This is a genomic window from Streptomyces sp. NPDC111516, assembly GCF_055635345.1.
This window is the reverse complement of record NZ_JBVKBV010000008.1, coordinates 56,978-287,663: the sequence shown is the minus strand read 5'-3', so window position 1 is coordinate 287,663 and position 230,686 is coordinate 56,978. Positions and strand designations below refer to the sequence as shown.

Genomic DNA, 230,686 nt, shown 5'->3' with positions numbered 1-230,686 from the left:
CGTTCCTCGTCGGCCTGGGCGGCGCCCCGTTCCGCGTAGCGGTTGAGGAGCCCCTTGACGGCGACGTACTCCTCCAGGTGGGTGTCCTCGGCGAGGTAGACCCAGCCCTGGCCACCGTGGGCGATGGGGCCGCGGATCCGGTACTGGTCCTGGAGCAGCGGCCCGTCCTGGTCGAGTTCGGGCCGGTAGGCGTACGGGGCGCCGCACTTGGGGCAGTGGCCCGTGTCCGGCGGTGGGGCGGCGGTGTTCGGGGCGATGAAGTAGGTGGGGCAGGACTTGGCCGAGCAGCGCATCAGGATGCGTGCCTGCGAGGTGGCGGCGTCCAGCCGTTGGTCGGGGCTGCTCGGTTCGAGCGGGGGCAGCTCCAGCAGACCGGCCGGCCCGTACTTCTCGGGGGCGGTGGGCAGCGGCGGGAGGCCGGGGTCCGTCCTGGAACGGCCGCAGGTGTCGCAGTAGCCGGTGGGCTGTACGGTGCCGCCGCAGGGGGCTCCGGTGAACCGGCGGTGCGGGCAGCCGGGGCCGCTCGTTCGGATCACCGGTGCTCCGTCCGTCCCCGGTCGGTGCGCGGCCCCAAAACGTCCGCCCGGCCGGCTCACGCGTGCCGGTCCAGGTCCGCCTCCAGCTCGCGCAACAGGGCGCGCAGGGCGATGAGTTGTTCCTGCGGGTCGGTGAGAGCGCGCAGTCGTTCCAGCTGCCGGTGGCGGCGGGCGGTGTCGACCCGGGGCGGCGGGCCCAGCGAGGCCGACTCCACTATGCCGTGCAGCCTGGCCCTGTTCCGCTCGACGGCCTCGATGCGGCCGATGAGTGCCGTGGCCCGCTCGTCGAGGGCCGGCAGGAGCAGCTGCCGGCCCACCTCGGTCACGCCTTCGCCCGCACCGTCCCTGACGACGACCAGCAGCCGGAAGCCGAGATCGCGCACGCGGGCGAGTAACGGCACCAGTCGGCGCGGCTCCCGGTCCTCGTCGAGTCCGATCACGGCGAGCGTGGGCCCGGTGGCCCCGGGCAGCCCGCCCGCCGCCGGGTCCGGCGGGGTGCCGCCGTCCAGCAGCCAGTCGCGGTAGGCCCGGAGCTGGTGGCGCGGCGGGTGCAGCCGCGCCACCAGCTCGTCGACGAACTCCTCGGGCGTGGTGCGGCCGCCCCGGTAGACGAGGTGGGCGCGGTAGAGCTGGTGGCGCAGAGTGCGGTCGCGGCCGCCGCCGTGCGGTACGACGCTGAGGCGCACCGTGGGCTGTTCACCTCCGGCGAACCAGTCCCGCAGCCGCCGCGCCAGCCCGTGGTCCCAGCCGTTGGGACCGGCCAACTCGGCTACCAGCGGTACGAGTTCGGCGACCCGGTCGATGGGGATCATGTACGAGAACGCCAGGTCGTTGTCGGCGGGCACCGCCAGGTCCAGGTCGCCGCGCCAGCTGACCACCATGCCGACGACCTGCTCCGGCCGCCCTTCCCCGTCGCCGCGCAGCTGTACCGCGGCGCCGCTGAACCCCGGCCGCACCACCTGCTCGTTCTTCCCGGCGTCGAGCTGGATCCACGCACCGTGCGCGCCGCTGATCCGGCCGGTCAGCCACATGCCGTCGGCGAAGCTCCGTGCGTATCCGCCGATCCACACCTCGCGGTTCCGCTCCAGGCTCCGGGCGAGCGTGGCGGGGGTGGCCTGCGGACGCGGGCTGTCCAGGGCGAGCACGGCGATGTCCTCGCGGGTCGCGCCGAGGCCGGGCAGCCACCCGTCCTCGGCGACCCGTGCCCCGACCGGGGCGATGCCGGGGTTCTCGGCGAACTCCACCCACATCCGGGCGTCCGGCTCCCCGGCGACGTGCGCGCAGGTCAGCGCGCGGTCCTGGGTGAGCAGCACACCGGCCCCGCACACCGGCCCGTCCGGCTCGCCGCGACGCAGCCGGAGTCGCCAGTCCGCCCTCAACTCCCCCATAGCGCCGAAGAGTACGCGCGCATCAGGCATCGAGCCCAGTCCCCGGACACACTCCGGTCACCCGGTGTCTACCGGACGTCACACCGCAGGGTGCCTCCCTCCGTCCCCGGGCGGACCCTCAGCACCAGCCGCCGGCCGGTGGTGCGCACCTCGATCCCCGGGTCCGCCGTGACGACCTCGCGCACCGGCCGCTCCCACACCACGTCCACCGGCGCACCGCTGCGGTCCGGCCCGCTGATGCACAACGTCGTCCTGCCCCGCCCCTCCCGTACGAGCACGCTCGCCGCGGCCGTGACGGAGAGCGGACCGGCCGCGCCCGGCTGCCAGAAGTTGGCGGCGGTCACCCCCTGCGAGCGGATCGCGACCGCCTGCGCGGCAGCCGTGTTGGCGAGCACGGTCAGCCACTGCCGGTCGGCGGCGCGGGCGGTGACGGTACGGCGGGAGGCGCCGGGCATCAGCAGGTAGACGTAGTCGGCGTCGACCGGGTCGGTGCCGTGGTCGAGCCAGAGCGTCTGGTAGCGGCGGGTGCGGCGCTCGGTGGAGCTGGTGGTGTTGATGTCGGACCAGGCGCCGGCGCGGTCCTCGCGCAGGGTGCGCAGGCCGACGCCGCCGGGGAGGACCCAGCCGCCGTGGCCCTCCAGGTGGGCCCAGCGGGGGCTGGTGCCCGCCTCCACGGTGAACGGTTCCGTGCCGCCCTCGCCGAGCATGCGGTTGTCGAGGATCGTCTCGACGGGCACCTGGTCGGTCCCGGTGATGCCGGCGCCGAGGCAGATGACCGTGTCGGCGACGCAGAACCACGACTTGCGGGCCTCCAGGGTCGAGCCGAGGCCCTTGAGGTGCTGGCCCACCGCGCCGAATTCGCCGTCCGTGGCGCCGCCGACCCACTTCACCGCGGGCTTGGGCGCACCCCATTCGCCACCCGCCCTGTCGGCGAGCCGCTTGGTGGACACGGTCGTTCCGGGCAGCCGGTAGGGGTCGACGGTCGGCCAGAACCAGTCGGTGTACTGGTCGTTCTCCTTCTCGCCGGGCCACCAGTAGAGCATTCCGGCGCCGGTGTGCCAGCCGCGCGGATTCTCACCGTTGCCGCACTCGTAGTGCGCGATCCGGTCCGAGGCCATGGAGATGCCCGCGGCCCAGCCCGGGCGCCGGTGGACCGCGCGGGCCATGCCTGCGAAGAGGTGGTGGCCCACCCGCTCGGGCGCGGCCGGCACCGCGGCGGCCTGGACGGCGTGCAGCCGCGCCAGGTCCGCGACGCCGAACTGGCGGGCGGTGAGGATCGGGCTCGTCCGGTCGCGGGCGATCCAGCCCTTGATCATGCCGTGCCACCGGTCGCGCTCGGCCGTGGACGCACCCGCGGCGAGGAGGGCGATCCCGGCGATGATGCCCTGCCCGTGGAAGTGGTCGCCGCGCATCACCTTCAGATCGTCGTTCTTCAGGTAACCGCGGCTGATGGCACGGCCGTTGACGCTGTCCATGACCAGACCGTTGTAGATCAGCGGCGCATAGGCGTGCTCGACGCTGTCCAGGATGACCTGCCGACCCGGGTCGGTGACGGCCCAGGTGGATCCGGCGAGCAGTGCGAAGAGGCGACCGAGGCCGTCGAGCATGACCTGGCCGTAGGTGCCGGAGTAGGCGACGGTGGTGTGCTGGATGAACGACCCGTCCGCGTACAGGCCGTCTCCCTCGGTGACGTACGGGAAGACGGGGGACAGCGCGTCCCTGGCCAGGGCGATCTTCGCGGGCGCCCGGCCGAGGACGCCGCGCAGGGTGACGGAGCGGCACAGGTCGACGCGGTTGGCGCCGGTGGAGTGGCCGCTGTAGTCGCGGAGTTCGGAGTCGGGGACGAAATGGTCGACGGCGGCGCAGGCGGCCTCGACCCGGGCCGTGCCCAGGTGCTCGTACAAAACGGACGTGATGTCCATGAGGAGGCGCGGGCTGCCGATCTGCCACTCCCACCAGTTGCCGTACGGCGTGACGGAGGCGTGGTACGCGGTCGCGGCGAGGTGGTCGTAGCCGCGGATGATGTCGGCGAGGAGCGTGGCGTCGCCGGTCGATCCGGTGCCCGCCTGGGCGTACGCCTGGGTCATCGTCCACAGGCGGCTGTAGCTCTGGCTGATGCCGGACGGCGGGTCGTACGCGAAGCCGGGCCACAGCGAGTCGGCGGCCGGATTCATCGTCGACCGGAACTCCCGTGCGAGCGTGCCGGTTTCGGCGAGGCGGGAGGCGAAGGGTTCGGCGGCCGCGTCGTAGCCGGTGCCGAGAGCGATGTCGGCCCAGCGCAGGCGGAGGGCGTCGAATTCGTCGGCCCCCGCGTCGGCCGCGGTGGCCGTCGCGGCCGTCGCGGCTCCGGGGAGGGAGATCGCCAGGGCGGTGGCGGTCGAGAGGGCGAGCAGGGTACGGCGTGACAATACGGGCGGGTTCGGCATGTGCGGCTCCAGTTCGTCGGAGGAGGAAGGCCATCGCATGCAGGTGCGGGAGGGGTGCCCACCATGCGGCACCCCTCCCGCATCCTGCGCTCTCAACTACCGCAGTGGAAGCGCGCGTCACCCCAGTCCGCGTGGTCGTTGCCGTTCCCGTCGCCACCGTCGCCCACGACCAGGTCGACGTACTTGGCGCCGGTGATGTCCGCCGTGAGCGACCAGGCGTCGTCGGCCGCCTTCAGGACCGGTGACTTCACCTTCTCGGTGCCGTCGGCCAGGACGCTGAACTGCACGCTGCCGCGCGAGGTCTGCACGTCGTCCACGCCCACCTGGGCGGTGAAGGAGGTGCACTTGCCGCCGAGGTAGTAGCGGATCCTCGCCGGGGCGTGGCTGCCGAGGCCCTTGGTGTAGACGGTGCCGCCGATCTTCAGCGGGGTGCCGTCACCACTGCCCTGCTCACCGTTGGAGAGGTCCCGCTCGACGGGCCCCCAGCCGTTCTCCGCGGCCGTCCAGTCGAGGTCGCTCGCCCAGCTGTCCGTGGTGGGCGGCGGCGGCAGGGTCCGTACGGAGGCCTGCGCACCGAGCGCGCGCTGCGTGGATCCGACCGTGTACGTCGCCCGGGAACTCAGGCTGTACGTCCGGTACTTGGCGTCGACCGGCGGGGTGACCTGCCAGCTGCCGGTGACCTTCGCGCCCGCCGCGACCGAGTCGAAGGCGACGGCGCCGACGGGCTCCGCCTGCCAGCTCTCGGGGACGGTCAGGCTCAGCGCGACACCGGTGGCCGCGGTGGCCTCGTAGTTGGTGAAGCTCGCCTTGACGGTGTTGGCGACGCCGGGCTCCAGGGTCTCGGCGGCCGGGTCGACGGTGAGCGTGCCACAGGCGGCGATGTCACCGGCCGGGGCCGGGCCGAGGTCGGTCACGGTGAACGCGTCGAGGACGAAGTCGGCGCCGTCGGGTGCGTCGCCGCGCTTGCGCAGCCCGGTCCAGGTGTCGCCGCAGCCCGCGGTGACGGTCTCGGTGAAGTGGCCGGTGGTGCGCTGCTGTCCTAGGGGGGTGGTCCGGGTCTCGACCGAGTCGGGCTTGCCCTCGGCGGTGATCCGGTCGTAGCCGTCGACCCACTCGTAGGCGCCGGAGTGACTGGACTGGTAGTCGTACTCGACCTGGTAGCGGTGACCGTCGGTCATCGGCACGGTCCAGGGTGCGGTGCGGTAGACGAGTCCGGTGTTCTCCTCGTGGGCCTTGAGGGACTCCTTGCCGCCGATGACATCGTCGATGAGCTTTCCGTTCCAGCCGGCCTGGGTGTACGGGGCATGCAGCTGGGAGATGACGGTCCGGGGGTCGGTGGAGCCGCCCGCGTCGCCCTTGAGGAAGGGGCCCCAGCCCTGGTCGACGTCCTCGAAGTCCTCGTGGACGACGGTGTTCTCGCGGGTGGCCGGGGCGTTCGCGACGATGCGTACGTCATCGGCCCGTACCGTCGCCGCGCTGCCCTTGGCCGCTTCGATGCGGAGCGTGGCGCGGCCGTTCGCGGGGGCGGTGAAGTTCACCTTGGCGCGCTGGAAGTACGTACCGTGCCAGTCGGACGCGGCGACGTAGTCCTCGGCGGTGGAGCGGTCCACGGCGACGGACTTCCCGCCGATCGAGAGCGTCGTGTGCCGGGTCTTTCCGGGCTGGACCTCGATGAGGGCGGACGCGGTGTAGCGCGTGCCGGGCTCGAGGCCGGTGATGCTCTGGGCGAGCGCCGCCGTGCCGGTACCGGAGAGCCTGGCGCTGTTGCGGCCCATGTCGTCGGTGTCGCGGGTGACGGTTCCGGTCTTCGACCAGGCGGTCAGCCCGTTGCCGTTGAAGCCGGGGTCGTCGACCCGGGTGCCCTCGCCCCACTTGGCGTCGGCGGCCTTGGGTGCCTGGTCCGGGTAGAGGACGTAGGGCTGACCGGCCTCGGCGGTCAGCGTGATCTTCCCGCCCACCGGGCGCACGGTGCCGGTCTTGACCCGGCCGTTGTCGGTGAGCTTGTAGACGGTGTACGTGCCGTTGGACGGCACCGCCCAGCTGCTCGTACCGCCGGACTTGCTGTAGTGGTACAGCTTCTTGCCGCCGTCCCACGGCAGCAGGTAGTCGGTGCCGTTGAGGACCTTGCGGCCGTGGTCGTAGAAGGTCCGCCTGCCGTCCTCGACGGTGCCACGCACATCGCCGGTGAAGGCGATGTCGTTGCCGTTCCAGCGGGTGATCTTCTGCTGCTGGAGGTACTTGGCGGGCAGGTCGCGCTGCCAGATGTTGTCGTAGAAGGCATTCCAGTCGGTCTCGTTGGTCCAGCCCTCGAACTCCTCGATGGCGGTCTGGCCAAGGACCGGATCGTTGTTCCAGACGTCCTTCTCGTCGTTGCGTATGAACCGGATGATCTTCGAGTTGAGGCCCTTGTTGGTGGCGCCGCCGTAGTCGAGGTCATTGGCCCAGTGCGACCAGAGCGAGCCGCGCTCGAACTTGTCGGCCCATTCGGTGGCGACGTTCCAGCCCTGCTTCTGCACGGACTGCAGGGTCTTGTCGGCGATCCAGCCGTGCGTGTAGTAGACGTCGATGTAGAGCAGGCTGAGGTTCTGGTCGGTCTCGTCGCGCAACTGCTGGAAGCGCTTGGCCAGGTCACCGCTGTTGATGTCGCGGCGCTGGTCGATGTAATAGCTCTGGCCGAGCCAGTTCCAGCCGGGCCTGGTCTTGTCGACGAGCTTCTCGTCGAAGGCCTTGGCATCCGGGTACGCCTCGGTGGCGTTGACGTGGACGCCGAAGGTGGCGCCCCACTTCTTGCCGTCCTTGAGGAGCTCGTTGAGGTCCTTCAGCCCGCCGGCGCGCGTGTTGTAGTTGCCGCCGTAGTCGGGGTGGGCGGAGTCGTGGCCCTCGGAGGCGTACCCCTTGAGCAGGGCGAGCTGCCCGAGGCCGTCCGTGGACAGCGAGATCCGCTTGACGTCGTCCAGCGTGCGCAGGAAGGGGTGGGTGGCCTGGCTGGCGAAGTTGAACGGGATGTGGGTGATGACCCGGTCCGGGGTGTCCTTGCTGCCGGGGGCCGTGATGCCGATGGAACGGAACGCGACGGCGCCGTCCTGCCAGTCGACCTTCTGGTCGCCGTTGGCGTCGGGGGTGACGACGACCTTCGCCCAGGGGAGGTTGTCCCCGCTCTCCGGCTTCGGTGCGCCGTCGCCGCGGTAGGTCCACTGCCCGGACCAGACGCCGACCCGGACGCTGCCGTCGTCGGCCTTGCGTGCCTGGTGCCAGAACCGGGCGTCGTCGCCGCCGGTGGCGCCGGAGGGCTTGTCGTACGAGGAGTTGGACTCGACGGCCGCGGCCAGGGAGCCGGTGTTGACAATGGCGTACGAGGCGCCGACCGGCGCCTTGTCGGCGGCGGTGTCCGGGGTGACCGCGGCGAAGACGTCGGCGGTCTTCGTCGAGTCGTTGTCCAGCCGCGTGAAGGCGGTGGCGGCGCCGGTGTCCGTGGAGCCGACGGAGACCAGGTCGTGGCCGGGGATGTCGATGGTGCCGACGCGGAACGCCTCGGTGTCGCGGACGGCCGTCACCTTGAAGGTGGTGGCGCGTCCGGAGACGGAGAGCGAGGCGTCGATCTCGATGCCGGGCAGATCGGTGAAGGTGAGCGTGTAGCGGGCGGCCGAGGCGCTGACCTCGGGGGCGCCCTTGAGCTTCACGGGGTGCGTGGTGCCGTTGAGGGTGACCTCGGTGACCGGCCGCGTGCTGCCGAGCAGCCGGTCGCCACTGGCCTTGTCGGTGTACGCCAGAACGCGCGGGAAGTCGTCGGCAACGGCGACCGAGAGCTGCGCGGACTGGATGACGGCGGCGTCCGCGGGCACGGCCGACTCGACTGCGGCGGGAGAGGGGGCGGCGGCGGTGGCGGGGAGCGCGGTCCCCACCAGCGCCAGGACGGCGGCTGAGGCGGCGGCGACAGCGCCCGCCGAAGTGAATCTTCGCGACATGTGCCCTGAGTAGTCCCCGTGCCGGGACAGCGTCAACGACGTACGGCCCCGAGGGGCGTTCCAGTCCAACAACCGCGTTGCGTAAGTCCAAGTGGACGGTTCACGTCCATCGGCTCACGCCGCCTCACGCACCGCGCCCCGACCTGGCGTTCAGGATCCGCTCGGCGTTCACTCCGCCGCGTACAGCCGCCGCAGATTACGGAATCACACTTCCCAGAAGTACGTTTCCGTTAACGACTCCTCGGGACACGGGGCCGGCCCACGCACCGGGGCGGTGACTGCGTCCAGGTCCACCCACCCCGCCGACGCGTGACTCAGCCGTTTCGGCCGGCTCCGTCCGGCCACACCACGTCCACGGGGATTCCAGCTTCTCGGGCTTCGAGGACCGTGTCGGCGGTGCCGCCTCCCTTGCCGCTGGGCGGTTCGCCGTTCCATACGGCGACGAGGCGGTCGGCCCGTGCCAGAAGTACGGCGTTGGCGGCCTCGTACGCCTGCCGATCGGCGGTCTCGTGGGGCAGGACGAGGACTTCGTCGGCGGCCTCGACAAGACGGTCGAAGAGTGAGACGTGGTCGGGCGTGACCTTGTTCTTCCGGTAGTCCTGGGAAGGGATGACGATGATCAGGCGTCCGCTGAAGGCGAGGACGGCTTCGGCGAACAGGGAGTCGGAGCCCCTGGCGATGCACGAGACACCGACGAGCGCTCCGTCGTCGGCGTACTGCTTGAGCAGGACGTCCAGAGCGGCGCGGACCAGAGGCGTGCTGTCCTCGGTCAGGTCCATGTGCCCGGTAACCGCGATGGTCGTCACGGCCCCTCCCTTCAGCTCGCCAGTCGATCGGGGATCCTATCGCGGGCCTCGCACAGCGGTCGGGACGCGCTGTGCCCGACAGGGTACGGGTACGACTCGACGAGCTGTGTGCGCCCCGCTCCCTTGAGACGGCTGCAGGCCCGGCGGTCGTCAGCTGTTGCCGGGGGAGGGAAGGTCTTTGATCTTCTCCCACTCGTGCTGCAGTTTGTCCCCGGAGTCCATCATCTGGGTCAGGGCCTCCAAAAGTGGAAGCCCGCGGCCGATGAGCATGTACACGGCTACCGCGGTGAGTGCGAAGAACCCCACGCGCCGACACCAGAAGAGCCACCGATCCTTGTTGAAGTCCTCCAAGTCGGGGAGGAGTCGGAAGACCAGGGACCACTCCAGAGAGAGGAAGCGCAGTGCGGGCGGCAGCTGCAACGAGACGACCCGTGGTCGCCAGTCTGCCGAGAAGCGGACAGCGGCCACGAGCCGTTGGCGCGCATGGCGCGGGATGGCGAGCACGGGAAGGGGATGCGGCATGATTCCCGTCGCCCGCTCGCGGAAGGTCTCGTAGAGACCCTGGTCCCTGGGCACCAGAATGACGAGTTGCTCCGGCCGTAACAGCCGTACCGCTTGTTGGAGTTCCCAGTACAGCGACTCGCCCTCGCCGCAGCGCATCACGGTGAGGCTGCAGCAGGACAGCAGCGTCGTCACCGCGGGACGCCAGTCCTTGTCCGCGACTCTGGCCTTTGCCGCTCCCAGCACCTCGATCTCCCTGTCCAGGCCGACGAACGGCCCAATGCCTGCCATGGCCGTGGCGACCGCTTCCTCCTCGGTGACCAGAGAACCGAGCCTGGTGGGCCTTCTGGCCTGCTTGTCGTCCCGGAACGACCGTAGATAGAGGACCGGCGGACGGGGGTCTTCCGCCATGACGGTGCGTGCGTCCTTCGCCTGCTGCAGCCACTGCGCGCGCACCGTCGCACGGATCCGTGGCCAAACGGCCGACGTGATCAGCAGAGCGAGGGCGAGGGATCCCAGGGAGACACCCGCGATATGCGGCCACTCGGCCAACTGATAGGCGCCTGCCAGGATGATCAGCGCGAAGAAGAGGAAGCCACCGAGGGCCCAGGAGCCGAACCCGGCAGCTCTCCTTCGCCGTGGCGAGACATCCTCCAGCACGCTGAGCACGTCATGTTTCCGATGGGAGACGTACGACGTCAGGGCGAGGGACAGCCGCGGGGCTTCCCCGGCCCGTCCCGCGGTGGCGGTCTCACCGAATCCGTGGCGCCGGTAGAGGTCCCGGCGCCCGGACTCGGCGGTGCCCCGGCTCGTAAGGTACGTCGCCCCTGACACGTAGGCCCAACGGAGGACAGCTCGCAGGAGCGCGTCCTCCACGGCGCGGACGCGGCTGATGCCGACGGACCGGTCGACCTGGAGGTTGCCGATCTCCCGTATGTGCGGTGCGTCCGACGGAGTCCCGGCCCGGACCGAGCCCGCGGCCCGCTCTCCGTCCAACTCGGCGTGGGCGGCGAAATCGGTGGAGCTGTCGGCAACGCACTCGGTCCGTATCGTCACAGACGCCCTGGCAGCGGCCGCTTCGACCGCGGCGCGTCCCTCCACCAACGAGGCCGCGAACAGCACGTTGGCGCGCTCCCGCAGGCCGTTGAGGACCAGGGTGTCCGGATCGAGGAGCGGGTCCGCATGCGGAGCTCCGGCGCCAGGGAGATGGAGGCGGAGGGTGGGAGCCGATTTGGTGGAGTGGGCATAGGTGACGCCATCGAGGGCCGCGAGTGGGATGACGCGTGCAGAACCGTCGGCGCTCTGGTGCGCGCCCCCGGTGAGCCTGATGGCTCGGCCGTCGAACTCTGCTGTACCCCTGATGGTCCGGAGCACCCTTGGAGGGGACGGCACAGGCATCAGCGGACCGGAGCCACTGTGCGGGGTGGCGGCGTGAATCGCTTGGATCAGCAGGCCGTGCAAGCGTCCGGCCTGCGGGAGCTCCCTCCGGTGGAAGCGGATCAGACAGGGGTCGGCCGGCTCGGGTAGCTGGTCGCCCAGCACATCGGCCACGGGGTCCGCGCCGGGGCGCAGAATGAGCCGTAGGGTGCCCCATGCGGTGCCCTTCTCCGGAGGACGAAGGACGGCGTCGGAGAGCGCCAGGACGGGGATCGGGCGGCCATTGAGAGCGTGCAGCAGCGACCCCCGGCCCCACCCATAGCTGATGATGCAGTGCCGCCCGTCGAAGTCGAGGTATCCGCTGTGTCCCTCCAGTCGCACCGACGGCTCCGGGGCTCTTGCATTCTCCGGGCCGCCCCGCGAGTGCAACGGGTCCATCGTCGCCCCCTCCACCCTTCTCGCTTACATTCCCACCGGCCTTGCGGCGATGGCACAGAAACCCACAAGGTAGGAAATACCGAAGATGACCGGCACCCACTGCTCGACGTGCGTCAAAGGCAGGTACCTGCGCCAGTCCCGGCCCTCACCAAGCGCCCCCCACTCAGCCCGGGAGTACGCGAAGGCCGGCAATCGCTCCTCGAAGGCTCCGATCACCGCGTACTTGGCGGCGTTGAGCTGCCGATACGAGCGCACCATGACGAACCACGCAGCACATTGGGCGAGCAGGATCACCAGTCCGGCCAGAAGCACCCAGACCGACATGTCGGCCAGGGTGCCGCCCGAGACCGCCGCCACGATCGCCACTACCGCACTGTTGAGCGACAGAAAGAAAGTGTTGGTCAGGTTGCGCCGGGAACTGACCCGGTCAGCCATCTCCACGCAGAGTTTGTACTGGTCGAGTACCGCCTGCCGGTACCGATCATCGGCCTCCGAGTAATCTGACGGACCGACCGCTGTGTTCCACAACGCATCCCCGATATCGCTCATGTCACCAGCATGCCGAACGGTGCGGGACACCGGGGCCGATTCACTTACTTGAGGAGTGGCTTGGTGGGTGAGGGCACGGTGGTGCCGGGGTCCACCCCGGGCCGGGCAGCCCTCCGTAGCGGTCCCGGATCTCGCCGGAGGCGGAGGCGGGCGATTTGGACGCGTGGGGGATCTGTCACGGACGGCGGAGAGCCGTGGTGTGATGGCGTCGTGAGCCGCGCCGCAGAAGAGACCAACCGCCACATGCTCCGGGCACGGGATGCGATGGACCGCGCCTACGCCCAGCCGCTCGACGTCCCGGCCCTGGCGCGGATCGCCCATGTGTCCCAGGCGCACTTCACCCGCACCTTCCGGGCCACGTTCGGCGAGACCCCGCACCGCTACCTGCAGCGCCGCCGTGTCGAGCGTGCGATGTTCCTGCTGCGGGAGACCGAGCGCAGCGTGACGGACATCTGCTTCGAAGTCGGCTTCGGCAGCCCGGGCACCTTCAGCCGCACCTTCCGCGACATCGTCGGCCGGTCGCCGAGGACGTACCGCAAGGAAGCCGCGACCGCGGACGTACCGACGTGCTTCACGATGGCATGGACGCGTCCGAGCGCCTGACCGCCCCGCACCACCGGCACCGTCCCTCGACTGAGCAGTTTTGGATAAGTTTTCGGCCGGCCCGCCCCGTAGCGTGATGCACATGTTCAACACCATCACGCATTCGCAGATTTACGTCCTCGACCAGGACGAGGCCCTCGACTTCTACGTCGGCAAGCTCGGCCTGGAGGTCGCCGCCGATGTCGACATGGGCGTCATGCGCTGGCTGACCGTCAGCGTCCCCGGCCAGCCGGAACGCGAGATCCTGCTGGAGAAGCCGGGCGCTCCGGCGATGTCCGAGGAGACGGCGCAGCAGGTCCGCGAACTGGTGACCAAGGGCGCGATGGGCGGCTGGCTCATCCTCACCACGGACGACTGCCGCAAGACGTACGAGACGCTGCTTGCCCGGGGCGTCGAGTTCACCGAGGAACCCACCGACCGCCCGTACGGAATCGACTGCGGACTGCGCGACCCCTTCGGCAACCGCATCCGCTTCACCCAGCTGAGGGCCTGAAGACCGTCCGGCCCGGTCGGCCGGCACGACAATTGCCTCGGGTCTGCTGGTTCCTGAAGCGCGACGAACGAGGTGCAGGCGTGCGCCGCACGGTGCGACAATCAGGGGTGCACGGGAGCTGAACTCCCGTGCACCCCTGCGGTGTTGACGTGGTGCGTCGTCCTACTGGCGGGCGCTGATGACGTCCGCCGGGCGTCCGCCGAGTGCGACGCGGCCGGGGACCAGCGTCGCCACCGCGGTAAGCACCGCGGCGAAGCCGAGGACCCCGAGGAACATCGGCAGGTCGACGGACGGCTGGGCGGCGCCCGTCATCCCGACGCTGAAGGCGGTGAGCACCGCGAGCGAGATGGCCGTGCCGAGCACCGCGGCGACCAGGACGATCAGGGCGCACTCGATCCTGAGCATCGACATCACCTGGCGGCGGGTCGTGCCGACGAGCCGCAGCAGGGCGAACTCGCGGGTGCGGTCCGAGACCGACATGGCCAGGGTGTTGACCACGGCGATCGCGGTGAACGCGATGATCAGGCCCATCGCGAGGTAGTTGACCTCGGCGTTGGACTGCTGCACGTCGGCCTGGAGGTCGTCGACCTGGGTGCGGTCGAGGACGCCGGTGCCCGGGAAGCGCTTGAGGGCGCCGGTCAGCTGCTCGCGGCCCGCCTTGCCGTCACCGGCCGTCTTGACGAGGACGGAGGACGCGAGCGGGTTGTCGACGTGCCGGGCGACCAGGTCGTGCGACATGGTCAGGTCGCCGAACCCCAGTCCCCGTTCGTAGACGGCGGCGACCTTCAGCTCGGCCACGGTGGCGTCGCCGAGCGTCACCTTGAGCGTGTCGCCGGGCTTCTTGCCGAGGTGGTCGGCACTGACGTCGCTCATCGCGATGCTCTTGTCCCCGAAGCCCTTGAGGCTGCCCCGGGAGACGTCCGGGTCCCAGTTCGTGGTGAGTCCCTGCGCGGAGATGCCTTGCGCCGGGTACTTGTCGAGGCCGACGCGGACCTGGGTCCGGACGATCTCGGTGACCTGGGTGACTCCCGGTACGGCGCGCAGCGCGTCCGTCGCCTCGGCGGGGACGCCGGGGCCGTTCGAAGCGACCACCCAGTCCGCCTTGTTGCCCGCCCTGGCCTGGGCCGAGGCGGCGTCGCCCATGGTGGTCTGTACGAACAGGACGGTGCAGGCCATGCCGATGAGCAGGACCAGTGGTGTGACGGCAGCGGCCATCCGCTTGGCGTTGGCCCGGGCGTTGGCGGTCGCGAGGTGACCGCCGACGCGCGAGAACTTCAGCGGGATCCCGAGGATCGCGACGGCGACCCGGGCGATGACCGGGCCGAGCAGCGAGACCGCGACCGCGAGGACCACGACGGACAGGAACGTGACGGGCTGCGAGGCCGGTTCGGTGCGCAGGAAGCCCAGCAGGACGACCACACCGATGCCGAGGACCAGGACGAACATCCCCACGCCGAGCCGTCCCCACGCGAAGTGGCGCTGTTCCATGGACGCCTCGGACAGGGCCTCGGCCGGGCGGATGCGGGCGGTGCGGCGTGCGGAGATGCGGGCCGCGACCCAAGCCCCGAGCAGGGCCGCGCCGACGGCGGCGGTGAACGGCACGAAGCTGAAGGTGAGTTCGAGGGTGTCGGGGATGGCCTTGAAGTCGATGAACTTGCCGTGCAGCCAGTACGCGATGGGCAGACCCGCGACCGAGCCGAGTCCGCCCGCGAGGCCGCCGATGATCAGGGCCTCGCGGCCGATCAGCTGACGGACCTGCTTGGGGGTCGCGGCGATGGCGCGCAGCAGGGCGAGCTCGCGGTAGCGCTGCTGGATGGAGAGCGCGAACGTGCCGACGACGACGAGGATCGCGACGAGCAGCGACGTACCGCCCATGGCGCCGCCCATGGAGACGAGCTTGACCCGGGCCTTGCCCGCGTCGAGGAACTCGATGGGGCCGCGCTCGCCACCGGTGGCGACGGCGTACTTGCGGCCGTCGCCGGCGAGGGCCTTCTTGGCCTGGTCCGCGAGTTCGCTCGCCGAGACGCCGGGCTTGGGCAGCAGGCCGATCGTCGCAACCTGGCCGGCCCGTCCGGAGAGGTTGCGGGCGGTCTCGTCGGAGAAGAACAGCGAGGTCTGCTGGTGCAGGTCGCCGCCCTTGGCCGCCGCGATGCCGCTGACCTTGTACGTCGTCGGGGCGCCGGTCGACTGGACGACGAGGCTGCTGCCGGTCTTGAGGCCGGTGCGGGCCGCGAGTTCCCGGTCGAGGACCACCTCGTCGGCGCCCGCGGGTGCCTTGCCGTCGGTCAGCTCGAACGGGGTCAGTGCGGCGGAGGACCAGGCGTGGCCGTAGGACGGCTTGCCGTCGATGCCCGGCACGATCCGGCCCTGGGGGCCGACCGCGTACGCCGGGAAGTTCGTCTCGGGCACCGCCTTGCGTACACCGGGCAGGCCGGCGAGGGTCTCGGTGGTCCCCGCGGGCAGCCAGACCCGCTCGGCCAGCGGCTTCGCCTTGTGCTTCTCCTTGACCTTGCCTTTCTTCATCTTGGTGGTGGTCTGGTGGACGTTCTGGTCGGCGCCGACGATCACCGGGGCGGCGGCGTAGCGCTCGGTGGCGATGGTGCCGCGCAGACCGGTCTCCAGGAGGATGCCGCAGGCGGTGACCAGGGCGGCGGCGCAGAAGAGGGCCAGGAAGGCGCCGATGAAGCCGCCCTTCCTGGCCTTGAGCGTCTGCAGTGCGTAGCGCAGCATCAGGCCCACGCTCCCAGGCGTGTCATGCGCTCGGCGACGAGGTCGGCGGTCGGGGCGTCCACCTGTCCGGCGATCTTGCCGTCGGCCAGGAAGAGGACGGTGTCGGCGTACGAGGCTGCCACCGGGTCGTGGGTGACCATGACGACGGTCTGGCCGGTCTCGTTCACGCAGGCGCGCAGCAGGGAGAGGATCTCCTTGGCGGTCACGGTGTCGAGGGCGCCGGTCGGCTCGTCGCCGAAGATGACGTCGGGCCGGGTGATGAGGGCGCGGGCGATGGCGACGCGCTGCTGCTGGCCGCCGGAGAGTTCGGCGGGCCGGTGGGCGGCCCGGCCGCTCAGGCCGACGCGGCCGAGGATCTCGTCGAGCCAGCTCTCGTCGAGGCTCTCGCCCGCGAGCCGCAGTGGCAGCTCGACGTTCTGGCGGACCGACAGGGAAGGGATGAGGTTGAACGCCTGGAAGACGAAGCCGATGCGCCGCCGGCGCAGCTTCGTCAGCTGGGTCTCGTTCATGTCGTTGAGCTGGGTGTCCCCGATGTAGGACTGGCCCGTGGTCGGCTTGTCGAGGCCGGCCGCACAGTGCAGGAACGTCGACTTGCCGGAGCCCGACGGGCCCATCACCGCGGTGAAGGAGCCGCGCTCGATCCCCACGGAGACCCCGTCCAGCGCGCGGACGCCGCGGCCGTTCCTGCCGTACACCTTGGTCACATCGGCCAGACGAAGGGCGTGCCCCCGGTTGACCGCGTTGCCGCCGTCGTCGAGGGAAGGGCGGCTCGTCTCGGTCACCATGTTGCGACGTGTCCTCTCCATAGTGCGATTCCGGGTCTCAGGGGGATGATTTTCGAGCGTATACGGCATCGAGCCGAGCGGGGTCCGTAGTTCTGTATTCGATCTACTTCCGTGCCGGTAGGGGCAGTTGACCCGGTGCTTGCCGGTGGGCCGCGGCCTGTCCCAGAAGTACGTTTCCATCAATGGGCCCATCCGGCCGGGCACACGGGGCCGGCCCGCGCACCGCGAATTCGCACCACACCACCTTGCCGGGGTTCCGCTCCCCCGCCCCCCACTTGTCGGCGAGCGCCGCCACCAGCAGCAACCCACGCCCGCCCTCCGCGTCGGGCGTCGCGCCCGCATCGGCGAGACGCACCTCCCCGTCGCCGCTGTCGTGGACCTCGACACGCAGGACAGCGTCGGCCGGCTCCAGGTAGAGGTGGACACGGAAACCGCGACCGGGCGGGACGCCGTGCAGCAGGGCGTTGGTGACGAGTTCGCTCACGCAGAGCAGTACGTCGTCGGCGCGGGACTCGCACGACCAGTCGACGAGGGCCTCGCGGACGAACTGCCGTACGAGTGGGACGGATCGACGCTCCCTGCGGTGGAGCGTCTCGCGGAAGTAGGGGAGTTGAGTTGGTTTGTTCACCCGACCAAGGTCACACAAAGTCACTATCGTTGATCAGTGCGTAGGGTCGTACAACGCACTTGTACGGCTCCCGACGGGTCATCCGGGTTTCGCGACGGGGAGAGGCAGTTCATGCAATCGGCAAAGAGGAACAAGCGGATCACGTCCTGGCACCTGATCGGCGCCCAGTTGGCGACCTTCCGCAGGGCGGCCCGGATGACACAGACGGCGCTGGCTGATCAGTGCTGCGTTGGCGAGGACACCATCGCGTCGATCGAGCAGGGCCGCAGGCCGCTCCAGGCGGACTTCGCGGCCCAACTGGACGAACTGTTCGATACGAGGGGGGTGTTACAGGTCGCGGTATCGAAGGTGCCGCAGAAAGAGCGGTTCCCGGCGTTCGCGCAGGACTTCGTGGAGTATGAGCAGGAGGCGGTGACGCTGCTCTCGTACCAGAGCCAGGTGGTGCCAGGGCTGCTCCAGACCGAGGAGTACATCCGATTCGTCTTTTCCTGCCTGTATCCACCTCTCGAAGAGGACGAGCAGGAGGAGTGGGTCGCGGGCCGACTCGACCGACAGAGGCTCCTCGAACGCAAGCCCCGCCCCATGCTCCACTTCCTGCTGGAGGAGAGCATTCTGCGTAGCCAGATCGGGGACCCCGCCATGCTGCGGGACCAGATCCAGCATCTTCGCCGGTGCATGGAACTCCCCTTTCTGGGCCTCCAGATCATGCCGATGAAACTCCCGAAGCATGCCGGGCTCGCGGGTCCGATGGTGCTGCTGGAGACTCCCGATCACGACCAACTCGCCTATGTGGAGGGTCAGCTGACCAGCTACCTGCACGAAGACCCAGACGACGTCAGCGTCCTCCAGCAGAAATATGGGATGCTGCGTTCGCAGGCGCTTTCCGTCGAGAAGAGCGCCCGCCTACTGGACGAACTGCTTGGAGAGTCATGACCCGCGCAGCACACCCGGACCCCAGCTCCGCCACACTCGCCTGGTTCAAGTCCAGCTACAGCAGCGACCAGGGCGGCGACTGCATCGAAATCGCCTACGACTGGCACAAGTCCAGCTACAGCACCGACCAGGGCGGCAACTGCGTGGAGGTCGCCACCCACCCCGCCGCCGTCCACATCCGCGACTCCAAGGTCACCGACGGCCCCGTCCTCACCGTTCCCCCCGCCGCTTGGACCGCGTTCCTGGACGCCACGGCCTGAGACCGAACACCCAGCAACGTCGCCCGCAACGCCCGCACCGGCACGCCCCGCCCCCGCCGCTTCGAACCCCTCACCACCGAAGAAGCGCGCGTTTTCCTGGCCGCCGCCAGCAGTCACCGGTTACAGCCACGGTTCGAGTTCGCCCTGCACACCGGACTCCGGAAGGGCGAACTCCTCGGCCTGCGCCCGGAGACCTCGACCTCGACCGGGGCACCTCCGCCATCCGCCGCACACTGCAGCGCTGCGGTGATCGAATGGGCTCATGAGAACCATCTGACCCTCTGCCGCTCCCGAGGCTTGACAGCACGCATATCGCTTTTCGATAATATCGATAAGCGATATGGTGCTGCGGATGGCAGGGGGAACCATGGGTACGAAGTCCTGGTGGAGCCGGACCGACAATCGGCTGCTGGAAGCAGCTCTGGGCCTGGCCGCTCTGCTGGTCGGCGTCTTCGGGGCGCTGCTCCCGGTCCTCGGGGTGGTCGGCCTCATCGACCCGGTAGGCACCCGCGAGGTCGAGGTCGAGACCACGACCCGGGTACCGGGCACCGTGACCGACGCGGTGGCGGGCCACGGCATGACTCTCACCGGCACTCACCAGGCCGACCTCGTCCTCACCCATCCCGACCTGGGCCAGCGTCTGTTGCTCGCGCTGCCGGAGTTCATCGGCAGCCTGCTCCTGCTCCTCATCCTGGCCCTCCTCTTTCAGATGGCCAGGACCCTGCGCGGCGGCGACGTCTTCGTACCGAAGAACGCCCGTCGCCTGAGCGTCATAGGACTCACGGTGCTGGTGCAGGCCGTCCTCTCCCCGGTGCTGCCGGCGCTCACCACGGAGGCACTGGTGAGCGGCACCACCATGGCCGATCAGATCCCCTTCTCAGTAACCTTCACCGGCGAGTACGTCCTGCTCGCCTTCCTCATCCTGGCCCTGGGTGAGGTCTTCCGGCGCGGTACGAAGCTACGCGCCGACACCGAGGGGCTGGTCTGATGCCGCCGGAGGAAGAACATCGGGTTCAGGTCCACCTGGACCGTCTGCTGGCCGAGCGCGGCATGACCCTGTCCGAACTAGCAGCCAGGGTCGGGGTGACGGTGGTCAACCTCTCCGTTCTGAAGAACGACCGGGCGAAGGCGATCCGCTTCTCCACCCTCACCGCGCTCTGCCGCGAACTGAACTGCCAGCCCGGCGACCTGCTCAGCGTTCGCACGGACTGACACCCCCGGCCACTGGCGTTGTCAGCGTTCCGTGAGAGAGTGCCGCGTACCGTCAACCGCCAGTACATGGTTGTGCTGCCTCAGGGGCCGGCATGGCGCGCCAGAACCGAGTGGAACCGCACCCTCACGATTTCTGCAGCACCGCGCCGGGGTGGCAGGCGTCCTGCGGTGTTGCCTCGACCGAAGAACGCCCATAACTACGCACCTGGATAAGGGATGACTCATGGAGATGACCTCTGGCCGACGTCTGGCACAGGTCGGCGTGATGGCTGTGTGTGCTGCTGCTCTTGCGGCGTGCGGGACTTCGTCGCGTTCTTACAACGTGTCGGGGGCTCCGGGGGGTGACAGCGCCACGTGCTCCAGCCTGGTGGGCAAGGCACCGCAGAAGCTGGGGGGTTATGAGCGCAACGACTCCGGCCCGAAGGGGACGGCCGTGTGGGGGGACGGTGATGTTGTTCTCCGGTGCGGGAACATCTCGGATGTTCCGGAGTCGGCTTCGTGCACGTCGGTGAAGGGGGTCGACTGGGTCGTGAACGAGAAGAAGACCCACGGCGGAGTGAAGACGGTTCTGTCGTATGGGCGTAGTCCTGCGGCCGAGGTCACGGTGTCGGAGCGGATCAAGGACAAGGACGCCGTCATCGGCGAGCTGTCCGGAATCGTGTCGGGGCCGGCGAAGCGGAAAGCGTGCACGAAACGGAGCTGAGCTTCTGTGGCCCCGGCTCCCCTTCCGCTTGTGCGTGAGGACGAATTCTGCTGCATCGTCAGAGGGTCGGCACGGCGTACTGGCCGTGTCGGCGCCGGGCGGCGCGACCCGCGAGCCCGGCCGAGGTCCTCTGCGCCCAACGGGCACGACGGAAAGCCTGCGCCGCGCCCCGCTATCGGGGCGCGGCGGCACCCGCCTCGCCCGGGTGGATGACACGGGCGAGGAAGGCACGGGTCCGGGGATGCTGCGGGGCCCCCAGTACCTCGTCGGGGCGGCCCTGCTCCACGACCACGCCGCCATCCATGAAGACCACCCGGTCGGCGACCTCCCGTGCGAAGCCCATCTCGTGGGTGACGACCATCATGGTCATGCCTTCATCAGCGAGACCACGCATCACACTCAGCACATCGCCGACGAGTTCCGGATCGAGTGCGCTGGTCGGCTCGTCGAACAACATCAGCTCCGGTCCCATCGACAGCGCCCGGGCGATCGCCACCCGCTGCTGCTGTCCGCCGGAGAGCTGCGCGGGGTAACTGTCCGCCTTGTCGGCGAGTCCGACCCGGGCGAGGTTCTCCCGTGCCACGCGTACGGCGTCGTCCTTCCCGCGTCGGAGCACCCGTCGCTGTGCGATCGTCAGGTTCTCCAGCACACTCAGGTGCGCAAAGAGGTTGAACTGCTGGAAGACCATGCCGATGCGGCGTCGTACCCGGTCGATGTCCGCATCCGGGTCGGTGATGTCCGTGCCGCCGACGACCACCCGCCCCTGGGTGGGCTGTTCGAGGAGGTTCGCGCAGCGCAGCAGTGTGGACTTCCCGGAGCCCGAGGGGCCGATGACGCAGACCACCTCGCCGGATTCGATAGTGAAGTCGACGCCCCGCAACACCTCCAGATCACCGAACGACTTGTGCAGTCCTTGGATCTCGATCGCTGCCGTCATGTGTGTGCCTTCGCCTCTTCCGGTTGTGGTGTCGCTCAAGGCCTGCGTGGCTTTCACCCGTCATCTGGCTTTCGCGTGGCGTGCCTCCAGGCGACGCACCACATATCCCAGGGGGATGGTGATGAGCAGATAGCACAGACCGGCGGTGAAGATCGGAGTGGTGTTGGCGGTTTCGCTGGCCAGATCACGCCCGAACTTGGTGAGTTCGCGGGTCTCCAGCGTGACGCCCAGGAACAACACGAGAGAGGAATCCTTGAACAGCAGCACCAGTTCATTGGTGAGGGGCGGCACGATGATCCGGAAGGCCTGCGGAATGACGATCGAGCGCATGGCCAGGCCGCGTGACATGCCCAGTGTCCGCGCCGCCTCCATCTGGCCGCGCGGCACGGCCTGGATGCCGGCCCTGATGGTCTCGGCCATGTACGCTGCCGCGACCAGGCCGAGAGCGACGGCCACCTGACCGTAGGCGCCGCCGGGGATCATCACGCCGGGGAAGGCGAGCGGAACGCCGACCCCGATGAAGATGAAGATCAGCAGGGCGGGCAGACCGCGGAAGAACTCGATGTAGACGCAAGCCAGCCAGCGGTACGGCGCCACCGAGGACAACCGCATCAAGGCGATCACCAGACCGAGGACGAGACCGACCCCGAATCCGGACAGGGTGTACGCCACGGTGTTGGTCAGCGCCACGGTGATCAGGTCCGGGAACATCCGCCGGGCCACGGAGAGTTCGAGGAACTGGTGCTGCAGCTGATGCCAGTCGGTGAGGGTGGCGACGAGGAGTACGGCGACGGCCAGGAGCGCGTACTGGATCCCGCGGGCGATGCGGCGCCGGCGGCGTGGGGACAGCGCGGGCCGCGGCGCGGTCTTCTTCTCCGGCCGGGTCGGTGTGGTGGAGGTCTGGGCGGCGCTCACCGGGCCATCGCCTCCTCGGGCATCGGGCCGATCCACTGCTCGTAGAGTTTCTTGTACGTCCCGTCCTGTTTGGCCTTCTCGATCGCCTTGTCGATCGCCGCGAGCAGCTTGGGATTGCCGCCCTTCTTCACCGCGAAGCCGTACCGTTCGCCGGTCTGCACGGTGCCGACCAGCTTGAGCCGGGCTGCGGTCGCGGGGTCCTTGAGCCAGTTCTGAACCACCGGATAGTCCAGGATGACCACATCGACCTGCCCGGTGCGCAGCCCGTTGAGGACGGCGTCGGAGCTCTCGAACGACTGGGGGTCAAGACCATGCGCGTGCGCCTGGTCCTCGCCTGTCGTGGCCGACTGGGAACCCAGCTTCACCTTCCCGGCCTTGATCTCGTCCAGTGAACCGGCGGTCACCCCCTTCCGCGCGAGCAGCGCCTGAGTGGCGTTGAAATAGGGGGTCGAGAAGTCGATGTTCCGCTTGCGCTCGTCGGTGATGGTCATGCCGGCGGCGGCCACATCGCAGATGCCCGCGTTGAGGTCGGCGCCCGTCTTGATGGTCTCGAAGGACTTGTCGACGATGGTCTGCTCGACGCCGAGGTCCTTGGCGACCAGGTCGATCATGTCGGCGTCGAAGCCGACGACCTTGCCGTTCCGCTCCGACTGGAAGGGCGGGTAGGGCAGGTGGGTGCAGGTGGTCAGTCGACCGGCCTTGACCAGTTTCACCCCGCCCGCTGTGGTCGCTCCCCCGCTGCCGCCGCTGCAGGCCGCGGTCACCATGGCCAGGCAGGCGACGAGTGCGAGGGGGGTGGAGCGGCGGGCGAGTCTTCCGTACGAGTTCACAGGGCTTCCCCTTGTGCGTGGAGGGACGGTGACGCTGCTGGTAAGGAGCCGCAGCCAGGCGTGGGCAGGCGTGGACGTATCGAGAGCGCACGGATCGGAGTGGTGGCCCGATGCCGTGATCTCGAGCGAGCGGTGGGTCGGCCCACCGTGGCCCAGGCCGGAAGGAAAGTCCACCGTTGATCTTCTTTACCCCTCCCCAAACTCTCCTTACTGTTGGCGGATGTTTGACTCACGGCACGTCCAGACGTTCGCCGAGGTCGTGCGCACCGGCTCCTACGCGGCAGCGGCCCGGAGTCGGGGCTACACGCAGCCGGCCATCAGCCAGCAGATGAAGGCCCTTGAACGAGCCGTCGGAACGCCGCTGTTCGTCCGGGTGGGCCGCGGGCTGCAGCTGACGGACGCCGGCGAGGTGCTGGCCCGCCACGCCTCGGGCATCCTGGGTCAGATCGAGGCCGCGCACGAGCAGATGAACGCGATCACCCGCCTGAAGGCCGGGCGGATACGCATCTGCGCGTTCCCCAGCGCCAACGCGGCCCTGCTGCCCGCTGCGGTCGCCCGCATCACCGCACACCACCCGGGGATCCGCATCGAGCTGCAGGAACAGGAGCCACCGCTGTCCCTCAACGCGCTCGGCCGCGGCGACTGCGACATCACCCTGGCGTTCTCCTACGGGGGCACGGCCGAGCAGCAGATCGAACAGGACCTGATCGAAGTGCCGTTGCTCGACGATCCGTTGGTGGTGTTGCTGCCGGCCGGGCATCCGCTCGCACGGCGCCGCACCGTGGAGCTGCAGCAGTTCACGCACGAGCGTTGGATCGCGGGATGTCTGCGCTGTCGCGGTCACTTCGTGGCGGCCTGCGCCGAGGCGGGTTTCGAGCCCGACATCGCGTACACCACCGACGACAACCTCGCGGTGCAGAGCCTGGTGGCCGCGGGAACGGGCATCGCGCTCATGCCCGGCATGGTGCTGTCGTTCATGCGCCACCCCAAAGTCGCAGGACGTCCGGTCGTCCCCGCGGACCACCGCAGAGTGTCCGCCTACACCCTTGCCGGCCATCAGGAAGTACCGGCCGTCAGGGTCATGCTGGACGCGCTGCGGCACGCCGCGGCCGAGCTTCGCCCCGGCTGCCGGATCACGCATCCATAAGCAGATTCTTGATGGATCGCAAAACTTCCCCAGTAGACCGCATAGATGCGGGCAGTCACGCTGCTGGGCATGGATCAGCCTCACGCCTTCGAAACCCTCGCCATCCACGCCGGTCAGGCCCCCGACCGGACCACGGGAGCAGTGGTCCCGCCCATCCACCAGACCTCGACCTACCAGCAGGACGCGGTCGGGCAGCTGCGCGGCGGCTACGACTACAGCCGCGCGGGCAACCCCACTCGCACCGCTCTCGAGGAGTGCCTCGCCGCCCTGGAGTCCGGCGCATGCGCGACGTCCTACGCCAGCGGACTCGCGGCCGAGGACACCGCGGTCCGTGCCGTCTGCGCCCCCGGCGACCATGTGGTCATCCCGGACGACGCCTACGGCGGCAGCCTGCGGCTGTTCCGCAAGGTGCTCGCGGGCTGGGGACTGTCGTACACCCCCGTCCCGCTCCGTGATCTCGACGCGGTACGGGCCGCCGTACGCCCCGAGACCCGGCTCATCTGGTGTGAGACCCCCACCAATCCGCTGCTCGGCGTCAACGACATCGCCGCGCTGGCCGGCATCGCCCATGAGGCGGGCGCGCTGCTCGCGGTCGACAACACCTTCGCCTCGCCGTACCTGCAGCAGCCGCTGACGCTCGGTGCGGACCTCGTGATGCACTCCACCACGAAGTACATCGGCGGCCACTCCGATGTGATCGGCGGGGCGGTGGTGGTACGGGACGAGGAACTCGGGGAGAAGATCCGCTTCCACCAGTTCGCGGTCGGGGCGATCCCCGGTCCCTTCGACGCCTGGCTGACGCTGCGTGGCATCAAGACCCTGGGTGTACGCATGGACCGGCACTGCGACAACGCCGAACGGGTGGCGGCGATGCTCGCCCAGCACCCGCGAGTGACGCAGGTCCTCTACCCCGGGCTGCCCGGCCACCCGGGCCATGAGGTCGCGGTCAAGCAGATGCGCCGCTTCGGCGGCATGGTCTCCTTCCGTCTCGCCGGAGGTGAGCGTGGCGCGCTCGACGTGTGCGAGCGGACCCGGCTGTTCACACTGGCGGAGTCCCTCGGCGGTGTGGAGTCGCTCATCGAGCACCCGGCCCGTATGACGCACGCCTCCGCGGCCGGGACCCCGCTGGAGGTTCCGGCCGACCTGGTGCGGATCTCGGTGGGCATCGAGAACGCCGACGATCTCGTCGCCGACCTGGCCGAGGCGCTGTCCTGAGCCGCGGAGCACCGGTCCGGCAGCCGCCCGCACCGCCCATCGTGTCCGGGCCACGCCCCCAACAGCCCCGAAAGAGAGGGAGAACATGGCATTCCGCATCGCCACCGCACCTTCGACGCGACTGGACGAGCTCGTCGAGGCGGTACGCGACATCGTGCGGCTGGAACGCACCCCGGCCGAGACCGCACACCTGGTCGCGGCTCGGCTCGAGCCGTTCCTGGCCCTGCCCGACCTGGTGCCCCCGCAGTTCCGTGCCGGCGACCCCGACCGCTATCGCCAGCATGTGGTGCACGCCGAGGACGACGGAAGTTTCTCTCTGGTCGCACTCGTCTGGGAACCCGGGCAACGCACCCCGATCCATGACCATGTGGCGTGGTGCGTCGCCGGGGTCCACGAAGGCGCCGAGACCGAGGAGCGCTACGAAATGCGCGACCTCGACGGGCCCATCCGGCTGGTGCCCGCCGGGCGGACGGTCAACCCGGCCGGCACCGCCGTCGGTTTCGCACCGCCGGGTGACATCCACTCGGTGTGCAACGCCGGTGATTCCACGGTGATCGCCATCCACGTCTACGGCGCCGACATCTCCCGACTCGGTACCAGCGTGCGCAGGCTGTACCGGTACCCGGTAGAGGATGCCCAGGCGCGCGGCGAGTCCTTCGGATGAACCGCATCCGGTAATGCCGCCGACGAGCCGCGTTCGGCCGCGCACGCGCTCGCACGAGTGCCCCCGGCCCTTGCGTACCTCGTAGCCCGTCGCATCCGCTGGGTTGGGGGATGGCAACGGCCACGGGAACTCGAGGACGGACGGGGGCACTTGTGCGAGCGGGTTCGGGGCGCGGTCAGCAGCCGCCGCAGTTGTAGTACGTCACGTCCCAGTGGTTGCCCTCGTCCGCGTAGATGTTGCCGGAACCCGACTTGTACTGGGGTGCGCCGTCACCGCGCAGCCCGATGTAGGCGAAGACGCCGTGGACGTAGTTGGTGAGGCAGGTGGACTTGCCGAAGTCGAGCTTGTAGCCGTTCCAGTGCGAGTACGTACCACTGGCGTGCCCGGTCTCGGTGCCGCCGGTGATGTTCAGCGCGCAGCCCGTGGCGCTCTTGAGGGTCTGGGCGCCCTGCGCGGTGGCCAGGTTGAGCTGGTCGAACGAAGTGCAGGTGGCGACGTTGCGGTTGGAGCAGTTGCCGGAGGACGACCAGGTGATTCCGGAGGAGCTGAACCGGGCGGTGGCCTGGGCGTGGGTGAGTTTGGTGACGGCGTGGGCCTGGGTGGCGCCGCTGCCGAGGACACCGATGCCGGGCGCGAAGAGGGCACCGAGGACGAGGGCGAGGGCGGTCAGGACGGGGCGCAGTGTCATACGGGACACCATGGGGGGACTCCTCCTGCTCATGACAAATAAGGGCACGGAAATACTGCCCGAGTTCTACGCGCGTCGCCAGAGGGGTGACGCGCGAACGCCCCCTCCTTCGCAACAATCCACAAGCCTGATGTTGAACTTTGAACTAGATGCCGCTAGAGTCAATCTCGTTGAAGGTTGAACAACCGATTCGACCGTCACCCGATCACGTCCCCCGAGGAGGAGCCATGGCTCTGTTCAACCGCAAGAACAACGACGCCCCGTCCGCCACCACCCCCGCCGTGGATCCGGCCCTGGCCGCCCTCACCGGTGATTACACGATCGACCCGGCGCACAGCAGCATCGGCTTCACTGTGCGCCACGCCATGGTCACCAACGTGCGCGGTTCCTTCGGCGAGCACGAGGGCAGCCTGAAGCTCGACGGCCACAATCCCGCGAACTCCGCCGCCTCCATCGACGTCAAGATCGCCAGCGTCGACACCGGCATCGCCGACCGCGACGGCCACCTGGTCAGTGGCGACTTCTTCGACGCCGAGAAGTTCCCCCTCATGACGTTCCGCTCCACGCAGGCCGAGCAGCTCGGCGGCGACAAGTACCGCGTCACGGGCGACCTCACCATCAAGGACGTCACACGCCCCCTCGCCATCGACCTGGAGTTCAACGGCTCCGCCACCGACGTCTACGGCAACGAGCGCGTCGGCTTCGAGGGAAGCGCGGACATCCTGCGCTCCGACTGGGGCCTGACCTGGAACGCCGCGCTGGAGACCGGCGGCGTCATGGTGAGCGACAAGGTCAAGCTCAACTTCGACATCTCCGCCATCAAGGCCGCCGCACCGCAGGCCTGACGCCCCGCCGCCTCACGCCTCGGCCCGAGCCCGCCCGCCTTCCCCCTCCCCCGCCAGGGGCGGAAGGCGGGCGCTCGGCGTCGTGGGCGTCGAGCCCACGTCCGACCACATCGGTTCGCGCGCACACGTGGGTCAGGCCGTCAGGCCTGCGTCCGCTTCTCGGTGCATGCCCATGCACAGCGCCCAGACGGCGAGGATGTTGACGGCGATCAGCACCAAGGCCCACAAGGGGTAGTACGGCAGCCAGAGGAAGTTGGCGATCGCGCCCAGGCCGGCAACCGAGACACCGAAGAAGCGCGCCCACAGGGCTCCGCTGAGCACGGCGAGGCCGGCGAGGACGAGAGCGATGCCCAGAATGAGGTGGACCCAACCCCAGCCCGCCAGGCTGAACTCGAACACGTAGTGGCGCGTCACGACGAACAGATGGTTCTTCGCGATGGCCGCGATCCCCTCGCAGATCGCCATCGCTCCACCGATGATCATCAGGACTGCCGCCAGGACGGTGGTACCGGATGTGGGCGCGTGCGTGGGGCTCGGTTTCCTGTTGCTCGCTCTGGTTCCGGTGCTGTCACTGGCCATTTCGATCTCCTCGGATGGCAGAGCCGTCGGTCCGCCCGGAAATGCCGGGACCGGCCTGACCCGCGGATTCAGCGTGTCACGGCGGCTCGCCGTCGGCATTTCGGGCGACAACGCTCACGGCCTTCCGCAACGCGCTTCAGAGGAGCTCAAGCGCCCTCATCCGTCTCCGGTTCGCCGACCGTCTGCTCCGACCAGATCACCTTGCCCGTCTCGGTGTAGCGGGTGCCCCAGCGCTCGGCGAACTGGGCGACGAGGAACAGACCCCGGCCGCCCTCGTCCGTCGTCGCCGCGTAGCGCAGATGCGGTGACGTGTTGCTGGTGTCGGACACCTCGCAGATCAGGTTGCGGTCGTACAGCAGGCGGACCTCGATCGGTCCGGTGCCGTAGCGCACCGCGTTGGTGACCAGCTCGCTCAGGATCAGTTCGGTGGTGAACGCCTCCTCGTCCAGGCCGCGTTCGGTGAGCCACTGGGCGACGTTCTTGCGGACTCCGGCGACGGCCGCCGGATCGGTGGCGACGGCCCACTGCGCGACCTGGTCGGGGTCGAGCGTGCGGGTACGGGCCACGAGGAGGGCCACATCGTCGCTCGGCTGGCCGGGCAGCATCGCGGCGAGCACGTCGTCGCAGGTCTCCTCCGGTGTCCGGTCGCGGCCTGCGAGGGAGCCGCGCAGCAGCTCCAGTCCGGTGTCGATGTCCTGGTCGCGCCGCTCGACGAGGCCGTCCGTGTAGAGGACCAGGCGGCTCCCCTCGGGTACGTGGAAGTCGGCCGCCTCGAACGGCATGCCGCCGATGCCGAGGGGCTGACCGACCGGAACCTCGGAGAACTCCACGGTGCCGTCGGGGAGGACCAGGACCGGCCCGGGATGGCCGGCCCGGGCCACCGAGCAGTTCCCGGAGACCGCGTCGTAGATCGCGTACAGGCAGGTGGCTCCGGCGATCTCGACGCCGCCGTCGGCCGCTTCGTCCTGATCCATCCGGCTGACCAGTTCGTCGAGATGTCCGAGGAGTTCGTCGGGCGTGAGGTCCAGGGCGGAGAAGTTGTGGATGCTGGTACGCAGCCGCCCCATGGTGGCGGCGGCGTGCAGTCCCTGGCCGACCACGTCACCGACGACCAGCGCCACGCGGGCGCCCGACAGCGGGATCACGTCGTACCAGTCGCCACCCACCTCGGCGCGCGCCGGCAGATAGCGGTAGGCCACATCGAGGGCGTTCTGTTCGGGCAGGCCGCGGGGCAGCAGGCTGCGCTGCAGTGTCACGGCCATTTCGTGCTCGCGTGTGTACCGGCGGGCGTTGTCCAGGCTGACGGCCGCCCGTGCCACCAGTTCTTCGGCGAAGGACTCGTCGTCGGCGTTGAACGGGGCGCTGTCGCCCGCGCGCCAGAAGTTGACCAGGCCCAGAATGAATCCGCGTGCGTGCAGCGGTACGGAGATCACCGAGTGGAATCCGTAGTCCAGGATGCCCGCGGCACGCTCGCTGGACCAGTGCCGCCAGCCCAGCGCGGTGATCACCTCGATGCCCAGCCCGGCCTCCGCGACGTTCACGCGCTTGGCCCTGGTCCTGTCGGGAACGAAGCCGACCACTCGTCCGACCGGGAACAGGGGCTGGTCCGGGTCTGCGGCGGCGATCGCGGCACGGCGCATGTCCAGTGGGATTCCGGTCTCGGTGGCCGGTTTCTCCCCGGGGACCGGGGGAGGCGCGAGGTCGACGGTCGTGACGTCCGCGAATCCGGAGGTCGCCACATCCGCGAGCTCCTGGGCCGTCCGGGTCACGTCGAGGGTCGTACCGATCCGGGCACCGGCCTCGTAGAGGAGCAGCAGGCGTTCGTGCACGAGTTCCGCCCGGCCCGAGATCGCGCTGAGTTCGGTGGTGTCCCGGAGGGTCGCCACGGTGCTCTGTGGCGCGCCGAGCGTGTCCGTCGGGCGGAGGCTGACGGACAGCAACCGGTTGCCGCTGCGCAGCACCTCGTCGGTGACGGTCCGGCCGGAGGCGAGCAGCTCCGTGGTGGCCGGGGGCAGCCCGAGGTCCGTGACGGCGCGGCCCTCCGCATTCGGGGGGAGGTCGAGAAGCCTGCGGGCCTCGTCGTTGACGAGCATCAGCCGCTGGTCGGCCCCGACGATGAGGACGCCCTCGCGGACCGCGTGCAGCACCGCGTCGTGGTGCTCGTACATCCGGGTCATCTCTGTAGGCCCGAGGCCGTGTGTCTGACGGCGCAGCCGTCTGCTCACGAGCGCCGCGCCGCCCGTGGTGATCGCCGCGGCGACCACCGCCGCGGCGACACTGAGCGGGATGGACCGGTCGGCCACCATGTTCACCGACTTGTCGGTGAGCCCGACGGACACCACGCCGACGACCTTCCCGTCGGGCCGGTCCACAGGCACCACCGAGTTGATCGAGGGCCCCAGGCTGCCGCTGAACGTCCGGGTGAAGGCCCGCCCGGTGAGCGCCTCCTTGTACGGGCCTACGACGTGCTTGCCGATCAGGGCGGGGTCGGGGTGGGTGTAGCGGATGCCGTGAACGTTCAGCACGACGACCGTGTCGACATTGGCCTCCTTGCGGGTCTCCTCCGCGCGTGGCTGCAGGATCGCCGTGGGGTCCTTGCTGCCCAGCGCCGCCACGATCCCCGGCGAGTCGGCGAATGCCTGGGCCACGCTCAGTGTGCGCAGCCTGGCCTCCTCCAGGCTGTCGCGGCGGCTCTGCTCCACCAGCGCGACCGCGGCGGCGGCGACGAGCAGCAGCACGAGCCCGAGCACGAGGCAGAAGACCTGGCCCGCCAGGGTGCGCACGTTGAACAGCGCACGCAGTTCGCTCCCCGGGGAGCAGTGGATCATGTCCCGCTCGGGCGGCGCAGGGGAAGCTTGGCCCGAGCGCCCCCCATCGTGCCGATGTGGTCGCCGGACGGTGCGCCGCAGCCTCGCCCGGAATCGGCCGATACCAGACATATCTTTATGTCTAGCATGAATCGCACCTGCCCGAGAGTTTGCTGATCAACGGCTCAGAACCCGCCTCCGTCGAATCCGCCACCGCCCCCGACGTCGCCGCCGTCTCCGAAGCCGCCGTCGAAGCCGGACGAGTCGAAGTCGGAACCGGAGAAGTCGCCGCCGCTCCAGTCACCGCCGGAGCCGAAGTCTCCCCCGCCGTACTCGTCCGCGTACGCCGGGGAGGAGAGCATCGAGCCGAGCACCGTGCCGACCAGCAGGCCGGGCAGCAGACCGCCGCCGAAGTAGCCGCCCGCCCAGGGCCCGTACGCCGGGCCCGCCTCCCAGTACGGGCGGCGGTGGCCGTCGTCCGTGTCGACGGTGCGGCTCAGCGGTTCCTCGCCCTCGCGCAGCCGGATCTCGTCCGCCGCGCAGACCGGGACCTCGCGGGCCGTGCCGCCGGACGGGGACCACCGGGCGTCGGCCACCGAGGGGCCGTGGCGCGGGTCGAAGAAGCACGGCGGGCGGCGGACGGGCGGTTCGGCGCCCCTGCGGCGGGCCGCCAGGACCGCGAGGGAGAACCGGCCGTCCTCCAGGGCCTGGGTGACTCCGCGTACGTCGGACGGGTGCCGGGCCCGGGACATGCGGGTTTTCGCGCTTTCGTAGGAATCGAGTGCCCGCTCGTAGTCGGCGCGCATGGCGTCGTCGGCGCCCGACTCGGCGGGGTGGAAGTCCAGACGGTCCAGGGTCTCGCCGTACGCGGTGATGTCCTCGTCCACGACGAGGCGGAGCTTGTCGAGCGCGGCCCGCTCCTCGTTCTCCTTGCGCTTCTGGTTGCGCCGGAAGATCGTGTACGCCGTACCGGCGCCCAGCACCAGGATCGCGGCGACCGTGATCAGTCCGACGGCGGACGACGGTCCGCTGCCCGCCGAGGAGCCACCCCAGGAGGCGGGGGCGCTGCCCCGGGCCTGTTCGACGGCCCGGTCCACGAAGGCGTTCAGCTGGGTCGCGGCGTCGGTGTCCGTGCCGGGTGTCCTGACCGCGGCGGTCAGATTCCGGACCGCTCGGGTGGACATCACCCGCGGGTCGGCGCCCGCGTTGAATCCGTTGCCGAGACGGACCGCGTAGACGCCGGTTATGCCGGTGTCCGTGCGCAGGGTGGTGAGCAGGTTCTGCTCGGGGAACGCCGAGGTCCGCGGGAGTACCGCCACGAACACGGGCTTGTCGGCGTCCTTGATCTTCTTCGTCAGGGCGGCCGCCTGGCCCGGGGAGAGCTGGGCGGCGGCGGCCGGGTCGACGTACACCGGGCTCCTGCGCAGCGCCTGCGCGACATCGTTGATGGTCGATGCACCGACCGCGGCGGGTGCAGCGGGTGCCACGGCGAGCACGACCGCCGACAAAATCAGCAGCAGGCCGGCCAACACGGCCCGGAACAGCCTGTTCCGCATATATCGAAGCTAACCCAGGTGGGTGACGCCTGCGCGGTCGTCCACCTGAGCCGGGCCCGCTCCCGCCGTCGGCCGCCGGACAGACTCGACTTCAAGCCTGTCCGGCGATCCAGGACGAAGCCCGACTGCGACCGCGTTACGGCCTCACCCACGATTGGCAGCGGCGTCCCAGCGCCAATCGTGGGTCAGGCCGTTACTCCGTGGGCTCGACCCCGGCGCGCAGCAGCCCGTACGTGTAGGCGTCCTCCAGTGCCTGCCAGGACGCCGCGATGACGTTCTCCGCGACGCCCACGGTCGCCCAGTCGCCGCTGCCGTCGCCCGTGGTGATGAGGACTCGGGTGGTGGACTCGGTGCCGGTGCGGCCTTCGAGGATGCGGACCTTGTAGTCGACCAGTTCCAGCTTGGCGAGCTGCGGATAGATCCGCTCCAGCGCGACGCGCAGCGCCCGGTCGAGTGCGTTGACCGGGCCGTTCCCCTCGGCGGTGGCGACGATGCGCTCGCCGTTGGCCCAGAGCTTCACGGTCGCCTCGTTGGCGTGCGTACCGTCGGGGCGGTCCTCGACGATGGCGCGCCAGGACTCGGTACGGAAGTAGCTGCGCGCCCGGCCCTCGGCCTCGGCGCGCAGCAGCAGTTCGAAGGAGGCGTCGGCGGCCTCGTACGTGTAGCCCTTGAGTTCGCGCTCCTTGACGCGTTCGACGACGCGGCCGACGAGTTCGCGGTCGTCGCCGAGGTCGATGCCGAGTTCCTTGCCCTTGAGCTCGATGGAGGCGCGGCCCGCCATGTCGGAGACCAGCATCCGCATGGTGTTGCCGACCAGCGCGGGGTCGATGTGCTGGTACAGGTCCGGGTCGACCTTGATCGCGGAGGCGTGCAGTCCGGCCTTGTGGGCGAAGGCGGAAACCCCCACATAGGGCTGGTGGGTGGAGGGCGTCAGATTGACGACCTCGGCGATCGCGTGGGAGACGCGGGTCATGTCGGCGAGCGCGCCCTCCGGGAGGACGGTCTTGCCGTACTTGAGTTCCAGGGCGGCGACGACGGGGAAGAGGTTGGCGTTGCCGACCCGTTCGCCGTAGCCGTTGGCGGTGCACTGGACGTGGGTGGCGCCCGCGTCCACAGCGGCGAGGGTATTGGCCACGGCGCAACCGGTGTCGTCCTGGGCGTGGATGCCGAGCCGGGCACCGGTGTCGGCAAGCACGGTGGAGACGACGGCGGTGACCTGCGCGGGGAGCATGCCGCCGTTGGTGTCGCAGAGGATGACGACATCGGCGCCGGCCTCGGCGGCGGCGCGGACGACAGCCTTGGCGTACTCGGGATTGGCGCGGTAGCCGTCGAAGAAGTGCTCACAGTCGACGAAGACCCGGCGGCCCTGCTCGCGCAGGAAGGAGACGGTGTCGCGGACCATCTCCAGGTTCTCTTCGAGGGTGGTGCGCAGGGCGAGTTCCACATGGCGGTCGTGGGACTTGGCGACCAGCGTGATCACCGGGGCGCCGGACTCCAGCAGCGCCTTGACCTGGGGGTCCTCGGCGGCCTTGCCACCGGCCCGGCGAGTCGCGCCGAAGGCGACCAACTGGGCGTTCTCGAACTCGATCTCCTGCTGGGCGCGCGCGAAGAACTCGGTGTCGCGAGGGTTGGCGCCGGGCCAGCCGCCCTCGATGAAGCCCACGCCGAAGTTGTCCAGGTGCCGGGCAATGGTCAGCTTGTCCGCGACCGTCAGGTTGATGCCTTCACGCTGGGCCCCGTCGCGCAGCGTGGTGTCGAAGACGTGGAAACTGTCGTCGGTGGCCTTGGCCTTGGTGGTCATGCTGGTCTGACTCCTGTCGGATGAGTGGATCCGGACGATCTGGCTCCACTTGCCCCCATCATCCCGCGCGCCTCGCCCCGGCCGAGGTGAGGGCCGGAAAACGAAAAAACCTCTCGCGGGTGCGAGAGGTCTGCGCGCGGGTCTGGGGCACGGTGGCCGCGCCGCACGTAGGTGGTACGGGACGGTCACTGCGGACCGGCGCGCCTGTTGCCAATAATCATGACGAACGAGGACACGGAGGCAGTCTTGCACAGGGCCGCCTCCGTGCCGTGCCCCGTCTCAGGATGCGGGCGTGACGGTGGTCGCTCCGGACGACTCCGCGCGCTCCTGTCCGGGCTTGCCGGCGCCGACCCGGCCCAGGTCGATGTCGCGGGTCTCGCGCATGGTCAGGTAGACGATCAGGGAGATCGCGGCGCACCCCGCGACGTACCAGTAGAAGCCGGACTCGATGCCGGACTTCTTGAACCAGAGGGCCACGTATTCGGCGGTGCCGCCGAAGAGCGCGTTGGCGATGGCGTACGGGAGGGCGACGCCCAGGGCGCGGATGCCGGTCGGGAAGAGTTCGGCCTTCACACAGGCGTTGATCGAGGTGTACCCGGTGACGACGACCAGGGCGAGGAGCGCCAGGCCGAAGGCGGGCCAGAAGGTGCCGGCGTGCTTGAGCATCGTCATGATCGGCACGGTCAAAAAGGTCGAGCCGACGGCGAAGGTGATCAGCAGCGGGCGGCGGCCGATCCGGTCGGAGAGCATTCCGGCCAGTGGCTGGATGCACATGAAGACGAACAGGGCGCAGAAGCTGACGAGCGAGGCGGTGGTCTTCTCCATGCCGGCGCTCTTGGAGAGGAACTTGGTGAGGTAGGTCGTGTACGTGTAGTACGCGACGGTCCCGCCCATGGTCAGCGCCATCACGAGGAACGCCTCGCGCTTGTGCTGCCACAGCGCCTTCAAAGTGCCGCGGTCCGCCTGCTCGGCGGCGCCGGACTCCGCGTACACCTCGGTCTCCAGCATCGAGCGGCGCAGATAGAACACGACCGCGGCGCCGAGCGCGCCGACGATGAACGGGATGCGCCAGCCCCAACTGTGCAGGGCGGCGTCGGACATGTTGCGCTGCAGGACGATCTGGAGGCCGAGGCCGACGAGTTGTCCGGCGGTCATGGACACGTACTGGAAGCTGGAGGCGAAGCCGCGCCGGTTGGGCGCGGACGCCTCGGTCAGATACGTGGCGCTGGCCGCGTACTCGCCGCCGACGGAGAGGCCCTGGAGGAGCCGGGCCACCAGCAGGACGGCGACGCCGCCGTAGCCCGCCATGTCGTACGTCGGTGCCACGGCGATGAGGATCGCGGAGGCCGACATGAGGGTGACGGTGAGGGTGAGTGCGGCCTTGCGGCCTCTGCGGTCACCGATCCGGCCGAGCAGCCAGCCGCCGACGGGCCTCATGAAGAAGCCGACGGCGAAGATCCCCATGGTGTTCATGAGGTTGGCGGTCTCATTGCCCTCGGGGAAGAACGAGTCCGCGAAGTAGACCGCGAAGGTCGCGTACACGAACCAGTCGAACCATTCGACCATGTTGCCTGCGGAGCCGACCCAGATTTTCTTCCACTGCTCTCGTCCCATGGTTCGTCACCGTGCCCGAACAGCCGGGAGCACAACAAGAGCGCAACGGGCAACGATCACGCGTACTTACGTACGTTTAGTTCACCGAGGGGGATGCGGCTCCGTGACGGTGAGCGAGTCGTCGATGAACTCCGACACCCGGGCGAGGACTTGCTCGCGGTCCATGCCGGGGATACCGACGGCGACATGGACGCTGAACCCGTCGAGCAGGGCCCGCAGCCGGGTCGCGAACCGTTCGGCGTCGACGGTACGGAACTCGCCGCGCGAGGCGCCCTCCGCCAGCAGCGCCACGAGGTCCCGATGCCAGGCGCCCTCGATCGCGGCCTGCCGGGCGCGTGCGTCGTCGTCCGCGTTCCGCGAGCGGTTCCAGACCTCCAGCCAGAGGGTCCAGTGCGGATCGCGGTGGCCGTCGGGGAGATACAGATCGATGTACGCGTCGAGCCGTTCGCGGACTGTGGCCCGCCCGGACAGCAGGGTGCGCCGCTCCGCACCGAGCCTCTCCTCGCTCCACTCCAGGGTCTGGAGCAGCAGCTCGTCCTTGGTGCGGAAGTAGTAGAGGAGGTGTCCGCTGCTCATGCCGACCTCGCGGCCGAGCCCGGCCATGGTGAGGCCGTCGAGGCCCCGTTCGGCGATGGTGGCCATGGCGGCGGCCAGCAACTCCTCGCGGGGCGGGGCGGTGTTGCGTCGGCGTGGAGCGGGGGGCACGGTTCAGACCTTCGGCTGCTGCTGGGTGATGCAGTGGATGCCTCCACCGCCGGCAAAGATCGTACGGGCGTCGACGAGGGTCACCGTACGGTCGGGGAACAACTCGCCGAAGATCGCCGCCGCTTCCTTGTCGCGCGGGTCGTCGAAGGCGCAGAGGATCACGCCGCCGTTGCAGAGGTAGTGGTTGATGTAGGAGTAGTCGACCCACTCGCCGTCGGCCTTCAGCACGGTGGGCGCGGGGACCTCCACGACGTTCAGGGAGCGGCCCCTGGCGTCGGTGGCGGCGCGCAGGACGCGGACCGTCTCGCGGGTGATCTCGTGGTCGGGGTGCGCCGGGTCCGGCTGGACGTGGGCGACGACGGTGCCCGGGCGGGCGAAGGCGGCGACGATGTCGACGTGCCCGAGGGTGCCGTACGTGCCGTAGTCGCCGGCCAGTCCGCGAGGCAGCCAGATGGCCTTCTCGGTGCCGAGCCGTGCATGGATCTCGGCCTCGACCTGCTCGCGGGTCCAGCCGGGGTTGCGTTCCTGGCCCAGCTGGACGGTCTCGGTGAGCAGGACGGTGCCTTCGCCGTCGACGTGGATGGCGCCGCCCTCGTTGACGAGCGCGGAGCTGTGCGCGGGGACGGCGGCGAGCTCGGCGACGGAGCGGGCGATGTGCTGGTCGTGCTCCCAGCGGGCCCAGTCCTGGGCACCCCAGCCGTTGAACATCCAGTCGACGGCGGCCAGTTGGCGTCCGTCGGTGACGAAGGTGGGGCCGATGTCGCGCATCCAGGCGTCGTCGAGCGGGCGGACGGCCAGCTCGATGTCCGGGCCGAGGAGGGCGCGTGCGCCGTCCTCCTGGCCGGGTCCGACGACCATCGTGACGGGTTCGAAGCGGCGGACGGCGCGGGCGACGGTGGACCAGGCGCTGCGGGCCTCGTCCAGTTCGGCATCGGTGTCGAAGGTGGGGTTGGGGCCGGGCCAGGCCATCCAGGTGCGTTCGTGCGGGGCCCACTCGGGCGGCATGCGGAAGGTCACGGCGGGGTCCTTACAGGAAGTAGAGGCGGTTGAGGGAGACGGAGTCGGCGGGCTCGGAGCGCAACGGGTCGCCGTCCAGGGTGACCAGGCCGCTGCGGGCGTCCACGGCGACTTCTCCGGTACGGGAGTTGTGGACGAGGTCGCCGGGGCCGATGCCACGGGTGCCGCGCACCCCGACGCGGCGTCGGCGCGTGGGCATCAGGTCCGCGCCGAGCTGGGTCGCCGCCTGCGAGACGAAGGCCACGGAGAGATCGGCCGCGGTGGCTCCGTACGCCCCGAACTGCGGCCCGAGGACCAGGGGTTCACAGGTGTCGGTGGCGGCGTTCGGGTCGCCCGTGACCCCGTACGCCGGGAAGCCCGACTTCAGTACGAGCTGCGGTTTGGCGCCGAAGAACTCGGGCCGCCACAGCACGATGTCGGCGAGCTTGCCGGTCTCGATGGAGCCGATCTCGTGCGCGAGGCCGTGCGCGATGGCGGGGTTGATGGTGAGCTTGGCCATGTAGCGCAGCACCCGGGCGTTGTCGTCCGCGGGTCCGTCGCCGTCCATCGGGCCGAGTTCGGCCTTCATCTTCCCGGCCATCGCGAAGGTACGGCGCACCGTCTCCCCGGCGCGTCCCATGCCCTGCGCGTCGGACGACGTGATTCCGATGGCACCCAGGTCGTGCAGGACGTCCTCGGCGCCCATCGTTCCGGCGCGGATGCGGTCGCGGGCCATGGCGGCGTCGCCCGGCAGGTCCGTCTTGAGGTCGTGTACCGAGACGATCATCCCGTAGTGCTCGGCGACGGCGTCCCGGCCGAAGGGCAGCGTCGGGTTGGTGGACGAGCCGATGACGTTCTCGACGCCCGCCATCTTCAGGACGTTGGGGACGTGTCCGCCGCCGCAGCCCTCGATGTGGAAGGCATGGATCGTGCGGCCTTCGAGGACGCGCAGGGTGTCCTCGACCGACAGGCACTCGTTCAGCCCGTCGCTGTGCAGGGCGACCTGGACGTCGTGCTCCTCGGCTACGCGCAGGGCGGTGTCCAGGGCGCGGGTGTGGGCGCCCATGTCCTCGTGGACCTTGAAGCCGCAGGCCCCGCCCTCCGCGAGCGCCTCGACCAGCGGGGCCTGGCGGGAGGACGAACCGCGGCCCAGGAAGCCGATGTTGACCGGCCAGGCGTCGAAGGCATTGAAGGCGTGGCGCAGCGCCCAGGGCGAGTTGACGCCGACGCCCCAGACCGGGCCGAATTCCTGGCCGATGATCGTGGTGACGCCGGAGGCGAGCGAGGCCTCCATGATCCGCGGCGAGAGCAGATGGACGTGGGTGTCGACGGCGCCCGCCGTCGCGATCATGCCCTCGCCGGAGACGATGGTGGTGCCCGTGCCGACGACGACGTCGACGCCGTCGAGGGTGTCCGGGTTGCCGGCCCGCCCGATCGCCGCGATGCGGCCCTCGCGGATACCGATCGACACCTTGCGGATGCCCTGCACGGCGTCGATGACCAGCACGTTGCTGATGACGACATCGCAGGTGTCCCGGACGGCCGCGGCCTTGAGGTGCAGCCCGTCGCGGGCGGTCTTGCCGAATCCGGCGAGGAACTCCTCGCCGTACCGCTGCGCGTCGGACTCGACGCGGACGGTCAGCCCGGAGTCGCCGAGCCTGACCCGGTCCCCGGCGCGCGGGCCGTGGACGGAGGCGTACTCGTGACGATCGATGCTCATCGTTCGGCTCCCAGATATCCGCAGGCCGCCGCGCGCCGCAGGGCCTCTTCGCGTGCGCCGGGCGCGTCGAGCGGCCCGTCGACCAGACCGGCGAACCCGATGGCGATCCGGTCACCGCCGATCGGCACCAGCCCCACGTCCACGGACTCCCCCGGCCCGAAGCGGACGGAGGACCCGGCGGGGACGCACAGCCGCATCCCGTACGCGGCCGCCCGGTCGAAGTCGAGCCGCGGGTTGGCCTCGAAGAAGTGGAAGTGCGAGGTGACGGAGACCGGCACGGTCGCGGTGTTACGGACGGTCAGCCGCGCCGCCGGCTCCGGTTCGGGCGTGGCCGGGCCGGGAATGACCGCCCCGGGCGCGTCGTCGCCCAGCCTGCCGCCCAGCGGCCGGGAGACGACGGCGAGCCGCGAACCGTCGTCGAAGACGGCCTCCACATGGACCTCGGTGACGACGTCGGCGACCCCGGGCAGCACATCGTCGGGGCCGAGCACGGACCGGGCGGCCTCGATGGCCTCGGCGAGCCTGCGCCCGTCGCGGGCGGCCTCGCAGACCGTGTCCGCGATCAGCGCGGTCGCCTCGGGGACATTGAGCCTCAGCCCCCGGGCGCGGCGGGCCCGGGCCAGTTCGGCCGCGCCGAAGAGCAGCAGCCGGTCACGTTCCGTCGGGGTCAGTCGCACGCCCACACACCTCCTGTTTAGAGCAGCACTCTAACCATGGATCGGCGGGAAGCGGAAGCTCGACCGTGTCACTTTTGAGCAGCGCTCCAACGAGGCGACCGGCCCGGGCACACGACGAAGGCCGCGCCCGGCGGGAACCGGGCGCGGCCTTCGCGCGTACGACGGACGGGGCCCAGGTCCTGTCCTGTCGATCTTCGTGGATCAGCCCGGGGCGTCTGGTGCGGTGCATCGCAAGGCGGAGGATCGTCCTCGTACTGGACGCACTCGGGCGACTGACGACAACGCGGCGAGGTGCCGTGCCAGGCGTTCCGGGCCCGCGAAGATCGGCAGGACAGGTCCTAGCCGAGCGGGTGCATCCAGCCGTGGGTGTCCTCGGCGATGCCGCGCTGGATGTCCAGCAGGCGCTCGCGCAGCTTCAGCGTGACCTCGCCGGGCGCGCCGTCGCTCTGGGCCCACTCGCCGCCCGCGGACTTCACGGTGCCGACGGGGGTGATGACGGCGGCGGTGCCGCAGGCGAAGACCTCGGTGAGGCTGCCGTTCTCGGTGTCGGCGCGCCACTGGTCGATGGAGACGCGGCCCTCCTCGGACTCGTAGCCGAGGTCGCGGGCGACCTTGAGCAGCGAGTCACGGGTGACACCGGCGAGCAGGGAGCCGGTCAGGGCCGGGGTGACGATCTTGTTCCCGTACACGAAGTACAGGTTCATCCCGCCGAGCTCCTCGACCCACTTGTGCTCGACCGCGTCGAGGTACGCGACCTGGTCGCAGCCCTGCTCGGCGGCCTCGGCCTGGGCGAGGAGGGACGCGGCATAGTTGCCGCCGGTCTTGGCGTCGCCCATGCCGCCGGGGACGGCGCGGACGCGGTTCTCGGAGAGCCAGATGGAGACCGGCTTGACGCCGCCGGGGAAGTAGGCACCGGCGGGCGAGGCGATGACGATGAAGAGGTACTCGTTGGCGGGCTTCACACCCAGGCCGACCTCGGTCGCGATCATGAACGGACGCAGGTAGAGCGACTCCTCGCCGCCGTGCGCCGGAACCCACGCCTTGTCCTGCTGGACCAGCACGTCGCACGCCTCGATGAACGTCTCGACGGGCAGTTCCGGCATGGCCAGCCGGTGCGCCGAGGCCTGGAAACGCTTGGCGTTCGCCTCGGGGCGGAACGTGGCGACGCTGCCGTCGGGCCGGCGGTAAGCCTTGAGGCCCTCGAAGATCTCCTGCGCGTAGTGCAGAACCGTGGTCGCGGGGTCGAGGGCGAGCGGGCCGTAGGGGACGAGCTGGCCGTCGTGCCAGCCGCGGCCCTCGGTCCACCGGATCGTCACCATGTGATCGGTGAAGTAGCGGCCGAATCCGGGCTTGACCAGGATCGCCTCGCGCTCCGCGTCGGACAGCGGGGTCGAGGAGGGCTTGAGCTCGATCGTGGGCGTCGTCATGTGTGCGTGTCCTTCACCGGTTGTGTGGGTCGGACCGCGCTCACGTCGCTCCTGTCAGACAGGTGCTAGGACGTCCGAGCTTCACCGCGAGCAGCGGCCCCGTTCGATTATCTCTCCCGGGTGGCCGTGCACGAAATGACGCGAATGCGGTCCAGCGGTCGATAGTGGCACCCGGGACCGCGCAGGAGAAGCCGCCGGGTGCGGTTGCGACCCGGCGGCTTCGAAAATTGGAGTCGTCGGGTCAGCTCGCTACGCGTACCGCGAGCGCGTCGCCGATCTGATCCGTCGTACGAGTCGTCCGTCCTCCCCCAGAGCCTGAAGGGCCTGGGAGGTGCCCCCCTCGCTCCGCGAGGTCGGCGGAGACGGCGTCCTCGATGCGCGCGGCCTCGGCCTCGTAGCCGAGGTGGCGCAGCAGGAGGGCGACGGAGAGGATCGTGGCGGTCGGATCGGCCTTGCCCTGTCCCGCGATGTCGGGGGCGGAGCCGTGGACCGGCTCGAACATCGACGGGAAGGCGCCGGTCGGGTTGATGTTGCCGGACGCGGCCAGGCCGATGCCGCCGGTCACGGCAGCGGCGAGGTCGGTGAGGATGTCACCGAAGAGGTTGTCGGTGACGATGACGTCGAAGCGCTCCGGCTGGGTGACGAAGAAGATCGTCGCGGCGTCGACGTGCAGATAGTCGGTGGCGACCTCGGGGTACTCGGTCGCGACCTTGTCGAAGGTGTTCTTCCACAGGTGACCCGCGTACACGAGGACGTTGTTCTTGTGAACCAGCGTCAGCTTCTTGCGGGGGCGGGCGTTGGCCCGCTCGAAGGCGTCACGGACGACGCGCTCGACACCGTACGCGGTGTTGACGCTGACCTCGGTGGCGACCTCGGCCGGCGTACCGGTGCGCAGTGAACCGCCGTTGCCGGTGTACGGGCCCTCGGTTCCCTCGCGGACGACGACGAAGTCGATGTCCGGCCGGCCGGCCAGCGGCGTCGTGGTGTTCGGGAACAGCTTCGACGGCCGCAAGTTGATGAAGTGGTCGAAGGCGAACCGCAGCTTCAGCAGGAGCCCGCGCTCCAGGACGCCGGACGGCACGGAGGGGTCACCGATCGCGCCGAGCAGGATGGCGTCATGACCCTTGAGGGCTGTGAGCTCCGCGTCCGGGAGGGTTTCGCCGGTACGGTGCCAGCGCCGGGCGCCGAGGTCGTACTCCTTGGTCTCCAGCTTCACATCCTGCGGGAGAACAGCGTCGAGGACCTTGAGGCCCTGGGCCACGACCTCCTGGCCGATACCGTCACCGGGGATCACTGCGAGATTGATGCTGCGAGACATGCCCGCACCATACTTCGCGTCCCACCTCATGACACGTCACGTCCACCATACGGACACATGGTGAGCTGTACGCGCATCGTTCACCCATTCGCCGGGACGGCGTCGGGTGGCGGGTGGATGTTCTGCTTCATGGACTCCATGGACATCCCCCGTTTCGGAATCCCCGAGAAGCTCGCCGACCGTATGAGCATGGCCGAGCAGCACGAGTATCTGCGCACCCGGCTCACCCGGCGGGGCGTGCTCCGTACGAGCGCGGCGACCGCGGCCGTCGCCGGCGCCGGCCTTGGGCTCGCCTCCCCGCCCGCCTACGCGGCACCGGCCGTTCCGGCCCCGCGTCACACGTCCACCCAGGTGGACGGTTCGCTGGTGGCACCGTTCGGCCGGCACCTGGCGTACGGAGCCGACCCGAAGACGCAGATGTCGGTCTCCTGGCAGGTCCCGTTCGCCGTGCGGCGCCCGTACATCCGGATCGGCCACCAGCCGTGGGCGCTGAGCCGCAGGATCGACGCCGAGCTGCGCCACCTCACCACGCCCGAGCTGAACGGCGGGAAGATCGCGGCCGCCGAGCAGTTCTACGTACACGCGAGTCTGGAGCGGCTTCGGCCCGGCACGACGTACTACTACGGCGTCGGCCACGACGGCTTCGACCCCGCCGACACCCGCAACCTGGGCACGCTCGGCACCTTCACGACCGCGCCCTCGCACGCCGGGGCCTTCACCTTCACCGCCTTCGGCGACCAGGGCGTCAGCTACCACGCGCTGGGCAACGACCAGTTGATCCTCGGTCAGAACCCGGCCTTCCACCTGCACGCGGGCGACATCTGCTACGCCGACCCGTCCGGCTCCGGGCAGAGCACCGACACCTATGACGCCCGCACCTGGGACCAGTTCCTGGCGCAGACGGAGACGGTGTCGAAGACCGTGCCGTGGATGGTGACCACCGGCAACCACGACATGGAGGCCTGGTACTCGCCGGACGGCTACGGCGGCCAGAACGCCCGCTGGACGCTGCCCGACAACGGTCCGGACCCGGTGAACCAGCCCGGCGCCTACTCGTTCGTGCACGGCAACGTGGGCGTCGTCGCCCTCGACGCCAACGACGTCTCGTACGAGATCCCGGCCAACTTCGGGATCAGCGACGGCAGGCAGACGCGCTGGCTGGACCGGCGCCTGGGCGAGCTGCGGGCCCGCAACGAGATCGACTTCATCGTCGTCTTCTTCCACCACTGCGCCTTCTCGACGACCAACGCGCACGCCTCGGACGGCGGGGTGCGCGACGCGTGGGTGCCGCTCTTCGAGAAGCACCAGGTGGACCTGGTCATCAACGGCCACAACCACGTCTACGAGCGCACCGACGCGATCCTGAAGAACGCGGTCCGGCGCAAGGTGCCGATCGGCGAGCGCACCGACCCGACGCGGGACGGCATCGTGTACGTCACGGCGGGCGGCGCGGGCAAGGCGCTGTACAACTTCCCGGCGCCGGACACGTACGAGGGACACATCAAGGACCAGGACAGCGTGGACACGTTCCACGTGGTCAAGGGCGGCGGAAGGGCGACCGAGACCGTGGAGTGGTCCCGGGTCCGTTACACCGGCTTCTCTTTCCTGGCGGTGGAGGTGGAGCCCGGACGGCATGCCCGGATGAAGGTCACCGCACTCGCCGAATCGGGCGAGCGCATCGACCACTTCGAGATCAGCCGCGGCTGAGCGCCGACCGGGCGGCGGCCGCCGAACTTCCGCCGAGGCCGGCCGGCCTCAGCGGCTCGTCTCAGTGGCCCGTGGAGCCGCCGTTGTCCCTGCGGTCGAGGGCCCGCTGCAGGGCGGCGGCGGCATTGCGGCGCTCCGACTCGGTCGGGCGGTGGGTGTGACGGACGCGGCGGACAGTCGTCTCGGCCATGGTGGATCGACTCCTTGAGATCGCGAGGATTTCGAGATCGAAAAATCGTGAAGGTGATTTCGAGATCGGGATTTCGAGGTGCCGGAAGAGGCGGGGAGCGGACGCCGCAGGGGTTGCCTGCACAGGGCGCACGCTCACGACCGCCGGTCGCTGGATCTAGCGAGACGTTCGGCTTCTACAAAGTTAGGACAGCTCGGCCGGTCTGTCTCCACAATTACTCGGACTTCCTACTATCTGAGACGGAGGTTTACGACCGCCCGCCCCCGGTTCCCGGTCCGGAGCCCGGTCAGCGAGCGATCGTGCCTGCTCAGAAGTGGTGACGTGGCGGATCGGGCGCGTCGGCCCGGTCGGCGGAGCCTCGGTCTCCCGGTGTATCGAACCTGCGCGGACAGAGCGGAAATTATCCATATTGGCTGAATCCTGACGTCTGCCACGTCCGGCCGTCGGGCAGGACGGCGAGCGCCTCGTAGCCGTCCAGTGCTTCCAGCCAGTCCCGTGCGTCCTCGCCTCTGGCGAACGCTGCGGTGGTGTAGGCGTCGGTCATGGTCAGCCGGGGCCCGATGACGGTGAGGGAGGCGAACGCGGTGGCGGGTGTGCCGCTGTGCGGGTCGAGGATGTGGGCGCCGCGTTCGGCGGTGCCGGAGGTGGCGACGGCCAGGTCATGGCGGGCGGTGATGACGGTGGCCAGTTCGGCGGGGCGCAGGGGGTGGGTGATGCCGATGCGCCAGGGGGTGCCGGAGGTTGCCCGGCCGCGGAGTTGGAGGTCGCCTCCGCCGTTGACGCAGGTGTGGTGCGCGCCGGCTTCGTGGAGCAGTCGGGATGCGGCTTCGGTGGCCCAGCCCTTGACGAGCCCCGAGGGGTCGAGGGTTCCGGCGGGGACGATGCTGAACCAGCCGTCGCTGTCACGGGTTGCCCGAGCGCAGAGGGACAGGACCTCATGGACCTCGGGCGGGCAGTCGTCCAGGTGGATCTCGCGGCGGTCGAGGCGGCTGATGTGGCTGTCGGGCCGGTAGGTGGAGAACACGGTGTCGACCCGGTGGAGCAGCCGCACGGCCTCGGCGAGGGCGTGGTGGATGGCCGGGGTGGGCGTGTCGCGGATGTCGAAGGAGAAGACGGTGCCCATGACGTGTTCGACATGGCGCAGTCCGTGTGCGGTGTCAGGCATGAGCCCGGTCCAGGGCGCTCTGCAGGGATTGGATGTAGCCCTGGCTGGTGTAGCTGGCGCCGGAGACGGCGTCGATGTGCGCGCCCTGGGCGCCGATCGCCTCCTGGGTGAGACGGGGCAGCGCGTAGGAGGCGAGCTGCCGGTCGCGTCCGTTCTGGTCCGGGGCCTGGAGAACCTTGACGGCGGTGATCCTTCCCTTGGAGAGGGTGGCGGCGACCTGCACGGTCCCGTATTCGGTGTCGACGGGATCGCCGGTGAATGTGCCGGTGCCTGTGGATGCGCGCGACGAGGTGCCTGCGGTGGTGTGCGGGGAGGAGGGGTCTGTCGGGGAACGCGGGACCACCCCGGCGAGGGCCGGCAACTGGTGCGGTTTGAGGGCGAGCAGCGCGACGACGAGGGCGCTGATCCCTGTGGTGGCGAGGACGGCTCGGCGCATGGCGGTTCTCCTCAGAACGCGAACGACTCGTGGTGGATGCTTCGTGCCGGGACGCCGGCATCGCGCAGGGCCTGGATGGCGGCCTGTGTCATGCCGGGCGGACCGCACAGGTAGACGTCGTGCGCGGCAAGATCCGGCACCAGAGCACTCAGGCCCCGGGCGGTGAGGGGTGAGGAGTATCCGGCCGGTTCGTCGACGACGTAGTGCACGGTGGCCCGTCGGTGGGCGGCTATCGCGTCGATCTCACCGCGCAGAGCGAGGTCGTCGGTGCGGCGGGCCCGGTGGACGAGGGTGACCTGGCCCGGCAGCGTCTCGAAGAGCGTGCGCAAGGGGGTGATACCGACGCCACCGGCCAGGAGCAGGACCTTGGGGGCGGTGCGGCGGTTCGCGGTGAAGGCGCCGTACGGTCCCTCTGCCCACACCCGGGTGCCGGGCACCAGGCGGGCGAGGGCGGCGCTGTGGCCACCGGCGGTCTTCACCGTGATGCGCAGATGGCGGGGGTCTGCGGGGGCGGAGAGGGAGTACGGATTGGCGGTCCACCACAGACCGCGGGCCATGAAGCGCCAGCGCAGGAACTGCCCCGGCTCGCCCCCCAGCTCGTCGAGATGTTCACCGGTGAGGTGGACGGAGACCACGCCCGGGGCCTCGGGGCGGACCTCGGTCACGCGCAGACGGTGGCGCAGTCCGCACCGCAGCGGCACGGCGAACCGGTACCAGGCGACCAGCGCGGCGACGCCGAGGAACAGCGTGTACCAGGCGACCTGGGCGAGGCGGTTACCGACGAAGTCGGCTCCGTTGGAGAGTTGGTGTCCGAAGGTGAGGAAGACGGCCAGGTAGGTGGCGAAGTGCAGATAGTGCCAGGTCTCGTAACTCAGCTTCCGGCGGGCCGCGCGGGCCGAGAGGACTCCGGTGGCCAGGAACAGCAGGAAGCCGGCGGTGCCTTTGAGGAGGTCGGGGTAGTGCAGGACGAGCGTGGACGTCTGGCCGACCACGCTCGTGTGGGAGGTCAGTGAGTAGCCCCAGATGATCAGCAGGGTGTGGGCGAGGGCGAGAGAGACCGTGCAGCGGCCGCCCAGGGCGTGCCAGCGGGCGAGCCGGTCGGTTCCGATGGTGTGGTCCAGGAGCGGCATGCGGGCCATGAGGGCCAGCAGGACTGCGCAGGCGTAGCCGGCCAGGAGCCCGGTGATGCGTCCCGCGCCGGTGAGCCAGCCCGCCGGACCGACGACCGCGGTCGTGTCACTCCACCACAGGGCCAGCACGCCCGCGGCACCGGCCCAGATCACCAGTGGCACCAGGAAGGGCACGGCGCTGCGGCGCGGGCGCCGGTGGCGCACCCCGCGGCTCTCGTACGTGGTGCTGGTGAACGTGCTGGTCATGGGCTCCTCCGGATAGGACTCGCTCCGGCGATGGGCGGCCAAGCCTCACAGTCGAACCTCTGTGTACCTTCTGAAACAGCCCCGCCGGCCGCTCTCAGCGCTGATTGAGAGGAAACTCAAAGACACGGCCCGCCCCGCGACGGCCTGCGCCGGGGGATGCTGGAGGAACCATGGACGAGCCGCGTACGCAATCCCCGCTGCACCGCCCCGACGGAGAACCCGTGCGGATCCTCGTCGTCGACGACGAACCCGACGTCACCGACGTTCTGGCCGGAGTCATGACCAGCGAGGGCTGGCAGGTCCGCACCGCCGCCGACGGCACGACCGCCCTCACCACCGCCCGCGACTTCCGGCCCGACGCGGTGGTCCTGGACTGGATGCTGCCCGACCTGAACGGCCTCCAGGTCCTGCGCGCACTGCGGCGCGAGACGCCACATGTGTGCGTGCTGTTCCTCACCGCCCGCGACGCGGTCGAGGACCGCATCGCCGGCATCACCGCCGGCGGCGACGACTACGTCACCAAGCCCTACAGCCTGGAAGAGGTCCTGGCCCGGCTGCGCGGGCTGCTCCGGCGGGCCGGCATGACCGCCGAGCCGGGGGCACACCGGCTCACCGTCGGGAACCTCACCATGGACGAGGAAGCCAGGGAGGTCAGACGCGCCGGGACCACCGTCGACCTGTCCCGGACCGAGTTCGAGCTCCTGCGCTTCCTGATGCGCAACCCGCGCCGAGTGCTGTCCAAGGACCAGATCCTCGACCGGGTCTGGGCCTACGACTTCGGCGGCCGCGCCCACGTCGTCGAGCTCTACATCAGCTACCTGCGCAAGAAGATCGACGCCGGACGCACCCCGATGATCCACACCGTGCGCGGCGTCGGCTACGTCCTCAAGCCGGAATCCCCATGAGACGCCCGCCACCCCGCACCCTGCGTGCCCAGCTCACCGCCGGACTCGTCACCCTGCTCGCCCTCGCCTGCCTCGCCGTCGGCATCACCACCGCCCTCGCCCTGCGAGGATTCCTGATGGGACGCCTCGACGAACAGCTCTCCGCCTCCGGCGGCCGGTTCGCTGCCAGCCTGGAACACGAGGCCAAACCCGACGCCGACAACCGCCCCGACACCCGGGGCCAGGCCGAATCGACCTTCGGCGCCCGCCTCCTGAACGGCTCCGTCACCCAGGCCGCCGTCGTCGACGAGGCGACCGACCGCCCCCTCCCCCTCGCCCCCGGGGACCGCCGCGCCCTGGCGGGGATACCCGTGGACGGACACGGACACAGCATCCGCCTCTCCGCTCTGGGGGCCTACCGCGTCACGGCTGTCCAGGGCGACGACCAGGACACCCTGATCACCGGGCTGCCCCTGCACCCGGTGGAGGAGACCGTTCACCGCCTCGAAGCCGTCGAAGGGGTGCTGTTCGGCGCTGCCCTCGCGGTCACCGGCATCGCCGGGGCCCTGTGGGTGCGCATCTCCCTACGGCCCCTCCAGCGGGTCACCGCCCGGGCCGCGGAGGTAGCCGGGCTGCCGCTCGCCAGCGGCGAGATCGCCATGCCCGGACCGCTCCCGGACACCGACCCCCGCACCGAGGTCGGCCAGGTCGGCACCGCCCTCAACCACATGCTCGAGCACATCGAGAACGCCCTCACCCGCCGCCAGGCCGGCGAGGAACGGCTCCGGCACTTCGCCGCCGACGCCAGCCACGAACTACGCACCCCCGTCGCCAACATCCGGGGCCACGCCGAACTCGCCCTGCGTCACCACGGCCCCGTCCCCGGCCCGGTACGCCACGCCCTGGAACGCATCGACGGCGAGTCACAGCGCATGACCCGCCTCGTCGACGACCTGCTCCTCCTCGCCCGCCTGGACGCCGGACGCCCTCTCGAACACGAGCCGGTCGATCTGACCCTGCTGATCCTGAACGCGACAGACGACGCACGCGCCGCCGGCCCCGGCCACCGCTGGCTCCTCGACCTCCCCGAAAATCCGGTCACCGTCACCGGCGACGTCCACCGGCTCCAGCAGGCCATCGGAAACCTCCTCGTCAATGCCCGCACCCACACCCCGCCCGGGACCGAGGTGACCATCGCCCTCGCCGCCGATCAGCCCGGCGTCACCGTGAGCGTGGGCGACAACGGGCCGGGCATCCCCGAAGAGCTCCAGCCGGAGGTCTTCGGGCGCTTCGTCCGCGCCGATCACGCCCGCTCCCGCAGCACCGGAAGCACCGGTCTCGGCCTCGCCATCGTCCAGGCCGTCATCACGGCCCACGGCGGAACCGTTACCGTCACCAGCCGCCCGGGACACACCACCTTCCGCCTGACACTCCCCGGCTGAGAGCCTGGCCCGATCAGAGGTCACCCGACAGGCTCTGACACCGTGCGCCCCGGTCACCGCACCGGAGGGTCGGGCCCGGCCCGGAAATGGAAACCGCCTCCCGGCCGGCAGGGGAACCGGGCGGGAGGCGGGAATCGTGGCGGGGCGCCGGGGGGTGTGCGGCGCCCCGGAGGGGGTCAGCCCTGGTGGGGGTAGGTGTACTCGGTCGGCGGAACCAGCGTCTCCTTGATGGCCCGGGTCAGGGTCCAGCGCTGCAGGTTCTGCGGGGCGCCCGCCTTGTCGTTCGTACCCGAGGCACGGCCACCGCCGAAGGGCTGCTGGCCGACGACGGCACCGGTCGACTTGTCGTTGATGTAGAAGTTGCCCGCTGCGTAGCGCAGCTTCTCCATCGTGTACGCGGCCGCGGCGCGGTCGCCCGCGATGACGGAACCGGTCAGCGCGTAGTCGGAGACCGACTCCATCTGCTCCAGCATCGCGTCGTACGCGTCGTCCTCGTAGACGTGAACGGCGAGGATCGGGCCGAAGTACTCGGTCGTGAAGACCTCGTTGGCCGGGTCCGTGCACTCGATGACGGTCGGGCGGACGAAGTAGCCCACCGAGTCGTCGTACGTGCCGCCCGCGATGATCGTGCAGGACGGGTCGGCCTTGGCGCGGTCGATCGCGGCCTTGTTCTTGGCGAACGAGCGCTCGTCGATGACGGCACCGATGAAGTTCGACAGGTCGGTGACGTCACCCATGGTGATGGAGTCGACCTCGGCCGCGAACTTCTCCTTGAAACCGGAGTTCCAGATGGAGGCCGGGATGTACGCACGGGAGGAAGCCGAGCACTTCTGGCCCTGGAACTCGAAGGAGCCACGGGTCAGCGCGGTCTTCAGGACGGCGTGGTCGGCCGACGGGTGGGCGACGACGAAGTCCTTGCCGCCGGTCTCGCCGACGAGCCGCGGGTAGGTGCGGTAGTTGGCGATGTTGTTGCCGACCGTCTTCCACAGGTGCTGGAAGGTGGGGGTCGAACCGGTGAAGTGAATACCGGCCAGGTCGCGGTGGTTCAGGGCCACCTCGGAGACGGCGATGCCGTCGCCCGTCACCAGGTTGATGACGCCCTTGGGCAGACCGGCCTCTTCCAGAAGCTGCATCAGCAGCACGGCGGCGTGGGTCTGCGTCGGGGACGGCTTCCACACCACGACGTTGCCCATGAGGGCGGGGGCGGTGGGCAGGTTGCCCGCGATCGCCGTGAAGTTGAACGGCGTGATCGCGTAGACGAAGCCCTCCAGCGGGCGGTGGTCCATGCGGTTCCACACGCCCGGCGAGTTGGCCGGGGGCTGCTCGGCCAGGATCTGGCGCGCGTAGTGCACGTTGAAGCGCCAGAAGTCGACGAGCTCACAGGGGGTGTCGATCTCGGCCTGCTGGGCGGTCTTCGACTGGCCGAGCATCGTGGACGCGGCCAGCGTCTCGCGCCACGGGCCGGACAGCAGCTCGGCGGCGCGCAGGATGATCGCGGCACGGTCGTCGAAGGACATCGCGCGCCAGGCCGGGGCAGCGGCCAGCGCGGCGTCGATGGCGTCCTGCGCGTCCTTCTGCGTGGCGCCCGCGAACGTACCGATGACGGCCTTGTGGTTGTGCGGCTGCACGACGTCGAAGCGCTCGCCGCCGCCCATCCGCTTCTCGCCGCCGATGGTCATCGGAAGGTCGATCGGGTTCTGGCTGAGCTCCTTGAGCTTCACCTCCAGGCGGGCGCGCTCCGGGGAGCCCGGGGCGTAGGAGTGGACCGGCTCGTTGACCGGCGCGGGGACCTGGGTCACAGCGTCCATGAGTGCCTTGTCTCCTTGCTTCAGCGGGGTGGGGGGCAGCGGGGCGGGCAGGTCAGCCCTTGGTGAGGATGGAGCGGCCGAAGAACAGCAGGTTCGCCGGCTTCTCCGCGAGGCGGCGCATGAAGTAGCCGTACCAGTCCGTGCCGTACGCGGTGTAGACGCGCATCCGGTGACCCTCGGCCGCGAGCCGGAGGTGCTCGTCGCTGCGGATGCCGTACAGCATCTGGAACTCGTACTCGTCCAGCTTGCGCCCCGCCTTGCGGGCGAGCTCCTGGGTGATGGCGATCAGACGCGGGTCGTGCGACCCGATCATCGGGTAGCCCTCGCCCTCCATCAGGGTCTTCAGGATACGGACGTACGCCTTGTCGATGTCGGCCTTGTCCTGGTACGCGACGGAGGCGGGCTCCTTGTATGCGCCCTTCACGATGCGGACGCGGCTGCCGGCGGCGGCCAGGCGACGGGCGTCCTCCTCGGTGCGGAACAGGTACGCCTGGATCACACAGCCGGTCTGCGGGAAGTCCTTCCGCAGCTCCTCGTGGATGGCGAACATCGAGTCGAGGGTGGTGTGGTCCTCGGCGTCCAGCGTGACCGTGGTGCCGATCTCGGCGGCGGCCTCGACGACCGGGCGGACGTTGGCGAGGGCCAGCTCGTGTCCGCCCGGGAATCGGGCGTCGGGCCCGGAGGGCCCTCCGTCAAGGGCGGTGGTGGGCGACGGGAGGGACTGGCCGAACATGGAGAGCTTGATGGACATCTCGGCCTTGGTGCCCAGGCCGAGGTCCTTGAGGCGGCCCACCAGTTCGAGGTAGGCGTCGCGAGCGGCGGCGGCCTGCTCGGGGGTGGTGATGTCCTCGCCCACCACGTCGAGGGTGACTTCGAGGCCCTTGTCGGCGGCGTCCTCGATGACCGGGACGACCTGGTCGACGGTCTCACCGGCGATGAACCGGGCGACGACCTGCTTGGTGCCAGGTGCGGCCGAGATGAAACGGCGCATCTTGTCGCTGCGGGACGCGGCGAGAATCACGGGACCCAGCACGGGGCACCTCCACGGAAAGTACGAACGAAGGCCGTACCGGCAGAGGGGGAACAAAGCGGTACAGCACGGAGAACCACCGTGAAATCTAAGGATCCCTCCGATCGTGTGCCATCGACAGCTGTCACGCATCCGTTCCCGGGTTCTCAGACATATGTCTGAAGCGGTGCGAGAATGGCCGGGTGAAGGGCGATTACCAGGAGCTGGTCGACGAGATCTCGGGGCTGCTCGGCGCCCCCGCGACGCTGGAGAACCGGGATTTCGGCCTGGTCGCCTTCGGCGCCCACGACAGCGACGACGACACGGCGATGGACCCGGTCCGCACCCGCTCGATCCTGACCAGGCGCTCCACACCCGCGGTCCGCGCCTGGTTCGAGGGGTTCGGCATCGCCCGCGCCACCGGCCCGGTCCGCATTCCGGCCGCCCCGGAGGCCGGGGTGTTCCGGGGCCGGATCTGTCTGCCCGTACGCCATCGAGGTGTCGTGCTCGGTTACGTGTGGCTGCTCGACGCGGACCCCGGACCGACCGACGAGCAGCTGAACGCGGCGATGGAGGTGGCGGCCCGGATCGGGGGGCTGCTCTCCGACGAGGCGCGGGCCGGCACGGACCTGTCCCGGGAGTTCGGTGCGGTCCTCACCGCCGGGCGGGGCTGGCAGCACGACATGGCGGTGGCCGCGCTGCACGAGGCGCTGGGCCGGGACGCGGAGGGGCTGCACACGCTGGTGTGCGTGACCCCGTGGACCGACGATCCGCCGTCGGTCCGTACGGTGCCCTCGGCGGCGGCGCTGACCTCGGTACCGGCCCCGGGGGCCGCCGGGGCCACCTCGCTGGCCGCACTGGTCCGGCTGCGCTCCACCGATGTCCTCGACCCGGCGCTGACCGCCGCGGACCGACTGCGTGCCTCCGCGGACCGGTACGCCACCGCCGGGGTCGCGGTGCCCCGCCGGGGTCTGGCGGAGCTGGCGGCGGCCTGGCACGAGGCCTCGGCCGCGGCCCGCGCGGCGGCGGCCGAGGCCCGCTTCGGCCCGGTCGCCGAGTGGTCGGCGATCGGCCCGTACCGGCTGCTGACCGCGCTCCCCGCCGAGGCGGCCGCGGACGCCGCGGTGCGCGCCCTGCTCACCCCGCCGCACCAGGATCTGGCCCGCACCGCGGAGGTGTTCCTCGACTGTGCGGGCCAGGCGTCCCGGACGGCCGCCGCGCTCGGCATCCATCGCCAGACGCTCTACTACCGGCTCTCCCGGGTCCAGCAGCTCACCGGCCTCGATCTGAACGACGGCGAGGACCGGCTGCTGCTGCACATGGCGCTCAAGAGCGCCCGGCTCTGACCATGCGCCGAACCCGAGAGACTCTCAGCGCTCATCCGGGGCGGTGACCGGTCTGGTGCTGACGAGGGCCGCCAGCACCAGCGGTGCGTCGCCGTCGCTGTGCCCCACGCTCACGCCGACCCAGCGGTCCGTACCGCCGACCGGGCCCCAGACGGACAGGTCACCGTAGAGATCCTCGTCGAGCAGTGCGTCGAACAGCGGCTCGACGGGGGCGCCCTCCTGACGGCGCAGCAGCGGCAGGTGCAGCGGCACCGCACGGTGCGGGCCCCATCTGCGGTCCAGTTCCTCGACGAGGGCGGCGAGATGGGCCTCGGCCGCGTCCTCGGCGTCGTTCCACTCGGGGGCGTACACCCCGGTCAGTGGGTCGCCCTCCCAGAGCGGGATGACGCGGAAGCCCTCGCCGCCGGTCGCGGTCCACTCCCCCGTCTCCGGATCTCCCTCGGCCGCGGTGGGCCCGGTCGCCGGTACGGGGCCGGCCAGCAGTTCCTCGATGTCGGCCAGCGCGCGGGCCGCGGCGAAGGTCTCCCCGGCGCGGGAGCTCACAGGACGGCCCGGTCCATCGGGCGGGGCAGCGGATCGAGCGCCCCGGCCTCGCGAAGCCGCTCGTAGGCCGTCACGACCTCCGCGCTCGCACCGGGGTCCGCGATGCGCAGGAGCACGCCGCCGCCGGGCAGTTCCTCACGGGCCGCCTTCAGGCTGTCCGGGACGAGGGCCGCCCGGCCCGGGGAGAGATATCCGACCCGGCCCACGACGGGATCGCCGATGGAGAACCCGGCGTCGTCCTCCAGCGCGTCGAACACGTCGTCGTCGCTCACGTCACCGAAGTCCGGCTCCCACACCCGGGCGAGGACGGCGAGGAGTTCGGCCTCCGGAACCTCGGCCCTGTCCGGCGCGTGGAGCGTCACCACGAGCGACTGGAGCAGGAACTCCGGGGCGCCCCCGCCCAGTCCGCTGATCTCCGTCTGCCAGCCGGGCGCACCCGTGCGGACCAGCCGCAGCGCGGTGCCCGTGAGGTCGGACCAGTCCTCGGCCGCCTGCGCCACCCGCAGGGCGCCGAGCAGTGCTCCCTCGTCCGCCGGCAGTTCGGTCCCGGGCCCGGAGCCGTGGACGTGCCGCCAGGGTCCGCCTCCCGCCGCGCCGCTCGCCGACGCCGCTTCGGGGAGCAGTTCCATGAGCCCGTCCAGCGTCCGTTTCCAGCGTCCCGCGAGCGCTTCGGCCGGCTCCGGACGGGGGCCCCAGAAGCCCCGCACCACACGTCGCATGCACTTTCCTCCGTCAAGCTTCGTCCGTCGGGCAGGTCCCAGGGCCTCGTCCGGATCACGCCGGAATCGCGTGCCCCGGCACCGCCGGGCACCACCGCATGCAGGCTACTCGTCGAAGGCACCCGGATTCCTGGTGCTGTCGTTCGGCTTCGGCTTGGTGTGGACGACCTTGATCGGCAGCTGCTCGTCGCGGAACGCCTTCCGGGCCGCCTTCGCCACCTCCGGGTCGGAGAAGTGCCACTCCACGGCCCGGCCGCCGGACGCCTCCACCTGAGCCCGTGCCTCGGCGATGAACTTGTCCTTGCCGGACTTGGTGAGCGCGCCCTGCTCGGTCTGGGACAGATAGCTGCGGTAGCCGTTCTTGGCCTCCAGGAAGGTCTGCCTGCCCGAGTCCCAGCCGTCGTACTCCACGGCCGGCTTGCCCTCCTTGGGGTGCGGTACGACGTACTCCTGGCCCCGGTTGGTACCGGTGATCTGCTCCTGGTACCGCAGCCAGGACTCGTTCTTCCAGTTGGGTGCGGGGTTGCGGTCGCGGCTCGCCCAGTAGCCGTCGCCCAGGTCCGCGTCGCCGAGCTTGTGGTCCTTGAGGTCCTTGCCCCAGGACGGCGGGTTGTAGTTGCGCGGGTCGGAGGTGTCGTTCCGCTTCGGCTCCGGGTACTTCTTCTTCTCCAGCTCGGCCTTGCGTGCGCGCTCCGGCTCCTCCAGGCGCTTCTGCTCCAGGTGGGCCGCCCGTTCCTGGGCGCGCGCCTCCGCGGCCTTGGCCTTGGCCGCCTCGTCGCACCCGCCGTCCGCGAGGACGACCCGGCCGGCGGCACCGGAGGCCAGCACTCCGGTGCCGGAGCCGCCGACTCCCGTGGTGCTGCCGCCATAGCGCACCAGGGGCGGCCCGGAGGCGATGACGCAGCCGGTCCGGCGCGCCGCGTCCTCCGCCGCGTCCGCGGCGTCGTCGGCCTCCTTGGCGGCCTTGCGGACTCCGTCGAGGTCTCCGAGCTCAGCGGCCTTGCGGGCGCGACGGGCCGCGGCGCCCGCGTCTCCGGCGGCGTCCGCCACCTTTTCGACGACCTTGCCCAGCTTGCCGAGTTTGCCGACCTTGCCGACGACCTTGGCCACGTCGTAGCCGGGGATGAAGAAGGAGCCGATGTTCCAGACGACATCGGTGACGGCACGGGTCTTCTCGCCGTTGTTCCAGCGGTCGCGGACCTCGTCGCCGACGAAGACGTCGTCGCCGACCTTCACCACGGTGTTGACCGACGCCTTGCCCCAGTCCCAGACCGCGCCGAGGTAGTCGCCGTCGCCCCACTTGTCGCCGGCGTCCTTGGAGTCCTGCATCCACTGGTCGCCGAGTTGCTTGCCGTAGTCGGCGATGCCGGACCACGTCTCGGGCTTGAACAGGTCGATGATCCCGGTGACGTCGCCCCAGAACCCGTCGACGGCGAGCCCCTTGACGACCTGGGTCGTGCGGTCCCAGGCGCAGCCGAAGAAGCCCCAGCCGCCGCAGTCCTCCTCCCCGGCCTTGTCGTCGCCGCCGTGGTCGTTCCCGTTTTCGTCCTTGTCGGACGCGGGTACGTCGTAGTCGGCCTCGGGCTCCTCGCCGTTCTCGGGGTAGGTGTCGACTCCGCTGCCCGGACGGCCGTCGTCCGGGCCCCCGGTGCCGCCGCTCACGCCCGTACCGCCGGAGGAGCCCCCGGTCGCGTTCCCGCCGCTCGCGCTGCCGTTCCCGCCGCTCGCGTTCCCGCCGCTCGCGTCGCCGCCGCTGCTGCCGGCCGGGCCGCCGTTCGTACCGCCCGTCGAGCCGGTACCGCCCGTGACCGTCGTGCCGCCGTCCGCGCCGGCGGCGCTTCCCCCGGCGGCTCCGCCATCGGCTCCCCCGCCCGTGGCGCCGCCGTCCTGGCCGTGTCCCGCCTCGACCCGGCCCGTGCCGTCGCCGGAGGCGGGGCACGAGTAGCCGCTCAGCGAGCAGATAGCCGACTGGAGCTCCGCGGTGATCCGGCCGCCGAGGCCGCTCAGCGCCATGGCCGCGATCAGCGCGACCACGATCAGCACCAGGCCCAGGTACTCCAGGGCCGTCTGCCCCCGGTCCCGGCGCCAGGTGATCATGTGCGGAAGTGAGAACTTCGGCCGCTCGCCCCGCTCCCCCGGCGGCAGCAGGAACCACGCCCGGCTCTGCTGCCGGGTGAGGAAGACCAGGATCAGGACCGGGAGCAGCAGCTGGGTGAAGCCGTGTGCCGACCCGTCCCCGATGTTGGCCACGCCGCCGAGGACCAGCCACACCTGGACGGCGACCAGTCCCCACCAGACCCGCTTGCCGCCGGTCCGTACGTGGCGCGCCAGTAGCAGGCCGAGGATTCCCGGCGCGGCGGCGTACAGCAGGATGCCGATGACTTCGGCGCCCAGCGCGTCCACCGCGAGCGCCGAACCGAAGAGGCCGAGCGCGCCCAGGACTGTCGCGCCGAACAGCACGAGGAGCAGCACTCGCACCGTGTTGAGCGGGCGCGGAAGCTCCCGCCGCCCCGCACCCCCCTGCGCCGGACCTTCAGGAACCGGTATGCCACCCATAGCAGACATACGTGCCCCGCCCCCCGGCGTCAGTGAGTGCCATGACAGTCACTCACCCTAGGGGCGGGCCGCTGCGTGCGTCATGGGCCTCCGGGCCCAACATCGGCCCCATGTGGGCCCCATGATGTGCCGTCATCGACACCGCGTTCACGGAGTCCGCGACACCCGCGGCCGCCGCCCCGCCCCCCGGCCCTACCGGCCCACCCGCCCCTCCAGCACCGCCTTCAGACCGTCCGTCAGGTCCTGGGCGGACGGCGCGGATTCGCTGTCCATCAGCCATTGCACCATCACGCCCGCGAGCAGCGCCTGGCAGAAGAGCCCGGCCACCCGCGCCTTCTCCGGGTCCGTCTCGGGATCGATGCCGAGCATGTTCTCGGCCAGCCCGTCACGGCCCTCGCGCTGCGGGCCCACGAGCGCCTTCTGCAACTCCGGGTCCTGGTCGATCCGGGAGACGACCTCCATCTGGAGCTGCCAGACGGACCGGGTCTGCTCATAGCTGTCGATCACCCGTTCCCAGGTGTCGCGGAACTGGTCCAGCGGCGCCTGGGACCCGCCCTCGCTGTCGCCGTCCACAGCCTCGGCCGGCTGCTCGGTGAGCGCATCGCCCCATTCCTCCGTCACCTTGAGGAAGGCGAGGTTGAGCAGGGCTTCCTTGGAGCCGTAGTGGTAGCCGATGGAGGCGAGGTTCGTCCCGGAGGCGGCCACGATGTCGCGCGCGGTGGTCCGGGCGTACCCCTTCTCCAGCAGGCAGCGCTTGGCGCCTTCGAGCAGATCCTCACGGTGTCCCATGAAAGCAGCGTACCCGGCATGCAGACGTTTGTGTAAGACGCACGTCTAGATGCCGGGTACGCGGAGCCCTCGGGCCTCCGTCAGTCGGTCAGGTTCACCGTACGGGCCGACGTGGCCCCGATCTCCGAGGAGATCTCGGCGAGCACCGAAGCCGGGACATCGTCGTCGACGGTGAGCACGACCAGCGCCTCGCCGCCCGCGCCCGTCCGCGAGACCTGCATGCCCGCGATGTTCAGACCGGCCTCGCCGAGGATCCGGCCGACCGTGCCGACGATACCGGGGCGGTCCTCGTAGCGCAGCACCACCATGTGGTCGGCCAGGGCCAGGTCCACGTCGTACTCGCCGACGGCGACGATCTTCTGGAGGTGCTTGGGTCCGGCCAGTGTGCCGGAGACCGCGACTTCCTCGCCGCCCGAGAGCGTGCCGCGGACGGTGACCACATTGCGGTGGTCCGGCGACTCGGAGCTGGTGGTGAGGCGCACCTCGACACCGCGCTCCTGCGCGAAGAGCGGGGCGTTCACGTACGACACGGTCTCGTCGACGACGTCCTCGAAGACGCCCTTGAGCGCGGAGAGTTCGAGCACCTTGACGTCGTGCTGGGTGATCTCGCCGTACACCTCGACGTCGAGGCGGACCGCGACCTCGCCCGCGAGCGCGGTGAAGATCCGGCCGAGCTTCTCGGCGAGCGGCAGGCCCGGGCGCACGTCCTCGGCGATCACGCCGCCCTGGACGTTGACCGCGTCCGGCACGAGCTCACCGGCGAGGGCCAGCCGGACGGACCTGGCGACCGCGATGCCGGCCTTCTCCTGGGCCTCGTCGGTGGAGGCGCCGAGGTGCGGGGTGCAGACGACCTGATCGAACTCGAACAGCGGGGAGTCCGTGCAGGGCTCCTTCGCATACACGTCGAGGCCGGCGCCCGCGACCCGGCCTTCCTTGAGGGCGGAGGCGAGCGCGGCCTCGTCGACGATGCCACCGCGCGCCGCGTTGACGATGCGCACCGACGGCTTCACCTTGTGCAGCGCCTCGTCGCCGATCAGGCCGAGCGTCTCGGGGGTCTTGGGCAGGTGCACGGTGATGAAGTCGGCGACTTGGAGCAGTTCGTCCAGCGACAGGAGCTTGACGCCCATCTGGGCGGCGCGTGCGGGCTGCACATAGGGGTCGTACGCGACGATCTTCATACCGAAGGCCGACATGCGCTGCGCGACCAGGACGCCGATACGGCCGAGGCCGACGACGCCGAGGGTCTTCTCGCTCAGCTCGACGCCGGTGTACTTGGAGCGCTTCCACTCACCGTTCTTCAGGGCGGTGTTGGCCTGCGGGATGTTGCGCGCGGTGGCGACCAGCAGACCGCAGGCCAGCTCGGCGGCGGTGACGATGTTGGAGGTCGGCGCGTTGACGACCATCACGCCGGCCTTGGTGGCGGCGGAGACGTCGACATTGTCCAGACCGACGCCCGCGCGGGCGACGACCTTCAGCTTCTTCGCGGCGGCGATGGCCTCGGCGTCGACCTTGGTGGCGGAGCGCACCAGGATGGCGTCGACATCGGCGATCGCGGGGAGGAGCTCGGCGCGGTCCGCGCCGTTGCAGTGCCGGATGTCGAAATCCGGGCCCAGGGCGTCAACCGTGGCAGGCGACAGCTCTTCAGCGATGAGTACGACAGGTTTCGAGCTCACGTGAGTCCTCACAGGTCCAGTGCGGACGGCCGTCCCGACGGCCGCAGGCGGTGGAGGGGGCTTGCCGCGTGGAAGACGCACGACACTGTGGGCCTGACGCGTATGTGTGGAGAAGTGTAGTCATGCGCCAGGACGCATACTGCGCCCCGATGGAAGGATCACCCACACGGGGGTGGACGACTTGTACACACGTACGACGCCGCCTCTTCCAGCGGTGAAGCGGAAACGCCCCGGGGGCGGGCCAGGAGACCCGGCCCCGGGGCGTCGGTGTTACGCGTCCTCGTCGTTGACCCAGCTCATGAGCTTGCGCAGCTCACGGCCGGTGGTCTCCAGGAGGTGGTCGCTGTCCGCCTTCTTGTACTCGTTGTACTTGGGCAGACCGTTGTGGTACTCGGCCATCCAGTTCTTGGCGAAGGTGCCGTCCTGGATCTCCGCGAGGACCTTCTTCATCTCGGCCTTGGTGGCGTCCGTGATGATCCGCGGGCCGGTGACGTAGTCGCCCCACTCGGCGGTCTCCGAGATGGACCAGCGCATCTTCTCCAGGCCGCCCTCGTACATGAGGTCCACGATGAGCTTCAGCTCGTGCAGGCACTCGAAGTACGCGATCTCCGGCTGGTAGCCGGCCTCGGTCAGGGTCTCGAAACCGGCCTTGACCAGGGCGGCGGTGCCACCGCAGAGGACGGCCTGCTCACCGAACAGGTCGGTCTCGGTCTCCTCGGTGAAGGTCGTCTTGATGACGCCGGCGCGGGTGCCGCCGATGCCCTTCGCGTACGACAGGGCGAGCGCCAGGCCATTGCCCGAGGCGTCCTGCTCGACGGCCACGATGCACGGAACGCCGCGGCCCTCCTCGTACTGACGGCGGACCAGGTGGCCCGGGCCCTTGGGGGCGACCATGCAGACGTCGACGCCGGCCGGCGGCTTGATGAAGTCGAAGCGGATGTTCAGGCCGTGACCGAAGAACAGCGCGTCGCCGTCCTTGAGGTTGTCCTTGATGGACTCCTCGTAGACCTGGGCCTGGATCGGGTCCGGGACCAGGATCATGATGACGTCGGCCTCGGCGGCGGCCTCGGACGGCGTCACCACGCGCAGGCCCTGCTCCTCCGCCTTCGCCTTGGACTTGGAGCCCTCGTGCAGACCGACACGGACGTCGACACCCGAGTCACGCAGCGACAGCGCGTGGGCGTGGCCCTGGCTGCCGTAGCCGATGACCGCGACCTTGCGGCCCTGGATGATGGACAGGTCGGCATCGTCGTCGTAGAACAGCTCGGCCACTGGGTTTCTCCTTGGTGTGCAGGTGTTGCTTCCCACCGTACGGCGGGGTGCGTCAGATACGTTTTCGGGTCTCGCCATACGAGCGGCGAGGCGGCTTTCGGGTCAGGCCGTACGGTCGAGGGCGCGCAGCGAACGGTCGGTGATCGAGCGCGCGCCGCGCCCTATGGCGATCGTGCCGGACTGGACCAGCTCCTTGATGCCGTACTGCTCCAGCATCTTGAGCATGGCCTCCAGCTTGTCGGCGCCGCCGGTCGCCTCGATCGTGACGGCCTCCGGGGAGACGTCCACGGTCTTGGCGCGGAAGAGCTGGACGATCTCGACGATCTGGGAGCGGGTCTCGTTGTCGGCGCGGACCTTCACCAGGACGAGCTCGCGCTGGATCGCAGCGGACGGCTCGAGTTCGACGATCTTCAGGACGTTCACCAGCTTGTTGAGCTGCTTGGTCACCTGCTCAAGAGGCAGGTCCTCGACATTGACGACGATGGTGATGCGCGAGATGTCGGGGTGTTCGGTGGTACCGACCGCGAGCGAGTCGATGTTGAAGCCGCGGCGGGAGAACAGCGCGGTGATCCGGGCGAGGACACCGGGCTTGTTCTCGACCAGGACGGAGAGCGTGTGCTTGGTGGACATGGAGTCGGTCTCTCTCTGTCTCTCAGTCGTCTTCGTTGTCGCCGAAGTCGGGGCGGACTCCGCGGGCGGCCATGACCTCGTCGTTGGAGGTGCCGGCGGCGACCATCGGCCACACCATGGCGTCCTCGTGGACGATGAAGTCGATCACGACGGGGCGGTCGTTGATGGAATTGGCCTCTTCGATGACCTTGTCCAGCTCGGCCGGGTCCTCGCAGCGGATCGCGTGGCAGCCCATTGCCTCGGACAGCTTGACGAAGTCCGGGACGCGGGTGCCCTTCGCCGGGATGCCCTCGGTGTCGGCACCGGAGTGCAGCACGGTGTTGGAGTACCGCTGGTTGTAGAACAGGGTCTGCCACTGGCGGACCATCCCGAGCGCACCGTTGTTGATGACGGCGACCTTGATCGGGATGTTGTTGAGCGCGCAGGTGGTGAGTTCCTGGTTGGTCATCTGGAAACAGCCGTCGCCGTCGATCGCCCAGACCGTACGGTCCGGCATGCCGGCCTTGGCACCCATCGCGGCCGGGACCGCGTACCCCATCGTTCCGGCGCCGCCGGAGTTCAGCCAGGTGGCGGGCTGCTCGTACTGGATGAAGTGCGAGGCCCACATCTGGTGCTGGCCGACGCCCGCCGCGAAGATCGTGCCCTCGGGGGCGAGCTCACCGATGCGCTGGATGACCTGCTGCGGCGAGAGGCTGCCGTCCTCGGGCAGGTCGTAGCCGAGCGGGTACGTCTCGCGCCAGCGGTTGAGGTCCTTCCACCAGGCTTCGTAGTCACCGACGTGACCTTCGGTGTGCTCGGCCTGGACGGCCTGGACCAGGTCGGCCAGGACCTCGCGGGCGTCGCCCACGATCGGCACGTCGGCCTCGCGGTTCTTGCCGATCTCGGCCGGGTCGATGTCGGCGTGGACGATCTTGGCGTACGGGGCGAAGCTGTCCAGCTTGCCGGTGACGCGATCGTCGAAACGGGCTCCGAGGGCGACGATCAGGTCGGCCTTCTGCAGCGCGGTGACGGCGGTGACCGCACCGTGCATGCCCGGCATTCCGACGTGCAGCGGGTGGCTGTCGGGGAATGCGCCGAGCGCCATCAGCGTGGTGGTGACGGGCGCTCCGGTGAGCTCCGCGAGGACCCTCAGTTCGGCGGTGGCCCCCGCCTTGATGACGCCTCCGCCGACGTACAGCACCGGGCGCTTGGCCTGGGTGATGAGCTTGGCGGCTTCGCGGATCTGCTTGGCGTGCGGCTTGGTGACCGGGCGGTAGCCGGGCAGGTCCAGGACGGGCGGCCAGCTGAACGTGGTCCGCGCCTGGAGGGCGTCCTTGGCGATGTCGACGAGGACGGGTCCCGGACGGCCGGAGGAGGCGATGTGGAATGCCTCGGCGATCGTGTGCGGGATGTCCTCGGCCCTGGTGACCAGGAAGTTGTGCTTGGTGACCGGCATGGTGATGCCGCAGATGTCGGCTTCCTGGAAGGCGTCCGTCCCGATCGCCTTGGAGGCGACCTGGCCGGTGATCGCGACCAGCGGGACGGAGTCCATGTGGGCGTCGGCGATCGGCGTGACCAGGTTGGTGGCTCCGGGGCCCGAGGTGGCCATGCAGACGCCGACCTTGCCGGTGGCCTGCGCGTAGCCGGTGGCGGCGTGCCCCGCGCCCTGCTCGTGGCGGACCAGCACATGACGGACCCGGGTGGAGTCCATCATCGGGTCGTACGCCGGAAGGATGGCGCCGCCGGGAATGCCGAATACCGTGTCGGCCCCCACCTCCTCGAGAGACCGGATGAGTGACTGCGCGCCCGTGACGTGCTCAACGGTGGCGGCGGACGATCCGCCGTTACGGGCCCGCGGCTGGGGATGGTGGGCCCCGGTGGCCTGCTCGGTCATCGGCATTCTCTTCTCGAAGCTGAGGGTTTTTGCGGGTGTCTTGCGGGTGCTTTGCGACGTTTTGCCTGGTGCCGGTGCAACAAAAAACCCCCCGTGCCGTGAGGCAAGCGAGGGGAGCACGTCGGTGTGGTCTGCAGAGCCTCAACGAGGGACTCTGCTTCAGCCGACGCGCTGTCCAAGTACGAGAATTCGGGTGCGCATGGCATTGACCATCCCTCCGACGCACACAAGGTGTCAAGTGGGCGGGACACGAGTCTCAGCATGTGAGCCGCTGAGGAGGGGGATCGAGCCGCCCGTCAGAACCGGCTGGGCGGTGCTGCCGTCGGGCACGGGGAACTCGCCGCGGACCAGCGCGCGGCGCAGCCGGTACTCGTCGAGCGGCCCGGAGAAGGCCATCCCCTGGCCGTGCGTACAGCCCATGGCGCGCAGCGCGAGGACCTGCTCCGGTACGTCGACCCCGTCGGCCACGGACTGCATGCCGAGGTCGCAGGCGATGCGCAGGAGGCCGCTGGTGATCTTGTGCAGCCGGGCGGATTCCACGATGCCCTCGACGAGACCGCGGTCCAGTTTCAGCACGTCGATGGGGAGCCGGCGAAGGGCGTTGATCGCGGCGTAGCCGTTGCCGAAGCCGTCGAGCGCGATGCGGACGCCGAGTCGGCGCAGGGCGACGAGACGCTGTTCGAGGTCGTCGAAGGAGATGCGGGGGTCGCTGTCGGAGACCTCGATCACGAGGGCCCCGGAGGGCAGGCTGTGGCGGGTGAGCAGCGTCTCGACGGAGCCGAACGGCATGCCCTTGTCGAGGAGCCTGCGGGCGGAGAGCCGTACGGCGACGGAGACCGGGTGGCCGGCCCTGGCCCGGTCGGCCGCCTGCTCGACGGCCTTTTCGAGGAGCCAGCGGCCGAGCTCGGCGGTGCGGTCACTGTCATCGGTGACGCGGAGGAATTCGGCCGGGGTGAACAGGATGCCCTGGGCGGAGCGCCAGCGGGCCTGGGCGGCGACGGCGGCGACCGTGCCGCTGGCGAGGTGCACGACGGGCTGGTGGAGCAGGGCGAACTCGCCGTCGCGCAGTGCGGTGCGCAGCCGGGCCGCCAGCTCGGAGCGGCGTACGACCTCGGCCTGCATCTGCGGGGCGTACAGCTCGACGCGGTCCTTGCCGCCGGCCTTGGCGCGGTACATGGCGAGGTCCGCGTTGCGCATGAGGTCGCCGGGGGTGATGCCGGGCTCGGCGAAGGCGGCCCCGATGGACGCGGCGACCCGGACCTCACCGGCGCCGATGCGGTACGGCTGGGAGAGCGTGAGGCGCAGCCGGTCGGCGATCTCGTGGACCTGGCATTCCCGGGCGGACTGGTCGCGGGTGCCGTCGCCGAGGATGATGGCCGCGAATTCGTCACCGCCGAGGCGGGCGGCGGTGTCGCCGGCCCGTACGGATTCGTGGAGGCGGCGGGCGGCCTGGACGAGGAGCTCGTCGCCCGCCTGGTGGCCGAGGCGGTCGTTGACCGCCTTGAAGCCGTCGAGGTCGATGAAGAGCACGGCGGTGCCCGGGTCTCCGGAGCGGCGGCCGCCGAGGGCCTGGCGGACCCGCTCGGTGAACAGGGCGCGGTTGGGCAGGTCGGTGAGCGGGTCGTGCTCGGCGTTGTGCTGCAACTGGGCCTGCAATCGCACCCGTTCGGTCACATCGCGGCTGTTGAGGATCAGACCGCCCTGGTGGCGGTTGACGGTGGATTCGACATTGAGCCAGTCGCCCGTACCGGATCTGAACCGGCACTCGATCCGGGTGGTGGGCTCCTCGGGCGGAGAGGCGGCGAGGAACCGGCGCACCTCGTGGACCACCCGGCCCAGGTCGTCGGGGTGGATGATCGAGGAGAGCTCGGCGCCGACGAGGTCTTCGGCGTCGCGCCCGTACACCCCTGTGGCGGCGGGGCTGACATAGCGCAGGACGCCGGTGGGGGCGGCGATCATGATGACGTCGCTGGAGCCCTGCACCAGGGAGCGGAAGTGGTTCTCCTTCTGCGCCAGTTCCTGGGTGAGGGCGATGTTGTCGACGAGCATGATGCCCTGCCGGACGACGAGGGCGAGCACCACTGCGCAGCCGGTGAAGACCACGACCCGGTCCACTCGGCGGCCTTCGATGACGTTGTAGAGAATGCCGAGGGTGCAGACGGCGGCGGCGAGATACGGCGTCAGCGCGGCCAGCGATCCGGCGACGGGGCGGCTGGTCGGCCGCGGCTCGCCCCGTGGCGGGAAGGCGTGCTCCGGTGCGTTGGCCGCACCCCAGGGGGCGTACGCGAGGAGCAGGGATCCGGCGAACCAGCCCGCGTCCAGCAACTGGCCGGAGTGGTAGGCCTGGCGCAGCAGGGGGGAGGTAAACAGGGCGTCGGACAGGACCGTCAGGGCGAGGGCGGCGATGGCGGTGTTCACCGCGGAGCGGTTGACGTTGGACCGCCGGAAGTGCAGGGCCAGCACCATGGAGACCAGCACGATGTCGAGCAGCGGATAGGCCAGCGAGAGGGCCGCGCGGGCCACGCTCGCACCCTCCGCGTCCACGAGGTGCGCCGTGTGGGCGAGGGCGAGGCTCCAGGAGAGCGTGAGGAGCGACCCGCCGATCAGCCAGGAGTCCAGCACGAGACAGACCCAGCCGGCTCGGGTCACGGGGCGTTTGGCGAGGACGAGCAGTCCGACGATGGCGGGCGGTGCGAAGCAGAGGTAGAAGGCGTCGGCGAGGGAGGGGCTGGGCACCTGGAGCCCGAGCAGGACCTCGTACCACCCCCAGACGGCATTGCCCCCGGCGGCCATCAGCGAGGAGAGCGAGAACAGCAGCCAGGCGGGCCGGCAGCGGTCGCCGCCGGCCCGCCCGTGGAGGAAGCAGGAGACCGCCGCGGCCAGCGCGGCGGCGCTGAGGCCGAAATCCCCCATGAACAGCGCGAGTTCCTTCGAACCCCAGCCGAGGGCGGCCCCGACCGCGTAACCCCCGCAGACGAGGCCGAGCAGGACCTGCGACACCAGCGAGGACGCGCCGCCGACGGTCGCCCGCCGGAAGAGGAGCGCCCCGAGGGCGCCGGTCGGCGCGCTCACCGTGACGCACCCGGCGACGGGTGCGCACGCACCCGGCGCCCCGCCGGGGCTCCCACCGCGATGCCCGGCACCGACGACGCTCGCCAGGTGGTCGGGCCGGTCCGCGTACGCCCGGCGCGAAGAAGCCCCTCAGCCGTGCGGTCACACGCGCCATGGATCGCGACGCCCGCTCTGCGGGCGCGGAGCGGAAAGGCCCGCGCTGCCGCGAGTCGCCGTCGACTGCCCCGCGGTGTCGGATCGTTCGTCCATCGGCCGTGCATCGCCCGTCCCCCTCGCGTGTTGCGTCCTCCCCGGCGCCGTCCCTTCCCCGGCGCAGCGCCCCTTTCGGGACGATACACCAGAGCAGTCACAGAGGGACATACCTTATCTACTCTCCGTGACGATCAGGGGAGTTTGTCGGTACGGTGCGCAGTCGAGCGGACCCGCAGCGTGGTCAGCCGGTCGTGCGTACGACGTTCCGCACCGGCTCCCCCGCGGCGAACCGGCTCAGCTGCCCGGCCACCAGACGCTTGGCGCGCGGCAGGAACGCCGAGGTGCTGCCGCCCACATGAGGGGTGATCAGGACGTTCGGAGCATGCCAGAGGGGATGGCCGGCGGGCAGCGGTTCCGGGTCGGTGACATCGAGAGCGGCGCGCAGCCGGCCGGACTCGAGTTCGAGCAGCAGCGACTTGGTGTCGACGACGCCGCCCCGTGCGACGTTCACGAGCAGCGCGCCGTCCGGCATCGCGGCGAGGAACTCCGCGCCCACCAGCCCTTGTGTGGACGGGTTCAGCGGGATGGACAGCACGACGACATCGACCTCGGGCAGGAGTGCGGGCAGGTCGTCGAGTGTGTGCACGGGGCCGCGTGCGGTTGTCCGCGCAGAGCGCGCGACGCGCGCGACCCGCGCGCACTCGAAGGGCGCGAGCCGGTCCTCGATGGCGGCGCCGATCGAGCCGTATCCCACGATCAGCACGGACTTGTCGGCGAGCGCGGGGTAGAAACCGGACCGCCACTCCTCCTTGTCCTGCCCGTGGACGAACCCGGGGAAGCCGCGCAGGGAGGCGAGGATCAGGGCGAGGGCGAGCTCCGCCGTCGACGCCTCGTGGACCCCCTTGGCGTTGCACAGCCGTACTCCGTCCGGCAACAGGCCGAGGCCCGGCTCGACATGATCGATGCCCGCGGTGAGCGTCTGCACGACCTGGACCTGTGCCATGCCGGCGAGCGGACGGACCGAGATCTCCGGACCCTTCATGTACGGCACGACGTAGAAGGCGCAGTCTGCCGGGTCGGCGGGGTAGTCCGGTCCGCCGTCCCAGAAGCGGTAGGCGAGGCCTTCGGGGAGCCCTTCGATCTCGTCGGCGGGAATCGGCAGCCATACGTCGGGAGTCTTCGTCGAAGTCATGGTCAGGAGGCTAGTGCCGTGACCGGCGATGTTTGCCCCGTAAGGAGCGTCGTCCGGTGCGTGCGATCGCAAGGCGTCCGGAAGTCCTTGGATGGGGTCTCCCCTGCTCGAACGAAGTTGAGAGCTTGGGGAAGGAGCTACCAGGGCTTTTGGCCAACGCGGCGAGCGTGCGTGCTGGGCGGCGCGACGGGGCAAAGCTTGCCGGGAGGGGCACTCATCGCCGGGAGGCTGCGCGAGGGAGGGCGATCGGCAGAGGTTACTTTGGGGTGCGTTGCGGTTCCGTGGCGGGGGCGGAAGGGTTGGGGGAGTTGGAGCGCAGGAGTCTCGGTGCGGCGGCGCTCGCCGTGGGGGCCGTCGGTCTCGGCTGCATGCCGATGAGCTGGGCGTACAGTGCGTCGCAGCAGCGCGGTGACCGTGCGTTGCGTGCGGTGCACGCCGCGCTCGACGCGGGCGTCCAACTGCTCGACACGGCCGACATGTACGGCCCCTTCACCAATGAGCTGCTGGTGGGCCGGGCGCTGAAGGACCGCAGGTCCGATGCCTTCGTCTCCACCAAGTGCGGGCTGCTGGTGGGCGATCAGCACATCGTCGCCAATGGTCGCCCCGGCTATGTGCGGCGGGCCTGTGACGCCTCGTTGCGGCGGCTGCAGACCGATGTGATCGATCTGTACCAGTTGCACCGGGCCGATCCCGAAGTACCGGTCGAGGAGACCTGGGGCGCGATGGCGGAGCTGGTGACCGCGGGAAAGGTGCGGGCTCTCGGGCTCTGTGCGGTCGGGGCGCGGGCCTCGCGCAGGCCGGGTGCCCGAATGTATGACGAAACGATTCGTCAGCTGGACCGGGTGCAGCAGGTCTTCCCGGTGAGCGCGGTGCAGGCCGAACTCTCGGTCTGGTCGCCCCAGGCGCTGGAGTCGTTGCTTCCGTGGTGCTCGGCGCGGGGTGTGGGGATGCTGGCGGCGATGCCGCTGGGGAACGGTTATCTGACGGGCACGCTGACCCCGGGGCAGGGCTTCGAGCCGGAGGACCTGCGGGCCAGGCATCCGCGGTTCACGGCCGAGATGATGGCGGCGAACCAGCCGGTGGTGGTCGGGTTGCGGCGCATCGCCGAGCGGCACGGGGCGACCGCGGCGCAGGTGGCGCTGGCCTGGGTGCTGCGGCAGGGGCCGCATGTGGTGCCGGTGCCGGGGACCAAGCGGGAGCGGTGGGCGGTGGAGAACGCGGGAGCGGCCGGACTGACGCTGACCGCACAGGATCTGCTGGAGATCGCCCGGCTGCCCGCCGCGCGGGGGTCGTGGGACTGACACCGACCCCGTCGACGGTCCCGTCTTCGGAATCAGCGATCGAGGGAATCGGCGGGTCCGGGGATCCCGGGGCGGGGCGGCGGTGTAAGAGACAGGAGTCAGGTGGCCGTCGAAGGGATCGGTGCTGTGCGCGGTGTTGGGTTCGGATCTGTACGAGGCCCTGCGGGGCGTGGGGGGTTTCGGGGGCTGCGTCGGCGCGCAGGCGTACGACGCGGGTCGGTGGCCGCGCTGGCCGCGGGCCTGCTGCTGACCGCGGGTTGTTCCTCCGGGGACGGTTCCGGCAGCGCGTCGGGCGTCGGCGACCTGCCGTCCCGCCCCGCCCCGGTCGCCTCGGGCCCGTCGGCCTCCCCGTCCCCGTCGGTCTCCCCGCCGCCCGCGAAGGGCTCGGTGAAGGTGGTCTCCACTCTCACCGAGGGCCTCGACTCGCCGTGGGGGCTGGCCGAGCTGCCGGGCGGCGATCTGCTGGTCTCCTCGCGCGACAAGGGAACGATCACCCGGATCGACGGGAAGAGCGGGAAGAAGACCCTGCTGGGCGCCGTGCCCGGGGTGTCGCCCGGTGGCGAGGGCGGGCTGCTGGGCATCGCGGTCTCCCCCACGTACGGTTCGGACCATCTGGTGTACGCGTACTTCACGACCGCGTCCGACAACCGCATCGCACGCATGCAGTACGACGAGAAGGGCACCACGCCGGGCCGGCTGCTGGGCGCCCCGGACACGATCCTCCGGGGCATCCCGAAGGGCTCGATCCACAACGGCGGGCGGATCGCCTTCGGCCCGGATCACATGCTGTACGCGGGCACCGGGGAGACGGGGGACCGCGAGCTCGCGCAGGACAAGAAGTCGCTGGCCGGCAAGATCCTGCGGATGACCCCCGACGGTCAGCCGCTGCACGGCAATCCGGAGGCCGACTCCGTGGTGTATTCGTACGGACACCGCAATGTGGAGGGGCTGGCCTGGGACGGACACAAGCAGCTGTGGGCGTCCGAATTCGGGCAGGACACCTGGGACGAGCTGAACCGGATCGTGCCGGGTGGGAATTACGGCTGGCCGGTGGTCGAGGGCAAGGCCGGGAAGAAGGGTTTCATCGATCCCGTGGCACAGTGGAAGCCCTCCGAGGCGTCCCCGAGCGGGATCGCCTTCGCCGAGGGTTCGATCTGGATGGCGGCCCTGCGCGGCGAGCGGCTCTGGCGGATTCCGTTGTCCGGCAGGACCGACGGGGAACTGGTTGCGGCCCCGCAAGCGTTCCTGAAAGGTACGTACGGCCGTCTGCGCACCGTGCTCGCCGCGGGCGGCAACAGGCTCTGGCTCGTCACGAGCAATACGGACACCCGTGGCACCCCGAAGCCGGGAGACGACAGGATCCTGGTGCTGGAGGTGCGGTAGCGGCTACAGCAGGCGAAAGGGCGTGCGGCCGGTGTTCAACTTCTTCGAGGAACTCTTCGCGCCGGGCCGCAAGCATGCCGCCGAGGAGCAGAAGCGGCTGGAGCTGACCCGGGTGGATCTCGGCGTCGGCGACCCGGGTCGCGGGCCGATAGACCTGGCCTCCGGGAAGGTGATCGTCAGGGCGCCCGGTGACTGCGGCGGTGCCGACAGCGACGGCGGTGCCGAGGCCGGTGCCGGCAGTGCTGGTGCCGACGGCCGCGAAAGGACTCCCGGGACGGACGTGCCGGACGGTCCGCAGTCCGGACCCGACGCCGGACCCGAGCAGGCTCCGGAGAGCGGCCCGCAGGCCTGACCGGGCCGGCGGCCTTGAAGGAACACTGCGGCGGCCGGTCAGGAGGTGCTCCGGGCGGCGGTGGCGGGGTAGAGGCGGAGCCGGTGGGCCAGGGCGGCCGCCTCGCCGCGGCTTGAGACGCCGAGCTTGGCGAGGATGTTGGAGACGTGCACGCTCGCGGTCTTGGGTGAGATGTACAGCTCCTCGGCGATCCGGCGGTTGGTGTGACCGGCGGCGACCAGTCGGTGCACATCCTGTTCGCGTCGCGTCAGCCCGAAGGACTCCACCGCCGCCGCGGCCGCCTCGCGCAGGTGGTCCGCGGCCCGCTCCCGGTCCGCTGCCTCGTCGGCGGTGGCGGCCTGGGCGGGGACGGTGACGGCGTCCGGTATCTCGTGGGCGGTGCCGTGGGCCGGGGCGCGGTCCGGGGCGGCAAGGGTGATGCGGGCGCGGCCGGCCAGCAGCTCGACGGCCTCGGTCAACGGGCGTGCGCCGAGCTTCCCGGCGGTGCGGTGGGCGTCACGCAGCAGGGTGGTGGCCGCGGGCCGGTCGCCGGAGGCGATGAGGAGGGCCTCGGCCCATCGTTGGTGGATCTGCGCCAGTTCGTACGGGCGGTGCAGCGGGGCGAAGGCAGTGGCGGCGCGGGACCAGTGGTCGGGGGTGTCGAGACCTTCGGCCCGGGCCAGTTCGGCGTCGACCAGGAGACCGTAGGCGGCCCAGACGGGGACGAGCATCGGCAGCCGCTTCAGGTGGGTCCGGACAGCGGCGAGGATCGCCGGCCGGCCGGGGTCGGCGGCGGGCAGGCCCCGGGCGTCGGCCTCGGCAGCGGCGGCGACATGGAGCAGCGGCAGGGCGTACCGCTGGGTGCCGGGCGGGAAGCCCCGTTCCGACTGGGCCTCGAACGCGGCCCGCGCCTCGGCGAGCCTGCCCTGCTGCGCGGCGAGAGTCATGGCATGCCGTACGGAGGGAATGACGTGCTGGAGCTGCGGGTCCCGGGTGCCGAAACAGCTTCGGGTCAGGTCGAGTTGAGTTTCGGCCTCGGCCAGGTCGCCCTGCACGAGGGCCAGCTCGGTACGGCATGAGGCGACGAGCCCTTGCGCCTTGCTGGACCGGGCGGCGCGGGCCGCCGCGTCGACCGTCGCCCTGCTCTCGTCCCAGTGGCCGAGGGAGAAGAGCGAGGCCGCCTGATTGCAACGGACCCATGCCTCCATGTCGGCGATGCCGTGGCTACGGCTGATCTCGATGCCGTGGTCCGCGGCGGCCACGGCCTCCAGGGAGCGGCCCATCGCTTCGAGGGTGGAGGGGAGGTCGATGCCGGCCCGGCTCATGATGCCTACCAGGTGCAGCTCATCGGCGCGGTCGCGGACGGCGTACATCTCGGCGATGCCTTCTTCGACGCTCCCGGCGTCGGCGGTGAGCCGGCCGCGGGTGAGCCGGGCGTGCAGTTCGGTGTACTCGTCGTCGACGAGCCGGGCGTACTCCACGGCCCGGTCGACGGCGAGCAGCGTCTCGGCGCCGGGGCGGTGCAGGGCGCCCCATCCCGCCACGCTCATCAGGACGTCGGCATGGACGACGGACGGGGGCAGTCCGCGGACGAGTTCCTGGGCGTTGGCCAGTTCCTGCCATCCGTCGCCCCGGGTGAGGTCCTGCATGAGCCGGGAGCGCTGGACCCAGAACCAGGCGGCGCGCAGCGGGTCGTCCTCGCCGTCCAGGACGCGCATGGCCTTCTTGGCGATGGCCAGGGCCCGTTCGCGGTCGCCGCCGAACCGGGCGGCGACGGTGGCCTCGGCCATGAGGTCGAGACAGCGCAGCGGGGTGGCGTCGGGGTCGCAGCTGCAGGCGGGGTAGCTCTCGGCGTAGTCGATGGGGCGCAGGGTGCTGCGTACCTCGTCGGGGGCGTCGTCCCACAGCTCCATCGCCCGTTCCAGCAGGCGGAGTTGCTCGGAGAACGCATAGCGGCGGCGGGCCTCGACCGAGGCCTTCAGTACGGCGGGCAGGGCCTTGGCCGCGTCGTGTGCGCCGTACCAGTAGCTGGCGAGCCGGGTGGCGCGTTCGCCGGCGCGGACGAGGGTGGGGTCGATCTCCAGGGCTTCCGCGTAGCGCCGGTTGAGCCGGGAGCGCTCGCCGGACAGCAGATCGTCGCTGACGGCCTCGCGGGCCAGGGAGTGCCGGAAGCGGTAGCCATTGCCCTCCCGGGTGGTGAGCAGCAGGTTGGCGTCGACGGCCGCCCGCAGTGCCTCGATGAGGTCGTCCTCGGCGAGCCGGGCGACCGCGGCCAGCAGCTCGTACTCGACGGCGGAACCGCCCTCGGCGACGATCCGGGCGATCTTCTGGGCGTTTTCCGGGAGCGCTTCGACGCGGACGAGCAGGAGATCGCGCAGCGAGTCGGAGAGCCGGGAGTGGTCGCCGCTCTCCAGGCTGCAGGCGAGTTCCTCGACGAAGAAGGCGTTGCCGTCGGACCGTTCGAAGATCTCGTCCACGAGGGCGGCCTCGGGAGTGGTGGCGAGGATGCCGGTGAGCTGGCGGCGGACCTCGGCGCGGTTGAAGCGGGCGAGTTCGATCCGGCGGACGGTGCGAAGCCGGTCCAGCTCGGCCAGGAGGGGGCGCAGGGGGTGGCGGCGGTGTATGTCGTCGGAACGGTAGGTGCCGATCACGACGAGGCGACCGCTGCGCACGGTGCGGAAGAGATAGGCGAGGAGATGGCGGGTGGAGGCGTCGGCCCAGTGCAGGTCCTCCAGGACGAGGACGACCGTGCGCTGCGCGGAGATCCGCTCCAGGAGTCTCGCGGTGAGTTCGAAGAGGCGGGCGGTGCTGTGCTCGTCGGTCGCGTCCCGGTCGGCCTCGCCGAGCTCGGGGAGCAGCCGGGCCAGTTCGCCCTCCTGCCCGGCGCAGGCGGCCGCCATCTCGTCGGGCAGGGTGCTGCGCAGGACGCGCAGCACGGTGGAGAACGGGGCGTAGGGCAGCCCGTCCGCGCCGATCTCCACGCAGCCGCCGACGGCGACGACGGCCTCGCGGCGCACCGCCGCCGTGCGGAACTCCTCGACCAGCCGGGTCTTGCCGACGCCCGCCTCGCCGCCGATGAGCAGCGCCTGCGGCTCGCCGCCGGGGCCGTCGGCCCGGCCGGTGCCCTCGCCGGTGGCGCGGGTGAGCGCATCGACGAGCAAGGCGAATTCACCTGCGCGGCCGACGAATACGGGACTGACGGACCTGGTCTCCACGTCGCCGAGCATCGCACACGGGTCCGCCCCAGCGGGCCCCGTGATCTGGTCGTCGGGATCGCTCGGCGGCGTCACGCGGCCGCTGGGTGTTCTGTCCGGGGAGGTTGTGGACAGGTGATGCAGGTCTCGGCTGAGAGATCTTGAAATGGGTGAGGGTCTTTGTGGGGTGCTCGTCGGTGTCGTAGCGTTCGGGGCCGGGACCGCGGTCCAGGCATTGCCCGCGTGTCACAGGCGCTCGGGTCGCCACGCACGGCGCCGCTGTGCGGACGCTGATCACGGAGGCGATCTTGACGGCCTCCCGGTGGCCGCCGCCGAGAATCCGGTCGGGCCCGTTGGGTGCGGTCAGAGTGCCTGGTCCGTGACGACGAGCATGCGAGCCCTCGAGGCCTAGCAGACACACGGTGGCAGACTGACGGCACAGCGAAGCTCCGGGTGATGCAGGCGACTTGGTAGGTCACCGGCGTCAACCGGAGCTTCGTTGCCTGGGTGGCTGTCCGTCAGAGCACCGTCACACTGCTGTGACCAGCGCGGACCGCGGATCGACAGGACTTTGAAACTGCCCTGGTTGCATCGCTACTTGGCGTGGATGCCGGCATTGTTCATCACGTCTCGTGCGCCGGACGGCCAGTTGTCGCCACTGACCAGCGTCGTACCCGTGATCACGTCGCCCCGTGAACCGTTGGTGGCGTTGGTAGCGCTGACGTTGGTCCAGTTGTCGGTCGCCGTGATGTCCCCGGTCTTGTTCGTGGCACCGGCGTTCTGTATGAGCCAGTGGCTACCAACGGAGTCGAGGACATTGTTGCTTGCGGTGTAGAAACGGGATCCCTCGTCGAAATAGAGGCCGTAGTTGCCACCATTGCGACAGTAGTTGCGGTCGATCGTGGTCCCTGGGCTTGCCGAGAGGGTGTAGACGCAGCCACCGTCACCCATCTGCTGCATGAAGTCGTGGACGTAGTTGCCCGCGATGTGGTTGTTCTTGGCGGTGGTGGCGGTGTCATAGATGGGTTGGAAGTCGTAGGTGCCACGATCGACGTATTCCTGAGCGCCGCCCGGGTCGTTGATACCCCAGCCGTAGCCGAGGTTGATGCCACTGTACGGCTGGTTGTAGACCTCGTTGTGGCTGATCGTGGTGTTGGTGGTGTAGGTGGCGAGTATTCCGGCGGAGTCCCGGTAGTCGATGCCGTTGTCGTGCACCGAGTTGTTGCTGACGGTGATGTTCTTGTTGGTCATCCGGCTGTCGCTGGGGTGGTGCGCGTCCGCCTGGACGCCGCCGGCCACGATCGCGCCGCCCGCGTTCCGCGTGAAGAGGGAGCCCGCGACCGTGATATCACTCGCGCCCAGGCCGACGCCGGTCGCGTGCGCGTTGGCGTCCTGACCGATGCCCAGGCCGTACTGGCCGAGTTGGGTGAAGTCGTCCCGGGTGAAGGCGATGTGGTGGGCTGCCGAGACCTGGATCGCGGCGGGCATCTGATGGTGCCCGAGCTGCCGCGTGCCCTCGAAGAGCCGACAGCCGGTCGCGCAGGAGGTCAGCGCGTCGGACGGGCGCTCCCAGGTGCCGTGGAGGAACGTGCCGGTCTGCTGGTTGGCGTAACCCTGGTTGCTGCTCGGCCCGAGCCAGCTGGTGTGGGAGAACTGCAGGCCGTCGAAGGACAGGTTGTGCGCCGGTGCGTCGTAGGTCCCGCCGACACGGATGAGCGACTGCAGCCGCGGCAGCTCGACGTCGACGCTTTGCATGTTCTGCCCGTCGAGCGGCTTGTAGTAGAGCGTGCCGGTGGTCTTGTTGAGGTACCACTCCCCAGCAGAGTCCAGGAACTCGTAGGCGTTCTCCAGGAAGAACGGTCCTTTCCGGAACGGGTGCTGCAGCGTGTCCCACCCCCACGTGTTGTTGTCCCAGGCGGGTTGCTGCATCGTCAGCGTGTTGCCGCTGATCTCCTGCACCGGGCTGTACCGGTCGGTCCAGGTGTTGATGGCGTGCAGTTCGACGCGCTTCTGGTCGGCCAGGTCGTTCAGGTAGCCCAACGCGCTGTTGGTGAAACTCATGCCGGTTGTGGTGATGGTGAAGTCCGACCGGTTGACCTGGGTCCGGGCCCGGGGCGCGGGCACGTCGTCGACATAGAGTTGCCGGCTGTCGAATCCGGCACGGACATCGGCCTTCCAGATGTTCTTGCCGGAGTCGGCGAGCTTCCAGCCGGTCACCCGCTGCCCGCCCGAGACAACGGGGTGGGCGTCGGGAGCCGCCTGCCAGATGACATCGTGACCGTTGGTACCGGAGTCGGCTTCGGTGAACGTGAGCGGCTCGGACAGGCCGTACGTCCCGTCCGCCAGCTGCACCACGATGTCACGTTGCATGTCCGCGTTGAGTTCGCGGACCCTGGCCTTCGCCTGGGTGATGGAGCACGGCTTCGCGGCGGAGCAACCGGCAGCGGTCCCGGACGGCGCGACGTAGATGGTTTTCGGCACGCCCGCCGCGGCGGCGGCCATCTGGCCGGGCAGCACGACGCCGACGAACGTGCCGACGCCGACGGCTAGCGCGGCGACCCGGCGAGCGCGGCGCGCTGGGTTGATGAGACGAGACATTTGCGGCTCCTTTCGATATCTGACTGATGTCGTGTCAAGGGTGTTCGGCGTACCGCGGTGCGGCCGGCCGCCGCATGCCCGTGGAGTGAAGGCCCGGGCATCACTACTGGATGGTCCGGTTCTGGTTGGGCTGGTTCAGCGCCGTCCTCTGGTCGACGGTGGCACCGTCGGTGGTCGAGGAACCGGCGACGTCCAGGACCTGCTTGCTCTCGAAGTTGCGGTGATCCATCCATCGCTGGCCGGTTCGAAGTACCAGAGCTGGTTGTTGCCGCCGTGGTAGGTCCACTGATGCAACGGTGTTCCCCTGGAATGCGACCCACCGGCTCCGGAGTCAACCCCGGAAGGACTTCCGGAGCCGGCCACTAAACCACTAAGACCGACCGGCAAATGGGGGGTGGGAGAAGGAGCGGGGGTGGGTGCGTGCAGCTGCAACGCGGAGGAGGGAGGCGGATGGGGTCTCCCCTGCTCGAACGCAGCTGAGAGCTTGGGGAAGGAGCGTTGTCGACTGACGACAACGCCGCAGATGTGCGTGCCCACCCCCGCGACGCCGCCCCTCATTTGCCGGTCGGTCTAAGCCCCGCTCCGGCAGAGTTCGGGAGCCGCGTCGCTTGGCGAAAGCAGGTCTGCGTAGTCAGGCTCGAGCCCGGAGTTCGCAGCGATCCGGCATGCCGTAGGCGGCCACTCACCGTTCTGCACGACGGCGTTGTTCTTCACCGTGATCCTCGAGCCGTTGTTCCGCATGAATGGCTGGTCGGTGTAGTTATCGGCAACGAGAAGGTCGTGAATCGAGGATGTCCACATGTGAAGCCAGGCAGGAACATCTTGCACGACGTTGTCTGTCCATTCCTGAGAGGCGCTGGCTTCATCCGGGTAAAGGCCAGCGTAATCGTCTGCGACATGATCAATGTAGTTGCCGCTGATCTGTGTCCCAGGCATCGCCGAGAGAGTGTAGATGCCGCCGCCGTCGCGTAGCGTCTTCATCACGTCGAATATCCGGTTGCCGCGTATCTGATTGTCGCGGCTGGTGGTCGGCGTGTCGTAGACGGGCAAACCATTATTGCCCGGGTAGTTGGGGTTTCCGCCCGCGTCGAACAGACCCCAGCCCCAGCCGACGGAGATTCCGGTGTAGGGGAGGTCGAACACCTCATTGTGCGCGACCGTGGTGTGCGTGGTGTACCCGACGAAGATTCCGACCCCGTCCGCATTCTCGACGCCGACTCTGGCAACCACGTTATTGCTGACGGTGTTGTCTTTGACGATCTGTCGTGGGTCGGCGGGATGGTGGTCCACCTTCATGGCGCCGCCGACCTGGATGCCGGTCGAGGAGATGTCCTCGAAGCGGTTCCCCACGACCTGGCTGCCTTGACTACCGGTTTCGAGATTGACACCGGCCGCACCGAGATGGGTGAACGTGTTACGGCGCAACTCGATTCCCCGCGCGTTCTGGAAAACCAGCGCTGCCGGCGTCTGAACCCAATTCGGCATGGTTTGATTGAAGACGGGGTTGTCGGAGCCTACGATCCGGAAACCCGCCTGGACCATGGCATAGCCCTCGTCAGTGTTCGGCGCCAGCCACGTGGCGTGCGCGAATGTGAGTCCCTCGAACCGCACATCGCGCAGAGGCTCGTCCGACGTTCCCTCCCCACGCACCAACGTCTGCAGGACGGGCGCCACGACATCGGCGGTGGACATGTCCTTGTCGGCCTTGGGGATGTAGTACAGCCGGCCAGCCCGCCTGTCGAGGTACCACTCGCCCGGCTGGTCAAGCAGGTCATAGGCGTTCTCGATCCAGGACGGCTGCCCCATGCCGATCTGCAGGTTCGCGTTGTGCCAGCAGGGCTGCTGCATGGTGATCGCGGTCCCCTCGACGGAAGCGACCGGGCAGCGGAATTGCTTCCAGTCCCGCCGGCTGACCACCTCGATGTCCGATGGGTTCCGCCACGACGCCATCGTCGCGTCGGGCGCGATGTAGCCGGTGCTCGTCTTGGTGAAGCCCTGCGGGTTCATCGGGCCGCGGGCGCGGGTCTCACGCCTGCCATCCACGTACAGCTGGCGCGTCTCGAGGTCGCCGACGTCGGCCGCCCAGATCTTCTTCGTCCGGTCGACGAGGTGCCAGCCGGTGATCTGGCGTCCCCCGCTGACGACCGGGTGTTGGCCGGGCACGTTGCGCCAGATCACGTGGTGCCCGTTCCTGCCGCTGTCGCGGGGGTCGAAGTCCAAAGGACGGGTCAAGCGGTAGGTTCCGCCGTACAAGGAAACGGTCACGTCCTTCGCCGCGGCCACGTACGGGTTGACCGCTCGGACCGCCTGCTGGGCCCGCTCCAGCGTTCGGAACGGTTTGTCCGGCGTACCAACGTTCGTGTCGCTGCCGTTGGGCGCGACATAGAAGTCCGTCCGTCCCTCGCCCACCACCGGATCGGGGCTCGGTACCGCCGACGCAACGCTCACGGCCGTGAGGCCCACGAGCACACTCGTGATGCACACGGTCCAGCATCTATGAACTGTCCTGCGTATGGAGACCATCGTGCGAGTTCCTTTCCTGTGCACTTTCGGCTCCTTCCTTGCCCGGCTGCGCATGACGTTGCGCAGCCGAAAATCTCATCCGCCCAGCTCAGGCGGCATGTTGGTGCTCTTGGAGGGTGCTACCGAGTCGTTGCCGGCCGCGCCTGATGGTCTGCGCGACGCGCCTTACCCGGCATCCCGTTCTTCCGGAGCGGCTCCCCGGCCAGGTGGGTCGAACGGCGTGCGGTAGCCCGGGATCTGGGTGCGCAGCTCCATCCCGAGCGTGAGCCGAATGCGGCTGGAGGCCGAGAGCCGGACCGTGAGCCAGGGGCTGTCGGGTGTTGCCGCGGCTTCGGTGACTGTCGGCTCGCCGTGGCCGTAGTCGTACAGGTCCCCGACCCAGGAGTCGTCCGGGCAGACCGTGTACCGCACCGACCTGATGGTGTGCTCGGCGAGGGCGCCGGCCTGCACGATCACCGTCCGCGGGGACTCGGGGTCGAGGTTGACGAGTTCGACGGTGGTCGCGTCGGGGTCGATGGCGCTCACCAGCGCCGCTACGGACGGCGGCAGACCCGCGCGTCGCGCGTCGGCGTCGTAGTAGCGCACACGAGCCTGCTGGAGGCCGCCGTTGTACAGGACCTGTGGTCCACCCCACGTCAGCTGGACCAGGGCCTCGGTGACGACGGGGTTCGACTGCTGCCACAGGTGGATGTCGGCCTCGGGGACGTCCATGTCGCGGTAGCGGTCCATACGGGCCAGCCGGTGCCGCACCTGCGCCTGGGCCGCGGCCAGGATCCGCTCGGGGTACGCCGGGTCGTCGCCCGCCAGGAACGCGAACCAGGGTTCCTCGTGTCCGCCCTCCTCCTTGAGGCGGTACGGGCGTACGGTGCGCCAGTCGACACCGGCGGCCTCGCGCAGCCGCTCCAGCCGGGACCCGTCGGCGTCGGACATCGTGTGGTGCCACAGCGCCATGGGTACGGCCGTGATGACGGGGTTGTAGTCGAACCAGCCGGAGTCGCGGTAGCGGAGGGGCACGTGCAGCGTGGGCGTGTGGATGTCCTCGCCGAGCTGGGCCAGCCAGCGCGAGGGGAGGCTGGAGTCGGCCTCGGTGAAGGCCATGACCTTTCCGTTGCCGAGGACGGTGTCCAGTCCGGTGGTGACCATGGACAGGAAGCTGTCGTCACCGGTGGCAGTGGCCGCGGCCAGTGCCGCCACGCAGGCCGCGTGGCCTACGCTGTACCAGCCGTGCGGCCATGTCCAGCCGTAGTGCCCGCCGTACCAGCGGCCGTCGAGGAGGCTGCCGACCTCGCCGTCGGGTCCGACATTGTCCGGGATGAGTCCGCCGTTGGCCTGTGTGCGCTCCCGCCACGCCCCGACGTACTGCACGATCCAGTCGCGGTAGCGGTCCTCGCCCGTCAGGATCCAGGCGTTGAGGACCAGCCCGGTGGCGGCGAGGTTCATGGCGGTGTCGCCGGAGCCCATCCGGTCGCGCATCGCCTTGCCCAGGCGAGGATCCTCCGACAGTTCCGGCGGGGCGCATGCCGCACCGGGCGGCTGTGACTGCTGAGCGTCGGCCGGGGCGGGCCAGTCGAGCGGGAAGCCGTACAGCTCGGCCTCCTTGGGCAGCCAGGGGTAGGCGTCGCCGTCGAAGAGGCCTTGCCGATCCGGGTCGCTGCCGTTGTGGGGGCCGATGATGATGCGGTGCGCGGGATCGTAGTTGCCCTTCGCCGGATCCACGTACAACTCGGCGAAACGCAGGGCCCGTTCGGACCAGTGGTCGGGGTCGGCCATGCACAGGAAGTAGAGCAGTAGCAGGCTCTCACTCTGGTGGAACCAGTCGTAGCCGCGCTCGTACTCGTCCTGGAGCATGCCGAGGTCGGTCAGCTGGCGGGTGACGCCCTCCCAGTGCTTCCCGCTGGCGGCCAGCAGGTCGTCCGCGCCGCCGAGGAGGTAGAGCTGCGGCCAGTTGAAGAAGACCTCGTAGAAGTCGTCGACGCCGTCGCGGGTGGTGAGCCGGCCGTTGTAGTTGAGGCGTCCGTCCGGGCCGGTGAAGTCCCGGGCGAAGCGCCGCCAGGCGTGGTCGAGCAGGTCGAAGAGCGCACGTTGCGCGACGGCCCAGCCGGGGGGTTCGAGGAGCGGGACGGTCGCGTTCACCTCGGGTGGCGGCAGCGGGGAGCCGGGGGTGCCCTCGCCCGAGGCGCGGTCGGCAGGACCGGTGATCATAGGGAGAACTCCGTTCGGGGTGGGTGTCCGCGGAGGACCGCGGTCATTCCTTGGTGGCGCCGGCGAGCATTCCGGTGACCAGGAAGCGCTGAGAAAAAAGGAAGACGATCAGCACGGGGGTGATGGCGATCAAGGTGGCCAGGGCCAGCTGAGGCCGCTCGATCGCGAGGGAGCTGACCGTCGGGTTGAACGACGGCACGTTGCTGAGCAGCGTGCCCACCCCGACCTGCACCGGCATCTGGTCGCTCTCGGGGAGCATCACGTACGGGAGGAAGTAGTTGGTCCAGTTCGCGACGAAGCTGAAGAACCCGACGAGCGCGATGACCGGGGCCGCCAGTGGCAGGGCGATACGGCGGAACACCCCGAACTCCGTACAGCCGTCCATCCGGGCCGCGGCCAAGAGATCCCTGGGTACGGCGGTCGTGAAATAGATGTACGTCAGGTAGACGCCGAAGGGGTAGAACGAGTACGGCAGGATGATCGACCACATCGTGCCGACCAACCGGACCGCGTTGATCTCCAGGAACAGCGGCACCACCAGGGTGGCGCTCGGCATCAGCATGACGATGAGCGTGGCGATCAGCAGGGCGCGCCGGCCGCGGAACTCGGTCATCGCCAGCGCGTAGCCGGCCGGTACGGCGACGCAGAGCGTGATCACCAGGGAGATTCCCCCGTAGAGCACCGAGTTGCGCAGCCACAGCATGATCGCGCCGTCCTGGAATCCGGAGAGCGCGTGCCAGTTGGCCTTGAGCGCGTGCCAGGATCCGAAGGAGAGCGGGTTGTCGTGGACGAGTTGTTGGTCCGTCTTGGTGGCCGCGAGGAGTAGCCAGAGCACTGGCAGGACGAAGAACACCAGGAAGGCGGCCAGTACCGCTCCGACCAGCAGGCGCGAGGACAGGTGCCGTGCCGGGGCGCGACGTCGGCGGGACTGCTCGGAGTTCACCGGATCCGTGGCTCGGTGTCCGGGGCGGGGCCCGACGGCCGCGGTGGCGGGCCGGGCGTGGGATTTAATCGGCATCGAAGAACCCCGACCGTGCGGTGAAGAGGGCGGCTGCCGACGCACTGACGACAAGGAGCTCTACGGAGACGGCGGCGGCACCGTTGATGTTGTTCATCTGGAAGGCGAAGTCGTACGAGAGCTGGTTCAGTGAGTAGTCGCGGCCGGCCACGCCCGCGCTGGCGAGCGACAGCAGTTGCGGCTCGACGAAGAGCTGCGCGCCGCCCGCGAAGGCAAGGATCACCATGTAGACGATCCACTTGCGCAGCATGGGGATCTGCACCCGCCAGGCCGTCTGCCACGCGCCCGCGCCGTCGATGCGGGCGGCCTCCATCACGTCCGTGGGAATGTTGTTGAGCGCGCCGTAGATGACGACGATCCATCCGCCCGCGCCGGTCCAGAAGGCGATGACGGTGAACAGCAACGGCAGGTGTCCGGGGGCGATGACCTCACCGAAGGTGTCGAAGCCCAGGGCTCCGAGCAGTGAACTGACCGGGCTCACCGTGGGATCGAGCATGAACAGCCACACCAGGACACTGGCGGCACCGGCGAGCGCTCCCGGAATGTAGTACAGGAACCGGAGTGTCCTGCTCACGCCGCCTGATGCCAGCCGGTGCAGCAGCAGCGCCAGCCCGACCACGAAGACCACGAGCGAGACGAGCCAGAGGACCAGGTAGACCGCGACGTGCCCGAGAGCCGACGCGAACCGGAAGTCCTGTGCCGTGGTGACGAAGTTGCCGAGGCCGCTGAAGGTGCCCCCGGCGTCGGTGAAGGCGAAGTAGATGGCGTAGGCGGTCGGGATGACGCCGAAGGCGATCAGCAGGAGCACGTAGCCCGCGACGAAGGCCATGCCGGCCCGGCTCTGCCGGGCGGCGCCCCGGGGGCGCCGGCGGACGGAGCCGGCCGGGGAATGGGTGAGGGTCACTGGGACACCTTGTATCCGTCGGACTCGGCGTACTTGACGATGGCGTCCTGCCAGGCGGGGAGCAGCGAGACGATGGTCTTGCCCTGGGTGAGTCCGGGCTTGACGGTGGCGGCCCAGATCGCCTCCTGGCTGAACTGGCCGGAACCCCAGCCCGACCACACCTGGGTCGAGGCGTCCTCCAGCACGCTGATGTCGCTCGCGTAGTAGCCGGAGGCGTTCTGCCGCTTCAGCCAGGTCTCGGCCGCGGGCGCGTACGCCGGGAAAGTGGGTGCCTTCTCGCCCTGGTAGGCGTTGTCGGTCGTGACCCAGGTGAGGAAATCGGTGGCGGCCTTGAGGTGTGCCGAGTGGCTGGAGAGCAGCCAGGTGCCACCGCCCACGTTGCCGGTGGACGGCGAGGTCTCACCGCTCCACTGCGGCATGGGGGCCGCCGCGATCCGCTTGGCCGGGGTCTTGAAGGTGTCCTTGAACAGCGCACCGCCGTACCAGGACGGGCCGGGCATCATCAGGACCTTGTCGGTCTTGTTCTTGCCGAAGTCGGTGCTGAACACCCCGCTGGTCGACATGGACTTCGCCCTGACCAGGTCGTCCATGAGCTTGGCCATCTTGGTGCAGTTCTCACTGGTGGTGTTCACCGAGACGGACTTGGCTCCGGTGATGTCGTTGGCACCGCACTTGGTCGCCCACATGTAGATGTCCGGTGTGAAGGCGTCGCCCGCGTCGCCCACGAGGTAGCCCGGATGCTCGGCGGCCACCTTCAGGCCGAGCGCGCGGTACTCCTCCCAGGTCGTCGGGACCGTATAGCCGAACTTCTTCATCAGCGGCGCGTTGTACCAGAGCACGGCCTGCGCGAGGTCGTTGCGCAGGCAGTAGAGCTTCCCGTCGACCGTGCAGACGTCGTTGGCGCCCTTGGCGTACTTCCCGAGCGTCGCCCCGGGGATCAGCCCCTTGTCGAGCGGGGCCGCGAAGTTCGCCTCGACCGCCCAGGTCACCTCGCTGTTCTGCGTGCTGAAGACGACGTCCGGCCAGCCCTTGCCGGTCCGGTTGAACAACTGCACCTTCGTCTGCAGGTAGTTCGACCCGTTGGCGTCACCGTCGTACGCGACGATGTCCATCTTCACCTTCGGGTGCAGCTGCTGGTACTGCTTGGCGGCAGCCAGCCGGACCGGGTCCACCCAGACCGTCAGCGTCCCGTCCTTTTGCGGGACCTGGTTGAAGCCGTCCTTGCCGCTGGTGCTCACCCCGTTGGCGCCACAGGCCGAGGCGGTCAGGAGCACCGAGGCCGCACCGACGCCGAACAGCGCCGAACGCCTCCTGGCGAACGTCCTTCTCTTGGTGGCGGAAGGCTGTCGTACGGTCATGAGTCACTCCACTGCGTTGTTGGGCGTCCGTGCATCAGCCGGGAGGCAGGGAATATGCCGTGGGTGGCGACACCGCGCCGCACGGCTGCTCGCACACGGCGCTGTCTGCTCGTGTTGCGCAAGCAATTAGGCGCCTCATTCCACACCTGGTCAAGAGGATGTGCACTCACAGTTTCGCGATTCTCACCCAGGAGAGGCAGAGAAAATGTAACCTTTTGTCGTGCAAGTGAGGCTATATGCACCACTATTGCCAGCAGCGCTGTGGTAATCTCCGAAAAATGAGTACGACTCATTCTGAGGATTTCGCCACGGAAGGACGACAGATGAAGGAGACGCCCTCGGCCGAGTCGACACCGGAGCCCGGTGTTGCGGTGGCTTCGGCGGAAGGTGGGCAGGAGTCAGCCGGCTACCGGCCCGGCTACGAGGTGGTCGCGGAGCAGATCCTCGAATTCATCGGCTCGTCGCGTCTGGAGCCAGGTGATCGGCTGCCCACGGAGATCGATCTTGCCCGGCAGCTGCATACGAGCAGGGCGGTCGTGCGGGAGGCCGTCAAAATCCTCTCCGCGCTGGGCCGCGTCCGCGCGCAGAAAGGACGTGGCCTCTACGTCGCGGACGACGAGGGCATGTTGACCGCGAGCCGATGGGGAGGGTTCTTCCGGCCCACCGACCTCGATCACATCTTCACGCTGTTCGAGTTCCGCAGAGTGCAGGAGACGGCGGCCAGCAGACTGGCGGCCACCCGTGCCACCCCCGCCGAACTGCGGGCCATCGAAGTCGCCGTCGAGACCTGCCGCCATGGGTTCGTCCATGATCAGGTGGAGATCTTCAACCAGGGGGACGACGACTTCCACGCCAGTGTCGCGGCGGCCTCGCACAACGACTTCCTCGTCGGTGCCGTACGCGACGCCCGGCGGCTGCAGCGACAGTCCAGCGCCATAGGCATCCACGACAGCCTCGGGGAACACTCCGGGGCCGCCGTCGAGGAGCACGCGGCGATCTACGAAGCCATCCGTGACGGACAGCCGGAGGCCGCGGCCGAGGCGACCGCGGTGCACCTCGACAAGACATTGGAGGACTACCGGCGCGAGATCCAGCGCCGCCTGTTCGGGTAGCGGTTCAGGCCACCTCGTCGCCCTCGTCCGAACAGCGTGCACACTTCGAACGCAGCATCGCGGCCCAGCTGGTGCCGCGTCAGACAACGTTCGCCCTGTAGCTCGCGACGCGCCGGTCGGGATCCACCTCTGCGCTGTCGACGGCGTTGGAACGTCATCAACTACGAGGACCACGCCCATGAAATCCGAGCTGAGCGGCGTTCCGGCAGCACCGAGCCCACAGCAGTGTCCGCGGAGCGGTCCTGTACGCCGAGGTCCTTGTGGAAGACCGTGGAGCTCTGCCGGACTGTCATGCCGACCCGTAGGTAGAGGTCGAGCGCGCCGGTGTCCGAGTGGGTCCACAGGGTGCAGGAGCGCAGGCCCGTGCGGTGGACGGCGCGGAATGTGTGGCGCAGCAGGAGCCGGGCGATGCCGCGGCCGCGGTGGTCGCGGCGTACGGCGACCTGTTCGAGGTAGCCCTCGTTCGTGCCCGGGACGCCCAACGCCAGTGCTGCGCCGACCAGTTGGTGGCCGTCGAAGGCCAGGGCCGACCACTGCGGGGCGAACGTGGGCCGTTCCACCGTGTGGGCGGCCCACTCCTCGTACGCCTGCCGCCGCTCCTGCCACTCGTCGAACGCGTCCTGGACGAGGACGTGCGCGGCGGGCCCGTCGCCGTCGCGGAAGGGCCGCACCGTGATGCCCGTCGGGGGCTCCGGCACCCCGGGCTCGGCCGGCATGACGAATTCCAGCAGCCAGGCCGTCACCAGTGGCTCGTACCCGTGCGCGCGCAGCAGCGCCACGGCGCCCGGGTCCGCGTCCGGCACGGTCTGTGTGATGCGGGCGGTGCCGGTCTGCCGTGCCCGTTCCAGCGTCCAGCCGAGGAGGGCGGCGCCCAGGCCCAGGCCCCGGTGTTCCGGATGCACGTCCACATCGGAGCGCCGGTCCACCCACGCGCGGGCGGCGAGGCGCCCGGCCGGGTCGAGGACGAGGACGGTGTCCGACTCCGGTACCAGGCCGGGCCGCGCAAGATCGGCGGCGACGGCCCCGGCGTCGCTCTGCCCCCGTCCGTAGACCTCCCGTTCGCAGACCGTGACCAGTGCGTGGATCGCCGGGACGTCGTCGGTGGTGGCGGGCCGCGAACGGTAGCCGGGCGGCAGGGACGGGACGAGGGAGGGCACCGGCGGAGGGTAGCCGTGCGCCGGGTTTCCTTACAAGAGGGCGAACGTTGCCTGATACGTCATTAGGGCCTGTTCTGAGGCCGGATCACAATCGGAACGTTCGACCTTCGGCCGGGTCCTTCGGCTGGTAGCACCGCCCGGTTGAAGGCCGCCGACCTTGGACGCTCCCGGGGCGGGCTGGGTGGTGCGTACTCACTGAGTGGCGCCCACTGTCGGCAGGGGCATGATGAGGTCGAAGTACATTCCGGCGGAGATCACCACGCCGAGGGCGCCGAGCGCGATGCCGGCGGTCGCGACGGCCCGTACCCAGCCGGGCTGCGGGTTCGGGGAAGGCGCGCCGAAGGCCGGGCGGACCAGGGCGAAGATTCCGACCAGCAGGGCGAGCAGCGCGAAGAGACCGTTGACCAGTGCCGTGGAGTGCCAGGCGTCGCCGTAGATCTCGGAGATCTGCTGGGCAGCGGTGCCACCGGACGAGGTCTTGATCTGCCCGAGCAGGGTCTCGCGCTCGGCGACGATCTTGCCGGTCCAGGACCCCGTGAGCGCGACGACGCCGAGACCGGCGGCGGCGACGGCCGCGGCGGCCGAACCGAGACCGGACGGCTTCTTGCCGGAGTCCTCGAGGTCGAGGTCGTCGAAGTCGAGGTCCGCGGACTCGGAGGCCTCGGATTCGGAGGCCGTCAATCCGCCGTCCTTCACTTCGGCGTCCTTGACGCCGGCGTCCTTCACGTCGGCGTCCGGGGTGGAGCCCGTTCCCTCGTTATCAGCCGGGGCGGCGGGGTCGGTGCGGGTGGTGGGGTCAGTGGGGGTCCTGGGGTTCATGCTCCGCACGCTAGGCGGAGCAGATGAGAACCCTCTTAACGCCCGGTCCCGGCCTGTGCCCGCAGCCGGTCCCGGCCCGTCCCCCGCCCCCGCCTCAGGACTTCCGCGCCCGCCACTCCGGGGCCAGCACGGACCAGATCTCCGAGTCGTGCCGCTCACCGCGGTACAGGTAGTTCTGGCGCAGCACCCCGTCACGCGTCATGCCGAGCCGCTTGGCCACGGCGACGCTGCGGGTGTTCGCGGCGGAGGCGTCCCACTCCACGCGGTGCATGCCGCGCTCGTAGACCGCCCAGTCGATCAGCTTCGCCGCCGCCCGGGTGATCAGTCCGCGCCCCTCCGCCGCCGGTTCCAGCCAGCAGCCGACCTCGCAGTTCCCCGAATCCGCGTCAAAGATCCGGAACAGGACGCCGCCGACGAGCGTGCCCTCCAGCCAGATTCCGTAGAGGCGTCCCGTGTCCGCCGCCTGCTTCTCCGCGTAGCGCCGGAGCAGGGCGCGCGCCGACTCCAGGTCGGTGGCGAAGGAGGCGAACGGGATCCACGGGTCGACGAGCTCGCGGGCCCGGTCCACGTGGGCGAGGAATTCCGCCGCCTGCCAGATCTCCAGCGGACGCAGCTCCGCGCCGTCGTCGCCCAGGGATATCGCGAACATCATGCTCCTTCTCGAACCGCTTCCGCCGCGTGCATTGTCTGCGCGCCTTCCACCGGCTCCGCCGGTAGTGCTGTCTGCGGGATCTTCGCATGCGGCGGGCGGCACTCGGGAGCCTCGATGCTGATCCGCGGCAGCCACCGGTCCAGCCAGCCCGGCAGCCACCAGTTCGCGCCGCCCAGCATGTGCATCAGGGCAGGGACCAGCAGCGTACGGAGGACGAACGCGTCGAGGGCCACGGCCGCGGCCAGCGCGATGCCGAACATCGCGATGACGCGGTCCCCGCTGAGGACGAACGCGAGGAAGACCGAAATCATGATCACGGCCGCGGAGTTGATCACGCGGCCGGTCTCGGCGAGCCCGACACGGACCGCCCGTCTGTTGTCCCTGGTCTCCAGCCACTCCTCGTACATCCGCCCCACCAGGAACACCTGGTAGTCCATGGAGAGCCCGAAGAGCACGGACACCATGATCACCGGCAGGAACGGTTCGATGGGCCCGGAGCTGCCCAGCCCCAGCAGTTCGCTCCCCCATCCCCACTGGAAGATCGCGACGACGACTCCGAACGAGGAGGCGACGGCGGCCACATTCATCACGGCGGCCTTGAGCGGAATGCCGATCGACCGGAACGCCAGCAGCAGGAGCAGACAGCCGAGCCCGATGACGACGCCGATGAAGAGCGGGAGCTTGCCGATGATGACTCGGGCGAAGTCGTCATAGCCGGCCGTCACCCCGCCCACATGGGCCTGGAGCGAGGTGTTCGCCTCGGCCTGTGGGATGACTTCCGTGCGCAGCCGATCGACGAGCTTGCTGGTCTCCTGCGACTGCGGTGCCGACTTCGGTACGACGGTGACGAAGGCCGTACTGCCGTCGTTGCTGTACGTGACCGGGCCGGCCGAGGCCACGCCGTCGGTGGCCCGCAGGGTGGCCGGCAGGCCGTCCATCGCGAGCCGGTCGCCGGCGCCGTCGATGTGCGCGGCGACCGTCAACGGTCCGTTGACGCCGGGCCCGAAACCGTCGGCCAGCAGGTCGTACGCCTGCCGGGTGGTCGATGTGGAGGGGTTGTTGCCCTGGTCGGAGGTGCCCAGATGCAGAGAGAACGTGGGCAGCGCGAGCACCAGCATCACCAGGGCGGCGAACGCGCCGAGCAGCTTGGGGTGGCGTTCGACGAAGGCGGACCAGCGAGCGGCGAAGCCGGTGGCCCGTTCGGGCTGCGGCCCGTGCTCGGCGAGACTTCTGCGCTCGCGCCTGCTCAGCGCCCGCATGCCGATGAAGGACAGCAGGGCGGGCAGCAAGGTCACGGACGCGGCCACGGTCAGCACGACGGTGAGCGAGGCTGCGATCGCCACGCCGTTGAGGAATCCGAGCCGCAGGATCAGCATGCCGAGCAGCGCGATACAGACGGTGGCTCCGGCGAAGACGACGGACCGCCCGGTCGTCGCGACGGCGTTCTGCGCCGCCTCGGTGACGGTCATGCCTCTGCGCAGTCCGCTGCGGTGCCGAGTGACGATGAACAGTGCGTAGTCGATGCCGACGCCGAGCCCGATCAGCATGCCCAGCATGGGGGCGAAGTCGGCGACGGTCATCGCATGGCCGAGCAGTACGGTGCCCGCGTAGGCCGTGCCGACGGAGACGAGGGCGGTGGCGAGCGGCAGCATGCTGGCGGCGAGCGAGCCGAAGGCGAGGAAGAGGACGACCGCGGCGACGACGACTCCGATGGCCTCGCTGAAGTGCGCGGACGGCGCTTCGGTGAGGGATATGGCCGAGCCGCCCAGTTCCACCTGGAGGTGGTCGCCGGCGGCCGCCTTCGCGGTGTCGACGACGGCCTGGACCTGTTGCGGCGGGATGTCCTCGGTCTGCTGGTCGAAGGTGACGGTGGCGTAGGCGGTGTGTCCGTCCTCGCTGATCTGTCCGGGGCCGGACGCCCCGTACGGCCCGGTGACGGCGCCGACACCGGGCAGCTCCTCGACCGCGTGCAGGGTGTTGGTCATCGTCTGGCGGACATCGGCGGCCCGCACGGTGGAGTCGGTGGTGTGCCAGACGATGGTGTCGGTGTCACCGCCCAGGTTCGTGAAACCGCTCTTGAGGAGGTCGGCGGCCCGGCCGGCCTCCGTGCCGGGCACGTCGTAGTTGTTGGTGTACGCGGAGCCCGCGAATCCCGCCGCGGTGACCGTGCCGCCGAGGGCGACCAGCCAGATGATTACGGCGATGAGACGGTGCTTGATGCACCAGCGGGCAATTGCAGCCAACGGATGTGCTCCCTGCCGGTTCGTGGTTCCTTGGCGGGACAACACATGAATGACCCGCAAAGAGCGCATGACCTGAGAACACCACTCTGGCAGCTAATACTGATCATTTGCCCCTTTCGTGGCCATACTCACAAGGAGTCCGGGCTCACAAAGAGACCGGACTCACAAGGAGTCCCCGACTCGGTCCTGGACTCACAAAGGGTCGCGGCTCCTGGCGGGGGCGCCGTGCCGCTCCACGGCGTACGGCGCCCCCGCGCTCGGACCCGGATCAGCCGGAGACGCTCGCCCGGCCGTTCTCGATGTGCCCCATCAGCCGGCGCCGGAAGACGTCGTCCCCGTCGACGGTGACGGCCAGGTCGTACCAGCCGTGCGCGTCGGCCGCCGAGTGCACGACCGTACGGCTCCGCCCCGGCTTGACCTTGACCGTCCGGGTCCAGTCCCGCAGGTCCGCCTCCTCGACGTATCCGAGCGGCCGTACGGTGAAGGTGAGCGTCGTGCGCCCCGTGTTGCGCAGCGTGAGATGCAGATCCTGCTCAGGCGCATCGACCCGTGAGGCGACCTCGGCCCCGGCCGAGGCTCCGTCCTGTCCGGGTCCGGCGAACTCGCGCCGGAAGCCGTTCGGCCCGGTCACGGTGAACCGGTACGCCGTACCGGTAAGGGGCACCGTCCACTGCGCCGTGCCCTTTACATCCCGGTGCTGCGGTACGGGGAACTCGCCCGCGTACGGATAGAGCGCGAAGTGCGCGGACGAGCGCCCTGTATTGGTGAGGGCCACCTGTACCGCCCCGTCCACCAGCTTCGCCTGGGCGTCCGGCTGGTACGGCAGCGCGCGGGCCGGTCGTGTCCCCGGCTCCTGTACGGGCATGTGCTGCACGAGCGGCGGCTTCGGCGCCCAGCGTCCGCTGAACGGCGGAATGGCGCCCGGCTGTTCCACGTCGGGCCGGCGCTGCGCGCGCTTGAAGTCGAAGGCCGAGGTCAGATCGCCGGTGACGGTGCGCCGCCAGTCGCCGATGTTCGGTTCCGCCACGCCGGTCCAGCGCTCCAGGAAGCGGATCACGGAGGTGTGGTCGAAGACCTCGGAGCAGACGTAGCCGCCCACGGTCCACGGCGACACCACGAGCAGCGGCACCCGCATCCCGAGACCGGTGGGCTTGCCCTCCCACTGCTCCTCGGCCACCTCGGGCGGCGCGACCGGCGGCGGCACGTGGTCGAAGAAGCCGTCGTTCTCGTCGTAGTTGATGAGGACGGCGGTGTGCCGCCACACGTCAGGGTGCTTGCCCAGCGCGTCCAGGACCTTGTAGACGATCGTCGCGCTGTGGATCGGCGAGGAGACGCTCGGGTGCTCGGAGTCGACGGCCGACGGCACCAGGTAGGAGACCTCGGGCAGGGTTCCCGCCGCCACGTCCTTGGCGAACTCTTCGGCCAGCGTTCCGGTCTCCACCCGGCGCAGCGCGCGCTCGAAGAGGCTGCGTTCGGTCTTGTCCAGGGTGGCGACACCCTCTTCGAGCAGGCCGAACAGCCGCTCCCGCTCGGTGGCGTCCGCGCCCCTTATCGCCGAGTAGAACGACTCCATGTACGTATGGCCGCCGGTCTTCGCCAGCGCCTTGCGGGCGATCGCCTTGAAGGTGGCGAAGAACTCGATCTGGTTGTCGGTGAAGTTCTCCCACTCGGTGTACGTGCGCCAGCTGCGCCCGGCCTTCTCCAGCCGCTCCGCGTACGTGCTCCAGTCGTATCCGGGGTGCGTGCCCTCGTTGTACGCATCGTTCCCGACGGCCCGCTTGCCGTTCGCCTCGTTGCCCGTCTTCCCGCTCCACAGGTGGTTGCGGTTGGGGCTGGTCGAGGTGTGGATGGAGGAGTGGTAGGCGTCGCAGACCGTGAAGGTGTCGGCCAGTTCGTAGTGCAGCGGGATGTCTCGGCGGTCGTAGTACGCCATGGTGGCGGCCGTCTTCGCGGTCACCCAGCCGTTCATCCATCCGCCGGCCCACGCCTTGCCGCCGCCGCTCCAGGAGTGGTCGAGCGCGCCGATGTACTGGAGGTCCTTCTTCTGCGTCTCGGCGGCGTCCCGCACCGGGAACGGCAGTACGGAGGTTCCCAGCGGAGCGGGCTGCTCGAAGACCGGCTTGCCGGAGGGCAGCTCGACGGCATTGCGGTCGCCGAAGCCGCGTACTCCCCGGAGTGTGCCGAAGTAGTGATCGAAGGAACGATTCTCCTGCATCAGGATCACCACGTGCTTGATGGCTTCGAGCCCGTCACCGCCGCCGGACCCCGTCGAGGGCGCCGGCTGCGCGGCGATCGCGGCCTGCAGCGACGGCGGCAGCAGCGACCCCGCCGCCGCGGCGCCGAGCGCACCGCCGCCGAGCGCGAAGAGCCTTCGCCGTGAAATGTCCGTGGTCAAGTGAGCCTCCCGATTCCGTTCGTACAGCCGGGAAGCTATGCAAGCGAGGTGGCCTCGGGAAGGATTTCGAACGGCTCGGTGGTGAACGTCCAACAGGTGGGCCGGAAAAGTCCAACTGCGCCGGGGGCGGTGCACCCCGTCATGGGTGCACCGCCCCCGGCGAGACGTGCGTCGACCGCCCCGGTGTACGGGGGCGGGTCAGCCCTCGACGCCGAGCTTCTCCAGGATCAGCTCGCGGACCCGGGCCGCGTCCGCCTGGCCCCGGGTGGCCTTCATGACCGCGCCGACGAGCGCGCCCGCCGCCGCGATCTTGCCGCCGCGGATCTTGTCCGCGACGGCCGCGTTGGCGGCAATGGCCTCGTCCACGGCCGTGGACAGCGCGCCCTCGTCGGAGACGACCTTCAGGCCGCGCTTCTCGACGACGGTGTCCGGGTCACCCTCGCCCACGAGGACGCCGTCGAGGACCTGGCGTGCCAGCTTGTCGTTGAGGTCGCCGGAGGCGACGAGCTCGGCCACCCTGGCGACCTGCGCCGGGGTGATCGGGAGCTCGTCGAGGGCGCGGCCGGTCTCGTTGGCGTTACGGGCCAGCTCGCCCATCCACCACTTGCGGGCCTGATCCGAGGGGGCACCCGCGTCGGTCGTGGCGACGATCAGGTCGACCGCGCCCGCGTTGAGGATGGACTGCATGTCGTGCTCGGAGACAGCCCACTCCTCCTTCAGACGCTTGCGGCGCAGCCGCGGCAGCTCGGGAAGGCCCTTGCGGAGCTCCTCGACCCACTCGCGGGCCGGAGCGACCGGCACCAGGTCGGGCTCGGGGAAGTAGCGGTAGTCCTCGGCGTTGTCCTTGATGCGGCCGGCCGTGGTCGAGCCGTCCTCCTCGTGGAAGTGCCGGGTCTCCTGCACGACCGTGCCGCCCGAGCTCAGCACCGCGGCGTGGCGCTGGATCTCGAAGCGGGCGGCGCGCTCGACGGAACGCAGGGAGTTCACGTTCTTCGTCTCGGAGCGCGTACCGAACGTCTCGGTGCCGTTGGGGCGCAGCGACAGGTTGACGTCGCAGCGCATCTGGCCCATCTCCATCCGGGCCTCCGACACACCGAGCGCCTTGATGAGCTCGCGGAGCTCGGCGACATACGCCTTGGCGACCTCGGGCGCGCGTGCGCCCGCTCCCTCGATCGGCTTGGTGACGATCTCGATGAGCGGGATGCCCGCGCGGTTGTAGTCGAGCAGGGAGTGGTCCGCGCCCTGAATACGGCCGGTGGCACCGCCGACGTGGGTCGACTTGCCGGTGTCCTCCTCCATGTGGGCGCGCTCGATCTGCACCCGGAAGATCTCCCCGTCCTCCAACTGGACGTCCAGATAGCCGTTGTAGGCGATCGGCTCGTCGTACTGGGAGGTCTGGAAGTTCTTCGGCATGTCCGGATAGAAGTAGTTCTTCCGGGCGAAGCGGCACCACTCGGCGATCTCGCAGTTCAGCGCGAGACCGATCTTGATGGCGGACTCGACGCCGATCTCGTTGACGACCGGCAGTGCGCCGGGCAGGCCGAGACAGACCGGGCAGGTCTGGGAGTTGGCGTCCTGCTTGAGCTCGGTCGAGCAGCCGCAGAACATCTTGGTCTTGGTGCCGAGCTCGACATGGACCTCCAGGCCCATGACGGGGTCGTAGGACGCGAGCGCGTCCTCGTACGACACCAGGTCGGTGACAGTCACGGTGAAACTTCCCTCTCAGCCCAGCAGTACGTCGTCATCGCCGAGGCGCTTGAGTTCGCGCAGCAGCAGGGCGAGACCGGTGGCGATGGCGGCGGCGGAGACAACGGCGTCGATCAGTTGGAGCGTGTCGTGCTCGTTGCGGGCCTTCCTGGCCTGCTTGACGACGCCGAGCGCCCCGAACGCGGTGGTGCCGATGGACAGATACGTACCGGCCTTGGACTTCTTGAAGCCCTTGGCCTTGGTCAGTGCGCTCACAGTGACGGAGCCTCCTCCAGCAGCGGGTGTCCCCACTTTTCCACGAAGGCGGCCTCGACGGCGGCTCCGACCTTGTAGAGACGGTCGTCCTTCATGGCGGGGGCGATGATCTGCAGTCCGACCGGCAGGCCGTCCTCGGGAGCCAGACCGCAGGGCAGCGACATGGCGGAGTTGCCGGCGAGGTTGGTCGGAATGGTGCACAGGTCCGCGAGGTACATCGCCATCGGGTCGTCGGCGCGCTCGCCGATCGGGAAGGCGGTGGTGGGCGTCGTCGGGGAGACGATGACGTCAACCTGCTCGAAGGCCTTCTCGAAGTCCCGGGTGATGAGGGTGCGGACCTTCTGCGCCGAGCCGTAGTACGCGTCGTAGTAACCGGAGCTGAGGGCGTACGTACCGAGGATGACCCGGCGCTTGACCTCGTCGCCGAAGCCGGCCTCGCGGGTGAGCGCGGTGACGTCCTCGGCGGACTTCGTGCCGTCGTCGCCGACGCGCAGGCCGTACCGCATGGCGTCGAAGCGGGCCAGGTTCGAGGAGCACTCGGACGGCGCGATCAGGTAGTACGCCGACAGGGCCAGGTCGAAGGACGGGCAGTCCAGCTCGACGATCGTGGCGCCGAGCGACTTCAGCAGCTCGACCGACTCGTTGAAGCGCTGGACGACCCCGGCCTGGTAGCCCTCACCGGCGAACTGCTTGACGACGCCGACGCGCATGCCGTCGACGCTGCCGTTGCGGGCAGCCTCGACGACCGGCGGGACCGGGGCGTCGATGGACGTCGAGTCCATCGGGTCGTGCCCGGCGATCGCCTCGTGCAGCAGGGCCGCGTCCAGGACGGTGCGGGCGCAGGGCCCGCCCTGGTCCAGGGAGCTGGAGAACGCCACCATGCCGAAGCGGGAGACGCCGCCGTAGGTGGGCTTGACGCCGACGGTGCCGGTGACGGCCGCGGGCTGGCGGATGGAACCGCCGGTGTCCGTGCCGATGGCGAGCGGGGCCTCGTACGACGCGAGCGCGGCCGAGGAGCCGCCGCCGGAGCCGCCGGGGATGCGGGTGAGGTCCCACGGGTTGCCGGTCGGGCCGTAGGCGCTGTTCTCGGTTGAGGACCCCATGGCGAACTCGTCCATGTTGGTCTTGCCGAGGATGACGATGTCGGCGGCCTTCAGCTTCTTGGTGAGGGTCGCGTCGTACGGCGGGATCCAGCCTTCGAGGATCTTGGAGCCGACGGTGGTCGGCATGCCCTCGGTGGTGAAGATGTCCTTCAGGGCGAGCGGGACACCGGCCAGCGGACCCAGCTTCTCGCCGGCCGCCTTCTTCGCATCGACGGCGCGGGCCTGCGCGAGCGCGCCCTCGCGGTCGATGTGCAGGAAGGCGTGGACCTTCTCGTCGACCGCGTCGATCCGGGCCAGGTGGGCCTCGGTGACCTCGACGGCCGTGAGCTCGCCCGAGGCGATCTTCGCGGCGATCTCGGCCGCGGTGAGCTTGATGATGGTGCTGTTGTCCGTCATGGCTGTTAGTCCTCCCCCAGGATCTGCGGCACCTTGAAACGCTGCTGCTCCTGGGCCGGGGCGCCGGAGAGCGCCTGCTCGGGGGTGAGCGACGGACGGACCTCGTCCGCGCGCATGACGTTCGTCAGCGGCAGCGGGTGGGAGGTCGGCGGTACGTCTTGGTCGGCGACCTCGGAGACGCGGGCGACCGCGCCGATGATGTCGTCGAGCTGACCGGCGAAGTGATCGAGCTCTTCGCCCTTCAGCTCCAGACGCGCCAGCCGGGCGAGGTGGGCGACCTCCTCGCGCGTGATGCCAGGCATGCAGCGATCCTCAGGGGTTGGTGTGTGGTTTTGGCCCAATCCTATGGTGTCGCCCGCCGCCCCTCCCGCCACCCGGGCGAACACCCTGGTCAGCCCCGCCTCACTCGCACCCCCCTGCGGGGACATTTCAAGCCTGTCCGGCGATCGAGGACAATCCGACCGCCGGGCGCCACGGTCCCCTTCCCGCCCCGCCCCACCCGGTCGCTCAGGCTGTCGCCGGGCCCGGCTTCACCGCGCGGCCCGTCGGCCGGTGCTCCAGCTCTGCGGCCCCGGTCGCACCGGCAGCCGCACTGGCCGCCGCGGCCGCCGCTGCCGCCAGTTCCGCGGGCCGCCGCCACCCTTGCTCGCCGCGCGCCCGCAGCCAGGCCGTCGTCTCCTGCGGCGGCATCGCCGCGGCGACCAGCCAGCCCTGCACCGCGTCGCACCGCAGATCCCGCAGCCGCTCCCAGGTCTCGTCGTCCTCGACACCTTCCGCGACGACCAGCAGGCCGAGGGAGTGGGCCAGGTCGATGGTGCAGCGGACGATCTCCGCGTCCTCGTTGTCGACGGCCAGCCGGGCCACGAACGAACGGTCGATCTTCAGCTCGCTGACCGGCAGCCGGCGCAGGTGGACCAATGAGGAGTACCCCGTACCGAAGTCGTCGAGGGACATCTTCACGCCGTGCCCGGTGAGTCCGGCGAGGGTGTCGGCGGCGCGCTGCGGGTCCTCCAGCAGCACGTGTTCCGTTATTTCCAACTGCAGGGCCCCGGCCGGGACGCCGTGCCGGGCGAGCCGGGCCGCGACACCGCCCGCGAATCCGGGGGTGTGGACGTCGCGCGGGGAGACGTTGACCGCGACCGGGACGAACAGGCCCTGCGCCCGCCACCGGGCGACCTGGGCCAGCGCCGTCTCCAGGACGTACTCCGTGAGGTGCGGCATCAGGCCGGACGATTCGGCGATGGCGATGAACTCGTCCGGAGGGACCCGTCCGCGCTCCGGATGCACCCAGCGCACCAGCGCTTCGAGGCCGGCCACCTGGCCGTCGAAGCGGACCTTCGGCTGGTAGTGGAGCTCCACCTCGCCGGCGTCCAGCGCGCGCCGCAGATCTCCGAGGAGCCCGAGCCGGTCCGGGGTGTTGCTGTCGCGCTTCGACTCGTACACCTCCACGCCCGTACGGTCGCGCTTGGCCTGGTACATCGCCACGTCCGCGCGCCTGAGCAGCCCTTCGGCGTCCAGCGCGTGGTCCGGGTAGACGGCGACTCCGGCACTCGCCTCCAGGACCAGGGTCAGACCGTCCAGGTCCAGCGGGGAGGACAGCTCGGCGACCAGATGGCGGGCGACCCGCTGGGCGCTGGTGGTGGACTCCGTGGTCGGCAGCAGCACGGCGAATTCGTCACCGCCGAGCCGCGCGGCCTCCGCACCTCGGGGGAGCGCCGCCCTGAGGCGTTCCGCTATCTGCAGCAGCAACCGGTCCCCCGCCAGATGACCGAGAGTGTCATTGACCGCACGGAAGCGGTCGAGATCGATCAGGACGAGAGCGGATCTGGCGCCGATGGACTCGGCTTCCTCCAGGGCCGTCCAGGTGCGTTCCAGCAGCCACTGCCGGTTGGGCAGTCCGGTCAGCGGGTCGCGCAACTGCTCCTCGGCCCGGGCACTGGCGATCCAGAGCGTGGAGTCCAGGGCGATCAGCGGGACCGCGAAGAGTGGCAGGAGTACGGGCATGGTCGTCGCGACGACGCAGATCAGCGGTGCGATGCCGAGCAGGGCGACCGCGACGAGGCCCTGGCGCAGCAGAGCGGTACGGGCGACGGTCGGCAGGCCGCCGCCCTGGGGTGCCCGTGCGTACCACAGCAGGACCCGGGTGACCAGAAGATAGGTGGAGGCGGCCAGCAGGACTTCGGGAACGGCGCCGATGCCCCAGTCGAGTGGCTGCCAGGGCGATTCGACGGTCTGCACATCGCCGAACGCGGCGAGCACCAGGGCTGCCGCTCCTATCCCCAGGATGTCCACCGCGCCGTGCAGCAGCCCCTGCCGCAAGCGGTGTCTGCGGGCGATGCCCACGAGGACGACGACGACCAGGCTGACCAGGCCCGCGGGGACCCAGCCGTAGAGCAGCAGCACGGCAAGGGTGAGGGCGGGCCCGGAACCGGTGCCGCCCCACCAGCGGTCGCGTCCGAGCGCGACGAGATGGCCGACGACGATGCCGGTGAGGACGGCGAGGGACCAGCCGGCCCTGCCGTCGGGAAAAAGTGCGTGTCCTTCGCTCACGGCCCGGTAGAAACCGGTCGCGAGCTGAACAACGGCGATCGCCACGACGACGGCACCCACTTTGGGCGTGAGGCCGACGAAACCTTGCAGCCGCGACACCGGTGCGGCGCTCTCGGTCGGTTTCATTCCGTCCCTCTCACAGCCGGCGGTGCCGATGTCACCCGATGGTTCGGCTCCATGCCACCACGACCCGTTTTCCCACCCCGTGGCCGGCACGGCAGGTGCACACCTCAACAGTAGGCCGCAGAGGGCCTCTACGGGCAGCGCTCTACAGCTCTTGCCCGAATGCGAACCGACCGACCGTCAGCATCTGCTATGCACCGATCGGGTGAATCCGCCCCCCCCCCGACGGCGCCCCTTGTCCCCGTCCGTCCCGCTACACCCTTTCTGCACCTTCCCGTTCACCGTTCACTCACCGACCGGTCCCGTTACATCGATTCCCGGTCAATAATCTGCCCTGTTCTGTCTGTTGCTCTATCCCGTTCTGCTCGTTCCGCCCGTTCCCCGAGAGGGGTCTGTCCTTCCCGGAGCGGGGTCTGTCCTATTGCGCCGGTTCTCCGACGGGGACGGCCGCCTCGCGTGCGGCGTCCGGCCCCTGTTCGAGCAGCACGGCGAAGCCGTCCTCGTCCAGCACGGGCACCTTCAGCTGCATCGCCTTGTCGTACTTCGAGCCCGGGTTGTCGCCGACGACCACGAAGGAGGTCTTCTTCGAGACGGAACCCGTCACCTTGGCCCCCAGGCTCTGGAGCGCCTCTTTCGCGCCATCCCTGGTGTGGCCGGACAGCGTGCCGGTGACAACGACGGTGAGTCCTTCGAGCGGGCGCGGCCCCACTTCCTCCCCCGCCCCCTGGTCCTCCATCCGGACCCCGGCCTCCCGCCATTTGCGCAGGATCTCCCGGTGCCAGTCCTCGGTGAACCATTGCTTCACCGAAGCGGCGATGATGGGACCGACCCCGTCGGCCTCGGCCAGCTCCTGTTCGGTCGCCTCGTCGATCCGGTCGATGGAGCGGAACTGGCGGGCCAGCTCCTGGGCCGCGATCGGGCCCACGTGACGGATGGAGAGCCCGGTGAGGATCCGGGCGAGCGGGGCCTCCTTGGCCGCGGCGACGGCGTCGAGCATGGCGAGCGCGTTCTTCTTCGGCTCGCCCTGCTGGTTGGCGAAGACCCAGGCGGTCTTCTCCTCACCGGTCTTCGGATCGCGCTTGGGCAGTCCGCTGTCCGGGTCCAGGACATAGGCCCGGATCGGCAGCAGCTGCTCGACGGTCAGCCCGAAGAGATCACCCTCGTCGCGCAACGGCGGCTCGGCGGGCTCCAGGGGCTTCGTCAGGGCCGCGGCCGCGACATAGCCGAAGTGGTCGATGTCGAGGCATTTGCGGCCCGCGAGGTAGGCGAGGCGCTCCCTCAACTGCGCCGGGCAGGAACGCGCGTTGGGACAGCGGACATCGACGTCGGCCTCCTTCATGGGCTTCAGCTCGGTTCCGCACTCGGGGCAGTGCGTCGGCATCACGAACGCCCGCTCGGTGCCGTCACGCAGATCGACGACCGGGCCGAGGATCTCCGGGATCACATCGCCCGCCTTGCGGAGCACCACCGTGTCCCCGATGAGGACGCCCTTCGCCTTCACCACGTTCTGGTTGTGCAGGGTGGCGAACTCGACCTCGGAGCCCGCCACCTCGACCGGCTCGACCTGGGCGTACGGGGTGACCCGGCCGGTGCGTCCGACGCCGACACGGATGTTCACCAGTTTGGTGTTGACCTCCTCCGGCGGGTACTTCCAGGCGATCGCCCAGCGCGGGGCGCGCGAGGTGGACCCCAGCCGGCCCTGGAGCGGGACCTCGTCGAGCTTGACGACGACACCGTCGATCTCGTGCTCCACGGAGTGCCGGTTCTCGCCGAAGTACGCGATGAACTCCCGTACCCCGTCGAGGGATTCCACCACCCTGTTGTGCCTGGCGGTGGGCAGGCCCCATTCGTGCAGCAGCTCGTAGGCGTGCGAGAGGCGGTCGATGTCGAAGCCCTCGCGGGCGCCGATGCCGTGCACCACCATGTGCAGCGGGCGGGTGGCGGTGACCTTCGGATCCTTCTGCCGCAGTGAACCGGCCGCCGCGTTGCGCGGGTTGGCGAACGGTTTGTCGTCGGCTTCGACGAGCCGGGCGTTGAGCTCCTCGAAGGCCTCCATCGGGAAGAAGACCTCGCCGCGGATCTCGACCAGCGCCGGGATCCGGTCCCCCTTCAGCCGGTGCGGGATCTCGGAGATCGTACGGACATTGGGCGTGATGTCCTCGCCGGCACGGCCGTCGCCGCGGGTCGCGGCCCGGGTCAGCCGCCCGTGCTCATAGGTGAGGTTGACCGCGAGACCATCGACCTTCAGCTCGCACAGGAAGTGGTGGTCGGAGGTGCCGGCCTCCTTGGCGATCCGCTCGCCCCAGGCCGCCAACTCCGGGTCGTCGAAGGCGTTGTCCAGCGAGAGCATCCGCTCGCGGTGCTCGACGGAGGTGAATTCCGTCCGGTACGGCCCCGCGACCTTCTGCGTCGGCGAATCCGGCGTGCGCAGCTGCGGATGCGTCTCTTCCAGGGCCTCCAGCTCGCGCATCAGCCGGTCGAACTCGGCGTCGCTCACGACCGGCTGGTCGTTCACGTAATACCGGAAGCGGTGCTCCTCGATCTGCTCGGCAAGGAGCGCGTGCCGCTCCCGTGCCTGTACGGGCACTGCCATCTGCTGTTCGCCGGCCATCGTCTCGTCCTCCCGTTACCCGTTGCCCCGTTACTCAGGGTTGTCTGCGAGCGATCTCGCGGCCCGGGCGCAGTGGGCGAGCGCGGCGCGCGCGTAAGCGGGCGAGGCACCCGCGAGCCCGCACGACGGAGTGATCACCACGGACTCCGTCAGAGTCCCCGGATTCAGCCCCAGCCTGCGCCACAGCGTCCTGACACCCATGACGCTACCGCCCGGGTCCGACAATCCGCCCGAGGCCGGGTCCATGCCCGGCACCACCCCGAGGAAGAGCTGGGTGCCGCCCTCGACCGCTTCCCCGATCGCCTCCTCCTCACGCTCGGTGAGCAACGAGAAGTCGAACGAGATACCGTCGGCCCCGGCCCGGCGCAGCAGCGCGAACGGCGCCTCGGGCGCACAGGTGTGAACGACCGTCGCGCCGTCCCCGCCGGCCGCCAGCACATCGCGCAGGGTGCCCTCGACGATCTGGCGGTCCACGGCCCGATAGGTGCGGTAGCCGCTTGCCGTCCTGATCCGGCCGTGCAGTACGCCGGTCAGCGACGGTTCGTCGAGCTGGAGGACCACCTCGGCACCGGGCACCCTGCGCCGTACCTCCGCGAGGTGGCCCCGGAGCCCCTCCACCAGTGAGCCCGCCAGGTCGCGGCAGGCCCCCGGGTCGCCGAGCGCGGCCTCGCCGCCGCGCCGTTCCAGGGCGGCGGCAAGCGTCCAGGGGCCCACGGCCTGGACCTTGAGCGGTCCCTCGTACCCCTGGGTGAACTCCTCCAGCGCGTCGAGGTCCTCGCCGAGCCAGGACCTGGCCCGGCGGGTGTCCCGTCCGGGCCGGTCGCTGATCCGCCAGCCGCTGGGCTCGACATGGCCGTACAGGTCGACGAGCAGCCCGATGGTCCGCCCGATCATGTCCGCGCCGGGTCCGCGGGCCGGCAGTTCGGCCAGGTACGGCAGGCCCTGGCCGTCCCCGAAGGACCCGATGACGGTCTTCGCCGCCTCCCGTGCGTCTCCGCCGGGCATGGAACCGATTCCGGTGGCCGGGCAACCCCTGAACTTGCTCTTCTCACTCACACGGGAAGCCTAAGGCCGCCTGAGGCCGTGCCCGGCCCCGTCGACCGGCGGCGGTCGGGGGCCGGGGAGGCTCAGCGCCCGGGTCGCACCGTGAGGTCGTTGACCTCGGCGTCGCGCGGCAGGTCGATGGCCATCAGGATCGTGGTGGCCACCGACTCCGGGTCGATCCAGCGGGAGGCGTCGTACTCCTTGCCCTCCTGCTGGTGGACCTTGGCCTGCATGGGACTGGCGGTGCGCCCCGGGTAGACGGAGGTAACGCGGATCCCGTTCGCGTGCTCCTCGTGGCGCAGCGCGTCGGCAAGCGCCTTCAGGCCGTGCTTGCTCGCGGCGTACGCGCTCCACTCGGCGTGCGCGGCGAGGCCGGCGCCCGAGTTCACAAAGAGCACATGGCCCTGGGCGACCCGCAGTTGCGGCAGGAAGAGCCGGGTCAGCTCGGCGGGCGCGACCAGGTTGGCGTTGAGCTGGAAGTGCCACGCCTTGGGCGTGAGGTCACCGACCTTGCCGAGCTCGACGACGCCCGCGATGTGCAGCAGCGAGTCGACCCGCTCCGGCATCGCCTGCTGGGCGAACGCCCAGGAGAGCCGGTCCGGGTTGGAGAGGTCACCGACGAGCGTGCGGGCCCCGGGGTGGAGCTCGGCCAGTTCCTTCGCGCGGCCCGCGTCACGGGCCAGCAGCACGGTCTCGTCGCCGCGCTGCAGGAGACGACGCGTGACGGCTGCGCCGATGCCGGAGCCGGCGCCGGTGATGATATGAGTGGACATGCCCCCATGATCGCATCCCACCCGATCACGCCCCGCCCGATCGCGCCCCGCCCCTCACGCCCCGCCGCCGCGTCACCGGAGGCCGGACCACTCCTCCAGGTAGGCCAGGGCGCCCACGCCGTCCTTCGCGAAGAACACCAGGTCGCTCAGCGGAAGCGGCAGGAAGCCCTCGTCCTCCATACGCTGGAACTGCTGGCGCAGCCCGTCGTAGAAGCCCGCCGTGTTGAGCAGGACCACCGGCTTGTCGTGCTTGCCGTGCTTCTTCAGCTCCAGTATCTCGGTCGCCTCGTCGAGCGTCCCGGTACCGCCGACCATGATCACGATCGCGTCCGCCTTCTCCAGGAGCAGCGCCTTGCGCTCGGCGAGATCGCGGGCGATCACCATCTCGTCGGCGTTGGCACGCGCCTTCGCGGCCAGGAAGTCGACCGACACCCCGACCAGCCGCCCGCCCGATTCCTGCACCCCGTCGGCGACGACCTTCATCAGCCCGCTCTCCGACCCTCCCCAGACCAGGGTGTGTCCGCCCCGGCCCAGCAGTTCGGCGAATTCACGGGCGGGACGGGTGTAGCGGTCGTCGAGGTCGGCGGCGGAGAGGAAGACGCAGATGTTCATGCAGTCACCGTAAAGGCCACCACTGACGCACCCGGGGGTCGGGTGGAAATACGGCCGACGCCGGGGAGGGAGAGGGAAGAAATCGGACCGTGACGTGGCTGAACCTGACATGACTTCCGCACGAGGACACCGCATCACGGTCGAACCCGGCACCGAGCATGTACGCGTCGTGCGCGACGGGCAGGTGCTCGCCGAGAGCCGACGCCCGCTCGTACTGCGCGAGACGGGTTGTCCGCCCCGCTACTACCTGCCGCCCGAGGACGTCCGTACGGAACTGCTGACGGCTTCGAACACCCACACCCACTGCCCGTTCAAGGGTGCCGCCTCCTACTGGTCGCTGCCGGACGCGGCCGATCTCGTCTGGGCCTATCCGGAGCCGAAGCCCGAAGTCGCGGCGATCAAGGACCACTTCTGCTTCTACGACACCGAGACCGCCTCCGACTGATCGTCAATCACCCTTCCCACCTGCGTAATTGGAAAATCCAAAATTCTCGACCGCAGCGATGACGCGGCGGCGTTCAACGCGGAATCACCCAGTCCGGCACCCAGGTCCCGGCGGCGTCGTGGCCGGCCGCTGTGGCGGCGAGGTGGGCACGGAGGGTGGCCAGCGCCGGGTGGGGGTTGTCGCGGTGCCAGAGTAGCGAGTGCGGGTAGACGGGCGTCGGGTCGGTCACCGGGATGCGGCGCAGTCCGTGGCCGACGGGCCAGACGAGGCGGGTCTGCTCGCTCATGAAGGTGGCCAGGGCCGGGGTGTCGGCGACGGTGTCGAGGAGCGCGTCGGAGCCGAAGTTGGGGCCGGTCGCCTCGATGGTGAGGCCGAACTCGGTGACGAGGTCGTCGTAGTAGGCGGCCCACTCGGTACCGGGGACGATGCCGGGCATCCAGATCCGGTGCCCGGCGAGCTGAGCGACGGTCACCGACCGGGCGCCCGCCAGCGCGTGGGCGGGACCGGTGAGGAGCTGGAGCGGCTCGTCGAGCACCCGGACGAACTCGATGTCCTCGGGAAGGGGCCGGCCGGGCGCGGCGACGGCGCGGAAGGACGCGTCGATCTCACCGGACCGGATGGCGGCGACAGCCGTCGCGATGTCGAACAGCCACACCACGTCGAGCTCGATCTCGGGGTGCGCGCGGTGGAAGCCGCGCATCAGGCCCGACGCCGCGCCGCGCGAGGCGATCACGTCGACGCGCAGCGGACGGCGGTCGGTGCATACGGACGCGACCGCACGCTCGGCTACGCGCAGCAGTTCGCGCGCGTGGGGCAGGAACGCCTGCCCGTCGATGGTGAGCTCGGCGCCGCGCGCGGTGCGGGTGAACAGTCGCACGCCGAGGTTGCGCTCCAGCGCGGCGATGCGCTTGGAGACGGCCTGCTGGGTGACCGCCAGCTCGGCGGCGGCCTCCTGGAACTGCCCCGCCTCGGCGGCGGCGACGAAGGTCCGGACGGTGTCGAGGTCCATGTCGACACCCTATGGGCACAACCGATGGTTGTGGCCGGGCGGCCCTGTGGTTGTTTGATCCTCGGGTGTGGTGCGCGCTTCGATGCTTCCGATCGCGGATCGGTTGTGCGGATGAGAGGCGTCGGGCATGCGGAGCGGGCACCGGCTTGGACATCTGCTCGGACATCGGTTGGGGCGGCGGTTCGGATGGCTCTGGGGAGCGTACGGGACCAGCGCGCTCGGCACGTGGCTCGCCTTCGGCGCGTTCCCGCTGATCGCCATCCGGGTGCTGCACGCCGGACCGGCCGAGGTCGCCGCGCTCTCCTCCGTGGGGGCTGCGGTGGGCGCGGCCGTGGCGGTGCCGCTCGGCCCATGGGTGGAGTTCCGCCGCAAGCGGTCCGTGCTGATCGCGATGGACCTGGTGCGGTTCGCGGCGCTGCTGACGATCCCCGCCGCGTTCGCGCTCGGCGTGCTCACCTTCCTTCAGCTCCTGCTGGTCTCGGTCGTCGTCGCGGCGGCCGACATCACCTTCCGCGCCGCCTCCGGCGCGTACCTGAAGACGCTGCTGCCGCCCGAGGACCTGCTCGTCGCCAACGCCCGGTTCGAGTCCACGGCCTGGACGACCACGATCATCGGACCGCCGCTGGGCGGCGCGGCGATCGGGCTCCTCGGTCCGGTGGCGACGGTGGTGGCCGACGCGGTCAGCTACCTGCTCTCGGCCCTGGGCATCCGCGCGATGGGCGGGCAGGAGCCGCGGCCCGAGCGCCGGGAGGGCGCGCGCATGCGGGCCGGGGACCTGCTCGACGGCTGGCGGTACATCCTCGCCGACGCGACACTGCGTCCGCTGTTCTTCAACACCGCCTTGTTCAACGGCCTGGTGATGGCCGCCCAGCCGCTGCTGGCCGTCCTGATGCTCGGCCGGCTCGGGTTCACACCGTGGCAGTACGGCCTCGCCTTCGCCGCGCCCTCGATCGGCGGGCTGCTCGGCTCACGGCTGGCCCGACCGCTCGTCACCCGGTTCGGGCAGCACCAGGTCCTGGTCGTGGTCGGGGCGCTGCGCGCGCTCTGGCCCGTCGGCCTGGCCTTCCTGGGGCCGGGCACCGGAGGGCTGCTGCTGGTGATGGGCGTCGAGTTCGGGCTCATCTTCTGCTGCGGGGTCTTCAACCCCGTCTACGCCACGTACCGCCTCGAACGCACCGCGTCCGACCGGGTCGCCCGCACGCTGTCCGCCTGGGCGGTGACGACCAAGGCCTCGACCGCGCTCCTGACGGCGGTCTGGGGCGTGCTGGGCGGCCTGCTCGGCCCGCGTACGGCCATCGGCCTGGCCGGCGTGCTTCTGCTGGCGACCCCGCTGCTGCTCCCCCGCCGCGCGGCAGCGCCTCTCTCCGAGCCGGAGCCGGCACCCAGCCGCACCTGACAGGGCGCCACGGTCGTCACCGCGACTCCGGCGGTCAGCCCGACGCCGCGGCGGTCTCCCGGCGTGCCGTCGTCGCGATCGTCGCCGAGCCGACGACCCGGGTGCCGTCGTACAGCACGACCGCCTGGCCGGGGGCCACGCCGCGTACCGGCTCGGTGAACGAGACGTTCAGGACGCCGTCGACCAGTTCCGCCGTCACCTCGGTCTCGCCGCCGTGGGCGCGGAGCTGGGCGGTGTACGTACCGGGGCCGGCCGGGGCGGTGCCGCACCAGCGGGGCCTGATGGCGGTGAGCGCGGTGACGTCGAGGGACTCGACCGGGCCGACCGTCACCGTGTTGTTCACCGGGGAGATGTCCAGAACGTAGCGCGGCTTGCCGTCGGGGGCGGGGTGACCGATGCGCAGGCCCTTGCGCTGGCCGATGGTGAAGCCGAAGGCGCCCTCGTGGGTGCCGACCTTCGCACCCGACTCGTCGACGATGTCGCCCTCGGCGGTCCCGCCCTCAGCCGAGGCGTCTCACCGCACAGCCCCACGCCACAGCTCCGGCTCCACCTCGGCGAACCGCTTCTCCCGCGCATCCGCGTCCGGCAGGACGAGCCGCATCTCTCGCCGGAACGCCGCGCCGTGACCGGCCGCGCGCAGGTGGCACAGTTCGTGGACCAGGACCAGATCCACCAAGGACGGCGGCAATTGCAACACCGCCCAGTGAACCGTGATCGCACCATCCTGGCGCAGGGCCCCCCACCTCGGCCCGAGATCACATGCCTCGACCTGTGGTGTCGGCAGCCCGACGCGTGACGCGTACGAGGGCAGCCGCCCGGAGAGCCATCGGCTGCCGCACGCCTCGTACCACCGAGCGATCCGGCGTGCGCCTTCGTCGGCCGTGTGCACCGGGGGCAGCTCCAGCCACCCCCGGTGCAGCCTCACACGGCCGCCTTCTCCCGGCGGCAGGACGTTCAGCCGGTGCCGTCGCCCCAAGTAGGTGAAGCCGGTGCCGCCGACGAGTTCCTTGACCGGCTCGTCCGGTCTGGTCCGCCTGCGTCGCACCTCGCGCGCCAGACGCGGCAGCCGGGTCCGTACGGCCTGCGCGACTGCGGCCGGGTCGGCGTCCGGTGGCACGGCGAACAGCACATCCCCGTCATCGTCGACCTCGATACCCAGGGTGCGGCGCCGGTGCCGTACGACGACCTGCCACGTCCACTCCCCGGGCACGGGGAGCGCCGCGATCGCCTGGTGGACGGGAGTACTCACGGGGCATTCCTACCATCCGACACCGCGGATTCCCTGGGGCGCCCCTCGTTCAGCGCCCGTTCTGCTCCCCGTACCGCAGGAACTCGGCACGGCGCTCGACGGCCAGTTCCACCAGGAGCCCGGCGAGCGGGCCGGTGTCCTCCCAGTCCAGGGAGACGTGCGTCTCCAGACTGACACGAAGTTGCTTGCGGACCCGGTCCCTGGTGTCCGCCAGGTGCACGATGTCCGGTGAGCGCACATGGCCGGCGATCTCCACGGTGAGGGCACGGGCGGCTGCGATCAGGTCGGCGCCCGGCGGGGTCAGTGCACCTTCCTCCAGCTCCTGTACGAGCAGTCCGTGGACCGGCCGCTCGGTCAGCTGGTCGAGTCCGCTGCCGGCACCGGTGTCCTCGGCTTCGTCCGTGTTCATGTCGCTGACCAGCTGGGTGAGCTCGGCGGCGGCCTTCTCGAAGTCGTCCCGCATCTGCTGCACGATCTCGTCGAGACGCCGACTGAAGCGGGTGTAGCGGGCCCGGTCGGAGCCGATCTCGGCCGCGATACGTACCTTGACCGAACTGGACATGTACGAGACCCGGGTACGCGGATCACTGTTGGCGTTGACCCGCTCCATGAAATCGGGGGCGGTGAGATCGACGGGCGGGACTCGCTGCTCGATGTTCGTCACCTTCACGTGCCGTGCCATCAGCTGCCTGATCTTGGCACCGTAGCGGCGCGGGCTGAAGTCGTCGCGCCCGTCGAGGTAGCGGCGACGTGCCAGGTACTGGACCTCGCAGAGGAGCCCTGCGAACGCCTCGTACTTCAAGGCCTCAGGTCGTGGCAGTACGGCGTTGAGGGCGGTGAGAAAGTCACGTGCGAGCTCGTCGAAATCGGCGCGCAGCAGTGGGTCCTCAAGGGCGGCCAGCAGGTCCTCGCGCTGTTCCTCCACCTTGAGGGAGGTGATGCCCACCCGGCCCAGGAAGTCGGAGACGCGGGTACGCAGATCTGCGAGCAGGGCATCCGCCGCGACATCGGCTTGGAGCAACAGACGGTCCCGGACCGGCTGGTCGCCCGTGAACGTCTTCCTGTCGAGGTGATCGACAGACGTGTCGTAGCCGTACAGCTCGCGCAGGTGCGCCTCGTCGTACTCCCCGAGCGAGCGGGCGAGTTCCGGGCCGATCCCGATGAAGTCGACGACCTGCCCCCAACGCTTGTCCCGGTACGGCCGGTTGGTACGGGCGACCGCCTGGAGCAGCCCCGCGCCGGACAGCGCGCGATCGAGGTAGAGCACCTGCTCGACGGGGGCGTCGAAGCCGGTGAGCAGCATCGACTGCACGACCAGGAAGGCCATGGGTGCCTCGCCCGGTTCCTCCTGCTCGGCCGCCGACGGATCCGGCTGCTGGCCATCCGGGTGCCAGACCTCCCCCGTTCCGCCGGGCGTGCCCAGTCCGGAAGCCGAGGTCCCGTGGGCGGATGCTTTCCACGCAGGGTCCTCGGCAGCGGCGAGCGGGTCGCCGATGCCCTTCTGGAAGCGCTCGATGTAGTCGTCCTGCAGGGACTTCGAGGTCCAGCACTTCCATGCCTCGGGGTCCTTGCGCCCACTGTTCGGCTGGGCTTCGGAGATCACCACGGCGGCCTCGATGGACCTGAGCAGGTCCCGGTGAGCGACCAGGTCCAGCAGCTCACGTTCCTCCCCTTCGGCCTCGAAGGCTGCCATCGGATCGTGGACGAGTTCCGGGTCGAGGGCGTCGATCTGCTCCACCAGGCGGTTCCGTGCCGCGATGAGGGCGTCCCTGTATCGGACCGCCGCAAGCCGGGAAACAGCAGCGAGCTGGGCGCCGAAGCGGTCGGGCAGCGCGTTCCGCGCCCAGTGCCGCAGCATGTAGTCGGCCTTCGCCGCGATCACTGAGGGCGCTTCGAGGATCTCCTTGCGCCGCGCGAACTTCTCCAGGACGCGCTCGCGCTGCTTGGGGTCGTCGGGCACCTTCTCGTCGAACTCGGCGTCCAGCGCCGCCTTCTCGATCACTTCCAGCGGGACGCTGTAGGCCTCGTAGCGCACCGGAACCACGGCCCCGTCCCGCTCGGCGTCGCGCAGGGTGTAGAGGTCGGCGAAGGGGCCGAAGATGTCCTCGGTGGTCTTCCGGTCGCCACTGAGAATCGGGGTTCCGGTGAAGCCGACCATCATGGCGTTCGGCAGCATGGCGCGCAGTCGCGCGTGCTGCCACTGGTCCTGGCCCCGGTGGGCCTCGTCGATCAGGACGACGATGTCCGGGCTCGGGTTCTGAACGCGGTTGTACAGATAGCCTTCGCCGTCGTCCCCTCCGGGGAGCTTCTCCTCCCGGCCGTCGTACTCCGAGTCATCCCTGCGCGCCTTCTGCAGCGTGACGAGGACGAGGTCGGGCACGTCTACCGCGAGGTAGTTGCGTGCCTGCGCCACGCTGGGCGCCCGGTAGATCTTCTGGTTGCTCGCGGCGAGGCTCCCCCGGATCTGCTTCTCCAGGTCGAGCCGGTCCGTCACCACGACGACCTTGTGTCCCTTGAGACCGGGTGTGCTGCGGAGATGGCGCACGAGGAAGGCCATGGTGAGGCTCTTCCCGGAGCCCTGGGTGTGCCAGACGACTCCGCCCCGCTGGTCGACCGGCTCACTGGCGTCGATCTTCCGGCGCCGTTCCAGCAGGCGCTGGGCCAGTTTGTGCACGGCCTTGAACTGCGGGTAGCGGCCGATGATCTTGACGGTACGCGGGCCGTTCCCGGCCTGGGTGGTGAAATCCCGGACCAGGGAGAGCAGATGTGCCGGTCTCAGCACACCGGCCACCAGGATCTCCTGGTCGGTCAGCGCGGTGCCGATGCTCCTGCCGGTCTCCTCGCATACCTGCTCCTCGGTGGCGGGCAGGGTGGTCCGCCAGGGCGCGAAGCGCAGCGAGTCGGCGGTGACGGTGCCGAGCTCGGCGTGGTCCCGGTCCGTTCCGATCAGCACCTGGGCGAAGCGTACGAACTCCGCCACGGGCGCCGGCGCGTCCACGCCCGCGTAGCCGATGACCTGCTCGACGGCCGCGTCCAGCGCCGCGCGCTGTTCCTGCCGGGCGGACACCAGGGGGGCCTTGCACTCGATGACGACCCAGGGCAGACCGTTGACGAACAGGACGATGTCCGGGATGACGGGTGCGGCATGCCTACGTTCCACCCGGAACTGCGAGACGGCGAGAAAATCGTTGCCGTTCTCGAACTCACCGTCCCAGTCGACGAGTTTGATGTGCTCGGGCTTGCCCTTGGTCCAGCCGGGGACGGTACGGGAGTTGATCCCCTCACGCAGGAGCTCGGTCGCCTCCAGGTTGCCCGCGACACCCCTTCCCGGGCTTCCGAATCCCGGCGCTGTGCCCTGGACCCGGGCGAGGAGGTGATTCAGCTGGGCGTCGGACAACCAGGTCTTGCCATGGGGGCCAGGATTGATTCGGGCCACCGCGGCCCGGAACCGTTGCGCGTAGACGACGTGCTCGAAGTTCTGACGCCCGGAAGGGCCCGGCTCGGCAACCGTGCCGTGCGGCGGGCCGCCTTCGAGGTGCGTCCACCCCATGGCGGTCAGCTGCCTGGTCAGCGGCTTCTCGGTCTTGTCGTACTCCGGCTGCCCCATGCCTGGTCTCCCCGCGCGCCCGTCACCGTACGTCCCACCCGCACCCGTATGGGTGTACGCGGAACTCTACCGGCGGGGCCCGGATCGACCAGGGGGCGGAGGGCAGCGGGGAGGGCAGGGCGGCCGAGCAGGGGCGGCTGTCAGGACGTGAGCGCCAGCTCGAACCAGATGGTCTTGCCGCCTGATCCCAATTCCCCTTCTCCTATGGCGCATCCGCCCCAGCGGTCGGCGACGAGTTCGAGGATGGCCATGCCCCGCCCGGCTTCGGCGTCCGGCCCGACGGGTGGCGCGTAGGGCTTGGGCAGGTCCGGACTCAGGTCCCAGACGCTGACTCTGAGCACGGGGTGCCGCCACTGGAGCCGCACACCGGCGGGGCCCTGGGCATGCCGCACGGAGTTGGTGGTCAGCTCTGAGGTCAACAGTTCGGCGCGGTAGCTGAGTTCGGCCAGTTCATGCGCCCCTAGGACGGCCCGGAGGGTGGTACGGGCAATGCGGGGGCCGCGCGGGTCGCGGGGGAAGACGAGTTCGTAGCTCCAGGGGTCGGCGAAGGGGATGGGGGCGGGGGCGGGGTGGAGCGCGTACGGGGTGTCGTACGGGGCGTAGGGGGTGGGCTCGGTCCTCACGGGCACCTCCTGGGGTGCGTGCGAGTTGGGTGGGTGAAGTAGGCGTGCGCCGGGGGTGGTTGCGGTTGTTACGCCACGAGTGACGGTGGCAATGCCGGTCCGGGGCCTGCCTCCCGGGTGGGCAGGGTGGATCGGTGCGCTTCCGTCGACAGCAACAGCCGCCTGAGTGGCACAGGTCACAACCTAAAGCCATGAATACAACCCGTGCTACCAGATTCACCAAAACGGGTAATAACTACGATTCTGCTGGACCCTACCCTCCGAGATCGGCAAGATGTGCGCGCGAGCAAGGAGTTGATCCATGGCACCACGTCAGTCCCCCACCATTCGCCAGCGCCGTTTCGGGGCCGAGCTACGTCGGCTGCGTGATGCAGTCGGCATGTCGGCACCTACCGCAGCCGAGCGGCTCGGCGCGGACCGGACGATGATTTCCAACATCGAGTCGGGACGGTTCGGCATCAGCAACGAACGTCTGCGGCGCCTCGCCAGCATTTACGAGTGTGACGATCCTGAGCTCATCGACGCCCTTGCAGCCATGACGGGAGGGCGACCGCGAGGCTGGTGGGACGAATACCGGGGCAAAATCCCGCCGGATTTTCTGGACGTGGCAGAACTCGAACATCACGCAACAGGCCTGCGGACCCTACAGACAGCCCACATTCCTGGGCTCTTCCAGACGGAGGAGCACGCACGCGCCCTCTTCGACCTCTTCGTGCCGCCGTTGCCCCGCCTTGAGATCGAGCTGCGAGTGTCTCATCGACTGGCCCGACACAACGTGGTCACGGAGGCACATGGAGTTCCCTACGTGGGCCTGGTACATGAAGCGGCGCTTCGGCTCCGGATCGGGGGCCGCCGAGTAGCCAAGGCTCAGCTGGCTCATCTCATGGAGGAAAGCGAGCGCCCGAACGTCAGCCTGCTGGTGATCCCCTTCACTGCCGAAGGCTTCCCCATGGCTGGAGACACCCTGATGTACGTGTCCGCCGCCAGCCACCACTTGGACACCGTAGAGGTGGACTCTCCAATCGGCGCTGTCTTCATAGACTCGCCAACGCAGCTGGCCAACTTCCGCCGTCGGCTGGACTTGGTCGAACAGGTGGCGTTGAATCCGAGTGAGTCCAGGGATCTCATCCTGGAGATCGCCGGTGGACTGTAGGAGGAGACTCACTTGCCCGAATCACCCAAGTTGAACTGGACCAAGTCCTCGTTCTCGGAGGCTTCGGGCAACGCCTGCGTCGAGGTCGCCGCATGCAGCGATAGCACCGTCGCACTCCGAGAGAGCGACAGCCCGACCGTAATCCTGTCGACAAGCCGGGCTGCGCTGCACGCGCTCGTACTCGGGATTAAGGCTCGGAAGGACGGTCTCAGCTAACCGAGGCAGTCGGTCACTGTGTCGGAGTGCTTGCCTTGCCGCCGAGCAAGTCCTCGACTGCTCCTTGCTGGACCACCCGCAGTTTCGCGATATGCCTCTCGATCACCGCAATCCGGCTACGTACCGCATGAATCGGGCCCAGCAATCGTTCCTGCTCCTCAACCGGCGGCACAGGGACGGGCATCTTCTTTACCTGCGTCGAGTTGATCGAGGCCAGGTTGGTCGTTTGCTTACCCACGCGTTGGAAGTAGGCCCGACCCTCGGTCGACGAGGTGTACAAGGCAAGGAAGTCCGGTGACATCCGCGCACCGCATCGAACACGGAAGACATGGTTCTGGTACAGGCACACGTCGATACGACCATCCCAGACCGCGCCTCGCCCCAGCTTGTCCAGGTCTCCGCCTTCGGTAAGCAGCAAATCCCCTTCGCGGAGAGCGAACCGCTCGCGCTGCGCCTGGAGAATACGGACCGACTTCACGTCCGCAGTGTCGATGCGGCCATCCAGCACGTTAGCCACACGCAGGTACGGGAGCTCTATAGTCCCCTCACCGACAGGCTCGGATCCGAGGGTCACTCCCGCTGCCACAGTGGCTACCTCATCCAGGGATGAAACGCGCCAGCCCGCCCCTTGACTCTGGCTCAGAGCTTGGGCAGACAGCGCCTCCCGCGCAACGTCCAACTTGCTGAGCACCTGCTCCAATGCGCCGATCCGCCGCTCGAAGGCGGCGTGCACGGCGACGATCCGGCGCTGCGCCTCCACAGGTGGCAGCGGGATCGGCAGTGCCTCCACAAGGGTTGCGCTGATTTTGACCATGCTGTCGCTGGTGCCTCGTGCACCGCTCCGTACTGCCCGCCGCACTGAGTCCGACCTCAGGACGATCTCCAGGTAGTCAGGCAGACACCTCTGCGGGTCAGGACGCAGTCGCATCATGAGGTCCGGATAGATGCACGGGCTGCCGACATCCAAGAATCTCCCAACCAGGCCGACCAAGTCACGTGTGTTGGCCCGGCTCATCAGCAAGTCGCCATCCTCCAGTTGGAAGCGGCGGGCAAGCTGTGTGTCTGGAACATTCTTCAACTGGCTCGGCGTGAATCCTTGGCCTCCCAGGCAGCCAAGGCCCAAGGCTTGCAGCCCGGTCCATTCCGGTACGTCCTTCGGCGAGTATCCGTTCCGCGGGCGATGCCTCAACACACTCCCGAGAAGCACTGTAGGAAGAATCGCGGGACTTCTCTTACCACGCATGCCCCAGCTCCTTCAGCCACGTCCCCAGCTCCCCCGCAGCCGCCTCGCTCTCCGCCTCCAGGTCCTCCAGCGACACCGCGTACTTCTCCACCCAGTTCCGGAACGCCGCCACCAGCTCGCGCCTCCGCCCCGCCGTCGCCAAGCCCAGGCGTCCGGACAGGTCACCGTCCAGCACCTCCAGGACCACCCGCTCCGGGCCGCCCTCCTCCGCGTCCTTCACCACATCCCGCGCGGCCCGCAGCTGGGGCAGGAACACTTCATCCAAGCCCTTCCGCTTCTTCCTGGCAGCCGCCAGAGCCTTCTTGCCGGCCGCGACATCACCGGACAGCACGGCAATCTCCTCCGCCGAGGCCACCGGAGCCACGTCCTCCTCCGGCTCCGCGCTGTCCGCGCCCTCGTCCCCCTCCGCCGGCTCCGGCCCCTTCGCCTCGGCCAGCGCCTCCAGCGCCGTCTTGTACGCCACGTCGGCCTCGGTGACCGCCTTGTCCGCCGATGCCACCGCGTCCAGGAACTCCGGAATCAACACACGCACGACCGGCTGGTCCATGGCGCGGCGGCGGTCGGTTGTCGTGACCGTCGTCTTACGGGTAGCGGTGTCGTCGTCGGGGATCACGGGCTCGACGATCGCCTCGACCGAGTCGACCCAGCCGATCAGCACCCGCTCGAACCCGCCCGCCGCCAGCGCCTTCATGTCGTAGCGGTTGGTGGCCCACCAGTCGGCGATGATGCCGGCCGTGGTGAACTCGTCGATCACGCCGACGGCTCCGATGTCCCGCTTGAACGAGTCCAGGAGGCCGCTCCGCAGCTTCATCAGCTCACGGTCTGCCGCGAGCCCCGCGAAGAGCGGTGCGTGGCCCTTCCACCACGTGGCGTACACCTCGTCCAGCTCAGACTTCTTCTTCTCCGCCAGCCACGGGATGCGGGCCGCCGTAGCGTCGGGGCCCTCCGGCAGGAAGTCGTAGTAGTCCGGGTCGTCGCCCCGCACGGCGAACAGCTCCGTCGCGTCCACACCGAACGAGCGGAACAGCTCGGCCCGGTCCGCGACCTCGGTCACCGGTACGCCGCCGTACAGGTGCGCCCGTACGTCCTGGGGTTCGGCGGGCGGCGAGTTGTCCACCCAGCGGCGGATGTTGAGATTGGCCTCCGCCACCCGCAGGTCCTCGACCTCGACCTCACGCGAGTACCGGGGGATCTGACGCCACTGCTGGTACGTGGTGACGATCTTCTCGACGTGTTCCGGGCGGAGCTCGTTCTGGTTCCGGCCCACCGTGAAGTCCCGGTCGGCGTTGATGAACAGAACCTTGCCCACCCGCTTGGCACGCTTGCGATGCGGGCGGCGGAGCACCAGCACACAGGCCGGGATGCCCGTCCCGTAGAACAGGTTCGGGCCGAGGCCGATAACCGCTTCGATGCAGTCGTCCTTGAGGAGCTGCTCGCGGATGTCGCGTTCCTTGCCGCCCCGGAACAGCACCCCGTGCGGCATGACGATCGCCGCGACGCCCCGCTCCTCCAGCACGGCCACCATGTGCTGGACGAACATGAGGTCGGCCTTCTTGCCGCCCTCCGGCGCCCAGTGATTCATCCGCTTCCCGTGGTTCTTGTCGGCCTCGGCGACCAGGGAGGCGTCATAGTTCAGGGAGAACGGCGGGTTGGAGAGGACCTTGGTGAACCGGCGCAGTTGCGTGGTGCCCGGCTGGAAGTGCAGCGGTTCGGTGAGGGTGTCACCGTGCTGGAGATCGAACTCCCGGATGCCGTGCAGCACCATGTTCATGCTGGCCATGGACCAGGAGGGGCCGTTCTTGTCCTGGCCGTTGACCGAGAGGTGCGTCGGGTCTTCGCCGTGCTCCTCCACATGCTCGCGGGCCGCGATCAGCATGCCGCCGGAGCCGGCGCAGGGGTCGTAGACGGACTCCTCGGCCTTCGGGTCGACGAGCCGGACCATCATCCGTACGACAGCACGCGGAGTGTAGAACTCCCCGCCCTTCTGCCCGGCCGAGTCGGCGAACTCCCCCAGCAGGAACTCGTAGGCCGCGCCCAGCATGTCGGGGAACTCGAAGTCCTCGTTGCGCAGCCGGTAGAGCGTGAAGTGGCGGATCAGCTGGGACAGTTCGGCATCGGTGAAGCGGGGCTTCGTTCCGATGATCTCGTTGAAGCTGATGTGGGTGGTGACGCCGGCGAGACGCTCGTTGCCCTCGCTGAGCGCGACCATCGCCTGGTCGAGCCGCTCACCGACCCCGTCGGTGAGGGTCTGGATGCCGGGCGCGGGGTTCTTCGGGTCCTCCAGGTCGAGGTGGGGCCCCTTCCACCAGCGCGCCCGGGGCGGCACGTAGAAGACCTCGGTGTACGAGTCCGGGTCGTTGGCCCGCTTCAGTGCCTTCGTCTCGTCCTTCGTCCGGTCCCAGACCTCGCGGTACACCCGGTCCCACTCCGGCTGGAACTCGTCCGAGGCACGCTTGAGGAAGAGCATCCCGAAGATGTAGTCCCGGTACTCGGAGGCGTCCATCCGACCGCGCAGGATGTCGGCGGCCGAATACAGGTGCCGTTCGAGCTCGGGCAGGGTGATTCTGGCCACGCGCCATTCCTTCGTATGTACAAAATCGGGATCGGGATGCTCAGAGAAGCGTAGACGTCCCATGGATCTGATGCGGACTGATGGCCGGATCGGGTGGACCCCCGCGTGATCAGGCGTCCACGATTTCGAGACTCACCAGCAGCCGCCAGACATCGGTGGACGGGTCACGGTCGAGGACCGGGCAGTCTACGGCGTGGCCCGAGTGCGGGATCAGTGGATCGGGGCGCTCCGGAGCGCCTTCCCACTGGTAGCGGTCCTTCCGGGTGGACTTTGCCTTGCATGCGCCATGCTCGCACTGGGCGACCAGGCTCCGCGCATGGCTGACGGCAGCGGACTCCTTCTCCTTCAACGCCGCGCGACGCCCGTCCTTGACGCTCTTGTCGTTCCGTTTGTCGAAGTTCTTGAAGGCCGGGTCCGCCTGCCGCAGCGTGTCCACCACGTGTTCGCTGCTGCCGCTGCGCTTGCCACCGAACGCCTGGAAGTGGAGCAGCAGCCACAGATCGAACGAGGGGTGCGAGAAGCAGACCTCGGTGCCCTGCTCGGCCGCCAGCTCCAGGGCCTCGGGGATGTCGTGGTGCTGGTCCCGGTCGAAGAGGGCCCAGGCCTCGTCCTCCTCTGCCTTGGCCTGAACCTGGGCGACCACCCTGGCCGGTGTCAGTCCGTTCTTGGCGTACACCGGCTGGATACGGAACCGTCGTCCGCCTGTGAGGCTGCCATCCCCGAAGCGTTCGTTGAGGAAGTTGAGGTAGTCCGGCTCGGTGGACTCGCCCTCGCAGCCGACATAGAGCACCCGTTGCGCTCGCGTATCGGCGGGAGGTGGTGGCGTGGGGGCAACGAGGGGCTTCTCCTCGCCCTTGCGGCTCTTACGCTTCCGCCGGGGCGGCTCGTCCGCCTGCCCCTGGTGGCCGTGCTGTCCCTGCTGCCCGCCCCGCGTACTCACGCTGTTGCCTTCTCCTCCTGCCAGGACAGTTCGCGGGCGATCTCCCCCGCGCTGACTCGGGGCACTCCGCCGTAGCGCCCGCGCAGATAGCCACGCTCCAAGTTCTCGCCGTCCTTCGGGTGGGCGGCGGTCAGCGGGTAGATCTCCGTCGCGCCCGCCCGGTCCTTGGCCGCGATCCACACCTGATCGCGGGCGAGCGGCCGGTCCAGCACTTCGCTGCCGAGCAGGGTGGCGTCGTGCGTGGTGAAGATCAGCTGCGCGTTACGCGGGTTGGCCTTCGGGTCCTGGAAGATCCGTACGACTTCCGCCGCCAACGTTGGATGCAAGGAGGAGTCCAGCTCGTCCACCAGCAACACCGCCCCCTTGTCGAGAACTGCGAACATCGGCCCGAGGAAGGCGAACCAGGCGTGCGTACCGAAGGACTCCTCGGTGAGGAAGTCCAGCGGGACGTCGGTTCCGTCCGCCGTGCGGTGCCGAAGTCTGACCGCCCCGGTCTCCGGGTCGACTTCCATGCCGGTGACGCCGAGATCGGCAGCGGCCAGCAGATGCAGGACCCGCTCGCGGTACCCGTCCTTCGTGTTCTGCTCGATGAGGTCCAGGGTCCACCTGCTGCGGTGCCCGACATCCTCGCCGGGTGTCACGAGCCACAGGTTGTCCAGGAACCACCTGTGCAGTGCAGAGAGTTGGGGGTCGTTCAGCGTGGCGGCGGTGGACAGGAACAGGGCGTCGTCACGAGTGACGGACACCAGGAGCTCCTGATTCCCCTTGAATCCCTCGCCCTCGAAGACGAACTCGCCGCCCTCCGCCTCAGAACGGCCCGCTTCGCGGTCGAACCAGGTCTCCCGCTTGCCCCCGGGGTAGGCGTGCAGCCATTCAGCCTCGACGCGCTCGTCCGAGAGCTCGAAGCCGTAGGTGAAGCGGGTGCTGCTGCGGCCGAGAGAGAGGTCGACCTCGTACAGACTGGTCTCCTCCGCACACGCCGGGTCGAGCTTGAAGGGCGCGCGGGGCACTCCGGGCGACTTCGTCCAGTCGGCGAAGGAAGTGCGGACCGCATGACGCATGTCGGAAAGCGCACTGAGCATGTTGCTCTTGCCCGCGGCGTTGGAGCCGAAGATGCCCAGCACCGGCAGGGCTGCCACCTCGTGCCCGTCGTGGTGGAGTCCGGTCGCGCGGGCGTTGCCGTCACCCTGGTCCGATTCGATGAGCGACAGTTCGCACTCATCACGGATCGAGCGGTGGTTGGCCACCCGGAAACGCAGTAGCACCCTCGGCCTCCCGACAGGACGGGGAGGCTGACCCCGTCGTACGTACACCGCATGCGGACGATCCGCACGTGCAGCCTATGACGCCGGAACCGGCCGTGCCAGCCCCGGCCGGTCAGCCGGCCGCTGCCCCGGCCTCGGTGCGCCGCACCGTCGTCGCGATCGTCGCCGAGCCGACGACCCGGGTGTCGTCGTACAGGACGACCGCCTGGCCGGGGGCCACGCCGCGTACCGGCTCGGTGAACGAGACGTTCAGGACGCCGTCGACCAGTTCCGCCGTCACCTCGGTCTCGCCGCCGTGGGCGCGGAGCTGGGCGGTGTACGTACCGGGGCCGGCCGGGGCGGTGCCGCACCAGCGGGGCCTGATGGCGGTGAGCGCGGTGACGTCGAGGGACTCGACCGGGCCGACCGTCACCGTGTTGTTCACCGGGGAGATGTCCAGAACGTAGCGCGGCTTGCCGTCGGGGGCGGGGTGACCGATGCGCAGGCCCTTGCGCTGGCCGATGGTGAAGCCGAAGGCGCCCTCGTGGGTGCCGACCTTCGCACCCGACTCGTCGACGATGTCGCCCTCGGCCGTGCCGAGCCGGCTCGCCAGGAAGCGCTGGGTGTCGCCGTCGGCGATGAAGCAGATGTCGTGGCTGTCGGGCTTCTTGGCGACGGCGAGGCCCCGGCGCTCGGCCTCGGCGCGGATCTCGTCCTTGGTGGTGAGGGTGTCACCGAGCGGGAACATCGCGTGGGCGAGCTGCTTCTCGTCCAGGACGCCGAGGACGTACGACTGGTCCTTGGCCATGTCGGAGGCGCGGTGCAGCTCGCGGCTGCCGTCCTCACGCAGTACGACGGTGGCGTAGTGGCCGGTGCACACGGCGTCGAAGCCCAGCGCGAGGGCCTTGTCGAGCAGCGCGGCGAACTTGATCTTCTCGTTGCAGCGCAGGCACGGGTTGGGGGTGCGCCCCGCCTCGTACTCGGCGACGAAGTCGTCCACGACGTCCTCGCGGAAGCGTTCGGCCAGGTCCCAGACGTAGAACGGGATGCCGATGACGTCCGCGGCGCGGCGCGCGTCGCGGGAGTCCTCGATCGTGCAACAGCCGCGCGCTCCGGTACGGAAGGACTGCGGGTTCGCGGAGAGGGCGAGGTGCACACCGGTCACGTCGTGCCCCGCCTCGGCGGCGCGGGCCGCGGCGACGGCGGAGTCGACACCGCCCGACATGGCGGCGAGCACGCGGAGGGGGCGCTGGGAAGTCTGAGTCATAGCTCCACCAGAGTACGGGGCGCGGGGAACCGAACGCTCGCGGATAAGCGTTGTGGATCGCATGGGGACCAAGGGGACGGCGGGCGCCAAGGGGTCCGCGGGGGCGAAGTCCGGGCACGGTATCAGCCGCCGCGGGCTGCTGATCGGCGCTGCCGTCACTGCCGTGGGTACGGCCGTGCTGGCGCGGGAGAAGCTGGAGCATGCCTGGTGGCGGCTGCCCGGGGTGGACAAGCCCCGCACGCCGGGTGAGGTGGACTACGCACGGGCCGAGTGGATACCGGCGTCCGAGGCGAACTGGCGGCGGGCCGACCGTCCCGCCGACTACTCGATCGACCGGGTGGTCATCCACGTCACGCAGGGCAGCTACCGGAGCGCGGTGAAGGTCTTCCAGGACCCGGGACACGGGGCGGCGGCGCACTACGTGGTGCGCAAGGACGGCCATGTGACGCAGATGATCCGTGAGCTGGATGTGGCGTTCCACGCGGGGAACAGGTCGTACAACGAGCGCAGTGTCGGCATCGAGCACGAGGGGTTCGTGGACCGCCCGCAGGACTTCACGGCGGCGATGTACGGGGCGTCGGCGCGGCTGACGGCGGCGATATGCGGGCGGTACGGGATGCCGGTCGACCGCGAGCACGTCATCGGGCATGTGGAGGTGCCGGGCACGGACCACACCGATCCGGGGAAGCACTGGGACTGGGACCGGTATCTGAAGCTGGTCCGGGCGGCGGCCTCGAGCCCGTCACCCTCCCCCGGCACCGGACGGGCCTGATCTCCTCAGCTGAGTCCCGCCGTCCGTGCCCGCTGCACCGCAGGGCCGATCGCGCGTGCCACCTCGTCGATGTCCTGTTTGGTGGAGGTGTGGCCGAGCGAGAAGCGCAGGGTGCCACGGGCCAGGTCCGGGTCGGTGCCGGTGGCCAGCAGGACGTGGCTGGGCTGGGCGATCCCGGCGGTGCAGGCGGAGCCGGTGGAGCATTCGATGCCCTGGGCGTCGAGCAGCAGGAGCAGGGAGTCGCCCTCGCAGCCGGGGAAGGTGAAGTGGGCGTTGGCGGGGAGCCGGCCGCCCGGGGCCGGGTCACCGCCGAGGATGGCGTCCGGCACGGCCGCCAGCACCGCCGCGACGAGGTCGTCGCGGAGCCCGCCGATCTCGCGGGCGAATTCCTCGTGCCCGTCGGAGGCCAGCCGTCCCGCGACGGCGAAGGCGGCGATGGCGGGCACGTCGAGGGTGCCCGAGCGGACGTGCCGCTCCTGGCCGCCGCCGTGGAGCACGGGTACGGGGGTGTACTCACGGCCGAGCAGCAGCGCACCGACGCCGAACGGCCCGCCGATCTTGTGCGCGCTGACCGTCATCGCGGCCAGCCCCGACCGGGCGAAGTCGACTTCCAGCTGACCGAACGCCTGCACCGCGTCGGCGTGCATGGGTACGTCGAACTCACGGGCCACTGCGGCCAGTTCACGTACTGGCATGATCGTGCCGATCTCGTTGTTGGCCCACATCACGGTGACCAGCGCGACATCGTCGGGGTTACGGAGGATCGCCTCGCGCAGTACGTCCGGGTGGACGCGTCCGTGCCGGTCGACGGGGAGGTATTCGACGTTCGCGCCCTCGTGTTCGGCGAGCCAGTCGACGGCGTCCAGCACCGCGTGGTGCTCGACGGGACTGGCCAGCACCCGGGTGCGGTGGGGGTCGGCGTCGCGGCGGGCCCAGTACAGGCCCTTCACCGCGAGGTTGTCCGCCTCGGTGCCCCCGGAGGCGAAGACCACCTCGCTCGGGCGTGCGCCGAGGGCGTCGGCGAGGGTCTCTCTCGACTCCTCGACGGTACGGCGGGCCCGGCGCCCGGCGGCGTGCAGTGAGGACGCGTTACCGGTGACGGCGAGCTGGGCGGTCATCGCCGCGATCGCCTCCGGAAGCATCGGCGTGGTCGCGGCGTGGTCGAGGTAAGCCATGGTGGGCTCGATTCTACGAGCCCGGGGCGGGGCGTACGGCGGGCGCATCGTGCCCCGGCACCCGCGCACGGCCGGGTGCGGTCTTCCTCGCCCCGTTCCCGGGCCCGTCCGGGCGGGGAGGGCGTCGGGCTCCGCGCCCGGTTCAGCCGGCGAAGTCCCGGGCGACGAGGCCGTTGCCGGTGCCGAGGAGGGGCCGCTCGGCCCCGGTGACTCCGCCGGTACACGCCGTGTCGTTTTGGCGACATGTCGCAAGCACGGCACGGAAAAGGCTGGTGCGGCCGATCAGTGGGGCCCCAGTCTTGAGCCGCACCGCGTGTCCATTTCCTTGCCTCCTGGAAAGGTTCCGATGCACAGACGGTATCGCTCTGCCGCCGTACTGGCCGCAGGAGTCCTCATCGCCACCCTGGCCCCCACCTCCTCCGGCGCGAGCGCCGCCCCGGCGCCCGCCTCCGTCGGCGCGAACTCCGCCGGCCGCCCCCAGGTCAGCTCCGTCACGCTCGTGACCGGTGACCGGGTGCGGCTGGAGACCTTCCCCGGCGGCCGGAAGGCCGTATCCGTCGAGCCGGCCCCGGGCGCTTCGCAGGCCGACTTCACCCAGCTGGAGATCGACAAGCAGCTGTACGTGCTGCCCCGCGCCGCACTCCCGTACATCGCCTCCGGCAAACTGGACCGGCAGCTGTTCAACATCACCTCCCTGGTCAAGCAGGGGTACGACGACGCCCACACCTCCGCCATCCCGCTGATCGCCCGCTATACCGGCGGCACGAACCCCACGTCCAAGGGGGCGCCCACCGGTTCGCGCAAGGGCCTGGTCATCAAGAGCCTGCGCGGCTCGGCACTGAAGGCGGACAAGAGGCAGGCCGGGCGCTTCTGGAAGGCCATCGACGACGACGCGCTCGCCAAGAGCGGCGCCGAGGGCGGCGCGAAGAACGCTTCCGAGAACTCTTCTTTCAAGAACGCGGCCTTCGAGGGCGGCGTCGAGAAGCTGTGGCTGGACGCGAAGGTCCACGCCTCCCTCGACCGCAGCACCGCGCAGATCGGTGCGCCCGAGGCGTGGAAGGCCGGCTACGACGGACACGGCGCGACCGTCGCCGTCCTGGACACCGGCGTCGACGCCACCCACCCCGACCTGGCCGGAAAACTCGGCGAAGTACGCAACTTCACCGACGACCCCACCGCGAACGACGGCCACGGCCACGGCACCCACGTCGCCTCCACCATCGCCGGCAGCGGCGCCGCCTCGGGCGGCTCGCGCAAGGGCGTGGCACCGGGGGCACGGCTGCTGATCGGCAAGGTGCTCGACGACAGCGGCTCCGGCCCGTACTCCGCCATCATGGGCGGCATGGACTGGGCCGCCCACTCGGGCGCCGACATCGTCAGCATGAGCCTGGGCGGCCAGCCCACCGACGGCACGGACGTACTCAGCCTCGTCCTCGACGGCCTCAGCGAGGAGACCGGCACCCTCTTCGTCGTCGCGGCGGGCAACGCGGGCTCCGACTACTCGGTGGGCTCCCCGGGCGCCGCGGCGAGCGCGCTGACCGTGGGCGCCGTCGACCGCGACGACAAGCTGGCCCCCTTCTCCAGCCGCGGCCCGCGCGTCGGGGACAACGGCGTCAAGCCCGACCTCACCGCCCCCGGCGTCGGCATCGTCGCCGCCCGCGCGGCCGGCACGTCCATGGGCAACCCGGTGGACGCGGCCTACACCGCCGCGTCGGGTACGTCCATGGCGACCCCGCACGTGGCGGGCGCGGCAGCGATCCTGGCCGGGCGTCACCCCGACTGGAGCGCCCAGCAGCTCAAGGACGCGTTGATGAGCACGACGCGTACCGCCCCCGACCAGACGGTCTACGAGCAGGGCACCGGCCGGGTGGACGTGGCCCGCTCGGTGCGCCAGCAGGTGCGCGCCACCGGCACCACCGCCTTCGGCGCCCTGGCACCGGACTCGGGCCCGCGGCAGGTGAGCGTCACCTACACCAACGACGGCGACGCGCCCGTGTCGCTCACCCTGGACACCACCTTCGACAAGCTCTACGGCTCCCCGGCCCCGGCAGGCACCATAGGCACCCCCGCGCAGGTCACCGTGCCCGCCCACGGCACCACCGACGTGACCGTGACCCTCGACGCGCCCGCGCTGCCGGAGGGCGTCTACAGCGGCCGCCTCACCGCCACCTCGGCCGACGGGCAGGCCGTCGCGCACACCGTTCTCTCCGCGGTGAAGGACCCGGTCAAGCACAAGGTCACCGTGCGCGGCATCGACCGCGCCGGGCAGCCGGCGACCATCTTCCCGCTGATCCTGCTGGGTCCCACGGGCCGCTTCGACGTCGTCCAGGAGGTGCCGGCGGGGCAGAGCCTGACGGTGGACATGCCCGAGGGCATGTACTACCTGCACGGCGTCATCTCGCAGTACACGGAGGACAACGTCACCAACAGCCTGGTGGTCAACCCCCACCTGCGGGTGGACGGCACCACGGACCTGGTGCTCGACGCACGCAAGGCGGTCCCCGTGGAGATCCGGACCCCCAAGCTGGCCGAACAGCGGGGCCCGCTGGTCTTCTCCACCCACTGGAAAACCGGCGACCGGGAGTTCGCCAGCTTCTTCACCAGCGAACACAGCGGCGGACAGCTCCTCTACGTCACGCCCACCGAGGAGTTCACCGAGGGAAGCTTCGAGTTCTCCTCCCGCTGGCAGCTGACCGCACCGATGCTCAGCGCACGCGCGGTCTCCGCCACCGCCGCGGCCGGTGTCCCCGTCCGTCTGCTCCACAACTCCCCCGCTGTGGAAGGCGTGCGGCGCCTGCGGGTGGTGGACGCCGGTCACGGACGCCCCGAGGACTACGCGGCGCTGCGCGCACGGGGCACGGACGTCCGCGGAGCGGCGGTGCTCGTGGAACTGGAGGGGGTGGAGTACGACGAGGCAGTGGCCTCGGCCGCCCGAGCCGGAGCCGCGGCCGCTGTCACCACCGCCGGCGGCAACAGGTACGCGTCCGCGACCTGGCAGCCGGTGAGCCGGCGGCTGCCCGCGATCGGGCTGTATGCCTCCCATGCTGCCGCGCAGCGGCTGCGCGCGCCGGGCACCGTGCTGGAGTTGAAGGGCACCCCGGAAAGCCCCTACCACTACGACGTCGTGCAGCTCTCCGAACAGCGCGTCCCCGAGCACGTGGTCCACAAGGTCGGGCCGAAGAACACGGCCACCGTGGTCTCGCGCTACCCGGACACGGGCGGGGCACGCTACGTCGCGGAGAACCGGGAGTCCTGGCGTCCGTGGGAGGGGGAGGAAGTGTTCCTCCCCTTGCGGTCCCGGTATGTCCGCACCGGGCAAGTGCGGACGGAGTACCTGAGCGGTCCCGCCGACACCCGGTGGCTGCACTGGGTCAACCCCCGCAACACCTGGGCGATCCAGGCAGTGGGGACCGGCATGTTCGGCCCCCTGCGCACCTACCGGCCCGGTGAGCACGCCACGGAGAGCTGGTACGCCCCCGTGGTGCGCCCGGCGATCCCCCGAGGTGTCGAAGGGCTCGCCCACCGCAAGGGCGACCGGCTGACCATAGGGATCCCCGAGTTCGCCGACACCACCTCCGGCCACTACGGCTTCGCCCTGCCCCGCCACGACGCCAACACCCCCTACCCCGACGAGACCCGCGCCGTACTGCGTCGCGACGGCGAGATCCTCGCCGAAGGCCCCCGGGCGTGGGGCGCCTTTCCCGCGGGCGGGGACGACGGCCGCTACCGGTTGGACCTGGACGTGAAGCGCACCGGCCCCGAGGGCACCCTCTCGCGAGCCACCAGCACCCGCTGGTCGTTCACGGCCCCTCGCCCGGCCGAGGGCAAGGAGTCCCTGCTTCCCCTCCTCCAGCTCGACTACGACGTGGCCACCGACCTCCAGGGCTCCGCCCCTGACTCCGGGTCCTTCACCTTCGGAGTGAGCGCCCGCCACCAGGACGGTCTGACGGGCCGTTCCGTGAAGGGCATGGAGGTGTCCGTCTCGTACGACGACGGCGGGCACTGGCGGGCGGCGAGGACTTCCGCCCGGGGCGACGGCGCCTACCGTGTCGGGGTCACCCACCCCTCGACTGCCCGCACCAGCGGGTACGTCACGCTGCGGGTCCGCGCCTGGGACGACGCGGGCAACGAGGTGACGCAGGAGATCGAGCGGGCGTACGCGCTGAGGTAGTACGCGAGATCCGGAAGCCGCGACCGGCCCCGGTCGCGGCTTCCGTGCGTCCTACGACAGCCAGTCGCGCCGCGCCGCCTGCCACACCAGCTGCGTACGCGTCGTCGCGCCCGCCCGCTGCATCAGCGCGGTGATCCGGCGCTGCACCGTGCGGTGGCTGACACCCAACTGGGTGGCAATCGCCTTGTCCGCGACGCCCGCGACAACCAGGGAGAGCAGATAGCGCTCGTCGTCGGCGAGACTGCCGCCCGGTCCCATTCCGCCGGCGAAGTCGGCCAGCTCACCCGCCTCCGTGACGTGCAGCGGGGTCCCCGCCGCCCACTGGATGTCGAACAGGGCGACGAGCGCGTCCAGGAGACTGCTGCTGCGGATGATCGCGGCGGTCGGCTCGCCGCGGGCGCCGGTCGCGTTGCCCGGCACCAGCGGGCAGACGGCGACAGAGCTGTCGACGATGACCATGCGCACGGGGAGTGTGCTGGTGGCACGGGCCACTTCACCGGCGCGGATGCCCTGGGCGACGTTGTCGACCATGCCGGACTGCTCCAGGCAGGCCCGTTCGTAGATCGCCTCGTAGCGGATGCCCTGAGCGAGCAGCTCGAACTCCTCGTCGTTGTCCTGGGCGCGCAGCGCCACGGGATCGGCCTTGCAGAACCACCGCAGGTCACTGCGGGCCCCGTAGGCGAGTTGGCGCAGCTGCTGACGGATGGCGCCGGCCCCGGTGATCACCTCGACCAATTGCCCGGCGTCATGGCGCCGGCCGCCCGCCCGGTACTCCTCGGCCAGCTGCTCCACTCCACGCCGCGCCCACTCCAGCGCTTCTTGGCCGCGCGCCAGCAGAGGCTGCAGCGCCACGTCCGGCGGGACGGGTACGTACCGCATGCCGCCGCCGCCCGGCAGCCGCCCGACCAGGCCTTTGTCATGCAGGGAGGACAGAAGCGACGCCGCCTCGCGTTCCCGGATGTGGAGCCGTTGGACGATCTCGTCCACGTCCGCACCTCGTACCTCCACCAGATGGCGGTAGACCCGCTCCTCCGCCGCCCCGATCCCCGCTATCTCCAGCACGCGCCCTCTCCCTCGCCGCAGCCCACCCCGGACGGACGCCCACTGTGCCATCCATGATCGAAATCGAACAGGATGCGGGCGGCCCTGCCGAACGATCAGAAGAGACCGCAGTTTCCGCAAGCCCGAGGAAGGCACGACCGCGACGGGAGGCGGAACGGGCGAGGCATCCCTGCGCCGACGAAGATCCCGCTGCGACATCCACAGGTCACGACCCGACCCCACACAGACGCGTCGGAAATATTTGACGCGTCGGATTTTCCCGACGCATACTGATGTCATGCCTACCGACGTGTTCAGCGTGCTGGCCAACCCGGTGCGTCGCAGACTGCTCGAAAGCCTGCGTGAAGGATGCCGCTCCACTGGTGAGCTGGCCGGGATGTTCGAGCTCGGGAGGCCCGCGGTCTCCGAACACCTGGCGGTGCTCCGTACCGCCGGACTGGTGCGCGAGGAGCCGCGCGGTCGGCACCGCTTCTACCACCTCGAACCGGCCCGGCTGGCCGAGGTGAGCGAGTGGCTGCATCCGTTCGAGCACTACTGGAAGCAGCGCCTGGAGGCGCTGTCCGATCTTCTGGACGAGGACAACGAGACATGACCGAGAGCAACACGATCACCTGCGAGAAGTTCCTGCCCCACCCTCCGGCGGCGGTGTGGAGGGCCCTGACCGACCCCGATCTCCATGCCCGCTGGTGGGCTGCCGGCGACGTCAAGCCCCTCGTCGGGCACCGCTTCACCCTCGACATGGGTGGCTTCGGCAGCCAGCCCTGCGAGGTGACCGAGGTGGACGAGCAGCGCTTGCTGGCCTACCGGTTCGCGGAGGGCACGCTCGACACCACCATCACCTGGGAGCTGCGGCCGGAAGGCGAGGGCACCCGCCTCGTCCTGACTCATGCGGGCTTCGACCTGGACTCCCCCATGGGCCGGCAGGCGTATGACGGCATGGGCAAGGGCTGGCCCCATATCCTCGGCCGCCTCGACACCGTCCTGGACGAGGCCGCCCGACCCTGACGGGCGGGTCTGCGTCCGGGCGGGCCTCGCCCGGCGTACCGAGGCGAGCACGGTCCGCGCCTCCGCCGGGGAGAACACTTCGACATTCGGACCGTCGGGGCGCGCGAGCCCGGCCTGATCCGTGAGAGGGCCTACGCGCGAGGTGCCCGCGCCAGCTGGCGGGACTGGGCCACCAGTCGGTCCGCGCTGTCCCAGACGTCCGCGTCCTCCTCCAGGAAGCCGCCCGCGAGGTTGCGGGTGGTGATGGAGACGCGCAGCGGGCCGGGGGCGGGGCGGCAGCGGATGTGGGTGGTGAGTTCGATGGTCGGCGTCCAGCCCTTGAGGCCCAGCTCGAACGAGGTGGGCGGCAGCGCGTCGACGGTGAGCAGCAGCGAGAGCGGGTCGGCGTCGCGGCCGTCCGCGAGGCCGAACCAGCCGCGCATCTCGCCCTTGCCGGAGGGGGCGCCGACGGCCCAGCCGACCGTCGCCGGGTCGAGCTTGATGTCGAGCCGCTCGGTGATGGCGGAACTGCCGGGGATCGGGGCCGGGCCGTCGCTCGGACCGAAGCAGTGCGCCTGCGGCGGGATGGCGGGCGGCTGCACCGATGTGCGGACCTCGTCGGACAGCGCGTCCAGCTCGCCATAGGTGGCGAGGACCCGGATGCGCTCGACCTCGGTGCCGTCCGGCGCGTACTGGAAGAGGGAGGCCTGGCCGGTGGAGAGGGTGCGGCCGGTGCGGACCGTCTGGGTGCGGATCACCGCTGGGCCCGGGACGGACGCGGTGAGGTAGTGCGCGGAGACCGAGAAGGGGTCCGGGTGCGGCAGGGCCTCGCCGAGCGCACGGCCGAGCATGGCCAGCAGATAGCCGCCGTTGACCGCGTGGATGATCGTCCATCCGGCGGAGAGCTCCGCGTCGTAGACGCCTTCTTCGCGAAGGGTGACGGCGGTGTCGCGGTCGAACTCGCTGTCCCCGATGGTTGCCTGCGCGGTCCGCGCCACCTGCTCTGCTGCCTGTGCCATGCGATGCACCGTACACCGATAGCATTACTGAGCGGTAGCTTTCTGATGGCCGGAAGATGTCGGCGCACCGGGCCGGGTTCCGGCCGCACTGCGTCGGCCGCCGGCGCGCAACCGTGTCAGGTGGCCTCGGACGCCTCCTCGGCCGTCGCCGACCGCCGGTTGTAGGCGCGCGGGGCCCGCCAGTGGTAGCGCATCGAGAGCAGCCGCAGCACGAAGGCCGTGATCACCGCGGCACCACTGGTGAGCCCGTTGAGCACCTCGAAGCGGATGCACAGCACGATCACCGTGGCCCCGACGATCGCGGGCACCGCGTACAGGTCTCGGTCCCAGCGCAGCAGCGAGGGCACCTCGTTGGCCAGTACGTCGCGCAGCACACCGCCGCCGACCGCGGTGGCCAGGCCCAGGGCCGCCGATGCGGTGAGGCCGAGGCCGTAGCCGTACGCCTTGACCGTGCCGGTGACGCAGAACAGCCCGAGGCCGGCCGCGTCGAAGACGTTGACGGCCACCTGGATCCGCTCCACCTGGGGGTGCAGGAAGAACACCAGAACGGCGGCGATGAGCGGGGTGGTGAAGTAGCCGAGATCCGTGAAAGCCGCGGGCGGGACCGCCCCGATGACGATGTCACGGAACAGCCCCCCGCCCAGCGCGGTCACCTCGGCGAGTACCGCGATGCCGAAGACATCGAAGTTCTTGCGTACGGCGAGCAGTGCGCCGGAGATCGCGAAGACGAAGATCCCGGCGATGTCGAGCGCATGCTGGACGGAGGACGTGAACAGTTCGTTGAGCACCGGGCAATTGTGCCGGTACTACTCCTTCGGGCTGTCCTCCGGCGTTTCGGGCGATGCGGCGCCGTCGTCGGCGGCGTGCTTGTCGGCCGCGTTCTCGTCGGCCCGGTTCTCCTCCGCCGCGTTCTCGTCGGCCTCCGGCCTCCCCACCTCGACGACCTCGATCGCCTCGCGCGCGGCCGCCGTCACCGTCTCGCCGGGCACCTGGTCCGGCGCGTTCTCCGGATGGTGGCAGGCCACCTGGTGCCCGGTCTTCAGCGCGACCAGCGGCGGCTCCTGCGTCTTGCAGACCTGCGTCGCCTTCCAGCACCGGGTGTGGAAGCGGCAGCCGCTGGGCGGCGAGATCGGCGACGGCACGTCGCCCTTCAGCAGGATGCGCTCGCTCTTGGCCGAGCGGCGCTTCGGGTCCGGGATCGGGACCGCCGAGAGCAGCGCCTTGGTGTACGGGTGCATCGGCGCCTTGTAGAGCGACTCGCGGTCGGCCAGCTCCACGATCTTGCCGAGATACATCACCGCGATCCGGTCCGAGACGTGCCGGACGACCGAGAGGTCATGGGCGATGATCACGTACGTCAGGCCCAGCTCGGCCTGGAGATCGTCGAGCAGGTTCACCACCTGCGCCTGGATGGAGACGTCCAGCGCCGACACCGGCTCGTCCGCCACGACCAGCTTGGGGTTGAGCGCGAGCGCACGGGCGATCCCGATGCGCTGGCGCTGGCCGCCGGAGAACTCGTGCGGATAGCGGTTGTAGTGCTCGGGGTTGAGGCCGACCACCTCCAGCAGCCGCTGCACCTCCTTCTTGACGCCACCGTCGGGCGTGACGCCCTGCAGCTTGAAGGGGGCACCCACGATCGTGCCGATCGTGTGCCGGGGGTTCAGCGAGGAGTACGGGTCCTGGAAGATCATCTGCATGTCGCGGCGCATCGGGCGCATGGCACCGACGCCGAGGTGCGTGATGTCCCTCCCCTCGAACTCGATCTTCCCCGCGGTGGGTTCGAGCAGCCGGGTGATCAACCGGCCCATCGTCGACTTTCCGCAGCCGGACTCCCCGACCACGCCCAGGGTCTCGCCCGAGTGCACCTCGAAGTCGATCCCGTCGACGGCCTTCACGGCACCGGCGTTGCGCTGCAGCATGCCCTTCTTGAGAGGGAAGTGCTTCTGCAGCCCGGTCACCTTGAGCAGCACCTCGCGGGAGGCGGCGTCCTCGACCGGCGCGCCGCTCCCGGCAGACCTCTGCGCCGGAACGTCCACGCCCTTGTCCTCGCTCGTCACGGCCTTGTCCTCGCTCACAGCTTGGGCGCAATCTCTTCGGTCCAGATACGCTCCCGCTGCTCCTGCGACATGTGGCAGGCCGCCCAGTGCCGGCTGCCGACCTCCTGCAGCTCGGGCCGTACGGTGCGGGTCACGTCGTCCTTGGGTACGTCCGCGTACGGGCAGCGCGGGTTGAAGGCGCAGCCCGACGGGATGTTGATGAGCGACGGCGGGGAACCCTTGACCGGGATGAGCCGGTCGGTCTGGTCGCGGTCGAGGCGCGGCATCGAGCCCAGCAGACCCCAGGTGTAGGGGTGCCGGGGCTCGTAGAACACCTTCTCGGCCGGTCCGCGCTCGACGCAGCGCCCGCCGTACATCACCAGGATGTCGTCGGCGAGCTCGGCCACGACGCCCAGGTCGTGGGTGATGATGACGACCGCGGAGCCGAACTCCTTCTGCAGGTCCCGGATCAGGTCGAGGATCTGCGCCTGGACGGTGACGTCCAGCGCGGTCGTCGGCTCGTCGGCGATGAGCAGCTCGGGGTTGTTGACCAGCGACATGGCGATCATCGCGCGCTGGCGCATCCCGCCGGAGAACTCGTGCGGGTAGCTGTCGACGCGCTTGTCGGGCTGCGGGATGCCGACCCGGTCGAGCATCTCGATCGCCCGCTTGCGGGCGGTCTTCTTGTCCACGTCGTGATGGACCCGGTACGCCTCCACGATCTGCTTGCCGATCGTGTAGTACGGGTGCAGCGCGGACAGCGGGTCCTGGAAGATCATGGCCATGTCGCGGCCGCGCAGCTTGCGCACCTCGTCGGGGTCCGCGGACAGCAATTCCTTGCCGTCCAGCCAGATCTCGCCGGAGACCTGCGCCTTGCGCTTTCCGTACTGACCCGCGGTGTGCAGGCCCATGATGCCCAGCGACGTGACGGACTTGCCGGAGCCGGACTCGCCGACGATGCCGAGGGTCTTGCCCTTCTCCAGCTGGAAATTGAGCCCGTCGACGGACTTGACCAGACCGTCGTCGGTCGGGAAGTGCACCTTGAGGTCGCGCACTTCGAGGAAGGCGGTGGGAGCGGGCGAGCCCGCCGGGGCGGGTTCGCCCAGCGCGGCACCGCTCTTGTGCAGTTCGGTCATCCCAGCCTCACTCGCGGGTCGATGACGGCGTACAGAATGTCGACGACGAGGTTGGCGACGGCGATCGCGAGAGCCGCGAACAGTGTGACGCCGAGGATCACGGGCAGGTCCTTGTTGCTGATGGCCTGGACCGCCGCGAGCCCGAGCCCCGGCAGGTTGAAGGTGGACTCGGTGAGGACGGCGCCACCGAGGAGCACACCGATGTCGAGGCCGAAGACGGTGAGGATCGGCGTCATCGCGGAACGCAGGGCGTGCCGGGTGATGACGGTTCCCTCGCCCAGGCCCTTGGCGCGCGCGGTGCGGATGTAGTCCTCGCCGAGCACTTCGAGCATGGTGGCTCTGGTGAGCCGGGCATACATCGCGGCGTTCAGGAAGGCGAGCACGATCCACGGCAGGATCAGCGTCTGGAACCAGGTGCCGATGCCGTCGTCCGTGGAGAGGTTGTCGGCGATGTGCACCCAGCCGAGGTTGTGCACGAACAGGCCCATCGCGACCATGCCGGTGAAGAAGATCGGCAGGGAGACGCCGCCGAGGGCGGTGGTCATCGCGGCACGGTCCCAGATGCTGCCGCGCCGGAGCGCGGACACGACACCGGTGGCGACCCCGCCGAGGAGCCACAGGACGCAGGCACCCGCGGCGAGCGCGCCGGTCACGGGCAGGGCGTCCTTGAGGGTGGTCCAGACCGGTACCTCGGTGCGGAAGGAGTAGCCGAAGCAGGGCGCGGCGCAGTGGGTGACGTCGTCACCGTTCGCGTAGTCGCGTCCCATCGGGATGCCCTTGACGAAGTCCCAGAACTGGACGAGAAGGGGGTCGTCGAGACCCAGTTTGATCCGGATGCCTGCGAGCTGCTCGGCACCGGAAGCCTTGCCGGCGAAGAGGACTGCGACGTCCTGACCCGCCCACTTGGGCAGCATGAAGAAGATGGTGAAGGTCGCGAGCAGTACGACGAGCACCATGATGACTACGGCGAACAGGCGCCGGATGAGATAAGCAAGCACTGTGCGCGGCCCGCCGGTGGCCGGGAACCCCTTGTGGGGGCTCCCGGCCACCGCCCCGGGCCATCACCTGCCCTTCGGACTGGCGGGTTTCGGCGGCGGTGGAGCAGTCAACCGGGTTGACTGCACATGCTGTTGACTACAGCGATTACTTGACGACGCCGAGCGAGACGTAGTCGTAACGGCCGTTGTAGGCGTCGGACATGTAGGCGTTCGTCAGTCGGTTACCGCGCCAGGTGATGTTCTTCTCGTAGATGAAGGGCATCCAGTCGGCCTGGTCCAGGATCCGCTTGTCGAGGTTCTTGTAGATCTCGCCGGCCTTGACCGGGTCGGTCTCCGCGATCGCGTCGTCGAAGAGCTTGTCGATCCCCGGGTCCTTGAGCTGCGACTCGTTGTAGTTACCGGTCTCGGACAGGAACCGGCTGTCCCACAGCGGCTGGCCGAAGCCCTGGCCGGACGGGAAGTCCGGGCCCCAGCCGCTCATCGTCATGCCGTAGCCGCGCTTCTTCACGACGGACGGCGAGCCGGTGATGCTGGAGGCCTCGGCGCCGTCGATCGGGTCGACCTCGATCTTGATGCCGACCTTGCCGAGCTGCTCCTGGAGCGCCTCGGCGGTGTCGACCTCGCCCGGGTTGTTGTTACGGGCACTGAGCTTGGTGGTGAAGCCGGTGGGCTTACCGCATGCCTTCAGCTCCTCCTTGGCCTTGGCGGCGTCCGGCTTGCCCTTGCGGGCGAGGACACCGTACGGGTCGTAGTCGCTGTGGCCCTTGATGGAGGCCGGCAGGGTGCTGTTGGCGATCGCGCCACCGGCGACCTCGCCACCGCGGGTCTGCTGCAGGGCCGCGAAGTCCGTGGCGTAGAAGACGGCCTTGCGGCAGTGGACGTCGTCCAGCGGCTTCGCCGTGTGGACGAGCGCGACGTAGCGGACGAAGGACGTCTGCATGTTGTCGACGCTGTCCTTGTGGTCCTGGACGGCGGTCACACGGCCGGACTGGGTCATGCCGGTGCCGTTGAGGTCGACGTCGTAGTCGCCCTCCATCAGCTTCTTGTCGTTCTCCTCCAGATTGGCGGAGATCGTCACCGTGACCTTGTCCGGGAGCGCGGCACGGACCGGGTCCGAGGCCTTGTCCCACTTGTCGTTGCGGACGAGCACGATGTTCTTGCCCGGCTTGTACGACTCGAACTTGTACGGGCCCGAGGAGAACGGCCGCTGGGTGTACTTCGCCTTGGTGTCCTCCGACGCCTTCACGGGCGAGCCGGAGGGCATGGCGAGGAACTGCTCGAAGTCACCGTTGGGCTTGGGCAGCTTGAAGATGATGGTGCTGTCGTCGGGCGTCTCGATCGCCTTCAGACCGAGCTTGTCCGCGGACGTGTCCTTGTACGGGCCCTTGTACTCGTGCTTGGGGTCCAGCGTCTGCATCAGGTACTGCGGGCCACCGGTGATGGTGTCCGTCGCCCAGATGCGCTCGATGCCGTACTTGACGTCCTTGGAGGTCAGCTTGGAGCCGTCCTCCCAGGTGAGGCCGTCCCGCAGCTTGTACGTGTACGTCTTGCCGCCGTCCGAGATCACACCGGGGCCGGTGGCGAGGTCGCCGACCAGCTTGGTGGACGCGGCGCCGGGCTTGGTGTCGTACGTGACCAGCTGGCGGGTGTAGAAGCGCATGAAGTCCCAGGCCATGCCGTAGTAGGCACGCTGGGGGTCGGCGGAGTCGAGGTCCTGCTTGCCGACCATCTTCAGCGTTCCACCCTTTTTGGTGGACGGGTTGGCGACCTTGTTGAACGCCGCGTTGAAGCCGGCGGCCTTCGCCTTGCTGCCGCCGCCGCTGTCGCCGTCGTCGCCGCCGCCGCACGCCGTGGTGGTCATCAGCGCCGCGACCACGAGGGCCGCACCAGCGGTGAGCCGTCGCTTCGAGGTAACTGTGGACATTTTCTCGTAACCTCCGAGATCGCGGTCCCAGGCCATTGCTTGCCGGAGAACCATGGGAAGAGCCACCTGACAGTGCGGCAGGGGCAAGTCGTGGGCTATCGGGTCCCCTTGGGATCCAGGGCGTCGCGCAGCCCGTCCCCGAAGAGGTTGAAGGCCAGTACGGTGATGAAGATCGTCACGCCGGGGAAGACCATGAACATCGGGTCGTGCTCGTACGTCTCCAGGGCGTCCCGCAGCATGCCGCCCCACGAGGCCGTGGGCGGCCGGACACCGGCGCCGAGGAAGCTGAGGGCCGCTTCGGTGAGGATGTTGGTGGGGATCATGAGCGTCGCGTAGACGGTGATCGGCGCCACCAGGTTCGGCAGCAGCTCACGGAAGAGGATGTGGGTCCGCCCGCCGCCGAGACTGCGCGCCGCCTCCACGTACTCGCGCTCGCGCAGCGAGAGCGTCTGGCCCCGGACGATGCGTCCCACGTACGGCCAGCCGAAGAAGCCGATGACGGCGACGAGTACGGCGATGCGCACCCCGCTGCCGGAGAGGCCGAGCAGATCGTCGGGGAGGACGGAGACGAGGGAGATGATGAACAGGAGCTGCGGGAAGGACAGCAGCACGTCCATGACCCGGCTGATCACCGCGTCGACCCAGCCGCCGAAGTAGCCGGCGATGATCCCGAAGAGCGTGCCGAGCGCCACCGCGACCAGGGCCGCGAGGAACGCCACGAGCAGCGAGATCCGGGCGCCGTAGACGATCCGGCTGAAGATGTCGCGACCCTTGTTGGGCTCGACGCCGAAGAGGAAGTCGCCGCTCACGCCGCCGAGGGAACCGGTGGGGAGATTGGTCAGCGGGTCGAGCTTGTCCTGGTGGAAGTCGTTCGGCGGGTGCCCCAGCAGCCCCACGATGAGGGGCGCGAAGACCGCGACCACGATCAGGACGAGGACAACGATGCCACCCGTCAGCGCGACCTTGTCCTGCTTCAGGCGGTTCCAGGCGATCTGCTTGAGAGACCGTCCCTCGACCTTCTTCGCCCCGGAGTCGGCTGCGGGACCACCGGTCGCGATCGGGTCCGCTTCCGTGGTCGGCTCATGCAGTGGTGCCGTCATCGTGGCAAGGACCCCTCTCAACCGGCGGTGGCCGGGCCGAACTGGCCGCTGTGGCGGCACGGATCAGTCAGTCGTACACAGAGGCGGCAGGACGCCCTTGCTGCGGGAGTCTTCATTGCTGTTGCGCGCGGTAGCCATACCGTCGGGTGAATGGATGCCTAACCGTGATGCGGTCAGGGGTGTTCCGTTATCCGGACGGATGTGAACGCCCGCCGAACACAGGTCAGTTGAGGCGGAAGGGGGGCACGCGCGTAGATTCACGTCGCTTTCACCACCAGACCTCCCCAGCGCGGAGATCTCGGACATGGGGAGAGGGAAGCTGCGCGGAGGGGTCCGCGAGGGCGCGCACAAAAGGGAGCGCGCCGGCATGCGGATGGGCCGGGAACGCGGGCCGGAGTTCGGGGAGTTGATGCGCATACGTACGCTACGTTCCGGTAATCAGGACCATACGCATGCATTCCCGGCACACCCGGTGCGTACACCTGCGTTCCGGGTGCGCAGGGCGAGGTCGCGGGGTGCGGACGACAGCCTTCCGGGCACGCCTGGGTGCGCTGGAACGCCCCCGGTACGTACGACTGCCGGCAGGCTCAGTACGCGCCCTGCTGCGGCGGGTAGCCGTAGCCGGCCGCCGGGGCAGCCGGGGCGTGCGCCTCGCGGTCGTAGAACGGGCGGGTGTTGGCGCGCAGCCACATCGCGACCGGGTCGTACTCGTCGGACATCGCGACCGTGGAGACGGGCAGCCCGTCGGGGACAGCGCCGATCGACTGCTGCATCATCGCGCGCACCGCGTCGACGGAGGGCTGGCTCGTGTCGTAGAGATCGAGGCCGATGGCGAGATACGGAACCCCGAGCGCGGGCTGCACCCAGGCGCGGCGCAGCGAGCGGATCGCGGTGGTGTGGTGGGCGTTCTGCGTGAGCAGGCCGTAGAACTGCGGGATCTCGATGGCCGGTTCGGTGAGCCGGAGCGGGCCCGCGGGCATCCGGTCGAGGCCGGTGGCGATCCGGCGCAGGTCCAGCCAGGGGATGCCGACGCCGCCGCCCGGGGCGTGCGGGTTGAGCCAGATGCCCCAGCGGTCGGGGAAGAGGGCGCGGGCGATGTCGCGGCCGGTGACGAGCTCGTGGGCCCGGTTCCAGCCGCTGGCGGAGAGTTCCTGGGCGGAGGTCACACAGGGGGCGTAGCCGAGGCCGTCGACCTCCATGTTCCCGTACTGGGCGTCGGGCGAGCCCGCCTGACCGTGCCAGAGGAGCATCCAGATCCGGTCGTTCGCGAGGGCCTGCAGCAGTGCCTCGTACGCGTCGTAGCGCCCGGGCGTCACTTGGCGCAGCATGTGCTCGACCTGCCCGGCCGCCGCGGTGCCTGACGCACTCACCTGGTCCCGCCCCTCTTCGATCCACTGTGTCGGCCCGCCGCTCCCGGGGCACACGGGTGCGGCATGGTGCCGTGGCACCAGCCATCAAACCAGCTTATGCGCCGGTCCTGACACCGACTTGACGCCCTGGGTCGACGTGCTGATCCGCTCCGAAGGCGTCCGCGGGCACGGCGCCGGGTGCTACTGGCCGGCGCGCCGGTAGAACGGCCGGACCTTCTCCCGCATCCAGTCCGCGACCGGGTCCTGCGCCACATCGAGCAGGACCAGATTGACCGGCCAGGGCACCTCGACGCGGCCGAGCGCACGGCCGAGGGCGTCCATGGGGGCATTGCGCCCGGCGCCCTCCCAGGTGGAGAACTCCACGCCTATGAAGAGGACGGGCTCGCCCCCCTCGATGCTGGCCAGTGTCCGGCGCGCGGTGAGCACGACACCGCTCTCCTCGAATTCGCCGGCCGCCGCGGCGAGGAAGTCGACGGGCTCCTCCTTCCAGTCCGGCTCGTACAGCCGGACCCGGCCGCCGCTGGCCGGTCCGTCCAGTGGGGTGCGTCCGGCGCGGCAGAGCTCGGCCACGGCGGGCGGCGGCAGCGGCATCCCGACGGCGCCACCCGGGTTCACCGCGATGCCGAGCTGCGGGGGCAGTCCGCGGGCGAAATCGCGGGCGGGTGCGACGGCGAATGACATGGCGTTGCCGACACAGCTGAGGAACTGCTGTTCGGAGCTGAATACGGGGACGTACGCGGCACCCTCGATCTCCAGCGTCGGCAGGTCCAGGTCGGGTGAGTCGGGTCCGCCGCCGCCCGGCAGGGGCACCCAGACCTGGCTGCGCCCGAGCACCTCGACGAGCCGTCCGCCCGCCTCCGGGCTGCCCACCGAGGCCATCAGCACCTCTTCGAGCTCATTGGCGGGCCATCCGCTCTGCGGATGGGACTGGCCCTGTGCCGGAATGTCCACTGCTTCCCCTTCTTCCCCGAGCCTTCCGGCAGAAGGTTAACGTCCGGCTCCCGGGCCCTGTGCGTCCGCGAACGCGATCCGGGCCAGCAGCCCGGCCGCCTCCCGGTCCAGCAGCACCGCCGAGGCGCACCCCGGCGGCAGCAGGCCGGTCTCAGCGCCCCGCAGCAGCCTCCCCACCGCCCTGCGGTGCCGGGCGAAGGCGTATCCGGAGACGCCGCGGCCGCGTTCCCGCTGGCCGTCCCTCGCCGTCTGCGGCGTGACGTCGAGCAGGACGAGGTGCAGGACGCGGCCCCGGCGCCGCGCGGCACGGGCCAGCCAGCCGCGTACCCACGCCTGGGTTCCGCAGTCGTGGACGACGACGGACTCTCCGGAGCGCAGCGCCCGCCACAGCCCCCGGTAGTGGGCGACGCGGACGAGGGGACGGTAGAGGGCGTACGGCAATAACCCGGGCACGAGCCCCGCCCAGCGGTCCCGGGTGTCCTGGGAATCGACGGCGTGGGCCGTCGTCACCGCCCGCCGGATGAGCGTGGATTTGCCGCTGCCGGGCAGCCCGGACACCACCACCACGTCGCCCGCCGCGAAGTGCAGGCTGCGCGGGCTGCGCCCGCCCCGCTCCCGCAGGTCCCGCACGACGGGCGCGTGCGGGCCGCGCGCTTCCGTGGCGGGCGGCGCCCCCGGTTGTGCGGGCATCGCGCCGTGCGCGGTCCCCGCGGTCGTCACGTACCGCTGCAACGTCATCGCCCCTCCCCCTGTCGGGTCACCGCACGCATGCCCCTGAAGTGTAAAGAAAAGGTAATGCGGCACAACCGTCCACGCCGTTGATTCCCGCGAGGGACCGGGGGCCCGCTCCGGCGCGATGCGTGCGATGATGACCGGGCCAACTGCATAAAGGCCGCTTGAATCCGCGCGGGAGAGTTCCGGTCACTGCTTGTGCCGGGCGCCGAAGGAGCAAGTTCCTCCCTTGAATCTCTCAGGCCCCGTACCGCGTGGATGAGGCAGATCTGAAAAGCGGGCCGCTCTGCGGCTCCACCCAAGGTGCAAGCCGAACCCTCCAGGGGCTCTCGGCGAACCTCTCAGGTTCCGATGACAGATGGGGAGGGATCGTCCCCGTCGTCATGCCCTGGGAGCCACATCCATGAGCACCGCCCCCCGTCGCACCTCCCACCCGTCGCCCACCACCGCCCTGCCGGAAGGCGCTTCGCGCCACAGCCCTCTTCAAGCCCTGCACCGTTCGCTGGGCGCGACCATGACCGACTTCGCGGGCTGGGACATGCCCCTGCGGTACGGCAGCGAGCGCGACGAGCACAACGCGGTCCGCACCAGGGCCGGTCTCTTCGACCTGTCGCACATGGGCGAGATCACCGTCACCGGCCCCGAGGCGGCGGCCTTCCTCAACTTCGCGCTGGTCGGCAACATCGCCACCGTCGCCGTGGGCCGTGCCCGCTACACGATGATCTGCGCCGAGGACGGCGGCATCCTCGACGACCTGATCGTCTACCGCCTGGGTGACACCGAATACATGGTCGTCGCCAACGCCGGGAACGCCCAGATCGTGCTCGACGCGCTGACCGCGCGGGCCGACGGCTTCGACACCGAGGTGCGCGACGACCGCGACGCGTACGCGCTGCTCGCCGTCCAGGGCCCCGAGTCCCCCGCCATCCTCGCCTCCGTCACCGATGCCGACCTGGACGGCCTGAAGTACTACGCCGGCCTGCCCGGCACCGTCGCCGGTGTCCCCGCACTGATCGCCCGTACCGGCTACACCGGCGAGGACGGCTTCGAACTGTTCGTCGCCCCCGAGCACGCCGAGCAGCTGTGGAAGGCCCTCACCGAGGCGGGCGCCTCCCGCGGCCTGATCCCGTGCGGTCTCTCCTGCCGGGACACCCTGCGCCTGGAGGCCGGCATGCCGCTCTACGGGCACGAGCTGACCACCGGGCTGACCCCGTTCGACGCCGGTCTGGGCCGGGTCGTGAAGTTCGAGAAGGAGGGCGACTTCGTCGGCCGCGAGGCCCTGAAGGCCGCCGCCGAGCGCGCCGAGACCGCCCCGCCCCGCAAGCTGGTCGGCCTGGTCGCCGAGGGCCGCCGCGTGCCGCGCGCCGGTTTTTCCGTGGTCGCCGGGGGCGAGGTCGTCGGCGAGGTCACCTCGGGCGCCCCGTCGCCCACCCTGGGCAAGCCGATCGCCATGGCGTACGTGGACGCCGCGCACGCCACGCCCGGTACCCCGGGCGTCGGAGTGGACATCCGGGGCAGCCACGAGCCGTACGAAGTCGTGGCGCTGCCGTTCTACAAGCGTCAGAAGTGACGTCCGCGCACCTCGGAAGTGACGTAGTCCCGTCTCACACCGTAAGACCACCGTTCATCAGCACTCCCCCGCGTACAGGAGAATTCAGGTCATGAGCAACCCCCAGCAGCTGCGTTACAGCAAGGAGCACGAGTGGCTGTCGGCCGTCGAGGACGGTGTGGCCACGATCGGTATCACCGAATTCGCCGCCAACGCGCTCGGCGATGTCGTCTACGCCCAGCTCCCCGAGGTCGGTGACACGGTTACCGCAGGCGAGACCTGCGGCGAGCTGGAGTCGACCAAGTCGGTGAGCGACCTGTACTCACCGGTGACCGGTGAGGTCACCGCCGCGAACCAGGACGTCGTGGACGACCCGTCGCTGGTGAACTCCGCTCCGTTCGAGGGCGGCTGGCTGTTCAAGGTACGCGTCGCGGAGGAGCCGAAGGACCTGCTCTCCGCCGACGAGTACGCCCAGTTCTCCGGCAACTGAGACCCAAGGGACCACCTGATGTCGCTTCTCAACTCCTCCCTCCACGAGCTGGACCCGGACGTCGCCGCCGCTGTCGACGCCGAGCTCCACCGTCAGCAGTCCACCCTCGAAATGATCGCCTCGGAGAACTTCGCTCCGGTCGCGGTCATGGAGGCCCAGGGCTCCGTCCTCACCAACAAGTACGCCGAGGGCTACCCGGGCCGCCGCTACTACGGCGGCTGTGAGCACGTCGACGTCGTAGAGCAGATCGCCATCGACCGCATCAAGGCTCTGTTCGGCGCCGAGGCCGCGAACGTCCAGCCGCACTCCGGTGCGCAGGCCAACGCCGCCGCGATGTTCGCGCTGCTGAAGCCGGGCGACACGATCATGGGCCTGAACCTGGCCCACGGCGGTCACCTGACCCACGGCATGAAGATCAACTTCTCCGGCAAGCTCTACAACGTGGTCCCGTACCACGTCGACGAGACCGGCGTCGTGGACATGGCCGAGGTCGAGCGCCTGGCCAAGGAGTCCAAGCCGAAGCTGATCGTCGCCGGCTGGTCCGCGTACCCCCGTCAGCTGGACTTCGCCGCCTTCCGCCGCATCGCGGACGAGGTCGGCGCGTACCTGATGGTCGACATGGCGCACTTCGCGGGCCTGGTGGCCGCGGGTCTGCACCCCAACCCGGTGCCGCACGCCCATGTCGTCACGACCACCACGCACAAGACCCTCGGCGGTCCGCGCGGTGGCGTCATCCTGTCGACGCAGGAGCTGGCCAAGAAGATCAACTCGGCGGTCTTCCCGGGCCAGCAGGGTGGTCCGCTGGAGCACGTGATCGCGGCCAAGGCGGTCTCGTTCAAGATCGCGGCGAGCGAGGAGTTCAAGGAGCGCCAGCAGCGCACCCTGGACGGCGCCCGCATCCTCGCCGAGCGCCTGGTCCAGCCGGACGTCACCGAGGTCGGTGTCTCCGTGCTGTCCGGCGGTACGGACGTCCACCTGGTCCTCGTCGACCTGCGCAACTCCGAGCTGGACGGCCAGCAGGCCGAGGACCGGCTGCACGAGCTGGGCATCACGGTCAACCGGAACGCCATCCCGAACGACCCGCGGCCGCCGATGGTCACCTCGGGTCTGCGGATCGGTACGCCGGCCCTGGCCACCCGCGGTTTCCAGGCCGAGGACTTCACCGAGGTCGCCGAGATCATCGCGGCGGCCCTCAAGCCGTCCTACGACGCGGACTCCCTGAAGGCCCGCGTCGTCGCGCTGGCCGAGAAGTTCCCGCTGTACCCCGGCCTCAAGTAGTCCGGGACACGGCTCGTCCCGAGTAATACGTGACACAGTTCGTCACCTTTCGGGCGGGGCACCACGCACACTGGGCAGTGAGCGCGGTGCCCCATCCCTTGCCCCGCCGCTCTTCGGGCCGACCGGTCCGTACCGCACCACCCGGCAGACAACGGCGTCTACCAACCCTTAGGAGTCACCCGTGGCCATCTCGGTCTTCGACCTGTTCTCGATCGGCATCGGCCCGTCCAGCTCCCATACGGTCGGCCCGATGCGCGCCGCCCGCATGTTCGCGCGCCGGCTGAAGAACGAGGGCCTGATCGCCCACACCGTCTCCATACGCGCGGAGCTGTACGGCTCGCTCGGTGCGACCGGTCACGGCCACGGCACCCCCAAGGCCGTCCTGCTCGGCCTGGAGGGCGAGTCGCCCCGTACGGTCGACGTCGAGTCGGCCGACGACCGGGTGGCCGAGATCCGCGCCTCCGGCCGGCTCAACCTCCTCGGCATGCACGAGATCGACTTCGATGTCGACGAGCAGCTGGTACTGCACCGCCGCAAGGCCCTGCCGTACCACGCCAACGGCATGACGATCTTCGCGTACGACCACGAGGGCGCCCCCCTCCTGGAAAAGACGTACTACTCCGTCGGCGGCGGCTTCGTCGTGGACGAGGACGCGGTGGGCGAGGACCGGATAGTCCTCGACGACACCGTGCTGAAGCACCCTTTCCGCACCGGCGACGAACTGCTGCGGCTCTCCAAGGACACCGGCCTGTCCATCTCCTCGCTGATGCTGGAGAACGAGAAGGCCTGGCGCACCGAGAACGAGATCCGCTCGGGTCTGGTGGACATCTGGCACGTCATGCAGGCCTGCGTCGCGCGCGGCATGTCCCGCGAGGGCATCCTGCCCGGTGGCCTCAAGGTCCGCCGCCGCGCCGCGAACACGGCCCGCCAACTGCGCGCCGAGGGCGACCCGCAGACCCACGCGATGGAGTGGATCACCCTCTACGCGATGGCGGTCAACGAGGAGAACGCGGCGGGCGGCCGGGTCGTCACCGCACCCACCAACGGCGCCGCGGGCATCATCCCGGCCGTGCTGCACTACTACATGAACTTCGCGGCCGGCGGTGCCACCGCGGCGGAGAAGGAGGACGGCGTGGTCCGCTTCCTCCTCGCCGCCGGAGCCATCGGCATGCTCTTCAAGGAGAACGCCTCCATCTCCGGCGCCGAGGTCGGCTGCCAGGGCGAGGTCGGCTCCGCCTGCTCGATGGCCGCGGGCGCCCTCGCCGAGGTCCTCGGCGGCACCCCCGAGCAGGTCGAGAACGCCGCCGAGATCGGCATGGAACACAACCTCGGCCTGACCTGCGACCCGGTCGGCGGCCTCGTCCAGATCCCGTGCATCGAACGCAACGGCATGGCCGCGGTCAAGGCCGTCACGGCGGCGAAGATGGCGCTGCGCGGCGACGGCAGCCACAAGGTCTCCCTGGACAAGGTCATCAAGACCATGAAGGAGACGGGCGCGGACATGAGCGTGAAGTACAAGGAGACGGCGCGCGGCGGGCTCGCGGTGAACATCATCGAATGCTGAGGGGGGCGGGCCCTGACCAGCGCTTTTGTCTCTTTCAGCGCTGGAAGGGCCTCCCTGATCAAGCGGCGGAGAGTCCCTGGAATCTCCCTGAGACAGACGTGAAAGTCCCTGAAAAGCCCCCGGGAAATCCCATGGAACGGGCGGCTGACCTGGTGGTTCGTGGCATCCTCGGTCACTGTTCCGATCCGCCCTGACTGTCCGCCGTCAGAGTGCATCAAATCGATCCCCCGGGCGCGCTGGAGGGGTGCCAGTCGGCACATGAATACTGCGGAAAACTCCCGTGTGCAGCAGCGGCTGGCCGGTCTCTCCCCTACGTTCACGACGACGCAGGCGCGTCAGGCACTGCTTTCCCCTCGCGATCTGGCGTACTTGATCACGGAAGGCGAGATAGACGAACTGTCCCGCGGGATCTACCGGCGAGCAGACGCCCCGGAGACCGCGCACGCGAATCTGCTGGCCGTGTGCGCGGGCTCCTCGCGCCGTCGTGTGCGGTGAGTCCGCCCTTGCTCTGCACGAACTGATCGACGACATCCTGCGGCGGTACACATCGCCGTGCCGCGCCGTTCACGCCGCTCCACGATTTCCTACCCGCCGACCGTAGTGGCCCAGTACTCCCCAACGGCCTTCGCCCCGGTGTCGAACGGTTCGAAGCAGCCCCGGGAGAGACCGTCCCCGTGTACAACGCAGCCCGCAGCGTCGTCGACGCGATGCGCCACCGCCTCGCCCTGTCCGCACTCGGCCGCAACCTGCACCGAGACGGAAGCGGCGGGGGCCGCGAACTCCATTACATCGCACGTGAGTTGGGTGCTCATTCCGTTATCCGCCCCGCCGTGGAGGCAGTGCTCGCCTGACGGTCAACCCCACACGCGACACCACCGCCGGCGGCGTCTACAACGATCTGCGCAACCTGGCCCGCCGCAACAGCCGGCATCGCCGCCACTGAGATCGACGACGGAGTCGCGGTCTGAAGCTCGGAGCATAGGAGGCTCGGCGTCTTCTGAGCAGTGACCTCGATCAGCTCGCCCAAGGCGGCGATGTGCGCCTGGATGTGGGCGTCGTCGCCGTTCGTGTCGATGTACAGGGCATCGGTGGCCTGCTCCCATGGGCCGGCCGGGCGGTTGCGTCGAGCAGTGGGATGCTCCTCGGGTGCGGTGGCTTCCAGGCGTGCCCTGAGCTTGGGGCGCCCTGAACGACGCGATCGGGCAGCAGATCATCACGTGCAACCCGGTGGCCCACGTCGAGATCGACCCGGTCCGCAAGCCGAAGGCCCTGGTATGGACGGATGAGCGGGTCGACCGGTGCAGCAGACCGGCGAGAAGCCCTCGCCCGTCATGGTCTGGGCGCCAGAACAGACGGGCGCCTTCCTCGGCTTCGTGGCCACGGACCGGCTGTACGCCATCCACACCGACGTCGTCGTCCCCTGGCAACGGCTCTCCGCCGACGACTGGACCAACTACGCCGCCGAGATCAGCCAGCGAGCCACCCGATCGCACCAGCAAGGAATAAGCGTACGTGATCTCTGATGATCAGTGCGGCACGACCGATGGATTGCCCAGTTCGTTGATGAGGCGCCGGTATGTTTCGAAGGCTGGCTTGCGGGTGTAGTCGTCGCGCAGAAGACCGAAGTGGTGGAAGAGCCCCTCGGCGGTGCTGTCGGCGTCTCGCAGGGCAAAGAACGAATATCCGTCGATGTTCAGGTCGACGGAGAGGGCGGCCACGGTCCGCACGACGGTTTCGAGGACCGCGGCCTGCTGCTGCTCGCCGCGGCCCGGGCCGGTGGGCCAGCCGTTCTCGCAGATACGGATCGCGATGCTGCTGGGGATGCTGGCCTTTCGCAGGTCGGTGCGCCGGAATGCGGTGAGGACCGCAGCGACCGCTTCCGCCAACTGCTCAGCGGCGATGGGACGGAACACGTCCGGGAAGAAGTCCAGGCCGACGTAGTCCAGGCTCTGCCGGAAGCGGTCGTCGGCCAGGGCGCCGAGCTCAGACCAGAAGGTGTCGGCCGGGTTGAAGGTCGGCACGGCGTTGAAGCCGACCGCCAGACTGCGACCCAGGGCCCGGGCCTCCTGCTTGGCCGCGACAACCCCCTCAACGAGCGCGTTCAGAACGTTCGGAGTGCTGCCGTCGACCACGGGCAGGTCGGCGTTGGGCTCTTCGCAAATCTGGACGGATTCCAGGTGCGGCCCACCGGTGCGGACGGCCTCGCGGACGAACTCCAGCCACCCCTCCAACTCGCCGGACGGCTCACGGAACTGCAGCACGAGGTCCAGCTTGCGGCCCCGTTGGAGATACGTCGCGGGAGCGGCGGGCGTGGGCGGTTCCAGCGGCGTCACGGTGGTGGCGAACGAGCGGTAGGCACGCACCAACAGGGTGGCCGTGTCGCCTTGGAGCGCGTCAAGCGCCTTGATGATGCGGTCCGGCAGGTCCGGGCGGACCGGGTGGACGATGCCCTGGTCGTCACCCAGGATCCCGCCGGGATAGATACCGAAGTGCAAGGTCATGCTTTACTCCACCCCAGAAATCTTGGTGTCACTGCAAATTTGTAGTGACACTATCATCTGGGCATGGGCCTTCGAGAGATCAAGAAGCAGCAGACCCGCACGGCGATCGCCGACGCAGCCCTGCCCCTCTTCCTGGAGCACGGCTTCGACCAGGTCACGGTCGCCGAGGTGGCACGGCACGCAGGCGTCTCCACCAACACCGTGTTCAACTACTTCCCCACCAAGGAAGACCTCTTCTTCGATCGCCAGGCAGAAGTAGAGGGCCATCTCGCCACACTGGTACGCAACCGTGCGCCCGGCGCCTGCCCAGTGGAGACCATCCGCGACGACCTGCTGACCGCCCTGCGGCACGACGACCCCGCACTCGGGCTCCACTCCGACGCGCCCCGGTTCTGGCAGGTCATCCGCGACAGTGCCGCACTGCGCGCACGCGAACGCGAGATCAGCGAACGCGCCGAGGCCGTGTTGGCGACCGCCCTGGCCGAACACCCGCCGAACACCTCCACCGGACCGAACCAGGGCGACTACCCGATGCTCACGCTCCTCGCAGGAGCCATCGCCGGCACACACCGGGCCGCCTTGCGCGAACTGCAACGACGAATCTTGTTCGGCGAACCACCCACCGACGCCCGCGACAGCGTCGTCACAGCGGCAGTCCAGGCATTCAACCTGCTCTGCTCCGGACTCCACGCCGACGCCGACCAGACGTCGCAGGAGCCACGGCTCCCTCAGTAACCCCGTAGCCCAGCCGAGGCATTCAGACAGTTCCAATACCCGACGTCGCCATTAAGCGTCCTCCCTCACGTCGGCAAGAGCGCCGCCGAAGCCACGGCCAAGCTGGACCCGCTCCAGCGGAAGGCGGAGGAAGCCGCGCGCAAGGCGGAGAAGGCCCGGAAGAAGGCCAAGCGCGCCAAGAAGCCCCAGGATGAAGGCAGGAAGAAGGGCCAGAGGGGGGAAGCGGAAGAAGCCCGCCTCGTAGGTATCTCGGTTCCACCGCTCACGTATCGCTCGCGCAAGCCGCCTGGCGAACACCGCGGCCGCATTTCACGAAAGCGCCAAAACACCAGATCAACGCCGTGATCAAAAGTGGCCGACATGAGCGTGAAGTACAAGGAGACGGCCCGGGGCGGGCTCGCGGTGGACATCATCGAGTGCTGAGGCCGGAGGCTCCGATCAGGGGTTTCTCGTCCTTCAGCCGCCGTCTCCGCCTCGGCGTCGCTCACAGGTAGAGCTGTCGCCTGCAGGTGCGGCAGTGGGTCTTGCCGTCGCGCTTCTCGGTCTGCCGGTGGTCGCACGCCACCGCCTTGTTCTCGGACTGGTCCGTGGCCCCCGTCCTGGTCTTGTTCCTGGCCTCCGTCCCGGCGGGCGCGGCTCCCCCGCAAGCAGGATCGGCGGACCGGGCGGCGGGACCGGCGGGCGCGTCCCTGCCGTGCGACTGGACGCGCACCATGTGGTCGAGTTCCGCGACGCACGGGCCGCACGCGTACACGTCGCCCGTCGCGCCGGGGGTGTGCACGGAGCCGACCCACAGGACGCGCACGCCCTCGCGTCGGCAGTACAGCCAGCAGTTCCCCGTCACCCACGCGTTGCCGTCGTCCGTCCGCGCGACCAGCGGCCACGCATCGCGCCATGGACGTTCGACGGCCGGAGCGAAACTCACCCTGCGTCTCCGCTCGCCCGCACCGGCTCAGCCGTCTCGGCCGGCTCAGCCCTCTCGGCCGTCGGCCGCATGACCGCGTAGTCGCGAAAGTTCCGCTGGTAGCGCCGGTGTCCGGTCTCCTGCGTGTGCTTGCGCTGCCACTCCTCGACCGGCTCCGGATAGATGTACGTACCGGACCGTGCGCCGCACTCGGTTTCGTCACCGGACACGCAACGGACCTCGTACTCCGGCTCCGCCGTCGCGTCCTGCTCGATGGTGAACGGGACGTAGCGGAAGACGCGCCGGGTCACCGCCCCGCCCCCTTCTCGATGACCGCCGCCAGCGCGCGGGCCACGGGCGCGGAGCAGTCACCGAGGGTCACCAGCGCATATCCGGCGCCGTCGGCGCGCAACTGGGGACGGACGTCCATCACGGGTAGCTGGATACCCGCCCGTCGGAGCGCCGCGCCGAGCACGTCCCGTGCGGCCTCGGCTTCCTTGATCTTCTGCACCGCTCGCTGCTGCGTCGTCATGGGTTCCGTTCCGTTCGCCCAACACCGGTATGAGATGTGAGGGCTTGGACTACTGTGCGTGTTCCGGGCGTTACGAGAATGGACCCGGAACAGGGAACGGACACCATCGGCGGGCTGTACTTCCCCGGCCCCGGCGGTAGTTCCACACCTTCCACGGAGGAGCTCACTATGCCGCCGAGACGGGTGGTCACGGGCCGGAGCCAGCAACCACGTCAACGGTTCGTCGAGGAACTGCGGTTGCTCCGCTCGCAGCGCGGCCACAGCCTGCGCAAGCTCGGCGAAGTGCTCGGCTGGGACTGGTCGTTGTTCGGCAAGATGGAGAGCGGGGAGACCCTCGGCGGTCCGGAGGTCGTGCAGGCGCTCGACCAGTACTACGGGACGCCCGGCCTCCTCCTCACGCTGTGGGAGCTCGCGGTCGGCGACCCGACTCAGTTCCGCGAGCAGTACCGCCGATACATGACCCTGGAGGCCGAGGCGGTGAGCCTGTGGCACTACGCCGCGAGCGCGCCGCCTGGCCTGCTCCAGACCGGCGGGTACGCCCGCGAGGCGCTCGCGGCGGGCGGCACCATGGGTGAGGAACTGAGCCAGCAGGTCGAAGCGCGCATAGGGCGGCGGAAGCTGCTGGAGGGGGACGACGCACCGCCTTTCCGGGTCATCCTCTCCGAGGCGGTGCTGCGCACGCAGCTGTGCGACGCCCAGGCCTGGCGGGAGCAGGTGGAGTATCTGGCCGAGGCGTCTGACCGCCCGAACATCACCCTCCACGTACTGCCATTCAGCGCCGGTCCTCACGGCCTGATGAACACCGCCGTGATGTGCCTGCGGCTGTCGGACGGCCGCACCGTGGCCTACACCGAGAACGACGTACGCGGTGAACTGATCGAGGAAACAGACAGGGTTGAACGTGTGCAGCGCAGATATGATGCGGTGCGCGACCTGGCGCTGACCCCGGTCGAGTCACGGAAGTTCATCATGCGAATGTTGGAGGAAGTGCCGTGCGAGCCATCGACCTGAGCAACGTAACGTGGCGCAAGAGCAGCTACAGCAACACGGACGGCGGCGAGTGCATCGAGGTCGCCGACGGCTTCCCCGCCGTCGTGCCCGTACGTGACAGCAAGAACCCGGGCGGCCCCGCGCTCGTCTTCGAGTCGGCCGCCTGGTCGTCGTTCGTGACCGCCGCCAAGGGCGGGGAGTTCACCGCCTGAGCCACGCGGCAGTTTCTCCACCCCCTTTCTCCTCCGCCGATCCGGGACGTGAGCGATGCCTGAGAACTCCAGTGTCTGGGAAGTGCGGCTGGGCATTTATGCCACTCAGCAGCAGGCCGAAGAGGTCGAGGAACGCATCGCCAGACTGCTGTGCCCGGACCCCGATCACGCCCCACCGTGCCCGATTCCGTGGTCGGTATCCCTTCGCCGCAGGTCTGGGCTCGACGAGGACGACTCGTACGCGGAGCTGGTCGAGCAGGCCGAGGCGGAGAAGCGCCTCCGCCCGTAGCCGCCCGGAAGGCTGACCGGCGAGCTGGAGCGGTGCGTGCAGGACTACCGCGGGCTGGTGCGGGGCGACTTCGACTACCAGGCGCGCGCGGAGCGCTACACCCGCCCCGATCTGGTGGAGGTCGACGAACGGGACTCGCTGTCACGGTACTTCGCCGCCTGACCGGCCGGCGGCGGCCCCCGGCCCGCAGGACCGGGGGCCGGGGGCCGGGGCCGAGGGTCCTCCCGGCTGTCAGCCCTTGTTCTGCGCCGCCCAGAACTCGTCGAACGTGAGCAGCCCGTCGCCATTGGCGTCGTGCGAGTTGATGACGGCCTGGGCCACCGGCTCGGTGACGTAGGGGTCGCCGAGCTGAGCCATCACGCTCTTGTACTCTGCGGCCGATATCAGCCCGTCGCCGTTCAGATCGAACCGCTCGAATGCCTTGCGCGCCGACTCGATGTCCGCCACGGTTCCGCTCCTTCGTAATGCCCACCACTGCCTGATCAGAGCCTGACCAGAGTCTTACTGACGGGGGTCAGATTATCGGGCGGGACGGCTGGCGTTCGCGGCGGCCGGTCGTCGATCATGGGTGGGGGTCCGCCGCCCGGCGGACCCACGGTCCGGACCGGGGAACGGGACACCGATGGATGACGCACTGGCACGGATCCTGACGGCCGCCGCGCACGGAGGGTTTCCCCCGCCGGACGGGGCAACGACCGTGGTGGGGCAGCCCGGTGTCCGGGACGCAGGGGTGGTGGCGTTCACCGCGCACTCGGTGGTGTTCACCGACGAGGATCCCGGCTGGGTACGGTCCGTGCTGGCCGCCACCCCCGGCGACGCGCTCGCCGCGACGATGAATCCGTACTTCCTGGGCGCGCTGCTGGCCCGGAGCGGCCGGCACATGAACACCATCGATCTGCTGACGGTCGCGGACGCGCTGCCGGGCGAGCCGGAGATCGCGCTGCGGGAGATCGAGGACCCGGAGCATCCCCGGGTGGCGCGGGCGATGAAGTACCGCGACGAGGTGCGGGTCTGGTCCGCCGACGGCGGAGTGGTGATCCTCGGCCGGGGAGTCGCGGGTCGCTGGGAGACGGCGATCGAGGTGGCCGAGGAGGCGCGCGGCCGGCGGCTGGGCGAACGGCTGGCGCGGGCGGCCCGTCATCTGGTGCCGGACTCGGTGGTGTGGGCTCAGCAGTCGCCGGGGAACGCCCGCAGTGTGCGGACGTTCCAGGCGGCGGGCTACCGGCCGGTGGGTTCGGAGGCCCTGTTCGTCGCGGGATGAGGCTTCAGCGGATCAGCTGCGCCACGGCTTGTAGTGCGGGTTGTCGACGCACTTGTTCATGATCTCGGTCTTGGTCGCCTGGTCGACGGGGCACGCCCCGACGATGAACGTGCGGTCGACGCCGCCGGGGAAGGCGACCTCCACCTGGTCGGCGTACTTGTGGGTGTCGCCGATCGTCTTGTTCACGTCGATACCGCCGGGAGCGTCGATGTAGTAGTTGAACTCGCTCTTCCACCGCTTGTACAGGTCGTGGTCGTACGTGGTGGAGACGAACGGCGAGGGCTGGTTGACCAGGACGTACTTCTCCAGGTCGTACTGGCCGTAGACGATGTCCCTGGCGTGGAAGCCCTCGTCGAAGATGGTCTGCGGGCCGCGGCCGTCCGCCCGGTAGAGCTGGCGGCAGTTGTCCCGCCAGGAGGGCCGCGGGGTGATCCGGCGGATGTCCACCGGGTCGGCGGCCGCGAAAAGATGGTCGGCGACGACCGGGCAGCCACCGGGCTTGAACGCGACGGCCGCGGGAGCGGCGGCGGGGGCGGCCTCGGTGGCGGCGGCCGGGACGAGTACGGCGGAGAAGGCGAGAACGGCGACTGCGGCCCGACGCCGCAGACGAGAAGTGATCATCATGATGGTCACTGTCTCGGCAGTGCGACGCCGGGCTGTGCAGCGTCACCCGAAGGCGAGCGTGTCAGGCGGAGTATTGACGCCGGGCCGTCAGCGGAAGACGCCGGTGTGGCCGAGCGAGTAACGGCCCGGCTGCGGGTACACGGCGATTCCGTGCGGGCCGCTGCCCACCGGGATGCGGGCGAGTTGTTTGCCGGTGGCGGTGTCGATCGCGTACACCACGGAGTTGTAACGCCCGCTCAGCCAGAGGACTTTGCCGTCCGAGGAGACTCCGCCCATGTCGGGGCTGCCGCCGCCCGGCAGGCGCCACTTCTTCACCAGCTCGCGCCGGCCGAAGTCGAAGACCGAGATGGAGCCCTCGCCCCGGTTGGAGACGTACATCTCCTTGGAGTCGCGGCTGACGTAGAGGCCGTGGGCGCCCTTGCCGGTGGGCAACAGCTTCGGAGTGGTGAACTTCTTCCCGTCCAGCACCCACACCCCGTCCGCGGTCATGTCCGCGATGTAGAACGTGCTGCCGTCGGGTGACAGCTTCACATCCTGCGGCATCGCGCCCTTGAAGGGCAGCTTCTGCTGACCGACGACCTTCATCTTCGCCGTGTCGACCTTGAGGAGTTCGCCGGAGAACTCGCACGAGACGATGAAGTACCGGCCGTCCATGGAGAAGTCGGCGTGGTTGACGCCCGCGCAGCTGACCGGGACGGCCTTGGCCGTCTTCATGGTGTGGGCGTCGCGGAAGACCAGTTCGCGGTCCATCGAGGCCATCACCACGGCGTACTTGCCGTCCGGGGTGAAGTAGAGGTTGTACGGGTCGGAGACGGGCACCGTGCGGCCCACCTCCCCGGTGGCGGGATCGATGGCCGTGAGGCTGTCGCCGATGTCGTTGTTGACCCAGAGGGTCTTCAGGTCCCAGGACGGGACGACGTGCTGCGGCTGACGGCCGACCTTGATGGTCCTGATGACCTTGTACGTGGCCGGGTCGATCACCGACACGGTGTCGGAGTTGGTGTTGGGGACGTACACCCGGGAAGGGAAGTCCTTGACGGCCGGGGAGAGTTTCCCCGGCCGGTCGGCCGCGTAGACGTCCTTGGCGTCGAGCACCGGCGGCATGCCGGGCAGGCCCGGCGGTGCGGCCGCCTCGCTGCCGACGGGCTCGGCGTTCCCCTTCTCGGCGGGGGCGCCGCAGCCGGTGAGTACGGCGAGGAGGACGCCCCCGAGCAGGGCCGCGGTGTACTTGGTGGAAGGAGGCATCAGGTCAGCAGCTCCGTGGTCGTAACCGCGCGCAGTTGGCGGCGGTCGATTTCGCTGAGGAGGAGAGGCAGGGCGGCGACCGTGTCCGCGTAGCCGAAATGCAGGCTCACCACCGATCCGTTGCGGATCTCCCCGGCCACCTTGCGGGTGACGACCGCGGCGCCGGGAGAGGTGAAGTCGAGGGAGTCCACGTCGTACGAGAGGACGTGCGGGTAGCCCGCCCGGGCGGCGAGCCGCTGGACGAGCGGGGTGGCGTACCGGGTGCGTGAGGGCCGGAACCAGGTGCCGATGGAACCGGTGAGCCGGCGCAGCCGCTGGGCGGGGCCGGTGATCTCCGCATACGCCTCGGCCTCGCCCATCGCGGAGATGTCGAGGTGTCGCTGGGTGTGGTTGCCGAGGTCGTGGCCGCCGTCGAGGATGCGGCGGGCCATCTCGGGGTGTTCGTCGAGCCAGCTGCCGACGGCGAGGACGGTGATCCGCGCGTGGGCCCGTTCGGCCTCGGTAAGTACGGTCCGGGCGATCGCGGGGTCGCCCTGGCCGTGGAAGGTGAGGGCGACGCGGGCGCGGTCGCGTGGGCCGTGGTCGATCTGGGCCGGCTGCCCGGGGAAGCGGCGCGGAGCGGGCGCGGGGTGCGGGGCCGGGTGTCCGGTGGTCGCGGTCGCGGGGTTGTTCTTCGGGCTCGCCGTGGCCGTGACGGTCCTGGCCGACGCACCGGCGGCGTCGTCGCGGGCCGCGCATCCGGCGGTCAGGGCACCGGCGAGGGCGGCCCCTGCTCCCGCGCGCAGGGCGCTGCGGCGGTGCACCGGTGGGTCGGGGGCGTTCATGCACAGAACAATAGGGGCGAAATGTTCTGAAAATAACAATTTGGACTTATGGGTGGCGCGAATGAATCACTCAATGAATCCCATAAATATTCATGGTTTTCCAGGCAAGTGACCCATCACACCTGTGATTTGCCTGTAAAATGCTCCACATTTTCCATGAATGCCCCATTTGCCCCTTTGGCGGAGAGGTCACCCGTCTGCCATAGTCGATGACACGACCCTCATTGACCCGAGCTCGGTCGTCACCAGCGGCCGTGAACACACCCCCCATTTCACGGCCCCACACAGCAGCCCCCGAAGCGCCCCACAACGGCGGACCGGGGGCTTCTGTGCGTCTTGGGCGCGCGCCGCGGGCGGTCAGCGGTCGGAGATCCGCATCTCGAACCAGGTGGTCTTGCCGCGCGGCAGCAGATCCACGCCCCACCGGTCGGAGAGCCTGTCGACGAGGAAGAGCCCCCGCCCGCTGGTATCCGTCTCCCGGACGGGCATCAGACAGGGCAGTCCGCGCGAGGGGTCGCGCACCTCGATCCTGATCCAGCCGCGGCGGCGCAGCATCCGCAACCCGAAGACCCGGGCGCCGGTGTGCCGCACTGCGTTGCCGACGAGCTCCGAGACGAGCAGGACGGCGTATTCGGCGGTCTGCGGGGAGAGCGCCCACTGACGCAGCACCACATAGGAAGTGAGCCGCCGAGCGGTGGCCGCGGACTCCGGGCGGGACGGCAGCCGGACTTCGCCCTCCGCCGGATTTCCGAACAACTCCAGGGCTTTGAACGCCTGTTCGTCCTCGACGGTCGGCATCCAGCATGCCGCCGTCGCGCCGCTGCGCGGTCGCGGCTGTTCCACACCCTCCAGGCCCGCCATGCACACCATCATGGCCGCATGGCGGGCCTTCCGGGGCCGTTCCGACGGAATCCGCACCCCGGAATGCATCATTCCGCAGAGGTCGATAGGCATATGCCAATGGCAGAATGCGGTCCGCCGCACCCCTGTTGACCTGCATGGATACCGCATCCGAGGGCGTCTGCCGGCCCCTTCGGAGAGCTGGACCTCAAGGTCCTCTCAAGGCCCAGCCAATCCGCCCGCATGGATGAACCTGCGTCAGTCTGTGCCCAACTGACCCCTGTTCAGAGGAACTTGGCCTTGCCCGGACCCTCTTCCACGAAGCTGCGCATTCCGCGCTCCCGGTCCTCGGTGGCGAACAGACCTGCGAACCAGTTCCGCTCGATCGTGAGCCCGGTGTCGATGTCGGCCTCCAGACCGGCGTCGACGGATTCCTTGGCGGCGCGCAGCGCGAGGGCGGGCCCCTTCGCCAGCCCGGCGGCCCAGGCGTGCGCCTGCTCGTACACCTCTGCGGCGGGCACCACGCGGTCCACCAGTCCGATCGTCAGGGCCTCCTCGGCCTTCACGTGACGGCCGGTGAAGATCAGGTCCTTGGCCCGGGAGGGTCCGATCAGCCGGGCGAGGCGCTGGGTGCCGCCCGCGCCGGGGATCAGCCCGAGCAGGATCTCGGGCTGGCCCAGCCTGGCGTTGTCGGCGGCGATCCGGAAGTCGGCGCAGAGCGCCAACTCGCAGCCGCCGCCCAGCGCGTAACCGGTGACTGCGGCGACAACGGGCTTGGGGATCCGGGCCACCGCGGTGAAGGAGTCCTGCAGCGCCTTGGACCGTACGACCATCGCCGCGTGGTCCATCGCCTGCATCTCCTTGATGTCCGCGCCCGCCGCGAACACCTTCTCGCCGCCGTAGAGGACCACGGCCCGCACGTCCTCGCGCCGGGTCGCCTCCTCGGCGAGTTCACGCAGCCGGTCCTGGGTGGCGACATCCAGGGCGTTCATGGGCGGACGGTCCAGCAGGATCGTGCCGACACCGTCGGTCACTTCGAGATTTGCGGTCATGAGAGGCAGGTTAGACCGGCCGGCGCATGGGGGGTGGAAGAAGGAGCGGGGCTGGGTGCGTGCAGCTGCAAGGCGGAGGATTGAGCCAGATGGGGTCTCCCCTGCTCGAGCGCAGCCGAGAGCTTGGGGAAGGAGCCATGGTGATTGACGACAACGCGGCAGATGTGCGTGCCCAGCCCCGCGACGCCGCCCCCCATGTGCCGGTCGGTCTTCGACCGGCGCCAACGACAGCGGGCCCGGTGCTGTTGGTCACAGCGCCGGGCCCGCCCGTGTCAGGTATGCAGGGAGCTACTTGGTCCACTCCGGCCAGGACATGTTCCAGCCGTTGAGGCCGTTGTCCGGCTGGATCGTCCGGTCCTTCGAGTTCTTGACGACGACGACGTCACCGATGAGCGAGTTGTCGAAGAACCAGGCCGCCGGGGTCTTCTTGCTCCAGGCACCGCGCACGTCCTGCAGGCCGACGCAGCCGTGGCTGGTGTTGGCCGCGCCGAAGATGCCGGAGCCGCCCCAGTAGTTGCCGTGGATGAAGGTGCCCGAGGTGGACAGGCGCATCGCGTGCGGCACGTCCTTGATGTCGTACTCGCCGCCGAAGCCCACGGTGTCACCGTTCATCCGGGTCACGTTGAGCTTCTCGCTGATGACCATCTGACCGTTGTACGTGGTGGTCGCCGGGGCGCCCGCCGAGATCGGGATGTCCTTGATCTGCTTGCCGTCTCGGACGACCTTCATCCGGTGCGTGCTCGCGTCGACCGTGCTGACCTGCTTGCGGCCGATGGTGAAAGCGATCGTCCTGGTCTGCTTGCCGTAGACGCCGGGACGCCCCTCGACACCGTCGAGGTCGAGCTTCACGGTCACCTTGGTGCCCGCGGCCCAGTACTCCTCGGGTCGGAAGTCGAGGCGGTCGTTGCCGAACCAGTGGCCCTCGATCGGTACGGAGGGCTCGGCGGTCACCTTGATGCCCTTCTCGACCGCGGCCGGGTCCGTGATGCCGCGGGTGAAGTGGATCGAGACGGGCATGCCGACGCCGACCGTGGAGCCGTCCTCCGGGGTGTACTGCCCGATGAAGGTGTTCTGCGGGACCAGCGTCGTGAAGCTGGTGTCCTTGGCCGACTCACGGCCCTTGGCGTCCTTGGCGACCGCGTGGACGGTGTACTTGGTCGCCGCGGCCAGATGCCGGTCCGGCGTCCAGCTCGTGCCGTCCGCCGCGATCCTGCCCTCGACCTCGGCGCCCTTGGGGCCGGCGACCTTGACCGTCGTCAGCTTCCCCTGCGCGGCGGAGATCTTCAGCGCCCCACTGGTGGCGACGGAGTCCGCCCCGTCCTTCGGTGCGATGGTCACCACGGCCTGCGAGGCCGTGGTGTCATCGACCTTCGTCCCGCCCTTGCCGTCCTTGCCCGCGCCGCCGGCGTCGTCCCCCCCGCCGCATGCCGTCACCAGCAACAGCAGCGCGCCCAGTACCAGAGCCAGCATTCCGGTGGCCCCGCGTCCGCGCCGCCCGCTGTCCGCCCCGGCCGATGTCCCCGATATCGGCTGCCCGTTCAATGTGGTCGTCTCCCCTCACACGGCCTGGCCCCGCCAAGGCCCTGGGGCCCTCGGGCCCCGCCCCCGCGCGCTGTACATGCGCGCTCAGCGAAAGATAATCACACCCACTGTGCGGAAATGACCCCGCAGAATGTCACCGTTCAGTCCCAACTCGTCCCGGGACCTCTCCAGGTGACACGGGGTACGGGGGTGGCGGGGGGTCAGCGCAGGGCGGATCCGGCCTTCCACTGATCCCAGTTCAGATTCCAGCCTCCGAGGCCGTTGTCGGGCGCGACCTGCTTGTCCTTGGAGTTGACGACCTCGACGACATCGCCGATGAGTGTCCGGTCGAAGAACCAGCCGGCCGGGGTGTCGCTGCTGCCGCCCCGCACATCGCGCAGCCCGACGCAGCCGTGACTGACGTTGTCCGAGCCGAAGACCTCCTCGTCCGACCAGTAGTTGCCGTGCAGAAACGTGCCGGAGTTGGTGAGCCGGAGGGCGTGCGGGACGTCCTTGATGTCGTACTCGCCGCCGAAACCGACCGTGCGGCCGTCCATCCGGGTCACGTCGTGCATCTCGCTGACCACCATCTTTCCGTTGTACGTGTCCATCCCCGGGTAGCCCGTCGTGATCGGGACCGTGGAGAGGAGCCGGCCGTCGCGGCGTACCTCCATGGTGTGTGCGGCCGCGTCGACCAGGGACGTCTGCGAGCGGCCCACCGTGAAGGCGACCGTCTTGTCCTGGGTGCCGTACACGCGCGGCGCACCCTCCACATCCCGCAGCCCCACCTCGACGGTGACCTCGGTGCCCGGCTTCCAGTAGGCGGCGGGGCGGAAGTCGAGGCGGCTGTCGCCGAACCAGTGCCCCACCACCTCGACCGCCGGAACGGAGCTCACCCGGATGGCCCGCTGCACGGCCGCGTGGTTCTTGACCGGGCGGTTGAAGCCGAAGGAGACGATCATTCCGGTGCCGACCGTGGACCGGTTCTCCGGTGTGAAGTAGCCGATGAAACGGTGTTCGGGGACCGCCGTGGTGAAAGTGGTGTGGCGGGCCGAGCGGTGCCCGGCGCCGTCCACGGCCACCGCGTCGACGCTGTACTTGGCGGCGAGCCTGAACCGGCCCGTCTTCCCCCACGGTGTCCAGGAGAGACCGTCGGGCGCGATCCGGCCCGGCACCTCCTCGCTCTGCGTGTCCTCGATCCGCGCCACCTTGACGCTCTCCAGCCGCCCGTCGGGGACCTTCACCTCCAACCGGTCGTCCGGGCCTACGTTCCTCGCCCCGTCGTTCGGGGTGATCAGGATCGCGCCCTGCGGGGAGCGCGCCTTCCCGTCGAAGTCGGATCCGGCGTCGGTACAGGCGCTCAGCAGCGCCAGCACGGTGAGCAGTCCTGCCCATGTCAGCACGGTGGCCGAGCTCGCCACCGCCCTCCTCGCTACGTGGTTCACGTCCCCCCAACGACGGGGGCCGGTCGGGGGAAACGTGAGTCCGGGCGCCGGTGTGGGCAGAACAGAGGGGAGGACCACACTCGGGGAGCCACGGTCGGGACGCCGTGCGCTCCTTTTCGGTGCCGGTCCCCACGAGCCGCGGGAGGCGAGCAGGTGTCGAGCGCAGCCGAGCAGGAGGCAGTGCAGGAGACCGGGGAGGCGGAGGAGCGGGAGAGCACGCCGGTGACCGCGCCGGGGCGGCCGGCCGCCGTGTGGCCGGGTGCCCCGATGCCGCTCGGGGCCCGCTTCCGGGTGGGCCCCGACGGCGTGGCGGGCACCAATTTCGCGCTCTGGGCCGGCGGTGCGGAGGCCGTCGAGCTCTGCCTCTTCGACGAGGAGGGGAGCGAGCGGCGCCTCCCGCTGACGGAACTGACCCATGAGGTCTGGCACGGCTTCGTGCCCGGCGTCCGGCCGGGGCAGCGGTACGGCTACCGGGTGCACGGCCGCTGGGACCCATGGACCGGTGCGCGCTGGAATGCGGCGAAGCTGCTCCTCGACCCGTACGCGCGTGCCGTGGACGGCTCGTTCACCCTCCCGGCCGAGGTGTACGGCCATGTGAGGGACTGGCCGCACCAGCAGGTCGCCGACACCGTGCGCGACGAGCGGGACTCCGCTCCGTACGTCCCGAAGGGCGTCGTCGTCCACGATGACGACGACTGGGCGGAGGACCGCCGCCCCAAGACCCCGTGGGCGGACTCCGTCATCTACGAGCTGCATGTACGCGGCTTCACCAAGCTGCACCCCGGGATCCCGGAGGAGCTGCGGGGCACGTACGCCGGTCTCGCCCATCCGGCCGCCGTCGGTCATCTGCAGCGGCTGGGAGTCACGGCGGTGGAACTGCTGCCGGTGCATCAGTTCGCCCACGAGGACCATCTGCTCCGGCGCGGCCTGCACAACTACTGGGGCTACAACTCCATCGGCTACTTCGCCCCGCACGCCGACTACTCCGCGAGCGGGACCGCGGGCCAGCAGGTCGGCGAGTTCAAGCGGATGGTACGGGCCCTGCACGACGCCGGGATCGAGGTGATCCTCGACGTGGTCTACAACCACACGGCGGAGGCGAGCGAGCTGGGTCCGATGCTGTCGCTGCGCGGCATCGACAACCGCGGCTACTACCGCCTCCAGGCGGATGCCCGCAGGTACGCGGACTACACCGGCTGCGGCAATACCCTGCACGTGGTCCAGCCGCACGTCCTGCGGCTGATCACGGACTCGCTGCGGTACTGGGTCACGGAGATGGGCGTCGACGGCTTCCGCTTCGATCTGGCGGCCGCGCTGGCCCGTTCGATGCACGACGTCGACATGCTCTCCCCGTTCCTCGCGGTGATCGCCCAGGACCCGGTGCTGCGCCGGGTGAAGCTGATCGCCGAGCCGTGGGACGTCGGCAACGGCGGGTACCAGGTGGGCGCCTTCCCCCCGCTGTGGACCGAGTGGAACGACCGCTACCGGGACGCCGTACGGGACTTCTGGCGCGGCGCCCTGCCCGACGTACGGGATCTCGGCTACCGGCTGACCGGGTCCAGCGATCTGTACGCGTGGGGCGGCCGGCGCCCGTACGCCTCGGTCAACTTCATCACCGCGCACGACGGCTTCACTCTGCGCGATCTGGTCAGTTACCAGCAGAAGCACAACGAGGCCAACGGCGAGGACAACCGGGACGGCACCTCGGACAACCGGGCCTGGAACTGCGGCGCCGAGGGCGAGAGCGACGACCCCGCCGTCAACGCGCTGCGCCGCCGCCAACTGCGCAATCTGCTCACCACCCTCCTGCTGTCGACGGGGGTGCCGATGCTGGTCGCGGGCGACGAGATGGGCCGTACGCAGGGCGGCAACAACAACGCGTACTGCCAGGACAACGAGGTCAGCTGGCTGGACTGGTCACTCCTCGACCGGCCGGAGTGGCAGGCACTGACCGAGCTGGCCTCCCGGGTCGTCACCCTGCGCCACACCCACCCCGTGCTGCGCCGCCGCGCCTTCTTCGCCGGGCGTGCGCAGGCGGCGGACGGGCTGCGGGATCTGGCCTGGTTCACCCGGCAGGGCGCGGAGATGACGGAGGAGGACTGGTACGCACCGGCCGCGACGGTCGGGCTCTATCTCTCCGGGCGCGACATCCCCGGCCGGGACGCGCGCGGCGAACCGATCACGGACGACAGCTTCCTGGCGATCCTGCACGCGGACCACCGGCCGAGCGGCTTCCGGCTGCCCGGACCGCCGTGGGCGCGGAGTTACGAACTGGTCCTGGACACCTCGCGGGAGGACCAGGCCGAGGCGCCGGGCTCCGTCCACCCGGGCGGCACGGCGCTGACCGTACCGGCCAGGTCGGTGCTGCTGCTCCGGATCAGGGAATGAAGGCCGGGGAACGGTCAGCCCAGGATGCCCCGGTCGTAGCCGATCGCCACGGCGGCGGCCCGGTCCTTGGCGCCGAGCTTGGCGAAGACATGGGTGAGGTGGGTCTTCACGGTGGCCTCGCTGATGAACAGTTCGGCGGCGATCTCCCGGTTCGAGGTGCCCTTCGCGACGAGTTCGAGCACCTCGCGCTCCCGGGCCGACAGTGCCTCGTGGCCCGGCGCCACCGGGGTGCGCACCCGGGAGACGAGGCGGGAGGCGACGGCGGGCGAGAGCACGGTGCGGCCGTCGGCGGCGGCGCGGACGGCCGTGAACAGCTCCTCACGAGGCGCGTCCTTGAGGAGATAGCCGGTCGCGCCGGCCTCGATCGCGGGGAGGGTGTCGGAGTCGGTGTCGTACGTGGTGAGGACCAGCACCTTGGCGCGGGCGCCGCGCCCGGTCAGTTCGGCGATGGCGGCGACTCCGCCGCCGCCCGGCATCCGCAGATCCATCAGGACGACGTCGGGGTCGAGCCGGGCCACGAGATCGACGCCCGCCACCCCGTCCGGCGCCTCCCCGAGGACCCGGAACCCCGGGTCGGAGTCGAACATGCCGCGCAGACCGTCCCGTACGACGGGGTGGTCGTCGACGACGACGAGTGTGATGACGCGTGCGGAATCCTCAGCCATGGCAGGGCAACCGTACTGGTCATCCGCTGTTCCGAACCAGGGGTACCCGGGCGCTGACCGCCGTGCCACGGCCCGGTTCCGTCTCCACCTCGACGGTGCCCGCGACGCGTTCGGCGCGGGCCCGCATGCCGCCGAGCCCGAATCCGCCCGCGCCGCGGCGGCGCGGGGGCAGGGCGTCGGGGTCGAAGCCGCGGCCGTCGTCCCGTACGTCCAGGGCGAGTTCGTCACCCATGAAGGACAGGGTGATGCCGACGCGTGAGGCCCCGGCATGGCGGCCGGCGTTGGCGAGGGCTTCCTCGGCGATACGGAGCAGGGTGGCGGCTATCTCGTCGTGGACCGGCTCGGCGGTACCGGTGACGGTGAACTCGGCCCGCACCCCGTGGCGTTCGCCCCAGCCGGTGACGGTCTTCTTCAACGCGCCCACGAGGTCGTCGTGCTCCAGCGCTGTGGGGACCAGATCGTGCACCGAGCGGCGCGCCTCGCCCAGGCTGTGCCGGGCGAGGGCGGCGGCGCGGTCGAGGTGCTGCCGGGCCAGGGCCGGATCGGTGCCGGCGATCGAGGTGACCACCTGGAGCTGGGCGATGATGCCGGTCAGGCCCTGGGCGAGAGTGTCGTGGATCTCGGCGGCGAGCCGGCGGCGCTCGTCCGCGACGCCCGCTTCGCGGGCCTGGACGAGGAGTTGGGCGTGCAGGCCCGCGTTCTCCGCCATGGCCTGTTCGAGGCGGGCGTTGGCGGACTCCAGTTCGGCGATGGTGTCGACCTGGGCGCGGGTCTGCTCGGCCTCCCGGTCGCCGATCTGGGCGAAGACCAGGGTGATGGTTGCGTGGAGGGCGAAGACGATGCCGAAGGCGATCCAGTTCATGAGGCCGGCCGGCGGGAGGCCGCTGCCGGACTGCGAGCCCGCCATGATGACGGCGGTGACCAGCAGCCCGGCGCGCACGGCCCGTTGCGGGAGCAGCCGGCCGGCGTCGAAGTAGCCGAGAACCGCGAAGATGGAGAAGAACGGGTTGCACCAGGTCAGTCCGAAGGCGAGTGACGTGCGGGCGACGAAGTAGAACTGCGCCGCCCGCGAAGGCTGGGTGACCGCGGACTTGTACCGTCCCCAGCAGAGCTCGAGGACGAGCACCACCGGGACCAGCACCGCGGCGGCGTACACGTCCGAGCGGGACATGATGAGCTCGGCGGACACGGCAGAGGCCGCGGTGGCCAGGCCGAGCAGACCGTACGGCCCGTACCGGAAGAACCGTTCCCACCACTGCGCGGCCGTCGTCACTCCGGCTGTGCCCGTCTCTGTCGTGTCCCCCGCGTTCATGGGGGGATTCTCCCCCGGAACCGTCACTCCCAACGGAACAGCCGGGTCGCCAGCCCGGTCACCACGGCCGCCCAGAACGCCATGACGCCCAGCTGTACCCAGCCGGGCCAGCCGCCGGACGCCGCCCGGTCCAGTGCCTGGGAGGCCGCGCCGAACGGGGTGACCTCGACGATGCGCCGGAGGGTGTCGGGCATGGTCTGCACCGGGATCCAGACCCCGGCGGTGAACATCATCACGAGGTTGGCGACCGTGCCGATGGCGGAGGATGCCTTGGTGGTTCGCGAGAGCGCGCACAGCAGCGCGCCGAGGCTGAGGACGCTCGCGGTCGCCAGGAGCAGCGCCAGGACGTAGCCGAAGGGCTGTCCGGGCAGCCTCACGCCGAAGACGGTGCGGCCGACGGTCATCACCAGCGCGGCGGAGCCGAGGGCCGCGGCGCCGTGCAGGGCGATCTGCGCGGTGAGCAGGGCGGACGGCGGCACCGGAGTGGTCGACATCCGGCGCAGGATCCCGCGCTCGCGGTAGCCGGTGAGGATGGGCGGCATGGCCCCGATCCCGGCCATGATCATGGCGAGCAGCACCGACACCGGTACGTACAGATCGACGACGCGGCGGCCACCGAGCGCGTCATCGGGGTCCCGGAAGGACGGGATCAGGCCGAGGATCGTCAGCAGCGCGGTCGGGAAGACGAGGACCCAGAACAGGCTGCCGGGTTCGCGGAGGAAGAGCCGCGTCTCGGTCCTGAGCACCGCTGCCCATGGGGTGGGGGTGGCCGTCGTCCTGGCCGGGGTCGCTGTGGTCATCTCAGGCCGCCTGTTCTGCTTCTGTGAGGTCGAGGAAGGCGTCGTCCAGCGTTGCTTCGGAGACGCGGAGTTGGTGTGCGGTGATGCGGTGGCGGGCCAGCAGTGAGATCACCGCGTTGACCGTCTCGTCGCTGCCGTGGATGACGATCCGGCCGTCCTTCTGTTCGACAAAGTCCGCACCGGGCAGCGAATCCAGCTCGGCCGGGTCGAGCGGCTGTGCGGGGGTGAAGGAGATGACAGTGGCGCTGCCGGCCCTGCTGACCAGACCGGACGGGGTGTCGAGGGCGACGACTTTCCCCTTGTCGATCACGGCGACACGGTCGCAGAGCCGGTTGGCCTCCTCCATGAAGTGGGTGACCAGAAGGACCGTCACACCACTGTCGCGTACGTCCTCGATCAGCTTCCAGGTGTCCCGGCGGGCCCGCGGGTCCAGACCGGTGGTCAGCTCGTCGAGGACCACGACCCGCGGGTTGCCGACCAGGGCGAGCGCGATGGACAGCCGTTGTTTCTGACCGCCGGACAGCTTGGCGAACCGGGTGCCGTACATGGTGTGCAGACCGAGCCGTTCGGCCAGCGCGCGCCAGTCGGCGGGGTCCGGGTAGAAGGCGCTGTACAGCTGCAGCGCCTCGGCCACGGCGAGCTTGGGCTGGAGTTCGCTCTCCTGGAGCTGTGCGCCGAGCAGCCCGGTCACCCGGTCGTGGTCGGCGACGGGGTCGAGGCCGGCCACCCGGATCGTACCGGCGTCGGGGACCCGCAGCCCCTCGATGCACTCGACGGTGGTGGTCTTGCCCGCTCCGTTGGGGCCGAGAATCCCGAAGATCTCCCCCTCGTCGACGGCGAAGCTCACTCCGTCCACCGCGGGGCGCCCGGCGTAGGCCTTGTGCACCGCGTTCACTTCGATGATTGCCATGCGTACGAGAATCACGTCCGGGGAACCGGCGCACCATCGTCCATCGCGCTCGAAGCGGCATCGGCCGATCGGTTGATACGGGGTACGACCTGCGGGTCCCACGGGACCCGGTACGGAGCTCCGGCACCGCCGGACGGCCGAAAAACCACATGAGCGATGTCAGTGGTGAACCGTAGGCTCGACTGTGATGCCCGAAGAACATGTAGAGCCCAAGGAACGGTCCACCGCACGGTCCCTGCTGCGGTTGTGGCCCTATGTGAAGCCGGTGCGCAACCGCCTGTTCGGCGCCGCGCTGGTCGCGATAGTCGCCTCGTGCATGGGTCTGGTGATCCCTCTCGTACTGAAGTGGATCGTGGACGGACCGGTGGCGGACCGCGATCCGGGGGGTGTCTGGCTGGGCGCGTTGTATCTGCTCCTGCTGGGCATCGCCGAGGCCGCGCTCTTCGGGGTACGGCGGTGGCTGGTGGCCCGGCCGCTGGCCGGGGTCGAAGCGGCGATGCGCGCCGACCTGTACCGGCATCTGCAGCGGCTGCCGGTGGCGTTCCACGACCGTTGGCCGTCGGGGCAGTTGCTGTCGCGCGGGACCACGGACCTGATGCTGCTGCGCATGTTCCTGGCCTTTCCGCTGACGTTCCTGCTGGTCAACGGCACGACGATCCTGGTCGGTTTCATCATTCTGCTGATGCAGCAGTGGACGCTGGGGCTGGTACTGCTCGCTCCGGTGGTGCCGTTGGTGATTCTCTGCTCGGTCTTCGAGACGAAGTACTCGGTCGTGGCGCGCCAGGCGCAGGACCAGGTCGGTGATCTGGCGACGGTCGTCGAGGAGAGCGTGCTCGGCATCCGCATCATCAAGGGCTTCGGCCGGCACCGCAGCCAGGCCCTCGCGTTCCGTGCCCTTTCGCAGCGGCTGCGCGGCACGGAGCTGGGCAAGGCGCGTCTCCTCGCGGGCATCTGGGCCGTCATCACCACGATCCCCGAGCTGGCCATCGGGGCGGCGCTGGTCCTCGGTACGGTCCAGGTCGCCGACGGCGGGCTGTCGGCAGGCACGCTGGTGGCCTTCCTCTCGACGGCGCTCGCGCTGCGGTGGCCGATCGAGTCGATCGGCTTCCTGCTGGCGATGAGTCAGGAGTCGGCGACGGCGACCGAGCGGTTCTTCGAGGTGATGGATGTGGCCGAGGAGGACGACGCGGCCGCCGCCGACGGCGGTGCGCCGCAGGGCACGGACGGTCGCGGCGAAATGGTCTTCGAGGGCGTGGAGTTCCGCTATCCGGACGCGGAGCCCGGTTCCGTACCCGTACTGTCCCGGATCGATCTGCGCATCCGCCCCGGCGAGACGATGGCCCTGGTCGGGGCCACGGGTTCCGGCAAGACGACGCTCACCGCTCTCGTACCACGGCTGCACGAGGCCACCAGGGGGCGGATCACGCTGGACGGCAGGGACATCACCGCCATGCCCCGGGAGGAGCTGCGCAAGCTGGTGTCCGTGGCCTTCGAGGAGCCGACGCTCTTCTCGGCGACGGTCGGGGAGAACGTGCTGATGGGCGCCGAGGGCGCCGGGGAGGACGAGTTACGGCGGGCGCTCGCCGTCGCGCAGGCCGACTTCGTGTACGACCTGCCAGGCGGCATCGGCACCCAGGTCGGCGAGCAGGGGCTCAGTCTCTCCGGCGGGCAGCGGCAGCGGCTCGCGCTGGCCCGCGCCGTGGTCGGCCGGCCCCGCTTCCTGGTGCTCGACGATCCGCTCTCCGCCCTGGACGTGCATACGGAGACGCTGGTGGAGGCCGCGCTGCGGCAGGTGCTGGAGGAGACGACGGCGATCGTGGTCGCGCACCGGCCGTCCACCGTGATGCTCGCGGACCGGGTGGCACTGCTCTCCGAGGGTCGGATCACCGCCGTCGGCACCCATCAGGAACTGCTGCGCGGCAACGCGGAGTACGCGTGGCTGATGTCGGGGGCCACCGGCGCGCAGGAGGGTGCCCCCGCCGTGGACGCCGTCCCCGACCTGTCCGGCGAGGGCCATCTCGTACCGGACGTCCCTGCCGAGAAGGGTCGCACCCGATGACCAGTACGACGACCGGCACGACGACGACCGGGCCCGCCGGCCCGCGGCCGGACGCGCGGAAGGAGCCCGGGGCCCCGTCCCTCTCCGACGGTGCCGGGGACCGGTTCGACCGGGACGATCTGCCCGCGTCTCGCGGTGCGACCCGCGCGCTGCTGTTGTCGCTGCTCCGGCCGCACCGGGGCCGGGTGCTGGTGTCGGCGCTGTTGCTGCTGATCCAGCAGGCGGCGGTACAGACGGGCCCGCTGCTCGTCGCGTACGCCATCGACAGCGGTGTGCCCGCGTTCCGGGACGAGGACTACGGGCCGTTGATCGCGGTGGCCGTGGGGTACGCGCTGTGTTCGGCGGCCGCGGGGCTCATGCAGTACGCGTTCATCAGGGTCTCCGCCCGGATCAACCAGGATGTGCTGCTCGATCTGCGGGGCCGGATCTTCCGCCACGCGCAGGCGCTGAGCGTGGACTTCCATGAGCGCTACACATCGGGGCGGCTGATCTCCCGTTCCACCACGGATGTGGAATCGCTGCGGGAACTGCTCAGCGAGGGACTGCAGGAGCTGATCGGCATCGTCCTGTCCTTCGGCTCGATCTCGTTGGTGCTCCTCTGGCTGGACTTCGGTCTCGGCGCGGTGGCGGTGCTCTCCTTCCTCCCGCTGTATCTGCTGGTACGGCGGTTCCAGCGGCGGGCCGGAGTGCTCTACACGGCGCGGTCGACGGCGATCGCCGCGGTCATCGTGAAGTTCGCCGAGTCGATGAACGGCATCCGCCCCGTCCAGGCGTTCCGCCGCGAGCGCCTCAACGACGCGCACTTCGAGGGCCTCAACTCGGCTCACCGACAGGCGAACGGCGGCGCGATGCTGGAGATGGCACGCTACGTCGTCGGCTCCCGGCTGGTCGCCAACACGGCGGTCGCGGGGATCGTGCTGTGGGGTGCGTACCGGGTGGCGTCGGGCACACTGGCGCTCGGGGTGCTGGCCGCGGCCGTGCTCTATCTGCGCCGGCTGTACGACCCGATCGACCGGCTGGGCATGTTCCTCAACTCCTACCAGTCGGCCTCCGCTTCGCTGGAGAAGATCGCGGGTCTGCTGGCCCAGACCCCGTCCGTCCCCGAGACGACGAATCCGGTCGGCCTGCCCGTGCTCGCGGGTGAGCACCCGGGCCGCGCGGTCGTCTTCGACTCGGTGCGGTTCGCCTACCGTACGGGTGGCGAGGTGCTGCCCCGCTTCGATCTGACGGTCCCGGCCGGTCAGACCGTCGCCGTGGTCGGCTCGACGGGCGCGGGCAAGTCGACGCTCGCCAAGCTGCTGGCCCGCTTCTACGACCCGACCGAGGGCCGGGTGCTGCTCGACGGGACCGATCTGCGGGATCTGGCCGTGCCCGAGCTGCGGCGGGGTGTGGTGATGGTGACCCAGGAGGCGTTCCTGTTCTCCGGGACGGTCGCCGACAACATCGCGATCGGGAGCCCGGACGCGACCCGCGAGGAGATCGAGCAGGCCGCCAAGGCGATCGGCGCGCACGATTTCATCGCCGGGCTGCCCGAGGGGTACGACACGGACGTACGCAAGCGGGGCGGCCGGATCTCGGCCGGTCAGCGCCAGTTGGTCGCGTTCGCCCGGGCCCTGCTCGCGAACCCCTCCGTGCTGATCCTCGACGAGGCGACGAGCTCCCTGGACATCCCCGGCGAACGGGCGGTGCAGCGGGCCATGGACACGGTGCTCCACGGCCGCACCGCGGTGGTGATCGCCCACCGCCTGTCGACCGTGGAGATCGCGGACCGGGTCCTGGTGATGGAGCACGGCCGCATCGTGGAGGACGGTGCCCCGTCCGAACTCATCGGCGGCACCGGCCGCTTCGCGGGGCTGCACCGGGCGTGGCGGGAGAGCCTGGCGTGAGCGGCCGCCGGTTCGGGGCGCCCGGTGGCGCGGGCGGAGGCCGTCCAGAGGCGACCACCTACGTGCGATCTCTCGGTTTCGGGACAGTGGTGTGAGAGACAGTGGGGCGTTGGTGTGTTGCCGCTGGTCGGTGCCTGCTTCGGTGGATGGGGTCACTGTCCGGAGGTGAGAAGTCCGCGGTGTAAGTACTGTCACCGGGCGATATTTGTGCAGGTCGCGTACTGACACGAAGGCGAGAGGTCGCAGGTGTAGCTTCGCAAATGGAGTGATATTGGATGGTTCGATCAGGAGGTGCGGGCGTCGTGGTTCTCGCGGTTTGCGAGGACCTCGGCCATGTGTGTCTGCGCCCAGTTTCTGAGCCCGCGCGTCATGTGGTGGAGCGAGAGGCCGAGGTCGGTCAGCTCGTAGGAGACGGTGACGGGGACGGTGGGCGTCACGGTGCGGGTGAGCAGACCATCGTGCTCCAGCGACCGTAGCGTCTGGGTCAGCATCTTCTGGCTGACCCCCGCCAGAAGACGAGAGATCTCGGAGTAACGCACCGCCTTCGGAACGTCTGCGTGTACTGCACCGGAGGGTCCAGGCTTGTTGTCGCCGCCCAGCGCACACAGGATCAGGACGACCCACTTGTCCGAGATTCGGTCGAGCAGTTGCCGGCTGGGGCATTCTGCGAGGAATGCGTTGTACTCCACCTTGGCCTGAGCCCTCTTCTGGGCCGCGTTCATCGTCGTCACTGATCGCACCTCTCACCGATGGGTGGGTTACGCACTCAAAAGTGCCTACTTCCCGACAGGAAGTTTCTCTCCAATGCTGATGCAGGGAGGCAGCCGACGCCACCCCCCAAGTGCACGACGAAAGGCCACACGATGAGCACACCCTCCCTCTCTCTTCCCGGCGGCACCTGGTCTCTGGGTGACCTGACCGTCACCCGGTTCGGTTACGGCGCCATGCAACTGGCCGGCCCGTGGGTCATGGGACCGCCCGCCGATCGCGAGGGTGCCCTGGCCGTTCTGCGCGAGGCGGTCGGACTCGGTGTCACCCACATCGACACCAGCGACGCCTACGGGCCGCGGGTCACCAACGAGTTGATCCGCGAGGCACTGCACCCCTATCCCGAGACGCTGCACATCGTGACCAAGGTGGGCGCCACCCGCGACGCACAGGGCGGCTGGCCCACGGCCCGGCGACCCGAAGACCTGCGCCGCCAGGTCCACGACAACCTCACGTCCCTCCGGGTCGACGAACTCGACCTGGTCAACCTCCGACTCGGCAACGCCGAAGGTCCCCAGCCCGGCTCGCTCGCCGAGGCATTCGAGACGCTCGTCGAACTCCAGCAGCAGGGCCTGATCCGCCACCTCGGGGTCAGCAACGCCACCGAGGAGCAGGTCACCGAGGCACAGGGCATCGCGCCGATCGTATGCGTGCAGAACCTGTACAACCTCGCCCACCGCCACGACGACAAGCTCATCGACCGGCTCGCCACCGACGGCGTCGCGTACGTGCCCTTCTTCCCCCTCGGGGGTTTTACCCCGCTTCAGTCCTCGGCGCTCTCGGCGGTCGCCGCTCGGTTGGGCACGACCCCGATGTCCGTCGCACTGGCCTGGCTGCTGCAGCGATCACCGAACATCCTGCTCATCCCCGGCACGTCATCGACGGCGCACCTGCGCGAGAACATCGCTGGCGCGGGACTCTCCCTCTCCCATGAGGACCTGACCGAACTGGACGACATCGGCCGCTGAATGCCCCAGAGCTGACCGGCCCACAAGCCACGACCGCAGCCACCGCTCAAGTGGGTCGGCGGTCGGCTGCCGAGGCTGTGGGAACGGCTGCCTTGCTCGCGGTCGTGGTCGGCTCCGGCATCCAGGCCGCGGCGTTGTCCCCGGGACATCGGCGTGCAGCTGCTGGCGAACTCCTCGCGACTGTGTCACAACCCGGTGCTGAGGCAGCCCACGCATGCTGGCGGGCCGCTCGGCGATCGGTTGGTCTTTGCGGTGTGGAATGAGGCTGGCATGGACTGGTCCATCCTGTGGCCACCACAGGGGCCGGGCGATGCCGATCCCCCTGTGTGGCTCACCGAAGACCCCTGTGCGGAGGCTCCGGAGACGATCCTCGAAAAGGAACCGCTGAGCCGCTTCCTCCTGCAGTTCACCCTCTACGAAGCCATGAATGCCGCCCCATACCACGCACGGACCTACTGCATGCAAACCCAGCGCCTTGAGCCGTTGTGGAGCATGCTGCGCCCCGTACCCCTGAGTCCGTTCCTGCCGACCTACGAGGCCGACAAGTTCTTTGTGCCCCCGGGATTGCTCGCGACGGTCAGCAGCGACGAGAACGAGGCGGTCGTGACCTTTGCCGCGCTCCACCGAGGGACCCTGACGCCGCTGCTCGAACACGGGTTCCGCTGCAGGCGAAGGACTCGGAAACTCGCAGGTCAGCAGGGTCGGTCCGAGGCGGATGCCAGCGCGCACGGCCCAACCTCACAGAAGTTGAGCCAGAACCCGATTTCGGGCAGCGTTTGCTCACGGCTTTGGGAGGCGGCCGGGGGCGCGGCGGCGTTCGAATTGTCCGCGCGTTTCGGCAGCACCGTATGCGGCAGAGTGCCTCGGGCAGCCTGGCACAGCAGCACGGCGATGCGGCTTCACCCGGCGCTCTCTGAGCCGATGTGGGCGAGCAGCGAAGCGGTGCCGTCCTCTGCGGCGATCCCGCGGGCGAGTTCGGCCGCGCGGCGGCGGTGGGCCGGCTCGGACAGGCAGGCCGTGATCGCGTCGCCGAGGGCCTCGGCGGTGAGGTCCCGGAACGGCACAGGCCGGGGGGCGACTCCCAGCTCGTGCAGCCGAGACGCCCAGAACGGCTGGTCGGCCATGACGGGAACGGGCACGGCGGGCACTCCGGCCCGCAGTCCGGCCGCGGTGGTACCCGCCCCGGCGTGATGGACGACGGCGGCGGTACGAGGGAACAGCCAGTCGTGCGGGACGTCGCCGATGGCCAGGACGTCGGCGCCGCAGCCGCTCAAATCGGCCCACCCCGCCTGCACCACCGCGCGCACGCCTGCCCGCTTCACCGCCGCAGCCACCAGCTCACTGAGCCGTTCCCCCTGCCCCGGTGCCATACTGCCGAACCCGATGAACACCGGGGGCGGACCGGCCTGGAGGAAGTCGACCAGTTCGGCCGGGGGATGCCAGCCGTCCGGCCGCGCGGGCCACCAATAGCCTGCCACTTCGACCCCGGCCGGCCAGTCCTCGGGGCGCGGCACCACCAGCGGGCTGAAGCCGTGGAAGACCGGCCGGGTGTCCATCGGTGCCGAGGGCGCGCCCTCGGGCAGCCCGAGGCGGGCACGCAGCCGGGCCACGGCGCCCGCGAAGACCCCTTCCGCGCGCCTCAGCACATCCCGGCCCGCGGCGAGGTTGTCCTCCGGTCCCAGGCCGTCGGTGCTCCGTGCGTTAGGCAGCGGGAACTGTCCGGTGGCGAACGCCGGTACGAGGTAGGTGCCGATGATGGGGACGCCGAACGCTTCGCCGGCCGTCCGGCTGAGCGGTGCCGGGCCGAAGGCCGTGAGGAGCAGGTCGGCTCCACCTGCCACGGCCTCCGCCACCCCATCGGCGAGCCCGTCCGCGTACGCCCTCGTCAGCGCCTGGGTCTCCTCCCTCGACGTCGCCCGGGCCCAGTCCCGGATCAGCCCTTGCGGGTCTCCCGGCACAGGCCGGTAGTCGAGACCGCACCCGCCGACGAGTGCCTCGAAGGATGGGTGAGCAGCCACTGCGACCCGATGGCCCACGTCCAGCAAGCGCCGCCCCAGGCCCGTGTAGGGCGCGACGTCTCCCCGTGAACCGGCGGTGATGATCAGAATTCGCATGGAGCGATTCTCCTCGGCGGCCGTCCGTCCACCGTCGCCTGCCACGGAGATCCCTCAGCCCACCTGACTGCTGCGACCCCGAGTCGATGCGCGCTGTCGTTACTCATGAACATCGAACACCTCCGCGTCGGCGTGCTGCTCGAAGTCGCGTACATCCGCTGTCGAAGGTCGGGTTCTGGGTCAGGTTGTGTGATCCGTGCACTGTGAGTGACAGCTGAGCTCCCTCCGTTGTCTCGGAAAGTTGCCTCAAAACGAGCAGTGGCAAGAGTGACGGGGCCGACAGTTCGGGGCTGTGAATGAGATCTTGCTCCGGCTGGAGGAGTTGTTGTTCCCGTCGATCGCGGACGTCGCGGTGCTGTCGGTGGACGTGAACATCGCGATAGTGCGTGTTGACGTGCGGTGCACCGCCGCGTGCGCCTGGTGTCCGGGCCGCGGAGCGTGGTCCGCCCGGGTTCACAGCTCCTACCTGCGGTTTCCCGCTGAGTTCCGAGTGCGTGACGAAGCGTCGTACTCCAGCTGCGGGTCCGCCGGTCCACCTGTCGGAACGCCGAGTGCGGACGCCGCGCGTTCCACAACCTCAGCGAGGCCGCTGAGCGGAGCATCGCCCAGCACCGCAGCTGCCTGCGAGTCCTGATGCCCGAGACACCTGAAACGACCGAGACGGAGCCCGACCCGGCGGAGGAGTCCTCCGGCTCACCGTGGCCAACCGGCCACCGGTTCGCCGACCATGGGCGGCGTCGCGTTCACTCCGGCGGTCCTGCCAGGGCCTTGATGGCCGGGCGGAGCAACGCGGCGATGCGATCGGCAGGGACGTCACGAAGCGAGGCCAGGCCGAGGAACTGGTGGCCGATGGTGACGCCCAGCAAGGTGGTGACGACCAGTGCGGCGCGCAGTTCGGGATCCTCGGCTGCGGGCAGAGCAGCACCGACGCTGTCGATCTGCCGGCCGAGGGCGACGCGGACGTGTTCAGCTGCTGCCTGGTCGGTAAGCATGGACCGCATCATCGCCAGCGTGCCCTCGGGAAGACCGCCGAGCTTGAAGCCGAGCGAGGCCAGCAACTGATCAACGAGTGCGTCGGAATCAGTGGTCGTCGGCGGCGCTGGGAACGCCTGCACGGCTTGGGAGAACAGCTCACGCTTCGAGCCGAAGTACTGCATGACCAGAGCCGGGTCGACGCTCGCCTCGGCCGCTACAGCGCGAATGGTGGTGCGCTCGAATCCCTTCTCGGCGAACAGCTCCCGGGCGCTGTCGAGGATGCGCGCCTCGGTGGCTCGGCGGCGGTCGGCGCGGGACTGGCGAGGAGTGGACACCGATTCACTCTACAGACGTTGACCGAACTTCCGACCGACCCTACGGTGAGTGGGTCAACAATTGTTGAGCGAATGGAATGACCCCCTGTGTCGCATCTGGATAGACCTGTTGTTCGCACCCCTCACGAGGTGCTGACCCGCTATTACCAGGCCATGCTCGACAAGTCCCCAGACGATCTCGCCGATCTCTATGCCATGGACGCGGTGCACGAGTTCCCGTTCACCTCTCCCGGTTTCCCCCCGCGCTACGAGGGGCGTGAGGCCGTGCGCGCCGGATACCGGGCGGCCTGGGGCGCCAGCCCCACCCAGGTGCTGGAGGTCAGGAGGATCGCGGCCCACGTGACCGCCGATCCGGAAGTGATCATCGCCGAGCATGCCGTGGTGGGAACACTGACGACCAAGGCCACCAGGTTCACCGTCCCCGGTCTCTTGATACTCCACGTCCGCAACGGACTGATCACGCGAGTCCGCGACTACATGGACGGCTTGGGAGTCGCCGGCGCCAGAGCATGAAGGCCAGACCGGTACAGCGGCACCCCGACTTGAGCCGGGCCAGCGCTCAGTCCGTTCCGGCCCCGACCCCGAGATCTGTCTCGACGAAGCGAGTCCCTGCGTCTCACCTGATCCAGTCCACACAGGTCAGCGGGCGCGAACGACCGGGGCTGGTTTCTGACCTACGGGGTCTGCGCGGAACCGGTACGCGGCCGCGCATATGACGGCTGGTCCTGCGCCTCCGGCCCGGTACGTGCTGCGGAGTCGGCTCGGCTGCGGGCTGGACCAGTTCCAAACACACCCAGCAGACCGGTTCGGCGGCGAGACTGTGCTCATGCAGCTCCCCGCCGAAGCAGTTGCCACTACCGTGTTGATCGAGGTCGTACGGATCTCCGCCCTCCCAATTCAGCGGGGCGCCCCGTACCCCGGCAGGGCGGTCGCCTACTGGACCGGGAAGGAAGCGGCCGGCGCCCTGGCCCTGATCGGGACCCTGCCCAGCGGCCAACAGCACCGCTGTGGCTTTTCACCGGGCTGGAGCGTTCGCGCATATGAGGACTCCCTCGATCTGGCCCTGTTCGAGGCGGCGTTCTGCTTCAGCTGCCACGAGATCCGCATGCACGGACCAGTCGTCCCGCCCGCGCTGGCCACGCAGTTCTTCGACGCGGACACTCCGCCGGGTCAGGCCCTCCTCGCCCTGTTCCGCGCGGCGACACCGTGACCCCCGTGTTGACTGGTCGGAAGCGAGACGAGCGCATCAGCCGGCGAGTCCCTCCAGCCGGAGTGCTCAGTCACATGCGTCAGGGTCCGGCTGGGAACGGGTACGGCCACCGCGTGATCACCGGGAGTTGTATGGACTCCTGAAGATCGTACGATGGCCGCAGGCCATAGCGTGGACCCTGCCCGCCGGCGGGCATCCACGACGCGATGGAGATGTTTCATGAGGCTGCTCCCGCTGTTTCTCCGACGGCCGATCGAGGCGGTGTACGAGCGCCGACTGGCCGCCACCCTGGCGGGGCTGCCACGCCCGCAGCACGTCGGGATCATGCTCGACGGCAATCGGCGCTGGGCTCGGCAGGCGGGTCACACGGACGTCCGGGAGGGGTACCGGGCGGGCGGCGCCAAGACGACCGAGTTCCTGGGCTGGTGCACCGCCGACGGAATCGAGCACGTAACCCTCTTCATGCTCTCCGACGACAACCTCGGGCGTCCCGCCGAGCAGCTCGGCCCGCTCATCGAGATCATCGAAGAGACCGTCCGGGACATCACGGCCGCAGGCCGCCCCTGGGAGGTCCAGGTGATCGGCTCGCTCGACATGCTGCCCGGTACCAGTGCCCAAGTGCTCGAGGAGGCCGCCGCCGCGACTGCCGGGCGCGGCGGGCTCAAGGTGGACGTCGCGGTCGGCTACGGCGGCCGACGGGAGATCGTCGATGCGGTGAAGAGCGCCTTCGAGGAGCACATCGCTGCCGGTGGCGACCCTGCCGAACTGGTCGAACGGTTCGAAATCGAGGACATCTCCCGGCATCTGTACTCGCCGACAGCCGACCACACCGACTTCATCATCCGAACCTCCGGAGAACAGCGGCTGTCCGGCTTCCTTCTCTGGCAGTCCGCGTACGCCGAGATGCACTGGGTGGACTGCTACTGGCCGGCGTTCCGTCACGTGGACTTCCTGCGCGCACTCCGCTCGTACGCGAATCGTGAACGGCGATTCGGCAAGTGACCGTCTCCAGCGCCGGGGATCGCCCGGGGCGAGCGGGCTGGTGAGCTCCGGCCGCTCGGGTTCGTGGAGTCGCGGACGGGGACCACGCCGAGCGAGCCGACGAGGTTGGCAGCGACCTCGATGCACTGGCCGCCGTTCTCGCTGAATGAGGACTTGAACCAACGGGGGACTCGCCGACGGGGCGCGGTCGCGGCGGGGCCCCCGTCCGCGTCGCCCGGCGTGCGCGATCGGGCCGGAGCTGGTCTGCTGATTCCGGTGGGCCGTCCACCGTGTTCCCGTATCCCGGAGAGATCCAGATGAGCGCCTCCAGCGTCTACCGAGCCGCACAGGTCACCACCGCCGGTGGTCCGTTCGAAGTTGTCGAGCGCGAGGTGCCGCAGCCGGGCCCCTGCCACGTACGCGTGGCCGTGGAGGCCTGCGGGGTCTGTCACAGCGACGCCCTCTTCGTGGGCGGCGGGCTCCCGGGCGTGCGGTTTCCGGTGGTCCCCGGGCATGAGATCGCCGGGCGGATCGAGGAGCTCGGCGCGGGAACGGAGAACGTCTGGCAGGTGGGCGACCGGGTGGCGGTGGGCTGGTTCGGCGGCAGCTGCGGCCACTGCACACCGTGCAGGCAGGGCGACTTCATGGTGTGCCTGAACCTGAAGGTCCCCGGCTGGGCATACGACGGCGGCTACGCCGAGACGGTGATCGCGCCGACGGACGCCCTGGCCCGGATCCCCGACGCGCTGGACGCGGCCGATGCGGCGCCCCTGGGCTGCGCGGGGGTGACCACGTACAACGGGCTGCGGCGCAGCTCCGCCCGGCCGGGCGACCTGGTCGCCGTTCTCGGCATCGGCGGCCTCGGGCATCTGGGTGTGCAGTACGCGGCCGCGATGGGCTTCGAGACCGTGGCCATCGCCCGCGGCGCCGCCAAGGCCGACTTCGCCCGGGAACTCGGCGCGCACGGCTACGTCGACAGCACGGCGGACACGTCCGTCGCGGACGCGCTGCAGGCACTCGGCGGCGCCAAGGTCGTCCTGGCCACCGCGGCCAACTCCGAGGCGATCTCGGCGACCGTGGACGGACTCTCCCCGCGTGGGGAGCTGGTGGTCATCGGCGTCGACGCCGAACCGCTGGGTATCAGCCCGGCCCAGCTGATCATGGGCGGAAAGGTCGTCCGGGGCCACCCGGCGGGGACCGCGCAGGACGTGCAGGACACCATGGCGTTCAGCGCTCTGCACGGGATCCGCCCGATGACCGAGACCGTGCCGCTGGATGCGGTCGACGAGGCGTACCGGAAGATGATGTCCGGCGCCGCCCGCTTCCGGATGGTGCTCACCACCGGCTGACGCCCCCGGCCCTCACCGAAGCGCGCACCCCGCACAGGAGTGGCAGTACCTCACCGCAGCCGCTGCTCCTCCTCGGTACGGGCCTCGTCTCCCGCTCCGCCGACCGGTACGGAGCCCGTATCGCGGAGCAGGGCGATGGAGAGGGCCGCGGCTCCGGCCATCGCGACGGCGGCCCCCGCCGCAGCCATGTTCAGACCGTGAGTGAAGGCGCGGAACGCGGCGGGGAGCATCGCGTCCCGCAGCTGGGACGGGAGCTGCCGTACCACCGCGACCGCGCCTGACAGGGTCTCCCGCGCGGCGTCGGGTACGGCGGGCACCGTAGCGCGCATGTCCCGGCCGTAGACGGCGGCGCCGACCGAACCCAGCAGCGCCATCCCCAGGGCGCCGCCGAGTTCCTGACCCGATTCGAGGACCGCGGCGGCGGAGCCCGCGCGCTCGGGCGGCGCGGCGCCGAGGGCGAGTTCATTGGCGAGCGTCATCGCGGAGACCAGCCCGCCCGCGTAGACGGCGGACCCGGCGAGTGTCATCCAGAGCGGCGAGTCGGTCCCGATCCGGGTGAGTGAGAGGAATCCCGCGGCGGAGACGAGGAACCCGCCACCCATGACGTATCCGCGGTCGAAGCGCCGGGCGAGCGCACCGGCCGCCGGGGCGGCGACCATGACGCCGAGGGACGGCACCAGGCTCCACATGGCCGCCTCGAAGGGACTCTTGCCCAGGACGGACTGCACGTACTGGGAGAAGAACGCCGCGAATCCGACCGTTGCCGCCATGGCCAGCAGGTTGACGAGGACCGATCCGCCGAAGGCCCGGCGACGCAGGAGCGCGAGGTCGACCATCGGGTGCGCGAGGCGGGCCTGCCTGCGGAGGAAGACGAAGCCCAGAGCGAGTCCCGCCGTGATGCCGAGCGCCGGCAGGGGCTGGTAGCCGTGCTTGGCGAGTGCCTTGATGCCGTGGATCAGCGGCAGCAGCGCGGCGAGCGAGAGCACCGCGCTCAGGACGTCGAACCTGCCCGCAGCGGGGGTCCTGGACTCCGGCAGCAGCAGCGGTGCAAGAACCAGCAGGAGTGCCATCGCGGGCAGGTTGACGAGGAAGACCGCGCCCCACCAGAAGCGTTCGAGGAGGGCGCCGCTGACGACCGGGCCGACGGAGATGCCGGTGGCCATCACGGTCGTCCAGAGGGCGACCGCCCTGGAGCGCTGCAGAGGGTCGCGGAAGAGGGTGCGTACGAGGGCAAGGGTGGACGGCATCAGGCAGGCGCCGCCCACGCCGAGGAGCGCCCGGGCGGCGATCAGTGCCCCTGGGGACTGGGCGTAGGCGGCACCGACCGAGGCCGCGGCGAAGAGGACTGTGCCGGTGATCAGTACGGTCCGACGGCCGATGCGGTCGCCGAGCGCCCCCATGGTGATGAGCAGTCCGGCGAGGACGAAGCCGTACATGTCGAGGATCCACAACTGCTGAGTGGAGCCCGGTCGAAGGTCGGCGCCGATGGCGGGCAGCGCGTAGAAGAGGATGGAGACGTCCATCGAGACGAAGAGCAGCGGCAGCATCAGCACGCCGAGCGCCGTCCATTCACGGCGTCCGGCGCGTGGGGCCGCGGGCTCGGGTGCGCCGGAGCCGGACGGGGATACGGGTGGTGCCGGGATGTGCGGTCCTGAGGTCATGCCGGGAGCACAGCAGCGGCGCCGCGTACACCGCAAGCACCGCCGTAGTGCACCTCCCGGTGCCACGTACAGCCCGTCATATTCCCCTAGTTGACGGGGTGTACGGCGTTTCCGGTGCACTAGTACGGTGCACTCGTGCAGAACGAACCGCCCTACCTCGGCATCGCCGGGGAGATCCGCCGCCGGATCGTCTCCGGCGAGCTGGCACCGGGCGACCGGGTGCCTTCCACCCGTGCCGTCGTCCGGGAGTGGGGTGTCGCCATGGCGACCGCCACCAAGGCGCTGTCGGTACTGCGCGGCGAAGGGCTCGTGCGGGCGGTGCCGGGTGTCGGCACGGTCGTCGTCGAGCGTCGCGCTCCGGGGGGCCCCGGGCCGGGGAGCGGTCCTGTCCTGAGCCGTGAGCGCATCGTGCGTACCGCTGTCGAGCTGGCCGACGCCGAAGGGCTGCCCGCGGTGTCCATGCGCCGGGTCGCGACCATGCTGTCCATCTCCACCATGGCGCTGTACCGTCATGTGCCGGGCAAAACCGAGCTGGTCCGGCTGATGTCGGACGAGGTGTTCGGTGAACGCCGGCTGGGCGCCGCGCCCCACGACTGGCGGTCCGGACTTGAACTCGCCGCCCGGTGGCTCCGGTCGGTGTACGGGCGCCATCCGTGGATGGCGCAGGCCGTGGCGTCCTTCACCCGGCCGACAGCGTCCCCACACGCCATGCGGTACACGGAGTGGGTACTGCACGCCCTGGCCGGCACCGGGCTACCGCCGTACACGAAGCTGCACATCCATCTCACCCTTTTCGCCCATGTCCAGGGACTCGCCATGGCCGGCGACATGGAAACACAGGCGCGTCAGGACACCGGGCTGTCCGCCGCGGAGTGGATGGTAAGAAATGAGCCACAGTTCGACGCCATCTCGGCCAGTGGCGACTACCCCTTCCTCAACTCGCTGTTCGAAAACGATGAGTTCGAGCTCGACCTCGACGAACTCTTCGAATTCGGCCTGCGGAGGACGCTGGACGGCATCGCGATGATGATCGGCGAAACGTCCGGTTAACGAACATGACTTTTACGACAACGGACGACTTCCGGCCAACTTGTTGACGCGGTCCTGACAGGACCGTCCTCCGGCTGACACTCTTCACCCCGTTCTGCGCACTTCTCGTTCTGCCGACGGCCACCCTGCCGCCGGTACCCCCCTCGCAGAAGGAGTCCGCGTGAGATCCACGCCCAGCCGTCGTGCCACCGCGACCGGCGCTCTGATAGCCGCAGCAGCCCTCCTCGCCGTCGGAGTCCAGACCGGTACGGCCACTGCCACCCCGGGCAGCGCCCCGGCGGCGGTGTCCGCGGCCGCCGGCGCCGACCACGGTGCCCTGGCCAAGCAGCTCACCCCCTCCCAGCGCGCCGAGCTGATCCGTGAGGCCGACGCGAGCAAGGCGGCCACGGCCAAGGAGCTCGGTCTCGGTTCCCAGGAGAAGCTCGTCGTCCGGGATGTCATCCAGGACAACGACGGCACCACGCACACGCGTTACGAGCGCACCTTCGCCGGACTTCCGGTGCTCGGTGGCGACCTCGTCGTCCAGGAGTCCAAGGCCGGCGCGACCGAGAGCGTCACCAAGGCGTCCAAGGTCACCAGTGGCCAGCTGAAGGCCGTGGACACGACGGCCGATGTCGCGCCCGCCGTGGCCGAGAAGCAGGCGCTCGGCCTCGCCAAGGCCGACGGCTCCAAGAAGACCGAGGCCGACCGGGCACCCCGCAAGGTGGTCTGGATGGCGCAGGGCAAGCCGCAGCTCGCCTACGAGACCGTCGTCGGCGGACTCCAGGAGGACGGCACCCCGAACGAGCTCCACGTCATCACGGACGCGGCCGACGGCGCGAAGCTGTACGAGTGGCAGGCCATCGAGAACGGCGTCGGCAACACCGAGTACAGCGGCCAGGTGACTCTCGGCACCGCACCGTCGTACACGCTGACCGACACGGGCCGCGGCAACCACAAGACGTACAACCTGAACCACGGCACGTCCGGCACCGGGACGCTGTTCACCAACTCCACCGACGTGTGGGGCAACGGCAACCCGTCGAACGCCGAGACCGCCGCCGCGGACGCCCACTACGGCGCGGCCGAGACCTGGGACTACTACAAGAACGTGCACGGCCGCACCGGTATCCGCGGTGACGGTGTCGGCGCGTACTCCCGCGTCCACTACGGCAACAACTACGTCAACGCCTTCTGGAGCGACAGCTGCTTCTGCATGACGTACGGCGACGGCACCGGCAACGCGAACCCGCTGACCGCCCTCGACGTGGCCGCGCACGAGATGACGCACGGTGTCACCGCCGCCACCGCCAACCTGGTCTACAGCGGTGAGTCCGGTGGCCTCAACGAGGCGACCAGCGACATCATGGCCACCGCGGTCGAGTTCTACGCCAACAACTCCTCGGACGTCGGCGACTACCTCATCGGCGAGAAGATCAACATCAACGGCGACGGCACCCCGCTGCGCTACATGGACAAGCCGAGCAAGGACGGCGCGTCCAAGGACGCCTGGTACTCGGGCATCGGCAACGTCGACGTCCACTACTCCTCGGGCCCGGCGAACCACTTCTTCTACCTGCTCTCCGAGGGCAGCGGCAAGAAGACCATCAACGGCGTCAACTACGACTCGCCGACCTCCGACGGTCTGCCGGTGACCGGCATCGGCCGCGACAAGGCCGCGCAGATCTGGTTCAAGGCGCTCACCACCAAGTTCACCTCCACGACGAACTACGCGGCGGCCCGCACCGGTACCCTCGCCGCGGCCGGTGAGCTGTACGGCACGACCAGTGCCGAGTACAAGGCGGTCGCCGACGCCTGGGCCGGCATCAACGTCGGTTCGCGCCCCGGTGGCGGCACCGACCCCGGCGGCACGGTCTTCGAGAACTCCACCTCCGTCGCCATCCCGGACCACGGCTCGGCCGTCACCACCTCGGTCAACGTCACCGGCATCACGGGCAACGCGCCCAGCACCCTCAAGGTCGGCGTGGACATCACCCACACCTGGCGCGGTGACCTGGTCATCGACCTCGTCGCCCCGAACGGCACGACCTACCGGCTGAAGAACTCCTCGATCTCCGACTCGGCGGACAACGTCCAGACGACGTACACGGTCAACGCGTCGTCCGTGGCGGCCAACGGCACCTGGAAGCTGAAGGTCCAGGACGTCTTCTCGGGCGACACCGGAAGGATCAACAGCTTCAAGCTGACGTTCTGAACCCGTCGGCCGGCTGAACCCTGAGCCGAGTCCGGCTCCGACACGAACCGCCCGGGAGGAGCTCTCGCTTCCTCCCGGGCGGTTTCACGTCCGTAGTGGGTGCCGGGGCCGGGCGGACGGTATGTCAGCGCATCAGCAGGCCCGCGCCGTCCCCCGGCGACTCGGTGGGCAGCGCCACCAGGCCGAGTTCCGCGCCGGTCGCCAGCAGCGGATGGGCGGGAAGTACCCGCACGGTGTAGCCGTACGGGCCGGTGCGGTCGAGGGCCAGCGGACCGTCGTACAGCCAGCGGCCCTCCAGGTCCTGGCCCCCGGCGGGCTTCAGCGGGAAGAGCTGGGCGTCCGAGATCCCGTCGGCGGCGTCCACCCGGCCGGCCACCGCCTGCACCTCCACATCTTCCGGCTCCAGCGCCCCGAGGTCGATGCGGACCCGTAGCACCAGCGTCGACCCCAGCTCGGCCGAACCGCCCCCCGTGTCGGGCGCCACCGCCTCCACGTGGTCGACGGCGACGCGCGGCCAGGCGGCGCGGACCCGGGCCTTCCAGTCGGCGAGGTGCCGCGCCGTGCCGGGGGCGAGCGCACGCTGGGCGAGCGCGGCGGGCGCGTACAGCCGCTCCACGTACTCGGTCACCATGCGCCCCGCCAGAACCTTGGGCCCGAGCGTGCCCAGCGTGCGGCGGACCATCTCGATCCAGCGTTCCGGGAAGCCCTCGACGCCCCGGTCGTAGAAGCGCGGCGCGATCCGGCCCTCGATCAGCTCGTAGAGGGCGCCCGCCTCCAGCTCGTCGCGGCGGTCCTCGTCCAGGGCCAGACCGTCGGCCGTCGGGATCGCCCAGCCGAAGTCCGGCTCGAACCACTCGTCCCACCAGCCGTCGAGGACCGAGAGGTTGAGGCAGCCGTTGAGCGCCGCCTTCATGCCGCTCGTACCACAGGCCTCCAGCGGGCGCAGCGGGTTGTTGAGCCAGACGTCGCAGCCCGGGTAGAGCTTCTGCGCCATGGCCATCCCGTAGTCCGGCAGGAACACGATGCGGTGGCGCACTCGTGGATCGTCGGAGAACCGCACCAGCTCCCGCACCAGCCGCTTCCCGCCGTCGTCGGCGGGGTGGGCCTTGCCGGCGACGACGATCTGGATCGGGCGGGTCGGATGGAGCAGCAGGTCCCGCAGCCGGTCGCGGTCGCGCAGCATCAGCGTCAGCCGCTTGTACGAGGGCACCCGGCGGGCGAAGCCGATGGTCAGCACGTCCGGGTCCAGCACGTTGTCGATCCAGCCGAGTTCGGCGGCTTCGGCGCCCCGGTCGCGCCAGGAGGCGTAGAGCCGTCTGCGCACCTCGGTGACCAGTTGTGTGCGCAGGGACCGCCGCAGATCCCAGAGTTCCCGGTCCGGGACCTCGGCTGCGGAGTCCCACCGGCCGGGTGTGCCGCCGTAGCCCTTGCGCAGCCGGAGGATCTCGGGCGCGACCCAGGTGGGCGCGTGGACGCCGTTGGTCACCGAGGTGATCGGCACCTCCGCCGCGTCGAAGCCGGGCCACAGCCCGGCGAACATCTCCCGGCTGACCGCCCCGTGGAGGGTGGAGACCCCGTTGGCCCACTGGGCCAACCGCAGTCCCATCACCGCCATGTTGAAGAGCTCGGGCTCACCGCCGGGGTAGGTCTCCATGCCCAGTTGCAGGATGCGTTCGACGCCGACCCCAGGGAGTTCGCCGTCGTCCCCGAAGTGCCGGGCGACGAGCTCGCGGTCGAACCGGTCGATCCCGGCCGGCACCGGCGTATGGGTGGTGAAGACCGTGCCGGCCCGTACGGACTCCACCGCGGAGTCGAAGTCCAGCCCGGCACCGGAGAGTTCACGAATGCGTTCGAGCCCGAGGAATCCGGCGTGCCCCTCGTTGGTGTGGAACACCTCGGGCGCCGGATGCCCGGTGAGACGGCAGTACGTCCGTACCGCGCGTACGCCGCCGATGCCGAGGAGCATCTCCTGGAGCAGCCGGTGCTCGCTGCCGCCGCCGTACAGCCGGTCGGTCACCTCGCGTTCGCCCGGCGCGTTCTCCTCCACGGCGGAGTCGAGCATCAGCAGCGGTACGCGTCCCACCTGGGCCTGCCAGATGTGGGCGCGCAGCGAACGGCCACCGGGAAGGGCGAGCACCACCCGGCTCGGGGTGCCGTCGGCTTCGCGCATCAGGGTGAGCGGCAGCTCGTTCGGATCGAGTACGGGATAGTGCTCCTGCTGCCAGCCGTCGCGGGACAGGCTCTGGCGGAAGTAGCCGTGCCGGTAGAGCAAGCCGACCGCGACGAGGGGGACGCCGAGATCGCTGGCGGCCTTCAGGTGGTCCCCGGCGAGGATGCCGAGCCCGCCGGAGTACTGGGGCAGAGCGGCGGTCACCCCGAACTCGGGTGAGAAATAGGCGACGGCGGCCGGCAGCTCCGCCCCCTGGGCCAGTTGCTCCTGGTACCACCTGGGTCCGTCCAGGTAGTCCCGGAGGTCCGCGGACGCCTCGGTCAGCCGGTGCAGGAACTGCTGGTCGCGGGCGAGCTCGGCGAGTCGCCCTGCGGATACGGCACCGAGCAGCCGCACGGGGTCGCACTCCGCCGTCCGCCGGACCTCCGGGTCGACGGCCTGGAAGAGCTCGCGAGTCTCGGTGTGCCAGGACCAGCGCAGATTGCGGGCGAGGTCGCTGAGCGGTTGAAGGGGATCGGGGAGGACGGGACGCACGGTGAATCGACGAATGGCCTTCACGTATTCCACCATTACAGGGGAGATACGGATCCGAGGGGACGCAGCACGGTGTGCGTCGCTCCGTCACTCTCGACGTCAGCCGTGGGTCGCGCCCCGCAACCACGGCGCGCGACCGGCTCACAGCGCGCGCCGCCGACCGCAGGACACGCCCCGGTTCCGCTCCGTTTCCGCCCGGCGGCGATCTCCGCGCCGCCCGCCTCAACCTCATCCGCATCCGGCGCCCCTCACGGCCCGTGAATACACATCCGCCCCGCAGGTAATGGCCGATTCCCTTCCCTCGTCCGGTCTTGTGGCACCTCACGCCAAGGGGAAAGCTGCCCAGTGGCGTTCCGGGAAGCACCGACGAGCCCGCGCACGTGCGGCAGCGCTCGGCGCATTCAGATCGTCACAGATACGCCCGAGTAGTTGACACACCACCGGATTGGCCCCCCGGGAACGGTGGGAAGGCTTCTCCGGTAAGGAGCCCGAGTGCGTCACGGGAACATGCGAATGCCGCCCGAATGCAGCACGAATACGAGGCAGCCGCGGGACCGGTGTTCAGCCGGTTTACCTCCGCGAAACATATCCGCACCCCAGCCATTCGAGTTCCATTCGAGTGAATGCGGACAGGAGCGGCCATGCCCACACCCCGTCAGTCGTCAACAGAGCAGCTAGAAAGGACGGACCCCATCGGTCGCGGTGCGCGAATTCGGCCCTCCGCGGTCGCGTCGCGTCCCGTTCGGTCCGAGCTCCAGTCCCCAGGTGATTCCATGATCGGTCGCATTCCCGTCCTCGACGTCCGCCCGCTCGTCGACTGCGGCAGAAGGCCCGCCAAGGCCGTTGCCGGTGAGACCTTCCAGGTCACCGCGACCGTCTTCCGGGAGGGCCATGACGCCGTCGCCGCCAATGTGGTCCTGCTGGATCCGAACGGGCGCCCCGGTCCCTGGACGCCGATGCGTGAGCTCGCTCCCGGTACCGACCGCTGGGGCGCCGATGTCACCCCGGCCTCCGAGGGCCACTGGACGTATACGGTCGAGGCCTGGAGCGATCCCGTCACCACCTGGCGGCAGCAGGCCCGGATCAAGGTCCCGGCCGGTATCGACACCGCGCTCGTCCTGGCGGAGGGCGCCGAACTGTACGAACGGGCCGCCGCGGGCGTGCCCAAGGGGGACGGGCGCGAGGCGGTGCTGGACGCGGCCGACGCCCTGCGCGACGAGTCCCGGCCGGCCGCCACCCGGCTCGCCGCGGCGCTCGTTCCCGAGGCGCGGTCCGCCCTCGCCCGTCACCCCCTGCGCGAACTCGTCACCGTGTCCCCCCCGCTCCCCCTGCTGGTCGAGCGCCGGCGGGCCCTGTTCGGCTCGTGGTACGAGCTGTTCCCCCGCTCGGAGGGCGCCAGGGTGGTACCGGCCAAGCCCCCCGGCACGGCGAAGAAGGGCAGAACCGGCAGGGCGGGAAGGACGGCGGCCCAGCCGGAGAGGATCATCAGCGGCACCTTCCGTACGGCCGCCGAACGGCTTCCCGCGGTCGCCGCCATGGGTTTCGACGTCGTCTACCTCCCGCCGATCCACCCCATCGGGACCACCCATCGCAAGGGCCCCGACAACTCGCTCTCCCCCGCTCCCCACGACGTGGGCGTGCCCTGGGCGATCGGTTCGGCCGAGGGCGGTCACGACGCCGTCCATCCCGAGCTCGGCACTCTCGACGACTTCGACCATTTCGTCGCGACCGCCCGCACCCTGCGCATGGAGATCGCGCTGGATTTCGCGCTCCAGTGTTCCCCCGACCACCCCTGGGTCGAAAAACATCCCGAGTGGTTCCACCACCGCGCGGACGGCACGATCGCGTACGCGGAGAATCCGCCGAAGAAATACCAGGACATCTATCCGATCGCCTTCGACAAGGATCTGTACGGCCTGGTCGAGGAGACGGGGCGCATTCTCCGTTTCTGGATGGATCACGGGGTACGGATCTTCCGCGTCGACAATCCGCACACCAAGCCGGTGATCTTCTGGGAGAAGGTGATCGCCGATATCAACAGGACCGACCCGGATGTGATCTTCCTGGCTGAGGCATTCACCCGGCCCGCAATGATGCGTACGCTCGCCGCCATCGGCTTCCAGCAGTCCTACACGTATTTCACCTGGCGCAACAGCAAGCAGGAAATCACCGACTACGTCACGGAGTTGTCTGGCGAGACCGCCTCCTGCATGCGCCCCAACTTCTTCGTGAACACCCCGGACATCCTGCCGGGATACCTCCAGGACGGGGGCCGTCCGGCCTTCGAGGCGCGGGCCGTTCTCGCCGCCACGCTCTCGCCGACCTGGGGCGTGTACGCGGGGTACGAACTGTGCGAGAACACCCCGATCCGGCCCGGCAGCGAGGAGTACCTCCATTCGGAGAAGTATGAGATCCGGCCCAGGGACTGGGAGTCGGCGGAGCGCGAGGGCCGCTCACTTGCCCCGCTCATCACCCGCCTCAACCGCATCAGGCGTCGCCACCCGGCCCTTCAGCAACTGCGCGATGTGCACTTCCACTCCGTCGACAACGACGCGTTGATCGTCTACAGCAAGCGTTCGGGTTCGAACATCGTTCTGGTGGTCGTCAACCTCGACCCGCACCACACCCACGAGGCCACGGTCTCGTTGGACATGCCGCGACTCGGCCTCGACCGGCACGAGAGCGTGCCGGTGCGCGACGAGCTCACCGGCGATAACTACCACTGGGGCAGGACCTTCTATGTGCGTCTGGAGCCAGGCGTCACGCCCGCGCACATCGTCGTCCTGCGACCGTCCCCGCCGACCGGAGGGTCACCCACAACATGATCGTCAACGAGCCCGTCCACGACCTGTTCGAGGACACCCCGGCCAAGGACCGCGATCCCGACTGGTTCAAGCGCGCCGTCTTCTACGAGGTCCTCGTCCGGTCCTTCCAGGACTCCAACGGCGACGGCATCGGCGACCTCAAGGGCATCACCGCCAAGCTGGACTATCTGCAGTGGCTCGGCGTCGACTGCCTCTGGCTGCCGCCGTTCTTCAAGTCGCCGCTGCGCGACGGCGGTTACGACGTCTCCGACTACACCGCCGTACTCCCGGAGTTCGGCGACCTGGCCGACTTCGTGGAGTTCGTCGACGCCTCGCACCAGCGAGGCATGCGCGTGATCATCGACTTCGTCATGAACCACACGAGCGATCAGCACGAGTGGTTCCAGCAGTCCCGCACCGACCCGGAGGGGCCGTACGGCGACTACTACGTCTGGGCCGACGACGACAAGCAGTTCCCGGACGCCCGGATCATCTTCGTCGACACGGAGACGTCCAACTGGACCTTCGACCCGGTGCGCAAGCAGTACTACTGGCACCGGTTCTTCTCCCACCAGCCCGATCTCAACTACGAGAACCCGGCGGTGCAGGAGGAGATCATCTCCGCGCTGCGCTTCTGGCTGGACCTCGGCATCGACGGATTCCGCGTGGACGCCGTGCCGTACCTCTACCAGCGCGAGGGCACCAACTGCGAGAACCTCCCGGAGACCCACGACTTCCTCAAGCGGGTCCGCAAGGAGATCGACGCGCACTACCCGGACACCGTGCTGCTCGCCGAGGCCAACCAGTGGCCGGAGGACGTCGTCGACTACTTCGGCGAGTTCCAGGCCGGCGGCGACGAGTGCCACATGGCGTTCCATTTCCCGGTGATGCCGCGCATCTTCATGGCCGTACGACGCGAGAGCCGCTACCCGGTCTCCGAAATCCTGGCGAAGACACCGGCGATCCCGAAGAACTGCCAGTGGGGCATCTTCCTGCGCAACCACGACGAGCTCACCCTCGAAATGGTCACGGACGAAGAACGCGACTACATGTACGCGGAGTACGCCAAGGATCCGCGGATGCGGGCCAACATCGGTATCCGGCGGCGGCTGGCACCCCTGCTGGACAACGACCGCAACCAGATCGAGCTGTTCACGGCGCTGCTGCTGTCCCTGCCCGGCTCCCCGATCCTCTACTACGGGGACGAGATCGGGATGGGCGACAACATCTGGCTGGGCGACCGGGACGCCGTACGCACACCCATGCAGTGGACCCCCGACCGGAACGCCGGATTCTCCTCCAGCGATCCCGGGCGGCTCTACCTCCCCACGATCATGGATCCGGTCTACGGCTATCAAGTCACCAATGTCGAGGCGTCGATGGCCTCTCCGTCGTCGCTGCTGCACTGGACCCGGCGGATGATCGAGATCCGTAAGCAGAACCCCGCCTTCGGTCTCGGTTCGTTCAGCGAACTGCCGTCGTCGAACCCCGCGGTGCTCGCCTTCACCCGGGAGCTCGGGGACGATCTCGTGCTGTGCGTGCACAACTTCTCGCGGTTCGCGCAGCCGACGGAGGTCGATCTGCGGTCGTTCAACGGGCGTCATCCGGTGGAGCTGATCGGCGGGGTGCGCTTCCCCGCCATCGGTGAGTGGCCCTACCTGCTGACTCTCGCCGGACACGGTTTCTACTGGTTCCGGCTGCGCAAGGACGCGCCGCCGAACTGACCGGGTGCCACTTCCCACCACCCGACGCGGGGCGGTTTCCGCCGCCCCGCACGGGGCACTCTCCCCCACATCGAGCACTTCCGGGACCTTCCGGGTCCCCTCAGAAGTTTCGAACCCTTCGAGTCGAGTCCGTACGGACCATCCTGACCCGACACGTCCCGCACAGCCGGACAGCTAATGCCGCAATCCGGGACACTCTTCGCATCCTGTGGTGTGCCCGGGGAAAGGACGCGATGCCATGTCGGAGGCTGCATCCACTCGGGTCGCCCTGACCGACAGCACAGCTCTGCTCCCGTCTCTCGCCCCCCTGTTGCACGAATGGCTGCCCCGACAGCGGTGGTTCGCCGGCAAGGGACAGCCGATCGCGGCCTTCTCGCTGCTGTCGGCGACCGAGATACTGCCGGTGGACACCGGTTCCGTCGGCGCCCGCGCCGGGCTGCTCCATCTGCTGGTCCGAGCCCATCAGCCGTCCATGCCCGGGCAGTCGCCGGACGACTGCTACCAAATCCTGCTCGGTGTAAGGTCCGTGCTGCCGCCGCGACTGGCGCCCGCGCTCATCGGCCATGTGACGGACGGGCCGCTCGCCGGCCGCACCGTCTACGAAGGGCTGCACGACCCGCGCCTCGCCGAAATCCTGCTGGAGCGGTTCCGTAGCCCCGGCACCCTCGGCGCGCTGCGCTTCGACCGGGGCGGCGCCCCGATCGCCGCGGGGCTGGCGCCGCGACTGCTCGACACCGAGCAGTCCAACACCTCGCTCGTCTATGGCAACGCCTACATCCTCAAGATCTTCCGCCGGATCTTCCCGGGCACCAACCCCGATCTGGAGCTGCCGCTCGCGCTCGCGCGCGAGGGCTGCGGGCGGGTACCCGCCCCCGTCGCCTGGTTCGAGGCCACCGCCCCCGAGCCGCTCACCCTCGGCGTCCTGCAGCCGTTCCTGCGCGGCGCGGAGGACGGCTGGCAGCTCGCCCTGCGCTCCCTCGCCACGGGCCTCGACTTCACCGTCGAGGCACACGCCCTCGGCAGGGCCACCGCCGAGGTCCACACCGCGCTCGCCGCCGCCCTGCCGCAGCCCGCGCTGCGCCGCGCCCAGACCGAGCATCTCGCCGCCGCGATGGTGCAGAGGCTGGAGGCCACCGCGCACGCGGTACCGGCGCTCATGCCGTACGTCCCCGGGCTGCGCACCGCTTTCGACGCGGTCGCCGCGCTGGGGCACCGGGGCCGCGACTGGGCGGCCCAGCGGGTCCACGGCGATCTCCACCTCGGCCAGACGCTCCGCGCGGCCGACGGCTTCTGGTCGCTGATCGACTTCGAGGGCGAACCGGCCCGGCCGCTGTCCGAGCGCCGCCGGCCGCAGCCCCCGGTTCGCGACATCGCGGGCATGCTCCGCTCCTTCGACTACGCCGCCCGCTCGCACCGCCCGTGGAACGCCGAGTGGGCGGCGCGCTGCCGGACCGCCTACTGCGAGGGGTATGCCGAGGCCGCGGGCGTCGACCCGCGCAGCGAACCGGAGCTGCTGCGCGCCCATGAGACCGACAAGGCGGTGTACGAGGTGCTGTACGAGGCACGTCACCGGCCCGACTGGCTGCCGGTCCCGATGGCGGCGATCCAGCGGCTGGCCGCCGTCGCCGGCTGACGGCCCGGGTCCCTCGCCCATCGGCGGACCCGCCGTCGTCGCACCCGCACCACCGCCCGTCCCGCCTCGTCCCTCCCCGCTGTTCCGCCCCGACAACACCCTCCGAGGAGGCTGTCCCTTTGACATCCTCCCCTCCCTAAAAGGAGGGGATTCCTGGCTCACGTTGGCTGCGGACCGGCGGTCCGTCAGCTCCTACACGATCAGCACCAGCCGGGTTGAGACCAGCCCGGACGAGCATCACGCGGGCGGAGTTCTTGTCCCTGGGGGATACGGCTCCGCACGCGGTGCACGAGTAGGTTCGTTCTGAGAGAGGTAGTGCGTGCTTGGTTCTCGCTCCGCACTGCGCGCAGTCCATGGTGGTGTGCGCGGGGTGGACAAGGTGCACGGGCCGACCGTGTTTGCGGCCCATTTCGATCAGGGCCGTCTTGGTCGAGCCGATCGCGGCGTCGGCGGCCTTCCGGGCCATGGTGGACTTGGCGAGGAACTTCGGCTTGAAGTCCTCGACCGCCAGCGCGTCGTGGTCGCGGACCACGGCCTTGGCCCACTTGCGGGCAGTGTCCTGCCGCTGCCGGGCCACCTTCTTGTGCAGCTTGGCGGCCTGCCGCTGCGCCTTGCGGTAGCCCTTCGACTGGGCCTTGCCCCGGGGCGCGCGGCGTCGGGCCATAATCCGCTGGTAGCGCGCGAGGCCGCCGGCGGCTTTCTTGCCGTACTCGGCGTGGGGCAGGTCATGGTCATCGGACGTGGTGGTGGCCGTCTCCTTCACGCCCCAGTCGATCCCGATCACCGCACCTGTGGAGGGCATCACCTCGGTGGCGGTGGGGACGACGAAACTGGCGTACCAATGCCCGAGGCTGTCCCGGTACACGCGCACCGACGACGGCGGCTCGGGCAGATCGCGCGACCACACTACGGTCAAGCTGATACCCCCGGCCAGGTGCAGGCGACCGTCCTTCAACCGGAAGCCACGCTGCGTGTAGTTGAGCGTGGGGTCCGTCTCGTGCTTCTTCTTGTACTTCGGCATCCCGGCACGCTGTCGCATCGGCAACCGGGCCTTGATGTCGTTGAGCGCCTTGGCCCGGGACCTGCCGAAGTCGCGGATCAACTGCTGCTGCGGAACGCTGCTGAGCTCACGCAGCCAGGACATCGCACCCCGGGCCTCGGTCAGCATCTTGTCCAGCCTGGCCGGGCCGCACTTCTCATCCTCGGCATGGGCCTTCTTCGACCGGGCGCAGCTCTCGTTCCAGATCCACCGGCACCGCGCCCACTCCGCTTCCAGCGCGGCGCCTGCGGTGGACGACACACGAAGCCGGTAGGTGTACCGGGCATGCCCGGCATTCTCCCCGCTCTGCGCTCCTTCCGTCATGACCCCCAACCTAGCCGCCCCCACTGACAATGAAAGAAAGAGCAGGTCAGAGCAGATGTGCAACGAACTCCGCCGCTGCGCGGCTCCGCCCCAAGGACCCATTCCTTCCCGGGCCGAAGCCCGGGGCATCCTGGGAGAAATCCTGTGACCGCCCGCAAGCCGTCCCGCAAAACGCCCGCCCCCACCGAGGTCCCCCAACTCCCGCTGCTGACACCGGACGGGACGCCACCCCCCGCGGCCCCGGCCGAGATGGACACGCCGTCCTCCTCGGAACCGGCCGCCCCGGACGCTTCGGCCAAGCGGAAGAAACCTGTGGGAAAGCGAGCCGCCGGAACCGGTGACGGCGGCCCGTCGCCGCGTCCTCGCCGGGGCGCCGGCAGTCAGGGAGTACGCCAGGCGCGCCCCCTCGACGAGGACGACCGGGCCCGGCTGCTCCACGGCGACCACCATGCCCCGCACGGCCTGCTCGGCGCCCACATGGTCCGCGGCGGTGTGACCTTCCGGGTGCTGCGCCCGTACGCGCGGTCCGTGACCGTGCTCGCCAAAGGGTTGCGGGCGCAGCTGCACGACGACGGCGACGGCCTCTTCTCCGGGCTGCTGCCGATGCCCTCACTCCCCGAGTACCAGCTCCTGGTCGCCTACGAGGACAACGAAATCGAGGTGCAGGATCCGTACCGTTTCCTGCCCGCGCTCGGCGATCTCGATCTGCATCTGATCGGCGAGGGACGCCACGAGGAGCTGTGGACCGCCCTCGGCGCTCAGCCCATGGAACACCAGGGGGTCGCGGGGACCCGGTTCACCGTCTGGGCCCCCGACGCCCGCGGTGTGCGGGTCGTCGGGGACTTCAACTACTGGGACGGCACCGGCTTCCCGATGCGTTCGCTCGGCTCCAGCGGGGTGTGGGAGCTGTTCCTGCCCGCGATCGGGGAGGGCACGCTCTACAAGTTCGACATCTGCCGCCCGGACGGTTCGCACACCACGCGCGCCGACCCGATGGCCCGCCGCACCGAGGTCCCGCCCGCCACCGCCTCGATCGTGACGGCCTCGCACCATGAGTGGCGGGACCAGGAGTGGATGGCCCACCGGGGGGACGTACCGGTGCACGAGGCGCCGTTCTCCGTGTACGAGGTACATCTGCCGTCCTGGCGGCCGGGGCTCACGTACCGCGAGCTTGCCAGCCAACTCCCCCAATATGTAAGGGACCTGGGATTCACCCATGTGGAGATGATGCCGGTCTCCGAGCATCCCTTCGGCGGCTCGTGGGGCTATCAGGTCACCGGCTTCTACGCCCCGACGTCGCGCCTGGGCACACCGGACGACTTCCGCTTCCTCGTCGACGCGCTGCACCGGGCCGGCATCGGCGTCATCGTCGACTGGGTGCCCGCGCACTTCCCGCGCGACGACTGGGCGCTCGCGGAGTTCGACGGCCGTCCACTGTACGAACACTCGGATCCGTCGCGGGCGGCGCATCCGGACTGGGGCACGCTGGAGTTCGACTACGGGCGCAAGGAGGTACGCAACTTCCTTGTCGCCAACGCGACTTACTGGTGCGAGGAGTTCCACATCGACGGACTGCGGGTCGATGCCGTCGCCTCGATGCTCTATCTCGACTACTCGCGCGAGGACGGGAACTGGTCCCCGAACGAGCGTGGCGGCCGGGAGAATCTGGACGCCGTCTCCTTCCTCCAGGAGATGAACGCCACCGTCTACCGGCGCAATCCGGGCGTCGTCACCATCGCCGAGGAGTCCACCGCCTGGAACGGCGTCACCCGTGCCACCCACCAGGTCGGCCCCGACGGCTTCGGCGGGCTCGGCTTCGGGCTGAAGTGGAACATGGGCTGGATGCACGACTCCCTCCAGTACATGTCGAAGGAGCCGGTGCACCGCAAGTACCACCACGACGAGATGACCTTCTCGATGGTGTACGCGTACAGCGAGAACTACGTCCTGCCGATCTCGCACGACGAGGTGGTGCACGGAAAGCAGGCACTGGTCAGCAAGATGCCCGGCGACTGGTGGCAGCGGCGTGCCAACCACCGGGCGTACCTCGGCTTCATGTGGGCCCACCCGGGCAAGCAACTCCTTTTCATGGGCCAGGAGTTCGCGCAGGGAGCGGAGTGGTCGGAGGGGCACGGTCCGGAGTGGTGGCTGCTCGACCCCTCTTACGAGGCGGAGAGCGACCACCGGGGCGTACGCACCCTGGTCGGCGACCTGAACACGGTGTACGCCGCCACGCCCGCGCTCTGGCAGCGCGACACCGTCCCGGAGGGCTTCGACTGGGTGGACGGCGGCGCGGCCGAGGACAACACCTTCGCCTTCCTGCGCTACGACGCGCACGGCTCGCCGCTGCTCGCCGTCTGCAACTTCTCCCCGGTGGTGCGCCACGACTACCGCATCGGCGTGCCGGACGTCCTCGGCGATCAGGTCGCGTGGGCGGAGGTCCTCAACACGGACGCCGCCCGGTACGGCGGCAGCGACGTACACCATCCCGGCACGCTGAAGCCCGAACGGGTGACCGCGCACGGCCGTCCCGGCAGCATCCTGCTGACGCTGCCACCGCTGGCGACGGTCTGGTTCAAGCCGGTGTGATCCCCGTGCAGGGGCCCGCGACCACCACTGGAACTCGAGGTCCGGTCGCGGGCCTTCGCCGTGCCCGCCCGCTCGGAACAGGGCGCCCCGCCCTGCCTCACACCATCTCGAAGACGTCCTCCAGCTCCTGGAGCAGCCGACGCTTGGGGCGGGCGCCCACCATCGACTTCACGGGTTCGCCGGAGCGGAACACCATCAGCGTCGGCATCGACAGGACCGCGTACCGGCCGGCGATGCCCGGGTTCCGGTCGACGTCGATCTGGACGATCTTGATGCGGTCGGCCTCCTCGGCGGCGACGGCGCTGAGCACGGGGGCCAGTTGGCGGCACGGGCCGCACCAGTCGGCGGTGAACTCGACCAGTACGGGGAGGTCTGCCGCGAGGACCTCCGTATCGAAAGTGGTGTCCGTGACCTCGGCCACGCCCTCTGCCTGAATCATCTGTCATCCTCCCAGTTCACAACGTGGCTCCGGACCGCCCGGAAGCTCCGCCTCGGCCTCCAGCTCGGCCCTCGCGAGTTGGGCGCCCACGTGGACGCGTACCGCCTGGAGCTGCTCGATGAGCGAGTCGAGCTCGCCGAGCTTGCGCCGGTAGACGGCGAGCGAGGCGGGGCAGGCGTCACCGGCCGGGTGGCCGGCGCGCAGGCACTCGACGAACGGGCGGGTCTCCTCCAGCTCGAACCCGAAGTCCTGGAGGGTCCGGATCTGCTGGACGAGCCGCAGATCGTCCTCGTCGTACGCGCGGTAGCCGTTGCCGGCCCGTCGCGCGGGCAGCAGTCCGCGCGACTCGTAGTACCGCAGAGTCCGTGTGGTCGTTCCGGCCCGTTCGGCCAGCTCACCGATGCGCATGTCCGTGACGGTAGACCTTTACGCGGGCGTCAAGGCAAGCACGAAGGGCCGCCGCGGGAGTTCCCGCGACGGCCCTTCCGCTGTGCTGGGCCCTAGGCCTTCGCTACGGCGGGCTGCTGGCCGCCGTCCCGCGGCTCCGGAACGTTGTCCGCGCCGTCGCCGTGCTCCGCGTCCTGGGTGAGCGTCTTCTCGTCGAACGGAATGGCACCGGCCAGCACCTGGCCGACCCGTTCCCTGTCGATCTCCTTGGTCCAGGTACCGATGAGGAGTGTGGCGACGGCGTTGCCCGCGAAGTTGGTGAGGGCGCGGGCCTCGCTCATGAAGCGGTCGATGCCGATGATCAGGCCGACGCCGTCGACCAGAGCGGGCTTGTGCGACTGCAGCCCGCTCGCCAGCACGGCGATGCCGGAACCGGAGACACCGGCCGCGCCCTTGGAGGCGATCATCATGAAGAGGAGGAGCGAGATCTGCTCGCCCACCGAGAGCGGCTGGCCCATCGAGTCGGCGATGAACAGCGACGCCATGGTCAGGTAGATCATCGTGCCGTCGAGGTTGAACGAGTACCCGGTGGGCACGGTGATGCCGACGACCGGGCGGCTGACGCCCAGGTGTTCCATCTTCGCGATGAGGCGCGGCAGCGCCGACTCGGAGGAGGACGTGGAGAGGATCAGCAGGAACTCGCGGCCCAGGTACTTGAGGAGCTGGAAGAGGTTCACCCCGGTCACCAGGCGCAGCAGCGTGCCGAGCACCAGGACCACGAACAGGATGCAGGTGATGTAGAAGCCCAGCATGATCGTGGCGAGCGCCTTGAGCGCGTCCACGCCGGTCTCGCCGATGACGGCTGCCATCGCGCCGAACGCGCCCACCGGTGCCGCCCACATGATCATGGACAGGATGCGGAAGACCAGCTTCTGGATGTGCTCGACCCCGCGCAGCACCGGCTCACCGGCCGTGCCCATGGCCTGCAGCGCGAAGCCGGTGAGCAGCGCGACCAGCAGGGTCTGGAGCACCGAGCCACCCGTGAAGGCCGACACGAAAGTGGTCGGGATGATGCCGAGCAGGAAGTCGACCGGCCCTTCGGCGGCGTTGTCCGCCGCCGTGTGGCCGACATCCTTCACCGACTGCGAGAGGTGCATGCCGTCGCCGGGGTGCAGCACATTGCCGACGACCAGGCCGATCGCCAGCGCGACCACCGACATGACGAGGAAGTAGCCGAGCGCGAGACCGCCTACCTTGCCGATCTTGGCGGCCTTGCGGACCGAGCCGACGCCCAGCACGATCGTGCAGAAGATGATCGGCGAGATCATCATCTTGATGAGGTTCACGAAGCCGGTACCGATCGGCTTGAGCTCGACGGCGAAGTCCGGGGCCGCGAAGCCCACCAGGATGCCGAGGCCCACAGCCGCGATCACGGCGATATACAGATAATGCGTACGGTCCCGCTTGGCGGCTACCACTCCCACGGGGGTTCTCCTCGGCTCGTCCAGGTCGCTCCCCCGTCCCTGGGGGGCTTGGTGACTATTTCGCTCTCTGTGACAGCGGTCACGGTTATGTTCATTTCGTTCATATGTTTTCGGCCAGGCAGACTGGTGCCATGCGTCTCCCCCGCCCCCGTACCCGTCCGCGCAGCCTGGCCGGCCAGCTCTTCGCCATGCAGGTCGTGCTGGTGGCGGCCGTGGTGGCGGGGTGCGCGTTCTTCGCCTACGTCTCCGGCAGCGGGCAGGCGAAGGAGACCGCGACCCGGCAGGTCACGGCGGCGGCGCTGGCGGTCGCCGACTCGCCGTCCGTACGGGAGGCGATCCGCACCCCGGACCCGTCCGCCGTGCTCCAGCCGTACGCGGAGAAGGTCCGCAGGGACACCGGGATCGCCTTCGTCACGATCATGTCCCCGGAACGGGTCCGCTGGACGCACCCGGACACGGACCGGATCGGGGAGCAGTTCCTCGGGCACACCGCGCAGGCACTGCGCGGCGAGACGTTCTCGGAGACGTACACCGGCACACTCGGTCCCTCGATCCGGGTCGTCACCCCGGTCCGGGACGGCGGAAGGATCACCGGTCTGGTCAGCGCGGGCATCACCGTCGAGCGGGTCTCCTCGCAGGTGCAGGAGCAGCTCGGGGCGCTGGGTCTCGCGGCGGGCGGTGCGCTGGCGCTCGGTGGCGTCGGTACGTATGTGATCAACGCCCGGCTGCGGCGGCACACGCACGGCATGAACGCCGCCGAGCTGAGCCGGATGCACGACTACCACCAGGCCACGCTGCACGCGGTGCGCGAGGGGTTGTTGATGCTCGACGGGCAGCGCAGGATCGCGCTGATCAACGACGCGGGCCGGGAACTGCTCGGCCTCGAACCGGGTGCGGTCGGGCGCAGGGCCGCCGAGCTGGATCTGCCGGCGCGGCTGACCGGTGCGCTGCTCGCCTCCGAGGAGCGGGTCGACGAGCTGCATCTGACGGCGGACCGGGTGATCGTGGTCAACACCCGTCCGGTGGTGGGCGGCGAGCAGCGCGGCACGGTGGTGACGCTGCGCGATCACACGGAACTCCAGGCGCTGTCCGGTGAGTTGGACTCCGAGCGGGGGTTCACCCAGGCGTTGCGCTCGCAGGCGCACGAGGCGGCGAACCGGCTGCACACCGTCGTCTCGCTGATCGAACTGGGCCGGGCCGAGGAGGCGGTCGGTTTCGCCACCGCCGAGCTGGAGCTGGCCCAGGCCCTCACCGACCGGGTGGTGGACGCGGTCGCCGAACCGGTGCTGGCGGCGCTGCTGTTGGGCAAGGCGGCGCAGGCGAACGAACGGGGTGTGGAGCTGGTGCTCGCGGACGACAGTCTGATCGACGACGGCGCCCTGCCCACGACGCTGCCGCATCGGGACCTGGTGACGATTCTCGGCAACCTGATCGACAACGCGGTGGACGCGGCATCGGAGGCGACGACGGATACGTCGGGTGCGGGTCCTGGTGCGTCGGAGGCGGAGGCCGGTGCGGCCGTGCCCGGCCGGCGGGGAACCGGGCCGGGCCGGGCCGCCCGTGCCCGGGTCACCGTCACCGCGCTCGCCGGGGACGGCGAGCTGCTGCTGCGGGTCGCCGACACCGGGGCCGGGATCGATCCGGACGACGCCGCCGAGGTGTTCGACCGGGGCTGGTCGACGCACGGCGCGGGCCGGGGGATCGGGCTGGCTCTCGTACAGCAGGCGGTGCACCGCAACGGCGGGACGGTCGCGCTGGACCGCGGCCCGGACGGCGGTGCGGAGTTCACGGTAAGGCTGCCCCTCAGCGGCGGCCGCACGACGGGCACGACGAAGGAGGCCACCGCGTGATCCAGGTACTGGTCGTCGAGGACGATCCCGTGGCCGCGGACGCCCATCAGCTCTATGTGGGCCGCGTCCCCGGATTCACGGTGGCCGCGGTCGCGCACTCGCGCGCGGAGGCGGTGCGGGCGCTGGACCGGATGCCGGTCGATCTGCTGCTCCTGGATCTGTATCTGCCGGACGGGCACGGTCTGCAGCTGCTGCGCTCGTTGCGCGCGGCCGGGCACTCGGCCGATGTCATCGCGGTGACGTCGGCGCGTGATCTGGCGGTGGTCCGGGAGGGGGTGTCGCTCGGTGTCGTCCAGTACGTGCTGAAGCCGTTCACCTTCGCCACCCTGCGCGACCGGCTCGTCCGCTACGCCGAGTTCCGCGCGGCGGCCGGTGAGGCGAGCGGCCAGGACGAGGTGGACCGGGCGCTCGGCGCCCTGCGCGCACCGCAGCCGACCCGGCTGCCGAAGGGGCTGAGCGGTCCGACGCTGGAGGCCGTCACCCGCGTCCTGCGGGCCGCACCGGACGGGGTCACGGCAGGCGCGGCCGGGGCCGAGCTGGGCATCTCGCGGATCACGGCGCGCCGCTACCTCGAACATCTGGTGACGGTGGGGCGCGCGGTGCGCAGTCCGCAGTACGGTCAGATCGGGCGTCCGGAACTGCACTACCGATGGGTGGCCCAGGAGCGCTGACCGTACGGTCCCGGGCCCACGGGACCAGGGCGTACGACACCGGGAGGGACACTAGGACGTTCCTACGAGCGGTGATATCGGTGGAACACACCGTAGTCAGCCCATGTGTTGACTTCTACGGTGGGGCCGTGCACCCCTCCCCGCCCTTCAACGCCCCCGCCGCGCGCCGACTCCGCGTGGCCCTGGGGATGCTTCCCGGCCATGTCGCGTACGGTCTCGGGGCGCAGTACGGACTCCGTATCAGCACCGAGACGGTGGTCGCCTGGGAACGCGGGCTGGCTGTCCCCAGCGAGTACGAACTCACCGCGCTGGCCGGAGTGTTGTGGTGCTCGCCGGGCGAGCTGCTCACCGCCGCGCGCACCCTGCGCGAGCACCGGGTGGCCCGGGAGCTGGCGGTGGAGGAGCTGGCGCGTCTGCTGGGGCTGACCACCTCCGCGTATCTGCGGATGGAGGAGGCGGGGCGCTGGCGCGGCAACGAACGCCAGTCCGCGGCGCTGAGCGAGGTGCTGGGGCTGACCGCCGCCGGGTTCGTGACGGTGTCCGGCCGGGAGGAGGAGTTGGCCGACCTGTTGCGCGCGGCGGTGACGACGCGCTGGCAGGCCCATGTCCGGCCGGTGGCGAAGCTGGTGCCGCTGGAGCGCGGCTTCCTGCAGGACGTACTGGAACAGCTGCACGCCGACTACCAGGCGCTCATGGTGTCGACGCTGAGCTGGAGCAGCACGGGTGCGGAGCGGGCCGGGTCGACGGGGGATGCGGGGCGGGCGTTCCTGGCACAGATCGTGGAGCGGTTCTGGCAGGCGGCGGGGGTACGGGGGACGAGCGTCTGAGCCGCCCGGCTTCCGATGGCCACCCCGCCCGTCCGCTCAGCCGCCGGCCTGATCCGAGGCCGCCGGGCCGTCCGACGACACCGGGTCGAAGGAGAACAGGCTCCCCCGGTCCACCCCGTCGCAGCCCCTCTGCACCAACTCGGCGCCGCGCCCGACGCTGCCCGCCTCGGCGCCGACGCACAGGTGGGTGTGGACGGGGCGGATCCGGTAACCCTCGACGGGGTGGCCCAGGGGCTCGATCCAGAACCTCTCCGCGGCACCGCGGCGCCCGCACTCCTGGTCCTGCAGCGAGGCGCCGACCTCCCGCGTCCCGTTCCAGACGCCCGTGCAGCCGGGGCCGTAGTCCGGGTGGTCGGTCACTATCCGCCAGACGCCGTCGCCCAGCGGCCGCAGGGAGAAGCCCGGGAGCGTCTCCCCGTCACAGGGCACCTGGTAGAGCCGGCCGCTGTCGAATCCCCGCTTCTCGGAGAGGCAGAGCCCGGAGTGGACGGACCGGATCTGCACCGTCCGCCCCGCCTCCGGCCCGGCGACGGGAGCGGGCGCCGGCTGTTCGTCGCGTACGAGGAGGGCGGCGGTCACCGCGACGGCCGCGAGCACCAGCAGGGAGACGGCCGCCACCAGGACGTTCCGGGACCGTCGGCCAGGACGGGCACGAGGCGTTCCGGCGGCCGGTTCGGGTGACCGCTCGACCGGCTCGGCCGGGACCTCCGCGGCCTCCGCCGTACCGCGCTCCTTCTCGGCATCGGCCTCCCCCGCGCGCCCGTCCCGCTGCCCGTGCACGGCAAGTTCCTTGCGTACGGCCAGCCAGTCCTCGAGCGCCGTGGGGCCGCAGCCGCAGGCCCGTACGAAGGCGGCGAGGAGTTCTTCTCGCGGGACCGACGTGCGGCCCAGCATGTTGGCGATCGTGGAGCGCGGCAGGACGTCGCCGACCGCGTCCGCCCGCTGGGCCAGCTCGCGGAACGTCAGACCGGACGTGTCCTTGAGCAGCCGCAGCAGGGCGACGAACTCGGCCGCACTCCGCGCCTCCCGAGGATCCGGAGCCCTGCCCTCGACCACCATGCGCTGTGTCCTCCCCTGAAATGAGTGTCCGGACAGGGTTGGGACATGTCCGGGACAGAGGTAAGCCTTGTTGATCCGCGCCGCCGGCTCAAGAGTGGATTCCGGCACCGCGGCCGGGTCCGGCACCGGCCTTCCGCAAAAGGACCTGAGCTCCGGGGCCAGGGGGGAACGGCAAGCGGCCCTGACCGTCCACGGGGGGACAGTCAGGGCCGCCGGTCAGCTCGTGCGAAGCCGCTCGCGACACCTGTCTCGCGGGCGCCTCTTGCGACGCTGTCGCGCCCGTCAGACGCTGAGGCCTCTCGTTTGGATCACGCCGGGCTCGCGTGCCCCGGCACCCTGATCCGGCCTGATCCAAACGAAAGACCCTAGAAAACCGACTCCGCCTCGTCCATCCGGTCCGCGGGCACCGTCTTGAGCCGGGTGATGGCGTCGGCGAGCGGAACCATCTTGATGTCGTTGCCGCGCAGAGCCGTCATCCGGCCGAAGTCGCCCCGGTGCGCGGCCTCCACCGCGTGCCAGCCGAAGCGGGTGGCGAGCACCCGGTCGTACGCGGTCGGCGTGCCGCCGCGCTGCACGTGGCCGAGAATGACCGGCCGGGCCTCCTTGCCGAGCCGGGTCTCCAGCTCGATGGCCAGCCGGTTGCCGATGCCCTGGAAGCGCTCGTGACCGTACTGGTCGATCTCGCCCTTGGCGTACGGCATGGAACCCTCGGCCGGGTGCGCACCCTCGGCGACGCAGATGACCGCGAACTTCTTGCCGCGTGCGAAGCGCTCCTCGACCATCTTGACCAGGTCCTCGACCTGGAAACGGCGCTCGGGGAGGCAGATGCCGTGCGCGCCGCCCGCCATTCCGGACTCCAGCGCGATCCAGCCGGCGTGGCGGCCCATCACCTCGACGACCATGACCCGCTGGTGCGATTCGGCGGTGGTCTTGAGGCGGTCTATGGCCTCGGTGGCGACGCCCACCGCCGTGTCGAAGCCGAAGGTGCGGTCGGTGGCGGAGATGTCGTTGTCGATCGTCTTGGGAACGCCGACGACGGGCATTCCGGCGTCCGACAGCATCCGCGCGGCCGTGAGGGTGCCTTCGCCGCCGATCGGAATGAGGGCGTCCATGCCGTAACGGCGGCTGAGCTCGGCGCAGTTCTCGGCGGCCTCGCGCAGCCGGTCGCGCTCCAGCCGGGCCGAGCCGAGGATGGTGCCGCCGCGGGCGAGGATGCCGCTGACCGCGTTGAGGTCGAGGGGGCGGAAGTGGCCGTCGAGGAGTCCCTTGAACCCGTCCTCGAAGCCGATGACCTCGTCTCCGTGCCCCACCACGGCTCGGTGCACGACCGACCGGATCACTGCGTTCAGGCCCGGGCAGTCGCCGCCTGCGGTGAGAACTCCGATGCGCATCGTGCTGTATCTCCTGCTCGCTGGTGCCGTTCGATTCGGGGGCGACTTCAGAAACCCCCGTGAGAATCCCCCGTACTGTGAGCCACGTCGATTGTCCCACGTCAGGTCCGGACCTCGCGCTCCCCGCCGCTCCGCGGACCTCCGCACCGGTTTTCCGCCGGATGCGACAGGGCGTCCGGCGAGGCATCCGGCAGGCCCTTCGGCGAGCGCATCCGCGGGGCCCGGGGCAAGCCGTACGCCCCCTGACTCAGGGGCCTTCGCCCGGCGGGCGGTGCCCGGGCCCCCGCGGGTATCGTCAACAAGGCAATACCATCCCAAACCGCAAGCTGGACGGGAGAACACGCGTGACGCGCAGCGTGTACGTGACCGGGATCGACCGGGGAGACGGCCGCCAGGTCGTCGATCTGGGAGTCATGGAGCTCCTGACGCGTCAGGTGGACCGGGTCGGGGTGTTCCGGCCGCTCGTCCACGACGGGCCCGACCGACTGTTCGAACTGCTGCGGGCCCGCTACCGCCTCCCCCAGGACCCCGAGTCGGCCTACGGCCTCGACTACCACGAGGCGTCCGCGCTCCAGGCGGAGCAAGGCACCGACGAGCTGGTCTCCCGGCTCGTCGAACGCTTCCATCAGGTGGCCCAGAAGTACAAGGTGGTGCTGGTACTCGGCACCGACTTCGCCGCCACCCAGCTCCCCGACGAGCTGGCACTCAACGCCCGCCTCGCCAATGAGTTCGGCGCCTCGGTGATCGCGGTGGTCGGCGGGAAGGGCCAGACCGCGGAGTCCGTGCGGGCCGAGACCCGCAATGCCTACCGGGCGTACGCGGGCCTGGGCTGCGACGTCCTCGCGATGATCGTGAACCGGGTGGCGGCCGAGGACCGCGAGGTCATCGCGGAGCGACTGGCGGCCCGGCTGCCCGTCCCCTGTTCGGTGCTGCCCGACGACGCGGCGCTCTCCGCGCCGACCGTCGCCCAGATCGCCGCCGCGCTCGACGCCACGGTGCTGCTCGGCGACGACTCCGGGCTGGCCAGGGACGCACTGGACTTCGTCTTCGGCGGTGCGATGCTGCCGAACATGCTGAAGGCGCTGACGCCGGGCTGTCTGGTGGTCACGCCGGGGGACCGGGCGGATCTGGTGGTCGGCTCGCTGGCCGCGCACAGCGCCGGGACCCCGCCCATCGCCGGTGTGCTGCTGACCCTGGACGAGCGCCCCGGCGAGGAGATACTCAAGCTGGCCGCGCGGCTCGCGCCGGGTACGCCGGTCATCGCCGTGGCCGGCGGCTCCTTCCCGACCGCAGGGCAACTCTTCGCCCTGGAGGGCAAGTTGAACGCGGGGGCACCCCGCAAGGCGGAGACCGCACTGGGCCTCTTCGAGCGCCACGTGGACACCGGCGCGCTGCTGGAACGGATCTCGGTGGCCCGTAGCGGCCGCGTCACCCCGATGATGTTCGAGCACGAGCTGCTGGAGCAGGCCCGCGCCGTGCGGCGCCGTGTCGTCCTGCCGGAGGGCACCGAGGAACGGGTGCTGCGCGCCTCCGACGTACTGCTGCGCCGCGACGTCTGCGACCTGACCCTCCTCGGCGACGCCGACGTCATCCGCAAGAAGGCAGCGGACCTCGGCATCGATCTCGCCGGGACGCAGCTCATCGACCCGCAGACCTCCGAGCTGCGCCAGATCTTCGCCGAGCGGTACGCGCAGCTGCGCGCGCACCGCGGGGTCACGGTGGAGCTGGCGTACGACGTCATTGCGGACGTCAACTACTTCGGCACGCTGATGGTGCAGGAGGGGCTCGCCGACGGCATGGTCTCCGGAGCGGTGCACTCCACCGCGGCGACGATCCGCCCCGCGTTCGAGATCATCAAGACCAAGGGTGCCGAGCGAAGCTCGTCGGACAGGGCGGTGGCGGGCGACGGGAGGGCCAAGGGTGCCGAGCGAAGCTCGTCGGACAGGGCGGTGGCGGGCGACGGGAGGGGAAAACCGGACGCCTCGATCGTGTCGTCCGTCTTCTTCATGTGCCTCGCCGACAAGGTCCTTGTGTACGGCGACTGCGCGGTGAACCCGGACCCGGACGCGGAGCAGCTCGCGGACATCGCGGTGCAGTCGGCCGCCACCGCCGCCCGGTTCGGCGTGGAGCCGCGGATCGCGATGCTGTCGTACTCGACGGGTACTTCGGGATCGGGCGCCGATGTCGACAAGGTGCGCGAGGCGACGGAGCGGGTCCGCAGGAGCAGGCCGGACCTCAGGATCGAGGGCCCGATCCAGTACGACGCCGCGGTGGAGCCGAGCGTCGCCGCGACGAAGCTGCCCGGCTCCGAGGTGGCGGGGCAGGCCACGGTGCTGATCTTCCCGGACCTGAACACCGGCAACAACACCTACAAGGCCGTGCAGCGCTCGGCGGGCGCGGTGGCCGTCGGCCCGGTGCTCCAGGGGCTGCGGAAGCCCGTCAACGATCTGTCCCGGGGCGCACTCGTCCAGGACATCGTCAATACCGTGGCCATTACGGCGATCCAGGCGCAGGGCGAGGAGTGAACGGATGACCACCCCGGCCACACAGGGCTCTTCCACGACGGGCGCGTACCACGTGCTGGTCCTCAACTCCGGCTCCTCGTCGGTGAAGTACCAGCTTCTGGACATGAGCGACCGCTCCCGGCTCGCGGTCGGACTGGTCGAGCGGATCGGCGAGGAGACCTCCCGGCTGGTGCACACCCGGCTGCTCGGTGGAAGCGCCGAGTCGCGCGAGCGGACCGGCCCGATCGCCGACCACGAGGCCGCGCTGAAGGCGGCGGCCGAGGAGCTTGCGGCCGACGGGCTGGGCCTGGACTCCCCCGCGCTGGCGGCGATCGGTCACCGGGTTGTGCACGGCGGGCTGCGGTTCACCGAGCCCGTGGTGATCGACGACGAGGTGCTGGAGGAGATCGAGCGCCTGGTCCCGGTGGCCCCGCTGCACAATCCGGCGAACATCGTCGGCATCCGTACCGCCCAGACCCTGCGTCCGGACCTTCCGCAGGTGGCGGTCTTCGACACGGCGTTCCACACGACGATGCCGGAGTGCGCGGCGCGGTACGCGATCGATGTGGAGACCGCCGACGCGCACCGCATCCGGCGCTACGGCTTCCACGGCACCTCGCACGCGTACGTCTCCCGCAAGGCCGCCGAGCTGCTGGGACGTACGCCGGAGGAGGTCAATGTCATCGTGCTGCACCTGGGCAACGGCGCCTCCGCGTCGGCGGTGGCGGGCGGCCGGTGCGTGGAGACCTCGATGGGGCTGACGCCGCTGGAGGGACTGGTGATGGGCACGCGTTCCGGCGATATCGATCCGGCCGTCACCTTCCACCTCCGGCGGGTGGCGGGGATGTCGACGGACGAGATCGACGAGCTGCTGAACAAGAGGAGCGGCCTGGTCGGGCTGTGCGGCGACAACGACATGCGGGAGATCCGGCGCCGGATCGACGAGGGCGACGAGCGTGCGGCGCTGGCGTTCGACATCTATGTGCACCGGCTGAAGAAGTACATCGGCGCCTATTCGGCGGTCCTCGGGCGGGTGGATGCCGTGGTGTTCACGGCGGGGGTCGGGGAGAACTCGGCGCCGGTACGGGAGGCTGCGATCGCCGGTCTCGAGGAGCTCGGCCTGGCGGTGGACGCGGATCTGAATGCCGTACGGTCCGGCGCACCGCGGCTGATCTCGCCGGACCACGCACGGGTCGCGGTCGCCGTGGTGCCGACGGACGAGGAACTGGAGATCGCCGTCCAGACCTTCGCACTCGTCGGACAGGTCCACAACTGAGCACCCCCGCGCCCCTTTGTACCTTCCACCAGACGGAATATTCCGCATCGAAACAAACCGATAGGATCCGCCTCATGCGCCGTTCCAAAATCGTCTGCACACTCGGTCCCGCCGTCGACTCCCATGAGCAGCTCGTCGCTCTGATCGAGGCCGGCATGAGCGTGGCACGTTTCAACTTCAGTCACGGCAGCCACGAGGAGCACCAGGGTCGTTACGACCGGGTCCGCAGGGCCGCCGCCGAGACCGGTCGTGCGGTCGGTGTGCTCGCCGATCTCCAGGGCCCGAAGATCCGCCTGGCGAAGTTCGCCGAAGGCCCCGTCGAGCTGGTCCGCGGGGACGAGTTCACCATCACCGCGGAGGACGTCCCCGGCGACAAGTCGATCTGCGGCACGACCTACAAGGGCCTGCCCGGCGATGTCGCCAAGGGCGACCCGATCCTGATCAACGACGGCAATGTCGAGCTGAAGGTCGTCGCGATCGACGGCCCCCGGGTCAGGACCATCGTCATCGAGGGCGGTGTCATCTCCGACCACAAGGGCATCAACCTGCCCGGCGCGGCGGTCAATGTCCCGGCCCTGTCCGAGAAGGACGTCGAGGACCTGCGGTTCGCCCTGCGGATGGGCTGCGACCTGGTGGCGCTCTCCTTCGTACGGGACGCCAATGACATCAAGGACGTCCACAAGGTGATGGACGAGGAGGGCCGCCGGGTCCCCGTCATCGCCAAGGTGGAGAAGCCGCAGGCGGTCGAGCACATGGAGGGCGTCGTCATGGCGTTCGACGGTGTGATGGTCGCCCGTGGCGACCTGGCCGTGGAGTACCCCCTGGAGAAGGTCCCGATGGTGCAGAAGCGCCTGGTGGAGCTCTGCAGGCGAAACGCCAAGCCGGTGATCGTGGCGACCCAGATGATGGAGTCGATGATCACCAACTCGCGGCCGACCCGCGCCGAGGCGTCCGACGTCGCCAACGCGATCCTGGACGGCGCGGACGCGGTCATGCTGTCCGCCGAGTCCAGCGTGGGCGCGTACCCGATCGAGACGGTCAAGACGATGTCGAAGATCGTCGTCGCCGCCGAGGAGGAGCTGCTCTCCAAGGGCCTCCAGCCGCTGGTCCCGGGCAAGAAGCCCCGTACTCAGGGCGGTTCGGTGGCCCGTGCCGCCTGCGAGATCGCGGACTTCCTGAACGGCAAGGCACTGGTCGCCTTCACCAAGTCCGGTGACACGGCCCGCCGTCTCTCCCGCTACCGTGCGGCGCAGCCCATCCTGGCCTTCACCACGGACGAGTCCACCCGCAACCAACTCGCTCTGAGCTGGGGCGTGGAGGCCCGTGTCGTCCCGCACGTGGACAACACGGACGCAATGGTCGACCTGGTCGACGGGGAGCTCCTGAAGCTGGACCGCTACAACGAGGGCGACACGATGGTCATCACGGCCGGCTCGCCCCCCGGCGTCCCGGGCACGACGAACATGGTGCGGGTGCACCATGTCGGCGGCGGGGCGCGCGACTGACGCGCCCGGTACCCGTAGGACTGTGGGCCGCACTCCTTCCGGAGTGCGGCCCACAGTCCTGGTGGGGCTCGGCTGCTAGGTCCTGTCCTGTCGACCTTCGTGGATCAGCCCGGGACATCTGGTGCGGTGCATCGCAAGGCGGAGGATCGTCCTCGTACTGGACGTACTCGGGCGACTTCGACATCGCGGCGAGGTGCCGTGCCAGTCGTTCCGGGCCTGCGAAGATCGGCAGGACAGGGCCTAGCTGTTGCCGCCGGTGAAGTAGTTGTGCAGCCCGGGGACCTTGAGCGTGCCGCCGAACTGGCCTGCCTGGGTCACCTTGACCTTGGTGAAGAAGGCGAAGGGCACGTTCAGCGGCGGCGGGGTCTGCGGGCTGAAGGTGACCGGGATGAGGCCGAAGAGGTTGCCCTTGAGCTCCTCGGTGTACATCGTCACCGTGCCGTTGCGGATGGTGGACGTGGAGCCCTTCCGCGCCTCGACATGGCCCGTCGTGCCGGCCGGGCCGACCGTCTTCTGGTGGAGGTCCTTGATGTCGACGGACTTGGCCGTGAACTTGAGCACCTTCTTCGTGGTGCCGTCGCCCTTCTTCACCTCGACGATGCCCTTGTAGTCGAGGCCGCCCAGGGTCAGCATCGAACTCTCCAGGATCCACGGCTCGTTCGGCAGCAGCGGGATGCCCTGCTCCAGATCGGCCGCGGCCAGCGCCTCGGGGTCGGCGGTCGGACACGGGAAGCGCTCCTTGGCGCCGTCCGGGATGTCGTCGTCCTTCTTCGCCTCGAGTCCCTTGACGCTCTCGTCGAGTTCCTCGACCGACTTGCCGGCCTTCTCCGCGGCCTCACGGATGGCGGCAGCGGTCTTGTCGGCCGTCTCCTTCGCTGCGTCCGTCGCCTTCGCCACGGGCTTCTCGGAAGGCTTCTCGGCGGGCTTGGCCGCGCCGTCACTCTCCGATGGCTTCGGGGACGCCGTGGCGGCCGGGGACGGGCTCGCCGTCTCCTTGCCCGGCCCGTCGAAGAGGTCCTTGAGCGCGTCGCCGACGCCCAGCGGGTCGAGCGGGTTCTTCGACTTCGTGGGGGTGGGCGAGGCGCTCGGCGTGGCGGCGGGCGCCTCGGCGGACTTCGCCTCGGCGGACTTCGGCTCGGCCTCGGCGGTCTCGCCGGCCGACGGGGTGGCCGAGGGCTTCGGGGTCGCCGTCCCGCCCTTGTCACCGGACTCGGAGGCTGACGGGGACGGGGACTTCGTCTCCGACGCGGACGGTGACGGTGACTCGCTCGGCTCGTCGGAGCGGGTCACGCAGGGACCGGGCGCGAACGGGATGTCCGTGTTGTCGTCGGCCAGCGCCAGCTTGGGGGTGAGCCCCATGCCCACGAAGACGGCCGTCGGCATCGCGGCGAGGGCGAAGGCCTTGCCCGCGGGTATGTGCAGCTTAGTCAGCAACGACTTCCGGGGGGCCGCGTGGCGCGGTCCGGTTCTCGTCCGGAGGTCCTCCCCGGTCGAGTTCAGCTGCGTCTCGTCACCCCGCACTGTTCCTCCCGCCGTTGGCGTCAACAATTCCGTTCGGGACGTCGTCGCTCCAGGGAGCGGTACCCGGGCTGTACGCCGTCGTGGCGCGCTGCTCCGGCAGTTCGACTCCGGTCGCTTCCCCGCCCTGCGGCTCTTCGGCCGGCTTACCGGTCGTGTGCAGGCCGGACTCCGTCTCGGCCGCGGGCTCTCCCGGGGCCCAGGACAGCGCGAGACAGCCGCCGATGAGGGCGAACAGGAACCCGATGAAGAAACCGCCGAGGTTGGACACCGGGATGGAGACCAGCGCGAGCAGGATCGTGGCGACACCGGCGAACACCCGGACTATCTGCTGGAACCACATGGTCAGGCCGAGCGTGATCAGCAGTACACCGATGATCAGTGAACCCGCGCCGGCGGTGGTTGCCATGGCCAGCGTCAGATGGCCGAGCTTGAGATTCGCGTACGGAAGATATGCGATCGGACCGCCACCGAGCGCGGTGAAAAGACCCGCCCAGAAAGGCCGGGTTTGCCGCCAGTCACGGAACCGCAGCCTCCAGTAGGTGAAGTCGCGGGTGCCTGTGGTCTCGGCGCTCATGGAAAACAGCTCCCTGGAACCGGTCGTGCTGTGAAAAGAAGAAGGGAGTCGGACGGGCGGGGCGGCGTGACCGCTCCGCCCGTCCGGGCGGAGCGCTTAGTAGCACTCCTTGACGCCGTTGTAGAGCTTCATGCTCAGACCGCTGAGCTTGAAGGTTCCGGCCGTGGTGGCCCACGCCGTCTGCTGCACGTTCCGCAGCTGGGCGCGGTCCGCCTGCTGGGCGAAACCGTTCTCGTTGACGTTTTCGTTGGCCTTGATCGCCGGACCCTTGGAGGCGTCCTTGGCCGCAACACCGATGTCGATGTTGGAGAACTCGGCATCGGCGTTGAGGTCGGCAACGTCGATGTACAGATTCTTGGCCGAAACCGGGGTCCCGTTGCCGCCGGCCTTCAGCTGAAGGCTGACCGAGCCGAGGATCGGGATGTCCGGCGTGACGACGGACTGGCACATCTTGGTGATCTTGGCCGTCCGGAACGACGAGATCGCAACCGGGTGAATGGTCTTCTTGTCACCCTTCAGCTCCGCGTAGCCGGCGTCTATGCCGCCGTACTGCGAGAAGCCGCGGCCGTCGAGGTACTCGGCCGACACCTTGAACGACTGGCCGGACACGCTGAACGATGCGGCGAGCGCACCCTGCGCGAGGGCCACGCCGACGGCGGCGGTCGCGGCAACACTCGGCACCATGACCAGAGCGAAACGCTTCCATCTGGTGCCGCCACGAACCTGGGAACTCATAATTTTCCTCCTTCTCGGACGTACATCTCCGGTCCGGGCCTGGGCCCGTCCTGGGATGGGAGAAGTGCTACGTCCTCGGGAAGGAGAGCGCCCGCGTACGGAGGCAGGAACCGCGTCCGAATCACCGGCGATCACCCCCGAGCGACAACCACTGGCCACGCAATCGCGCAACCTGTTCGGACAGGCCCTGCCGGACGGCAGGAACCCCCCTGTCCGGGGTCGGCGCCACTGCCGCCGACCCACTCGGTGGGGACCCAACGGGGCCGCCGCGCCGACTGGCAGCCGGGCTGGCGTTATTGGACCGAGCGTGGCCGATCGTGGTGCATTCGCGCCCGCCGCACAAGGGGTTCGTTACTCACTAGTAACGGCCCGATAACCGAGGCGCGACCGGGTGATACCGCCCGGCCACACAGGGTGGCACCGAACGGAAGGACGAAAGGGAGAATCGGGGCCGTTATACGGACAGATCCCGGGGGGCGATTTACTGCGAGTAACAGACGACACCTTTATCAAGATTTGGTAAAGCGAAGCCGTCTCTTATCGCCCTGATCGCGAAAACGGCCGTGGCACCCCGGGGGTACCACGGCCGTGTTGTCACATCAGAACAAGACCCGCGCCAGCGCGGTACGCGCGGCGACGACCCGCGGATCATCGGGGCCGATCACCTCGAACAGCTCCAGCAGCCGCACCCTCGCCGCGTCCCGGTCGTCACCGAAATTACGGCGCACCGTCTCGACGAGCCGCCCGAAGGCATCCTCGACATGACCGCCGACGAGATCCAGATCGGCGGCCGCGAGTTGCGCCGCGAGGTCGGCCGGCTTCTCCGCGGCGTCCTGGCGGACCCGCTGCGGGTCCAGGTCCTTGACCCGGGCGAGCAGTTCGGCCTGGGCGAGACCGAGCTTGGCCTCGGTGTTGGCAGGGTCGTCGGCGAGGACGTTCTTGTACGCCTGGACGGCGCCGGGGAAGTCATTGGCGTCCAGGGCGTGTACGGCTGCTTCGAGCAGGGCGTCGTACGGCCCGGCGGGCGCCTCGGCCGGGGCCTGGCCGGCCTCCTCGCCGGCGGCCGCGTCCTGGTCGACCACGATCCCGGTGAGCCCGAACCGCTCCTCGGCGACCTGGATCAACTGGTCCAGCGTCTGCCGGATCTGGGCCTCGGGGGCCGCGCCCTGGAAGAGCGGGAGGGCCTGCCCGGCGACAACGGCGAAGACCGCCGGGATGCCCTGGATGCCGAACTGCTGCATCAGCATCTGGTTGGCGTCGACATCGACCTTGGCCAGCACGAAGCGGCCGTTGTAATCCTGGGCCAGGCGCTCCAAAAGCGGTCCCAGCTGCTTGCACGGCTCGCACCACTCGGCCCAGAAGTCGATGACGACCGGGACTTCCGTGGAGCGCTGCAGGACATCGCTCTCGAAGCCCGCCTCATCGACATCGATCACCAGGGCGGACGGCGGTACGGCACCGCCACCACCCTGCCGGGCGGCCTCGGCGCGGGCCTGCTCCGCCTTCACCTTGGCCTCGCCGGCCGCCTTCACCGCGGCGAGGTCGACGACGCCGCTCATGGACATGTTCCTAGGCTGCATACGTACATCCTCCCCCCTCGGCGCACCGATATGGAAAGCGATACGGGAACCGCACCCGTCCGTAGCCCCCGCCGGCGTGCGGGGTGCCCGGACAGACCGCGACCCGAGGGCCCCTGAATGACCCGATTCGGCGCCGGGTCCCCACCCGGTGCCTGTGGCTGTCGTTCGGTCGTGGCGTCACGACGGCATGACCGCCGTCCTTACGCTACGACCCGTAGCGTAACTGCCCGGCACCCCTCGCGCACAAGCGTGTTCGGTGATCTGTCTCACGGCGGACGGGGCCGCTCGGCACTACTTACTGACGGGTATTGTCACGGCATGCTGAGCCACGGCCACCCCGAACCCCCTCGAACCGGACGCCCGCGCAGCGCCGCGGCCGATGAAGCGATCCTGGAGGCGACCAGAGCCTCCCTGGTGGACCTCGGCTGGTCGAAGCTGACGATGGGTGATGTGGCGACGCGGGCGGGGGTCGCCAAGACGACCCTGTACCGGCGCTGGGCAGGCAAGAACGAACTGGTCGTGGATGCCGTCGCGGTCCTCTTCGACGAGCTCGAACTGCCCGATCTGGGCAGCCTGTCGGCCGATGTGCAGGCGATGGTGCTGCAGTTCGCCGCGCTGCTGGAGCGGCCGGAGACCCAAACGGCGCTGATGGCGGTGGTCGCGGAGTCGACGCGCGACGAGGCGCTGCGGACCCGGATCCGCGACTCGATCGTGGACCGGCAGAAGCGGCTGGTGCTCCAGGGGCGTCAACGGGCCCAGGAACGCGGAGAGTTGCCTGTCGAGCAGGACGAGGCGATGGCGGCGACGACCGCCGATCTGATCTTCGATGTGATCGCCGGTGCGGTCGTGCACCGGGCCCTGGTGAGCGCCGAGCCCGTCGACGCGGACTGGGCCCGGCGCTTCACCGTGCTGCTGCTGGCGGGGCTGGGGGCGGCGGCCTCCGCGTAACGGGGGCGGGCTGCCGCCCCCGGAGGCGACAGCGGTCGCCGCCGACCGCCCGTCAGAAGCCGGGCGGCTCCGTGTAGGTGCCCCACTCGTCGCGCAGGGCCCCGCAGATCTCACCGAGCGTCGCCTCGGCGCGTACCGCGTCGAGCATCGGGCCGATCATGTTGGAGCCGTCGCGGGCGGCGGCGAGCATCGCGTCCAGCGCGGACTTCACCCGGGCGTCGTCGCGGACGTCCTTGCGGCTGCCGAGCACCCGGACCTGCTCGCGCTCGACCTCGTGGCTGACCCGCAGGATCTCCAGGTCTCCGGTGACCGAGCCGTGGTGGACGTTGACGCCGACGACTCGCTTGTCACCCTTCTCCAACGACTGCTGGTAACGGAACGCGGACTCGGCGATCTCGCCGGTGAACCAGCCGTCCTCGATGCCGCGCAGGATGCCGGAGGTGATGGGCCCGACAGGGTGCTGCCCGTCCGGATGGGCCCGGGTGCCGCGCTCCTTGATCTGGTCGAAGATCTTCTCCGCGTCGGCCTCGATCCGGTCGGTGAGCTGCTCCACGTACCAGGAACCGCCCAGCGGGTCGGCCACATTGGCGACGCCGGTCTCCTCCATCAGCACCTGCTGGGTGCGCAGCGCGATCTCGGCGGCCTGCTCGGAGGGGAGCGCGAGGGTCTCGTCGAGAGCGTTGGTGTGCAGCGAGTTGGTGCCGCCGAGGACGGCGGAGAGCGCCTCCACCGCGGTGCGTACGACGTTGTTGTACGGCTGCTGGGCGGTGAGCGAGACACCGGCGGTCTGGGTGTGGAAGCGGAGCCACTGCGCCTTGTCGGTCTTCGCGCCGTACGTCTCCTTCATCCAGCGGGCCCAGATCCGGCGGGCCGCGCGGAACTTGGCGATCTCCTCGAAGAAGTCGAGGTGCGCGTCGAAGAAGAAGGAGAGGCCGGGCGCGAAGGTGTCGACGTCCAGCCCGCGGGAGAGGCCGAGCTCCACGTAGCCGAAGCCGTCGGCGAGCGTGTACGCGAGCTCCTGCGCGGCCGTCGCCCCGGCCTCGCGAATGTGGTATCCGGAGACGGAGAGCGGCTTGTACGCAGGGATGTCGCGGGCGCAGTGCTCCATCAGGTCGCCGATGAGGCGCAGATGGGGCTCGGGCTGGAAGAGCCACTCCTTCTGCGCGATGTACTCCTTGAAGATGTCGGTCTGGAGCGTGCCGTTGAGCACGCCCGGGTCGACGCCCTGGCGCTCGGCGGCGACCAGGTACATGCAGAAGACGGGGACGGCGGGTCCGCTGATCGTCATGGACGTCGTGACGTCGCCGAGCGGGATGTCCTTGAAGAGGACCTCCATGTCGGCGGCGGAGTCGATGGCCACACCGCAGTGCCCGACCTCGCCGAGCGAGCGGGGGTCGTCGGAGTCGCGGCCCATCAGCGTCGGCATGTCGAACGCGACGCTGAGCCCGCCGCCGCCCGCGGCGAGGATCATCTTGTAGCGCTCGTTGGTCTGCTCGGCGTTGCCGAAGCCGGCGAACTGGCGGATGGTCCAGGTCCGGCCGCGGTAGCCGGTCGGGTGGAGCCCCCGGGTGAAGGGGTACTCGCCCGGCCAGCCGATCCGCTCGAATCCCTCGTATGCGTCCCCGGGGCGGGGGCCGTACACGGGCTCCACGGGGTCTCCGGAGAGTGTGGTGAAGTCCGCGTCACGCTTGCGGGCCTTGTCGTAACGGGCCTGCCAGCGGCGGCGGCCCTCCTCGATCGCGTCAGCGTCCATACAATCGAATTTACTAGGACGTCCTAGTAAATGTCGATGGCAAACCGCCCGGCGCTTCGCGCGGGGCGGTTCGGCCGGTGCGGCCCGGACCGGGCCGACAGGCTCTCAGGGCCTGTCGGGTGACCTTCGATCGGAAAGCGGACGCGGCGCGGTGCGTGCGATTCCAAGGCGCCGGAAGGCCCTTGTAGCGGAGCTACTAGGGCATTTCGGCAACGCCGGAAGCGTGCGTGCCACGCCGTGGCCCACCCGACAGGCTCTCAGGCCTTGACGGTGACGGGAGAACCGTCCGCGACCATCGGCTCGATCTCGCGGACGACCTTGCGCTCGACGAAGAACGCGGCCGTCGGGATGGTGCCGGAGATCAGCACCCAGAGCAGCTTGCCCACCGGCATCTTCGCCTTGGAGCCGAGGTCGAAGGCGAAGATCAGATAGATGATGTAGAGCACACCATGGATCTGGGAGACGACGAGCGTCAGATCCTTGCCCATGTCGAAGCCGTACTTGAAGACCATGCAGGTGCAGAGCACCAGCAACATGACGGCGGTGACGTAGGCCATCACCCGGTACCGGGTCAGCACACTGCGTTTCATGGATCGAGCGTAACCGGACGCCCGGGGCGATCTTGCAGCGGGCCGGGCCCTCGAAACGCCGTTCTACGCCTCTTCGAAATCATGGGCCGCGATCCGCAGCGGCCGCAGCATGGCGAAGATCTCCGCGCACTCCTCGGCGTCGTACACCCCGAGCCCGAACTCCATGTCGACCAGGTCCTTGGTCGCCGCCTCGACGACCTCGCGGCCCTTGTCGGTGATGGAGGCGAGGGTTCCGCGGCCGTCGTTCGGATTGGGGCGCTTGGCGACCAGTCCGGAGCGGACCAGCCGGTCCACGGTGTTGGTGACGGAGGTCGGGTGAACCATGAGCCGCTCGCCGATCTTGGACATCGGCAGCTCGCCCGCCTTCGAGAAGGTGAGCAGCACCAGTGCCTCGTACCGGGCGAAGGTCAGTCCGTACGGTTTGACGACCGCGTCGACCTCGGCGAGCAGGATCTGCTGGGCGCGCATGATCGAGGTGATCGCCCCCATCGAGGGCACCGGGCCCCAGCGCTGCTGCCAGAGTTCGTCGGCGCGGGCGATGGGATCGAAGGGGAGACTGAGCGGCTTCGGCACGGCACCGACCTTACCCACTGGTCATATGCTGGTCAGCACTGTCTCGAACTTCGGTCCGAATTCGGGGTGCGGTTGCCGTGCTGCCGACCTCACGGACGAGCAGGAGCGTGCACACCGTACCGATCACAGCGGATCCGGCGACCACCTGATGGACGGGAAGGAATTCGGCGGCCAGCCCGGCAAGGGCCATGCCGATGCCCTGGACCGTCATCAGCCCCGCGGTCTGCAGGGTCATCGCCCGGCCCCGCAGCTTCTCGGGTACGGCTTCGACGAACCACTGGTCGAGGCCGATGACGTATGCCGCCCCCACCCCGGCCAGTGCGAGCGCGGCCATGGCCAGCGGCAGGCTGGGGCGCAGCCCGTACAGCAGGAGCGGCAGGAGCCCGGCGACGGCGGCCGGCAGCACGATCCGGGAGCGGGCGCGCGGTGTGAGCACGCCGCCCACGTACAGTTCCGCGGCGATGTTGCCGATCGGCATCGAGCACATCAGCAGCCCCAGCGCGGCCGGGTCGGCTCCGATCTCGTCGGCGTAGGGTGCGGCCAGCGCCTCCGGTGCCACGACGAACATAGGCGGCACCCAGAAGAGCAGCGTCAGCGCGCGGATCCTGCGGTCGGCGAAGACTGTGCGCGCTCCGGCGAGTGAGTCCTTGAGCAGATTGCCCCCGTCGCCGCTGTCGCCGGTCCGGGCGGGCCGGTTCCGGGTGCCGAAGCGGAGCAGGGCCGCCGAGGAGAGGAAGGTCAGGACGGTGATCGCGATCGCCTCGCGCGCGGAGACCACGGTGAGCAGCACACCCCCCACACCGAAGCCGATCAGCAGCGCGCTCTGCGAGACGATCCGCAGCAGCGAGCGGCCCAGTACATAGAGATCGCCCTCGCCGAGAATGTCGGTGAGCGCGGCCATCCGTGTGCCGGTGAATACGGGCGACACGAGCGCGACGGCACAACGCAGGGCGAGGAGCCCGCCGACGGGGGTGCCGGGCAGCACCATGAAGGCGACGCAGCCCGCGCAGAGCAGATCGCAGGTGACCAGGACCCGGCGGGCGGGGTAGCGGTCGGCGACCCCGGCGAGGAGCGTGCCACCGATCAGGTACGGCAGCAGGCCGAGCGCGAAGGTGAGGGCGCTGAGCAGCGGCGAGTCGGTGAGGTCGTAGACGAGGACGGTGAGCGCCAGCTCGCTGACCATCAGGCCCAGAAGGGAAAGCAGATGGGCGGCGAATACGGCCCGGAACTCCCGTACGGCGAAGACGGCGCGGTAGCCGCGGGACGTGCCGGGGTCCGCGACGGCCGGGCCCCGGAGCGCGGGCGACGGGTTCGGGTCAATGGGGTCGGCGCGCTCCGGGGAGGGGGCCGGCGACGGCTCCGGTCCGGCGGGGTGGGCGTCCGCTCGGCGGCGTACGGCTGACGGTTCGTGGGGAGACGGGCCCGTCGGACCGTTCGGGGTGTCCGCCGCGTCGTGGGGGCTGCCCACCAGGTCGGGGCTGTTGCTCGGCATGGGCGCAGCTTGGAGGAGCAAGACCCTCGTTCCGTAGACTTTCGGCCTGAACCGAATCCTGACGAGGCGGCCGATGTCGTTCCATCTCCATTTCGACGAGAGCGATCTGCTGCGCTGCAGGTTCGCGCTCTCTCCGATCTGGGAGACGCAGCAGGCGGTACGTACCCTCCTGCGTCCCGGTCGGGGGCGCTACCACGAGCCGTGGCTGAGGCGCATCCGGAGCGCCGCCACGGGGCTCGATCTCCGGCCGCTGTGGTCGCTGATGCCGGAGAGCGGACACAGTCCGGACTTCCTGTCCCCACCACCCCTGGGGCCCTACGCCTCCTTCGAGGAGGAGATCGCCGGGGTCCGTGCCGTCGACCCCCGGCTGGTCCGCAAGGACCTGGCGCTGACGCTCGCGTGCATGCCGGGTACCCGGGACTCCCCCGCCGGGCGGGCGATGCTCGCCGACCCCGCACGGGCGCAGCAGGAGCTGGCCGCGTTGCTGGAGCAGGCGTGGCGGGTGTTGGTCGAACCGGACTGGCCGCGACTGCGCGCGCTGCTGGAGGCGGACATCGCGTACCACTCGCGCCGGCTCGCCGCGGTCGGCTTCGCACGGCTGCTCGGTGAGCTGAGCCCGCAGCTGAGCTGGACGGATTCGACGCTCACGCTGATCGGGATCAAGGGCCGGCACTCCCGGGTGCTCGGCGGTCAGGGCCTCGTCCTGATGCCGAGCGTCTTCGCCTGGCCGGATGTGGTCAGTGGGTACGAGCCGCCCTGGCAGCCCGCGGTGATCTACCCGGCGCGCGGGATCGGCGCTCTGTGGACGGAGCCCGCGGACCGCACGCCGAAGACGCTCTCCCGGCTGCTGGGGCGGACGCGGGCCGATGTGCTGTGCGCGCTCGACGAACCGGCCGGGACGAGCGCCCTCGCCCACCGGCTGGGCCTGGCACCGTCCTCCGTATCGGAGCATCTGTCGGTGCTGCGGGCGGCGGGGCTGCTGACGTCGCGGCGATACGGACACCAGGTGCTGTACGAGCGGACGCCGCTCGGCATCGCGCTGGCGGTGCCGGCCTGAGAGGAGCTCACAAAAGATGACGAAGAGCCCTCCTGCCGGTGCGGCAAGGGGGCTCCTCGGGTGGTACGGGCGTCAGTCCGCGAGATACCGCTCGACCGTCTCGACCTTGGAGGTCAGACCGTCGGTCACACCGGGGCGGATGTCGGCCTTCAGCACGAGGGAGACGCGGCCGGCGCGGGCCTCGACGGCGGCGACTGCCCTCTTGACGACGTCCATGACCTCGTCCCACTCGCCCTCGATCGAGGTGAACATGGCGTCCGTGCGATTGGGCAGCCCGGACTCACGGACGACCCGGACGGCGTCGGCGACGTACTCCCCGACGTCCTCGCCGACACCCAGCGGACTGACCGAGAACGCGACGATCATGCGCTGACCACGCCTTCCCGGCGGGCGCGGGCGGCGATGACGTCGTCGGCCTCGTAGCGCTTGAGCACCTTGTCGCCGTACAGCCCGCCGAACGGCAGCAGCGCGAGGAGGAAGAAGAACGCGACGCGCTTGAGCGGCCACTTGGTCTTGGACCAGACGTCGAGGAGCAGCACGGCGTAGATGACGAAGAGGACGCCGTGCAGGATGCCGAGCGGCATCATCAGGAAGTCGATGTCGGAGACCCGGCTGAGGATCGAGCCAAAGATGATCAGCGCGGGGAAGGAGAGCGCCTCGGGAACCGAGATGAGGCGCAGCCGGTGCAGGGCGGTAGCGGTCTTGACGTCCACGAGGGCACCTTCGGTGGGAGGATCGTGACAGCTTGTGAATACAGGCACAAGCGCGATCCATTGTGGCATCGGTTCGGGCAGCGGTCGGTGCCGGGGGCCGTATGTCGCCGGTCACGTGCTGCCGCCCCGGCCTTGTGCCCCGTACGGGCTACGTCCCGATTACGTACGTGCCACGTACCGGATGCGTATCGGGGACGGTTCAGGGGGCCGATTCCTCCCCTGGGCCCTGTCCTGGCCGGGCTCCTGCCGTTAACGTCGCTCCGTGGCAATGTTCCGACTCCAAGGCAGCAGAACGCTCGCCGTCGACCTGGCCGGCGACGCCGTGAAGGCGAAGAACGGTTCGATGGTCGCGTACGACGGCCGGATGACGTTCAAGAAGATGACCGGCGGCGGTGACGGCCTGCGCGGCATGGTGACCCGCCGGCTGACCGGCGAGCAGATGGCCGTGATGGAGGTGAAGGGGCAGGGCACCTGCTACTTCGCCGACCGTGCGAGCGAGATCAGTCTCGTCTCGCTGCACGGCGACAAGCTCTACGTCGAGGCGAGCAATCTGCTCTGCACCGATGCCGGACTGCGCACCGGCACCACCTTCACCGGCCTGCGCGGCGGAGCGAGCGGCAACGGCCTGTTCACCACCACCGTCGAGGGCACCGGACAGGCGGCGATCACGTCGGACGGTTCGGCGGTGGCGCTGCGGGTCTCGGCCTCGTACCCGCTGTTCGTCGACCCGGGCGCCTACATCGCCCATCAGGGAAACGTGCAACAGCACTTCCAGTCCGGGGTGAACTTCCGGACGCTGATGGGCGAGGGCTCGGGCGAGTCCTTCCAGATCCGCTTCGAGGGCGAGGGAATCGTCTACGTCCAGCCGAGCGAGCGGAACACCATCGGGGGCGATGTCTGATGCCGTTCCGTGAGATCAACTCGAAGATGGTCGAGGCGACGGTCGTTCCCGGCCAGAAGATGTACAGCCAGCGCGGCGCGATGCTCGCCCACCGGGGCGAGGTGTCGTTCACACCGAACATCCAGGGCGGTCAGGGCGGTGTGATGTCGATGATCGGCCGCCGGGTGGCCAATGAGGCGACCCCGCTGATGACGGTCGAGGGCAACGGCACGGTGATGTTCGGCCACGGCGGCCATCACATCCAGGTGATCAACCTGGCCGGCGACACCCTGTACGTGGAGGCCGACCGGCTGCTCGCCTTCGACGGGACGCTCCAGCAGGGCACGATGTTCATGGGTTCGCAGGGCGGGGTGATGGGCATGGTGCGCGGTCAGGTGACCGGGCAGGGGCTGTTCACCACCACCCTCAAGGGGCATGGCGCGGTCGCCGTGATGGCACACGGCGGGGTGATCAAGCTGCCGATCGCCCCCGGCCGCGAGGTGCATGTGGACCCGCAGGCGTACGTCGCGCACCACGGCGACGTGCGCAACAAGCTCTCCACCGCGCTCGGCTGGCGCGACATGGTGGGGCGCGGCTCCGGCGAGGCGTTCCAGCTGGAGCTGAGCGGCAGCGGCGCGGTGTACGTCCAGGCCTCGGAGGAGAAGCTGTGAGCACGCCCGTGGTCTTCGACCCGATGACGCTGCCGTCGGACGACAACGTCAACTCCTACACCTTCTGTGTGGAACTCAAGGGGAGCCAGTGGTTCCTGCAGAAGGGCAAGATGATCGCCTATTACGGGCGGATCGAGTTCAACGGCATCGGTCACGGCCGCTTCGAACGGCTGATCCGTACGAGTTTCCACTCGCCGCTGCACGCGAGCGACTGGGTGGTGGCCGAGGGCAGCGGCAAGATGCTGCTCGCGGACCGGGCCTTCGACGTCAACTCGTACGACCTGGAGGACGGGAATCTGACGATCCGGTCCGGCAACCTCCTCGCGTACCAGCCGACGCTGGCACTCAAGCAGTCCATCGTGCCGGGCTTTCTGACGCTGATCGGAACGGGGAAGTTCGTGGCGGCGTCCAACGGTCCGGTGGTCTTCATGGAGCCGCCGCTGCGGGTCGATCCGCAGGCCCTGGTGGGCTGGGCGGACTGCCCCTCGCCGTGCCACCACTACGACCACGGCTACATGACGGGCGTGTTGGGCGGGCTGCGGTCGCTGACCGGGATCGGCGGAACCTCGGGCGAGGAGCACCAGTTCGAGTTTGTCGGCGCGGGTACGGTGCTGCTCCAGTCGACCGAGATCCTGATGCCCGAGCAGTCGACGGGGGCGGTGCCGCAGCAGCCGGGCGTCCCGGGCGGGGGCGGTCAACCCGGGTCCGCGTCCCGCATGCCCGGTCAGCTCGGGGACCTCCAACGTCGCTTCGGATCGTGAACGATAGTCTGCGCAGTGTGACGTCGAACGTCCGCACCCCGCACCCGAGTCCGCCTCCGGGCAGGTGCCGGGTGTCACACTCCCTCACTTCGTCCGGCTTTCAACTTCTTAGGTAGAATCCACATATGGAGACCGAGACGGCCACCCGCTGGCTGAACGACGCGGAGCAGTGCGCCTGGCGTACCCACCTGGACGTCAGCAGGCTGCTGATGCACCAACTGGAGAAGGATCTCCAGCCGTTCGGCCTGACCAACAACGACTACGAGATCCTGGTCAACCTCTCCGAGTCGCAGGACCAGCGCATGCGGATGAGTGATCTCGCCGCCGCGACGCTGCAGTCCAAGAGCAGGCTCTCGCACCAGATCACGCGCATGGAGAGCGCGGGTCTGGTCCGCCGGGAGAACTGCGAGTCCGACCGGCGCGGTCTGTACGCGGTCCTCACCGAGGAGGGCGCGGAGACGATGCGGAAGGTGGCACCGCACCATGTGGCGTCGGTGCGCAAACACTTCATGGACCTGTTGACGCCGGAGGCACTGGCGGACCTGCACGCGGCGCTGGCTCCGGTCGCGGATCATCTGCGGGGACGCCGCGGCAAGGTGTGACCCACGGGGGCGACGAGCGGGGCGAGGACCAGCGCTCACGGGGCGTTGCCCGACAGGACCGTACCGTCGTTGAAGCTCAGGAACAGTGCGTCACCCTGCGCGACCAGCGAGACGTGTGCCGGATCGAGCGGATCACCGGGGGGTGCGGGCCATCCCGTGTACATCTTGGAGCCCACGTTGTCCTCCTCGGTCGCGTTCAGGCGGTAGGCCCCCACTCCGTACCCGTCGACGAGGAAAGCCTTGTCGCCGACCACGATCGGCGCTCCCTCGGTCTCCATTCCCTCGGACGCGTCATCCGTCGCCCAGATCAGACCGCCGTCGGCCAGCGTGATCACGTACACCCGCTGCCGGCTGCTCACCACGACCTTGCCGTCGCGTGACACGGCGGGCCGGTAGGCGATGTCCACGCCGTCGGCGAGCGTGCGGCGGTTCTGCGGGGCCGCCGCATCGACGACCGTCAGGCCGTTCGAGCCCGCGCAGAGGAGTTCCTTCCCCTTCAGGACCGGCGTACGGCAGGTGACGTCGCCGGCCCCGATGCCGCCCAGCCGCGTGCCGTCGGTGCTCTTCAGGATGGTGACGCCCTCGCCGACCGCGACGAGCCGGCCCTCGGCGAGGAGCAGTTCGGCCTCGGGGGCCGGGTCGACCCACGGCTTGTCCCATGCGCGTTCGTGCCCGCCGGTGAGTCGGTGGGCGACGATCCGGCCGGCCCCGGTTCCCGGGGTTCTCGTGACGTAATAGAGAACGCCGTCCGACTGTACGGAATCGGCCACCCGGGCACCGTCGTCCAGTGGCTCCCGCCACTTCTCGGCGCCGTCGGCCAGGCCGAGCGCCACCAGGGCGCCGTCCTCGAAGGCGTACACGGTGGGGCCGAGGACGGCGGCCACCGAGGCGGGACCAGCGGCCGTCTTTCCCGGCGGGGTCTGCCACTTGCGCCTGCCGTTCGCGGCGTCCAGCACGGTGATGCGCTGCGGACCGCCGCAGACCAGGGACGCACCCGCGAGTACGCACTCCACCGGACCATCCGCGATCTTGGCCTTCCACGCCTTCCAGCCCGCCGGTTTCCTGGATACGTCCGCGGCGGCGGCCCCGAAATCCCCGGTACGGCCGGCGTCGGCGTTGGGCACGACGGCGGGTCCTGCCTCGGACCGCACGGAGTCCGGGGCCGAGACGGTCGGTCGCGCACCGCCGCCCGCGTTGTCGTCGCCCCCGCCGTCGCCCTTGAAGAGCCCCGGCAGCAGCACCGCCCCCAGGACCACGCACACCATCGTGGCCGCTGCCGCCAGCCCGATCCACAGTCTCTTGTCGCCCTTGCTGTCGCCGGGCACGGACACAGGCACGACCGGCGTCGGTGCGAGGGCCGGTCCGCCGAGGGCGGGGGCATGGAGCGGGACCGGTGGGGCGGCCGCCGCGCAGGCGCGCGCCCCGGCCGCGTGCTCGGCGAGCTGCCGCCGTATCGCGTCCGTCCAGAGGAACGAGCCCGCGGGTGCCGTGCCCGGCCGCTCGTCCGGCAGCAGCATGCCGGCCAGTTGCCGAGGGGTCGGCCTGGCCTCGGCGTCGCTGCGCAGGCATTCCTCGATCACGGCACGCAACGGCGCCGGTACGTACGACAGTTCGGCCTCGCCGTGGGCGATCCGGAAGATCACCGCCGCCATGTCGGAGTCGTCGAACGGGCCGTGCCCGGTCGCCGCGAAGGCGAGCACCGCACCGAGGCAGAACACGTCGGACGCCGGGACGAGCGACCGCGAGCCGTTGACGTGCTCGGGCGAGATGTAACCGGGGCTGCCCACCACGACACCCGTACGGGTCAGCTGGGTGGCGTCGAAGGCCTGGGCGATCCCGAAGTCGATCACCTTCGGCCCCTCGGTGCCGAGCAGCACATTGCCCGGCTTGAGGTCACGGTGGAGTACGCGTACGGCGTGCATGTCGGCGAGTGCCTGGGCAAGGCGGGCACCCATCTGCCGTACCACCGGCTCGGGCAGCGGCCCGCCGCGGGTCACCGCCTCGGCGAGCGAGGGGCCCGGGACGTACTCGGTCGCCAGCCAGGGCAGCCGGCCGCTCGCGTCGCCACCGACGAGGGATGCGGTGTGCCGACTGCGTACGGCGCCCGCCGCGTCGATCTCACGGCGGAAGCGGATGCGGAAGCCGTCGTCGAGGTCGAGATCGGCGCGTACGGTCTTCAGCGCGACCAGTCCGCCGAGCGGGTCCGGCGCACCGGCGGGCCGGGCGAGATACACCTCGCCCATGCCGCCCGCGCCCAGCAGCCCGAGCAACTGGTAGGGGCCGACCAGCCGGGCGCGGCCGGGCGGAAGCGGCTCGATCACTGCACGGCTCCTCTGCCGTTCGCCGGACGGTTCACTCGGGCAGGGGTACGGAGAGCGTGGTGCCGTCGTCGTACACGACATGCACGACTCCGCCGACCGGCAGCACCTGCGGGTCGAGTAGTTCCTTGTCCAGCTCGACGCCGTTGCGAACGGTGTCGTACGTCGGTGTCCTGCTCGGGCCCGGGGCGCCCGTCAGCCGGGTGCCGGCCAATGTTCCCAGCGTGCCGTCGGGGCGGATCGGGACGGTGTACAGCGTCGTGCTGTCCGCCCAGACCACGGTGTCGGCGACGATCAAGGCGTTGGAGGCCGGGTTACTCATGCCCTTCCCCGCCTTCCCGCCGAGCGGAAACCTGCCGAGGGTCCGGCCGTTGTCGCGGCCGACGACGACGAGTTCGTCGGGCACGTCCGGCACGTATTTGTTACCCCGGCGGATGGCCATCACCCGGTCGTCGATCGCGGTGACGGTCGCTTCGGCGACGAGCGCGGAGTCCACCGGCACCCGCCCCTGCGCCTTGAGCGTCCCCGCCGCGAACCTCAGCACCCTCAGATCGGTGCCGAAGCCGGAAGCGCTGCTGTTGGATGCGTAGGTGGCACAGTAGGCGAATGCGCCCCGCAGCCGGAGATCTCCGCAGCTCTGGTCCGTTCCCTCACCACCCGCGGTGCCCAGCAGCGTGCCGTCCTTCGGTCGGAACACCTTCGGCCCGTCCTTACCGATCGCGTACACCGCCTTGCCGTCGGTGGCGACCGGCCAGAAGTTGCCCCTCTCGGCTTTGGCTAGCTCCTGCGGGGCCAGCGGCTTGTGCCATTTCTCGGCGCCGGTCCTGAGGTCGTACGCAGCGAGCGCCGAGCCCTCGGACGACCATGTGTTGGCGGCGAAGACCAAACCACCGACGACCAGCGGCGCGCTTGCCAGGTTCTGCGCGCCACCGGACCGGGTCTCCCAGCGGACCTCCCCCGTGCGGGCGTCCAGCGACTGCAGCCGGTCGCCTGCGGCGAGCAGCACGGTGCCGTCGTACACGGTGGGGCGGGTGGCACTGGCCGGCATGAAGAACTGACCGGTCGGCCCCCAGCCCGCCACCTTCGAGGTCTCCCCCGTGTCCAGCGTCCACATCCGGTGCCCGTCCACCGCCGACAGCGCCTCGTACGTGCCGTCCGTCTTGCGGCAGACCACGACGTCGCGACCCGCGGAGCAGCCGATCGGCGACCCGGAGAACTTCCCCTGCCAGGACTTCTTCCACCCCGCCGGACGGACATCGCGGCCGTACGGGACCGCGCCCGAGGCGTCCGGGCCCCCGTTCTCGTCCACACCCGCGACGATGCCGACAGCGGGTGAACCGCCCCCGCGCGCAGCCTCGTCGGGGGTCTTCTGGTTGTTGCGCCAGGCCAGGATGGACCCGGTGGCGGCACCCAGCACGATCAGCGCGGCGAGGACCGCGCCCAGGGCGCGCCGGGAGCGGCGCGGGGGCGGGGCGAGACCGGGGCCCTGGGTGGGCGCGATGTGCAGGCCGGGGGTGAAGTCTGTTCCCTGGGTGGGCAGTTGATGAGCGGCCGGAGGGCTTCCGGCAGCCACCTCGGTCGGTGTGTATCCCGGCAGCAGCGGTCCGCCCAGTGCGATGACCCGGGCCAGCTCCCGCTCGTACTCGGCGATGTGCCGCACCACCGGCTCCGGCCACCGGGCCGCCGCGCCGGGGCCGAGCAGCTCCGCGAGTTCGGCGGCGGCAGGGCGGGCGGCCGGGTCGGCCACCAGGCAGCGGTCCAGTACGGCACGCAGCGCGTCCGGAACATCGTCGAGATCGGCCTCGACGTACTTGACCCGGTAGAGCACGGCGGCGACCGGCCCGTCACCGAAGGGATCGCGCCCGGTGGCGGCGAAGCAGAGCACGGAGGCGAGGCAGAAGACGTCGGAAGCCGGGACGACGCGTCCGCTGCCCGCCACGTGTTCCGGGGACATGAAGGCGGGGCTGCCGACCATGCGACTGGTGGTGGTGAGCGGGGTCGCGCCGGCGTCGCGGGCGATTCCGAAGTCGATGAGTCGCGGGCCGTCCGCCGCGAGCATCACATTGCCGGGCTTCACATCGCGGTGGACGATCCCGGCCGCGTGGACGGCCGCCAGCGCGCGGGCGAGCCCGGCGCCGAGCATCCGAACCTCGGCCTCGGCCATCGCACCCGCCCCACGGACGGCGGCGGACAGGGTCGGCCCGGCCACGTACCCGGTGGCGAGCCAGGGCACTTCGGCGTCGGCGTCCCCCTCGAGCAGCGGGGCGAGATGGGGGCCGGTGACGGACCGGGCGACGGTGATCTCGCGACGGAACCGGTTGCGGAAGCCGGGGTCCTGGGCCACGTCGCGACGGACCGTCTTGACGGCGACCGGTTCGCCGCCGCCGTCCCGGGCGCCGAGGAAGACCTCCCCCATGCCGCCCGCGCCGAGCCGGGCCCGTATCCCGTAAGGCCCGATCCGCCTGGGCGAGTCGTCCCGCAACGGCCCGAGCATGCGCCATTCCCCCCGTCGTCACGCATGAGACGCCGGACGCCCTGTGCACGCGTCCGGGCGTAATCCTGCCACGGACACGTCATCAGCAGCAGCGCCCCCAGGGGGTCTTCAACAGGGCACAGGACACCGGGACTCGGCCACCCCGAGGACCCTGGAGCGGCCCGAAGGCCCGAACAGGCGCCGGGCCGGGCCGCGCAAGCCGGGGGCGCCCCCGAAGCGGCCGCACGCCGCCTCCGGACCCGTCCGCACCGAATCGGGGGTCAGCTTTCGGTGAGCCCCGCCACCAGTTCGTCCGCCGCCGCGTACGGGTCGAGATTCCCCGCCACG

The 230,686-nt window shown here is 69.8% G+C and carries 188 protein-coding genes, 6 pseudogenes and 1 riboswitch (2 of these 195 cut by a window edge); of the genes and pseudogenes, 68 read left to right on the top strand and 126 right to left on the bottom strand.

All coding sequences use genetic code 11. From position 1 onward, the window contains the following. From ACZ7L9_RS18460 to ACZ7L9_RS18430, 7 genes are all read right to left on the bottom strand, one after another. Window positions 1-293 carry the 5' portion of a serine/threonine protein kinase gene (locus ACZ7L9_RS18460; RefSeq protein WP_471416257.1) on the bottom strand. Its footprint begins 1,774 nt before the window's first position, so 293 of the gene's 2,067 nt are visible here — the first part of the coding sequence; it begins with the start codon at window positions 291-293; its stop codon lies beyond the left edge, outside the window. A gap of 299 nt (window positions 294-592) precedes the next feature. Continuing rightward, on the bottom strand, window positions 593-1,924 hold the full coding sequence (locus ACZ7L9_RS18455; protein ID WP_471416202.1) for a S1 family peptidase: 1,332 nt from the start codon (window positions 1,922-1,924) through the stop codon (window positions 593-595). A gap of 68 nt (window positions 1,925-1,992) precedes the next feature. Next, window positions 1,993-4,350, bottom strand: coding sequence for a polysaccharide lyase 8 family protein (locus ACZ7L9_RS18450; protein ID WP_471416256.1), 2,358 nt, complete (start codon window positions 4,348-4,350; stop codon window positions 1,993-1,995). A 92-nt stretch (window positions 4,351-4,442) separates the two neighbouring features. Further along, window positions 4,443-8,315, bottom strand: coding sequence for an endo-alpha-N-acetylgalactosaminidase family protein (locus ACZ7L9_RS18445; protein WP_471416201.1), 3,873 nt, complete (start codon window positions 8,313-8,315; stop codon window positions 4,443-4,445). A 314-nt stretch (window positions 8,316-8,629) separates the two neighbouring features. Then, window positions 8,630-9,121: a hypothetical protein gene (locus ACZ7L9_RS18440; RefSeq protein WP_471416200.1), complete on the bottom strand. Its 492-nt coding sequence runs from the start codon at window positions 9,119-9,121 to the stop codon at window positions 8,630-8,632. A gap of 150 nt (window positions 9,122-9,271) precedes the next feature. Beyond that, window positions 9,272-11,380 (bottom strand): DUF4429 domain-containing protein, encoded by a 2,109-nt coding sequence (locus ACZ7L9_RS18435; RefSeq protein WP_471416199.1) that lies wholly within the window; start codon window positions 11,378-11,380, stop codon window positions 9,272-9,274. An 81-nt stretch (window positions 11,381-11,461) separates the two neighbouring features. Continuing rightward, on the bottom strand, window positions 11,462-11,986 hold the full coding sequence (locus tag ACZ7L9_RS18430) for a RipA family octameric membrane protein (protein WP_471416198.1): 525 nt from the start codon (window positions 11,984-11,986) through the stop codon (window positions 11,462-11,464). A 210-nt stretch (window positions 11,987-12,196) separates the two neighbouring features. Here ACZ7L9_RS18430 and ACZ7L9_RS18425 point away from each other — a divergent pair, with 210 nt between their 5' ends. Next, window positions 12,197-12,589, top strand: coding sequence for a helix-turn-helix domain-containing protein (locus tag ACZ7L9_RS18425; RefSeq protein WP_471416197.1), 393 nt, complete (start codon window positions 12,197-12,199; stop codon window positions 12,587-12,589). Window positions 12,590-12,671: 82 nt separating this feature from the next. Then, on the top strand, window positions 12,672-13,082 hold the full coding sequence (locus ACZ7L9_RS18420) for a VOC family protein (protein ID WP_471416196.1): 411 nt from the start codon (window positions 12,672-12,674) through the stop codon (window positions 13,080-13,082). A gap of 162 nt (window positions 13,083-13,244) precedes the next feature. Here the strand turns inward: ACZ7L9_RS18420 and ACZ7L9_RS18415 are convergent, their stop codons facing one another. The 3 genes and pseudogenes from ACZ7L9_RS18415 to ACZ7L9_RS18405 all read right to left on the bottom strand — a co-directional run. Then, window positions 13,245-15,812: an FtsX-like permease family protein gene (locus ACZ7L9_RS18415; RefSeq protein WP_471416195.1), complete on the bottom strand. Its 2,568-nt coding sequence runs from the start codon at window positions 15,810-15,812 to the stop codon at window positions 13,245-13,247. After that, window positions 15,812-16,597 (bottom strand): ABC transporter ATP-binding protein, encoded by a 786-nt coding sequence (locus ACZ7L9_RS18410; protein WP_471416194.1) that lies wholly within the window; start codon window positions 16,595-16,597, stop codon window positions 15,812-15,814. The genes ACZ7L9_RS18415 and ACZ7L9_RS18410 overlap by 1 nt, the downstream gene beginning before the upstream one ends. Window positions 16,598-16,817: 220 nt before the next feature. Further along, a pseudogene (locus ACZ7L9_RS18405) lies at window positions 16,818-17,225 on the bottom strand (ATP-binding protein); the annotation flags it as partial. A 111-nt stretch (window positions 17,226-17,336) separates the two neighbouring features. Here ACZ7L9_RS18405 and ACZ7L9_RS18400 point away from each other — a divergent pair. The 6 genes and pseudogenes from ACZ7L9_RS18400 (at window position 17,337) to ACZ7L9_RS18375 (ending at window position 20,333) form a co-directional block, all read left to right on the top strand. Beyond that, the gene (locus ACZ7L9_RS18400) at window positions 17,337-18,158 is read left to right on the top strand and encodes a helix-turn-helix domain-containing protein (RefSeq protein WP_471416193.1); all 822 of its coding nucleotides are present in this window, start codon (window positions 17,337-17,339) and stop codon (window positions 18,156-18,158) included. Beyond that, window positions 18,155-18,418, top strand: a complete 264-nt coding sequence (locus tag ACZ7L9_RS18395; protein WP_471416192.1) for a DUF397 domain-containing protein — start codon at window positions 18,155-18,157, stop codon at window positions 18,416-18,418. Before ACZ7L9_RS18400 ends, ACZ7L9_RS18395 begins: the two co-directional genes overlap by 4 nt. Continuing rightward, a pseudogene (locus ACZ7L9_RS18390) lies at window positions 18,419-18,660 on the top strand (site-specific integrase); the annotation flags it as partial. Window positions 18,661-18,770: 110 nt separating this feature from the next. Then, window positions 18,771-19,406, top strand: a complete 636-nt coding sequence (locus tag ACZ7L9_RS18385) for a DUF2975 domain-containing protein (RefSeq protein ID WP_471416191.1) — start codon at window positions 18,771-18,773, stop codon at window positions 19,404-19,406. After that, window positions 19,406-19,630, top strand: coding sequence for a helix-turn-helix domain-containing protein (locus ACZ7L9_RS18380; protein WP_393301587.1), 225 nt, complete (start codon window positions 19,406-19,408; stop codon window positions 19,628-19,630). The genes ACZ7L9_RS18385 and ACZ7L9_RS18380 overlap by 1 nt, the downstream gene beginning before the upstream one ends. Window positions 19,631-19,853: 223 nt before the next feature. After that, window positions 19,854-20,333, top strand: coding sequence for a DUF3515 domain-containing protein (locus tag ACZ7L9_RS18375; protein WP_471416190.1), 480 nt, complete (start codon window positions 19,854-19,856; stop codon window positions 20,331-20,333). Window positions 20,334-20,505: 172 nt separating this feature from the next. Here the strand turns inward: ACZ7L9_RS18375 and ACZ7L9_RS18370 are convergent, their stop codons facing one another. Genes ACZ7L9_RS18370 through ACZ7L9_RS18360 form a run of 3 tightly spaced genes read right to left on the bottom strand, consistent with a single transcriptional unit; the run spans window position 20,506 to window position 23,015 of the window. Further along, the gene (locus ACZ7L9_RS18370; protein WP_471416189.1) at window positions 20,506-21,270 is read right to left on the bottom strand and encodes an amino acid ABC transporter ATP-binding protein; all 765 of its coding nucleotides are present in this window, start codon (window positions 21,268-21,270) and stop codon (window positions 20,506-20,508) included. Between the two features lie 60 nt (window positions 21,271-21,330). Then, window positions 21,331-22,185 carry an amino acid ABC transporter permease gene (locus ACZ7L9_RS18365; RefSeq protein WP_471416188.1) on the bottom strand — a complete coding sequence of 285 codons (855 nt, stop codon included), beginning with the start codon at window positions 22,183-22,185 and terminating at the stop codon, window positions 21,331-21,333. Next, window positions 22,182-23,015, bottom strand: a complete 834-nt coding sequence (locus tag ACZ7L9_RS18360; RefSeq protein ID WP_471416187.1) for an ABC transporter substrate-binding protein — start codon at window positions 23,013-23,015, stop codon at window positions 22,182-22,184. Before ACZ7L9_RS18360 ends, ACZ7L9_RS18365 begins: the two co-directional genes overlap by 4 nt. Window positions 23,016-23,235: 220 nt before the next feature. On the opposite strand from ACZ7L9_RS18360, the gene ACZ7L9_RS18355 reads away from it, so the two are divergent. The 3 genes from ACZ7L9_RS18355 to ACZ7L9_RS18345 all read left to right on the top strand — a co-directional run bounded on the left by ACZ7L9_RS18355 (window position 23,236) and on the right by ACZ7L9_RS18345 (window position 26,041). Further along, the gene (locus ACZ7L9_RS18355; protein ID WP_471416186.1) at window positions 23,236-24,162 is read left to right on the top strand and encodes a LysR family transcriptional regulator; all 927 of its coding nucleotides are present in this window, start codon (window positions 23,236-23,238) and stop codon (window positions 24,160-24,162) included. A gap of 69 nt (window positions 24,163-24,231) precedes the next feature. Further along, window positions 24,232-25,377: a cystathionine gamma-synthase gene (locus tag ACZ7L9_RS18350; RefSeq protein WP_471416185.1), complete on the top strand. Its 1,146-nt coding sequence runs from the start codon at window positions 24,232-24,234 to the stop codon at window positions 25,375-25,377. 85 nt (window positions 25,378-25,462) lie between these two features. Next, a complete protein-coding gene (locus ACZ7L9_RS18345; protein ID WP_471416184.1) occupies window positions 25,463-26,041 on the top strand; it encodes a cysteine dioxygenase family protein in 579 nt (192 codons plus the stop codon). 175 nt (window positions 26,042-26,216) lie between these two features. On the opposite strand, the gene ACZ7L9_RS18340 is transcribed toward ACZ7L9_RS18345, so the two are convergent. Next, window positions 26,217-26,741, bottom strand: coding sequence for a hypothetical protein (locus ACZ7L9_RS18340; protein WP_471416183.1), 525 nt, complete (start codon window positions 26,739-26,741; stop codon window positions 26,217-26,219). 215 nt (window positions 26,742-26,956) lie between these two features. Between ACZ7L9_RS18340 and ACZ7L9_RS18335 the strand changes: the two genes are divergently transcribed. Next, a complete protein-coding gene (locus ACZ7L9_RS18335) occupies window positions 26,957-27,574 on the top strand; it encodes a YceI family protein (RefSeq protein ID WP_471416182.1) in 618 nt (205 codons plus the stop codon). Between the two features lie 132 nt (window positions 27,575-27,706). Here the strand turns inward: ACZ7L9_RS18335 and ACZ7L9_RS18330 are convergent, their stop codons facing one another. From ACZ7L9_RS18330 to ACZ7L9_RS18280, 11 genes are all read right to left on the bottom strand, one after another. Beyond that, entirely contained in the window at window positions 27,707-28,153 is a 447-nt protein-coding gene (locus tag ACZ7L9_RS18330) for a DUF7144 family membrane protein (RefSeq protein ID WP_471416181.1), read from the bottom strand. A 146-nt stretch (window positions 28,154-28,299) separates the two neighbouring features. Continuing rightward, complete coding sequence (locus ACZ7L9_RS18325; protein WP_471416180.1) at window positions 28,300-30,981, bottom strand: SpoIIE family protein phosphatase; 2,682 nt, start codon at window positions 30,979-30,981, stop codon at window positions 28,300-28,302. Between the two features lie 164 nt (window positions 30,982-31,145). Further along, on the bottom strand, window positions 31,146-32,516 hold the full coding sequence (locus ACZ7L9_RS18320; RefSeq protein ID WP_471416179.1) for a hypothetical protein: 1,371 nt from the start codon (window positions 32,514-32,516) through the stop codon (window positions 31,146-31,148). Window positions 32,517-32,709: 193 nt separating this feature from the next. Then, window positions 32,710-34,317, bottom strand: coding sequence for a citramalate synthase (gene cimA / locus ACZ7L9_RS18315; RefSeq protein WP_471416178.1), 1,608 nt, complete (start codon window positions 34,315-34,317; stop codon window positions 32,710-32,712). Between the two features lie 279 nt (window positions 34,318-34,596). Next, the gene (locus tag ACZ7L9_RS18310) at window positions 34,597-35,931 is read right to left on the bottom strand and encodes an MFS transporter (protein ID WP_471416177.1); all 1,335 of its coding nucleotides are present in this window, start codon (window positions 35,929-35,931) and stop codon (window positions 34,597-34,599) included. 81 nt (window positions 35,932-36,012) lie between these two features. Next, window positions 36,013-36,636: a TetR/AcrR family transcriptional regulator gene (locus ACZ7L9_RS18305; protein ID WP_471416176.1), complete on the bottom strand. Its 624-nt coding sequence runs from the start codon at window positions 36,634-36,636 to the stop codon at window positions 36,013-36,015. 3 nt (window positions 36,637-36,639) lie between these two features. After that, window positions 36,640-37,641 (bottom strand): agmatine deiminase family protein, encoded by a 1,002-nt coding sequence (locus ACZ7L9_RS18300; protein WP_471416255.1) that lies wholly within the window; start codon window positions 37,639-37,641, stop codon window positions 36,640-36,642. 22 nt (window positions 37,642-37,663) lie between these two features. Next, window positions 37,664-39,352 carry an urease subunit alpha gene (locus ACZ7L9_RS18295; RefSeq protein WP_471416175.1) on the bottom strand — a complete coding sequence of 563 codons (1,689 nt, stop codon included), beginning with the start codon at window positions 39,350-39,352 and terminating at the stop codon, window positions 37,664-37,666. Next, window positions 39,349-40,029 (bottom strand): urease subunit gamma, encoded by a 681-nt coding sequence (gene ureA / locus ACZ7L9_RS18290; protein WP_471416174.1) that lies wholly within the window; start codon window positions 40,027-40,029, stop codon window positions 39,349-39,351. The genes ACZ7L9_RS18295 and ureA overlap by 4 nt, the downstream gene beginning before the upstream one ends. 338 nt (window positions 40,030-40,367) lie before the next feature. Then, complete coding sequence (locus ACZ7L9_RS18285; protein ID WP_471416173.1) at window positions 40,368-41,456, bottom strand: branched-chain amino acid aminotransferase; 1,089 nt, start codon at window positions 41,454-41,456, stop codon at window positions 40,368-40,370. Between the two features lie 241 nt (window positions 41,457-41,697). Next, complete coding sequence (locus ACZ7L9_RS18280) at window positions 41,698-42,774, bottom strand: 3-isopropylmalate dehydrogenase (protein WP_471416172.1); 1,077 nt, start codon at window positions 42,772-42,774, stop codon at window positions 41,698-41,700. A gap of 138 nt (window positions 42,775-42,912) precedes the next feature. On the opposite strand from ACZ7L9_RS18280, the gene ACZ7L9_RS18275 reads away from it, so the two are divergent. Beyond that, entirely contained in the window at window positions 42,913-44,481 is a 1,569-nt protein-coding gene (locus ACZ7L9_RS18275; protein ID WP_471416254.1) for a purple acid phosphatase family protein, read from the top strand. A gap of 61 nt (window positions 44,482-44,542) precedes the next feature. Here the strand turns inward: ACZ7L9_RS18275 and ACZ7L9_RS18270 are convergent, their stop codons facing one another. The 4 genes from ACZ7L9_RS18270 to ACZ7L9_RS18255 all read right to left on the bottom strand — a co-directional run bounded on the left by ACZ7L9_RS18270 (window position 44,543) and on the right by ACZ7L9_RS18255 (window position 47,648). Further along, complete coding sequence (locus ACZ7L9_RS18270) at window positions 44,543-44,671, bottom strand: hypothetical protein (RefSeq protein WP_266748797.1); 129 nt, start codon at window positions 44,669-44,671, stop codon at window positions 44,543-44,545. A gap of 400 nt (window positions 44,672-45,071) precedes the next feature. Further along, a complete protein-coding gene (locus tag ACZ7L9_RS18265) occupies window positions 45,072-45,836 on the bottom strand; it encodes an FAD:protein FMN transferase (RefSeq protein WP_471416171.1) in 765 nt (254 codons plus the stop codon). Beyond that, the gene (locus ACZ7L9_RS18260; protein ID WP_471416170.1) at window positions 45,829-46,272 is read right to left on the bottom strand and encodes an FMN-binding protein; all 444 of its coding nucleotides are present in this window, start codon (window positions 46,270-46,272) and stop codon (window positions 45,829-45,831) included. The genes ACZ7L9_RS18265 and ACZ7L9_RS18260 overlap by 8 nt, the downstream gene beginning before the upstream one ends. An 11-nt stretch (window positions 46,273-46,283) precedes the next feature. Beyond that, entirely contained in the window at window positions 46,284-47,648 is a 1,365-nt protein-coding gene (locus ACZ7L9_RS18255) for a ferredoxin reductase family protein (RefSeq protein ID WP_471416169.1), read from the bottom strand. Window positions 47,649-47,818: 170 nt separating this feature from the next. On the opposite strand from ACZ7L9_RS18255, the gene ACZ7L9_RS18250 reads away from it, so the two are divergent. Together ACZ7L9_RS18250 and ACZ7L9_RS18245 are read left to right on the top strand one after the other, a co-directional pair. Next, window positions 47,819-48,553 (top strand): response regulator transcription factor, encoded by a 735-nt coding sequence (locus ACZ7L9_RS18250; RefSeq protein WP_471416168.1) that lies wholly within the window; start codon window positions 47,819-47,821, stop codon window positions 48,551-48,553. Beyond that, window positions 48,550-49,974 (top strand): sensor histidine kinase, encoded by a 1,425-nt coding sequence (locus ACZ7L9_RS18245; protein WP_471416167.1) that lies wholly within the window; start codon window positions 48,550-48,552, stop codon window positions 49,972-49,974. Before ACZ7L9_RS18250 ends, ACZ7L9_RS18245 begins: the two co-directional genes overlap by 4 nt. 176 nt (window positions 49,975-50,150) lie before the next feature. Here the strand turns inward: ACZ7L9_RS18245 and pruA are convergent, their stop codons facing one another. Both pruA and ACZ7L9_RS18235 read right to left on the bottom strand, forming a co-directional pair. Continuing rightward, window positions 50,151-51,782: an L-glutamate gamma-semialdehyde dehydrogenase gene (gene pruA, locus ACZ7L9_RS18240; protein ID WP_471416166.1), complete on the bottom strand. Its 1,632-nt coding sequence runs from the start codon at window positions 51,780-51,782 to the stop codon at window positions 50,151-50,153. A gap of 52 nt (window positions 51,783-51,834) precedes the next feature. After that, the gene (locus ACZ7L9_RS18235; protein ID WP_471416165.1) at window positions 51,835-52,815 is read right to left on the bottom strand and encodes a proline dehydrogenase family protein; all 981 of its coding nucleotides are present in this window, start codon (window positions 52,813-52,815) and stop codon (window positions 51,835-51,837) included. 179 nt (window positions 52,816-52,994) lie between these two features. Between ACZ7L9_RS18235 and ACZ7L9_RS18230 the strand changes: the two genes are divergently transcribed. Then, the gene (locus ACZ7L9_RS18230; protein ID WP_471416164.1) at window positions 52,995-54,137 is read left to right on the top strand and encodes a PucR family transcriptional regulator; all 1,143 of its coding nucleotides are present in this window, start codon (window positions 52,995-52,997) and stop codon (window positions 54,135-54,137) included. A 24-nt stretch (window positions 54,138-54,161) separates the two neighbouring features. Here ACZ7L9_RS18230 and ACZ7L9_RS18225 read toward each other — a convergent pair whose 3' ends face one another. The 10 genes from ACZ7L9_RS18225 to ACZ7L9_RS18180 form a co-directional block, all read right to left on the bottom strand. Continuing rightward, a complete protein-coding gene (locus tag ACZ7L9_RS18225) occupies window positions 54,162-54,680 on the bottom strand; it encodes a hypothetical protein (protein ID WP_471416163.1) in 519 nt (172 codons plus the stop codon). Beyond that, window positions 54,677-55,399, bottom strand: a complete 723-nt coding sequence (locus ACZ7L9_RS18220; protein ID WP_471416162.1) for a hypothetical protein — start codon at window positions 55,397-55,399, stop codon at window positions 54,677-54,679. Before ACZ7L9_RS18220 ends, ACZ7L9_RS18225 begins: the two co-directional genes overlap by 4 nt. Before the next feature lie 105 nt (window positions 55,400-55,504). Continuing rightward, window positions 55,505-57,964: a Tox-REase-5 domain-containing protein gene (locus ACZ7L9_RS18215; RefSeq protein ID WP_471416161.1), complete on the bottom strand. Its 2,460-nt coding sequence runs from the start codon at window positions 57,962-57,964 to the stop codon at window positions 55,505-55,507. A 183-nt stretch (window positions 57,965-58,147) separates the two neighbouring features. Further along, on the bottom strand, window positions 58,148-58,744 hold the full coding sequence (locus tag ACZ7L9_RS18210) for a TetR/AcrR family transcriptional regulator (RefSeq protein WP_471416160.1): 597 nt from the start codon (window positions 58,742-58,744) through the stop codon (window positions 58,148-58,150). A gap of 80 nt (window positions 58,745-58,824) precedes the next feature. Next, complete coding sequence (serA, locus tag ACZ7L9_RS18205) at window positions 58,825-60,417, bottom strand: phosphoglycerate dehydrogenase (protein WP_471416159.1); 1,593 nt, start codon at window positions 60,415-60,417, stop codon at window positions 58,825-58,827. 270 nt (window positions 60,418-60,687) lie between these two features. Next, window positions 60,688-61,689 (bottom strand): ketol-acid reductoisomerase, encoded by a 1,002-nt coding sequence (ilvC, locus tag ACZ7L9_RS18200; protein WP_361447182.1) that lies wholly within the window; start codon window positions 61,687-61,689, stop codon window positions 60,688-60,690. Between the two features lie 102 nt (window positions 61,690-61,791). After that, complete coding sequence (gene ilvN / locus ACZ7L9_RS18195) at window positions 61,792-62,319, bottom strand: acetolactate synthase small subunit (RefSeq protein WP_018553223.1); 528 nt, start codon at window positions 62,317-62,319, stop codon at window positions 61,792-61,794. Between the two features lie 22 nt (window positions 62,320-62,341). Next, window positions 62,342-64,198 (bottom strand): acetolactate synthase large subunit, encoded by a 1,857-nt coding sequence (locus ACZ7L9_RS18190; RefSeq protein ID WP_471416158.1) that lies wholly within the window; start codon window positions 64,196-64,198, stop codon window positions 62,342-62,344. Between the two features lie 228 nt (window positions 64,199-64,426). Then, window positions 64,427-67,264 carry a putative bifunctional diguanylate cyclase/phosphodiesterase gene (locus ACZ7L9_RS18185; protein WP_471416157.1) on the bottom strand — a complete coding sequence of 946 codons (2,838 nt, stop codon included), beginning with the start codon at window positions 67,262-67,264 and terminating at the stop codon, window positions 64,427-64,429. Between the two features lie 433 nt (window positions 67,265-67,697). Further along, window positions 67,698-68,648 (bottom strand): 2-hydroxyacid dehydrogenase, encoded by a 951-nt coding sequence (locus tag ACZ7L9_RS18180; protein ID WP_471416156.1) that lies wholly within the window; start codon window positions 68,646-68,648, stop codon window positions 67,698-67,700. A gap of 344 nt (window positions 68,649-68,992) precedes the next feature. Here ACZ7L9_RS18180 and ACZ7L9_RS18175 point away from each other — a divergent pair, with 344 nt between their 5' ends. From ACZ7L9_RS18175 to ACZ7L9_RS18165, 3 genes are all read left to right on the top strand, one after another. Next, a complete protein-coding gene (locus ACZ7L9_RS18175; protein ID WP_471416253.1) occupies window positions 68,993-69,949 on the top strand; it encodes an aldo/keto reductase in 957 nt (318 codons plus the stop codon). A 219-nt stretch (window positions 69,950-70,168) separates the two neighbouring features. Beyond that, entirely contained in the window at window positions 70,169-71,332 is a 1,164-nt protein-coding gene (locus ACZ7L9_RS18170; protein ID WP_471416155.1) for a PQQ-dependent sugar dehydrogenase, read from the top strand. A 31-nt stretch (window positions 71,333-71,363) separates the two neighbouring features. Further along, window positions 71,364-71,684, top strand: a complete 321-nt coding sequence (locus tag ACZ7L9_RS18165; RefSeq protein ID WP_471416252.1) for a DUF6191 domain-containing protein — start codon at window positions 71,364-71,366, stop codon at window positions 71,682-71,684. Window positions 71,685-71,722: 38 nt separating this feature from the next. Here the strand turns inward: ACZ7L9_RS18165 and ACZ7L9_RS18160 are convergent, their stop codons facing one another. The 8 genes from ACZ7L9_RS18160 to ACZ7L9_RS18125 form a co-directional block, all read right to left on the bottom strand. Next, window positions 71,723-74,890: a helix-turn-helix transcriptional regulator gene (locus tag ACZ7L9_RS18160; RefSeq protein WP_471416251.1), complete on the bottom strand. Its 3,168-nt coding sequence runs from the start codon at window positions 74,888-74,890 to the stop codon at window positions 71,723-71,725. 561 nt (window positions 74,891-75,451) lie between these two features. Beyond that, window positions 75,452-77,455, bottom strand: a complete 2,004-nt coding sequence (locus ACZ7L9_RS18155; protein WP_471416154.1) for a right-handed parallel beta-helix repeat-containing protein — start codon at window positions 77,453-77,455, stop codon at window positions 75,452-75,454. Between the two features lie 103 nt (window positions 77,456-77,558). Then, window positions 77,559-77,684, bottom strand: a complete 126-nt coding sequence (locus ACZ7L9_RS18150; protein ID WP_471416153.1) for an RICIN domain-containing protein — start codon at window positions 77,682-77,684, stop codon at window positions 77,559-77,561. 341 nt (window positions 77,685-78,025) lie between these two features. Continuing rightward, window positions 78,026-79,903: a right-handed parallel beta-helix repeat-containing protein gene (locus ACZ7L9_RS18145; RefSeq protein ID WP_471416152.1), complete on the bottom strand. Its 1,878-nt coding sequence runs from the start codon at window positions 79,901-79,903 to the stop codon at window positions 78,026-78,028. A 240-nt stretch (window positions 79,904-80,143) separates the two neighbouring features. Next, entirely contained in the window at window positions 80,144-82,180 is a 2,037-nt protein-coding gene (locus ACZ7L9_RS18140; protein WP_471416151.1) for a DUF8034 domain-containing protein, read from the bottom strand. Window positions 82,181-82,223: 43 nt separating this feature from the next. Then, window positions 82,224-83,078, bottom strand: coding sequence for a carbohydrate ABC transporter permease (locus ACZ7L9_RS18135; protein WP_471416250.1), 855 nt, complete (start codon window positions 83,076-83,078; stop codon window positions 82,224-82,226). Between the two features lie 109 nt (window positions 83,079-83,187). Beyond that, window positions 83,188-84,102, bottom strand: coding sequence for a carbohydrate ABC transporter permease (locus tag ACZ7L9_RS18130; RefSeq protein ID WP_471416150.1), 915 nt, complete (start codon window positions 84,100-84,102; stop codon window positions 83,188-83,190). Beyond that, window positions 84,099-85,460 (bottom strand): ABC transporter substrate-binding protein, encoded by a 1,362-nt coding sequence (locus tag ACZ7L9_RS18125; protein ID WP_471416149.1) that lies wholly within the window; start codon window positions 85,458-85,460, stop codon window positions 84,099-84,101. The genes ACZ7L9_RS18130 and ACZ7L9_RS18125 overlap by 4 nt, the downstream gene beginning before the upstream one ends. 323 nt (window positions 85,461-85,783) lie before the next feature. Here ACZ7L9_RS18125 and ACZ7L9_RS18120 point away from each other — a divergent pair, with 323 nt between their 5' ends. Beyond that, entirely contained in the window at window positions 85,784-86,572 is a 789-nt protein-coding gene (locus ACZ7L9_RS18120; RefSeq protein ID WP_471416148.1) for a FadR/GntR family transcriptional regulator, read from the top strand. A gap of 161 nt (window positions 86,573-86,733) precedes the next feature. Here ACZ7L9_RS18120 and ACZ7L9_RS18115 read toward each other — a convergent pair whose 3' ends face one another. The 14 genes from ACZ7L9_RS18115 to ACZ7L9_RS18050 all read right to left on the bottom strand — a co-directional run bounded on the left by ACZ7L9_RS18115 (window position 86,734) and on the right by ACZ7L9_RS18050 (window position 105,012). Then, entirely contained in the window at window positions 86,734-87,729 is a 996-nt protein-coding gene (locus tag ACZ7L9_RS18115; RefSeq protein WP_471416147.1) for a GNAT family N-acetyltransferase, read from the bottom strand. 192 nt (window positions 87,730-87,921) lie between these two features. Continuing rightward, window positions 87,922-88,548 (bottom strand): hypothetical protein, encoded by a 627-nt coding sequence (locus ACZ7L9_RS18110; RefSeq protein ID WP_471416146.1) that lies wholly within the window; start codon window positions 88,546-88,548, stop codon window positions 87,922-87,924. A 94-nt stretch (window positions 88,549-88,642) separates the two neighbouring features. Continuing rightward, window positions 88,643-89,197: a GNAT family N-acetyltransferase gene (locus ACZ7L9_RS18105; protein ID WP_471416249.1), complete on the bottom strand. Its 555-nt coding sequence runs from the start codon at window positions 89,195-89,197 to the stop codon at window positions 88,643-88,645. Further along, window positions 89,197-91,443, bottom strand: a complete 2,247-nt coding sequence (locus ACZ7L9_RS18100) for an MMPL family transporter (protein ID WP_471416145.1) — start codon at window positions 91,441-91,443, stop codon at window positions 89,197-89,199. The genes ACZ7L9_RS18105 and ACZ7L9_RS18100 overlap by 1 nt, the downstream gene beginning before the upstream one ends. Before the next feature lie 268 nt (window positions 91,444-91,711). Continuing rightward, a complete protein-coding gene (locus ACZ7L9_RS18095) occupies window positions 91,712-93,838 on the bottom strand; it encodes a phosphocholine-specific phospholipase C (protein WP_471416144.1) in 2,127 nt (708 codons plus the stop codon). Window positions 93,839-94,036: 198 nt separating this feature from the next. Further along, window positions 94,037-95,545, bottom strand: coding sequence for an Asp-tRNA(Asn)/Glu-tRNA(Gln) amidotransferase subunit GatB (gatB, locus tag ACZ7L9_RS18090; protein WP_471416143.1), 1,509 nt, complete (start codon window positions 95,543-95,545; stop codon window positions 94,037-94,039). A 15-nt stretch (window positions 95,546-95,560) separates the two neighbouring features. Then, window positions 95,561-95,800 (bottom strand): hypothetical protein, encoded by a 240-nt coding sequence (locus tag ACZ7L9_RS18085; protein WP_471416142.1) that lies wholly within the window; start codon window positions 95,798-95,800, stop codon window positions 95,561-95,563. Beyond that, window positions 95,797-97,299, bottom strand: coding sequence for an Asp-tRNA(Asn)/Glu-tRNA(Gln) amidotransferase subunit GatA (gene gatA, locus ACZ7L9_RS18080; protein ID WP_471416141.1), 1,503 nt, complete (start codon window positions 97,297-97,299; stop codon window positions 95,797-95,799). Before gatA ends, ACZ7L9_RS18085 begins: the two co-directional genes overlap by 4 nt. 5 nt (window positions 97,300-97,304) lie before the next feature. Then, window positions 97,305-97,601, bottom strand: a complete 297-nt coding sequence (gene gatC, locus ACZ7L9_RS18075) for an Asp-tRNA(Asn)/Glu-tRNA(Gln) amidotransferase subunit GatC (RefSeq protein ID WP_015036350.1) — start codon at window positions 97,599-97,601, stop codon at window positions 97,305-97,307. Window positions 97,602-97,806: 205 nt separating this feature from the next. Beyond that, window positions 97,807-99,975 (bottom strand): putative bifunctional diguanylate cyclase/phosphodiesterase, encoded by a 2,169-nt coding sequence (locus tag ACZ7L9_RS18070; protein ID WP_471416140.1) that lies wholly within the window; start codon window positions 99,973-99,975, stop codon window positions 97,807-97,809. Between the two features lie 415 nt (window positions 99,976-100,390). Then, a complete protein-coding gene (gene ligA, locus ACZ7L9_RS18065; RefSeq protein WP_471416139.1) occupies window positions 100,391-102,583 on the bottom strand; it encodes an NAD-dependent DNA ligase LigA in 2,193 nt (730 codons plus the stop codon). A gap of 30 nt (window positions 102,584-102,613) precedes the next feature. Beyond that, window positions 102,614-103,639 (bottom strand): methionine synthase, encoded by a 1,026-nt coding sequence (locus tag ACZ7L9_RS18060; RefSeq protein ID WP_471416138.1) that lies wholly within the window; start codon window positions 103,637-103,639, stop codon window positions 102,614-102,616. A 71-nt stretch (window positions 103,640-103,710) separates the two neighbouring features. Next, window positions 103,711-104,400 (bottom strand): SDR family oxidoreductase, encoded by a 690-nt coding sequence (locus ACZ7L9_RS18055; RefSeq protein ID WP_471416137.1) that lies wholly within the window; start codon window positions 104,398-104,400, stop codon window positions 103,711-103,713. Between the two features lie 72 nt (window positions 104,401-104,472). Then, window positions 104,473-105,012 carry an LOG family protein gene (locus tag ACZ7L9_RS18050; RefSeq protein ID WP_471416136.1) on the bottom strand — a complete coding sequence of 180 codons (540 nt, stop codon included), beginning with the start codon at window positions 105,010-105,012 and terminating at the stop codon, window positions 104,473-104,475. Window positions 105,013-105,121: 109 nt separating this feature from the next. On the opposite strand from ACZ7L9_RS18050, the gene ACZ7L9_RS18045 reads away from it, so the two are divergent. After that, window positions 105,122-105,457 carry a DUF427 domain-containing protein gene (locus ACZ7L9_RS18045; RefSeq protein WP_471416135.1) on the top strand — a complete coding sequence of 112 codons (336 nt, stop codon included), beginning with the start codon at window positions 105,122-105,124 and terminating at the stop codon, window positions 105,455-105,457. A 73-nt stretch (window positions 105,458-105,530) separates the two neighbouring features. On the opposite strand, the gene ACZ7L9_RS18040 is transcribed toward ACZ7L9_RS18045, so the two are convergent. Beyond that, a complete protein-coding gene (locus tag ACZ7L9_RS18040) occupies window positions 105,531-106,466 on the bottom strand; it encodes a LysR family transcriptional regulator (protein ID WP_471416134.1) in 936 nt (311 codons plus the stop codon). Window positions 106,467-106,593: 127 nt separating this feature from the next. On the opposite strand from ACZ7L9_RS18040, the gene ACZ7L9_RS18035 reads away from it, so the two are divergent. Then, window positions 106,594-107,862, top strand: a complete 1,269-nt coding sequence (locus ACZ7L9_RS18035; RefSeq protein WP_471416133.1) for an MFS transporter — start codon at window positions 106,594-106,596, stop codon at window positions 107,860-107,862. A gap of 34 nt (window positions 107,863-107,896) precedes the next feature. Here ACZ7L9_RS18035 and ACZ7L9_RS18030 read toward each other — a convergent pair. The 4 genes and pseudogenes from ACZ7L9_RS18030 to ACZ7L9_RS18015 all read right to left on the bottom strand — a co-directional run. Further along, window positions 107,897-108,373, bottom strand: a pseudogene (locus ACZ7L9_RS18030) (aminomethyltransferase beta-barrel domain-containing protein); the annotation flags it as partial. A 3-nt stretch (window positions 108,374-108,376) separates the two neighbouring features. Continuing rightward, window positions 108,377-109,111 (bottom strand): M48 family metallopeptidase, encoded by a 735-nt coding sequence (locus ACZ7L9_RS18025; RefSeq protein ID WP_471416132.1) that lies wholly within the window; start codon window positions 109,109-109,111, stop codon window positions 108,377-108,379. Between the two features lie 49 nt (window positions 109,112-109,160). Continuing rightward, the gene (locus ACZ7L9_RS18020) at window positions 109,161-112,718 is read right to left on the bottom strand and encodes a type I restriction endonuclease subunit R (RefSeq protein ID WP_471416131.1); all 3,558 of its coding nucleotides are present in this window, start codon (window positions 112,716-112,718) and stop codon (window positions 109,161-109,163) included. Between the two features lie 140 nt (window positions 112,719-112,858). Continuing rightward, entirely contained in the window at window positions 112,859-113,341 is a 483-nt protein-coding gene (locus ACZ7L9_RS18015; protein ID WP_471416130.1) for an ATP-binding protein, read from the bottom strand. A 301-nt stretch (window positions 113,342-113,642) separates the two neighbouring features. Between ACZ7L9_RS18015 and ACZ7L9_RS18010 the strand changes: the two genes are divergently transcribed. Both ACZ7L9_RS18010 and ACZ7L9_RS18005 read left to right on the top strand, forming a co-directional pair. Further along, window positions 113,643-114,494, top strand: a complete 852-nt coding sequence (locus ACZ7L9_RS18010; RefSeq protein WP_471416129.1) for a helix-turn-helix domain-containing protein — start codon at window positions 113,643-113,645, stop codon at window positions 114,492-114,494. A 12-nt stretch (window positions 114,495-114,506) separates the two neighbouring features. After that, a complete protein-coding gene (locus ACZ7L9_RS18005; protein ID WP_471416128.1) occupies window positions 114,507-114,710 on the top strand; it encodes a DUF397 domain-containing protein in 204 nt (67 codons plus the stop codon). A gap of 13 nt (window positions 114,711-114,723) precedes the next feature. On the opposite strand, the gene ACZ7L9_RS18000 is transcribed toward ACZ7L9_RS18005, so the two are convergent. The 5 genes from ACZ7L9_RS18000 to mnmA all read right to left on the bottom strand — a co-directional run bounded on the left by ACZ7L9_RS18000 (window position 114,724) and on the right by mnmA (window position 121,976). Beyond that, window positions 114,724-115,788, bottom strand: a complete 1,065-nt coding sequence (locus ACZ7L9_RS18000) for a restriction endonuclease subunit S (RefSeq protein ID WP_471416127.1) — start codon at window positions 115,786-115,788, stop codon at window positions 114,724-114,726. A gap of 154 nt (window positions 115,789-115,942) precedes the next feature. Beyond that, window positions 115,943-118,525, bottom strand: a complete 2,583-nt coding sequence (locus tag ACZ7L9_RS17995) for a type I restriction-modification system subunit M (RefSeq protein WP_471416126.1) — start codon at window positions 118,523-118,525, stop codon at window positions 115,943-115,945. A gap of 109 nt (window positions 118,526-118,634) precedes the next feature. Beyond that, the gene (locus ACZ7L9_RS17990; RefSeq protein ID WP_471416125.1) at window positions 118,635-119,465 is read right to left on the bottom strand and encodes an RloB family protein; all 831 of its coding nucleotides are present in this window, start codon (window positions 119,463-119,465) and stop codon (window positions 118,635-118,637) included. Beyond that, window positions 119,462-120,730: an AAA family ATPase gene (locus ACZ7L9_RS17985; RefSeq protein ID WP_471416124.1), complete on the bottom strand. Its 1,269-nt coding sequence runs from the start codon at window positions 120,728-120,730 to the stop codon at window positions 119,462-119,464. The genes ACZ7L9_RS17990 and ACZ7L9_RS17985 overlap by 4 nt, the downstream gene beginning before the upstream one ends. A gap of 112 nt (window positions 120,731-120,842) precedes the next feature. After that, window positions 120,843-121,976: a tRNA 2-thiouridine(34) synthase MnmA gene (gene mnmA, locus ACZ7L9_RS17980; protein WP_471416123.1), complete on the bottom strand. Its 1,134-nt coding sequence runs from the start codon at window positions 121,974-121,976 to the stop codon at window positions 120,843-120,845. Window positions 121,977-122,037: 61 nt separating this feature from the next. On the opposite strand from mnmA, the gene ACZ7L9_RS17975 reads away from it, so the two are divergent. Then, entirely contained in the window at window positions 122,038-122,748 is a 711-nt protein-coding gene (locus tag ACZ7L9_RS17975; RefSeq protein ID WP_471416122.1) for an N-acetylmuramoyl-L-alanine amidase, read from the top strand. A gap of 5 nt (window positions 122,749-122,753) precedes the next feature. On the opposite strand, the gene ACZ7L9_RS17970 is transcribed toward ACZ7L9_RS17975, so the two are convergent. Next, window positions 122,754-123,923 (bottom strand): cysteine desulfurase family protein, encoded by a 1,170-nt coding sequence (locus ACZ7L9_RS17970; protein ID WP_471416121.1) that lies wholly within the window; start codon window positions 123,921-123,923, stop codon window positions 122,754-122,756. Window positions 123,924-124,269: 346 nt separating this feature from the next. Between ACZ7L9_RS17970 and ACZ7L9_RS17965 the strand changes: the two genes are divergently transcribed. Further along, a complete protein-coding gene (locus ACZ7L9_RS17965) occupies window positions 124,270-128,094 on the top strand; it encodes a S8 family peptidase (RefSeq protein ID WP_471416120.1) in 3,825 nt (1,274 codons plus the stop codon). 51 nt (window positions 128,095-128,145) lie between these two features. Here ACZ7L9_RS17965 and ACZ7L9_RS17960 read toward each other — a convergent pair whose 3' ends face one another. Further along, the gene (locus ACZ7L9_RS17960) at window positions 128,146-129,156 is read right to left on the bottom strand and encodes a helix-turn-helix domain-containing protein (RefSeq protein ID WP_471416119.1); all 1,011 of its coding nucleotides are present in this window, start codon (window positions 129,154-129,156) and stop codon (window positions 128,146-128,148) included. A 277-nt stretch (window positions 129,157-129,433) separates the two neighbouring features. Between ACZ7L9_RS17960 and ACZ7L9_RS17955 the strand changes: the two genes are divergently transcribed. Both ACZ7L9_RS17955 and ACZ7L9_RS17950 read left to right on the top strand, forming a co-directional pair. Beyond that, window positions 129,434-129,748, top strand: a complete 315-nt coding sequence (locus tag ACZ7L9_RS17955; protein WP_471416118.1) for an ArsR/SmtB family transcription factor — start codon at window positions 129,434-129,436, stop codon at window positions 129,746-129,748. After that, window positions 129,745-130,161 carry an SRPBCC family protein gene (locus tag ACZ7L9_RS17950; RefSeq protein ID WP_471416117.1) on the top strand — a complete coding sequence of 139 codons (417 nt, stop codon included), beginning with the start codon at window positions 129,745-129,747 and terminating at the stop codon, window positions 130,159-130,161. Before ACZ7L9_RS17955 ends, ACZ7L9_RS17950 begins: the two co-directional genes overlap by 4 nt. A 131-nt stretch (window positions 130,162-130,292) precedes the next feature. On the opposite strand, the gene ACZ7L9_RS17945 is transcribed toward ACZ7L9_RS17950, so the two are convergent. From ACZ7L9_RS17945 to ACZ7L9_RS17900, 10 genes are all read right to left on the bottom strand, one after another. Further along, complete coding sequence (locus ACZ7L9_RS17945; RefSeq protein WP_471416116.1) at window positions 130,293-131,159, bottom strand: thioesterase family protein; 867 nt, start codon at window positions 131,157-131,159, stop codon at window positions 130,293-130,295. 116 nt (window positions 131,160-131,275) lie between these two features. Beyond that, complete coding sequence (locus tag ACZ7L9_RS17940; protein WP_471416115.1) at window positions 131,276-131,947, bottom strand: trimeric intracellular cation channel family protein; 672 nt, start codon at window positions 131,945-131,947, stop codon at window positions 131,276-131,278. 18 nt (window positions 131,948-131,965) lie between these two features. Continuing rightward, a complete protein-coding gene (locus tag ACZ7L9_RS17935; protein ID WP_471416248.1) occupies window positions 131,966-133,195 on the bottom strand; it encodes an ABC transporter ATP-binding protein in 1,230 nt (409 codons plus the stop codon). A 35-nt stretch (window positions 133,196-133,230) separates the two neighbouring features. Continuing rightward, a complete protein-coding gene (locus ACZ7L9_RS17930; RefSeq protein ID WP_471416114.1) occupies window positions 133,231-134,331 on the bottom strand; it encodes an ABC transporter ATP-binding protein in 1,101 nt (366 codons plus the stop codon). Beyond that, window positions 134,328-135,329 carry an ABC transporter permease gene (locus ACZ7L9_RS17925; RefSeq protein ID WP_471416113.1) on the bottom strand — a complete coding sequence of 334 codons (1,002 nt, stop codon included), beginning with the start codon at window positions 135,327-135,329 and terminating at the stop codon, window positions 134,328-134,330. The genes ACZ7L9_RS17930 and ACZ7L9_RS17925 overlap by 4 nt, the downstream gene beginning before the upstream one ends. Before the next feature lie 145 nt (window positions 135,330-135,474). Further along, window positions 135,475-137,253: an ABC transporter substrate-binding protein gene (locus ACZ7L9_RS17920; protein WP_471416112.1), complete on the bottom strand. Its 1,779-nt coding sequence runs from the start codon at window positions 137,251-137,253 to the stop codon at window positions 135,475-135,477. A gap of 95 nt (window positions 137,254-137,348) precedes the next feature. After that, window positions 137,349-138,353, bottom strand: a complete 1,005-nt coding sequence (locus ACZ7L9_RS17915) for an ABC transporter permease (RefSeq protein WP_471416111.1) — start codon at window positions 138,351-138,353, stop codon at window positions 137,349-137,351. 587 nt (window positions 138,354-138,940) lie between these two features. Next, the gene (locus ACZ7L9_RS17910; RefSeq protein ID WP_471416110.1) at window positions 138,941-139,723 is read right to left on the bottom strand and encodes an enhanced serine sensitivity protein SseB C-terminal domain-containing protein; all 783 of its coding nucleotides are present in this window, start codon (window positions 139,721-139,723) and stop codon (window positions 138,941-138,943) included. A 180-nt stretch (window positions 139,724-139,903) separates the two neighbouring features. Continuing rightward, the gene (locus tag ACZ7L9_RS17905) at window positions 139,904-140,674 is read right to left on the bottom strand and encodes an enhanced serine sensitivity protein SseB (RefSeq protein ID WP_471416109.1); all 771 of its coding nucleotides are present in this window, start codon (window positions 140,672-140,674) and stop codon (window positions 139,904-139,906) included. A gap of 36 nt (window positions 140,675-140,710) precedes the next feature. Beyond that, window positions 140,711-141,412 (bottom strand): AAA family ATPase, encoded by a 702-nt coding sequence (locus ACZ7L9_RS17900; RefSeq protein WP_471416108.1) that lies wholly within the window; start codon window positions 141,410-141,412, stop codon window positions 140,711-140,713. A gap of 159 nt (window positions 141,413-141,571) precedes the next feature. Then, a riboswitch (glycine riboswitch) is annotated at window positions 141,572-141,669 on the top strand. A 140-nt stretch (window positions 141,670-141,809) separates the two neighbouring features. Between ACZ7L9_RS17900 and gcvT the strand changes: the two genes are divergently transcribed. The 7 genes and pseudogenes from gcvT to ACZ7L9_RS17865 all read left to right on the top strand — a co-directional run. After that, window positions 141,810-142,976: a glycine cleavage system aminomethyltransferase GcvT gene (gene gcvT, locus ACZ7L9_RS17895; protein ID WP_471416107.1), complete on the top strand. Its 1,167-nt coding sequence runs from the start codon at window positions 141,810-141,812 to the stop codon at window positions 142,974-142,976. A 91-nt stretch (window positions 142,977-143,067) separates the two neighbouring features. Next, the gene (gene gcvH / locus ACZ7L9_RS17890; RefSeq protein WP_471416106.1) at window positions 143,068-143,445 is read left to right on the top strand and encodes a glycine cleavage system protein GcvH; all 378 of its coding nucleotides are present in this window, start codon (window positions 143,068-143,070) and stop codon (window positions 143,443-143,445) included. Between the two features lie 18 nt (window positions 143,446-143,463). Then, the gene (gene glyA, locus ACZ7L9_RS17885) at window positions 143,464-144,723 is read left to right on the top strand and encodes a serine hydroxymethyltransferase (protein ID WP_471416105.1); all 1,260 of its coding nucleotides are present in this window, start codon (window positions 143,464-143,466) and stop codon (window positions 144,721-144,723) included. Between the two features lie 181 nt (window positions 144,724-144,904). Further along, window positions 144,905-146,287, top strand: coding sequence for an L-serine ammonia-lyase (locus ACZ7L9_RS17880; RefSeq protein WP_471416104.1), 1,383 nt, complete (start codon window positions 144,905-144,907; stop codon window positions 146,285-146,287). Window positions 146,288-146,545: 258 nt separating this feature from the next. Continuing rightward, entirely contained in the window at window positions 146,546-146,782 is a 237-nt protein-coding gene (locus tag ACZ7L9_RS17875; protein WP_471416103.1) for a type IV toxin-antitoxin system AbiEi family antitoxin domain-containing protein, read from the top strand. Between the two features lie 179 nt (window positions 146,783-146,961). Further along, window positions 146,962-147,138 (top strand): hypothetical protein, encoded by a 177-nt coding sequence (locus ACZ7L9_RS17870; protein ID WP_471416102.1) that lies wholly within the window; start codon window positions 146,962-146,964, stop codon window positions 147,136-147,138. A gap of 331 nt (window positions 147,139-147,469) precedes the next feature. Then, a pseudogene (locus ACZ7L9_RS17865) lies at window positions 147,470-147,687 on the top strand (site-specific integrase); the annotation flags it as partial. 126 nt (window positions 147,688-147,813) lie between these two features. On the opposite strand, the gene ACZ7L9_RS17860 reads toward ACZ7L9_RS17865, so the two are convergent. Further along, window positions 147,814-148,788 (bottom strand): hypothetical protein, encoded by a 975-nt coding sequence (locus ACZ7L9_RS17860; RefSeq protein WP_471416101.1) that lies wholly within the window; start codon window positions 148,786-148,788, stop codon window positions 147,814-147,816. Between the two features lie 63 nt (window positions 148,789-148,851). Here ACZ7L9_RS17860 and ACZ7L9_RS17855 point away from each other — a divergent pair, with 63 nt between their 5' ends. Beyond that, window positions 148,852-149,523, top strand: a complete 672-nt coding sequence (locus ACZ7L9_RS17855; protein ID WP_471416100.1) for a TetR/AcrR family transcriptional regulator — start codon at window positions 148,852-148,854, stop codon at window positions 149,521-149,523. 484 nt (window positions 149,524-150,007) lie between these two features. On the opposite strand, the gene ACZ7L9_RS17850 is transcribed toward ACZ7L9_RS17855, so the two are convergent. From ACZ7L9_RS17850 to ACZ7L9_RS17840, 3 genes are read right to left on the bottom strand one after another with little or no spacing between them, the layout of a single operon-like run. After that, window positions 150,008-150,448: a hypothetical protein gene (locus ACZ7L9_RS17850; RefSeq protein WP_471416099.1), complete on the bottom strand. Its 441-nt coding sequence runs from the start codon at window positions 150,446-150,448 to the stop codon at window positions 150,008-150,010. Further along, window positions 150,445-150,738 (bottom strand): DUF7848 domain-containing protein, encoded by a 294-nt coding sequence (locus ACZ7L9_RS17845; RefSeq protein WP_471416098.1) that lies wholly within the window; start codon window positions 150,736-150,738, stop codon window positions 150,445-150,447. The genes ACZ7L9_RS17850 and ACZ7L9_RS17845 overlap by 4 nt, the downstream gene beginning before the upstream one ends. After that, complete coding sequence (locus ACZ7L9_RS17840; protein WP_471416097.1) at window positions 150,735-150,959, bottom strand: hypothetical protein; 225 nt, start codon at window positions 150,957-150,959, stop codon at window positions 150,735-150,737. The genes ACZ7L9_RS17845 and ACZ7L9_RS17840 overlap by 4 nt, the downstream gene beginning before the upstream one ends. A 168-nt stretch (window positions 150,960-151,127) precedes the next feature. On the opposite strand from ACZ7L9_RS17840, the gene ACZ7L9_RS17835 reads away from it, so the two are divergent. Genes ACZ7L9_RS17835 through ACZ7L9_RS17820 form a run of 4 tightly spaced genes read left to right on the top strand, consistent with a single transcriptional unit; the run spans window position 151,128 to window position 152,612 of the window. Next, window positions 151,128-151,970, top strand: a complete 843-nt coding sequence (locus ACZ7L9_RS17835) for a helix-turn-helix domain-containing protein (protein ID WP_471416096.1) — start codon at window positions 151,128-151,130, stop codon at window positions 151,968-151,970. Beyond that, complete coding sequence (locus tag ACZ7L9_RS17830) at window positions 151,952-152,161, top strand: DUF397 domain-containing protein (RefSeq protein ID WP_471416095.1); 210 nt, start codon at window positions 151,952-151,954, stop codon at window positions 152,159-152,161. The genes ACZ7L9_RS17835 and ACZ7L9_RS17830 overlap by 19 nt, the downstream gene beginning before the upstream one ends. Window positions 152,162-152,216: 55 nt before the next feature. Continuing rightward, window positions 152,217-152,450: a hypothetical protein gene (locus tag ACZ7L9_RS17825; RefSeq protein WP_471416094.1), complete on the top strand. Its 234-nt coding sequence runs from the start codon at window positions 152,217-152,219 to the stop codon at window positions 152,448-152,450. Between the two features lie 36 nt (window positions 152,451-152,486). Further along, window positions 152,487-152,612, top strand: coding sequence for a hypothetical protein (locus ACZ7L9_RS17820; RefSeq protein WP_471416093.1), 126 nt, complete (start codon window positions 152,487-152,489; stop codon window positions 152,610-152,612). Between the two features lie 69 nt (window positions 152,613-152,681). Here the strand turns inward: ACZ7L9_RS17820 and ACZ7L9_RS17815 are convergent, their stop codons facing one another. Continuing rightward, on the bottom strand, window positions 152,682-152,897 hold the full coding sequence (locus ACZ7L9_RS17815) for an EF-hand domain-containing protein (RefSeq protein ID WP_123461777.1): 216 nt from the start codon (window positions 152,895-152,897) through the stop codon (window positions 152,682-152,684). Between the two features lie 175 nt (window positions 152,898-153,072). On the opposite strand from ACZ7L9_RS17815, the gene ACZ7L9_RS17810 reads away from it, so the two are divergent. Further along, entirely contained in the window at window positions 153,073-153,711 is a 639-nt protein-coding gene (locus ACZ7L9_RS17810; protein ID WP_471416092.1) for a GNAT family N-acetyltransferase, read from the top strand. Between the two features lie 12 nt (window positions 153,712-153,723). On the opposite strand, the gene ACZ7L9_RS17805 is transcribed toward ACZ7L9_RS17810, so the two are convergent. The 7 genes from ACZ7L9_RS17805 to ACZ7L9_RS17775 form a co-directional block, all read right to left on the bottom strand. After that, window positions 153,724-154,332, bottom strand: coding sequence for an ADP-ribosyltransferase (locus tag ACZ7L9_RS17805; protein ID WP_471416247.1), 609 nt, complete (start codon window positions 154,330-154,332; stop codon window positions 153,724-153,726). Window positions 154,333-154,422: 90 nt separating this feature from the next. Then, window positions 154,423-155,580 (bottom strand): YVTN family beta-propeller repeat protein, encoded by a 1,158-nt coding sequence (locus ACZ7L9_RS17800; RefSeq protein ID WP_471416091.1) that lies wholly within the window; start codon window positions 155,578-155,580, stop codon window positions 154,423-154,425. Continuing rightward, window positions 155,580-156,404 (bottom strand): polysaccharide deacetylase family protein, encoded by an 825-nt coding sequence (locus ACZ7L9_RS17795; protein WP_471416090.1) that lies wholly within the window; start codon window positions 156,402-156,404, stop codon window positions 155,580-155,582. Before ACZ7L9_RS17795 ends, ACZ7L9_RS17800 begins: the two co-directional genes overlap by 1 nt. A 357-nt stretch (window positions 156,405-156,761) precedes the next feature. After that, window positions 156,762-157,277: an ATP-binding protein gene (locus tag ACZ7L9_RS17790; RefSeq protein WP_471416246.1), complete on the bottom strand. Its 516-nt coding sequence runs from the start codon at window positions 157,275-157,277 to the stop codon at window positions 156,762-156,764. A 251-nt stretch (window positions 157,278-157,528) separates the two neighbouring features. Further along, a complete protein-coding gene (locus ACZ7L9_RS17785) occupies window positions 157,529-158,296 on the bottom strand; it encodes an enoyl-CoA hydratase/isomerase family protein (RefSeq protein WP_471416089.1) in 768 nt (255 codons plus the stop codon). 288 nt (window positions 158,297-158,584) lie between these two features. Continuing rightward, window positions 158,585-159,838 carry a L,D-transpeptidase gene (locus tag ACZ7L9_RS17780; RefSeq protein WP_471416088.1) on the bottom strand — a complete coding sequence of 418 codons (1,254 nt, stop codon included), beginning with the start codon at window positions 159,836-159,838 and terminating at the stop codon, window positions 158,585-158,587. A 200-nt stretch (window positions 159,839-160,038) separates the two neighbouring features. Continuing rightward, window positions 160,039-161,262 carry a L,D-transpeptidase gene (locus tag ACZ7L9_RS17775; protein ID WP_471416087.1) on the bottom strand — a complete coding sequence of 408 codons (1,224 nt, stop codon included), beginning with the start codon at window positions 161,260-161,262 and terminating at the stop codon, window positions 160,039-160,041. Between the two features lie 153 nt (window positions 161,263-161,415). Here ACZ7L9_RS17775 and glgX point away from each other — a divergent pair, with 153 nt between their 5' ends. Beyond that, entirely contained in the window at window positions 161,416-163,650 is a 2,235-nt protein-coding gene (gene glgX, locus ACZ7L9_RS17770) for a glycogen debranching protein GlgX (RefSeq protein WP_471416086.1), read from the top strand. Between the two features lie 14 nt (window positions 163,651-163,664). Here glgX and ACZ7L9_RS17765 read toward each other — a convergent pair whose 3' ends face one another. Genes ACZ7L9_RS17765 through ACZ7L9_RS17750 form a run of 4 tightly spaced genes read right to left on the bottom strand, consistent with a single transcriptional unit; the run spans window position 163,665 to window position 167,337 of the window. Further along, window positions 163,665-164,315: a response regulator gene (locus ACZ7L9_RS17765; RefSeq protein WP_471416085.1), complete on the bottom strand. Its 651-nt coding sequence runs from the start codon at window positions 164,313-164,315 to the stop codon at window positions 163,665-163,667. A 19-nt stretch (window positions 164,316-164,334) separates the two neighbouring features. Beyond that, window positions 164,335-165,627 carry a sensor histidine kinase gene (locus ACZ7L9_RS17760; RefSeq protein WP_471416084.1) on the bottom strand — a complete coding sequence of 431 codons (1,293 nt, stop codon included), beginning with the start codon at window positions 165,625-165,627 and terminating at the stop codon, window positions 164,335-164,337. A gap of 23 nt (window positions 165,628-165,650) precedes the next feature. Further along, window positions 165,651-166,427, bottom strand: a complete 777-nt coding sequence (locus tag ACZ7L9_RS17755) for an ABC transporter permease (RefSeq protein ID WP_471416083.1) — start codon at window positions 166,425-166,427, stop codon at window positions 165,651-165,653. A gap of 1 nt (window position 166,428) precedes the next feature. After that, complete coding sequence (locus tag ACZ7L9_RS17750) at window positions 166,429-167,337, bottom strand: ABC transporter ATP-binding protein (RefSeq protein WP_471416082.1); 909 nt, start codon at window positions 167,335-167,337, stop codon at window positions 166,429-166,431. Between the two features lie 187 nt (window positions 167,338-167,524). Between ACZ7L9_RS17750 and ACZ7L9_RS17745 the strand changes: the two genes are divergently transcribed. Further along, complete coding sequence (locus ACZ7L9_RS17745; protein ID WP_471416081.1) at window positions 167,525-169,396, top strand: ABC transporter ATP-binding protein; 1,872 nt, start codon at window positions 167,525-167,527, stop codon at window positions 169,394-169,396. Further along, a complete protein-coding gene (locus ACZ7L9_RS17740) occupies window positions 169,393-171,282 on the top strand; it encodes an ABC transporter ATP-binding protein (protein ID WP_471416080.1) in 1,890 nt (629 codons plus the stop codon). The genes ACZ7L9_RS17745 and ACZ7L9_RS17740 overlap by 4 nt, the downstream gene beginning before the upstream one ends. 284 nt (window positions 171,283-171,566) lie before the next feature. On the opposite strand, the gene ACZ7L9_RS17735 is transcribed toward ACZ7L9_RS17740, so the two are convergent. Further along, window positions 171,567-172,004: a winged helix-turn-helix transcriptional regulator gene (locus tag ACZ7L9_RS17735; protein ID WP_471416245.1), complete on the bottom strand. Its 438-nt coding sequence runs from the start codon at window positions 172,002-172,004 to the stop codon at window positions 171,567-171,569. Between the two features lie 141 nt (window positions 172,005-172,145). Between ACZ7L9_RS17735 and ACZ7L9_RS17730 the strand changes: the two genes are divergently transcribed. Next, window positions 172,146-173,018, top strand: coding sequence for an aldo/keto reductase family oxidoreductase (locus ACZ7L9_RS17730; protein WP_471416079.1), 873 nt, complete (start codon window positions 172,146-172,148; stop codon window positions 173,016-173,018). Window positions 173,019-173,029: 11 nt separating this feature from the next. Beyond that, window positions 173,030-173,192 (top strand): annotated as a pseudogene (locus ACZ7L9_RS17725) (aquaporin family protein); the annotation flags it as partial. A gap of 725 nt (window positions 173,193-173,917) precedes the next feature. Here the strand turns inward: ACZ7L9_RS17725 and ACZ7L9_RS17720 are convergent. Beyond that, a complete protein-coding gene (locus tag ACZ7L9_RS17720; protein ID WP_471416078.1) occupies window positions 173,918-175,132 on the bottom strand; it encodes a glycosyltransferase in 1,215 nt (404 codons plus the stop codon). A 743-nt stretch (window positions 175,133-175,875) separates the two neighbouring features. After that, the gene (locus tag ACZ7L9_RS17715) at window positions 175,876-176,442 is read right to left on the bottom strand and encodes a TetR/AcrR family transcriptional regulator (RefSeq protein WP_471416077.1); all 567 of its coding nucleotides are present in this window, start codon (window positions 176,440-176,442) and stop codon (window positions 175,876-175,878) included. Window positions 176,443-176,571: 129 nt separating this feature from the next. On the opposite strand from ACZ7L9_RS17715, the gene ACZ7L9_RS17710 reads away from it, so the two are divergent. From ACZ7L9_RS17710 to ACZ7L9_RS17700, 3 genes are all read left to right on the top strand, one after another. Next, a complete protein-coding gene (locus tag ACZ7L9_RS17710; protein WP_471416076.1) occupies window positions 176,572-176,955 on the top strand; it encodes a nuclear transport factor 2 family protein in 384 nt (127 codons plus the stop codon). A 313-nt stretch (window positions 176,956-177,268) separates the two neighbouring features. Continuing rightward, on the top strand, window positions 177,269-177,652 hold the full coding sequence (locus tag ACZ7L9_RS17705) for a hypothetical protein (RefSeq protein ID WP_471416075.1): 384 nt from the start codon (window positions 177,269-177,271) through the stop codon (window positions 177,650-177,652). 219 nt (window positions 177,653-177,871) lie between these two features. After that, window positions 177,872-178,654, top strand: coding sequence for an isoprenyl transferase (locus ACZ7L9_RS17700; protein ID WP_471416074.1), 783 nt, complete (start codon window positions 177,872-177,874; stop codon window positions 178,652-178,654). 50 nt (window positions 178,655-178,704) lie between these two features. Here the strand turns inward: ACZ7L9_RS17700 and ACZ7L9_RS17695 are convergent. After that, window positions 178,705-178,821 (bottom strand): annotated as a pseudogene (locus ACZ7L9_RS17695) (DUF397 domain-containing protein); the annotation flags it as partial. 129 nt (window positions 178,822-178,950) lie between these two features. On the opposite strand from ACZ7L9_RS17695, the gene ACZ7L9_RS17690 reads away from it, so the two are divergent. After that, window positions 178,951-179,982 (top strand): alcohol dehydrogenase, encoded by a 1,032-nt coding sequence (locus ACZ7L9_RS17690; RefSeq protein ID WP_471416073.1) that lies wholly within the window; start codon window positions 178,951-178,953, stop codon window positions 179,980-179,982. A 50-nt stretch (window positions 179,983-180,032) separates the two neighbouring features. Here ACZ7L9_RS17690 and ACZ7L9_RS17685 read toward each other — a convergent pair whose 3' ends face one another. After that, window positions 180,033-181,529: an MFS transporter gene (locus ACZ7L9_RS17685; protein ID WP_471416244.1), complete on the bottom strand. Its 1,497-nt coding sequence runs from the start codon at window positions 181,527-181,529 to the stop codon at window positions 180,033-180,035. 249 nt (window positions 181,530-181,778) lie between these two features. On the opposite strand from ACZ7L9_RS17685, the gene ACZ7L9_RS17680 reads away from it, so the two are divergent. Both ACZ7L9_RS17680 and ACZ7L9_RS17675 read left to right on the top strand, forming a co-directional pair. Then, window positions 181,779-182,693, top strand: a complete 915-nt coding sequence (locus ACZ7L9_RS17680) for a TetR/AcrR family transcriptional regulator C-terminal domain-containing protein (RefSeq protein ID WP_471416072.1) — start codon at window positions 181,779-181,781, stop codon at window positions 182,691-182,693. A gap of 160 nt (window positions 182,694-182,853) precedes the next feature. Further along, a complete protein-coding gene (locus tag ACZ7L9_RS17675; protein WP_471416071.1) occupies window positions 182,854-184,887 on the top strand; it encodes a M4 family metallopeptidase in 2,034 nt (677 codons plus the stop codon). 124 nt (window positions 184,888-185,011) lie between these two features. Here ACZ7L9_RS17675 and glgP read toward each other — a convergent pair whose 3' ends face one another. After that, window positions 185,012-187,615, bottom strand: a complete 2,604-nt coding sequence (gene glgP, locus ACZ7L9_RS17670) for an alpha-glucan family phosphorylase (RefSeq protein WP_471416070.1) — start codon at window positions 187,613-187,615, stop codon at window positions 185,012-185,014. A 749-nt stretch (window positions 187,616-188,364) separates the two neighbouring features. Between glgP and ACZ7L9_RS17665 the strand changes: the two genes are divergently transcribed. From ACZ7L9_RS17665 to ACZ7L9_RS17655, 3 genes are all read left to right on the top strand, one after another. Then, on the top strand, window positions 188,365-190,416 hold the full coding sequence (locus tag ACZ7L9_RS17665) for an alpha-1,4-glucan--maltose-1-phosphate maltosyltransferase (protein ID WP_471416069.1): 2,052 nt from the start codon (window positions 188,365-188,367) through the stop codon (window positions 190,414-190,416). Next, complete coding sequence (treS, locus tag ACZ7L9_RS17660; protein WP_471416068.1) at window positions 190,413-192,119, top strand: maltose alpha-D-glucosyltransferase; 1,707 nt, start codon at window positions 190,413-190,415, stop codon at window positions 192,117-192,119. Before ACZ7L9_RS17665 ends, treS begins: the two co-directional genes overlap by 4 nt. A gap of 238 nt (window positions 192,120-192,357) precedes the next feature. Beyond that, window positions 192,358-193,752, top strand: coding sequence for a maltokinase N-terminal cap-like domain-containing protein (locus tag ACZ7L9_RS17655; protein WP_471416067.1), 1,395 nt, complete (start codon window positions 192,358-192,360; stop codon window positions 193,750-193,752). A gap of 136 nt (window positions 193,753-193,888) precedes the next feature. On the opposite strand, the gene ACZ7L9_RS17650 is transcribed toward ACZ7L9_RS17655, so the two are convergent. Further along, window positions 193,889-195,115 (bottom strand): RNA-guided endonuclease InsQ/TnpB family protein, encoded by a 1,227-nt coding sequence (locus ACZ7L9_RS17650; protein ID WP_471416066.1) that lies wholly within the window; start codon window positions 195,113-195,115, stop codon window positions 193,889-193,891. A gap of 57 nt (window positions 195,116-195,172) precedes the next feature. Here ACZ7L9_RS17650 and glgB point away from each other — a divergent pair, with 57 nt between their 5' ends. Then, on the top strand, window positions 195,173-197,704 hold the full coding sequence (glgB, locus tag ACZ7L9_RS17645; RefSeq protein ID WP_471416065.1) for a 1,4-alpha-glucan branching enzyme: 2,532 nt from the start codon (window positions 195,173-195,175) through the stop codon (window positions 197,702-197,704). 97 nt (window positions 197,705-197,801) lie between these two features. On the opposite strand, the gene trxA is transcribed toward glgB, so the two are convergent. The 3 genes from trxA to ACZ7L9_RS17630 all read right to left on the bottom strand — a co-directional run bounded on the left by trxA (window position 197,802) and on the right by ACZ7L9_RS17630 (window position 200,014). Further along, window positions 197,802-198,143 (bottom strand): thioredoxin, encoded by a 342-nt coding sequence (gene trxA / locus ACZ7L9_RS17640; RefSeq protein ID WP_471416064.1) that lies wholly within the window; start codon window positions 198,141-198,143, stop codon window positions 197,802-197,804. 3 nt (window positions 198,144-198,146) lie between these two features. Beyond that, a complete protein-coding gene (locus ACZ7L9_RS17635; RefSeq protein ID WP_471416063.1) occupies window positions 198,147-198,551 on the bottom strand; it encodes a MerR family transcriptional regulator in 405 nt (134 codons plus the stop codon). 92 nt (window positions 198,552-198,643) lie between these two features. Continuing rightward, window positions 198,644-200,014, bottom strand: coding sequence for a cation:dicarboxylate symporter family transporter (locus ACZ7L9_RS17630; RefSeq protein WP_471416062.1), 1,371 nt, complete (start codon window positions 200,012-200,014; stop codon window positions 198,644-198,646). Window positions 200,015-200,145: 131 nt separating this feature from the next. On the opposite strand from ACZ7L9_RS17630, the gene ACZ7L9_RS17625 reads away from it, so the two are divergent. The 3 genes from ACZ7L9_RS17625 (at window position 200,146) to ACZ7L9_RS17615 (ending at window position 203,362) form a co-directional block, all read left to right on the top strand. Next, the gene (locus tag ACZ7L9_RS17625) at window positions 200,146-201,864 is read left to right on the top strand and encodes a sensor histidine kinase (RefSeq protein WP_471416061.1); all 1,719 of its coding nucleotides are present in this window, start codon (window positions 200,146-200,148) and stop codon (window positions 201,862-201,864) included. Then, window positions 201,861-202,535: a response regulator gene (locus ACZ7L9_RS17620; RefSeq protein ID WP_471416060.1), complete on the top strand. Its 675-nt coding sequence runs from the start codon at window positions 201,861-201,863 to the stop codon at window positions 202,533-202,535. Before ACZ7L9_RS17625 ends, ACZ7L9_RS17620 begins: the two co-directional genes overlap by 4 nt. 188 nt (window positions 202,536-202,723) lie before the next feature. After that, window positions 202,724-203,362, top strand: a complete 639-nt coding sequence (locus ACZ7L9_RS17615; RefSeq protein ID WP_471416243.1) for an XRE family transcriptional regulator — start codon at window positions 202,724-202,726, stop codon at window positions 203,360-203,362. Window positions 203,363-203,398: 36 nt separating this feature from the next. Here the strand turns inward: ACZ7L9_RS17615 and ACZ7L9_RS17610 are convergent, their stop codons facing one another. Both ACZ7L9_RS17610 and ACZ7L9_RS17605 read right to left on the bottom strand, forming a co-directional pair. Further along, entirely contained in the window at window positions 203,399-204,421 is a 1,023-nt protein-coding gene (locus ACZ7L9_RS17610; protein ID WP_471416059.1) for a helix-turn-helix domain-containing protein, read from the bottom strand. Between the two features lie 365 nt (window positions 204,422-204,786). Continuing rightward, window positions 204,787-205,812 (bottom strand): ATP-dependent 6-phosphofructokinase, encoded by a 1,026-nt coding sequence (locus ACZ7L9_RS17605; RefSeq protein WP_266748657.1) that lies wholly within the window; start codon window positions 205,810-205,812, stop codon window positions 204,787-204,789. 344 nt (window positions 205,813-206,156) lie between these two features. On the opposite strand from ACZ7L9_RS17605, the gene pta reads away from it, so the two are divergent. From pta to pyk, 3 genes are all read left to right on the top strand, one after another. Further along, window positions 206,157-208,337: a phosphate acetyltransferase gene (gene pta / locus ACZ7L9_RS17600; RefSeq protein WP_471416058.1), complete on the top strand. Its 2,181-nt coding sequence runs from the start codon at window positions 206,157-206,159 to the stop codon at window positions 208,335-208,337. Between the two features lie 4 nt (window positions 208,338-208,341). Further along, entirely contained in the window at window positions 208,342-209,592 is a 1,251-nt protein-coding gene (locus ACZ7L9_RS17595) for an acetate kinase (RefSeq protein ID WP_471416057.1), read from the top strand. A 74-nt stretch (window positions 209,593-209,666) separates the two neighbouring features. Further along, entirely contained in the window at window positions 209,667-211,097 is a 1,431-nt protein-coding gene (gene pyk / locus ACZ7L9_RS17590) for a pyruvate kinase (protein WP_471416056.1), read from the top strand. Window positions 211,098-211,337: 240 nt separating this feature from the next. Here the strand turns inward: pyk and ACZ7L9_RS17585 are convergent, their stop codons facing one another. The 4 genes from ACZ7L9_RS17585 to ACZ7L9_RS17570 form a co-directional block, all read right to left on the bottom strand. Then, complete coding sequence (locus tag ACZ7L9_RS17585) at window positions 211,338-212,618, bottom strand: hypothetical protein (RefSeq protein WP_471416055.1); 1,281 nt, start codon at window positions 212,616-212,618, stop codon at window positions 211,338-211,340. Beyond that, on the bottom strand, window positions 212,608-213,192 hold the full coding sequence (locus ACZ7L9_RS17580) for a DUF6114 domain-containing protein (protein ID WP_471416054.1): 585 nt from the start codon (window positions 213,190-213,192) through the stop codon (window positions 212,608-212,610). The genes ACZ7L9_RS17585 and ACZ7L9_RS17580 overlap by 11 nt, the downstream gene beginning before the upstream one ends. Window positions 213,193-213,288: 96 nt before the next feature. Then, the gene (locus ACZ7L9_RS17575; RefSeq protein ID WP_471416053.1) at window positions 213,289-213,927 is read right to left on the bottom strand and encodes a DUF6230 family protein; all 639 of its coding nucleotides are present in this window, start codon (window positions 213,925-213,927) and stop codon (window positions 213,289-213,291) included. Window positions 213,928-214,526: 599 nt separating this feature from the next. Then, a complete protein-coding gene (locus tag ACZ7L9_RS17570; protein WP_471416052.1) occupies window positions 214,527-215,507 on the bottom strand; it encodes a tetratricopeptide repeat protein in 981 nt (326 codons plus the stop codon). A gap of 318 nt (window positions 215,508-215,825) precedes the next feature. Here ACZ7L9_RS17570 and ACZ7L9_RS17565 point away from each other — a divergent pair, with 318 nt between their 5' ends. Then, window positions 215,826-216,455, top strand: coding sequence for a TetR/AcrR family transcriptional regulator (locus ACZ7L9_RS17565; RefSeq protein ID WP_471416051.1), 630 nt, complete (start codon window positions 215,826-215,828; stop codon window positions 216,453-216,455). Between the two features lie 52 nt (window positions 216,456-216,507). Here ACZ7L9_RS17565 and ACZ7L9_RS17560 read toward each other — a convergent pair whose 3' ends face one another. From ACZ7L9_RS17560 to ACZ7L9_RS17545, 4 genes are all read right to left on the bottom strand, one after another. After that, the gene (locus ACZ7L9_RS17560; protein WP_471416050.1) at window positions 216,508-218,208 is read right to left on the bottom strand and encodes an acyl-CoA mutase large subunit family protein; all 1,701 of its coding nucleotides are present in this window, start codon (window positions 218,206-218,208) and stop codon (window positions 216,508-216,510) included. A gap of 257 nt (window positions 218,209-218,465) precedes the next feature. Next, entirely contained in the window at window positions 218,466-218,798 is a 333-nt protein-coding gene (locus ACZ7L9_RS17555; RefSeq protein ID WP_471416049.1) for a DUF3817 domain-containing protein, read from the bottom strand. Between the two features lie 63 nt (window positions 218,799-218,861). Beyond that, window positions 218,862-219,371: a MarR family winged helix-turn-helix transcriptional regulator gene (locus ACZ7L9_RS17550; RefSeq protein ID WP_383751004.1), complete on the bottom strand. Its 510-nt coding sequence runs from the start codon at window positions 219,369-219,371 to the stop codon at window positions 218,862-218,864. Window positions 219,372-219,381: 10 nt separating this feature from the next. Next, window positions 219,382-220,863: an MFS transporter gene (locus ACZ7L9_RS17545; RefSeq protein WP_471416048.1), complete on the bottom strand. Its 1,482-nt coding sequence runs from the start codon at window positions 220,861-220,863 to the stop codon at window positions 219,382-219,384. A 73-nt stretch (window positions 220,864-220,936) separates the two neighbouring features. Here ACZ7L9_RS17545 and ACZ7L9_RS17540 point away from each other — a divergent pair, with 73 nt between their 5' ends. Further along, complete coding sequence (locus tag ACZ7L9_RS17540; protein ID WP_471416047.1) at window positions 220,937-221,920, top strand: ArsR/SmtB family transcription factor; 984 nt, start codon at window positions 220,937-220,939, stop codon at window positions 221,918-221,920. A 72-nt stretch (window positions 221,921-221,992) separates the two neighbouring features. Here the strand turns inward: ACZ7L9_RS17540 and ACZ7L9_RS17535 are convergent, their stop codons facing one another. Both ACZ7L9_RS17535 and ACZ7L9_RS17530 read right to left on the bottom strand, forming a co-directional pair. After that, window positions 221,993-222,286, bottom strand: a complete 294-nt coding sequence (locus tag ACZ7L9_RS17535) for an MTH1187 family thiamine-binding protein (RefSeq protein WP_030971479.1) — start codon at window positions 222,284-222,286, stop codon at window positions 221,993-221,995. Then, window positions 222,283-222,633, bottom strand: a complete 351-nt coding sequence (locus tag ACZ7L9_RS17530) for a DUF3817 domain-containing protein (protein WP_471416046.1) — start codon at window positions 222,631-222,633, stop codon at window positions 222,283-222,285. Before ACZ7L9_RS17530 ends, ACZ7L9_RS17535 begins: the two co-directional genes overlap by 4 nt. 268 nt (window positions 222,634-222,901) lie before the next feature. Between ACZ7L9_RS17530 and ACZ7L9_RS17525 the strand changes: the two genes are divergently transcribed. The 4 genes from ACZ7L9_RS17525 to ACZ7L9_RS17510 all read left to right on the top strand — a co-directional run bounded on the left by ACZ7L9_RS17525 (window position 222,902) and on the right by ACZ7L9_RS17510 (window position 225,547). Beyond that, window positions 222,902-223,534: an AIM24 family protein gene (locus ACZ7L9_RS17525; RefSeq protein WP_471416242.1), complete on the top strand. Its 633-nt coding sequence runs from the start codon at window positions 222,902-222,904 to the stop codon at window positions 223,532-223,534. Beyond that, entirely contained in the window at window positions 223,534-224,184 is a 651-nt protein-coding gene (locus ACZ7L9_RS17520; protein ID WP_471416045.1) for an AIM24 family protein, read from the top strand. Before ACZ7L9_RS17525 ends, ACZ7L9_RS17520 begins: the two co-directional genes overlap by 1 nt. After that, window positions 224,181-224,945, top strand: a complete 765-nt coding sequence (locus ACZ7L9_RS17515; RefSeq protein WP_471416044.1) for an AIM24 family protein — start codon at window positions 224,181-224,183, stop codon at window positions 224,943-224,945. The genes ACZ7L9_RS17520 and ACZ7L9_RS17515 overlap by 4 nt, the downstream gene beginning before the upstream one ends. Before the next feature lie 125 nt (window positions 224,946-225,070). Beyond that, entirely contained in the window at window positions 225,071-225,547 is a 477-nt protein-coding gene (locus ACZ7L9_RS17510; protein WP_471416043.1) for a MarR family winged helix-turn-helix transcriptional regulator, read from the top strand. Between the two features lie 35 nt (window positions 225,548-225,582). On the opposite strand, the gene ACZ7L9_RS17505 is transcribed toward ACZ7L9_RS17510, so the two are convergent. The 3 genes from ACZ7L9_RS17505 to meaB form a co-directional block, all read right to left on the bottom strand. After that, a complete protein-coding gene (locus ACZ7L9_RS17505; protein WP_471416042.1) occupies window positions 225,583-227,868 on the bottom strand; it encodes a protein kinase domain-containing protein in 2,286 nt (761 codons plus the stop codon). 31 nt (window positions 227,869-227,899) lie between these two features. Beyond that, entirely contained in the window at window positions 227,900-230,359 is a 2,460-nt protein-coding gene (locus ACZ7L9_RS17500) for a protein kinase domain-containing protein (RefSeq protein WP_471416041.1), read from the bottom strand. A gap of 260 nt (window positions 230,360-230,619) precedes the next feature. Continuing rightward, window positions 230,620-230,686, bottom strand: the 3' portion of a protein-coding gene (gene meaB / locus ACZ7L9_RS17495; protein ID WP_471416040.1) for a methylmalonyl Co-A mutase-associated GTPase MeaB. It continues 890 nt past the right edge of the window; the window shows 67 of its 957 coding nt (coding positions 891-957); the start codon falls outside the window, past its right edge; it ends in the stop codon at window positions 230,620-230,622.

Excerpts from the sequence above, each read along its gene's own strand:
- ACZ7L9_RS18455 (WP_471416202.1), bottom strand. The coding sequence starts at position 1,924 with ATGGGGGAGTTGAGGGCGGACTGGCGACTCCGGCTGCGTCGCGGCGAG.
- ACZ7L9_RS18450 (WP_471416256.1), bottom strand. The coding sequence starts at position 4,350 with ATGCCGAACCCGCCCGTATTGTCACGCCGTACCCTGCTCGCCCTCTCG.
- ACZ7L9_RS18445 (WP_471416201.1), bottom strand. The coding sequence starts at position 8,315 with ATGTCGCGAAGATTCACTTCGGCGGGCGCTGTCGCCGCCGCCTCAGCC.
- ACZ7L9_RS18430 (WP_471416198.1), bottom strand. The coding sequence starts at position 11,986 with ATGAGCGATATCGGGGATGCGTTGTGGAACACAGCGGTCGGTCCGTCA.
- ACZ7L9_RS18420 (WP_471416196.1), top strand. The coding sequence starts at position 12,672 with ATGTTCAACACCATCACGCATTCGCAGATTTACGTCCTCGACCAGGAC.
- ACZ7L9_RS18415 (WP_471416195.1), bottom strand. The coding sequence starts at position 15,812 with ATGCTGCGCTACGCACTGCAGACGCTCAAGGCCAGGAAGGGCGGCTTC.
- ACZ7L9_RS18410 (WP_471416194.1), bottom strand. The coding sequence starts at position 16,597 with ATGGTGACCGAGACGAGCCGCCCTTCCCTCGACGACGGCGGCAACGCG.
- ACZ7L9_RS18400 (WP_471416193.1), top strand. The coding sequence starts at position 17,337 with ATGCAATCGGCAAAGAGGAACAAGCGGATCACGTCCTGGCACCTGATC.
- ACZ7L9_RS18395 (WP_471416192.1), top strand. The coding sequence starts at position 18,155 with ATGACCCGCGCAGCACACCCGGACCCCAGCTCCGCCACACTCGCCTGG.
- ACZ7L9_RS18385 (WP_471416191.1), top strand. The coding sequence starts at position 18,771 with ATGGCAGGGGGAACCATGGGTACGAAGTCCTGGTGGAGCCGGACCGAC.
- ACZ7L9_RS18380 (WP_393301587.1), top strand. The coding sequence starts at position 19,406 with ATGCCGCCGGAGGAAGAACATCGGGTTCAGGTCCACCTGGACCGTCTG.
- ACZ7L9_RS18375 (WP_471416190.1), top strand. The coding sequence starts at position 19,854 with ATGGAGATGACCTCTGGCCGACGTCTGGCACAGGTCGGCGTGATGGCT.
- ACZ7L9_RS18370 (WP_471416189.1), bottom strand. The coding sequence starts at position 21,270 with ATGACGGCAGCGATCGAGATCCAAGGACTGCACAAGTCGTTCGGTGAT.
- ACZ7L9_RS18355 (WP_471416186.1), top strand. The coding sequence starts at position 23,236 with ATGTTTGACTCACGGCACGTCCAGACGTTCGCCGAGGTCGTGCGCACC.
- ACZ7L9_RS18350 (WP_471416185.1), top strand. The coding sequence starts at position 24,232 with ATGGATCAGCCTCACGCCTTCGAAACCCTCGCCATCCACGCCGGTCAG.
- ACZ7L9_RS18345 (WP_471416184.1), top strand. The coding sequence starts at position 25,463 with ATGGCATTCCGCATCGCCACCGCACCTTCGACGCGACTGGACGAGCTC.
- ACZ7L9_RS18340 (WP_471416183.1), bottom strand. The coding sequence starts at position 26,741 with ATGGTGTCCCGTATGACACTGCGCCCCGTCCTGACCGCCCTCGCCCTC.
- ACZ7L9_RS18335 (WP_471416182.1), top strand. The coding sequence starts at position 26,957 with ATGGCTCTGTTCAACCGCAAGAACAACGACGCCCCGTCCGCCACCACC.
- ACZ7L9_RS18330 (WP_471416181.1), bottom strand. The coding sequence starts at position 28,153 with ATGGCCAGTGACAGCACCGGAACCAGAGCGAGCAACAGGAAACCGAGC.
- ACZ7L9_RS18325 (WP_471416180.1), bottom strand. The coding sequence starts at position 30,981 with ATGATCCACTGCTCCCCGGGGAGCGAACTGCGTGCGCTGTTCAACGTG.
- ACZ7L9_RS18320 (WP_471416179.1), bottom strand. The coding sequence starts at position 32,516 with ATGCGGAACAGGCTGTTCCGGGCCGTGTTGGCCGGCCTGCTGCTGATT.
- cimA (WP_471416178.1), bottom strand. The coding sequence starts at position 34,317 with ATGACCACCAAGGCCAAGGCCACCGACGACAGTTTCCACGTCTTCGAC.
- ACZ7L9_RS18310 (WP_471416177.1), bottom strand. The coding sequence starts at position 35,931 with ATGGGACGAGAGCAGTGGAAGAAAATCTGGGTCGGCTCCGCAGGCAAC.
- ACZ7L9_RS18300 (WP_471416255.1), bottom strand. The coding sequence starts at position 37,641 with ATGCCGCCCGAGTGGGCCCCGCACGAACGCACCTGGATGGCCTGGCCC.
- ACZ7L9_RS18295 (WP_471416175.1), bottom strand. The coding sequence starts at position 39,352 with ATGAGCATCGATCGTCACGAGTACGCCTCCGTCCACGGCCCGCGCGCC.
- ACZ7L9_RS18285 (WP_471416173.1), bottom strand. The coding sequence starts at position 41,456 with ATGACGACGCCCACGATCGAGCTCAAGCCCTCCTCGACCCCGCTGTCC.
- ACZ7L9_RS18280 (WP_471416172.1), bottom strand. The coding sequence starts at position 42,774 with ATGTCTCGCAGCATCAATCTCGCAGTGATCCCCGGTGACGGTATCGGC.
- ACZ7L9_RS18275 (WP_471416254.1), top strand. The coding sequence starts at position 42,913 with ATGGACATCCCCCGTTTCGGAATCCCCGAGAAGCTCGCCGACCGTATG.
- ACZ7L9_RS18270 (WP_266748797.1), bottom strand. The coding sequence starts at position 44,671 with ATGGCCGAGACGACTGTCCGCCGCGTCCGTCACACCCACCGCCCGACC.
- ACZ7L9_RS18265 (WP_471416171.1), bottom strand. The coding sequence starts at position 45,836 with ATGCCTGACACCGCACACGGACTGCGCCATGTCGAACACGTCATGGGC.
- ACZ7L9_RS18260 (WP_471416170.1), bottom strand. The coding sequence starts at position 46,272 with ATGCGCCGAGCCGTCCTCGCCACCACAGGGATCAGCGCCCTCGTCGTC.
- ACZ7L9_RS18255 (WP_471416169.1), bottom strand. The coding sequence starts at position 47,648 with ATGACCAGCACGTTCACCAGCACCACGTACGAGAGCCGCGGGGTGCGC.
- ACZ7L9_RS18250 (WP_471416168.1), top strand. The coding sequence starts at position 47,819 with ATGGACGAGCCGCGTACGCAATCCCCGCTGCACCGCCCCGACGGAGAA.
- ACZ7L9_RS18245 (WP_471416167.1), top strand. The coding sequence starts at position 48,550 with ATGAGACGCCCGCCACCCCGCACCCTGCGTGCCCAGCTCACCGCCGGA.
- pruA (WP_471416166.1), bottom strand. The coding sequence starts at position 51,782 with ATGGACGCTGTGACCCAGGTCCCCGCGCCGGTCAACGAGCCGGTCCAC.
- ACZ7L9_RS18220 (WP_471416162.1), bottom strand. The coding sequence starts at position 55,399 with ATGCGACGTGTGGTGCGGGGCTTCTGGGGCCCCCGTCCGGAGCCGGCC.
- ACZ7L9_RS18215 (WP_471416161.1), bottom strand. The coding sequence starts at position 57,964 with ATGTCTGCTATGGGTGGCATACCGGTTCCTGAAGGTCCGGCGCAGGGG.
- ACZ7L9_RS18210 (WP_471416160.1), bottom strand. The coding sequence starts at position 58,744 with ATGGGACACCGTGAGGATCTGCTCGAAGGCGCCAAGCGCTGCCTGCTG.
- ilvN (WP_018553223.1), bottom strand. The coding sequence starts at position 62,319 with ATGTCCACCAAGCACACGCTCTCCGTCCTGGTCGAGAACAAGCCCGGT.
- ACZ7L9_RS18190 (WP_471416158.1), bottom strand. The coding sequence starts at position 64,198 with ATGCCGATGACCGAGCAGGCCACCGGGGCCCACCATCCCCAGCCGCGG.
- ACZ7L9_RS18180 (WP_471416156.1), bottom strand. The coding sequence starts at position 68,648 with ATGACTTCGACGAAGACTCCCGACGTATGGCTGCCGATTCCCGCCGAC.
- ACZ7L9_RS18160 (WP_471416251.1), bottom strand. The coding sequence starts at position 74,890 with ATGCTCGGCGACGTGGAGACCAGGTCCGTCAGTCCCGTATTCGTCGGC.
- ACZ7L9_RS18155 (WP_471416154.1), bottom strand. The coding sequence starts at position 77,455 with ATGTCTCGTCTCATCAACCCAGCGCGCCGCGCTCGCCGGGTCGCCGCG.
- ACZ7L9_RS18150 (WP_471416153.1), bottom strand. The coding sequence starts at position 77,684 with ATGGATCACCGCAACTTCGAGAGCAAGCAGGTCCTGGACGTCGCCGGT.
- ACZ7L9_RS18140 (WP_471416151.1), bottom strand. The coding sequence starts at position 82,180 with ATGATCACCGGTCCTGCCGACCGCGCCTCGGGCGAGGGCACCCCCGGC.
- ACZ7L9_RS18125 (WP_471416149.1), bottom strand. The coding sequence starts at position 85,460 with ATGACCGTACGACAGCCTTCCGCCACCAAGAGAAGGACGTTCGCCAGG.
- ACZ7L9_RS18120 (WP_471416148.1), top strand. The coding sequence starts at position 85,784 with ATGAAGGAGACGCCCTCGGCCGAGTCGACACCGGAGCCCGGTGTTGCG.
- ACZ7L9_RS18110 (WP_471416146.1), bottom strand. The coding sequence starts at position 88,548 with ATGAACCCCAGGACCCCCACTGACCCCACCACCCGCACCGACCCCGCC.
- ACZ7L9_RS18105 (WP_471416249.1), bottom strand. The coding sequence starts at position 89,197 with ATGTTCGCGATATCCCTGGGCGACGACGGCGCGGAGCTGCGTCCGCTG.
- gatA (WP_471416141.1), bottom strand. The coding sequence starts at position 97,299 with ATGACGGACAACAGCACCATCATCAAGCTCACCGCGGCCGAGATCGCC.
- gatC (WP_015036350.1), bottom strand. The coding sequence starts at position 97,601 with ATGCCTGGCATCACGCGCGAGGAGGTCGCCCACCTCGCCCGGCTGGCG.
- ACZ7L9_RS18070 (WP_471416140.1), bottom strand. The coding sequence starts at position 99,975 with ATGAAACCGACCGAGAGCGCCGCACCGGTGTCGCGGCTGCAAGGTTTC.
- ligA (WP_471416139.1), bottom strand. The coding sequence starts at position 102,583 with ATGGCCGGCGAACAGCAGATGGCAGTGCCCGTACAGGCACGGGAGCGG.
- ACZ7L9_RS18055 (WP_471416137.1), bottom strand. The coding sequence starts at position 104,400 with ATGTCCACTCATATCATCACCGGCGCCGGCTCCGGCATCGGCGCAGCC.
- ACZ7L9_RS18050 (WP_471416136.1), bottom strand. The coding sequence starts at position 105,012 with ATGAACATCTGCGTCTTCCTCTCCGCCGCCGACCTCGACGACCGCTAC.
- ACZ7L9_RS18045 (WP_471416135.1), top strand. The coding sequence starts at position 105,122 with ATGACTTCCGCACGAGGACACCGCATCACGGTCGAACCCGGCACCGAG.
- ACZ7L9_RS18040 (WP_471416134.1), bottom strand. The coding sequence starts at position 106,466 with ATGGACCTCGACACCGTCCGGACCTTCGTCGCCGCCGCCGAGGCGGGG.
- ACZ7L9_RS18035 (WP_471416133.1), top strand. The coding sequence starts at position 106,594 with ATGCGGAGCGGGCACCGGCTTGGACATCTGCTCGGACATCGGTTGGGG.
- ACZ7L9_RS18020 (WP_471416131.1), bottom strand. The coding sequence starts at position 112,718 with ATGGGGCAGCCGGAGTACGACAAGACCGAGAAGCCGCTGACCAGGCAG.
- ACZ7L9_RS18010 (WP_471416129.1), top strand. The coding sequence starts at position 113,643 with ATGGCACCACGTCAGTCCCCCACCATTCGCCAGCGCCGTTTCGGGGCC.
- mnmA (WP_471416123.1), bottom strand. The coding sequence starts at position 121,976 with ATGACTCAGACTTCCCAGCGCCCCCTCCGCGTGCTCGCCGCCATGTCG.
- ACZ7L9_RS17975 (WP_471416122.1), top strand. The coding sequence starts at position 122,038 with ATGGGGACCAAGGGGACGGCGGGCGCCAAGGGGTCCGCGGGGGCGAAG.
- ACZ7L9_RS17970 (WP_471416121.1), bottom strand. The coding sequence starts at position 123,923 with ATGGCTTACCTCGACCACGCCGCGACCACGCCGATGCTTCCGGAGGCG.
- ACZ7L9_RS17965 (WP_471416120.1), top strand. The coding sequence starts at position 124,270 with ATGCACAGACGGTATCGCTCTGCCGCCGTACTGGCCGCAGGAGTCCTC.
- ACZ7L9_RS17955 (WP_471416118.1), top strand. The coding sequence starts at position 129,434 with ATGCCTACCGACGTGTTCAGCGTGCTGGCCAACCCGGTGCGTCGCAGA.
- ACZ7L9_RS17950 (WP_471416117.1), top strand. The coding sequence starts at position 129,745 with ATGACCGAGAGCAACACGATCACCTGCGAGAAGTTCCTGCCCCACCCT.
- ACZ7L9_RS17945 (WP_471416116.1), bottom strand. The coding sequence starts at position 131,159 with ATGGCACAGGCAGCAGAGCAGGTGGCGCGGACCGCGCAGGCAACCATC.
- ACZ7L9_RS17930 (WP_471416114.1), bottom strand. The coding sequence starts at position 134,331 with ATGACCGAACTGCACAAGAGCGGTGCCGCGCTGGGCGAACCCGCCCCG.
- ACZ7L9_RS17920 (WP_471416112.1), bottom strand. The coding sequence starts at position 137,253 with ATGTCCACAGTTACCTCGAAGCGACGGCTCACCGCTGGTGCGGCCCTC.
- ACZ7L9_RS17915 (WP_471416111.1), bottom strand. The coding sequence starts at position 138,353 with ATGACGGCACCACTGCATGAGCCGACCACGGAAGCGGACCCGATCGCG.
- ACZ7L9_RS17900 (WP_471416108.1), bottom strand. The coding sequence starts at position 141,412 with ATGACGTTGCAGCGGTACGTGACGACCGCGGGGACCGCGCACGGCGCG.
- gcvT (WP_471416107.1), top strand. The coding sequence starts at position 141,810 with ATGAGCACCGCCCCCCGTCGCACCTCCCACCCGTCGCCCACCACCGCC.
- gcvH (WP_471416106.1), top strand. The coding sequence starts at position 143,068 with ATGAGCAACCCCCAGCAGCTGCGTTACAGCAAGGAGCACGAGTGGCTG.
- glyA (WP_471416105.1), top strand. The coding sequence starts at position 143,464 with ATGTCGCTTCTCAACTCCTCCCTCCACGAGCTGGACCCGGACGTCGCC.
- ACZ7L9_RS17875 (WP_471416103.1), top strand. The coding sequence starts at position 146,546 with ATGAATACTGCGGAAAACTCCCGTGTGCAGCAGCGGCTGGCCGGTCTC.
- ACZ7L9_RS17860 (WP_471416101.1), bottom strand. The coding sequence starts at position 148,788 with ATGACCTTGCACTTCGGTATCTATCCCGGCGGGATCCTGGGTGACGAC.
- ACZ7L9_RS17855 (WP_471416100.1), top strand. The coding sequence starts at position 148,852 with ATGGGCCTTCGAGAGATCAAGAAGCAGCAGACCCGCACGGCGATCGCC.
- ACZ7L9_RS17840 (WP_471416097.1), bottom strand. The coding sequence starts at position 150,959 with ATGACGACGCAGCAGCGAGCGGTGCAGAAGATCAAGGAAGCCGAGGCC.
- ACZ7L9_RS17835 (WP_471416096.1), top strand. The coding sequence starts at position 151,128 with ATGCCGCCGAGACGGGTGGTCACGGGCCGGAGCCAGCAACCACGTCAA.
- ACZ7L9_RS17825 (WP_471416094.1), top strand. The coding sequence starts at position 152,217 with ATGCCTGAGAACTCCAGTGTCTGGGAAGTGCGGCTGGGCATTTATGCC.
- ACZ7L9_RS17810 (WP_471416092.1), top strand. The coding sequence starts at position 153,073 with ATGGATGACGCACTGGCACGGATCCTGACGGCCGCCGCGCACGGAGGG.
- ACZ7L9_RS17805 (WP_471416247.1), bottom strand. The coding sequence starts at position 154,332 with ATGATCACTTCTCGTCTGCGGCGTCGGGCCGCAGTCGCCGTTCTCGCC.
- ACZ7L9_RS17800 (WP_471416091.1), bottom strand. The coding sequence starts at position 155,580 with ATGCCTCCTTCCACCAAGTACACCGCGGCCCTGCTCGGGGGCGTCCTC.
- ACZ7L9_RS17795 (WP_471416090.1), bottom strand. The coding sequence starts at position 156,404 with ATGAACGCCCCCGACCCACCGGTGCACCGCCGCAGCGCCCTGCGCGCG.
- ACZ7L9_RS17790 (WP_471416246.1), bottom strand. The coding sequence starts at position 157,277 with ATGATGGTGTGCATGGCGGGCCTGGAGGGTGTGGAACAGCCGCGACCG.
- ACZ7L9_RS17785 (WP_471416089.1), bottom strand. The coding sequence starts at position 158,296 with ATGACCGCAAATCTCGAAGTGACCGACGGTGTCGGCACGATCCTGCTG.
- ACZ7L9_RS17765 (WP_471416085.1), bottom strand. The coding sequence starts at position 164,315 with ATGGCTGAGGATTCCGCACGCGTCATCACACTCGTCGTCGTCGACGAC.
- ACZ7L9_RS17760 (WP_471416084.1), bottom strand. The coding sequence starts at position 165,627 with ATGAACGCGGGGGACACGACAGAGACGGGCACAGCCGGAGTGACGACG.
- ACZ7L9_RS17755 (WP_471416083.1), bottom strand. The coding sequence starts at position 166,427 with ATGACCACAGCGACCCCGGCCAGGACGACGGCCACCCCCACCCCATGG.
- ACZ7L9_RS17750 (WP_471416082.1), bottom strand. The coding sequence starts at position 167,337 with ATGGCAATCATCGAAGTGAACGCGGTGCACAAGGCCTACGCCGGGCGC.
- ACZ7L9_RS17745 (WP_471416081.1), top strand. The coding sequence starts at position 167,525 with ATGCCCGAAGAACATGTAGAGCCCAAGGAACGGTCCACCGCACGGTCC.
- ACZ7L9_RS17740 (WP_471416080.1), top strand. The coding sequence starts at position 169,393 with ATGACCAGTACGACGACCGGCACGACGACGACCGGGCCCGCCGGCCCG.
- ACZ7L9_RS17735 (WP_471416245.1), bottom strand. The coding sequence starts at position 172,004 with ATGAACGCGGCCCAGAAGAGGGCTCAGGCCAAGGTGGAGTACAACGCA.
- ACZ7L9_RS17730 (WP_471416079.1), top strand. The coding sequence starts at position 172,146 with ATGAGCACACCCTCCCTCTCTCTTCCCGGCGGCACCTGGTCTCTGGGT.
- ACZ7L9_RS17720 (WP_471416078.1), bottom strand. The coding sequence starts at position 175,132 with ATGCGAATTCTGATCATCACCGCCGGTTCACGGGGAGACGTCGCGCCC.
- ACZ7L9_RS17705 (WP_471416075.1), top strand. The coding sequence starts at position 177,269 with ATGCAGCTCCCCGCCGAAGCAGTTGCCACTACCGTGTTGATCGAGGTC.
- ACZ7L9_RS17700 (WP_471416074.1), top strand. The coding sequence starts at position 177,872 with ATGAGGCTGCTCCCGCTGTTTCTCCGACGGCCGATCGAGGCGGTGTAC.
- ACZ7L9_RS17690 (WP_471416073.1), top strand. The coding sequence starts at position 178,951 with ATGAGCGCCTCCAGCGTCTACCGAGCCGCACAGGTCACCACCGCCGGT.
- ACZ7L9_RS17685 (WP_471416244.1), bottom strand. The coding sequence starts at position 181,529 with ATGCTGCCGCTGCTCTTCGTCTCGATGGACGTCTCCATCCTCTTCTAC.
- ACZ7L9_RS17665 (WP_471416069.1), top strand. The coding sequence starts at position 188,365 with ATGATCGGTCGCATTCCCGTCCTCGACGTCCGCCCGCTCGTCGACTGC.
- treS (WP_471416068.1), top strand. The coding sequence starts at position 190,413 with ATGATCGTCAACGAGCCCGTCCACGACCTGTTCGAGGACACCCCGGCC.
- ACZ7L9_RS17655 (WP_471416067.1), top strand. The coding sequence starts at position 192,358 with ATGTCGGAGGCTGCATCCACTCGGGTCGCCCTGACCGACAGCACAGCT.
- ACZ7L9_RS17650 (WP_471416066.1), bottom strand. The coding sequence starts at position 195,115 with ATGACGGAAGGAGCGCAGAGCGGGGAGAATGCCGGGCATGCCCGGTAC.
- trxA (WP_471416064.1), bottom strand. The coding sequence starts at position 198,143 with ATGATTCAGGCAGAGGGCGTGGCCGAGGTCACGGACACCACTTTCGAT.
- ACZ7L9_RS17635 (WP_471416063.1), bottom strand. The coding sequence starts at position 198,551 with ATGCGCATCGGTGAGCTGGCCGAACGGGCCGGAACGACCACACGGACT.
- ACZ7L9_RS17625 (WP_471416061.1), top strand. The coding sequence starts at position 200,146 with ATGCGTCTCCCCCGCCCCCGTACCCGTCCGCGCAGCCTGGCCGGCCAG.
- ACZ7L9_RS17615 (WP_471416243.1), top strand. The coding sequence starts at position 202,724 with ATGCTTCCCGGCCATGTCGCGTACGGTCTCGGGGCGCAGTACGGACTC.
- ACZ7L9_RS17610 (WP_471416059.1), bottom strand. The coding sequence starts at position 204,421 with ATGGTGGTCGAGGGCAGGGCTCCGGATCCTCGGGAGGCGCGGAGTGCG.
- ACZ7L9_RS17605 (WP_266748657.1), bottom strand. The coding sequence starts at position 205,812 with ATGCGCATCGGAGTTCTCACCGCAGGCGGCGACTGCCCGGGCCTGAAC.
- ACZ7L9_RS17595 (WP_471416057.1), top strand. The coding sequence starts at position 208,342 with ATGACCACCCCGGCCACACAGGGCTCTTCCACGACGGGCGCGTACCAC.
- pyk (WP_471416056.1), top strand. The coding sequence starts at position 209,667 with ATGCGCCGTTCCAAAATCGTCTGCACACTCGGTCCCGCCGTCGACTCC.
- ACZ7L9_RS17580 (WP_471416054.1), bottom strand. The coding sequence starts at position 213,192 with ATGAGCGCCGAGACCACAGGCACCCGCGACTTCACCTACTGGAGGCTG.
- ACZ7L9_RS17575 (WP_471416053.1), bottom strand. The coding sequence starts at position 213,927 with ATGAGTTCCCAGGTTCGTGGCGGCACCAGATGGAAGCGTTTCGCTCTG.
- ACZ7L9_RS17570 (WP_471416052.1), bottom strand. The coding sequence starts at position 215,507 with ATGCAGCCTAGGAACATGTCCATGAGCGGCGTCGTCGACCTCGCCGCG.
- ACZ7L9_RS17565 (WP_471416051.1), top strand. The coding sequence starts at position 215,826 with ATGCTGAGCCACGGCCACCCCGAACCCCCTCGAACCGGACGCCCGCGC.
- ACZ7L9_RS17560 (WP_471416050.1), bottom strand. The coding sequence starts at position 218,208 with ATGGACGCTGACGCGATCGAGGAGGGCCGCCGCCGCTGGCAGGCCCGT.
- ACZ7L9_RS17555 (WP_471416049.1), bottom strand. The coding sequence starts at position 218,798 with ATGAAACGCAGTGTGCTGACCCGGTACCGGGTGATGGCCTACGTCACC.
- ACZ7L9_RS17545 (WP_471416048.1), bottom strand. The coding sequence starts at position 220,863 with ATGCCGAGCAACAGCCCCGACCTGGTGGGCAGCCCCCACGACGCGGCG.
- ACZ7L9_RS17540 (WP_471416047.1), top strand. The coding sequence starts at position 220,937 with ATGTCGTTCCATCTCCATTTCGACGAGAGCGATCTGCTGCGCTGCAGG.
- ACZ7L9_RS17535 (WP_030971479.1), bottom strand. The coding sequence starts at position 222,286 with ATGATCGTCGCGTTCTCGGTCAGTCCGCTGGGTGTCGGCGAGGACGTC.
- ACZ7L9_RS17525 (WP_471416242.1), top strand. The coding sequence starts at position 222,902 with ATGTTCCGACTCCAAGGCAGCAGAACGCTCGCCGTCGACCTGGCCGGC.
- ACZ7L9_RS17520 (WP_471416045.1), top strand. The coding sequence starts at position 223,534 with ATGCCGTTCCGTGAGATCAACTCGAAGATGGTCGAGGCGACGGTCGTT.
- ACZ7L9_RS17510 (WP_471416043.1), top strand. The coding sequence starts at position 225,071 with ATGGAGACCGAGACGGCCACCCGCTGGCTGAACGACGCGGAGCAGTGC.
- ACZ7L9_RS17500 (WP_471416041.1), bottom strand. The coding sequence starts at position 230,359 with ATGCTCGGGCCGTTGCGGGACGACTCGCCCAGGCGGATCGGGCCTTAC.